186 protein-coding genes, 1 tRNA gene, 1 other RNA gene, 2 pseudogenes and 1 CRISPR repeat array (2 of these 191 cut by a window edge) are annotated in these 230,686 nt (G+C 73.1%); of the genes and pseudogenes, 95 read left to right on the forward strand and 95 right to left on the reverse strand.

The window, feature by feature from the left end; genetic code table 11:
- The 3 genes from TBIS_RS11000 to TBIS_RS11010 form a co-directional block, all read left to right on the forward strand.
- Positions 1 to 546, forward strand: partial view of a carbon-nitrogen hydrolase family protein gene (locus TBIS_RS11000; RefSeq protein ID WP_013132462.1) — the 3' portion only. It extends 246 nt beyond the left edge of the window; only the last 546 of its 792 coding nucleotides appear in the window; its start codon lies beyond the left edge, outside the window; its stop codon occupies positions 544 to 546.
- An 80-nt stretch (positions 547 to 626) separates the two neighbouring features.
- Positions 627 to 1,085 carry a hypothetical protein gene (locus tag TBIS_RS11005; RefSeq protein ID WP_013132463.1) on the forward strand — a complete coding sequence of 153 codons (459 nt, stop codon included), beginning with the start codon at positions 627 to 629 and terminating at the stop codon, positions 1,083 to 1,085.
- Complete coding sequence (locus tag TBIS_RS11010) at positions 1,082 to 1,513, forward strand: hypothetical protein (RefSeq protein WP_013132464.1); 432 nt, start codon at positions 1,082 to 1,084, stop codon at positions 1,511 to 1,513. The genes TBIS_RS11005 and TBIS_RS11010 overlap by 4 nt, the downstream gene beginning before the upstream one ends.
- Here the strand turns inward: TBIS_RS11010 and TBIS_RS11015 are convergent.
- The 11 genes from TBIS_RS11015 to TBIS_RS11060 all read right to left on the reverse strand — a co-directional run bounded on the left by TBIS_RS11015 (position 1,492) and on the right by TBIS_RS11060 (position 16,619).
- Positions 1,492 to 3,003, reverse strand: coding sequence for a carboxyl transferase domain-containing protein (locus TBIS_RS11015; protein WP_013132465.1), 1,512 nt, complete (start codon positions 3,001 to 3,003; stop codon positions 1,492 to 1,494). The genes TBIS_RS11010 and TBIS_RS11015 overlap by 22 nt on opposite strands.
- Positions 3,000 to 4,187 (reverse strand): CaiB/BaiF CoA transferase family protein, encoded by a 1,188-nt coding sequence (locus tag TBIS_RS11020; RefSeq protein ID WP_013132466.1) that lies wholly within the window; start codon positions 4,185 to 4,187, stop codon positions 3,000 to 3,002. The genes TBIS_RS11015 and TBIS_RS11020 overlap by 4 nt, the downstream gene beginning before the upstream one ends.
- Before the next feature lie 115 nt (positions 4,188 to 4,302).
- On the reverse strand, positions 4,303 to 4,458 hold the full coding sequence (locus tag TBIS_RS19310; RefSeq protein ID WP_013132467.1) for a hypothetical protein: 156 nt from the start codon (positions 4,456 to 4,458) through the stop codon (positions 4,303 to 4,305).
- 114 nt (positions 4,459 to 4,572) lie between these two features.
- A complete protein-coding gene (locus tag TBIS_RS11025) occupies positions 4,573 to 6,408 on the reverse strand; it encodes a hydantoinase B/oxoprolinase family protein (RefSeq protein ID WP_013132468.1) in 1,836 nt (611 codons plus the stop codon).
- On the reverse strand, positions 6,405 to 8,447 hold the full coding sequence (locus tag TBIS_RS11030) for a hydantoinase/oxoprolinase family protein (RefSeq protein ID WP_013132469.1): 2,043 nt from the start codon (positions 8,445 to 8,447) through the stop codon (positions 6,405 to 6,407). The genes TBIS_RS11025 and TBIS_RS11030 overlap by 4 nt, the downstream gene beginning before the upstream one ends.
- A gap of 313 nt (positions 8,448 to 8,760) precedes the next feature.
- Entirely contained in the window at positions 8,761 to 9,450 is a 690-nt protein-coding gene (locus tag TBIS_RS11035) for an SRPBCC family protein (protein WP_013132470.1), read from the reverse strand.
- 233 nt (positions 9,451 to 9,683) lie between these two features.
- Entirely contained in the window at positions 9,684 to 12,086 is a 2,403-nt protein-coding gene (gene cutA / locus TBIS_RS11040; RefSeq protein WP_013132471.1) for an aerobic carbon-monoxide dehydrogenase large subunit, read from the reverse strand.
- Complete coding sequence (locus TBIS_RS11045; RefSeq protein ID WP_013132472.1) at positions 12,083 to 12,595, reverse strand: (2Fe-2S)-binding protein; 513 nt, start codon at positions 12,593 to 12,595, stop codon at positions 12,083 to 12,085. The genes cutA and TBIS_RS11045 overlap by 4 nt, the downstream gene beginning before the upstream one ends.
- Positions 12,592 to 13,467 carry an FAD binding domain-containing protein gene (locus TBIS_RS11050; RefSeq protein WP_013132473.1) on the reverse strand — a complete coding sequence of 292 codons (876 nt, stop codon included), beginning with the start codon at positions 13,465 to 13,467 and terminating at the stop codon, positions 12,592 to 12,594. Before TBIS_RS11050 ends, TBIS_RS11045 begins: the two co-directional genes overlap by 4 nt.
- Before the next feature lie 14 nt (positions 13,468 to 13,481).
- Positions 13,482 to 14,849: a uracil-xanthine permease family protein gene (locus TBIS_RS11055; RefSeq protein WP_013132474.1), complete on the reverse strand. Its 1,368-nt coding sequence runs from the start codon at positions 14,847 to 14,849 to the stop codon at positions 13,482 to 13,484.
- A 156-nt stretch (positions 14,850 to 15,005) separates the two neighbouring features.
- Complete coding sequence (locus TBIS_RS11060; protein WP_013132475.1) at positions 15,006 to 16,619, reverse strand: PucR family transcriptional regulator; 1,614 nt, start codon at positions 16,617 to 16,619, stop codon at positions 15,006 to 15,008.
- Between the two features lie 165 nt (positions 16,620 to 16,784).
- Between TBIS_RS11060 and TBIS_RS11065 the strand changes: the two genes are divergently transcribed.
- The 4 genes from TBIS_RS11065 to TBIS_RS19430 all read left to right on the forward strand — a co-directional run bounded on the left by TBIS_RS11065 (position 16,785) and on the right by TBIS_RS19430 (position 22,548).
- Positions 16,785 to 17,711: an oxamate carbamoyltransferase subunit AllH family protein gene (locus tag TBIS_RS11065; RefSeq protein ID WP_013132476.1), complete on the forward strand. Its 927-nt coding sequence runs from the start codon at positions 16,785 to 16,787 to the stop codon at positions 17,709 to 17,711.
- The gene (locus TBIS_RS11070; RefSeq protein WP_013132477.1) at positions 17,708 to 19,081 is read left to right on the forward strand and encodes an FdrA family protein; all 1,374 of its coding nucleotides are present in this window, start codon (positions 17,708 to 17,710) and stop codon (positions 19,079 to 19,081) included. The genes TBIS_RS11065 and TBIS_RS11070 overlap by 4 nt, the downstream gene beginning before the upstream one ends.
- The gene (locus TBIS_RS11075) at positions 19,078 to 20,463 is read left to right on the forward strand and encodes a YlbE family protein (RefSeq protein ID WP_013132478.1); all 1,386 of its coding nucleotides are present in this window, start codon (positions 19,078 to 19,080) and stop codon (positions 20,461 to 20,463) included. Before TBIS_RS11070 ends, TBIS_RS11075 begins: the two co-directional genes overlap by 4 nt.
- 186 nt (positions 20,464 to 20,649) lie before the next feature.
- Entirely contained in the window at positions 20,650 to 22,548 is a 1,899-nt protein-coding gene (locus tag TBIS_RS19430) for a serine/threonine-protein kinase (RefSeq protein ID WP_013132479.1), read from the forward strand.
- A 237-nt stretch (positions 22,549 to 22,785) separates the two neighbouring features.
- Here the strand turns inward: TBIS_RS19430 and TBIS_RS11085 are convergent, their stop codons facing one another.
- Both TBIS_RS11085 and TBIS_RS11090 read right to left on the reverse strand, forming a co-directional pair.
- Entirely contained in the window at positions 22,786 to 24,408 is a 1,623-nt protein-coding gene (locus TBIS_RS11085) for a bifunctional 3'-5' exonuclease/DNA polymerase (RefSeq protein ID WP_041431485.1), read from the reverse strand.
- Positions 24,409 to 24,602: 194 nt separating this feature from the next.
- Positions 24,603 to 26,171, reverse strand: a complete 1,569-nt coding sequence (locus TBIS_RS11090; protein WP_086014825.1) for an FAD-binding oxidoreductase — start codon at positions 26,169 to 26,171, stop codon at positions 24,603 to 24,605.
- An 88-nt stretch (positions 26,172 to 26,259) separates the two neighbouring features.
- Here TBIS_RS11090 and TBIS_RS11095 point away from each other — a divergent pair, with 88 nt between their 5' ends.
- The 3 genes from TBIS_RS11095 to TBIS_RS11105 all read left to right on the forward strand — a co-directional run bounded on the left by TBIS_RS11095 (position 26,260) and on the right by TBIS_RS11105 (position 29,330).
- Entirely contained in the window at positions 26,260 to 27,750 is a 1,491-nt protein-coding gene (locus tag TBIS_RS11095) for a glycerol-3-phosphate dehydrogenase/oxidase (RefSeq protein ID WP_041432195.1), read from the forward strand.
- Positions 27,751 to 28,282: 532 nt separating this feature from the next.
- Complete coding sequence (locus tag TBIS_RS11100) at positions 28,283 to 28,906, forward strand: sucrase ferredoxin (protein WP_242384263.1); 624 nt, start codon at positions 28,283 to 28,285, stop codon at positions 28,904 to 28,906.
- Between the two features lie 109 nt (positions 28,907 to 29,015).
- Positions 29,016 to 29,330 (forward strand): WhiB family transcriptional regulator, encoded by a 315-nt coding sequence (locus TBIS_RS11105; protein WP_013132484.1) that lies wholly within the window; start codon positions 29,016 to 29,018, stop codon positions 29,328 to 29,330.
- Positions 29,331 to 29,921: 591 nt separating this feature from the next.
- Here the strand turns inward: TBIS_RS11105 and glyA are convergent.
- Positions 29,922 to 31,184, reverse strand: a complete 1,263-nt coding sequence (gene glyA, locus TBIS_RS11110) for a serine hydroxymethyltransferase (RefSeq protein ID WP_013132485.1) — start codon at positions 31,182 to 31,184, stop codon at positions 29,922 to 29,924.
- Positions 31,185 to 31,617: 433 nt separating this feature from the next.
- Here glyA and TBIS_RS20090 point away from each other — a divergent pair, with 433 nt between their 5' ends.
- The 5 genes from TBIS_RS20090 to TBIS_RS11135 all read left to right on the forward strand — a co-directional run bounded on the left by TBIS_RS20090 (position 31,618) and on the right by TBIS_RS11135 (position 35,556).
- The gene (locus TBIS_RS20090) at positions 31,618 to 31,746 is read left to right on the forward strand and encodes a hypothetical protein (protein WP_277397008.1); all 129 of its coding nucleotides are present in this window, start codon (positions 31,618 to 31,620) and stop codon (positions 31,744 to 31,746) included.
- 351 nt (positions 31,747 to 32,097) lie between these two features.
- Positions 32,098 to 33,786, forward strand: coding sequence for a nitrite/sulfite reductase (locus tag TBIS_RS11120; protein ID WP_013132487.1), 1,689 nt, complete (start codon positions 32,098 to 32,100; stop codon positions 33,784 to 33,786).
- Between the two features lie 82 nt (positions 33,787 to 33,868).
- The gene (locus TBIS_RS11125; RefSeq protein ID WP_013132488.1) at positions 33,869 to 34,036 is read left to right on the forward strand and encodes a hypothetical protein; all 168 of its coding nucleotides are present in this window, start codon (positions 33,869 to 33,871) and stop codon (positions 34,034 to 34,036) included.
- Positions 34,037 to 34,045: 9 nt separating this feature from the next.
- The gene (locus TBIS_RS11130) at positions 34,046 to 34,771 is read left to right on the forward strand and encodes a phosphoadenylyl-sulfate reductase (protein WP_013132489.1); all 726 of its coding nucleotides are present in this window, start codon (positions 34,046 to 34,048) and stop codon (positions 34,769 to 34,771) included.
- Between the two features lie 8 nt (positions 34,772 to 34,779).
- The gene (locus tag TBIS_RS11135; RefSeq protein ID WP_013132490.1) at positions 34,780 to 35,556 is read left to right on the forward strand and encodes a sirohydrochlorin chelatase; all 777 of its coding nucleotides are present in this window, start codon (positions 34,780 to 34,782) and stop codon (positions 35,554 to 35,556) included.
- A 77-nt stretch (positions 35,557 to 35,633) separates the two neighbouring features.
- On the opposite strand, the gene TBIS_RS11140 is transcribed toward TBIS_RS11135, so the two are convergent.
- Together TBIS_RS11140 and TBIS_RS11145 are read right to left on the reverse strand one after the other, a co-directional pair.
- Positions 35,634 to 36,380: a DUF1707 SHOCT-like domain-containing protein gene (locus tag TBIS_RS11140; protein ID WP_013132491.1), complete on the reverse strand. Its 747-nt coding sequence runs from the start codon at positions 36,378 to 36,380 to the stop codon at positions 35,634 to 35,636.
- A gap of 119 nt (positions 36,381 to 36,499) precedes the next feature.
- Positions 36,500 to 37,183: a TetR/AcrR family transcriptional regulator gene (locus tag TBIS_RS11145; protein ID WP_013132492.1), complete on the reverse strand. Its 684-nt coding sequence runs from the start codon at positions 37,181 to 37,183 to the stop codon at positions 36,500 to 36,502.
- 83 nt (positions 37,184 to 37,266) lie between these two features.
- Between TBIS_RS11145 and TBIS_RS11150 the strand changes: the two genes are divergently transcribed.
- The 6 genes from TBIS_RS11150 (at position 37,267) to TBIS_RS11175 (ending at position 44,269) form a co-directional block, all read left to right on the forward strand.
- Complete coding sequence (locus tag TBIS_RS11150; protein WP_013132493.1) at positions 37,267 to 38,208, forward strand: hypothetical protein; 942 nt, start codon at positions 37,267 to 37,269, stop codon at positions 38,206 to 38,208.
- 200 nt (positions 38,209 to 38,408) lie between these two features.
- Positions 38,409 to 40,013: an isovaleryl-CoA dehydrogenase gene (locus tag TBIS_RS11155; protein WP_013132494.1), complete on the forward strand. Its 1,605-nt coding sequence runs from the start codon at positions 38,409 to 38,411 to the stop codon at positions 40,011 to 40,013.
- Positions 40,014 to 40,253: 240 nt separating this feature from the next.
- Complete coding sequence (locus tag TBIS_RS11160) at positions 40,254 to 40,682, forward strand: OsmC family protein (protein ID WP_013132495.1); 429 nt, start codon at positions 40,254 to 40,256, stop codon at positions 40,680 to 40,682.
- Positions 40,683 to 40,779: 97 nt separating this feature from the next.
- The gene (glgX, locus tag TBIS_RS11165) at positions 40,780 to 42,891 is read left to right on the forward strand and encodes a glycogen debranching protein GlgX (protein ID WP_013132496.1); all 2,112 of its coding nucleotides are present in this window, start codon (positions 40,780 to 40,782) and stop codon (positions 42,889 to 42,891) included.
- Between the two features lie 323 nt (positions 42,892 to 43,214).
- Positions 43,215 to 43,961, forward strand: coding sequence for an AzlC family ABC transporter permease (locus TBIS_RS11170; RefSeq protein ID WP_050760508.1), 747 nt, complete (start codon positions 43,215 to 43,217; stop codon positions 43,959 to 43,961).
- Positions 43,958 to 44,269: an AzlD domain-containing protein gene (locus TBIS_RS11175; RefSeq protein ID WP_013132498.1), complete on the forward strand. Its 312-nt coding sequence runs from the start codon at positions 43,958 to 43,960 to the stop codon at positions 44,267 to 44,269. Before TBIS_RS11170 ends, TBIS_RS11175 begins: the two co-directional genes overlap by 4 nt.
- A gap of 61 nt (positions 44,270 to 44,330) precedes the next feature.
- On the opposite strand, the gene TBIS_RS11180 is transcribed toward TBIS_RS11175, so the two are convergent.
- The 3 genes from TBIS_RS11180 to ligD (TBIS_RS11190) all read right to left on the reverse strand — a co-directional run bounded on the left by TBIS_RS11180 (position 44,331) and on the right by ligD (TBIS_RS11190) (position 47,265).
- The gene (locus tag TBIS_RS11180) at positions 44,331 to 45,389 is read right to left on the reverse strand and encodes an ATP-dependent DNA ligase (protein WP_013132499.1); all 1,059 of its coding nucleotides are present in this window, start codon (positions 45,387 to 45,389) and stop codon (positions 44,331 to 44,333) included.
- On the reverse strand, positions 45,386 to 46,108 hold the full coding sequence (locus TBIS_RS11185; protein ID WP_013132500.1) for a pyrimidine reductase family protein: 723 nt from the start codon (positions 46,106 to 46,108) through the stop codon (positions 45,386 to 45,388). The genes TBIS_RS11180 and TBIS_RS11185 overlap by 4 nt, the downstream gene beginning before the upstream one ends.
- 158 nt (positions 46,109 to 46,266) lie before the next feature.
- Positions 46,267 to 47,265, reverse strand: coding sequence for a non-homologous end-joining DNA ligase (ligD, locus tag TBIS_RS11190; RefSeq protein WP_013132501.1), 999 nt, complete (start codon positions 47,263 to 47,265; stop codon positions 46,267 to 46,269).
- A 374-nt stretch (positions 47,266 to 47,639) separates the two neighbouring features.
- On the opposite strand from ligD (TBIS_RS11190), the gene msrB reads away from it, so the two are divergent.
- Positions 47,640 to 48,041 carry a peptide-methionine (R)-S-oxide reductase MsrB gene (gene msrB / locus TBIS_RS11195; RefSeq protein ID WP_013132502.1) on the forward strand — a complete coding sequence of 134 codons (402 nt, stop codon included), beginning with the start codon at positions 47,640 to 47,642 and terminating at the stop codon, positions 48,039 to 48,041.
- 96 nt (positions 48,042 to 48,137) lie between these two features.
- Here the strand turns inward: msrB and TBIS_RS11200 are convergent, their stop codons facing one another.
- The 3 genes from TBIS_RS11200 to hemG all read right to left on the reverse strand — a co-directional run bounded on the left by TBIS_RS11200 (position 48,138) and on the right by hemG (position 51,064).
- Positions 48,138 to 48,761, reverse strand: a complete 624-nt coding sequence (locus TBIS_RS11200; RefSeq protein ID WP_050760509.1) for a hypothetical protein — start codon at positions 48,759 to 48,761, stop codon at positions 48,138 to 48,140.
- A gap of 144 nt (positions 48,762 to 48,905) precedes the next feature.
- The gene (gene hemQ, locus TBIS_RS11205; protein WP_013132504.1) at positions 48,906 to 49,619 is read right to left on the reverse strand and encodes a hydrogen peroxide-dependent heme synthase; all 714 of its coding nucleotides are present in this window, start codon (positions 49,617 to 49,619) and stop codon (positions 48,906 to 48,908) included.
- Complete coding sequence (gene hemG / locus TBIS_RS11210; protein WP_013132505.1) at positions 49,616 to 51,064, reverse strand: protoporphyrinogen oxidase; 1,449 nt, start codon at positions 51,062 to 51,064, stop codon at positions 49,616 to 49,618. The genes hemQ and hemG overlap by 4 nt, the downstream gene beginning before the upstream one ends.
- A 129-nt stretch (positions 51,065 to 51,193) precedes the next feature.
- Between hemG and TBIS_RS11215 the strand changes: the two genes are divergently transcribed.
- The gene (locus tag TBIS_RS11215) at positions 51,194 to 52,114 is read left to right on the forward strand and encodes a DUF4349 domain-containing protein (protein WP_013132506.1); all 921 of its coding nucleotides are present in this window, start codon (positions 51,194 to 51,196) and stop codon (positions 52,112 to 52,114) included.
- A 385-nt stretch (positions 52,115 to 52,499) separates the two neighbouring features.
- On the opposite strand, the gene hemE is transcribed toward TBIS_RS11215, so the two are convergent.
- Positions 52,500 to 53,537: a uroporphyrinogen decarboxylase gene (gene hemE, locus TBIS_RS11220; RefSeq protein ID WP_013132507.1), complete on the reverse strand. Its 1,038-nt coding sequence runs from the start codon at positions 53,535 to 53,537 to the stop codon at positions 52,500 to 52,502.
- 477 nt (positions 53,538 to 54,014) lie between these two features.
- On the opposite strand from hemE, the gene TBIS_RS11225 reads away from it, so the two are divergent.
- From TBIS_RS11225 to TBIS_RS11240, 4 genes are all read left to right on the forward strand, one after another.
- Positions 54,015 to 54,611 carry a DUF3000 domain-containing protein gene (locus TBIS_RS11225; protein ID WP_013132508.1) on the forward strand — a complete coding sequence of 199 codons (597 nt, stop codon included), beginning with the start codon at positions 54,015 to 54,017 and terminating at the stop codon, positions 54,609 to 54,611.
- A gap of 3 nt (positions 54,612 to 54,614) precedes the next feature.
- Positions 54,615 to 55,826: a ribonuclease D gene (locus TBIS_RS11230; RefSeq protein WP_013132509.1), complete on the forward strand. Its 1,212-nt coding sequence runs from the start codon at positions 54,615 to 54,617 to the stop codon at positions 55,824 to 55,826.
- Between the two features lie 500 nt (positions 55,827 to 56,326).
- Positions 56,327 to 57,511 (forward strand): thiolase family protein, encoded by a 1,185-nt coding sequence (locus TBIS_RS11235; RefSeq protein ID WP_013132510.1) that lies wholly within the window; start codon positions 56,327 to 56,329, stop codon positions 57,509 to 57,511.
- Positions 57,508 to 59,616, forward strand: coding sequence for a 3-hydroxyacyl-CoA dehydrogenase NAD-binding domain-containing protein (locus tag TBIS_RS11240; RefSeq protein WP_013132511.1), 2,109 nt, complete (start codon positions 57,508 to 57,510; stop codon positions 59,614 to 59,616). The genes TBIS_RS11235 and TBIS_RS11240 overlap by 4 nt, the downstream gene beginning before the upstream one ends.
- Before the next feature lie 201 nt (positions 59,617 to 59,817).
- Here TBIS_RS11240 and TBIS_RS11245 read toward each other — a convergent pair whose 3' ends face one another.
- From TBIS_RS11245 to TBIS_RS11285, 9 genes are all read right to left on the reverse strand, one after another.
- Complete coding sequence (locus tag TBIS_RS11245) at positions 59,818 to 61,296, reverse strand: amino acid permease (protein ID WP_013132512.1); 1,479 nt, start codon at positions 61,294 to 61,296, stop codon at positions 59,818 to 59,820.
- A gap of 69 nt (positions 61,297 to 61,365) precedes the next feature.
- Positions 61,366 to 63,276 carry a 1-deoxy-D-xylulose-5-phosphate synthase gene (dxs, locus tag TBIS_RS11250; RefSeq protein ID WP_050760510.1) on the reverse strand — a complete coding sequence of 637 codons (1,911 nt, stop codon included), beginning with the start codon at positions 63,274 to 63,276 and terminating at the stop codon, positions 61,366 to 61,368.
- 543 nt (positions 63,277 to 63,819) lie between these two features.
- Positions 63,820 to 65,025 carry an ROK family protein gene (locus TBIS_RS11255; protein ID WP_013132514.1) on the reverse strand — a complete coding sequence of 402 codons (1,206 nt, stop codon included), beginning with the start codon at positions 65,023 to 65,025 and terminating at the stop codon, positions 63,820 to 63,822.
- Between the two features lie 77 nt (positions 65,026 to 65,102).
- Positions 65,103 to 66,356 carry a sugar ABC transporter permease gene (locus TBIS_RS11260; protein ID WP_013132515.1) on the reverse strand — a complete coding sequence of 418 codons (1,254 nt, stop codon included), beginning with the start codon at positions 66,354 to 66,356 and terminating at the stop codon, positions 65,103 to 65,105.
- Positions 66,356 to 67,129: an ATP-binding cassette domain-containing protein gene (locus TBIS_RS11265; RefSeq protein ID WP_013132516.1), complete on the reverse strand. Its 774-nt coding sequence runs from the start codon at positions 67,127 to 67,129 to the stop codon at positions 66,356 to 66,358. The genes TBIS_RS11260 and TBIS_RS11265 overlap by 1 nt, the downstream gene beginning before the upstream one ends.
- Before the next feature lie 122 nt (positions 67,130 to 67,251).
- The gene (locus tag TBIS_RS11270) at positions 67,252 to 68,358 is read right to left on the reverse strand and encodes a sugar ABC transporter substrate-binding protein (protein WP_013132517.1); all 1,107 of its coding nucleotides are present in this window, start codon (positions 68,356 to 68,358) and stop codon (positions 67,252 to 67,254) included.
- A 373-nt stretch (positions 68,359 to 68,731) separates the two neighbouring features.
- Positions 68,732 to 69,454: a sulfite exporter TauE/SafE family protein gene (locus TBIS_RS11275; RefSeq protein ID WP_241019676.1), complete on the reverse strand. Its 723-nt coding sequence runs from the start codon at positions 69,452 to 69,454 to the stop codon at positions 68,732 to 68,734.
- A gap of 263 nt (positions 69,455 to 69,717) precedes the next feature.
- On the reverse strand, positions 69,718 to 72,498 hold the full coding sequence (locus tag TBIS_RS11280) for an aconitate hydratase (protein WP_013132519.1): 2,781 nt from the start codon (positions 72,496 to 72,498) through the stop codon (positions 69,718 to 69,720).
- A gap of 224 nt (positions 72,499 to 72,722) precedes the next feature.
- Entirely contained in the window at positions 72,723 to 73,442 is a 720-nt protein-coding gene (locus TBIS_RS11285) for a metal-dependent hydrolase (RefSeq protein WP_241019679.1), read from the reverse strand.
- 794 nt (positions 73,443 to 74,236) lie between these two features.
- On the opposite strand from TBIS_RS11285, the gene TBIS_RS11290 reads away from it, so the two are divergent.
- Positions 74,237 to 74,848 (forward strand): PadR family transcriptional regulator, encoded by a 612-nt coding sequence (locus tag TBIS_RS11290; protein ID WP_013132521.1) that lies wholly within the window; start codon positions 74,237 to 74,239, stop codon positions 74,846 to 74,848.
- A 4-nt stretch (positions 74,849 to 74,852) separates the two neighbouring features.
- Entirely contained in the window at positions 74,853 to 75,380 is a 528-nt protein-coding gene (locus TBIS_RS19120; RefSeq protein WP_013132522.1) for a DUF1707 SHOCT-like domain-containing protein, read from the forward strand.
- A 328-nt stretch (positions 75,381 to 75,708) separates the two neighbouring features.
- Here the strand turns inward: TBIS_RS19120 and TBIS_RS11300 are convergent, their stop codons facing one another.
- Positions 75,709 to 76,626: an LLM class F420-dependent oxidoreductase gene (locus tag TBIS_RS11300; RefSeq protein WP_013132523.1), complete on the reverse strand. Its 918-nt coding sequence runs from the start codon at positions 76,624 to 76,626 to the stop codon at positions 75,709 to 75,711.
- Positions 76,627 to 76,718: 92 nt separating this feature from the next.
- Here TBIS_RS11300 and TBIS_RS18215 point away from each other — a divergent pair, with 92 nt between their 5' ends.
- Together TBIS_RS18215 and TBIS_RS11310 are read left to right on the forward strand one after the other, a co-directional pair.
- Positions 76,719 to 77,804 carry a hypothetical protein gene (locus tag TBIS_RS18215; protein ID WP_013132524.1) on the forward strand — a complete coding sequence of 362 codons (1,086 nt, stop codon included), beginning with the start codon at positions 76,719 to 76,721 and terminating at the stop codon, positions 77,802 to 77,804.
- Between the two features lie 43 nt (positions 77,805 to 77,847).
- Positions 77,848 to 78,282, forward strand: a complete 435-nt coding sequence (locus TBIS_RS11310) for an ester cyclase (protein ID WP_013132525.1) — start codon at positions 77,848 to 77,850, stop codon at positions 78,280 to 78,282.
- 181 nt (positions 78,283 to 78,463) lie between these two features.
- Here TBIS_RS11310 and TBIS_RS11315 read toward each other — a convergent pair whose 3' ends face one another.
- Positions 78,464 to 79,687: a class I SAM-dependent RNA methyltransferase gene (locus TBIS_RS11315; protein ID WP_013132526.1), complete on the reverse strand. Its 1,224-nt coding sequence runs from the start codon at positions 79,685 to 79,687 to the stop codon at positions 78,464 to 78,466.
- Between the two features lie 45 nt (positions 79,688 to 79,732).
- Positions 79,733 to 81,778, reverse strand: a complete 2,046-nt coding sequence (locus TBIS_RS11320) for an APC family permease (protein ID WP_013132527.1) — start codon at positions 81,776 to 81,778, stop codon at positions 79,733 to 79,735.
- Positions 81,779 to 81,899: 121 nt separating this feature from the next.
- Here TBIS_RS11320 and TBIS_RS11325 point away from each other — a divergent pair, with 121 nt between their 5' ends.
- Positions 81,900 to 82,565 carry a potassium channel family protein gene (locus TBIS_RS11325; RefSeq protein ID WP_013132528.1) on the forward strand — a complete coding sequence of 222 codons (666 nt, stop codon included), beginning with the start codon at positions 81,900 to 81,902 and terminating at the stop codon, positions 82,563 to 82,565.
- Positions 82,566 to 82,567: 2 nt separating this feature from the next.
- Entirely contained in the window at positions 82,568 to 83,227 is a 660-nt protein-coding gene (locus TBIS_RS11330) for a potassium channel family protein (protein WP_013132529.1), read from the forward strand.
- Between the two features lie 544 nt (positions 83,228 to 83,771).
- Here TBIS_RS11330 and TBIS_RS11335 read toward each other — a convergent pair.
- The 6 genes from TBIS_RS11335 to valS form a co-directional block, all read right to left on the reverse strand.
- Positions 83,772 to 84,443: a DUF3159 domain-containing protein gene (locus TBIS_RS11335; protein WP_013132530.1), complete on the reverse strand. Its 672-nt coding sequence runs from the start codon at positions 84,441 to 84,443 to the stop codon at positions 83,772 to 83,774.
- A 15-nt stretch (positions 84,444 to 84,458) separates the two neighbouring features.
- Positions 84,459 to 84,869, reverse strand: coding sequence for an OB-fold nucleic acid binding domain-containing protein (locus tag TBIS_RS11340; RefSeq protein WP_013132531.1), 411 nt, complete (start codon positions 84,867 to 84,869; stop codon positions 84,459 to 84,461).
- Positions 84,870 to 84,931: 62 nt separating this feature from the next.
- Positions 84,932 to 85,615 (reverse strand): DUF3710 domain-containing protein, encoded by a 684-nt coding sequence (locus tag TBIS_RS11345; RefSeq protein WP_013132532.1) that lies wholly within the window; start codon positions 85,613 to 85,615, stop codon positions 84,932 to 84,934.
- Between the two features lie 48 nt (positions 85,616 to 85,663).
- Positions 85,664 to 86,101 carry a dUTP diphosphatase gene (gene dut / locus TBIS_RS11350; protein ID WP_013132533.1) on the reverse strand — a complete coding sequence of 146 codons (438 nt, stop codon included), beginning with the start codon at positions 86,099 to 86,101 and terminating at the stop codon, positions 85,664 to 85,666.
- Positions 86,102 to 86,150: 49 nt separating this feature from the next.
- Complete coding sequence (locus TBIS_RS11355) at positions 86,151 to 87,428, reverse strand: AI-2E family transporter (RefSeq protein ID WP_242384264.1); 1,278 nt, start codon at positions 87,426 to 87,428, stop codon at positions 86,151 to 86,153.
- Positions 87,429 to 87,564: 136 nt separating this feature from the next.
- Positions 87,565 to 90,102: a valine--tRNA ligase gene (gene valS / locus TBIS_RS11360; protein WP_041431497.1), complete on the reverse strand. Its 2,538-nt coding sequence runs from the start codon at positions 90,100 to 90,102 to the stop codon at positions 87,565 to 87,567.
- Between the two features lie 69 nt (positions 90,103 to 90,171).
- Here valS and TBIS_RS11365 point away from each other — a divergent pair, with 69 nt between their 5' ends.
- Positions 90,172 to 90,519: a DUF4235 domain-containing protein gene (locus tag TBIS_RS11365; protein WP_013132536.1), complete on the forward strand. Its 348-nt coding sequence runs from the start codon at positions 90,172 to 90,174 to the stop codon at positions 90,517 to 90,519.
- On the opposite strand, the gene TBIS_RS11370 is transcribed toward TBIS_RS11365, so the two are convergent.
- From TBIS_RS11370 to TBIS_RS11390, 5 genes are all read right to left on the reverse strand, one after another.
- Entirely contained in the window at positions 90,516 to 91,892 is a 1,377-nt protein-coding gene (locus TBIS_RS11370; RefSeq protein WP_013132537.1) for an alpha,alpha-trehalose-phosphate synthase (UDP-forming), read from the reverse strand. The genes TBIS_RS11365 and TBIS_RS11370 overlap by 4 nt on opposite strands.
- Positions 91,893 to 92,235: 343 nt before the next feature.
- Positions 92,236 to 93,255, reverse strand: a complete 1,020-nt coding sequence (locus TBIS_RS11375; protein WP_013132538.1) for a hypothetical protein — start codon at positions 93,253 to 93,255, stop codon at positions 92,236 to 92,238.
- 18 nt (positions 93,256 to 93,273) lie between these two features.
- Entirely contained in the window at positions 93,274 to 93,573 is a 300-nt protein-coding gene (locus TBIS_RS11380) for a DUF4193 domain-containing protein (protein WP_013132539.1), read from the reverse strand.
- Between the two features lie 260 nt (positions 93,574 to 93,833).
- On the reverse strand, positions 93,834 to 95,237 hold the full coding sequence (locus tag TBIS_RS11385; protein ID WP_013132540.1) for a sensor histidine kinase: 1,404 nt from the start codon (positions 95,235 to 95,237) through the stop codon (positions 93,834 to 93,836).
- A 203-nt stretch (positions 95,238 to 95,440) separates the two neighbouring features.
- Positions 95,441 to 96,094 carry a response regulator transcription factor gene (locus TBIS_RS11390; RefSeq protein ID WP_013132541.1) on the reverse strand — a complete coding sequence of 218 codons (654 nt, stop codon included), beginning with the start codon at positions 96,092 to 96,094 and terminating at the stop codon, positions 95,441 to 95,443.
- A gap of 230 nt (positions 96,095 to 96,324) precedes the next feature.
- Here TBIS_RS11390 and TBIS_RS11395 point away from each other — a divergent pair, with 230 nt between their 5' ends.
- Complete coding sequence (locus TBIS_RS11395) at positions 96,325 to 96,558, forward strand: hypothetical protein (RefSeq protein WP_242384265.1); 234 nt, start codon at positions 96,325 to 96,327, stop codon at positions 96,556 to 96,558.
- Positions 96,559 to 96,596: 38 nt separating this feature from the next.
- Here TBIS_RS11395 and TBIS_RS11400 read toward each other — a convergent pair whose 3' ends face one another.
- Positions 96,597 to 97,451 carry an inositol monophosphatase family protein gene (locus tag TBIS_RS11400; RefSeq protein ID WP_013132543.1) on the reverse strand — a complete coding sequence of 285 codons (855 nt, stop codon included), beginning with the start codon at positions 97,449 to 97,451 and terminating at the stop codon, positions 96,597 to 96,599.
- A 252-nt stretch (positions 97,452 to 97,703) separates the two neighbouring features.
- On the opposite strand from TBIS_RS11400, the gene TBIS_RS11405 reads away from it, so the two are divergent.
- Positions 97,704 to 98,672: a ferrochelatase gene (locus TBIS_RS11405; RefSeq protein ID WP_013132544.1), complete on the forward strand. Its 969-nt coding sequence runs from the start codon at positions 97,704 to 97,706 to the stop codon at positions 98,670 to 98,672.
- 250 nt (positions 98,673 to 98,922) lie between these two features.
- Here TBIS_RS11405 and TBIS_RS11410 read toward each other — a convergent pair whose 3' ends face one another.
- On the reverse strand, positions 98,923 to 100,047 hold the full coding sequence (locus tag TBIS_RS11410) for a lytic transglycosylase domain-containing protein (protein WP_148231512.1): 1,125 nt from the start codon (positions 100,045 to 100,047) through the stop codon (positions 98,923 to 98,925).
- Between the two features lie 170 nt (positions 100,048 to 100,217).
- Between TBIS_RS11410 and TBIS_RS11415 the strand changes: the two genes are divergently transcribed.
- From TBIS_RS11415 to TBIS_RS11445, 7 genes are all read left to right on the forward strand, one after another.
- Positions 100,218 to 101,447: an MFS transporter gene (locus TBIS_RS11415; protein WP_013132546.1), complete on the forward strand. Its 1,230-nt coding sequence runs from the start codon at positions 100,218 to 100,220 to the stop codon at positions 101,445 to 101,447.
- Positions 101,448 to 101,498: 51 nt separating this feature from the next.
- A complete protein-coding gene (locus tag TBIS_RS11420) occupies positions 101,499 to 102,782 on the forward strand; it encodes a D-arabinono-1,4-lactone oxidase (RefSeq protein ID WP_013132547.1) in 1,284 nt (427 codons plus the stop codon).
- Between the two features lie 538 nt (positions 102,783 to 103,320).
- A complete protein-coding gene (gene sepH, locus TBIS_RS11425) occupies positions 103,321 to 104,616 on the forward strand; it encodes a septation protein SepH (protein ID WP_013132548.1) in 1,296 nt (431 codons plus the stop codon).
- A gap of 487 nt (positions 104,617 to 105,103) precedes the next feature.
- Positions 105,104 to 105,655, forward strand: a complete 552-nt coding sequence (locus tag TBIS_RS11430; protein WP_148231514.1) for a YbhB/YbcL family Raf kinase inhibitor-like protein — start codon at positions 105,104 to 105,106, stop codon at positions 105,653 to 105,655.
- A 180-nt stretch (positions 105,656 to 105,835) separates the two neighbouring features.
- Positions 105,836 to 107,899 (forward strand): hypothetical protein, encoded by a 2,064-nt coding sequence (locus tag TBIS_RS11435; RefSeq protein ID WP_013132550.1) that lies wholly within the window; start codon positions 105,836 to 105,838, stop codon positions 107,897 to 107,899.
- Between the two features lie 274 nt (positions 107,900 to 108,173).
- Positions 108,174 to 109,187: a Rossmann-fold NAD(P)-binding domain-containing protein gene (locus TBIS_RS11440; RefSeq protein WP_013132551.1), complete on the forward strand. Its 1,014-nt coding sequence runs from the start codon at positions 108,174 to 108,176 to the stop codon at positions 109,185 to 109,187.
- Positions 109,188 to 109,329: 142 nt separating this feature from the next.
- Complete coding sequence (locus TBIS_RS11445) at positions 109,330 to 110,187, forward strand: amidohydrolase family protein (protein WP_013132552.1); 858 nt, start codon at positions 109,330 to 109,332, stop codon at positions 110,185 to 110,187.
- Positions 110,188 to 110,440: 253 nt separating this feature from the next.
- Here TBIS_RS11445 and TBIS_RS11450 read toward each other — a convergent pair whose 3' ends face one another.
- The 5 genes from TBIS_RS11450 to TBIS_RS11465 all read right to left on the reverse strand — a co-directional run bounded on the left by TBIS_RS11450 (position 110,441) and on the right by TBIS_RS11465 (position 114,964).
- The gene (locus TBIS_RS11450) at positions 110,441 to 111,229 is read right to left on the reverse strand and encodes a thioesterase family protein (RefSeq protein ID WP_013132553.1); all 789 of its coding nucleotides are present in this window, start codon (positions 111,227 to 111,229) and stop codon (positions 110,441 to 110,443) included.
- 343 nt (positions 111,230 to 111,572) lie between these two features.
- An RNA gene (rnpB, locus tag TBIS_RS18390) (RNase P RNA component class A) lies at positions 111,573 to 111,967 on the reverse strand.
- Between the two features lie 80 nt (positions 111,968 to 112,047).
- Positions 112,048 to 113,370, reverse strand: coding sequence for a bifunctional RNase H/acid phosphatase (locus tag TBIS_RS11455; RefSeq protein ID WP_013132554.1), 1,323 nt, complete (start codon positions 113,368 to 113,370; stop codon positions 112,048 to 112,050).
- Positions 113,367 to 114,107, reverse strand: coding sequence for a zinc ribbon domain-containing protein (locus TBIS_RS11460; RefSeq protein ID WP_013132555.1), 741 nt, complete (start codon positions 114,105 to 114,107; stop codon positions 113,367 to 113,369). The genes TBIS_RS11455 and TBIS_RS11460 overlap by 4 nt, the downstream gene beginning before the upstream one ends.
- Entirely contained in the window at positions 114,104 to 114,964 is an 861-nt protein-coding gene (locus TBIS_RS11465; protein ID WP_013132556.1) for a Nif3-like dinuclear metal center hexameric protein, read from the reverse strand. The genes TBIS_RS11460 and TBIS_RS11465 overlap by 4 nt, the downstream gene beginning before the upstream one ends.
- A 475-nt stretch (positions 114,965 to 115,439) precedes the next feature.
- Between TBIS_RS11465 and TBIS_RS11470 the strand changes: the two genes are divergently transcribed.
- On the forward strand, positions 115,440 to 116,792 hold the full coding sequence (locus TBIS_RS11470; RefSeq protein WP_013132557.1) for a HAMP domain-containing sensor histidine kinase: 1,353 nt from the start codon (positions 115,440 to 115,442) through the stop codon (positions 116,790 to 116,792).
- A 24-nt stretch (positions 116,793 to 116,816) separates the two neighbouring features.
- Here the strand turns inward: TBIS_RS11470 and TBIS_RS11475 are convergent, their stop codons facing one another.
- On the reverse strand, positions 116,817 to 117,596 hold the full coding sequence (locus TBIS_RS11475) for a hypothetical protein (protein ID WP_013132558.1): 780 nt from the start codon (positions 117,594 to 117,596) through the stop codon (positions 116,817 to 116,819).
- Positions 117,597 to 117,991: 395 nt separating this feature from the next.
- Here TBIS_RS11475 and TBIS_RS11480 point away from each other — a divergent pair, with 395 nt between their 5' ends.
- Together TBIS_RS11480 and TBIS_RS11485 are read left to right on the forward strand one after the other, a co-directional pair.
- A complete protein-coding gene (locus tag TBIS_RS11480; protein ID WP_013132559.1) occupies positions 117,992 to 118,975 on the forward strand; it encodes an AurF N-oxygenase family protein in 984 nt (327 codons plus the stop codon).
- Complete coding sequence (locus TBIS_RS11485; protein WP_013132560.1) at positions 118,972 to 119,763, forward strand: SDR family NAD(P)-dependent oxidoreductase; 792 nt, start codon at positions 118,972 to 118,974, stop codon at positions 119,761 to 119,763. Before TBIS_RS11480 ends, TBIS_RS11485 begins: the two co-directional genes overlap by 4 nt.
- Here TBIS_RS11485 and TBIS_RS11490 read toward each other — a convergent pair.
- Complete coding sequence (locus TBIS_RS11490) at positions 119,756 to 121,294, reverse strand: glycoside hydrolase family 43 protein (protein WP_013132561.1); 1,539 nt, start codon at positions 121,292 to 121,294, stop codon at positions 119,756 to 119,758. The two genes, TBIS_RS11485 and TBIS_RS11490, sit on opposite strands and share 8 nt — an antisense overlap.
- A 52-nt stretch (positions 121,295 to 121,346) precedes the next feature.
- Positions 121,347 to 122,717, reverse strand: a complete 1,371-nt coding sequence (locus TBIS_RS11495; protein ID WP_013132562.1) for a glycoside hydrolase family 5 protein — start codon at positions 122,715 to 122,717, stop codon at positions 121,347 to 121,349.
- 245 nt (positions 122,718 to 122,962) lie between these two features.
- On the opposite strand from TBIS_RS11495, the gene TBIS_RS11500 reads away from it, so the two are divergent.
- The 4 genes from TBIS_RS11500 to TBIS_RS11520 all read left to right on the forward strand — a co-directional run bounded on the left by TBIS_RS11500 (position 122,963) and on the right by TBIS_RS11520 (position 129,933).
- A complete protein-coding gene (locus tag TBIS_RS11500; RefSeq protein WP_013132563.1) occupies positions 122,963 to 123,985 on the forward strand; it encodes a LacI family DNA-binding transcriptional regulator in 1,023 nt (340 codons plus the stop codon).
- Between the two features lie 589 nt (positions 123,986 to 124,574).
- Complete coding sequence (locus TBIS_RS11510) at positions 124,575 to 126,413, forward strand: alpha/beta fold hydrolase (protein ID WP_013132564.1); 1,839 nt, start codon at positions 124,575 to 124,577, stop codon at positions 126,411 to 126,413.
- 38 nt (positions 126,414 to 126,451) lie between these two features.
- Positions 126,452 to 129,082 (forward strand): alpha/beta fold hydrolase, encoded by a 2,631-nt coding sequence (locus tag TBIS_RS11515; RefSeq protein WP_013132565.1) that lies wholly within the window; start codon positions 126,452 to 126,454, stop codon positions 129,080 to 129,082.
- Positions 129,083 to 129,087: 5 nt separating this feature from the next.
- Positions 129,088 to 129,933, forward strand: coding sequence for an ABC transporter permease (locus TBIS_RS11520; protein ID WP_148231673.1), 846 nt, complete (start codon positions 129,088 to 129,090; stop codon positions 129,931 to 129,933).
- A 27-nt stretch (positions 129,934 to 129,960) separates the two neighbouring features.
- On the opposite strand, the gene TBIS_RS19315 is transcribed toward TBIS_RS11520, so the two are convergent.
- Together TBIS_RS19315 and TBIS_RS11525 are read right to left on the reverse strand one after the other, a co-directional pair.
- Positions 129,961 to 130,137, reverse strand: coding sequence for a hypothetical protein (locus TBIS_RS19315; protein WP_158306182.1), 177 nt, complete (start codon positions 130,135 to 130,137; stop codon positions 129,961 to 129,963).
- A 286-nt stretch (positions 130,138 to 130,423) separates the two neighbouring features.
- A complete protein-coding gene (locus TBIS_RS11525) occupies positions 130,424 to 130,801 on the reverse strand; it encodes an ankyrin repeat domain-containing protein (protein ID WP_013132568.1) in 378 nt (125 codons plus the stop codon).
- A gap of 101 nt (positions 130,802 to 130,902) precedes the next feature.
- On the opposite strand from TBIS_RS11525, the gene TBIS_RS11530 reads away from it, so the two are divergent.
- A complete protein-coding gene (locus tag TBIS_RS11530) occupies positions 130,903 to 131,808 on the forward strand; it encodes a proteasome assembly chaperone family protein (protein ID WP_013132569.1) in 906 nt (301 codons plus the stop codon).
- 32 nt (positions 131,809 to 131,840) lie between these two features.
- Here TBIS_RS11530 and TBIS_RS11535 read toward each other — a convergent pair whose 3' ends face one another.
- Positions 131,841 to 132,632 carry a tyrosine-protein phosphatase gene (locus tag TBIS_RS11535; RefSeq protein WP_013132570.1) on the reverse strand — a complete coding sequence of 264 codons (792 nt, stop codon included), beginning with the start codon at positions 132,630 to 132,632 and terminating at the stop codon, positions 131,841 to 131,843.
- Positions 132,633 to 132,839: 207 nt separating this feature from the next.
- Between TBIS_RS11535 and TBIS_RS11540 the strand changes: the two genes are divergently transcribed.
- Entirely contained in the window at positions 132,840 to 134,129 is a 1,290-nt protein-coding gene (locus TBIS_RS11540) for an SGNH/GDSL hydrolase family protein (RefSeq protein ID WP_013132571.1), read from the forward strand.
- A gap of 210 nt (positions 134,130 to 134,339) precedes the next feature.
- Here the strand turns inward: TBIS_RS11540 and TBIS_RS11545 are convergent, their stop codons facing one another.
- The 3 genes from TBIS_RS11545 to TBIS_RS11555 all read right to left on the reverse strand — a co-directional run bounded on the left by TBIS_RS11545 (position 134,340) and on the right by TBIS_RS11555 (position 139,623).
- Positions 134,340 to 134,993: an HAD family hydrolase gene (locus TBIS_RS11545; protein ID WP_013132572.1), complete on the reverse strand. Its 654-nt coding sequence runs from the start codon at positions 134,991 to 134,993 to the stop codon at positions 134,340 to 134,342.
- A gap of 100 nt (positions 134,994 to 135,093) precedes the next feature.
- Positions 135,094 to 139,041, reverse strand: coding sequence for an ATP-dependent RNA helicase HrpA (gene hrpA / locus TBIS_RS11550; protein ID WP_013132573.1), 3,948 nt, complete (start codon positions 139,039 to 139,041; stop codon positions 135,094 to 135,096).
- 81 nt (positions 139,042 to 139,122) lie between these two features.
- Positions 139,123 to 139,623, reverse strand: a complete 501-nt coding sequence (locus TBIS_RS11555) for a winged helix-turn-helix domain-containing protein (RefSeq protein WP_013132574.1) — start codon at positions 139,621 to 139,623, stop codon at positions 139,123 to 139,125.
- Positions 139,624 to 140,061: 438 nt separating this feature from the next.
- Here TBIS_RS11555 and TBIS_RS11560 point away from each other — a divergent pair, with 438 nt between their 5' ends.
- Together TBIS_RS11560 and TBIS_RS11565 are read left to right on the forward strand one after the other, a co-directional pair.
- On the forward strand, positions 140,062 to 140,796 hold the full coding sequence (locus TBIS_RS11560; protein ID WP_425263889.1) for a PfkB family carbohydrate kinase: 735 nt from the start codon (positions 140,062 to 140,064) through the stop codon (positions 140,794 to 140,796).
- A gap of 95 nt (positions 140,797 to 140,891) precedes the next feature.
- The gene (locus TBIS_RS11565; protein WP_013132575.1) at positions 140,892 to 141,182 is read left to right on the forward strand and encodes a hypothetical protein; all 291 of its coding nucleotides are present in this window, start codon (positions 140,892 to 140,894) and stop codon (positions 141,180 to 141,182) included.
- 275 nt (positions 141,183 to 141,457) lie between these two features.
- On the opposite strand, the gene TBIS_RS11570 is transcribed toward TBIS_RS11565, so the two are convergent.
- Positions 141,458 to 142,330: a universal stress protein gene (locus TBIS_RS11570; RefSeq protein WP_013132576.1), complete on the reverse strand. Its 873-nt coding sequence runs from the start codon at positions 142,328 to 142,330 to the stop codon at positions 141,458 to 141,460.
- A 212-nt stretch (positions 142,331 to 142,542) separates the two neighbouring features.
- Between TBIS_RS11570 and TBIS_RS11575 the strand changes: the two genes are divergently transcribed.
- Positions 142,543 to 142,971 (forward strand): Hsp20/alpha crystallin family protein, encoded by a 429-nt coding sequence (locus tag TBIS_RS11575; protein ID WP_013132577.1) that lies wholly within the window; start codon positions 142,543 to 142,545, stop codon positions 142,969 to 142,971.
- A gap of 317 nt (positions 142,972 to 143,288) precedes the next feature.
- Here the strand turns inward: TBIS_RS11575 and TBIS_RS11580 are convergent, their stop codons facing one another.
- Entirely contained in the window at positions 143,289 to 144,158 is an 870-nt protein-coding gene (locus TBIS_RS11580; protein WP_013132578.1) for a universal stress protein, read from the reverse strand.
- 200 nt (positions 144,159 to 144,358) lie between these two features.
- Between TBIS_RS11580 and TBIS_RS11585 the strand changes: the two genes are divergently transcribed.
- Entirely contained in the window at positions 144,359 to 144,628 is a 270-nt protein-coding gene (locus TBIS_RS11585; protein WP_013132579.1) for a DUF1876 domain-containing protein, read from the forward strand.
- A gap of 42 nt (positions 144,629 to 144,670) precedes the next feature.
- Here TBIS_RS11585 and ligD (TBIS_RS11590) read toward each other — a convergent pair whose 3' ends face one another.
- The 4 genes from ligD (TBIS_RS11590) to TBIS_RS18220 all read right to left on the reverse strand — a co-directional run bounded on the left by ligD (TBIS_RS11590) (position 144,671) and on the right by TBIS_RS18220 (position 149,120).
- The gene (gene ligD / locus TBIS_RS11590; RefSeq protein ID WP_013132580.1) at positions 144,671 to 145,636 is read right to left on the reverse strand and encodes a non-homologous end-joining DNA ligase; all 966 of its coding nucleotides are present in this window, start codon (positions 145,634 to 145,636) and stop codon (positions 144,671 to 144,673) included.
- A gap of 18 nt (positions 145,637 to 145,654) precedes the next feature.
- Positions 145,655 to 147,673, reverse strand: a complete 2,019-nt coding sequence (locus TBIS_RS11595) for a S8 family serine peptidase (RefSeq protein ID WP_013132581.1) — start codon at positions 147,671 to 147,673, stop codon at positions 145,655 to 145,657.
- Positions 147,674 to 147,871: 198 nt separating this feature from the next.
- The gene (locus TBIS_RS11600; protein ID WP_013132582.1) at positions 147,872 to 148,177 is read right to left on the reverse strand and encodes a hypothetical protein; all 306 of its coding nucleotides are present in this window, start codon (positions 148,175 to 148,177) and stop codon (positions 147,872 to 147,874) included.
- Positions 148,178 to 148,247: 70 nt separating this feature from the next.
- Positions 148,248 to 149,120, reverse strand: a complete 873-nt coding sequence (locus TBIS_RS18220; protein WP_013132583.1) for a hypothetical protein — start codon at positions 149,118 to 149,120, stop codon at positions 148,248 to 148,250.
- 524 nt (positions 149,121 to 149,644) lie between these two features.
- On the opposite strand from TBIS_RS18220, the gene TBIS_RS11610 reads away from it, so the two are divergent.
- A complete protein-coding gene (locus TBIS_RS11610) occupies positions 149,645 to 150,529 on the forward strand; it encodes a phosphotransferase family protein (RefSeq protein ID WP_013132585.1) in 885 nt (294 codons plus the stop codon).
- A gap of 345 nt (positions 150,530 to 150,874) precedes the next feature.
- Here the strand turns inward: TBIS_RS11610 and TBIS_RS19320 are convergent, their stop codons facing one another.
- Together TBIS_RS19320 and TBIS_RS19325 are read right to left on the reverse strand one after the other, a co-directional pair.
- The gene (locus TBIS_RS19320; RefSeq protein WP_158306183.1) at positions 150,875 to 151,027 is read right to left on the reverse strand and encodes a hypothetical protein; all 153 of its coding nucleotides are present in this window, start codon (positions 151,025 to 151,027) and stop codon (positions 150,875 to 150,877) included.
- 152 nt (positions 151,028 to 151,179) lie between these two features.
- The gene (locus tag TBIS_RS19325) at positions 151,180 to 151,320 is read right to left on the reverse strand and encodes a hypothetical protein (protein ID WP_158306184.1); all 141 of its coding nucleotides are present in this window, start codon (positions 151,318 to 151,320) and stop codon (positions 151,180 to 151,182) included.
- Positions 151,321 to 151,773: 453 nt separating this feature from the next.
- On the opposite strand from TBIS_RS19325, the gene TBIS_RS11615 reads away from it, so the two are divergent.
- From TBIS_RS11615 to TBIS_RS18705, 10 genes are all read left to right on the forward strand, one after another.
- Positions 151,774 to 152,220, forward strand: a complete 447-nt coding sequence (locus tag TBIS_RS11615) for a helix-turn-helix transcriptional regulator (RefSeq protein WP_013132586.1) — start codon at positions 151,774 to 151,776, stop codon at positions 152,218 to 152,220.
- A gap of 5 nt (positions 152,221 to 152,225) precedes the next feature.
- Complete coding sequence (locus TBIS_RS11620) at positions 152,226 to 152,636, forward strand: VOC family protein (protein ID WP_013132587.1); 411 nt, start codon at positions 152,226 to 152,228, stop codon at positions 152,634 to 152,636.
- 139 nt (positions 152,637 to 152,775) lie between these two features.
- A complete protein-coding gene (locus TBIS_RS11625; protein ID WP_013132588.1) occupies positions 152,776 to 153,318 on the forward strand; it encodes a pyridoxamine 5'-phosphate oxidase family protein in 543 nt (180 codons plus the stop codon).
- A gap of 71 nt (positions 153,319 to 153,389) precedes the next feature.
- Positions 153,390 to 155,762, forward strand: coding sequence for an ATP-binding cassette domain-containing protein (locus TBIS_RS11630; RefSeq protein WP_013132589.1), 2,373 nt, complete (start codon positions 153,390 to 153,392; stop codon positions 155,760 to 155,762).
- Positions 155,763 to 156,336: 574 nt separating this feature from the next.
- Positions 156,337 to 156,981, forward strand: a complete 645-nt coding sequence (locus TBIS_RS11635) for a helix-turn-helix transcriptional regulator (RefSeq protein ID WP_013132590.1) — start codon at positions 156,337 to 156,339, stop codon at positions 156,979 to 156,981.
- Positions 156,978 to 158,132, forward strand: a complete 1,155-nt coding sequence (locus tag TBIS_RS11640; protein ID WP_013132591.1) for a hypothetical protein — start codon at positions 156,978 to 156,980, stop codon at positions 158,130 to 158,132. The genes TBIS_RS11635 and TBIS_RS11640 overlap by 4 nt, the downstream gene beginning before the upstream one ends.
- A complete protein-coding gene (locus TBIS_RS20095; RefSeq protein ID WP_013132592.1) occupies positions 158,129 to 160,867 on the forward strand; it encodes a multicopper oxidase domain-containing protein in 2,739 nt (912 codons plus the stop codon). Before TBIS_RS11640 ends, TBIS_RS20095 begins: the two co-directional genes overlap by 4 nt.
- Positions 160,868 to 161,174: 307 nt before the next feature.
- The gene (locus TBIS_RS11650; RefSeq protein ID WP_241019684.1) at positions 161,175 to 162,137 is read left to right on the forward strand and encodes a cation diffusion facilitator family transporter; all 963 of its coding nucleotides are present in this window, start codon (positions 161,175 to 161,177) and stop codon (positions 162,135 to 162,137) included.
- Positions 162,138 to 162,672: 535 nt separating this feature from the next.
- Positions 162,673 to 162,939 carry a hypothetical protein gene (locus TBIS_RS11655; protein WP_041431510.1) on the forward strand — a complete coding sequence of 89 codons (267 nt, stop codon included), beginning with the start codon at positions 162,673 to 162,675 and terminating at the stop codon, positions 162,937 to 162,939.
- 504 nt (positions 162,940 to 163,443) lie between these two features.
- Positions 163,444 to 169,455: a CRISPR direct-repeat array (repeat unit 29 nt; unit sequence GTGCTCCCCGCGCACGCGGGGATGATCCC).
- A 724-nt stretch (positions 169,456 to 170,179) separates the two neighbouring features.
- On the forward strand, positions 170,180 to 170,371 hold the full coding sequence (locus TBIS_RS18705; protein ID WP_242384266.1) for a hypothetical protein: 192 nt from the start codon (positions 170,180 to 170,182) through the stop codon (positions 170,369 to 170,371).
- A gap of 26 nt (positions 170,372 to 170,397) precedes the next feature.
- On the opposite strand, the gene TBIS_RS11660 is transcribed toward TBIS_RS18705, so the two are convergent.
- The 6 genes from TBIS_RS11660 to TBIS_RS11685 all read right to left on the reverse strand — a co-directional run bounded on the left by TBIS_RS11660 (position 170,398) and on the right by TBIS_RS11685 (position 172,814).
- Positions 170,398 to 170,469, reverse strand: a tRNA-Val gene (locus TBIS_RS11660).
- Positions 170,470 to 170,648: 179 nt separating this feature from the next.
- Entirely contained in the window at positions 170,649 to 170,963 is a 315-nt protein-coding gene (locus tag TBIS_RS11665; protein ID WP_013132594.1) for a hypothetical protein, read from the reverse strand.
- Between the two features lie 76 nt (positions 170,964 to 171,039).
- Positions 171,040 to 171,495, reverse strand: coding sequence for a peroxiredoxin (locus tag TBIS_RS11670; protein WP_013132595.1), 456 nt, complete (start codon positions 171,493 to 171,495; stop codon positions 171,040 to 171,042).
- Positions 171,496 to 171,620: 125 nt separating this feature from the next.
- Positions 171,621 to 172,049: a DUF3052 domain-containing protein gene (locus TBIS_RS11675; RefSeq protein WP_204251932.1), complete on the reverse strand. Its 429-nt coding sequence runs from the start codon at positions 172,047 to 172,049 to the stop codon at positions 171,621 to 171,623.
- Positions 172,050 to 172,187: 138 nt separating this feature from the next.
- Entirely contained in the window at positions 172,188 to 172,595 is a 408-nt protein-coding gene (locus TBIS_RS11680; protein WP_013132597.1) for a secondary thiamine-phosphate synthase enzyme YjbQ, read from the reverse strand.
- A 9-nt stretch (positions 172,596 to 172,604) separates the two neighbouring features.
- Positions 172,605 to 172,814 carry a DUF1918 domain-containing protein gene (locus TBIS_RS11685; protein ID WP_013132598.1) on the reverse strand — a complete coding sequence of 70 codons (210 nt, stop codon included), beginning with the start codon at positions 172,812 to 172,814 and terminating at the stop codon, positions 172,605 to 172,607.
- A 576-nt stretch (positions 172,815 to 173,390) separates the two neighbouring features.
- On the opposite strand from TBIS_RS11685, the gene aceE reads away from it, so the two are divergent.
- The gene (aceE, locus tag TBIS_RS11690; RefSeq protein ID WP_013132599.1) at positions 173,391 to 176,144 is read left to right on the forward strand and encodes a pyruvate dehydrogenase (acetyl-transferring), homodimeric type; all 2,754 of its coding nucleotides are present in this window, start codon (positions 173,391 to 173,393) and stop codon (positions 176,142 to 176,144) included.
- A gap of 256 nt (positions 176,145 to 176,400) precedes the next feature.
- Here aceE and TBIS_RS18225 read toward each other — a convergent pair whose 3' ends face one another.
- Positions 176,401 to 176,895, reverse strand: a complete 495-nt coding sequence (locus TBIS_RS18225) for a helix-turn-helix transcriptional regulator (RefSeq protein WP_013132600.1) — start codon at positions 176,893 to 176,895, stop codon at positions 176,401 to 176,403.
- Between the two features lie 427 nt (positions 176,896 to 177,322).
- Between TBIS_RS18225 and TBIS_RS11700 the strand changes: the two genes are divergently transcribed.
- The 3 genes and pseudogenes from TBIS_RS11700 to TBIS_RS11710 all read left to right on the forward strand — a co-directional run bounded on the left by TBIS_RS11700 (position 177,323) and on the right by TBIS_RS11710 (position 179,308).
- Positions 177,323 to 177,667 (forward strand): hypothetical protein, encoded by a 345-nt coding sequence (locus tag TBIS_RS11700; RefSeq protein WP_083785343.1) that lies wholly within the window; start codon positions 177,323 to 177,325, stop codon positions 177,665 to 177,667.
- Between the two features lie 14 nt (positions 177,668 to 177,681).
- A pseudogene (locus TBIS_RS18710) lies at positions 177,682 to 178,758 on the forward strand (glutathionylspermidine synthase family protein); the annotation flags it as partial.
- A gap of 91 nt (positions 178,759 to 178,849) precedes the next feature.
- Positions 178,850 to 179,308 carry a DUF350 domain-containing protein gene (locus TBIS_RS11710; protein WP_013132602.1) on the forward strand — a complete coding sequence of 153 codons (459 nt, stop codon included), beginning with the start codon at positions 178,850 to 178,852 and terminating at the stop codon, positions 179,306 to 179,308.
- 150 nt (positions 179,309 to 179,458) lie between these two features.
- Here the strand turns inward: TBIS_RS11710 and TBIS_RS11715 are convergent, their stop codons facing one another.
- Together TBIS_RS11715 and TBIS_RS11720 are read right to left on the reverse strand one after the other, a co-directional pair.
- Positions 179,459 to 181,153 (reverse strand): hypothetical protein, encoded by a 1,695-nt coding sequence (locus TBIS_RS11715; RefSeq protein ID WP_013132603.1) that lies wholly within the window; start codon positions 181,151 to 181,153, stop codon positions 179,459 to 179,461.
- A complete protein-coding gene (locus TBIS_RS11720) occupies positions 181,150 to 181,851 on the reverse strand; it encodes a class I SAM-dependent methyltransferase (protein ID WP_013132604.1) in 702 nt (233 codons plus the stop codon). The genes TBIS_RS11715 and TBIS_RS11720 overlap by 4 nt, the downstream gene beginning before the upstream one ends.
- Positions 181,852 to 182,276: 425 nt before the next feature.
- Between TBIS_RS11720 and TBIS_RS11725 the strand changes: the two genes are divergently transcribed.
- From TBIS_RS11725 to TBIS_RS11755, 7 genes are all read left to right on the forward strand, one after another.
- Positions 182,277 to 183,446 carry a bifunctional glycosyltransferase family 2/GtrA family protein gene (locus TBIS_RS11725; RefSeq protein WP_013132605.1) on the forward strand — a complete coding sequence of 390 codons (1,170 nt, stop codon included), beginning with the start codon at positions 182,277 to 182,279 and terminating at the stop codon, positions 183,444 to 183,446.
- The gene (locus TBIS_RS11730; protein ID WP_425263893.1) at positions 183,430 to 184,695 is read left to right on the forward strand and encodes a PucR family transcriptional regulator; all 1,266 of its coding nucleotides are present in this window, start codon (positions 183,430 to 183,432) and stop codon (positions 184,693 to 184,695) included. The genes TBIS_RS11725 and TBIS_RS11730 overlap by 17 nt, the downstream gene beginning before the upstream one ends.
- Before the next feature lie 295 nt (positions 184,696 to 184,990).
- Positions 184,991 to 185,887, forward strand: a complete 897-nt coding sequence (locus tag TBIS_RS11735) for an ACP S-malonyltransferase (protein WP_050760680.1) — start codon at positions 184,991 to 184,993, stop codon at positions 185,885 to 185,887.
- Positions 185,884 to 186,840 (forward strand): beta-ketoacyl-ACP synthase III, encoded by a 957-nt coding sequence (locus TBIS_RS11740; protein ID WP_013132608.1) that lies wholly within the window; start codon positions 185,884 to 185,886, stop codon positions 186,838 to 186,840. The genes TBIS_RS11735 and TBIS_RS11740 overlap by 4 nt, the downstream gene beginning before the upstream one ends.
- Positions 186,841 to 186,912: 72 nt before the next feature.
- Positions 186,913 to 187,167 (forward strand): acyl carrier protein, encoded by a 255-nt coding sequence (locus TBIS_RS11745; RefSeq protein ID WP_013132609.1) that lies wholly within the window; start codon positions 186,913 to 186,915, stop codon positions 187,165 to 187,167.
- A gap of 66 nt (positions 187,168 to 187,233) precedes the next feature.
- On the forward strand, positions 187,234 to 188,466 hold the full coding sequence (fabF, locus tag TBIS_RS11750; RefSeq protein WP_013132610.1) for a beta-ketoacyl-ACP synthase II: 1,233 nt from the start codon (positions 187,234 to 187,236) through the stop codon (positions 188,464 to 188,466).
- A 13-nt stretch (positions 188,467 to 188,479) separates the two neighbouring features.
- Complete coding sequence (locus TBIS_RS11755) at positions 188,480 to 189,904, forward strand: acyl-CoA carboxylase subunit beta (RefSeq protein WP_013132611.1); 1,425 nt, start codon at positions 188,480 to 188,482, stop codon at positions 189,902 to 189,904.
- Positions 189,905 to 190,134: 230 nt separating this feature from the next.
- Here TBIS_RS11755 and TBIS_RS11760 read toward each other — a convergent pair whose 3' ends face one another.
- Together TBIS_RS11760 and TBIS_RS11765 are read right to left on the reverse strand one after the other, a co-directional pair.
- Positions 190,135 to 190,878, reverse strand: coding sequence for a hypothetical protein (locus tag TBIS_RS11760; RefSeq protein ID WP_013132612.1), 744 nt, complete (start codon positions 190,876 to 190,878; stop codon positions 190,135 to 190,137).
- Positions 190,879 to 191,026: 148 nt separating this feature from the next.
- Positions 191,027 to 191,503 carry a DUF3145 domain-containing protein gene (locus tag TBIS_RS11765; RefSeq protein WP_083785344.1) on the reverse strand — a complete coding sequence of 159 codons (477 nt, stop codon included), beginning with the start codon at positions 191,501 to 191,503 and terminating at the stop codon, positions 191,027 to 191,029.
- A 208-nt stretch (positions 191,504 to 191,711) separates the two neighbouring features.
- Between TBIS_RS11765 and TBIS_RS11770 the strand changes: the two genes are divergently transcribed.
- From TBIS_RS11770 to TBIS_RS20100, 5 genes are all read left to right on the forward strand, one after another.
- Positions 191,712 to 192,713 carry a S8 family peptidase gene (locus TBIS_RS11770; protein WP_013132614.1) on the forward strand — a complete coding sequence of 334 codons (1,002 nt, stop codon included), beginning with the start codon at positions 191,712 to 191,714 and terminating at the stop codon, positions 192,711 to 192,713.
- Positions 192,695 to 193,252: an RNA polymerase sigma factor gene (locus tag TBIS_RS11775; RefSeq protein WP_242384267.1), complete on the forward strand. Its 558-nt coding sequence runs from the start codon at positions 192,695 to 192,697 to the stop codon at positions 193,250 to 193,252. Before TBIS_RS11770 ends, TBIS_RS11775 begins: the two co-directional genes overlap by 19 nt.
- On the forward strand, positions 193,249 to 193,737 hold the full coding sequence (locus TBIS_RS11780; protein WP_013132616.1) for a hypothetical protein: 489 nt from the start codon (positions 193,249 to 193,251) through the stop codon (positions 193,735 to 193,737). Before TBIS_RS11775 ends, TBIS_RS11780 begins: the two co-directional genes overlap by 4 nt.
- The gene (locus TBIS_RS11785) at positions 193,734 to 196,178 is read left to right on the forward strand and encodes a CHAT domain-containing protein (protein ID WP_013132617.1); all 2,445 of its coding nucleotides are present in this window, start codon (positions 193,734 to 193,736) and stop codon (positions 196,176 to 196,178) included. Before TBIS_RS11780 ends, TBIS_RS11785 begins: the two co-directional genes overlap by 4 nt.
- 80 nt (positions 196,179 to 196,258) lie before the next feature.
- Positions 196,259 to 196,387: a hypothetical protein gene (locus TBIS_RS20100; RefSeq protein ID WP_273370704.1), complete on the forward strand. Its 129-nt coding sequence runs from the start codon at positions 196,259 to 196,261 to the stop codon at positions 196,385 to 196,387.
- A 30-nt stretch (positions 196,388 to 196,417) separates the two neighbouring features.
- Here the strand turns inward: TBIS_RS20100 and TBIS_RS19880 are convergent, their stop codons facing one another.
- From TBIS_RS19880 to TBIS_RS11810, 6 genes and pseudogenes are all read right to left on the reverse strand, one after another.
- The gene (locus tag TBIS_RS19880; protein ID WP_242384268.1) at positions 196,418 to 196,753 is read right to left on the reverse strand and encodes a LysE family translocator; all 336 of its coding nucleotides are present in this window, start codon (positions 196,751 to 196,753) and stop codon (positions 196,418 to 196,420) included.
- A gap of 34 nt (positions 196,754 to 196,787) precedes the next feature.
- Positions 196,788 to 197,036 (reverse strand): annotated as a pseudogene (locus tag TBIS_RS19885) (LysE family transporter); the annotation flags it as partial.
- A 117-nt stretch (positions 197,037 to 197,153) separates the two neighbouring features.
- Positions 197,154 to 197,981: a sulfurtransferase gene (locus tag TBIS_RS11795; RefSeq protein ID WP_013132618.1), complete on the reverse strand. Its 828-nt coding sequence runs from the start codon at positions 197,979 to 197,981 to the stop codon at positions 197,154 to 197,156.
- Positions 197,982 to 198,008: 27 nt separating this feature from the next.
- The gene (locus tag TBIS_RS11800; RefSeq protein ID WP_050760682.1) at positions 198,009 to 199,133 is read right to left on the reverse strand and encodes an alkaline phosphatase family protein; all 1,125 of its coding nucleotides are present in this window, start codon (positions 199,131 to 199,133) and stop codon (positions 198,009 to 198,011) included.
- 90 nt (positions 199,134 to 199,223) lie between these two features.
- Entirely contained in the window at positions 199,224 to 199,817 is a 594-nt protein-coding gene (locus TBIS_RS11805) for a DUF5998 family protein (protein ID WP_013132620.1), read from the reverse strand.
- Between the two features lie 32 nt (positions 199,818 to 199,849).
- Positions 199,850 to 202,513: a bifunctional acetate--CoA ligase family protein/GNAT family N-acetyltransferase gene (locus TBIS_RS11810; RefSeq protein ID WP_013132621.1), complete on the reverse strand. Its 2,664-nt coding sequence runs from the start codon at positions 202,511 to 202,513 to the stop codon at positions 199,850 to 199,852.
- A gap of 423 nt (positions 202,514 to 202,936) precedes the next feature.
- Here TBIS_RS11810 and TBIS_RS11815 point away from each other — a divergent pair, with 423 nt between their 5' ends.
- The 3 genes from TBIS_RS11815 (at position 202,937) to TBIS_RS11825 (ending at position 207,229) form a co-directional block, all read left to right on the forward strand.
- Positions 202,937 to 203,830: a carbohydrate kinase family protein gene (locus TBIS_RS11815; protein ID WP_013132622.1), complete on the forward strand. Its 894-nt coding sequence runs from the start codon at positions 202,937 to 202,939 to the stop codon at positions 203,828 to 203,830.
- 219 nt (positions 203,831 to 204,049) lie between these two features.
- Positions 204,050 to 204,625 (forward strand): GNAT family N-acetyltransferase, encoded by a 576-nt coding sequence (locus TBIS_RS11820; protein ID WP_013132623.1) that lies wholly within the window; start codon positions 204,050 to 204,052, stop codon positions 204,623 to 204,625.
- Positions 204,626 to 204,703: 78 nt separating this feature from the next.
- Positions 204,704 to 207,229, forward strand: coding sequence for a DNA gyrase/topoisomerase IV subunit A (locus TBIS_RS11825; RefSeq protein WP_013132624.1), 2,526 nt, complete (start codon positions 204,704 to 204,706; stop codon positions 207,227 to 207,229).
- A gap of 20 nt (positions 207,230 to 207,249) precedes the next feature.
- Here the strand turns inward: TBIS_RS11825 and TBIS_RS11830 are convergent, their stop codons facing one another.
- Positions 207,250 to 207,606, reverse strand: a complete 357-nt coding sequence (locus TBIS_RS11830) for a VOC family protein (protein ID WP_013132625.1) — start codon at positions 207,604 to 207,606, stop codon at positions 207,250 to 207,252.
- 332 nt (positions 207,607 to 207,938) lie between these two features.
- Between TBIS_RS11830 and TBIS_RS11835 the strand changes: the two genes are divergently transcribed.
- From TBIS_RS11835 to TBIS_RS11855, 5 genes are all read left to right on the forward strand, one after another.
- The gene (locus TBIS_RS11835; RefSeq protein ID WP_013132626.1) at positions 207,939 to 208,502 is read left to right on the forward strand and encodes a thioredoxin family protein; all 564 of its coding nucleotides are present in this window, start codon (positions 207,939 to 207,941) and stop codon (positions 208,500 to 208,502) included.
- Positions 208,503 to 208,571: 69 nt separating this feature from the next.
- Complete coding sequence (locus tag TBIS_RS11840; protein WP_013132627.1) at positions 208,572 to 209,072, forward strand: beta-class carbonic anhydrase; 501 nt, start codon at positions 208,572 to 208,574, stop codon at positions 209,070 to 209,072.
- A 219-nt stretch (positions 209,073 to 209,291) separates the two neighbouring features.
- The gene (locus TBIS_RS11845; RefSeq protein WP_013132628.1) at positions 209,292 to 210,293 is read left to right on the forward strand and encodes an SPFH domain-containing protein; all 1,002 of its coding nucleotides are present in this window, start codon (positions 209,292 to 209,294) and stop codon (positions 210,291 to 210,293) included.
- Between the two features lie 39 nt (positions 210,294 to 210,332).
- Positions 210,333 to 210,644, forward strand: a complete 312-nt coding sequence (locus tag TBIS_RS11850; protein WP_013132629.1) for a hypothetical protein — start codon at positions 210,333 to 210,335, stop codon at positions 210,642 to 210,644.
- Between the two features lie 643 nt (positions 210,645 to 211,287).
- Positions 211,288 to 211,782 (forward strand): beta-class carbonic anhydrase, encoded by a 495-nt coding sequence (locus TBIS_RS11855; protein WP_013132630.1) that lies wholly within the window; start codon positions 211,288 to 211,290, stop codon positions 211,780 to 211,782.
- Positions 211,783 to 212,125: 343 nt separating this feature from the next.
- On the opposite strand, the gene TBIS_RS11860 is transcribed toward TBIS_RS11855, so the two are convergent.
- Complete coding sequence (locus TBIS_RS11860; RefSeq protein ID WP_013132631.1) at positions 212,126 to 214,198, reverse strand: DNA gyrase/topoisomerase IV subunit B; 2,073 nt, start codon at positions 214,196 to 214,198, stop codon at positions 212,126 to 212,128.
- Between the two features lie 245 nt (positions 214,199 to 214,443).
- Between TBIS_RS11860 and TBIS_RS11865 the strand changes: the two genes are divergently transcribed.
- Entirely contained in the window at positions 214,444 to 214,668 is a 225-nt protein-coding gene (locus tag TBIS_RS11865) for a DUF7455 domain-containing protein (RefSeq protein WP_013132632.1), read from the forward strand.
- 34 nt (positions 214,669 to 214,702) lie between these two features.
- On the opposite strand, the gene TBIS_RS11870 is transcribed toward TBIS_RS11865, so the two are convergent.
- From TBIS_RS11870 to TBIS_RS11880, 3 genes are all read right to left on the reverse strand, one after another.
- Positions 214,703 to 215,467 carry a GNAT family N-acetyltransferase gene (locus TBIS_RS11870; protein WP_013132633.1) on the reverse strand — a complete coding sequence of 255 codons (765 nt, stop codon included), beginning with the start codon at positions 215,465 to 215,467 and terminating at the stop codon, positions 214,703 to 214,705.
- 1,221 nt (positions 215,468 to 216,688) lie between these two features.
- Positions 216,689 to 218,407 carry an RNA polymerase sigma factor gene (locus TBIS_RS11875; RefSeq protein WP_013132635.1) on the reverse strand — a complete coding sequence of 573 codons (1,719 nt, stop codon included), beginning with the start codon at positions 218,405 to 218,407 and terminating at the stop codon, positions 216,689 to 216,691.
- Positions 218,408 to 218,624: 217 nt separating this feature from the next.
- Complete coding sequence (locus TBIS_RS11880) at positions 218,625 to 220,727, reverse strand: SpoIIE family protein phosphatase (protein WP_013132636.1); 2,103 nt, start codon at positions 220,725 to 220,727, stop codon at positions 218,625 to 218,627.
- Positions 220,728 to 221,449: 722 nt separating this feature from the next.
- On the opposite strand from TBIS_RS11880, the gene TBIS_RS11885 reads away from it, so the two are divergent.
- Complete coding sequence (locus TBIS_RS11885) at positions 221,450 to 222,952, forward strand: hypothetical protein (RefSeq protein WP_013132637.1); 1,503 nt, start codon at positions 221,450 to 221,452, stop codon at positions 222,950 to 222,952.
- A 63-nt stretch (positions 222,953 to 223,015) separates the two neighbouring features.
- Positions 223,016 to 223,792 (forward strand): LamB/YcsF family protein, encoded by a 777-nt coding sequence (locus tag TBIS_RS11890; protein WP_013132638.1) that lies wholly within the window; start codon positions 223,016 to 223,018, stop codon positions 223,790 to 223,792.
- 6 nt (positions 223,793 to 223,798) lie between these two features.
- Here TBIS_RS11890 and TBIS_RS11895 read toward each other — a convergent pair whose 3' ends face one another.
- Entirely contained in the window at positions 223,799 to 225,499 is a 1,701-nt protein-coding gene (locus TBIS_RS11895) for an ABC transporter family substrate-binding protein (RefSeq protein WP_013132639.1), read from the reverse strand.
- Between the two features lie 109 nt (positions 225,500 to 225,608).
- Complete coding sequence (locus tag TBIS_RS11900) at positions 225,609 to 227,948, reverse strand: AAA family ATPase (protein ID WP_013132640.1); 2,340 nt, start codon at positions 227,946 to 227,948, stop codon at positions 225,609 to 225,611.
- 172 nt (positions 227,949 to 228,120) lie between these two features.
- On the opposite strand from TBIS_RS11900, the gene TBIS_RS11905 reads away from it, so the two are divergent.
- Positions 228,121 to 229,707, forward strand: a complete 1,587-nt coding sequence (locus TBIS_RS11905; protein ID WP_013132641.1) for an MFS transporter — start codon at positions 228,121 to 228,123, stop codon at positions 229,705 to 229,707.
- 136 nt (positions 229,708 to 229,843) lie between these two features.
- Here TBIS_RS11905 and TBIS_RS11910 read toward each other — a convergent pair whose 3' ends face one another.
- Positions 229,844 to 230,686: the 3' portion of a LacI family DNA-binding transcriptional regulator gene (locus TBIS_RS11910; protein ID WP_013132642.1), read on the reverse strand. The gene runs 159 nt beyond the window's last position; the window shows 843 of its 1,002 coding nt (coding positions 160–1,002); its start codon lies off the right edge, out of view; its stop codon occupies positions 229,844 to 229,846.

Below are 230,686 nucleotides of genomic sequence, written 5' to 3' on the forward strand. Positions count from 1 at the left end.
GCCGGGGACGGCCGGGTGTACAACACCACGGTCGCCATCGACGAGCAGGGGCGGATCGCCGGCACCTATCGGAAGATCCACCTGTTCGACTCGTTCGGCGCGCGCGAGTCCCAGTTCGTCGCGCCCGGGGACACGCCGGTCGTCGTGGAGCTCGCCGGGCTGCGGATCGGGCTGATCACCTGCTACGACGTGCGCTTTCCCGAGCTCGCCAGGGCGCTGATCGACCAGGGCGCCGAGGTGTTCGCGGTGCCCGCCGCCTGGGGGTCGGGCCTGCTGAAGGAGGACCACTGGGCCACCCTGGTGCGGGCCCGGGCGATCGAGAACACCACCTGGACGATCGCGGTCGGCCAGGCGCCCCACCCGTCGATCAGCGACGGCTTCGGCATCGGCCGCAGCATGCTCGTCGACCCGATGGGCGTGGTCCGGCTCGACCTCGGCCCGTGGCCGGCCGTGCGGATCGGCGAGATCGACCCCGAGACCACCGAGCGCGCCCGGCGGACGCTGCCCTGCCTGGAACACCGGCGGCTGGGGGCCGGCCGATCGTAAACTTGCCCCCGTGATCGAGCGGAGTTCGACCGGGGACCGCCGTCCTCCGGGCGGCCCCGCGGGCCGGTGAGGGAGGCGGCATGGGCGAGGAGGCGCGGCCGGCCCTGATGCTCAAGGTGATCCCGCCCAAGCTGCTCGTGCCGTACCTCTCCGGACGGCGGACGTTCATCTCGGGCTACGTGTACCGGGCGCAGGACTGCGACCACCTGGCCACCCCGGCCGACTACGTGGCCGCCCTGGACCTGGGCTTCACCGGGTCCGAGCTCACCCCCGAGGTCCCCGAGCTGTACATCCTGCGCTGGCGGGCGCACGACGTCGACACCTACACCGTCCCGTACGGCCCGCTGATGGGCGGCGACTGGCACGACCGGCCGCCGTTCACCGGGACCGGGTTCACCTCCTCCCGGGAGCACGTGATCCCGCAGTTCCACACCATGCCGATGCCGATCCCCGCGGGCGCCGAGATCGTCCACCTCACCGCGGCCGGGGCGCGGCCGTTCGCCGTGTTCGACGGGCTCACCTGGCGGCCGGCCGGATGAGCACGCCACCCGTGGGGCTCGGCCTCATCGCCGGGTACCGGGGGCGGACCTATGTCGCCGCCATCGGGCCGGGCGACGGGGAGGTCACCCTGTTCAGCGAGACCCCGCAGCCGGGTTTCGACCGGGAGGGCGACGGCTACTGGCGGCTGCGCGTGCCCCGGGCCGAGCTGGAACGGCTCACCCTGCTGCGCACGGTCGGGGTGTTCGGCGGGGAGCCGTGCCTGGTGCTCGCCGAGGAGGAGGACGACGAGGGCGGCCTGCACATCGCGTACGCGGGCCACGACGGCCGGCGGGCCGAGGAGCTGGGGTACTGGCTCGTCGACCACGGCGCCTACGAGGTCGTCGTGCCCCCGGAGGAGGTGCACGCCATCCGGGTCGAGCAGGTGCCGGTGCCGCTCGGCGGCGATCAGGAGCCGAGCGACCGGTAGCGGGCGATCCGGGCGGCGCGCCGTTCCGCGGCGGGCGTGTCGAGCAGGCCGATGATCTCGTACTCGAGCACGCGCGCCACCCTGCGGCAGAACGCCTCGGGCTCCTCGGCGGCGTCCGGGCGCTCCGGGATGATCCGGTCGACGATGCCGTCCCGTTTGAGGTCGACCGCCCGCACCCCCTGCGCCTCGGCGATCTCGGGGGCCCGGTCCACGGTCCGGTAGAGGATCGCGGACGCCCCCTCCGGCGGGAGCGGGGAGAGCCAGGCGTGCTGGGCGCACACCACCCGGTCGGCCGGGAGCAGGGCGAGCGCCGCGCCGCCCGCGCCCTCGCCGAGCATGAGGCAGACGGTCGGCGTGTCGAGCATCACCAGGTCGGCCAGGCAGCGGGCGATCTCACCGGCGAGGCCGCCCTCCTCGGCGGCCCGGGAGAGCGCGGCGCCCGCCGTGTCGATCACGGTGACCAGGGGCAGGCCGAGCTCGGCGGCGAGCCGCATGCCGCGGCGGGCCACCCGCAGCCCGGCCGGGCCGATGCCCATGCCGGTGCGCCGGCTCCTGCGGTCCTGGCCGAGGACGACGGCGGGGGCCTCACCGAACCGGGCGAGCGCGAGCAGCAGCCCGGGGTCGTTCTCCCCGGCGCCGGTGCCGTTGAGCGGGGTGACGTCGCGGGCGGCGAGCTTGAGCAGCTCGCGCACGCCGGGCCGGTGCTCGTTGCGCGACCGGGTGATCGCCTCCCAGGCCGGCACGGCCACCTCCGCCTCCTCGGGCTCGGGGCCGCGCTCGAGCCCGGTGCGCGGCGCGCAGAGCACCTCCAGCGCCCGGATGGCGACCTCGCGCGCGTCCTCGGCCGACACCACGGCGTCGAGCAGCCCGTGGGTGAAGAGGTTCTCGGCCACCTGGACGCCCTCGGGGAACGGGAACCCGTACAGCGCCTGGAACACCCGCGGGCCGAGGAAGCCGATCAGCGCCCCGGGCTCGGCCGCGGTCACGTGGCCGAGCGAGCCCCAGGACGCGAACACGCCCCCGGTGGTGGGGTGCCGCAGGTAGACGAGGTACGGCAGGCCGGCCTCGCGGTGGGCGGCGACCGCGGCGGTGATCTTCACCATCTGGGCGAAGGCGAGCGCGCCCTCCTGCATCCGGGTGCCGCCGCTCGCGGTGGAGGCGATCAGCGGGAGCCGCTCCGCGGTGGCGCGCTCGATCGCCGCGACGAGCCGCTCGGCCGCGGCCACGCCGATCGAGCCGGCGAGGAAGGAGAACTCGCAGGCGACGATCGCGACCCGGCGCCCGCCGAGGGTGCCCTCGCCGGTGATCACCGCCTCGTCGTAGCCGCTCTTGGCCCGGGCCTCGGCGAGGTCCTGGGCGTACTCGGACCCGGGGGCGGCCCGGTCCACCACCGGCGCGTCCCAGGAGCGCCACGAGCCGGGGTCGAGCACCCGGGTGATGAGCGTGCGCGCGTCGGGCCTGGCGATCCGCCGCTGCGTGGTCCCGGTCATCCGGATCCGCCCCCCTGCTCCCGCTCGCGGAGCCACGCGAGCACCGCCTCGTTGTCCTGGCCGAGCGCGGGCGGCGCCAGGTGCCGCACGGGCTCCTCCTCGACCCCGCCGGGCGCCTCGAACCGCAGCGGCGAACCGGGGAGCTCGATCTCGCCGAGCACCGGGTGGTCGACCTTCACCAGGAGCCGCTGGGACCGGACCTGGTCCCAGGCGTAGACCTCGTCGATCGACCGGATGGCCCCGGCGGGCACGCCCAGCTCGCCGAGCCGGGCGAGCCAGTGGGCGCGGTCGTGCGCGGCGAGCGCCTTCTCGATGTCGGCGATCAGCTCGTCCCGGTGGATGAGCCGGTCCCGGTTGGTGGCGTACTTGGGCTGGTCGGGGTCGATGCCGAGCAGCTCGGCGACCTTCCGCCACTGCCCGTCGTTGGCGACCGCGAGCTGGATCATGCCGTCGGCGCACCGGAAGGCGCCGTACGGGGCGATCGAGGAGTGGTGGTTGCCGTTGGCCTTCGGCACGGTGCGGCCCACGGTCCAGGCCGTGCCGTGGTAGGAGTGGATGCCCACCACCGAGGCGAGCAGGGAGGTGCGGACGACCTTGCCGCGCCCGGTCCGCTCGCGCTCGAAGAGCGCGGCCAGCACGCCGAAGGCGCCGTGGATGCCGGCGAGCAGGTCGGCGATGGAGGCCCCGACCCGGTACGGCTCGTCGGGGGACGGCCCGGTGAGGGACATCAGGCCGGCCTCGCCCTGGGCGATCTGGTCGTAGCCGGGCCGGCCGCCCTCCGGGCCGTCGTGGCCGAACCCGGTGATCGACAGGATGACCAGGCGCGGGTTGAGCTCGTGCAGCCGGGCGACCGGGAAGCCGAGCCGGTCGAGCACCCCGGTGCGGAAGTTCTCGATGAGCACGTCGCTCTGCCGCACCAGCCGCTCGAGGAGCTCCTTGCCCTCGGCGGACTTCAGGTCCACGGTGATCGACCGCTTGTTGCGGTTGGCCGCGAGGAAGTAGGTGGAGATGTCGCCGTCCGGGCCGACGAACGGCGGGCCCCACCCGCGGGACTCGTCGCCGCCGGACGGGTGCTCCACCTTGATCACGTACGCGCCGAGGTCGCCGAGCATCTGGGCCGCGTGGGGCCCGGCCAGCGCCCTCGACAGGTCGAGAACGACGATGTCGTGCAGGGGTCCAGGCAAGATCGGCCTCCACAAGGGATTCCAGGGGGAGGGTGTCGGTCGCTCCCCGGTTCGGCGGGGCGGACCCGGCCCGACCGGCACCCGGGGATCCCCCTGGATCCGCCCGGGTGGCCGGTCAGTGCCGGGACCCGCCCCTGCGCCAACGGTCGAGGAAGTGGCGTACCCGGTCCCGGGTCCGCCGGTCGGTGGCCATGTGCTTCGCCCGCTCGACGGCGTCGCGGCCCGGCCGGCTCCGCATGTACTCCTTGACCCGCTCGATCATCGATGGCATCGGTGATTCCTCCTCGTTTGCACCCGTCTGACGGTTATGCCGGTCAGACGGGTACCCCGGCAGATCCGGTCGAATCACCCGGGCGCCATCGGGCGCGGAGCCGGCCCGGCCGCGTCACAGCACGTCGACGTCCGCGTACCGCTTGCCGCCGGAGAGCTTGGGGTAGCCCGGTCCCCGGTCGAAGAAGGCCTCCTGCGGCTGGGCGCGCATCTCCGCCCGGAGCCGCTCGGTCGCCTCCTCGTCGACCACGATGTGGTCCCGGTCCCCGGAGAGCACCACGCCGTAGTCCCGCCGCGCCCCCTCGAAGGAGACCTTGCCGTCGCGGACGTCGGCGACCACCTTCTCCACCGGGCGGTTGTACGGGTGGCCCCAGCCGCCGCCACCGGTGGTGCGGATCCGGATGATCTCCCCGGCGCGGACCGGGTAGTCGTCGACCAGGCCGTCGAGCTCCACGTCGCCCACCGTGACCCGGAACGGGGCGCCGGCCTTGCCGCCGTTCACCCCCCAGCAGGAGAGGATCGACCGGTCGGCGATCGACATGAACGACGCGTCGCGGAGCATGCGGATGTGCTTGTCGTAACCGAGGCCGCCGCGGAACTCCCCCGGCCCGCCGCTGTCCACGGCGAGCCCGAGCCGCTCCACCCGCAGCGGCCAGCGCGACTCGGCGAACTCCACCGGGATGTTCCGCGAGTCCGGCACGACGTGGATGGTGTCCTCGCCGTCCGCGTACCAGCGGCCGCCCGAGCCGCCGCCGAGCACCTCGCGCATCAGGTACGGGCCGTCGTCGGACTCGCCGTACACGCCGGTGTACCGGATGGTCTCCTGGTCGGCCGGCATCCGCCCCCCGGTCGCCTTGGCGAGCACCCCGGCGAGCACCCCCAGCAGCCGCAGGATCACGAACGTCCGGGCGTTGGTGGGCGCCGGGAAGATCGGCGTGAGCAGGGTGCCCTTCTCCGGGAAGACCATCTTGATCAGCGGGACGACGCCCTCGTTCACGTCGAGCTCGGCCATCCGCTCGGGCGTGTCGGCGAGATTGCGGAGGATCGGGGCGAGCCACTTCTTCAGGAACACCCCGTCCGCGTAGTCGCCCGCGTGGTTGATCGGCCCCTTCGCCTGGGGCGAGGTGCCGGTGAAGTCGATGGTGAGCGGCGGGTCGGCCGAGTGGTCGACGGTGAGCGTGATCCGCTGGGTGTGCAGCTTCGGCTCGTCCACGCCGTCGTGCTCGGCGTAGTCCTCCCAGACGTAGACCCCCTCGGGGATCTTCGACAGCAGCTCCCGGCGGAAGGTCTCCGTCGTGTTGTCGATGATCGCGTCGAAGCACGCCTCCACCGCCTCCCGGCCGTACCGGTCGAACAGCTCGGCGAGCCGGCGCGCCCCCATCAGGCAGGCGGAGCACTCGGCGTCGAGGTCGCCGGCGAGCGCGTCGGGCGTCCGGGAGTTGCGGGTCATGATGGTGAGCGCGGCCCGGTTGGGCACCCCCTGGTCCCACAGCTTGATCGGGGGCACCATCAGGCCCTCTTCGAAGACGCTGCGCGCCCGCGACGGCATCGAGCCGGGTACGGCGCCGCCGATGTCGTCGTGGTGGCCGAACGCCTGGACGAAGGCGACGACCTCCCCCTTGTGGAACACCGGCACGGTGACGCACAGGTCCGGCAGGTGGCCGATGCCGCCCTCGGACAGGTACACGTCGTTGTGGAAGTAGACGTCACCCGGGCGCATGGTCTCGATCGGGAAGTCCCGCACGATCGGCTGGACCAGCGCCGAGTAGGACCGGCCGGTGAGCTTGCGCAGCTTCACGTCGTGGATGCCGGCCCGGAAGTCGTGCGCGTCGCGGATCATCGGCGAGCGCGCGGTCCGCGCGATCGCGGTCTCGACCTCCTTCTCGACCGAGGCGAGCGTGCCCTGCACGATCTCCACGAGGACCGGGTCGGCGCCGTTCTTCGCGCTCATCGCTCGCTCACCACCACAAGGTTGCCGTAGTCGTCCATGGTCGCGGTGAAGCCCGGGTGCACGGGCAGGGTCGATCCGTACTCCTCGATGACCGCCGGGCCGCGCACCACGGCGCCGGCCCCGAGGTCGCCGCGGCGGTAGATCACCGTGCGGCTCCACTGGTCGAAGTAGACCTGGCGGGTCGCCACCGGGCTCGGCTCCTCGGCCTGCCGCGGCCGCCGCGGGATGGTCGGGCGCTTGATCGGGCCGATCCCGGACACCCGGAAGTTGACGAACTCGACCGCGTGGCGCGGGTCGTTCCGGTACGCGTACCCGTAGAGCCGCTCGTGCTCGGTGTGGAACCGGTCGACGACCGCGGCGAGCCAGGCGGCGTCGATCGGGCCGTCGGGCGCCGGCACCCGCACCTCGTACGCCTGGCCGTAGTAGCGCAGGTCCGCGCTGCGGGCGTAGACGTGCTCGGTGAAGCCTTCGCGGTCGAGCGCGTCGGCCGCCTGGGCCTCCAGCTCCGCGTAGAGCTCCGCCACCTTCTCCGGCGCGGGGTTGCGCGAGACGTAGGTGCGGACGTAGTCGTTCCGGACGTCCACGCTGAGCAGGCCGAACGCCGACAGGTTGCCCGGGTCCGGCGGGACGATCACCGCGGGGAGGCCGAGGATGTCGATCAGGCGGCAGGCGAGCAGCGGGCCGGAGCCGCCGAAGGCCACCATCGGGAACTCGCGGATGTCGAGCCCGCGCTCCACGGTGATCTGGCGGATCGCGTTCGCCTGGTTGAACGCGCTGATCTCCAGGATGCCGGTGGCGCACCGCTCCGGGGTGAGGCCGAGCCTGCCCGCGAGCTCCTCCAGGCCCTTCCGGGCCGCGGCCACGTCGAGGGCGATCTCCCCGCCGAGCAGGTGCGGCGGCACACGGCCGAGGAAGACGTGGGCGTCCGTCACCGTGACCTCGGTGCCGCCCTTGGCGTAGCAGAGCGGCCCCGGGTCCGCCCCGGCGGAGCGCGGGCCGACCTTGAGCGTGCCCTCGGGCGAGACCCACGCGATCGAGCCGCCGCCCGCCCCGACGGTCACGATGTCGATCATCGGGATCTTGCAGGGGTAGGGGCCGATGCTCCCCTCGGTGGTGAGGCTAGGCTCACCGTTGATCACCACGGCGACGTCGGTGGAGGTGCCGCCGCCGTCCAGGGTGATCACGCTCGGGTGGCCGGCGTTCGCCGCGATCAGCGCGGCCCCGAGGGCGCCGGCGGCCGGGCCGGAGAGCACCGTGGCGATCGGCTGGTGCACCACCTCGGCGGCCGAGAGGATGCCGCCGTTGCTCTTCATGACCGAGAACCCGCGGCCGAGCCGCTCGGTGAGGTTGCCGATGTACTGCCGGATCACCGGCTTGACCGCGGCGTCCACCAGGGTGGTGACCGACCGCTCGTACTCGCGGTACTCCCGCAGCACGTCGCTGGAGATCGAGACCACGGCCTCGGGGTGCTCGCGCGCCAGCACCTCGCGCATGCGCCGCTCGTGCTCCGGGTTGGCGTACGAGTGGAGGAAGCAGACGCCGATCGCGGTGATCCCGCGCTCCTTGAACCACCGCGCCACCCGGACGGCCTCCTCCTCGTCGAACGGCCGGACCTCCCGGCCGAGGTGGTCGAGCCGCCCTCCGACGGTCTTCACCCGGTGCACCGGGACGATCCGCGGCGGCTTCACCCAGAAGTAGGAGTTGCCGTACCCATCCGGCACGCTCTGCCGGGCGATCTCCAAGATGAACTCGAAGCCCTCGGTCGTGATGAACCCGAGGTGGGACATGCCCTCGGGACGCTCTTGGAGGAGCAGGTTGGTGGCGACCGTCGTGCCGTGGACGATCGCCGCCACCGCGCCGATGTCGCAGGAGCCGCCATAGGCCTCGAGGACCTTGTGGACGGCTGCCATGAATCCCTCGGCTGGATCGGCAGGAGTAGAGGGGGTCTTGGTGGTGATGATCTGGCCGGTCTCGTCATCCACCAGAACGACGTCGGTGAATGTGCCCCCGGTGTCGACCCCGATGCGGACGCTAGGCATATTCCGTGTTTACCGATCGGCTCCGACCCGCCGAACCGGCGCACTCTGCCGAATAAAAAGCGCCCCCTCGTCAGACCCTGCCACAGAAGATCTCCGCGCGTCCGGCTCCCGTCCGGGAATCGCGCCGGGAAACGCGCGCGGAAAACCGCGGAGAAGACTTTTCCGGGAAAACACGAATGGGCGACCCGCACGGGTCGCCCATGCCCATCGCCTGCACCGGGCGGGCGGGCCCGCCGGTACCGCGGCGGAGCGAGCCCGGCCCACCCCGGCCCGGGGCCGCCCCACCGGGCCCCGTCCCCGCCCGGCGCAGGCGTCAGCGGCGCCGCGAGCGGCCGAGGAGCCAGCCGACGACGGCGCTGCCGAGCGCCACGGCCGCCCCGAGGCCGAACGCGGTGACCAGTGACCAGGACGGAGCCCCGGCCGGGCGGGCCGGCCCACCGGCCTCCCGGGTGAACACCTTGGCGGTCTCCCGCGGTGCGGCCGCGGGCTCGGCGGCGGCCGCCTCCGGAGCGGCCTGCTCCGGAACCGCCTGCTCGGGGGCCTGCTGCCCGGCCGCGGCGGCCGCGCCCGACAGCAGGTGCCGCTCGACGGCGGTGAAGAACTCGTTCGCCATCCGCTTCGCCACCGAGCTGAGCATCCGCTGGCCGACCCCGCCGATCATGCCGCCGACGACGGCATCGGCGTCGTAGTCGACCCGGGTGCCGCCCTCGACCTCGCTGAGCCGGACCTGCACGGTCGCCTCGACCGTGCCCGGGGCACCCTGCCCCTGCGCCTTGAGCACGAACCGCTCCGGCTCCTGGGGGTCGACGAGCGCCACCTGGCCCTGGTACACCCCCTTGATCGAGGCGACGCCGGCGGTCAGCGTCATCGAATAGACATCCGTGCCGACCTCCTGCAGGCGCTCGCACCCGGGGATGGTCCGTACCAGAACCTCGGGGTCGTGGAAAGCCTCCCATAGGCGTTTGCGCTCCACCCCGAGCGTTGCACTGCCAACGACCTTCATGGGCACCTCCGATGCCGAGCACCCTAAGGATTCACTTCACCCGGGGAGAACGGCAAGATCTGCCCCCTGTCGGGCTTTCCCTCATGAAGAATTCACAGGATTTCGCGGGCCGCGCGATGGTGAAAAACGCGGCGGCCGGGCCGAGCGCCGCGGTCCCGCTTCAAAAGGGAGCGCGTGCTCCCGTTCGGGCCCGCCGGCACCGGCCCGGCCGCTCCCCCGGCCGGGATCCGCGGTCAGCCGACCGAGGCGTGCTCCCGCGCCTTGCGCAGCTCGTACAGCTCGGACGGGGAGATCGGCATCCGGTCGATGGGGAAGCCCTCCGCGTCCTCGATGGCCGAGGCGATGACCGCCGAGACCGGGATCACGCCCGCCTCGCCCGCGCCCTTGATGCCGAGCGGGTTGAGCGGCGAGGGCGTCTCCAGGTGGTCGGTCTCGATCCGCGGCACCTCGGTGGCGTACGGGATGAGGAAGTCCATGAACGAGGCGTTGAGCAGCTGCCCGTGCTCGTCGTAGACGAGCCGCTCGTAGAGCGCGCCGCCGACGCCCTGGGCGACTCCCCCGTGGACCTGCCCCTCCACGATCATCGGGTTGATGAGCCGGCCGCAGTCGTGCACCACCGCGTACTTGAGGATCTTGATCTCGGCCGTCTCGGGGTCGGTCTCCACGATCGCCGCGTGCATGCCGCTGGCGAACGTCGACCGGACGGGCGAGTAGTAGTCCTTGCCCTCCAGCCCCGGCTCCTCGCCCTCCTCCACCGGGGGCCGGTCCATGGACGTCGCCCCGGCGAACTGGGTGGCGCGCTTGGCCTCCTCGTCGAACGCGTACCGCAGCGGGTTGGCGAGCACGGCGACGGTCGCCAGCGGGATCGACACCGACGGCGCGCCGACCACGTGCACCACCCCGTCGGTGATGGTGAGGTCGCGCGGGTCGGCCTCCAGCGCCTCGGCCGCGATCTTCAGCGCCTTCTCCCGCACCTTCCGGCAGGCGAGCGCGATCGCGTTCCCGCTCATCACGGCCGCCCGGGAGGCGAAGGTGCCCACCGCGTACCCGAACCGGCGGGTGTCCCCGGTGACCACGGTCACCTTCTCGATCGGCACGCCGAGCTCGGTCGCGGCGATCTGCGCGAAGACCGTCTCGTGCCCCTGCCCCTGCGAGGTGAGGCCGGTCGAGACGTGGACCCGCCCGTCGGTGGTGATCTGGACGTGCCCGCCCTCGTACGGGCCGACGCCGGTGCCCTCGACGTAGCAGCCGATGCCGATGCCGAGCCGCCGCCCCTCCGCGGCCGCCTTGGCCTTCAGCTCCGGGAACGAGTCCCAGCCGATCAGCTTCTTGAGCATCCGCAGGGCCTCGGGGTAGTTGCCGCTGTCGTAGATGAGCGGCCGCCCGTCCTGGAAGATCAGGCCCTGGTCGTACGGGAACTCATCGGGCTGGATGAAGTTCACGGCCCGCACCTCGGTCCGGTCCTTGCCGAGGTACGCCGCGATCTTGTCCATGGTGCGCTCCATGCAGAACACGCCCTGCGGGCGGCCGGCGCCCCGGTACGGCGTGACCTGCACGGTGTTGGTGTAGAGCGAGGAGAACTCGACCCGGTAGGCGCCGATCTTGTACGGCCCGAGCAGCTGGGTCGAGGTGATGATCGGCACGATGATCCCGTACGGCGTGTACGCGCCGTGGTCGTGGAGGATGTTCACGTCCAGGCCGAGGATGCGGCCGTCGTCGTCGAACCCCACCCGGACGTACTGCACCTGGGCCCGCTCGTGGGCCGAGGAGATGAAGTGCTCCCGGCGGTCCTCGGTCCACTTGATCTCCCGGTTGAGCTGCCGGGCGGCCCACGGGATGAGGATCTCCTCCGGCCACGGGTGCATGATCTTGACGCCGAAGCCGCCGCCCACGTCCGGGGCGATCACCTCGACCTTCGGCAGCGGGAGCCCGAGCTTGGCCGCGATCGCCATCCGGACGCTGGTCGAGGTCTGCGTGGACGAGTAGACCCGCAGCGACTCGTCGTCCGGGTCCCACCGGGCGTACACGCCCCTGCCCTCCATCGGCATGGAGGCGCTGCGCTCGATGTCGAGCCGGAACGCGAGGGTGTGCGGCGCGTCCTCGATCATCTCCCGCGCCGAGCGGCCGTCGGCGGAGCGCACCTCCTGCACCAGGTGCGCGCCCACGTTGCCGGGCACGTCCGGGTGGACCAGGTGCTCCCCGCGGGCCGCCTCCTCCACGCCGATGACCGGCTTGAGCGGCTCGTACTCGACCTTGATCAGGTCGCAGGCGTCCTCGGCGACGTACCGGTCGCGGGCGACGACCATGACCACCGGCTCGCCCACGTGCCGGACCACGTCCTTGGCGAGCGCGTACGCGGTCCTGCCGTGGGTGAGCGCGGGGTGCGGGATCAGCAGCGGCAGCGGCTCGGCGATCGCACCGGGCAGGTCCTCCCACGTGTAGATGGCGACCAGCCCGTCCACGTCGAGCGCGGCCGACACGTCGATGTCGACGATCCGGGCGTGGGCGTGGGGCGACCGGACGAACGCGGCCGCGAGCGCGTCCCGGCCCAGATCGTCGAGGTACCGCCCGTTGCCGGTGACCAAGCGGGGGTCCTCACGCCGCTGCACCGGCTCCCCGAACAGCTGCGTCGTCACTGGGCCTCCTCCGCCTGGATCTCGGCGGCCCGGCGGACCGCCTTGATGATGTTCTGGTAACCGGTGCACCGGCACAGGTTGCCGGCGATGCCCTCCACGATCTCGTCGTCGGTGGGGGACGGGTTCTCCCGGAGGAACGCCGTGATGGTGGTGAGGAAGCCGGGGGTGCAGAACCCGCACTGCAGCGCGTGGCACTCGATGAAGGCGCGCTGCACCGGCGAGAGCTCGCCGTCCTTGGCGAGGCCCTCGACCGTGGTGATCTCGTGCCCGTCCGCGGTGACCGCCAGGGTCAGGCACGAGCGCACCGGCTCCCCGTCGAGGAGCACCGTGCACGCGCCGCACACCCCGTGCTCACAGCCGACGTGCGTGCCGGTGAGGCCGAGGTCGTGCCGCAGGCAGTCGGAGAGCAGCCGGCGCACCGGTACCGTCGCCTCCCGCACCACCCCGTTCACCGTGAGGGTGATGCTCCGGGTGCACTCCGTGTCGATCTCCTCTGTCCGCTCGCTCATTCCTCACTCTCCCCCGCGGCGTCGGCGGCGCTCCGCAGTGCCCGTACCGCGAGCACCCCGGTCAGATGCCGCCGGTATTCGGCGGTCGCGTGGATGTCCGCCTCCGGGTCGATCCGCTCGCGCACCGCGTCCGCGACCGCGTCCCAGTCCACGGAGGACGCCGGGCGGGCTCCGCAGACCGCGGTGACGTCGATGACCACGGGGACCGGGCCGACGCTCACGCACGCGACGCGGGCCGACCTGATCCGCAGGTCCTCGTCGAGGGTGACGGCCGCGGCCACGCCCGCCATCGCGTAGTCGCCGTGGCGCCGGGAGACCTCGCAGAACGCGGTGCCCGAGCGCTCCGGCAGCGCCGGGAAGAACGCCGACACGGCGAGCTCGCCCGGCTGCAGCGCCGTCTCCAGGGGGCCGACGAAGAACTCCGCGGCGGGGACGTCCCGCTCCCCGCGGCTGCTGGCGAGCCGTACGGAGCCGCCGAGCAGGGCGAGGACGGCGGGCATCTCCGCGGAGGGGTCGGCGTGGACGATGCTGCCGACCACGGTCCCCCGGTTGCGGATCACCGGGTGGGCGACGTGGTGGAGCGCCTGGGCGAGGAGCGGCTGGACCGCCCTCGCCTCGGCCGAGCGCTCCACCGCCCGGTGCCGGGCGAGCGCGCCCACCCGCACCCCGCCGGGCTCGGCGGTGATCGTGTTCAGCTCGGTGATCCGGTTGATGTCGACCAGATGGGCAGGGGCGGCCAGCCGCATGTTGAGCAGCGGGATCAGGCTCTGGCCGCCCGCCAGGACCTTGCCGTCCGGGCCGAGCCGGGCGAGGAGGTCGACCGCCTCGCCCAGCTCGGCCGGATCGTGGTAGCGAAAGGCTGGTGGTTTCACCGGTTTCCTGTGATTCAGACTGATGCGTCTCGTTCGGCTGGGGCCTTCTCACTCACCGCCGCCTGCGTGCCCGGCCGGTTCGCGATCCAGCGGAGCACGTGATACCCGCCGAGGACCACGATCGTGCCGAGCGCGATGCCGGCGAGCGAGAAGTCGTCGGTGATCTGGTGGGTGACCGGGCCGATGGCGAGGATGATCCCGGCGCCGACCGGGACCATGTTCACCGGGTCGGAGAAGTCCACCCGGTTCTCGATCCAGATCTTCGCGCCGAGCAGGCCGATCATGCCGTACAGGATCACGGTCACGCCGCCGAGGACGCCGTCCGGCGTGGCCGACACCAGGGCGCCGAACTTCGGGCAGAGGCCGAAGAGGATGGCGATGATCGCGGCGATGTAGTAGGCCGCGGTCGAGTACACCCGGGTGGCGGCCATGACGCCGATGTTCTCGGCATAGGTGGTGGTCGGAGAGCCACCGACCGAGGTGGCCACGACGGTGGCGACACCGTCGGCCATGACCGCCCGGCCCATGTACGGGTCGACGTCCGTGCCGGTCATCTCGCCGACCGCCTTGACGTGCCCCACGTTCTCCGCGATCAGGGCGATCACGGCGGGGAGCACCAGGACGATCGCCGAGAACTCGAAGGCGGGACCGTGGAACTGCGGCAGGCCGATCCAGTCGGCCGCGGCCACGTTCTCCAGGTTGACCCGGTAGTGCGGGGCGACCTCGCCGGTGGCCGTGGGCGAGGTGATCTGGCCGACGGTCACGTCGAGGACCCAGGAGAGCACGTACCCGAAGATCAGGCCGAGCAGGATCCCGATCCGGCCGAGGAAGCCCTTGAACAGGACGATGAAGAGCCCCGTCACCACCATCGTGATCAGCGCGACCCACTGGTCCTTGGGCCAGTAGACCTGGGCGACCACGTAGGCGAGGCCGAAGCCGATGAGCATGACCACGGCACCGGTCACCACCGGCGGGAAGATCCGGTTGATGATCCGGACGCCGAGGAAGTGGATGGCCACGCCCACGGCGGCGAGGACCAGACCGGCGACGAGGATCGCGCCGGTCACCGTGGCGTCATCGCCCTGCGCCGCCCGGATGGCGGCCACGCCGCCGACGAACGACGCGGACGAACCGAGATAGCTCGGGATCTTCCCCTGGACGATGAGCAGGAACAAGATCGTGGCGACGCCGGACATCATGACCGCGATGTTCGGGTCGAGCCCCATGACGACGGGGAACACGAACGTGGCGCCGAACATCGCGACCACGTGCTGAAAACCGAACCCGATCATCCGCGGCCAGCTCAGCCGCTCGTCGGGCTTGACCACCTCACCGGGCGCCAGCGTCTTGCCGTCGCCGTGCACCTTCCATCTGAGGGCCATGCGAGCTCCTTCAGCTACAGGCCGAGGGCCGGTGGACACCCCGCACTCGTCCCTCCGTGGCACTTGCTGCCGTTGTGTGGACTGTTTGCGGCACTGTAGGACCGGCGTCGGCGCTAGACATGGGCAGGATTTGCCAAACCGTATCGGCTAGTCGCGTCAGATGCCCCGCATGCGCAACACGTGCAGGGCGAGGGTGAGATTGAGCCTTAAGTGCGGGTCCTGGGTGAAGCAGCCGAGCATGCGCTCGAGCTTGCTGATCCGGTACCGCAGCGTGTTGTAGTGGAAGTGCAGCCGCCGCGCGGTCTCGGCCACGTTGAGGTTGGTCTCCAGCAGCACCTGGAGGGTCCGCCGCAGGTCGGCGTTGTCCGGGTCGTCGTCCCCGGCGAGCGGGCCGAGCGTCTCCTTGACGAACGCGTGCAGCTCGCCGGTGTCCTTCACCAACGAGAGCAGCCGGTAGACGCCGAGCTCGTCGAAGTGCGCGATCGCGCCGGCCCCGTGGAGCTGGCGGCCCACCCGGGCGGCCTTCAGCGCCTGGCCGTACGCCCCGGGGAGCGCGCCGGCGTCCTGGGCCACCCGGCTGATGCCGGTGGAGAACGTGCCGTCGGGTACGGCGGAGCGGGCGTCGCGGGCGAGCCGTACCGGGTCCACGGAGGAGCCGACCACGGCGACGACCTCGTGGGAGAACCCGGCGACCGCGCCGCACGGGTCGTGCTTGCGCACCGCGGCCTGCCAGGCGGAGACCATCCGGTCCTGGATCGGCCGCTCCACCGCGTCCGGGTCGATCTCCGCCACGAGCACGCACATCGGGCGCTCCAGGTCCCAGCCGAACGCCCGGGCGCGGTCGGTGACCCGGGCGCCGCCCCGGCCGGCGAGCACGTCCCGCAGGAAGTCGGCGCGGTACTTGCTCTCGACCGCGGTGATGGCCTCCTGCTTGGTGATGACCAGCGCGGCCACGGTCGCGGCCCGCTCCAGGATCTGGATCTCGCCCGCGCCGAGCGGCTCGTGCGGGCTGTACGCGGCGATCCGGCCGTAGTGGTGGCCGCCCGCCACCACGGGCACGGCCGTGTAGTGGTGGTCGGCCTCGAACACCGGGGTGATCGACGTGGCGGTCACGTCGGCCGCGGCCGCGTGGATCTCGCGTAACCGCGCCACCTGGGCGGGGTCGCCGGCGGTGGCGAGGATCCGGCCCGAGCGGTCGACGGCCGCGACCGCCACCTGCAGCAGGCCCGCGACCTCGGCGGTCACCTCGCGCAGCCCGCCGCCGGCGAGCACGATCTGGACCAGCGCCCGGTGGGCCTCCTCGGTCCGGGCGAGCATGGCCGCCTGGCGGTTGAGGATGTCGGTGAGGACCTGGTTGAGGATGTCGTCGAAGCCGACGTCGTTGGGGAGCAAGATCAGGGGGAAGGCGAGCCGGTCGGCCTGCTCGACCATCACCTCGGGCAGCTCGTCCAGGTAACGGCCGAGCTTGATCGCCAGCGCGGACAGCCCGCGCTCGTCCAGGTCGGCCACGAGCCGGTCGAGCGACTGGGGCGTGTTGCGCAGCGGATACCCGGTGGTGAGCAGCAGCTCGTTGGGCTTCACCCAGGCGAGGATGTCCGGGACCTCCATGACGTTGAGCCGCTGGACGATGCGGCCCAGCCCGTCCTTTCCGGCGATGAGCTGTGCGTCGGCCAGGGTGGAGACCTCGAGCACTTCGCCGACCGAGATGCCGTGCAGGATCTTTCCGGTACTCGCCAATCGCAGCGCCGGGGGCGCCGGCTCGTTCGTCATCGCGCAACTCCGGGGGGTGCCGGGCCTTCCTTGTGGCGCCGATTGTGCACGAGGTCACCTCCTGTCAGGAAGAGCCAAGCATCCGGCCGACTGTTGGCAGCTTTCTCCGTACGGTGCCGGGGCGGCGGACTCTACCGTCGGAATCGCTTGTCGTCAGGAGGTCCTGTGAGCGTTGGCACGCGCCTGGAGCGGCGAACGACGGGGAAGTGGGGCCGTACCCGCCGGCAGACCGTCTTCGCCGGCGGCGCGGCCAGCGTCGCCCTGCGCCCGGCGGTGCAGGCGCCACGGCGCCCGGCCCGCGTGCTCGCCGTGTTCCCCGCCGCCGCCTACCTGGAGGTGCGGAGCGGGGCCGAGCCGCGGGTGATCGCACTCGTGACCCCGGACGCCGTCCGGCCGCCCAACGCGATCGTGGTCGGCTTCGCCGGGCAGGCCGGGCCGGCCGACCTCGCGGCCGTGCTCTCCTGCGATGACGAGGCCTGGGTCGGAGAGGGGATGGCCGGCGCCGGGCGGCTCTGCGTCACGGTCCACCGCTGGTGGGACCCGGCGCCCCCGCTCGGCGCGGCCGATCCGGAGTCGCTGCGGCGAGGCCTCGCCGCGCTCGACGAGATCATCGCCACCGCGCCGCGGCGGCCGGGGCTCGACCTCGGCGGCGACGCCGCCCGGCTCGCGGCGGGCTGCCGCACCGGCTCGCTCGCCGACGCGGTCACCGCGGCGGAACGGCTCATCGGGCTCGGCCCGGGCCTGACCCCGAGCGGTGACGACATGCTGTGCGGCCTGCTCGTCGCGATGCGCCGGCTCGGTCACGCGGCCGGGGCGCCGCGGGCGGTCTGGTTCGCCGACTGGCTCGCCGCGACGGTGACGTACCACGCCCGCACCAGCACGACGCCGATCTCCGCCACCCTCCTCCACTGCGCCGCCCGCGGGGAGGCGTCCCGGGAGGTGCTCGCAGTGCTCCACGGCCTCACCGGCCGCCGGCCGCTCGCCCCCGCGGTCCACCGCCTGCTGGAGGTCGGCCACACCTCGGGCGCCGACCTGCTGTGGGGCATCCACGCCGGCCTGTCCGCCGTCCTTGTCCATTGGGAGCGTCCTTGAACGATCTGGTCGAAGTACGCGCAGGCGTCTACCACGACTCGGTGACCCTCATGCGGGTGAGCCAGGCGCTCTCCGCGCGGCCCGGGGTGGAGGTCGCCGTCGTCGCGATGGCCACCGAGCTCAACGTCGCACTCGCCCGCGATCTCGGCTTCACCGTGCCGCCCGCCACCCCGGGCGACCTGCTGATCGCGATCCGCGCCGCCTCGGAGGACGAGCTCTCCGCGGCGGTCGCCGAACTGGACCGGAGGCTCGCCGAGCGGACGGCCGGCGGCGGCGCCGGCCGGCAGGACGAGGCCCACCCGCGCACGACCCGGTCGGCCGCGCGGTCGTGGGACGCGACCATGGTCCTGGTGAGCGTTCCGGGCGAGCACGCGTTCGCCGAGGCGCTCGACGCCATCGAGGCCGGGCTCTCCGTCATGATCTTCAGCGACAACGTCCCGGTGGAGCAGGAGATCCTGCTCAAGGACCGGGCGCGGGAGCGCGGCGTGCTGGTCATGGGCCCGGACTGCGGCACCGCGGTGGTCGCCGGGGCCGGCCTCGGCTTCGCCAACGTCCTCCGGCCCGGGCCGGTCGGGGTGGTGGCCGCCTCCGGCACCGGCGCCCAGCAGGTGACGAGCCTGCTCGACCACGCGGGCGTGGGCGTCAGCCACGTGCTCGGCGTGGGCGGCCGGGACCTGTCGGCGGAGGTCGGCGGGCGCTCGGCGGTGCAGGCGCTGCGCGCGCTCGACGAGGACCCGGCGACCGAGCTGATCGTGCTGATCTCCAAGCCGCCCGCGCCCGAGGCGGCGGCCGCGGTCCGCGAGCTCGGGCTCACCAAGCCCGTGGTCTACGCGCTGCTCGGGCCCGGCCAGGAGGACCTCACCACGGCGACGGAGAAGGTGCTCGGCGCCCTCGGCCGGCCGGTGCCGGAGTGGCCGTCGTGGCCGGCCCCGGGTGAGCCCGCGCGGCCGGCGCCGCAGAGCCTGCGCGGCCTGTACTCGGGCGGCACGCTCTGCACCGAGGCCGAGCTGATCGTGGGCACGGGCGAGTTCACCGACTTCGGCGACGACGCGTACACGCGGGGACGCGCCCACCCGATGATCGACCCCACGCTCCGCCTCGAGGCGCTCGCCGAGGTCGACTCCGGCGTGGTGCTCCTCGACGTGGTGCTCGGCCACGGGGCCGACCCCGACCCGGCCGCGAAGCTGGCCCCGGCCATCGAGGCGGCCCGGGCTCGGGGGGTGAACGTGGTGGTCGCGCTCATCGGCACCGAGGGCGACCCGCAGGGCCTGCGCACTCAGGCCGCCCGGTTGAACGAAGCGGGAGCGGCCGTGTTCACCTCGAACGCGGCCGCCGCCCGGCACGCGAGGTGGATGATCGGAGCCGCATGACCCTCTCGATGCTGAACCAAGAGCCGCGTGTGATCACGGTGGGGGCCGCCCTCCTCGACGAGGCCCTCGACCGGCAGGCCGTGCCCCGGCGGCCGGTGGACTGGCGGCCGCCGCTCCCCGGCACCTCGGAGGCGCTCGCCAAGGTGCTCGCCGACCCGCGCCGCGAGGAGGCCAACCGGACCGCGGTGGGGCGGATGCTCTCCGCGCGCCCCCAGCTCGTCGGCGTCCGGCCGGCCCGGGAGGTGCTCGGCCTGGAGCCGGGGACGTTCTTCCACGCCGGCCCGCCGATCACCTGGGAGCGGGCCTCGGGGCCGATGCGCGGCGCCCTGATCGGGGCGATGCTGTTCGAAGGGCTCGCCGCCACCCCGGAGGAGGCGGAGGCGGCCCTGGCCTCGGGCAAGGGGATCACCCTCGACTCCTGCCACCACCACCGCGCCGTGGGCCCGATGGCGGGGGTGGTGAGCCCGTCGATGTGGATGTTCGAGGTCGTCGACGCCGAGCACGGCGGCACCGCGTACTGCTCGCTCAACGAGGGCCTGGGCAAGGTGCTCCGCTACGGCGCCTACGGGCCGGAGGTGATCGAGCGCCTGCGGTGGATGGGCGAGGTGCTCGGCCCGGTGCTCCAGGCGGCGCTGCAGAAGACGGGCCCGATCGACCTCAAGACGCTGATCGCCCAGGCGCTGCAGATGGGCGACGAGCTCCACAACCGCAACCGCGCCGCCACCTCGCTGCTGCTGCGCGAGCTCGCCCCGGCGATCGTGGACGCGGCCCCGGAGCGCGCCGCCGAGGTGCTGCGCTTCATCAATGGGAATGATCATTTCTTCCTGAACCCCGGAATGGCCGCGGCGAAAGTCAGCGCGGACGCGGCGCGCAACGTTCCCGGATCGAGCCTTGTCGTGGCGATGGCCAGAAACGGAACCGATTTCGGAATTCAGGTTTCCGGGCTCGGCGACCGCTGGTTCACCGGGCCGGCCGGGATTCCGGACGGGCTCTACCTCGGCGCGTACGGCCCGGACGACGCCAATCCGGACATCGGCGACTCGGCGATCACGGAAACCGTGGGCCTCGGCGGGTTCGCGATGGCCGCCGCCCCGGCGATCGTGCGGTTCGTCGGCGGGGAGGTGAAGGACGCGTTCGCCGCCACCACCTCGATGTACGAGATCACCCTGGCCGAGCACCCGGCCTACCAGATCCCCGGCTTCGGATTCCGCGGCACTCCGGTGGGGATCGACGTCGCGCTCGTCGCGCGGACCGGGCTGCTCCCCGTGATCAACACGGGAATCGCCGGACGGGTCGCGGGAACGGGGCAGGTGGGCGCCGGATTGGTGCGGCCGCCGGTTGAACCGTTCGTCGCCGCCCTTCATGCCCTGACTGAGGTGTGAATTCCCTTTGACCGCGTTTTCACTCTAGTATCGGTGGCCGACCTCAGTTACCGGTGATCTCGCACGATCCGGTTGGGGGATCATGCGAATCGAGCGCGGATTGGGGACCTTTCCATGACGACCGATCGCTTGCTCGGTATGGTCCCCCCCATGCCGGAAGGCCAGCGATCTTCAGGGGACGCCCCGATGAAGGGGCAGGGTCGGCTCATCGGCAGGCGGTACCGGCTGCTCTCGCCGGTCGGCCGCGGCGGCATGGGGATGGTGTGGCACGCCCACGACGAGCTGCTCGATCGTGATGTCGCGGTCAAGGAGCTGATCCTGCCGTTCGGCCTCGACCACGCGGGCACGCAGGCGGCCTACCGCCGGGTGCTCCGCGAGGCGAGGTCGGCGGCGCGGCTCAGCCACCCCGGCATCATCACCGTCCACGACGTGGTCGAAGAGGACGGGCGGCCGTGGATCGTCATGGAGCTCGTCCGCGCCTGGTCGCTGGAGCAGGCGGTACGGCACAGCGGTCCCCTGCCGGTGGTGCAGGCCGCCGAGATCGGCATCCGCGTGCTCGACGCCCTGCGCCACGCGCACGCCGCCGGGATCCTCCACCGCGACGTGAAACCGGGGAACGTGCTGCTGACCAACGATCGGGTCGTGCTCACCGACTTCGGGATCGCCGCGGTCGAGGGCGAGGTCACGATCACCCAGACCGGGATCCTGATGGGCTCCCCGGCGTACATCCCGCCGGAGCGGCTGCAGGGCCGCCCGATCACCCCGGCCGCCGACCTGTGGTCCTTCGGGGCCACGCTCTACACCGCGGTGGAGGGCCGCCCGCCGTACGAGGGGCCGGACGCGGTCGCGGTGCTCGGCGCCGTGCTCACACAGGACCCGGCCCCTCCGCAGCGGGCCGGGGCCCTGCTCCCGGTGATCCAGGGCCTGCTCCGCAAGAACCCGGCCGACCGGCTCCCGGCCGCGCAGGTTCACGAGATGCTCGAGCAGATCCTGCGCAGCCACGGGGCCGGCGCGCCGTACTCTGCGGCGACTCCGCTGTCGGCGCCCACCCCGCAGGACGCGCTCCCCGCCGGGCTGCTGCCGCCCCTGGACTTCCCGTCCGGGCCGAACCCGATGCGCATCATCGAGACCCCGTCCGGGCCGGTCCGGGTGCCGGTCCCCCCGGAGGAGCTCTCCTCCTCGGGACCGCACGCGATGCCGCAGGCCGCCGCGCCGGAGGCTCCGCCGGCCGCCCGGCCCTCCCTGGCCGACGCCTGGCCGCGGCAGGACACGGGGCCGGTCTCCCGGGCGGCCGCCGAGCGGGGCGGCGGCGAGGGCCGGACGGACGGTGAGCACCGGGACGGCCCGGCCGCGCGGGCGCGTGACCGCCGGGACGCCTCACGGGACCGGGACCATCGGGACGCCTCACGGGACCGGGACCGGCGGGACGCCTCACGGGATCGGGACCGCCACGACGGCACCTCGTCCGGGCGCGACGTCCGCTCGGTGCTCCTCACCGTGGTGACCGCGGCGGCCGTGCTCGGGCTGCTCGTGACCCTTCTCCTCGTGCTGCTGCCCGGCGGCGACCCGGCCGAGGAGGACCGGGAGCCGGCGGCCGTCGCGCAGCCGACGGCGGCGGCCACGCCGGAGGCGCGCGAGAGCGTGCGGATCCCCGACCCGCCCAAGGGGTACCGCACGCACACCGAGGGCGGCATATCCGTGGCGGTGCCGAAGAACTGGACGGTCTCCGAATCGGAGGGGGCGCTCACCTTCACCGGCCCCCGGCAGAGCGGCCAGAAGATCACGATCGAGGAGATCACCGACGGCAGCCTCGCCGCGCTCCAGGCCACCGAGCAGCAGCTCGACGTCGGCAAGCACCCGGACTACACGCAGATCCGCCTGGACTCGGTCAACTACCGGTGGCCGGCGGCCGACTGGGAGTACACCTACACCGACGACAAGCAGGTGACCATCCACGTGGTCGTCCGGTACGTCCAGGCCGGCGGGAAGGCGTACGCGATCACCTTCAGCTCGCCCGACTACGACTGGAACGAGTCGGCGGCGCGGGTGCGGCAGGTGCTCTGGAACACCTTCACCCCGGTCTGATCGCCTCACCCCGGTTCGGTGCCGGCCGCTCCCGCACACCGGCGGGGCGTCCGTTCCCATCCCGGCGGCCCGCCGGTCGGCCTGCACCCCGCTCCGATCCCGGCGTCCGCACCGGTCTCGTCCGCCCGGCCGCACACCGGTCCGATCCCAGCCCGGCACGGGTCCCATACGCCCGGGCGCACACCGCTCCGAACCCCTGCGCGCGCTTCGTGGCACGGCCGGACCGGCCCCGCGGGCTCACTTGGCGTCGGCGTAGCAGCGCACCGCGACCGCCTTCATCGGGAACCGCACCGGCGTCCGGCCGAAGAGCAGCCGGGTGGCCTCGCCGGCCGCCCGCTCGACCGCGGCCCGCACCCGCTCGGCCTGGTGCAGCGGGCAGTGCACCATCACCTCGTCGTGCTGGAAGAACACCAGCCGCGCCGGGTCCGGCAGGAGGCCGCGCAGCACCGCGAGGAGGGTGAGCGCCCACTCGGCGGCGGTCGCCTGCACCACGAAGTTGCGGGTGAACCTGCCCCGCTCCCGGGCCACCCGCCCGCCGTCCGGGCCCGCGGTGAGCTCGCGCCAGCGCTGCGACGGTGGGGGGCACGTGCGGCCGAGCCACGACCGGACGACCCGTCCCTCCTCCCCGGCGCGCGCCGCCTCCTCCACGAAGGCGTACGCCCGGGGGAACCGCTGCCGCATGACCGCGAGCAGCCGGGGGGCGTCCCCGCTCGTCCCGCCGTACATCGCGGAGAGCATGGCGATCTTGGCGGACTCCCGTGACCCGCCGAACGCCTCGGCCAGGGCCGAGTACAGGTCGGCCTCGCCGGCCGCGCGGGCGAGCGCGGCGTCCCCGGACATCGCGGCGAGCACGCGCGGTTCGAGCTGGGCCGCGTCCGCGACCACGAGCGTCCAGCCCTGGTCGGCCACGACCGCCCGGCGCATCACCTTGGGGATCTGCAGCGCTCCCCCGCCGCTCGTCGCCCACCGGCCGCTCACCACACCGCCGACCACGTACTCGGGGTGGAACCGGCCGCCGCGCACCCACTGGGCGGCCCACGCCCAGCCGTAGAAGCTGTGCAGCCGGGAGAGCTCCTTGTACTCGAGCAGCGGCTTCACCGCCGGGTGGTCGACCCGCTCGAGCACGTGGGAGCGGGTGGAGGGCAGGTCGATCCCGGCGGCCTTGAACGCCTTCAGGAGCTGCTGCGGGGAGTCGGGGTTGACCGGGTGGCCGAAGGCCGCGGAGATCTCGTCGGCGAGGGCCTGGAGCCGCGCCGGGCGCATGCCGGGCGCGGGGCGCGGGCCGAGGAGCTCGGTGAGGAGCGCGTCGTGCACGTCCTGCCGCCACGGCATGCCGTGGTGGCGCATCTCCGCCGCGATCAGCGCCCCGGCCGACTCGGCGGCGACGAGAAGCCGGAACCGCCCGGGGTGAGGGGTGCGCGCGATCCGGCGCCACTGGTCCTCGAACACCTCGGCGACGAGGTCGGCCTCGGCCACGCCGATCGGGTCCGGCGGCCGGGGGGTGAAGAGGGCCTGCTGCTCCCCCTCGGCGGGCTCGCCGGGCTCGTCGGCGTCCTCGGGCACCGGGAGCCCGCGCAGCCGGGCGTACGCGGCGCGCGCGCTCCTGGGCTGCCCGTACCGCCCCTCGGCCGCGAGCAGCAGCCCTTCGGTGAGGGCGATGTCGTGGCAGCGCGTCACCCGCACCCCGGCCGCGAGCAGCCGCGGGTAGACGCGCCGCGTGTCCGCCCAGACCCACCGGGGACGGCCCGCCGCCTCGAGCCGGCGCACGGCGGCGGCGAGGTCGGGAACCCGGGTCGCCGCCTGCCCGGCGGGGCGGATCGTCCCGCCCCCGTCCGGTTCGGGGGCCACCACCACGTGCACGCCTCCAGCGTGCCAGGCGGCACCGACGATCCGGCTCCCAGCCGCCCGACGGGCCCCGCGCCCGGGACGTGCCGCCGCCCGTGCCCGGCACGCACCGCACCGCCGCCCCGCGGCCGGGCGCGGCACCGCGCTCGCGGGGCCGTACGGCCGCCGGCCTGCCGGGCCGGCGCCCAGGGCATGCCGTGCGCGGGCCGTCAGGGGATCAGCACGCCGGGGTTGAGGATGCCCGCCGGGTCGATCCGCTCCTTGATCGCGCGGAGGATCTCGGCGCCGAGCTCCCCGATCTCCGCGGCGTACGCGGGCAGGTGGTCGCGGCCGACCCCGTGGTGGTGGGAGATCGTGCCCCCGGCCTCGATGATCGCCTCGTTGGCCGCCCGTTTCGCGGCCGCCCACTGGCCGACCGGGTCGGCGGTCTGCGCGGTCGCCACGGTGAAGTACAGCGAGGCGCCGGTGGCGTACACGTGGGAGATGTGGCACATGACGAGCGGCTTGCCGAGCGCGGCGGTGAGCGCGCTCCGCACGGCCTCGTACAGGCGGGGGATGCCCGACCAGAAGCAGGCGGTCTCCAGGGTCTCCACGGTGGCGCCCGCGGCGAGCAGGGCGTCCCGCAGGTACGGGGCGGCGAACCGCTCCTCGGCCCACCGCTCCCCCGGCTCGGTGCCGAGATACTCGCCGCCCATCCGGGTGAGCGCCTCCGCGGTCCGCTTCCGGAGGTCCGCCACGTCGTCCTGGCCGCCCTCGTACCCGACGATGGCGAGGCAGCCGGACATGGCGGGCGCCGCGCCGATCTCGGTGGGCCGGGCGAGGCCGATCAGGGTCTCCGTCTCGTCCGACAGCCGGAGGATGGCCGGGAGCCGGCCGTCCTGGGCGAGCCGGCGGAGCGCGGCCGTGCCCGCGGTGAACGACTCGAACCGCCACCCCTCCTGGATCCGCGCCGTGGGGACCGGGCGGACCCGGAGCCGGAGCGAGGTGATCACGCCGAAGGCGCCCTCCGACCCGAGGATCACCTGGCGCAGGTCCGGGCCGGCGGCCGACCTCGGGGCCCGGCCCAGCCGCAGGGTGCCGCGGGGTGTGGCGACGGTGAGGCCGACCACCATGTCGTCGAACCGCCCGTACCCGGCGGAGGCCTGCCCGCTCGACCGGGTGGCGGCGAACCCGCCGAGCGTCGCGTACTCGTAGGACTGCGGGAAGTGGCCGAGGGTGAGCCCGTACCCGGCGAGGAGGTCCTCCGCCTGCGGGGCGCGCAGCCCCGGCTCGAGCTCGGCGACCATCGACACCGGGTCCACCTCGACGAGGCGGTTGAGCCGGGAGAGGTCGAGCGCCACCACCCCGGCGTACCCCTCGCGCACGGGGGCGAGCCCGCCGACCACCGAGGTGCCGCCGCCGAACGGCACCACGGCCACCCGGTGCTCCGAGCAGAGCCGCAGGATCTCCACCACCTCGTCGTGCGACCCCGGGTACACGACCGCGTCGGGCGCGTCCGACCCGTCCCCGGCCCGCATGCGCAGCAGGTCGGGGGTGGACTTGCCGCGGGTGTGGCGGATCCTGGTCTCGTCGTCGGCGCGGACGTGCGCGTCGCCGGCGATGGCGGCGAGCCCGTCGCGCACCCGTTCCGGGAGCGCGGGGTCCGGCAGGCGCACCTCGCCGAGGCCGGCGGCCGGCCGCGCCGGCTCCCGCACGCCGAGCACCTCGCCGAGGAGCCGGCGCACTTCGTCCGGCAGCTCCACGGCCTTGTCAGGATCTCCCCATCCGGACCAGTTCATCGGTTCCGCGGGGATCATCGGGGTTTTCACGATTCCGAACGCCTCCCAGTGGGGTACCCCAGAGTAATGCGTGATCGTGGAGAAGAACATGGATACCCGCCTCAACGCGGCCCGGCGGGAGCGTGAGCTCGCCGAGGCACGCCGGACCGTCGCCGACCTGCTGGTGATCGGGCTCGGGGCGACCGGCGCCGGGGCGGCCCTCGACGCGGCCTCCCGCGGCCTGTCGGTCGTCGCGATCGACGCGCACGACATCGCGTTCGGCACCTCGCGGTGGAGCTCGAAGCTGATCCACGGCGGGCTGCGCTACCTGGCCCGCGGTCAGGTCGGCGTCGCCTGGGAGAGCGCGGTGGAGCGCGGGCGCCTGCTCCGCCGCATCGCGCCGCACCTGGTCGCCGCCCACCCGTACCTGCTGCCGCTCACCCCCGCGGTGAGCCGGGCGCAGGAGGCCGCGGTGCTCGCCGGGTACCGGCTGGGCGACGCGCTCCGCGCCGCGGCCGGGACGCCGCGGCGGCTGCTCCCCGGCCCGAGCCGGGTGCCGCCCGGGCGGGCGCTCGCCCTCGCCCCGGCGTTACGGGGGGACGGGCTGCGCGGCGCCCTGGTCTCCTGGGACGGCCGGGTGGTGGACGACGCCCGGCTGGTCCTCGCCATCGCCCGGACGGCGGCCGGGCACGGGGCGCGGGTGCTCACCCGGTGCCGAGCCCTGGCGGTCTCCGGGGACGGCGCCCAGGTGCGGGACGAGCTCACCGGCGAGGAGTTCACCCTGCGCGCCCGGGCGGTGATCAACGCCACCGGGGTGTGGGCCGGCACGCTCGTGCCGTCGGTGCGGCTGCGGCCGTCGCGGGGCACCCACATCGTGCTCCGCCCCGGCGCCCTCGGCGGCCAGGCGGTGGGGCTCCACGTGCCCATCCCGGGCGAGCTGAACCGGTTCGTGGTGGTGCTGCCCCAGGCCGACGGGCGGACCTACGCCGGCCTCACCGATGAGCCGGTCGACGGGCCGATCCCGGACGTGCCCGAGGCGACCGAGGGCGACGTGGCCTTCCTCCTCGACGTGCTCAACTCCGTGCTCGCCGAGCCGATCGGCCGGGAGGAGGTGGCGGGGGCGTTCGCCGGGCTGCGCCCGCTGCTCGACGGGGCCGGCCGGACCGCCGACCTGTCCCGGCGGCACGCGGTGCTCCGCTCGCGGGACGGGGTCGTCACGGTCGTGGGGGGAAAGCTCACCACGTACCGGCGGATGGCCGAGGAGGCCGTGGACGCGGCCTGCCCGCACGCGGGGCCGAGCCGTACGGCACGGCTGCCGCTGGTGGGCGCCGGGCCGGTCGGCCCCGGCCTGCCCAGGAGGCTGGTTCGGCGCTACGGCGCGGAGGCGGCCGCCGTGCACGCGCTCATGCGCGATCACCCGGAGCTCGCCGAGCCGGTCGCGCTCGGCATCACCCGGGCCGAGCTGGTGTGGGCCGTGCGCAGCGAGGGGGCGCTCGACGTGGCCGACCTGCTCGACCGGCGGACCCGGATCGGCCTGGTCCCCGAGGACCGCGCGGCCGCCCTGCCCGCCGCCGAGGCCGCGCTCGCCGCGGCCGGCTGACCGGTGCCCGGCCGGTACGGCCGGCCCCTCCGCGGCCGGCCGAGCCGCTCGCCGGGACCGGAGGCCGCCGGGGCCTTCCGCGCCCGGGTGCGGTCCGCTCGCCGTCGCCCGCCCGGCGCCGGGAAGGCGAGCCCGGTCTGCGGCGTGCTCCGCCCGGGAACCCCTGACGGGGATTTCACCCTCCCCTGAGACCGTGGCAGAGAAGTAAGGTTAGACTAACCTAAGCACGTGAGAGGAAGGCGGGACGGAAGTGGCGAACGGATGCGACCATCCCGCCGCCTGCCACACGGGGGAGGCGCCGGTTCTGGCGAGCGCCACGGTCGGCGCGCGGCACTGGTTGCTCATCGAACACCCTGGGCCGTGGGCGGCGTCCCTGGATCGGTGCCGGCTTCCCGGCGCGATGCGCACTCTGCTGGACCGCGCGGCCGCCCTCGGGATACGGGGGCAGCTCATCCGCCGGCCCGGGTCCCGCAAGGCCGCCCCGGGGCCGATCCACGTCTTCGTCGCCTCCTCCCGGTCGGAGGAGCCGTGGGTGGCCGAGGGGTTCTTTGAAAATCCAAACGATCTTGACTTGGACGCGCTCGGGCACGGAGTGGTTCCGGAGTCCTGCATACTGGTGGACAAGCCGGTCTTCCTGGTGTGCACCCACGGCAAGCGCAACGCGTGCTGCGCGCGCCTGGGGCTCCCGCTCGCCCGGCACCTCGCGGCGAGCCTGCCCGGCGAAGTATGGGAAACCACACACGTTGGCGGTGATCGATACGCCGCCAATCTCGTATGCTTGCCACACGGCCTCTACTACGGCAGCATGTCTCAGGCTGCTGCAATCGCGGCCGCACACGCGTACCGGCGCGGCGAGGTCGTCCTCGACCGTTTCCGGGGACGCGCGGGTATCCCTGAGCCACTGCAGGCCGCCGAGCACTTCACCCGGGTCCACACGGGTGAGCTCTCGGTGGACGGGGTGGCCGTGGAATCCTCTTGGGCGGAAGGCGACGCCACGGTCTGTGTCGTGCGATGCACGTCACAGCGTGGCCTGTCGCGGTTCCGGGTCGTGGTCGAGCCCACGGTGTTCTCCGCACCGTGCGGTGAGACCTGCGCCGAGGCGATTTCGACCTACAGGTTGGCCGGGCTGAGCCCGCTCATGCCCGTGTCGACCTGACCGCGCCCGCTGGGAACACCACGGCCGATCCCCGCGTTGGTACCAGGGACACCACAAGCGTCCAACTCGGCACGAACACTGAAACGATTCGCACCAAAGGTGGTTTCTCATGTCTCAGGTACGTCGGCAGCTCGCCCGCCCGCGCCCCAGCTGGGGCTGGCAGGATCATGCCGCGTGCCGGGGAGAGGACCTTGTGCTCTTCTTCGGGCCTGACGGTGAGCGTCAGCCCGAGCGCGAAATCCGGGAGCGTAAGGCCAAGGCCATCTGCGCTCAGTGCCCGGTTCGCATTGAATGCCTCGACTACGCCCTATCCCGGCCGGAGAAGTACGGCACGTGGGGCGGGATGAACGAGGACGAGCGGGCCTCCGAGCGCCGTCGTCGTATGCGCCGGGCGGCAAGCGCCGGCATCAGCGCGGTCGCCTGAGCCGTCTACCCCCCTCCCCGAAACGCGTCCGCTGGCCGTGCGGTGTTCCGCCTGCCCGCACCGCGGAACACCCCGGCCGGCTCTCTCCCTGCCAGTCACGCATGCCAGGACCAATGGGTGGGTCGATCGACCTTTTCATACCACCGATCAGCGGTCCGTAAACCTGGCGGCGTGGCCGGAGCCACACAGCACAAAGGCACGGAACCGAAAGCGTGCGACCGGTCGCCCCGGCGGTCACCGTCACCGGCCGGGGCGGCCTCCCCCGCCCGTCCGCGGCCGCCATCGCCGCCGCGGACCGTCCGCTCCGGGCCCGCCCGGCCCCGCGGACGCCGTCCGTATGGCGCACCGGGCCGCGGCTCGGGGCCGGAGCCGCACCCCGCGCGGCACCGCGTGGGACCGCGTCCCGCCACCCGCCGGGCCCGTACCCGCGGGCGGCGCCGGACGGCCGGCCCGGGCCGCGCAGGCGGCCGGCGGAACGACCCGGACATGCGACGCCCCGCCGCGCGACGTGCGCGGCGGGGCGTTCGTGCTCTGTCACGCTCGTGAGCCGTCACCCGCCGGTCGGGAGGCACGCCCCCGGCCGGGCCGGTGTCACAGGGAGATGCCGGGCGCGGGGAACTTGGCGGTGAGCTCGGTCACCTCGCCGCGGACCCGGGCGATCACGTCCTCGGCGTCGCCCTTCGCCACCGCGGTGATGACCTCGTCGATCCACGCGCCGATCTGGCGCATCTCCGGCTCGCGCATCCCCCGGGAGGTGACCGCCGGGGTGCCGATCCGGATCCCGGACGGGTCGAACGGCTTGCGCGGGTCGAACGGCACGGTGTTGTAGTTCGTCTCCAGACCGGCCCGGTCCAGCGCCTGGGCCGCGGGCTTGCCGCCGATGCCCTTGTTGGTGAGGTCGATCAGGATCAGGTGGTTGTCCGTGCCGCCGGACACCAGGTCGTAACCCCGGCTGAGCAGCTCATCGGCGAGCGCCTTGGCGTTCTTCACGATCTGCTCGGCGTACGCCTTGAACTCCGGCTGGGCCGCCTCGTGCAGGGCCACGGCGATCGCGGCCGTGGTGTGGTTGTGCGGGCCGCCTTGGAGGCCGGGGAAGACCGCCTTGTTGATCGCCACGGCGTGCTCGTCGGAGTTCGTCATGAGCATCGCGCCCCGCGGGCCCCGCAGCGTCTTGTGGGTGGTGGTGGAGATGACGTCGGCGTGGCCGACCGGGGACGGGTGGACCCCGGCGGCGACGAGGCCGGCGATGTGCGCGATGTCGGCCGCGAGCACCGCGCCGACCTCCCGGGCGATCTCGGCGAAGGCCGGGAAGTCGATGATGCGCGGGATGGCCGTGCCGCCGCAGAAGATCAGCTTCGGCCGGTGCTCGAGCGCGAGCTCCCGCACCTGGTCCATGTCGATCCGGCCGGTGTCCTTGCGCACGCCGTACCGGACCGCGTTGAACCACTTGCCGGTGGCCGAGACCGACCAGCCGTGCGTGAGGTGGCCGCCGAACGGCAGGCCCATGCCGAGGACGGTGTCCCCGGGGTTGAGGAACGCCAGGTAGATCGCGAGGTTCGCCGGCGACCCCGAGTACGGCTGGACGTTGGCGTGGGCCACGTTGAAGAGCCGCTTGGCCCGCTCGATGGCCAGGGTCTCGATCTGGTCGATGATCTGCTGGCCCTCGTAGTACCGCTTGCCGGGATAGCCCTCGGAGTACTTGTTGGTCAGCACGCTCCCCGTGGCCTCGAGCACCGCACGGGAGACGTAGTTCTCCGAGGCGATGAGCTTGACCGTGTCGGCCTGCCGGCGCTCCTCGGCCTGGATGAGCGCGGCGATCTCGGGGTCGACTGCCTTCAGCGTTTCGTCTGCCACGGCGCCTTTCCTCTCCTATGTGCCGCGGCGACCCAGGCGCACGGCCTCCGCGGATTCGCTCCCCGGTGGTGCCCCACCTTTTGACGTGCCGGCGGCACGTCAAGCGCCAGTCGCGTGCCCCATCACTCTATCGGAGGCGCGCTCATCGACCGGCCGCCCGCTCTGGGCGGCCCGCCCCGCTTTGCCACCGCCGCGCGCGCCCCGGCATGCTGAAAGCACGGCGAAACGCATGCGCACGCCGCGGGCGGTCCGGGCGCGGGGCGCCGCCCCGGACGGCGGCGCGATCGGCGGCGGGGGCGCCGGTGCCGGGCCGTACGCGCCCGCGATGGCGGGCACGTATCCGGCGGAGGCCGCGGGCCCGGAGCGCATGGCCGCGTCCTCGCCCGGTGCGCGGACCTCCCCGGCGCGGTCCGTCGGGAGGAGGCGATGGGTCATGATCTGTGACGCGTGCAAGGAGCGCCGGCACCAGGACTGCCGGGGCGGCACCTGGTGCGACTGCCAGCACCGCCGGCTCGACGACCGGAGGCCCGAGCCCGCGGAGAACTGGCGGCACCAGGGCTGATCCGGGCCACCGGGGCGCGTGCCGCCGGGATCGAGCTGTCCGCATAATGGACCCAAACTTGGACAACGGTAGTGATCACGGTATCGTCGTGACCATGCCAGCGGACCCGTTGCTCGTCGTGCGACGCCACGTCGATCTTCTGCGTGTCCGTAGCGCCATCTGTACTCACGCCGGCTGACGGCCGCTCCGTACTCGTGTGACCCAGCGTCCGGCCGGCGTTTTCGTATGCCCCCGCACCGGCGGTGGGCCGGCCGTGCCGCGCGTTGCTCGAATCCCAGCCTGATCTCTCCCGGGCCCGACGCCGTGCCCGGGCTAAGTCCCGATGACCCGATCCTCGGAGAAGGACGCGCCATGAGCACCCCGGCTGCCCGCCCGGCGACCCGCCGCCACCACAAACGACCGCGCGGCGAAGGCCAGTGGGCTCTCGGCTACCGCGAGCCGCTGAACAAGAACGAGGAGCTGAAGAAGAACGACGACGGGCTCAACGTCCGTCAGCGGATCATCGACATCTACGCCAAACGGGGCTTCGACTCGATCGACCCGGCCGACCTGCGCGGGCGGTTCCGGTGGTACGGGCTGTACACGCAGCGCAAGCCGGGGATCGACGGCGGCAAGACCGCCGTGCTCGAGCCGGAGGAGCTCGACGACCGGTACTTCATGCTCCGGGTGCGGATCGACGGGGGCCGGCTCAACGTGGCCCAGCTCCGCACCATCGCCGACGTGTCGGCCGAGTACGCCCGGGGCACGGCCGACGTCACCGACCGGCAGAACATCCAGCTCCACTGGGTGGAGATCGAGTCGGTCCCGGAGATCTGGAACCGGCTGGAGGCGGTCGGCCTCACCACCACCGAGGCCTGCGGCGACACCCCGCGGGTGATCATCGGCTGCCCGCTCGCCGGGATCGACGCCGATGAGGTGATCGACGCCACCCCGCAGATCCGCGCGATCGCCGACCGCTACATCGGGGACCCGGCCTTCTCGAACCTGCCCCGCAAGTTCAAGACCGCGGTGAGCGGCTGCGCCGCCCAGTGCACGGTGCACGAGATCAACGACGTGGCGTTCGTCGGCGTGGTGAACGAGCAGGGCGAGCGCGGCTTCGACCTGTGGGTGGGCGGCGGCCTGTCCACCAACCCGATGTTCGCCAAGCGCCTCGGCGCGTTCGTCCGGCCCGAGCAGGTGCACGAGGTCTGGGCCGGGGTCTGCGGCATCTTCCGCGACTACGGCTACCGCAGGCTCCGCAACCGGGCGCGGCTGAAGTTCCTGGTCAGCGACTGGGGCGTGGAGCGGTTCCGGGAGGTGCTCGAGACCGAGTACCTCGGGTACGCCCTGCCCGACGGCCCGGAGCCGGCGGCGCCCCGCGGCGGCAACCGGGACCACGTCGGCGTCCACCGGCAGAAGGACGGGAACTTCTACGTCGGCTTCGCCCCCAAGGTCGGCCGGCTCAGCGGCGAGCTGCTCCACCGGATCGCCGACATCGCCGAACGGCACGGCTCCGACCGGATCCGGACGACCGTCGAGCAGAAGATGGTCATCCTCGACGTGGCGCCGGAGAAGGTGGACTCGATCGTCGCGGAGCTGGAGGCCGCCGACCTGCAGGTGAACCCGTCCCCCTTCCGCCGGGGCACCATGGCCTGCACCGGCATCGAGTACTGCAAGCTCGCGATCGTGGAGACCAAGGCCCGGGCGGCCCGGCTCATCGACGAGCTGGAGCGGCGGCTGCCCGGCTTCTCCGAGCCGCTCACCATCAACGTCAACGGCTGCCCGAACTCCTGCGCCCGCATCCAGGTCGCGGACATCGGCCTGAAGGGCCAGCTCGTCCTGGACGAGAACGGCGAGCAGGTCGAGGGGTTCCAGATCCACCTGGGCGGCTCGCTCGGCCTCGAGAAGAGCTTCGGGCGGAAGGTGCGCGGCCTGAAGACCACCGCGGACGGGCTGCCCGACTACGTCGAGCGGGTGGTGCGCAACTACCTCAAGCACCGGAACGAGGGCGAGACCTTCGCCCAGTGGGTGCGGCGCGCCGACGAGGCCGACCTGTCGTGAACGCCGGCGTGCCGTACGGCGGGCGGGCCTCGCGCACCGCGCCGCCGGGCGGCACCCGGCGCGGGAAACGGAGCGAGAGCGGATGAGCGAACGGGCCGCCCCCTACCACTGCCCCTACTGCGGCGAGGAGGACCTCGAGCCGTACGTGACCGAAGAGGAGAGCCATGGCTGGTACTGCCGGTCGTGCGCCCGGGCGTTCCGGGTGCGCTTCCTCGGCGTGGGCGTCCGGTCGCGCGACCACAGCGGGTGAGGAGTGAGGATGACGCTGACCCAGACCACGGCGGGCCCGGGCCGCAAGGGGACGCTCGACCTGCGGCAGGTCGCCGAGTCGGCCGCCGAGTTCCTGGAGGAGGCGCCGGCCACCGAGATCATCCGGTGGGCGGCCGCGACCTTCGGGGATCGCCTCTGCCTCACCTCCTCGATGAGCGACGCGCTCCTTATCGACCTGGTGAGCCGGGTCAAGCCCGGCATCGAGGTGCTGTTCGTCGACACCGGCTACCACTTCGCCGAGACCATCGGCACCCGGGACGCGGTGCAGGCCGTCTACCCGGTCAACGTGGTGACCGTGACCCCCTCCCGCACGGTCGAGGAGCAGGACCGCGACCTGGGGCCGCGGCTGTACGGGCGCGACCCCGACCTGTGCTGCCACCTGAGGAAGGTCGTGCCGCTCAACCGGGCGCTGGAGCCGTACCTCGCCTGGATCTCGGGGATCCGGCGGGACGAGTCGCCGACCAGGGCGAACGTCAAGGTGGTGGAGTGGGACGCCAAGCGCGGCATGGTGAAGATCAACCCGATCGCGCGGTGGACCCAGCGGGACGTCGACGAGTACATCGCCGAGCGCGGGGTGCTGATCAACCCGCTCCACTACGACGGCTACCTCTCGATCGGGTGCGCGCCGTGCACCCGGCGGGTGGCGCCGGGTGAGGACCCGCGGAGCGGCCGGTGGGCCGGCTTCGGCAAGGTCGAGTGCGGCATCCACCTGTGAGCCCGCCGATGGCCGCGCAGCCCAGTCCCGGACCGCCGCTGATCGCGGTGGCGCACGGCTCCCGCGATCCGCGCGCGGCCGCCACGGTGGAGGAGCTGCTCGCCGGGGTGCGGCGGGCCCGCCCCGGGCTCGACGCGCGGGCGGCCTATCTCGACCACGCCGCCCCCAGCCCGGCGTCGGCGCTCGCCGGGCTGGACGAGGCCGTGGTGCTGCCGCTGCTGCTCACCGCCGCCTACCACAGCAAGGTGGACCTCCCCGCCGCGCTCCGGGCCGCGTCGGCCCGCCGTCCCGGGCTGCGCGTGCGCCTCGGCGCGCCCCTCGGCCCGCACCCGCTGCTCATCGCCGCCCTGGAGCGGCGGCTCGCCGAGGCCGGGGTGGACATCGGGGATCCCGGGACCGCGGTCGTCCTGGTCTCGGCCGGGTCGAGCGACCGGCGGGCGAACGCGGTGATCGCCCAGGTGGCGGAGGCGTGGGCCCGGCTGCGCCCGTGGTGGTCGGTGACCCCCGCGTACGCCTCGGCCGCCGCGCCGACGCCGGAGGAGGAGGTCCGGCGGCTGCTCGGCGCGGGCGCGCCCCGGGTGGTGGTGGCCCCTTACCTGCTCGCCCCGGGCCACTTCTCCGACAAGGTGCGGCAGGCCGCGCTGGCGGCGGGCGCGCACCGCGTCGCGGGCGTGCTCGGCGCGGCGCCCGAGCTGGTCACGATCGTCCTGCAGCGGTACGGCGAGGCGCTTGAGGCCGCGCCCGCCGCGGTCGGCGGCGAGGCACCGGCCGCGGTCACCGCCTAGCCGCGCGCCGGTGGCTCACTTGCGCGCCGCGCGGGAACCGCCCGGCCGGCCTCCCCTAGTGGCCGTACGCCGGTGGATCATTCGTGCCCGTACGGCCGGCCGTACGGCGGCGCGGGCGGGGCGTCCGGCCGGCCGGTGCCGCCCATGCCGCCGGGGATCGCCCGGTAGGGGTCCGCGCCGGGCCCGCCGAGGACCTCCTGGCGGCGCGTCTGCCACCACTCGGTCCAGGCCCGCCAGGCGCGCTCCAGCCGTCCCACCCGGGACTCGCCGAGGACCTTCACGTCGCCCATCACCACGTTGGCGTGGATCCGGACGACCGGGGCGCTCTGGCCGAACGGCGGCTGCACCACGTCGACCTTCTTGTCCCCCATGATCGTCAGTCCGGAGAGCTCGACGACGACGCCGTCCGGGACGATCACCTTCATGCTGCCCATCACGCAGGTCGCGGCGATGTCCACCCCGCGGGTGCGCACCGCGGCCTGCCGGAGGTCGAGCTTGACGTCGCCCATCAGGGCGAACACGCTCAGCTCGCGGTCGATCCGCCAGGTGCCGGAGCGCTCGGTGCTGCTCATGATGGCGACGATCGACTCGCGGCCCCCACCGGCCGGGGCCGGGGGGCTCACCGGGCGGGCCGCCGGCGCGCCGCCGGGGAGATCGGCGGTGAGCTGGTCGAGCTCGGCCCGGGCCCGGGCGAGGTAGGCCGCCTCGGTGCGCTCGGTCAGCTCGGCCAAGGTGAGCCGGCCTTCGACGGAGGCCTCGCGGAGCCGCTCGACCACGGCCTCGCGCTCGGCGTCGGATACCCGAATCTGTCCCGGATCGTTCACGCCTTCACCGTAACCCGCGGGAGCGACCGCGTCGCATCCTCCCTGGGAACGACCCGTGCCCGCGCGTCCTCCCCGAGGAGGAGACGGGCCGCTCGATCGGCTCCGGGCCGTGGAGCGGATCAGGCTGGAGGACCGCCCGGCGCTCGCGGGGGCGGCGGTTCCCGGAGGACGCCCGGGTCCCCGGGGGCCGCGCCACCATGCGGCAGCGCGGGCGGCGGGCCGGTGATGTACCGCTGGAGGGCCGGACCGGCCCAGGCGACCAGCTCGTCGACGGTGAGCGCGGCCATCGGCTCGACCCGGAGCACGTACCGCAGGTAGGCGATGCCGACGAGGTGGGAGGTGACCAGCGCGGCCCGGGTCTCGCCGTGGTCGAGGGACGCCGCCTCGATCATCGGCCGCAGGATCTCCTCGGCCAGGAAGGACCGCACCAGGTCCGCGGCCGACGGGGAGGTGAAGGCGGCGCCGACGACGGCCCGCAGCCTGGCCCCGTCCTCCGGGTGCTCCCACAGCTCCAGGTAGCGGCGCAGCACCCGCTCGCCGAGCGTCGCCGGGTCGCCGGGGACCGCGTCGACGAGCCGCCGCGCCGGCATGCCGCCGGCGCGCATGGCCGCCTGGAAGAGGCGTTCCTTCCCTCCGAAGAAGTGCACGACCAGCGCGGGGTCGACACCGGCGGCGCGGGCCACGCCGCGGATGGTGGTCGCGGTGTAGCCCTTCTCGGTGAAGGCGGCGATGGCGGCCCGCAGGATCGCCTCCCGCGTCGGCGGGTTCCCGGGCCGGCGACCGCCGGGGCGTCTGCTCTCCATGTCCAGGTCAGCCTAGCCGATTTCTCAACGCCGTTGAATTCAACTATGTTGAAATCAACACTGTTGAGATCCCTGGAGGCTTCATGAAGAGGCTGATCGGAGCCGTCGTGGCGGTGACCCTGCTCGGCGCGCTCTTCGTGACGTCGTTCCTGGGCGCCTTCCGCCAGCCCGAGCCGCACGACGTGCCGATCGCGGTCGTCGGCCCGGACCAGGTGGTCGCCCGGCTCGAGCAGCAGGTCGCGGCCCAGGCCCCCGGCGCGTTCGACCTGATCGGCTACCCCGACGCGGCCGCGGCCCGGCAGGCCCTGCTCGACCGCGAGGTGGACGCGGTGCTCGCCCCGCAGGAGCGGACGCTGACCGTGGCGAGCGCGGCCGGCCGTACCGGCGCGGCCATCATCACCGCCGCCTTCCAGGCCGCGATCCCGGGCCTGACCGTGCAGGACGCGGTGCCGCTGCCGCCCGGCGACCCCGGTGGCGTGGCCGGCATGTTCTACCTGATGGGCCTCCTCATCCCCGGCATCGTCCTCGCCGTGCTCGTCACGAGGTCCGGCGCGCGCCCGGCCGCGCGGCTGGGCGCGCTGCTGGGCGGCGCGCTCGTGATCGGCACGGCGAACGCCCTGCTCGCCGACGTGGTCTTCGGCGCCCTGCCCGACCGGCTCGCCGCGCTGGCCGCGCTCTCGGCGGGCATCGTGGCCGCCCTCGGCCTGGTCGTCGCCGGCCTGGCGCGCACCGTCGGCCTGCCCGGGGTGCCGGTCGCCACGCTGCTGTTCTTCCCGATCGGGCTGCCGGCGAGCGGCGGCCTCATCGGCCCCCGGTTCATTCCGGAGTGGTACGCGGCGGTCGGCCAGGTGCTGCCGCTCGGCCCCGCCGCCGAGGCGCTGCGCAACACCGTGTTCTTCGACGGCGCCGCGCTCGCCCGGCCGCTCGCGGTGCTCGGCGGCTGGGCCCTGCTCGGGCTGGTGCTCCACCTGATCCCGGTACGGCGCCGGCTCGCGCGGCCGGTGCCCGCCCCCGCGGCCGCCTGAGCGCTCCCCCGGGCTCCGGTACGGCCCGCGGCGGTCCGCCCGGCCGTGCCGGACCGGTTCCCGGCCGCCGTGGCCATGCCCACCGGCCCGGGGCGCTCCTCTCCGCCGCGGCGAAGAACCACCCGATACGCCGGGATCACCGGAACCGCCCTATGTGAGCATGGAAGCGTGGCCCGCACCCCACACGCTCAGGAGGAACCGTGACCCACGAAGTGTTCAACCAGGTGCCCCCGCTGGTCGGCCACGACGTGGCCGCCGACGCCGCGCTGCTCGAAGGCCTCGCCCGGGAGGGCGCGGGCTGGGCCGCCGAGGAGATCCACCGGCTCGGCGTGCTCGCCGGCACCGCGGAGGCGCAGGAGTGGGGACGGCTCGCCAACGAGTACCCGCCGGTGCTGCGGACGCACGACCGGTACGGCCACCGGATCGACGAGGTCGAGTTCCACCCCGCGTGGCATCAGCTCATGACGGTGGCGGTGGAGAACGGCCTGCACGCCGCGCCGTGGGCCTCGGACCGGCCGGGCGCGCACGTGGCCCGGGCGGCGAAGTTCTTCATCTGGTCGCAGGTGGAGGCGGGTCACGGGTGCCCGATCTCGATGACCTACTCCGCGGTGGCCGCGCTCCGGCACTCCCCCGAGCTGCGGGCGGAGTGGGAGCCGCGGCTCACCTCGTGCGCCTACGACTTCGGGCTGCGGCCGCCCGCCGAGAAGCGCGGGATCCTCGCCGGCATGGCGATGACCGAGAAGCAGGGCGGCTCGGACGTGCGCTCCAACACCACCAAGGCCGAGCCGCTCGGCGACGGCACCTACGCGCTCACCGGGCACAAGTGGTTCAACTCCGCCCCGATGTGCGACATCTTCTTCGTGCTCGCGCAGGCGCCGGGCGGCCTGTCCTGCTTCCTCCTCCCCCGCGTCCTGCCGGACGGCACCCGCAACGCGATGCGGCTGATCCGGCTCAAGGACAAGCTCGGCAACCGGTCGAACGCCTCGGCCGAGGTCGAGTACGAGGGCGCGATCGCCTACCTCGTCGGCGAGGAGGGCCGGGGCGTCCGCACCATCATCGAGATGGTCAACATGACCCGGCTCGACTGCGTGATCGGCTCGGCCGCCGGCATGCGGTTCGGCCTCACCCAGGCCCTGCACCACGCCAAGCACCGCCGCGTGTTCGGCAAGCTCCTCATCGACCAGCCGCTGATGCGGGCCGTCCTCGCCGACCTCGCCCTCGAGTCCGAGGCGGCGACCACGCTCATGCTGCGGCTCGCCGGCGCGACCGACCGGGCGATCCGCGGTGACGAGGCCGAGGCACTGTTCCGCCGGGCCGCGCTCGCCGCGGCCAAGTACTGGGTGACCAAGCGGGGGCCGGTCCACGCGGCCGAGGCGCTGGAGTGCCTGGGCGGCAACGGCTACGTCGAGGACTCCCAGATGCCGCGGCTGCTGCGGGAGTCCCCGGTGAACAGCGTCTGGGAGGGGTCGGGCAACGTCGCCGCCCTCGACGTGCTGCGGGTGCTCGCCCGGCAGCCGGAGGCGGTGGAGGCCTTCTTCGCCGAGGTCGCCCTCGCCGGCGACGCCCGGATCACCAAGGCGGCCGACCGGCTGCGCGCGCTGCTCGCCTCGGCGACCGAGGCGGACGCCCGGCGGATCGCCGAGGAGATGACCCTGCTCCTCCAGGCCTCGCTGCTGGTACGGCACGCGCCGGCCGCCGTGGCGGACGCGTTCTGCGCCACCCGGCTCTCCGGGGAGTGGGGCCGCGCGTTCGGCACGCTGCCGAGCGGCCTCGACCTGGAGGCCATCCTCGAGCGGGCGTCCTGACCGCGCGAGCGCCCGGCGGGCGCCGCTCCCCCACCGGCCGGCCGTACCGGTCCGGCGCGGCCGGGCGAGGGCCGGCGCGGCCGCGCGGAGGCGGGGTCACCGGGCACGCCTCGCCGGAGGCGGTGCGGATCGCCTGCGGCGGGCGGCGCGCCCGCCCGAACCGCGCGCCGTCGCGATCGCCGGAGCGGTGCCGCGCGCTAGGGTTATCGTTCGCCTGCTCATAGGAAGGGATCGCACGCAATGGCCACAACCCGTACCGCCACGACTCAGTGGAAGGGCGCGCTGCTCGACGGCTCCGGCACGGTGTCGCTCACGTCGTCCGGCGTCGGCACGTTCGACGTGTCGTGGCCGTCCCGGGCCGAGCAGCCGGGCGGCAAGACCAGCCCGGAGGAGCTGATCGCCGCCGCCCACTCCTCGTGCTTCTCCATGGCCCTCGCCCACGGCCTCGCCCAGGCGGGCACCCCGCCGCGGTCGCTCGAGACCACGGCCGAGGTGACCTTCCAGCCCGGTGAGGGGATCACCGGCATCGTGCTCCGCGTCCGGGGCGAGGTGCCCGGGATCTCGGCCGAGGAGTTCGCCCAGGCCGCCGAGAAGGCCAAGGCCGGCTGCCCGGTGAGCAAGGCCCTCTCCGGCACCACGATCACGCTCGAGGCCGAGCTCGCCGGCTGAGCCGTCCCGGAGAGGACCCGGTCACGGCGCCATGGCGCCGAGGGGTGGGCGCACGCCGCGGTGCGCCCACGCCCGTGACGGGGAAGACTGTTCGCACATGCACGAGGTCTGGCCTGGAGAGCCGTATCCACTCGGCGCCACCTGGGACGGTGTGGGCACCAACTTCTCGGTGTTCTCGGAGGTCGCCGAGCGGGTCGAGCTGTGCCTGTTCGCCGACGACGGGACCGAGACCCGCGTCGACCTGCCCGAGACCGACGGGTTCGTCTGGCACGGCTACCTGCCGGGGATCATGCCGGGCCAGCGGTACGGCTACCGCGTGCACGGCCCCTACCGCCCCGAGGAGGGCCACCGGTGCAACCCGGCCAAGCTGCTCCTCGACCCGTACGCCAAGGCGGTCGAGGGCTCGGTGCGGTGGCATGAGGCGGTGTTCTCGTACCACTTCGCCGACGGCCGGCTGAACACCGAGGACTCGGCCCCGTACATGCCGAAGAACGTGGTGATCAACCCGTTCTTCGACTGGGGCGGCGACCGCCGGCCCCGCACGCCGTACCACCAGACGGTGATCTACGAGGCGCACGTGCGCGGGCTCACCATGCGCCACCCGCACGTGCCCGAGCGGCTCCGCGGCACCTACGCCGGCCTGGCCCACCCGGCGGTGATCGAGCACCTGCTCTCCATCGGCGTGACCGCGGTCGAGCTCATGCCGGTCCACCAGTTCGTGCCGGAGCACGCCCTGGTCTCCCGCGGGCTCACCAACTACTGGGGCTACAACACCATCGCCTACCTCGCCCCGCACAACGCGTACTCCAGCTCCGGGCAGCGGGGGGAGCAGGTCCTGGAGTTCAAGGCGATGGTCCGGGCGCTGCACGAGGCCGGGATCGAGGTCATCCTCGACGTGGTGTACAACCACACGGCCGAGGGCGACCACCGCGGGCCCACGCTCGGCTTCCGCGGCATCGACAACGCCGCCTACTACCGGCTGCAGGAGGACGACCGGCGGTTCTACGTCGACTACACCGGGTGCGGCAACTCGCTCAACGTGCGCCACCCGCACGCGCTCCAGCTCATCATGGACTCGCTCCGCTACTGGGTGCTGGAGATGCACGTCGACGGCTTCCGGTTCGACCTCGCCGCCGCCCTCGCCCGGGAGCTGCACGACGTGGACCGGCTCTCGGCGTTCTTCGACATCATCCAGCAGGACCCGGTGATCTCCCAGGTGAAGCTGATCGCCGAGCCGTGGGACGTGGGGCCGGGCGGCTACCAGGTGGGGAACTTCCCCCCGTTATGGACGGAGTGGAACGGCAAGTACCGGGACACCGTCCGGGACTTCTGGCGGGGCACCGCCGGGGCCCTCCCGGACTTCGCGTCCCGGCTCGCCGGGTCGAGCGACCTGTACGCCCACAACGGGCGGCGGCCGGTCGCCTCGATCAACTTCGTCACCTGCCACGACGGGTTCACCCTCACCGACCTGGTCTCCTACGACCGCAAGCACAACGAGGCGAACGGCGAGGACAACCGGGACGGCACCGACGACAACCGCTCGTGGAACTGCGGGGCCGAGGGCCCGGTCGACGACCCGGAGATCAACCGGCTGCGCCGGAGGCAGCGGCGCAACTTCCTCGCCACCCTGTTCGTCTCCCAGGGTGTCCCCATGGTGCTCGCCGGCGACGAGATCGGCCGCACCCAGCACGGCAACAACAACGCCTACTGCCAGGACAACGAGCTGTCGTGGGTGGACTGGTCGCTGGTGGAGCGGGAGCGCGACCTGCTCGAGTTCGTGCGCTCGCTCGCCGCGCTCCGCCGCCGTCACCCGGTCTTCCGGCGGCGCCGGTTCTTCCGCGGCACGGGCGGCGACGGCACCCGCGACGTCGTCTGGCTCACCCCGGCGGGGGCCGAGATGCGCGAGGCGGACTGGCACAACGGCGCAAGGTCGCTGGCGGTGTTCCTCAACGGCGACGCGATCAGCGAGCCGGGGCCGCGCGGCGAGCGGATCCGGGACGACTCCTTCCTGCTGCTGTTCAACGCGCACCACGAGCCGGTCACCTTCACCCTCCCCGGCTCCGAGTACGGCCCGGGCTGGGAGGCGGTGATCGACACGGCGGAGGAGACCGGGCGCGGCAGCGGCGAGGTACGGCCGGCCGGGGCGCTGGTGTGCGTCACCGGCCACTCGCTGCAGATCCTCCGCGGCACCGCGCGGCCCGCGGGCTGACCGCCCTCGGCGGAGCACCGGCGTGCCGGCCCTGGGCGCGCGGCCGGTGATGGCCTCGGCACGCGCAAGCCGCGGGACCGGCCTGCGAGCGGGCATGCGGCGCCCGACCGGCGGGAGGCACCGGGACGAACCCGGCAGGGCTCCGGCGTCCGCCCGGCGGGACATCCGGCACCGCATCCGGAGCCCGTTCGGGGGCATCCCAGGCGACCCGGCGGGCGTCCGGCGGTGACCCCGCGGGCGTCCGGCGGTGACCATGCGTCCGGCACCCGCCCCGGCGGACGTCCGGAAATGACCTGATAAAGACGCCACTTACCATCGGTTGGGTGACATCAGCACCAGCCTCTGCAGAGACCGAACGGCCCGCCCGGTCCCGCGCCGCGGTCGTGCGGGACTCGCTCGCGGTCGGCATCACCGTCGGGCTCTCCGGATTCGCCTTCGGCGTCACCTCGGTCGGCTCCGGGTTGGACGTCGCCCAGACCTGTGCCCTCTCCCTCCTGGTCTTCACCGGTGCCTCGCAGTTCGCCCTGGTCGGCTCGCTCGGGGCCGGCGGCGGCGTGATCGCCGCCGTGGCGGGCGCGCTCCTGCTCGGGGTGCGCAACGCCTTCTACGGGCTGCGCCTGTCGCACCTGCTCGCCCTGCCCCGGGCGGTCCGCCCGCTCGCCGCCCAGTGGGTGATCGACGAGACCTCCGCCGTCGCCTTCGCCCAGCCGAACCGGCGCAGCGCCCGGCTCGGGTTCCTGGTCACCGGCGCGACCCTGTTCGTGGTGTGGAACCTCACCACGTTCGCGGGCGCCCTCGGCGCCGCGGCGCTGGGCGACCCGGCCGCCTGGGGCCTCGACGCGGCCGGCCCGGCCGTGTTCCTCGCCCTGCTCGTGGCGATGGTGCGCGGCGCCCCGCGGGCGTCCGGCGCGCGCCTGCGCCCGGAGCCGCTGGTCGCCGGCCTCGCCGCCGTGCTCGCCCTCGCCTGCGCACCGTTCCTGCCGCCCGGGGCACCGGTCCTGGTCGCGGTGCTCGCCGCCCCGATCGTGCTCGCCCTGGTCCGGCCCCGAGCGAAGGGAGGGGCGGCGTGACGGTCTGGATCGCGATCGGTCTCACCGCGCTCGGCTGCTACGCGGCCAAGCTGCTCGGGCTCTCCGTGCCGGCGGCCGTGCTGGAGCGCCCCCTGGTCCGCCGCCTCGCCACCCTGCTGCCGATCGCCGCGCTCGCCGCGCTGGTCGCCCTGCAGACGTTCACCACCGGCACCCGGCTCGTCCTCGACGCCCGCGCGGCCGGGCTCGCGGCCGCCGCGGTGGCGCTGCTGCTCCGCGCGCCGTTCCTCCTCGTGGTCGCCGTCGCCGTGGCGGTGACCGCCGCGGTGCGCGCGTTCCTGGGCGGCTGACGCACCTGGCGCGCCCGGGCCGGGCCGCGAGGCCCGTCCTGTACCGCCGCCACGCGGCGCGCTACCGGGCGAGGATGTCGTCGAGGTCGTAGGCGACCGGCCGCTCGAGCTGGGCGTACGTGCAGGAGGCGGGGTCGCGGTCGGGCCGCCAGCGGCGGAACCGGGCGGTGTGCCGGAACCGGTCGCCCTCCATGTGGTCGTAGGCGACCTCGGCCACCAGCTCGGGCCGGAGCGGGATGAACGACATGTCCTTCTTCCCCGTCCACCGGGAGACGCCGCCCGGGACGCGCTGCCCGGTCGCCCCCGCCTCCCCCGCCCACGGGTGGCCGCTCAGCTCCGTCCGGTACGGCGCGAGCCGGGCCACGAGCTCCTCCCGCTGCCGCATCGGGAAGGCGGAGGCCACCCCGACGTGGTGGAGGCGGCCGTCGCCGCCGTACAGGCCGAGCAGGAGGGAGCCGACGACCGGGCCCGAGGCGTGCTCCCGGTAGCCGGCGACCACGCAGTCGGCCGTCCGCTCGTGCTTCACCTTGAGCATCACCCGCTTGCCCGGCAGGTACGGCAGGCCCCCGGGCTTGACCACGAGGCCGTCGAGCCCGGCGCCCTCGAACAGGTCGAACCACTCGGCGGCGACCCGCTCGTCCCGGGTCACCGGGGTGAGCAGCACCGAGGCGCCGGCCCGGGCGGCGGCCTGCTCCAGGCGGGCGCGCCGGGCCGAGAACGGCGCGCCCATCAGGTTCTCGTCGCCGATCGCGAGCAGGTCGAAGGCGATGAACGAGGCGGGCGTGCGCTCGGCGAGGAGCGCCACCCGGGAGGCGGCGGGGTGGATGCGCTGCTGGAGCGCGTCGAAGTCGAGCACCGGACCGGAACGCACCACGATCTCCCCGTCCACGACGCAGCGCGGGGGCAGCTCGGCCCGGACCGCGGCCACCACCTCCGGGAAGTAGCGGGTGAACGGCCGCTCGTTCCGGCTGCCCAGGTGGACCTCGTCGCCGTCCCGGAACACGATGCACCGGAACCCGTCCCACTTCGGCTCGTAGTAGAGCGTGCCGTCCTGGGCGGGCGGCCGGGCGACCGCCTTGGCGAGCATGGGCGCGATCGGCGGCTGGACCGGAAGCCTCATCGGGCCTCCCTCCGATATCGGCAGAACAGGAAGCCGTCCTCCTCCAGCACGTGGACGAGGGCGAGCGGCGTCACCGTGGCGGCGCCGTTGAGGATGCGCGCCGCGTCCCCGCCGGTGAGCATCGGGCTGATCGTGAGCGCGAGCTCGTCGATCAGGCCGGCGGCGGCGAGCTCGGCGTTGAGCACCGGGCCGCCCTCGCACAGGATGCGGGTCAGCCCGCGCTCGCGCAGCAGCCGTACCGCGGCCGCGACGTCGACCATCTCCTCCCCGGCGATAAGCACGTCGGCGCGCTCGGCCGCGGCCGCGCGGCGGTCCGCGGGCGCCGCCGCGGAGGTGATCACGATGGTGCGGGCGCCCGGCGCGCACTCGGTGAAGAGCGGCCCGCCGAAGTCCAGGTCGAGGGTCCGGCTCACCACCGCGATCGGCGGAGCCGGGGGCCGGCCGGCGCGCAGCCCGGCCCAGGACTCGCGCGGGCGGGCCGGGCCGTACCCCTCGGTGCGGACCGTGCCGGCGCCCACGAGGATAACGTCGGCGAGGCCACGCAGCACCCCGAAGATCCGCCGGTCTCCGCCGCCGGACAACCCGCCGGAGCGGCCCGCCAGCCAGGCCGCGCCGTCGGCACTCGCCACCATGTTGACCCTCAGGCAGCCGCCGGCCGGGTAGGCGTACGCGGCGGCGATATCCGGCTCGTCCTCGATGATCGGGTGAATAGAACGCACGACACCACGGTGGCACACCGCCCGCCGGGGGTGCGCCGGCGGCCGGCGGCACCGCTCCCCCTCCCGCGGCGTCGGCGCGGTGCTCCCACGGCGGGCCACCCACCGGGAGCCGGGCGGGCCGCGGCCGCCGGGCGCGGGCACCGGGCGCCGGGCCGGGGCTAGCCATGGTCCCGCGCCCGGGAGGGCTGGACCCGCTTGGGCTCTCCCGGCATCTTCGGGTGGGTCGGCGGGTACGGCAGGTCGCCCCGGCCGTCGGCGGCGAACCACTCCAGCAGCACCCCGATGTCGAACTCCTCGTCGTCGATCGCCCGGTGGACGTCGCCCCGCTCGGCGAACCGCCGCGGCATGGTGCGGATGTCGAAGTCGCGGGGGTCGCAGGAGGCGAGCTCGTCCCAGGTCACCGGGGCGGAGACGAGCGCGTCGGGCCTGGCCCGCACCGAGTAGGCGGAGGCGATCGTGCGGTCGCGGGCGTTCTGGTTGAAGTCCAGGAAGATCTTCGCCCCGCGCTCCTCCTTCCACCACGCCGTGGTGACCAGCTCGGGCATCCGCCGCTCCACCTCCCGGGCGAACGCGATCGCCGCGTGCCGGACCTCGGTGAACGTCCACCGGGGGCGGATCCGCACGCTGATGTGGAGGCCCCGGCCGCCCGAGGTCTTCGGGTACCCGGTCATCCCCAGCTCGGCGAGCAGGTCGCGGACGGCGAAGGCGGCCGTCCGCGCGTCCTCGAACGTGGTGCCCGGCTGCGGGTCCACGTCGATGCGGAGCTCGTCGGGGTGGTCGAGGTCGGTCTTCCGCACCGGCCACGGGTGGAAGTCGATCGTGCCGAGGTTGACGCACCACGCGATGGCCGCGATCTCGGTCGGGCAGAGCGCGGCCGCGGTGCGGCCGCTGGGGAACCGGACGGTGACCGTCTCGATCCACTCCGGGTGCCGCGGGAGCCGCTTCTGGTAGATCGCCTCCGAACTCACCCCGTCCGGGTGCCGTTTGAGGTAGGTCGGCCGGTCCCGCATGGCCCGCAGCACGCCGTCGCCGACGCTGAGGTAGTACTCGACCAGGTCGCGCTTGGTCGCCCCCACCCCCGGGAAGTAGATCTTGTCCGGGTTGGTGAGCCTGATCACGCGGGCCCCGGCTTCGAGCTCGATGTACGGGGAGGCCATGCCCGCATCCCTACCCAGGAAAAGGGGTCCGTCCCGGGCGGCCTCTGGCGGCCGGACCGGGCGCTCCCACGGGCCCGCCCACCTCCCTGGACGGCGGGCCGGTGGCCGGCGCAGCTCGGGAACCGCTGCGCGCGGCGGGACGGACCCCGGGGGCTCGGCGGGGCGGCGTCCGCGCACCGTCCGGCGGTGTCCAGCACGGGTCGGGTGCAGCCCGCGGGCGGCGGGACGGCTCCACACCCCGGGAGATCAGCCCCCTCACCGGTGAAGACGCCGGCCGCGCCCGGAAAGGATGCCCGGCTGCGCAAGGTTGGGGAAGATCTCCCTGGCGTTCACGGTTGCCCCTCACATGACCCCGTGACGGGAGGACGGTGAGCATGGAGAAGATCGTCAGAAGCGAGGAGGAGTGGCGGGCCCTGCTCTCCCCGGAGGAGTACCGGGTGCTCCGGGAAGGCGGGACCGAGCCGCCGTTCTCCGGGGAGTACGTGTCGACCACCACGCCCGGGGTCTACGCCTGCCGGGCCTGCGGCGCGGAGCTGTTCCGCTCGGAGGCGAAGTTCGAGTCGCACTGCGGCTGGCCGTCGTTCTTCGAACCGGCCCGCTCCGACGCCGTGACGCTGCACGAGGACCGGTCGTTCGGCATGAACCGGGTGGAGGTGCGCTGCGCCCGGTGCGGCTCACACCTGGGGCACGTCTTCCACGGCGAGGGCTACCCGACGCCCACCGACGACCGGTACTGCATCAACTCGATCTGCCTGGTGCTGCGGCCCGCCGAGTGACCGGGTGAGGGGGTCGACGCCCACGTCAGCCCAGGTTGGTTCGCCGGCCTACCGAGTGACCGGGTGGCGGGGCCGAGGGCTCCGGCGCGCGGCCGGTCACCTCGGCTTGGGGTGGGTGACCCGGCAGTCGTCGTCCTCCGGGCCGAGCACGTTGGCGAGGACCGGGTTGCCGTTGCCGCCGTACTTCGCCTGGACGAAGACGACCGGGTTGGTCTCGCCCAGCTCGGCGAGGTACTCCAGGCCCCGCTCGCAGAGCTTGAGCGCGGTCTTGGAGTTGTCCGCGCTCTCCGGGAGGTCGGTGTAGATGCGCAGGTAGCGCCCGACGGTCCGGATGTCGGTGATCCGCTCGGTCGCCTCGTCCTGCCAGCGGGTGGTGAAGTAGGCGACGGCCCGCTCGTCGGTGTACTCGGAGGGCCCGGACGCCTTGATCGCGGCCTTCTCGCGGCTCTTCCGGTCCGTCTTCCCGGCCGCCGGCTTCTTGTCCTTGTTCTCCTGCTTCGCGGTCTCCGTGCCGCCCGGATCCTTCGCCGCCGCCCCGGCCGGGGCCGGGCCCGTACCCGTCCCGGCCTTGACCGGGCTCCCGGCGGCGGCCGCGGTCAGCTCACCGAGCAAGACCTGTGGGGTGACCACCGGGGCCGGCCGACCCGTGGCCTGCCCGGCCGCTTCACCGAACGGGCCGGCGTATGCGATCACCCCGGCGGTGAGCGCGCCGGCGCCCAAGGACGCCGTGATGATGCGCGCGCGGATCCGCCGCCTTCTGCGGCGCTCCCTCAGTCGTTCCAGACGGCTCGACACCCTGCCTCACAACCCGATAGACGCCATATCACAGTATGGCAAAGATTGTATAAAGCCAGGGCGCCGGGGTCAGACCAGGGAAGCGACCAGGTCGCGCACCGGCTTGCGGACGCCGGTGTAGAACGGCACCTCGACCCGCACGTGCAGCCGCGCCTTGGAACCGCGGAGGTGCCGGATGAGGTCGACGATGCGGTGCAGCTCGTCCGCCTCGAAGGCGAGGATCCACTCGTAGTCGTTGAGGCCGAACGAGGCGACCGTGTTCGCCCGCACGTCGGGGAAGCCGCGCGCCATCGCGCCGTGCTCGGCGAGCATCTCCCGGCGCTCGGCCTCGGGCAGCACGTACCACTCGTACGACCGCACGAACGGGTAGACGCAGAGGTAGCCCCTCGGCTGCTCCTCCGCGAGGAACGCGGGGATGTGGGACCGGTTGAACTCGGCCGGCCGGTGCAGCCCGGTCACCGACCAGACCGGCTCGCTCGCCCGGCCGAGCGCGGTGCGGCGGAACCGGGTGTAGACCTCCTGTACGTCCTCCGGCGTGGGGGCGTGCCACCAGAACATGTAGTCGGCGTCGGCGCGCAACCCGGCGACGTCGTAGCAGCCCCGGGTCACGACCCCCTTCTGGGACGCCTGCGCGAGGAGCTCCTCGACCTCGTCGGCGATGCCGCCCCGGTCCTCCGGAAGCCGCTCCCGCAGCCGGAACACCGACCACATGGTGTAGCGGATCACCTTGTTGAGTTCCTCGGCCGACGGCCGGGATTCGGGGCGTGTCTGGGTTTCGGTCATGCCCCCATTCTGCCCGCGGAGGGGTCCGGTCCCGCAGGCGCCCCGGCCGTGCCCAGCCGCGCCAGGACCTGCGAAACCGCGGTGCGGGCGGAGGCGATGCAGGCCGGGATCCCCACCCCGTCGTAGGCGGCGCCGCAGAGCGCCAGCCCCGGCTGGGCGGCCACGGCGGCGCGGGCGCGGGCGATCCGGTCGAGGTGGCCGACCTCGTACTGCGGGAGGGCCCCGCCCCACCGGGTGACCCGCACGTCGATCGGCCGGTCCCCCACCCCGAGGGTCTCGGTGAGCTCCTCCTGGGCGAGCGCGGCCAGCTCGGCGTCGTCCCGCTGGAGCAGCATCTCCTCCCCCAGCCGCCCGATCGAGCACCGGACGAAGACGAGGTCGCGGCCGGCCTCGGCGAGGTGCGGCCACTTGACCGAGCTGAACGTCACCGCCTTCACCGGCCGGCGCTCCACGGGCGGGATCAGGTAGCCGCTGCCCACGGTGGTGCGGGGGAAGACCGCCTTCGGGTAGGCGAGGGTGACGATCGCCACGCTCGCGTAGCCGATGCCGCTCAGCTCGGCCGCGGCCCCCGGCAACTCCCGGCGCAGCAGGCGGGCCGCGACCCGGGCGGGCACGGCGAGGACCACCCCGTCGGCCTCGATCGCCTCCTCGGTGCCGCCGGTGCCGGTGACGACCCGCCAGCCGCCGGGGGTGCGGACCAGGTCGCGCACGGTGACCCCGGTGCGGACGTCGGCCCCGGAGGCCTTCGCCACCGCCTCGGGCAGGGAGCCGAGGCCGCGGCGGAGGGTGACGAAGACCGGGCCGGCCGGCTTGGGCCGCTTGCCCGTCTCCCAGAGCGCCCTGATCAGGGACCGCCCGGTCCGGGCGATCCCGGAGATCGACGGCAGGGTGGCCCGGAGGGAGAGGCGGTCGGCGTGGCCGGCGTACACCCCGCCGAGCATCGGCTCGACCAGCCGGTCGACCACCTCCTGGCCCAGCCGCGCCCGGATGTAGGCGGCGACCGGCACGTCCACCGTCGCCGGCGTGGGCGGGAGCACCAGGTCGAGGCCGGCGCGGGCGAGGCCGGCCGGGGAGAGAATGCCGGAGCGGGCGAGCGCGGGCAGGTCGGTGGGGATGCCCATGACGCTCCCCTTGGGCAGCGGGCGGAGGGATCCCCGGGACAGGATGGCCGAGCCGCTCGTGCCGCAGTCGACGAGCTCGTCGCCGAGCCCGGCGAGGCGCACCAGCTCCTTGGCCTCGGGGCGGGCCGCGAGCAGCGCCTCGGCCCCGGCGTCGATCTCCACGCCGGCGAGCGGGGTCGAGTACAGCTTGCCCCCGATCCGGGGCGCCGCCTCGAGCACGGTGACCCGGAGGTTCCGCTCCGCCCGGCTCAGGTACAGGGCGGCGGCGAGGCCGGCGATCCCGGCGCCGACGACGACCACGTGCTGACCAGAGATCCCATCCATACCGCAGAACGCTACCGGCCCACCCCCTCGGTCCCCGCGCCGCCACCGGCACCGGGTTCCACAGCGGATGTGACCGGATCGTGATCATTTCCGTAAAACCGTACGGCCCTGGCGCACGTGTGCAGGGACATGACACGACTTCGGTACGGCATCGCGGCGCTGGCCGCGATCATCATCGCCGCCACCGGCTGCACGGACCCGGACGGGACGCAGGCGGAGCGCGCGGCCGTAGCGCCCGAGCCCGAGGTGGTGGCCATGGACGGCGCCGCGGGCGAGCGCGCGCGCGACGGCTCCGCCGCCCGGGCGCACCCCACCCTGGTCGCGATCCCCCCGGCGGAGCAGGCGCTGGTGTATCAGGCCCGGCTGACCGTGCGGGTGGGGAACGTCGACACCGCGGCGGAGCGGGCGAAGGACATCGTGACCGGGGCCGGCGGCTACGTCGCCCAGGAGGAGCGCGACACCGCGGACCGGAGCGACCGGGCGGTGCTCACGCTCAAGGTCCCGCCCCAGCGGTACCCGGAGGTGCTCTCCCGGCTCGGCGGGCTCGGCCGGCGGGAGTCGCTCCACCAGAGCACCGAGGACGTGACCGAGGAGGTGGCGGACGTCGACAGCCGGGTGAAGTCGGCGCGGTCCGCCATCGACCGGCTCCGGACCCTGCTGACCCGGGCGAACAAGATCGGTGAGGTGCTCGAGATCGAACGGGAGATCTCCAACCGGCAGGCCGAGCTGGAGTCCCTGCTGGCGCGGCAGAAGGCGCTCGCCGCCCGGACGAGCATGGCGACCATCACGCTCACCCTGCTCGGGGAGGGCAAGGGGGACGACCCGGGCGCGGGCGAGCGGCCCCCGGGCTTCCTCGCCGGGCTGCAGAACGGTTGGCGCGCGCTCGTCTTCGCCGCCCAGGTCGCGCTCACCGCGCTGGGGGCGGTGCTGCCCTGGGCGGTCGTGGCGGCCGTGGCGTGGCTCGCCGTACGGCCCCTGCTGCGCCGGGCCCGGCGCGGTACGGCACCGCCGGCGGGAGAAGGGCCCGGAACGGGCGGCGGAGCGCGGTGAGTCGGCTCCGGCGCAGGACGACGCGGCGCCCGGCGGCCGGGATGAGGCGGCGCAGGGCGCCCGGGAGGCGGAGCCGCCCGAGCGGTCGTGACCTGAGCCCGCCGACGTGTCCTGAGTGGCCGGCGTGACCTGAGCCGCCGGCGAGGCCGTACCGCGGCCTGCGGGACCGTACGCGGCCGGCGACATGGCAGGCCCACGGCACCACAGGACGGCAACACCACTGGCCGGCGGCACCCGCGGGTCGGGCCGCGCCGCTGCCGGGCGGCACGCGGGCCGATGGCGCCGCGCGTGGCCGCTCCGCGGGCGGCCGGCGGCTCGGTCCGGCGGCGTCCCGGGCCGGGCCGGGGACCGACCGCACCCGGGAAAGCGGCGGCCCTCGGGCCGCTCAGGAGGCGGTGGTCTCGTGCACGAAGTCGGCGAGCCGCTTGAGCTGGTCGGGGTCGGTGGCGGGGAGCACCCCGTGGCCGAGGTTGAACACGTGCCCCTCGGCCACCCGGCCCCGGCGCAGCACGTCGGCGGCGCGCTCGGCGACGACCTCCCAGGGGGCGAGCAGGACGGCCGGGTCGAGGTTGCCCTGGAGCGCCTTGCCCGCGCCCACCCGGAGCGCCGCGTCGTCGAGCGGCACGCGCCAGTCGACGCCGACGACGTCGGCGCCCGCCTCCCCCATCAGGCCGAGCAGCTCACCGGTGTCGACGCCGAAGTGGATCCGGGGCACGCCGAGGTCGGCGAGCCCGTCGAAGATCCGCTTCGTGTAGGGCAGCACGTACTTCTGGTAGTCCTGCGGGGCGACGGCGCCGACCCAGGAGTCGAAGAGCTGGACCGCGGAGGCGCCGGCCGTGACCTGCAGGCGGAGGAAGGCGAGGGTGATGCCGGCGAGCCGGTCCATCAGCTCGTGCCAGAGCTCGGGCGCGCCGTACATCATCGCCTTGGTGCGGTCGTGGTTCTTGGACGGCCCGCCCTCGATCAGGTAGGAGGCGAGCGTGAAGGGTCCGCCGGCGAAGCCGATGAGCGGGGTCCGGTCGAGCTCCTTGACGAGGAGGCTCACGGCCTCGGTGACGTAGGGCACGTCGTCCGGCTCGAGCGGCCGCAGCGCGGCGATCCCCGCCCGGTCCCGGATCGGCGAGCTCACCACGGGCCCGATGGCCGGCTGGATGTCGAGGTCCACCCCGATGGCCTTGAGCGGGACCATGATGTCGCTGAAGAAGATCGCGGCGTCCACCGCGTACCTGCGCAAGGGCTGCAGGGTGATCTCGACCACGAGGTCGGGGGTGGCGCAGGCGCGGAGCATGCCGACCCCCTCGCGCACCCTCCGGTACTCGGGCAGCGACCGGCCGGCCTGGCGCATGAACCAGACCGGGGTGTACGGCACGGGCTGGCGCCGGCAGGCCCGGATGAAGACGGAGTCGGCGGGAAGCGGATTCACCCTCCCAGGGTGCCACGTTCCCCTACCGGTGCGCGCACCGGCCGGACACCTGGAGTCCCCGAATCGCCGCGGATCGGGGTGGTGATCGGTAAGGTAAGGACCACGCGTCGTGTGAGTCGTCTCACAGGCCGGCGATCCGCCGGCTCGTCTCGCGGCACCGAGTGCGATACCACTTTCGCAACACACCGGGCATGTTGCGGAGAAATGTCGGCGGGACATGACAACGTCGGAGAGTCCCGGACGACCGACATGACCGCGGATCCGACGAGAGGGCACGGAACGATGACGCCGATGTCGAGGAATCCAGCAGACCGCACGCGATGTTGTGCCCGTTGGGACGCCAGGCCCTCGTCCGGTGAGGTCCCTCGTCCCGTCACCGCCCTGCGAACCGAGACGGCCACGGTTTGACGACGATCGATGCCCCCAACAGTCACCCCCGTGCTTCGTGCTCTGCGGAATCCGGCCTACCCTTCGGTCATGACCGTCGGTGAACCGTCGGCGCCTCCCGCCGCCTTCCTGCGCGCGCTGGAGACCTTGCGCCCTACCGAGGTGCGGCCGGAGATCGTGCTGGAGGACATCCCCGCCCCGCGGCGGCTCGCCCCGTACTCCGGGGCAGTGGGCGCAACAGTGTACCGTGGCGATGAGGAGCTCGCCGTCGGCCGCCTGATCATGCTGTTCGACCCGGACGGTCAGCGCGGCTGGGAGGGACCGTTCCGCCTGGTCGCCTACGTCCGGGCCGGAATGGAGCCGGAGATCACCTCGGATCCGCTGCTCGGCCCGGTGGCCTGGAGCTGGCTGACCGAGGCCCTCGACGCGCACGGCGCGGCCTACGCCGCGGCCGGGGGGACGGTCACCCGGGCGGTCTCCGAGGGCTTCGGCAACAAGGAGGACGATCCGGTCACCACCGAGCTGGAACTGCGCGCCTCATGGTCCCCGCTCGAGGAGGACCTGTCCTCCCACGCCGCGGCCTGGTGCGACCTGATGTGCATGGCGGCCGGCATCCCGCCGGTGCCCGCGGACGTCGCCACCCTGCCCCTCCACCCCACCCGACGAGAGAGCCCGAAGGCCCGTTAGGCAGTGACCCAGCCCCACGTCGAACCGCTGCTGGAACCGCGCGACGGCATCCCGCCGGTCATCGAGACCTGGCCGGAGCTGTCCGCGGCGGTGGACGCGTTCGCCCGGGGAACCGGCCCGGTCGCGATGGACGCCGAGCGGGCGTCCGGCTACCGGTACAGCGGCCGCGCCTACCTGGTCCAGCTCCGCCGGGAGGGCGCGGGCACGGCGCTGATCGACCCGGTCGCCTGCCCCGACCTCGGTGAGCTCGACCGGGTCCTCGCCGATGCGGAGATCGTGCTCCACGCGGCGACGCAGGACCTGCCGTGCCTCGCCGAGCTCGGCTTCCGGCCGCGCCGGCTGTTCGACACCGAGCTCGCCGCCCGGCTGCTGGGGTACGAGCGGGTCGGGCTCGCCACCATGGTGGAGGTCGTCCTCGGCCTGCGGCTGGAGAAGGGCCACTCCGCCGCGGACTGGTCGCGGCGCCCGCTCCCCGAGGACTGGCTGCGCTACGCGGCGCTCGACGTCGAGGTGCTGGTCGAGCTGCGCGACGCCCTGTACGAGCAGCTCGTCGAAAGCGGGAAGCTGGAGTGGGCGCTGGAGGAGTTCGCCGCGATCCTCTCCGCCCCGGCCAGCCCGCCGAAGAGCGACCCGTGGCGGCGCACCTCCGGCATCCACCGGGTGCGGAGCCTGCGCGGGCTCGCGATCGTGCGGGAGCTGTGGACGCTGCGCGACGAGATCGCCCGGGAGGCCGACCTCGCCCCCGGCCGGGTGCTGCCGGACTCCGCCATCGTGCAGGCCGCCCTGGAGCAGCCCCGCACCACCAAGGCGCTCACCGAGATCACGGCGTTCACCGGCCGCAGCGCCCGGCGCCACCTCCGCGAATGGCTCGACGCGGTGAACCGGGGCCGGACCATGCCGGAGAGCGCGCTCCCCCAGCCCGCCCCGCCGGGCAACGGCCCGCCGCCGACGAACCGCTGGGCCGACCGCGATCCCGCGGCCGCCAAGCGCCTCGCGGCCGCCCGGACCGTGCTGGCCGGCCTCTCCGAGGAGCACCGGGTCCCGGTGGAGAACCTGCTGCCGCCCGACGCGGTGCGGAAGCTCACCTGGTCCCCGCCCGCGGAGATCACCACGGAGACGGTCGCCGACCGGCTGCGGGAGCTGGGAGCGCGGCGGTGGCAGGTCGCGCTGACCGCCGGGCCGCTCGCCGCCGAGCTCGCCCGCCTGGCCGGCTAGCCCACCGGCCTGTGACCGACCGTGGCCGGCCCGATCGACCCACCGAGACGCCGGAGACCGTGGCCGGCCCTCGCCGGCGTTCCGCCGGCCCACCGGGCGCGATGACCGGTCGAAGGACCACGGAGAGGCCGCCCGGCCGTGGCCGGCCCCGCCGGCGCGCCGTGCCGTGCCGTACCGGCCTCCGGCCGACGCCGCGCCGTGCCGTGCCGTACCGGCCTCCGGCCGACGCCGCGCAGAGCGCCCATGGGGAAGGGAACCGCCGGCCTCGGTGGGCGGGCATAGCCGCCCGCACCGGGCCGGACGCCCCGGCATGCCGGCCGCCGAACCGGGCATCACCTCCCCCGTGACACCACCGCCCGGCGGGGCGGCCGCCGCTGCCGCGACGCGCGAGACGCACGGGGGAAGAAGCCGCGGGTGCGGCGCCCGGCCGCCCTTGCCCGCAGCCGGTTACTCATCAGTAGCATTGGCTGGGGAAGCTACCGATCAGTAGGAGCGAATCCGTGCCTGCATCACGCGAAGTCGTCTTCATCGACGGCGTCCGGACGCCCTTCGGCAAGGGCGGCCCCAAGGGCATGTACGCCGAGACCCGGGCGGACGACCTGGTCGTCCGCGTCATCCGCGAGCTCCTGCGGCGTAACCCGAACCTGCCGCCCGAGCGCGTCGACGAGGTCGCCATCGCCGCCACCACCCAGATCGGCGACCAGGGCCTCACCATCGGCCGGTCCGCAGCCGTGCTCGCCGGGCTGCCCAAGTCCGTTCCCGGCTTCGCCATCGACCGCATGTGCGCGGGCGCGATGACCGCGGTCACCACGGTGGCGAGCGGGATCGCGTTCGGCGCCTACGACGTGGCGATCGCCGGCGGCGTCGAGCACATGGGCCGCCACCCCATGGGCGAGGGGGTCGACCCGAACCCGCGGTTCCTCGCCGAGCGGCTCGTCGACGGCTCGGCCCTGATCATGGGGATGACCGCGGAGAACCTCCACGACCGCTACCCGTCGATCACCAAGGAGCGCGCCGACGCGTTCGCCGTCGCCTCCCAGGAGAAGGCCGCCAAGGCCTACGCCGACGGCAAGATCCAGCGCGACCTGGTGCCGGTGGCGGTCTGGAAGTCGGGCGAGGGCTGGGGCCTGGCCACGGCCGACGAGCAGCCGCGCCCCGGCACCACGCTCGAGGCGCTGCGGAACCTGAAGACCCCGTTCCGGCCGCACGGCCGGGTCACCGCCGGGAACGCCTCGGGCATCAACGACGGCGCCACCGGGTGCATCCTCGCCGCCAAGGAGGTGGCCGAGGAGCTCGGGCTCACCCCGCGGATGCGGCTCGTCTCCTACGCCTTCGCCGGCGTGGACCCGGAGGTCATGGGCATCGGCCCGATCCCGGCGACCGAGAAGGCCCTCCGCCTCGCCGGGCTGACCATGGACGACATCGGCCTCATCGAGATCAACGAGGCCTTCGCCGTCCAGGTGCTCGCCTTCCTCGAGCACTTCGGCATCCCCGACGACGACCCGCGCGTCAACCCGTACGGCGGCGCGATCGCGTACGGCCACCCGCTCGCCTCGTCCGGTGTGCGGCTCATGATCCACCTCTCTCGCGCGTTCGCCGAGCGCCCCGACGTCAGGTACGGCATCACCACGATGTGCGTGGGCTTGGGCATGGGCGGCACGGTCATCTGGGAGAACCTGGCATGAGCAGCATCGAGCAGTACACGTCCCTCCTCGCGGGCAAGAACACCGACGAGGTCGTCACCAAGGCCCTGGTGCGCGACGTCGAGCTGCCGTACGGCGCGGGCACGATGGCCCTGATCACGCTGGACAACGGCTTCGACCACACCAAGCCCAACACCTTCGGCGCCCAGGGCCTGATCGAGCTGAACGCCACCCTCGACGCCGTCGCGGCCCGGACGGACATCGTCGCCGTCGGCCTGGTCGGCAAGCCGTTCATCTTCGCGGTCGGCGCCGACCTGAAGGGCGCGGCCAAGATCGCCACCCGTGAGGAGGCCAAGGCGATCGCCTCCCTGGGCCACCACGTGTTCCGCCGGTTCGGCGAGCTGCACGTGCCGTCGTTCGCGTTCATCAACGGCGCGGCCATGGGCGGCGGCCTGGAGATCGCGCTGCACTGCACGTACCGCACGGTCTCCTCCGGGGTGACCGCGATCGCCCTGCCCGAGTGCTTCCTCGGCCTCGTGCCCGGGTGGGGCGGCACCCAGCTCCTGCCCCGCCTGATCGGCCCGGAGAAGGCGATCAAGCTCATCATCGAGAACCCGCTCGCCCAGAACCGCATGATCAAGGGGCGCGACGCCTACGAGCTCGGCATCGCGGACGCGATCTTCGAGCCGGCCGACTTCCTCGAGGAGTCGCTCCGCTGGGCGGCGAAGGTGCTCCGGGGCGAGGTCACCGTGGAGCGGCCCTCGCACACCGAGTCCGACTGGACCCCGGTGATCGAGCAGGCCCGCGCCCAGGTCGACCTCAAGGTGCGCGGCGCCTCCCCCGCCCCGTACCGGGCGCTCGAGCTCATCGCGCTCGCCCGGACCGCCACCCGGGACGAGGGCTTCGCCGCCGAGGACGAGGCGCTCGCCGACCTGCTCATGGGCGACGAGCTGCGGGCCGGGCTGTACGCGTTCGATCTCACCCAGCGCCGGGCCAAGCGGCCCAGCGGCGCGCCGGACGCCTCGCTCGCCCGCAACGTCACCAAGGTCGGCATCGTCGGCGCCGGTCTCATGGCGTCGCAGCTCGCCCTGCTCTTCGCCCGCCGGCTCGAGGTCCCCGTCGTGCTCACCGACCTCGACCAGGAGCGCCTGGACAAGGGCGTGGGCTACGTGCACGCAGAGGTGGACAAGCTCCTCGCCAAGGGCCGGATCAACGGCGACCAGGCGAACCGGCTGAAGGCGCTGGTCACCGGCTCCCTCGACAAGAAGGCGTTCGCCGACGCGGACTTCGTGATCGAGGCCGTGTTCGAGGACCTCGCGGTGAAGCGGAAGGTCTTCGCCGAGGTCGAGGAGCTGGTCTCGGAGACCTGCGTGCTCGCCACCAACACCTCCTCGCTCTCGGTCACCGAGATGGCCGCCGGCCTGAAGCACCCCGAGCGGGTGGTCGGGTTCCACTTCTTCAACCCGGTCGCCGTCCTCCCCCTGCTCGAGGTGGTGCGCGGCGAGGCCACCGACGACGCCACGCTCGCCACCGCCTTCGCGGTCGGCGCGAAGCTGAAGAAGTCCTGCGTGCTGGTGAAGGACGCGCCGGCCTTCGTGGTCAACCGGCTGCTCACCCGGTTCATGGGCGAGGTGATCGCGGCGGTCGACGAGGGCACCCCGATCGAGGTCGCCGACCACGCGCTCGACGGGCTCGGCCTGCCGATGACCCCGTTCGCGCTGCTCCAGCTCGTGGGGCCCGCGGTCGCCCTCCACGTGGCCGAGACGCTGCACGCCGCGTTCCCGGACCGGTTCAAGCTCTCGGAGAACCTCGCCAAGCTGGTCGAGGCGGGCAAGCCCGGGGTGTACGGGCCGAACTTCCAGATCGACCCCGAGGCGCGGGCCATCTTCTCCGGCGGCGACCGCCCGTCCACGGCCGAGGAGGTGCGGCTGCGCGCGCTCCGCGCGCTCGCCGAGGAGATCCGCATCATGCTCGAGGAGGGCGTGGTCTCCGCGCCGCAGGACATCGACCTGTGCATGATCCTCGGCGCCGGCTGGCCGTTCCACACCGGGGGCATCACCCCCTACCTGGACCGCACCGGCATCTCCGAGGAGGTCAACGGCCGGCGCTTCCTCGAGCCCGGCGTGGCCTCCGTACCGGCGGCCTGAGCCCGGCCTCCGTACCGAAGCCGCCCCGGCCGGACCGGCCGGGGCAACCGTCCCATGCCCGCATGACGCGGCGCGAACGGCGTCCCACGGCATCCCCATCGCGACGGGGACCGGCCGCCGTACGCGCCCGCCGGGAACGCCCGGCCACGGCGCCCCTGCCGCGGCCGTGGCCGTCGCCCGGGCGGTACGGGCGCCACGGGTTCACGCCTTCAGGATCCGCTCCCGCTCGGCCGCGGCCACGCGGCTGCGGCGGCGGCCGTACAGGAAGTAGACGACGGTGCCGATCGCCATCCACGCGAAGAACCGGATCCAGGTCTCCACCGGCAGGTTGAGCATCAGGTAGAGGGAGGCGAGCGCGGAGACGGCGGGCACCACGGGCACCCACGGGGTGCGGAACGAGCGCGGCAGGTCGGGCCGGGTCCGCCGGAGCACCACCACGGCAACGGCGACGATCACGAACGCGAAGAGCGTGCCGATGTTGACGAGCTCGGCGATCACGCCGAGCGGGAGCAGCGCGGTGAGCACGGCCGTGGCGGCCCCGATCACGATCGTGATCCGGTACGGGGTGCGGAACCGGGGGTGGACCCGGGCGAGCGGCCGGGGCAGGAGGTCGTCCCGGCACATGGCGAACAGCACCCGGCTCTGCCCCAGCATGAGGATCATGACCACGGTGGTGAGCCCGGCGAGGCCGCCGACACTGATCAGCGTCGCCAGCCAGGGCTGCCCGACCGCGCGGAAGGCGTCGGCGAGCGGGGCCGAGATGCTGAGCGTGGAGTAGTGCTGCATGCCGACGACCACGAGCGAGACCGCGACGTAGAGCAGCGTGCAGATCGCCAGCGAGGCGATGATCCCGATCGGCAGGTCGCGCTGCGGGTTCCGCGTCTCCTCGGCCGCGGTCGCCACCACGTCGAACCCGATGTAGGCGAAGAAGACCAGCGCGGCCGCGGTGAAGATGCCGAACACCCCGAACGCGACCGGCGTCACCCCGAAGAGCACCTGGATGAGCGGGGCGGCGAGCCCGTCCTCGGCCTCCATCGCCCGGGACGGCGGGATGAACGGCCGGTAGTTGGCGGCCTTGACGAAGAAGAGCCCGGCCACGATCACGAGCAGGACCACCGCGATCTTGATCGCGACCATCACGGCGTTGAACCGGGCCGACAGCTTGATGCCCGCGACGAGCACGGCGGTCAGCAGGAGCACGATGAGCGCGGCGGGCACGTTCACCACCGCGTCGTCGCCCGCGATGGCCTCGGGCAGGAAGACGCCGAAGTTCTTCAGCAGCGAGGTGAAGTACCCCGACCAGCCGGAGGCCACGACCGCGGCGCCGAGGGCCAGCTCCAGCATCAGGTCCCAGCCGATGATCCAGGCGGGGAACTCCCCCACCGTGGCGTAGGCGTAGGTGTAGGCGGAGCCGGCCACCGGCACCGTGGACGCGAACTCCGCATAGCACATGGCCGCGAGCCCGCACACCACCCCGGCGATGACGAACGAGAGCGCCACGGCAGGCCCGGCCGTGTTCCTGGCCGCCACTCCGGTGAGCACGAAGATGCCCGTCCCGATGATGACGCCGATCCCGAACACGGTGAGGTCGAGGGCGGAGAGCGTGCGCCTGAGCCGGTGCTCCCCGCCTTCGGCGTCTTGAATGGATTGTTCTACCGGTTTCGTGCGGAAAATGGTCATCAGCAAGCCCCCCGATCATGCCGATGACCAGCACACTTCCCAGGAACGGTCCTGGTTACTCCCCGGAGGTCAATCGGTCGCCGGGATCTCCCGGGTCGGGTGCTCCTGCAGGCCGGAGGAGCGCTGCGCCACCACCTCGGTGATCTTGCGGGCGAGGTCCTGGCCGGTCAGGCCGGCGTCGGCGAGGATCTTGGCCCGCTTGGCGTGGTCGAGGAAGCGCTGCGGCACGCCGAAGGTGCGCACCGGCACGTCGAGGTCGGAGTCCCGGAGCAGCCGCGCGACGGCGTCCCCGACCCCGCCGACCCGGCCGTTGTCCTCGACCACCGCGACCAGCCGGTGCCGCGCGGCCGCGGCGACCAGCTCCTCGTCCAGCGGCTTGACCCAGCGCGGGTCCACCACGGTGGCGGAGATGCCCTGGGCGTCGAGCAGGGCGGCCGCGTCGAGGCAGGCCTCGGCCATCGGGCCGACCCCCACCAGGAGCACGTCGCAGCCGCGGCGCAGCACGTCCATGGTGCCGAGCTTGCCGACCGCCTCGATGTCCCGGGGCACGGCGCCCTTGGGGAACCGGACGACCGTGGGGCCGTCCTCGATCGCCACCGCCTCGGCGAGCAGCTCCCGCAGCCGGGCCGCGTCCCGGGGCGCGGCGATGGACAGCCCGGGGATCACCTGGAGGATCGACAGGTCCCACATGCCGTTGTGGCTGGGGCCGTCGTCGCCGGTGACACCGGCGCGGTCGAGCACGACCGTCACGGGCAGCCGGTGGAGGGCCACGTCCATGAGGAGCTGGTCGAAGGCCCGGTTGAGGAAGGTCGAGTACACGGCGACGACCGGGTGGAGGCCGCCGAGCGCGAGGCCGGCCGCGCTGGTGAGCGCGTGCTGCTCGGCGATCCCCACGTCGTAGATGCGGTCCGGGTACGCCTTGGCGAAGCCGGCGAGGCCGGTGGGGTGGAGCATGGCCGCGGTGATCGCCACGATGTCCTGCCGCTCGGCGCCGAGCCGCACCATCTCCTCGGCGAACACGTTCGTCCAGCTCTGCGGCTTGGGCAGCTCCTCCCCGGTCACCGGGTCGAACGGGCCGGGGCCGTGGAAGCAGTCCTCGTCGTCGTTCTCCGCCGGGGTGTAGCCGTACCCCTTGCGGGTGATCACGTGCACGATCACCGGCCCGCGGAAGGCCTTGGCCCGGCGCAGCGCGGACTCGACCGCGCCCTCGTCGTGGCCGTTGATCGGCCCGACGTACTTGATCCCGAGGTCCTCGAAGAGCGCCTGCGGGGTGAGGATGTCCTTCAGGCCCCGCTTGATGCCGTGCAGGGTGTCGTAGATCGGCGAGCCGACCACGGGCACCTTGCCAAGGCTGGTCTTGATGAACTCGAGCGCGTGCTCGTAGCTCCGGCTCATCCGGAGCGAGGAGAGGTGCGTGGCGAGGCCGCCGAAGGTGGGCGAGTAGGACCGGCCGTTGTCGTTCACCACGATGACCAGCGGGAGGTGCTTCCGCGCGGCGATGTTGTTCAGGGCCTCCCAGGCCATGCCGCCGGTGAGCGCGCCGTCCCCGATCACCGCGACCACGGTGCGGTCGGTCTCACCGCGCAGGTGGAACGCCTTGGCCAGGCCGTCGGCGTACGACAGGGCGGTGGAGGCGTGCGAGTTCTCGATGAAGTCGTGCTCCGACTCCGCCTGGCTGGGGTAGCCGGACAGACCGCCCTCCTGCCGGAGCGTGCCGAACCGGTCGGCACGCCCGGTGAGCATCTTGTGGACGTACGCCTGGTGCCCGGTGTCGAAGAGGATGGGGTCACGCGGGGAATCGAAGACCCGGTGCAGCGCGATGGTCAGCTCGACGACACCGAGGTTCGGGCCGAGATGTCCCCCGGTCCGCGCCACGGACTCGACCAGCAGCTCGCGGATCTCGGCGGCGAGCCTCGGCAGGTCGGCGGCGTCCAGGCGCTTGACATCGAGCGGGCCTTTGATCGTCTCCAGAATCCCCACCACTCATCCTCTCCCGCTCGCCCTTGAACGGATCGAGTTTAGTTCGCTGAACAACCGTTTCTCTAAGGTGTACTGGGTGTACCAGCGGAGCGGTATACCCGTACTTGGATCACTTTAGCCAGACCTTTGCGCACGGATGGCGGTGCGGGCGGAACGTCCGGAACCACTTAGTGATCGCCCGTACCGGGCATAGCGGGCGGCCCGTTACGGCACGGCGGACCGGCGGCGAAGCCCGCGGTGCGCCCCGGCGCGGGCCTGGCCGGCGGGGCCGGTGACCGGGCTCCGCGGAGCCCGGCACAGAGCGGATGTCCGGGCGCCGGCGGCGGCCGGGACCGGGCCGTCGTCAGCGCGGCAGGGCCCGGCACAGTGCGGGGTCAGGGCGCCGGTGGTGGCCCGGGCGGACCGTCGTCAGCGCGCCGGGGCCCGGCGCATTCGGGGCGCCGGCGGCGCCCTGCAGCGGAGCCGGGCCGGGGTGGCCCGCGGCGGCGATGCCAGGCCGGGACCGGCGCGGGCGGCGAGGCGGATGAGCGGGCCGCGGCGGCGTCACATGGCCGCGCGCGAGAGCGCCTCCAGCGGGTCGGCGAGGACGTCGGCGAAGGCGAGCTCGGCCGCGCCCATGAGCGTGGCGTCGTCGCCGAGCGCCGCGGTGCGCAGCCGCAGCCCCTCCCGGGTGGCGCGGAGGGCCGTGGTGTTGAGCGTGCTGCGCACCTGCGCGGCCGCGCCGAGGTAGATGTCCCGCAGCATGCCGCCGAAGATGACCATCTCGGGGTTGAGGACGTTGACCAGGTTGGCGACGCCGAGGCCGAGCCAGTGCCCGACCCGCCGCAGGGCCTCCTTGGCCGCGGCGTCGCCCAGCTCTGCGGCGGTGACGATCGCCCGGATCCCGTCCCGGCCGGCCGCCCCGCCCTGCCGGCCGGCGTACTCCAGCAGCGCCCGCTCCCCCACCTCGGCCTCGAAGCAGCCGCGCGAGCCGCAGCCGCAGGGCCGGCCGCCCGGGTTGAGCACCATGTGGCCGACCTCACCGCCGTACCCGTCGGCGCCGCTGAGGAGCTGGCCGTTCACCACGATTCCCCCGCCGATGCCGACGTCGCCGTGGAGGTAGACGAGGTCCCGGCAGCCGACCCCCGCCCCCCGCGCGTGCTCGGCGAGCGCGCCGAGGTTCGCGTCGTTGCCGACCACGACCGGCAGCCCGAGGGAGAGCCGCTTCGACAGCTCCTCGCCGAGGGGCACCTCCTCGGCGCCCACGTTGGGCCCGATCCGGACGACGCCGTCGGACTTGCGCACCGCCCCGCAGAACGCGACCGCCGCGCCGACGCAGACCGCGTCGGCGCGGACCCCGCGGAGCATCTGCCGGGCGAATCCGGCGAGCGTGGTGACCACCTGGCCCAGGTCGAAGGGGCCGCGCCGCCGCTCGGCCTCCCGCCGGTCGAGGATCACTCCCCCGAGCCCGATCCGCGCGGCGGCGAGGCGGTCCACGCCCACGTCGAAGGCGAGCACGTAGACCCGGTGCGTCTCCGGCAGGACCACGAGCGACGGCCGCCCGGCCTTCCCGGTGTCCCGGGGCAGCTCCTCACGGACCAGGCCGGCGGCGGTGAGGTCGGCCGTGAGCGCCATGATGGTGCTCCGGTTCAGCCCCATCAGGTGGGTCAGCTCCGCCCTGGACATCGGCCCGCCGAGGTGCACGTGGCGGAGCAGGGTGCCCAGGTTGTGCCTGCGGATCTCCTCCTGTGAGGGGCCTGCGCGCAGCATCAGGCGGCCTCGGGCCTCCTCTCGGATCTGCCTACGGTTCGACGACGATCAAAGAAGATATCGGGACGGCCGTCCGGTCATCGTCGTCGCCCGGTCGCCGCGGCGCGCTTGCGGGACAGCGCGTCCACGCTCGCGGCGAGCAGCAGCACCGAGCCCGTCACGATGAACTTCACGCCGGCGCTGTAGCCCATGAGGCCCATGCCGTTGTCGATCACCGCCACGACCGCGCCGCCGAGCACCGCGTCGAGCACCCGGCCCTTGCCGCCGAAGAGGCTGGTGCCGCCGATCACGGCCGCGCCCACCGCGAAGAGCAGCACGTTGCTGCCGCCCGTGTTGGGGTCGACGGAGTTCGCCCGGGACGCGGCGATGATGCCGCCGATCGACGCCATGAAGGAGCAGATGACGAACGCGGAGATCCGGATGCGGTCGACGTTGATCCCGGCCCGCCGGGCGGCCTCCGCGTTGCCGCCGACCGCGTACAGGTGCCGGCCGTACGCGGTCCTGCGGAGCACGAAGGTCCAGAACAACAGCAGGAGCACGATGAGCGGGACCACGATCGGCACGCCCTTGAGCGACACGAGCAGGGCGTTGCGGCTCCGCTCGAGGTTGAGCACGTAGACCGCGGCGCCCACGATCACGGCGAGGACGGCAATCCGGAAGTAGATCACGCCCATCGGGTCGGCGACCAGGCCGCGCGCGGCGCGGCGGCGCGCCTGCACGATCTGGACGACCGCGTACGCGCCGACGCCCACGGCCGCCCCGATCCAGCCCAGCAGCGGGGGCAGGTTGCTGTTCGCGATCGCGAGGATCGTCTCGTCGCGGATGGAGATGTTCGTCCCCTCCTTGACGAGCAGCAGCAGCACGCCCTGGAAGGCGAGGAACGCGGCGAGCGTGACCACGAACGAGGGGATGCCGACCTTGGCGACGAGCGTGCCGAGCACCAGCCCGATCAGCGCGCCGGTGAGCATCGCGGCGAGCACGGCCAGGTACCACGGCCAGCCGTGGAAGGTGAGCAGCACGGCGAGCACGGCGGCGCACACGCCGCTCGTCCAGCCGGCCGACAGGTCGATCTCGCCGATGAGCAGGACGAAGACCAGGCCCATCGCGATCACGGTGACCGCCGCGCCCTGGGTGAAGAGGTTGGCGAAGTTCCCCGCCGAGAGGAACGCCGGGCGCACGATCGAGAAAATGACGCAGAGCACCACGAGGCCGAGCACGGCGGGGAGGGCACCGAGCTCACCGCCCCGGACCCGCTCGACGTAGTCGCGGAAGTGGACGCGCACGGCCGCCTGCGGGGCCTGCTGCTTCTCTGGGAGCGTTTGCGTCGCCATCATGCCGCTCCATTGCCGTTCTTGAGCCCGAGCTCGCCACTACGTCCGGAGGTGATGAGCTCGACGACCTGCGAGTGGGTCACCTCGCTGGTTTTGACCTGGGCGGCCATCCTGCCGAGGTAGAGCGCCGCGATCCGGTCGGACACGGCGAACACGTCGTTCATGTTGTGCGAGATCAGGATGACGGCGAGCCCTTGGTCGGCGAGACGGCGGACCAGCTCGAGCACCTGGGCGGTCTGCGCGACGCCGAGGGCGGCCGTCGGCTCGTCCAGGATGACGACCTTGCTGTTCCACAGCACGGCCTTGGCGATCGCCACGGTCTGCCGCTGCCCGCCCGAGAGGCTGGACACGGGCTGGCGGAGCGACTTGACCGTCCGCACCGAGAGCGAGGCCAGCGTCTCGGCGGCGAGCTCCTCCATGGCGGCCTCGTCGAGGACCACCCCGCGCTTGCGCTCGCGGCCGAGGAACATGTTCTGGACGATGTCGAGGTTGTCGCAGAGCGCGAGATCCTGGTAGACGATCTCGATGCCCAGCTCGGCAGCGGCCCGCGGATTGGTCACGTTGACCTTGCGGCCCTCGAAGTAGTACTCACCCGAGTCGATCGGGTAGATGCCGCCGATGCACTTGACCAAGGTGGACTTGCCGGCACCGTTGTCGCCGACGAGCGCCGTCACCTCCCCCGGGTAGGCGTAGAAGGCGACGTCGTGGAGGACCTGCACGGGGCCGAAGCTCTTGTTGATGCCGCGCAGCTCGAGGATCGGTCCCTGGGACACCCTGGGCTACTCCATGTGGTCGTCACGGTTGATCACTGGGGCGGCGGCCGCGGGGCGCGGCGAGCGCCGCGCCCCGCGGCACGCCCGGGCCGCATCGCCCTGCTCGCCCGGAGCGGGATCGATCAGCTGATGCCGGCCTCAGCGCACTTCTCGGCGAACTCGCCGGTGCAGAGCTCTTCCTTGGTCACGAAGCCGTCGGCCACTACGTCCTTGACGTTGTCGAAGAAGATGGCCTGCGGCTCGAGCAGCACGGCGGGCACCTCCCGGCCGGTCTCCGGGTCCTTCACCGAACCGGAGACCTGCGGCTTCTCACCCTTGGCGAGGGCGATGGCGAGCCCGGCCGCGGCGTCCGCCTCCTTCTTGATCGCCTTGTAGACGGTCATGCACTGGTCGCCGGCGAGGATGTTCTGCAGGCCCTGCACGGTGGCGTCCTGGCCGGTGACCGGGATCTTGCCGTTGAGCTTCTGCTTCTTCAGGATCGAGATCACCGCGTTGCCGAGCCCGTCGTTGGCGGCGAGCACGCCGGCGATGTCGGGCTGCTGGGTGAGCATCTGCTCGAAGATCGTGCCGGCCTGGGTGTTGTCCCAGTCGGGGACCCACTGGTCCGGGCCCTTGACGTACTCGCCGGAGTCGTACTTCGGCTGGAGCACGCCGTCGTAGCCCTGCTTGAAGAGGGTGGCGTTGTTGTCGGTCGGCGAGCCGTTCAGCTCGGCGATGACCGGCTTCTCCACCTTCTTCTCGGTGAGGCACTTGACCAGGCCCTCACCCTGGAGCTGACCGACCTTGACGTTGTCGAAGGAGACGTAGTAGGAGGCGCTGCCGCCGAGGGTGAGCCGGTCGTAGTCGATCGTGGCGACGCCCTGGGACTTCGCCTTCTCCAGCACCGCCTTGCCCGTGCCGCTGTCGAGGTTGACGATCATCAGCACGGTGGCGCCGTTGGTGATCATCTGGTCGGCGATGGTCTGGAACTGGGTCTTGTCACCCTGGGCGTTCTGGATGTCGTACTCGACGCCGGCCGCCTCGAAGGCCTCCTGGAGGTACTTCCGGTCGGCGGTCTCCCAACGCGCCGATGACTTGCTGTCGGGAAGGATCACGCCGATCTTGCCGGGCTTGGCGGTCGATGCGCCGTCGCCCTGGGCCGCCGTGTCTCCGCTCTGGCCCCCGCAGGCGGTGAGTCCGAGAGAGAGCGCCGCAGCCGCGGCACCGATACCGAGGATCCCCTTGCGCATTGGCGTGGGTCCTTTCTGCTGGCTGGGGTCTATAGTCGGCCGCCTGGCCAAGCTCCTGGCCACCCGGCGCGGATCGTCCGTTGTACCGGCGTTCACCGCGCAGGGGAATGTTGTTTGCAACAACGTATGAGAGCGACAGCCGCAGATAAAGACACAGAAACGTAACATTTGTTGTCAGCGGCAACAATCGCGCAACGGGATAACGGACGTCCCCTACCCGCGGCGGGGCGCCGGGGCGCGACGCACGCGCGGCGCCGGCCCGTCTCGCGGCTTGAGCCCGCCGCGAGGCCGAGCCGTACCCGAGGTCCGGACCCGTCGTACGCGGCGCGATGGTGGGGCCCTCATACCGGGCGCGATGCGCCGTGCCGGGCCGTCACACCAGGCTCTGGACGAGCAGCGCGCAGGCCGCGAGGGTCGCCACGGAGAGCACGGCGATCCGCACCCGCCGCCCCTGGAGCCGGCGGCGGAGCGGCCGCGAGGCGAGGAACCCGAGGAAGACGAAGGGGACGAGCGCCAGCCCGGTGCCGAGCACGTCGGGCGGCAGCTTGCCGACCACGGCCAGGATGACGAGCGACTGCAGGGTGCTCAGCAGGAAGAACATGGCGAGCGTCGCCCGGATCTGCGCGCCCTGGGCGTTCTGGTAGACGAGCGCGATGGGCGGGCCGCCGATCCCGGTCGCGGTCCCGGTGACGCCGGAGAGGAAACCGGCCGCGGTGAGGGTGCCGCCGGTGCGCGGCACCGCGACCGACCGGGCGGTGAGCACGACCGCGACCATCACCATCACGGCGACGAGCAGGCCGAGCGTGCGGGTGCTCACGTACACCACCACGAGTCCGCCGAGCAGGCTGCCCGGCAGCCGGCCGATCAAGGCGTACCCGACCCCGCGCCAGTCGACCCGCCGCCACTCGGCGGCGAGCGTGAGCACGGGGAGGCTGGCGTTGACCACCTGGACGGCGCCCGGGACCGTGCCCGGCAGCAGCATCGCGATGATCGGCGAGCACACGATGCCGAGCCCGAACCCCACGCCGCCCTGCACCACCGCGCCGGCGAACACCGCGAGCCCGCACAGCAGGAGCGGCACGATGTCCTGGCCCACGGCGAGCAGGCTAATAGGGCGCCGGAAACGCGGTTACGGCGGGGTCCGGAACGCGGTGGCACGGTGGCACGCCCGGTGGAAGGGCGGAGGCTCGGCCTGGACCGCTCCCCGCAGGGCCGGCACTCCCCCGCGGCAGCCGGCCGTACCGGCCGCCCGGGCGACCCCGCCCGTATCCGGACCGTACGGCCCGGCCGTACCCGGACGGCCCGGGCCGGCCGGACGGGTGCCGGCCGGCCCGGGGCACGTCCACGGCGCGAACCCGCTCAGCTCTTGCTCTTGGCGAGCAGGTTGCGCAGCACGTACTGCATGATGCCGCCGTGGCGGTAGTACTCCGCCTCGCCGGGCGTGTCGATCCGCACGATGGCCTGGAACTCCTTGTCCCCGGCCCGGACCGTGACCGTGCGCGGCGTGGTCCCGGAGTTGAGCTGCTCGATGCCGATGATGTCGAAGGTCTCCTCACCGGTCAGGCCGAGCGACTCCACGGAGTCGCCCTCCTGGAACTGCAGCGGGAGCACGCCCATGCCGATCAGGTTCGAGCGGTGGATCCGCTCGAACGACTCGGCGATCACCGCGCGGACGCCGAGCAGGGCCGTGCCCTTCGCCGCCCAGTCCCGGGACGAGCCGGAGCCGTACTCCTTGCCGGCGAGCACGATGAGCGGGACGCCGGCCGCCTTGTAGTTCATCGCGGCCTCGTAGATGGTCGTCTGCTCGCCGCCCCGGGTGAAGTCGCGGGTGTAGCCGCCCTCCACCCCGTCGAGGAGCCGGTTGCGCAGCCGGATGTTGGCGAAGGTGCCGCGGATCATCACCTCGTGGTTGCCCCGGCGGGAGCCGTACGAGTTGAAGTCCTTGACCGCGACCCCGTGCTCCTGCAGGTAGCGGCCGGCCGGCGAGTCGGGCTTGATCGCACCGGCCGGGGAGATGTGGTCCGTGGTGACCGAGTCGCCGAGCAGCGCGAGCACGCGGGCGCCCCGGATGTCCGACACCGGCTCCGGCTCCGCGGGCATGCCGTCGAAGTACGGCGCCTTGCGCACGTACGTGGAGTCCGGGTCCCAGGAGAAGGTGTCACCGGTCGGGACCGGCAGGGACTGCCAGCGCTCGTCGCCCTTGAAGACGTCCGCGTAGTCCCGGACGAACAGGTCCTGGGAGATCGACTCGGAGACCACGGCGGAGATCTGCTCCGGCGTGGGCCAGATGTCCCGGAGGTACACCGGCTTGCCGTCGCTCCCGGTGCCGATCGGCTCGTTCTCGAAGTCGATGTCCATCGTCCCGGCGAGCGCGTACGCCACCACCAGCGGCGGCGAGGCCAGGTAGTTCATCTTCACGTCCGGGTTGATCCGGCCCTCGAAGTTGCGGTTGCCGGAGAGCACGGCCGTGACCGCGAGGTCGGCGGACTGGATCGCCGCGGAGATCTCCGGGTCGAGCGGCCCGGAGTTGCCGATGCAGGTGGTGCACCCGTAGCCGACCAGGTTGAAGCCGAGCTTGTCGAGGTACGGCTGGAGGCCGGACCGCTCGAAGTACCCGGTGACCACCTGCGAGCCCGGCGCCAGGGAGGTCTTCACCCACGGCTTGCGGGTGAGGCCCTTGTCGACCGCGTTCTTGGCGAGCAGGGCCGCCCCGAGCATGACGTACGGGTTGGAGGTGTTGGTGCACGAGGTGATCGCGGCGATCACCACGGCGCCGTGGTCGAGCTCGAAGGTCGTGCCGTCGGAGAGGGTGACCTTGGTCGGCCGGTGCGGGCGGCCGCCGTCGAGCTTGGCCGGGTGCGGCCGGTCACCGCTGCCGCCGTGCGAGATGGCCGGGGAGTCGGAGGCCGGGAACGACTCGGCGGACGCCTCGTCGGTGGGCCCCTGGACGCTGTCGCCCGGCACGTAGTCCCGGACGGCCGCCCGCCAGGCGGACTTGGCGTCGGAGAGCGGGATGCGGTCCTGCGGCCGCTTCGGGCCGGCGATGGACGGGACCACGGTGCCGAGGTCGAGCTCGAGGTACTCGGAGAAGACCGGCTCGGGGGCGGACGGGTCGAGCCACAGCCCCTGCTCCTTGGCGTACGCCTCGATCAGGGCGATCTGCTCGGCCGACCGGCCGGTGAGCCGGAGGTAGTCGATGGTCTGCTGGTCGATCGGGAAGATCGCGCAGGTCGAGCCGAACTCGGGGCTCATGTTGCCGATCGTGGCCCGGTTCGGCACCGGGATGCTGGCGACGCCCTCGCCGTAGAACTCGACGAACTTCCCGACCACCCCGTGCTTGCGGAGGATCTCGGTGATCGTGAGCACCAGGTCGGTGGCGGTGGCGCCGGCGGGGAGCTTGCCGGTGAGCTTGAAGCCGACCACCCGCGGGATCAGCATCGAGATCGGCTGGCCGAGCATGGCGGCCTCGGCCTCGATGCCGCCCACGCCCCAGCCGAGGACGCCGATGCCGTTCTCCATGGTGGTGTGGGAGTCGGTGCCGACGCAGGTGTCGGGGTAGGCCTTGCCGTCGCGGGTCATCACGACCCGGGCCAGGTGCTCGATGTTCACCTGGTGGACGATGCCGGTGCCCGGCGGGACGACCTTGAACTGGTCGAACGCGGTCTGGCCCCAGCGCAGGAACTGGTACCGCTCGCGGTTGCGCTCGTACTCCCGCTCGACGTTGCGCTGGAAGGCGTCGGACCGGCCGAAGAAGTCGACGATCACCGAGTGGTCGATCACGAGCTCGGCCGGGGCGAGCGGGTTGATCTTCGCGGGGTCACCGCCGAGGTCCCGCATGGCCTCGCGCATGGTCGCGAGGTCCACGATGCAGGGCACACCGGTGAAGTCCTGCATGATCACCCGGGCCGGGGTGAACTGGATCTCCACGCTCGGCTCGGCCTGCGGGTCCCAGTTCGCCAGGGCGCGGATGTGGTCGGCCGTGACGTTGGCGCCGTCCTCGGTGCGGAGCAGGTTCTCCAGCAGGATCTTCAGGCTGTACGGGAGGCGCGCCGACCCCTCGACGGCGTCCAGCCGATAGATCTCATATGTCGCGTCACCGACGCGTAGCGTGTCACGGCTGCCGAAGCTGTTCGCGGACACCATTCGCCTCCCCAGTATCCGGCTTCACCATTTGATTCGCGTATGCATCCTGCCGCACGCGCGGAACGCCCCGGCCGGTAGGGGCGCTCCATCGGTGCGGCCGGCAATATATCTCGATATCAAGATATCTACCAAGATATCTCGACATCAAGCTATCAACGGCGGCACCTTGCCCGCCGTCCGGCCCGGCGGCAAAGACGAGCGAACTTCCGGTATGCGCAAGCTCAGACGGGCATCAGGCGCACGTACGCCAGCACCAGCACGGTGATCGCGAGCGCCGGCCCGAGGAACCGCCTCTCGAAGGTCTTCCCCGTTTTGAACCCGATATCGAACGGCAGCAGCCACCGCCCGCGGATGGGCCACAGCACCGGGCACCCGCGCTCGGTCAGGCAGTCGCCGAGCACGTGGGCCAGGCATCCGATGCCCACGGCGAGCCCGAGCCACGCGTAGCCGACCCCCAGCCCGGTGAACGCGACGAAGATCCCGGCGGTGAGCACCGCGTTCATCACCGCCGACGTGATCGTCTTGCGGGGCACCCCAATCCCGACCGCCCGTAACGCCAGGCCAATCATCAGGATGACCAGCACGTCGCGCCCGATCGGCTGGTGGGCGGCGAGCAGGTACGCGCCCACGCCGCAGAGCACGGAGAAGAAGAGCGAGTGGGTCATGTTCCGGTGGCCCCCGCTGACCGCGTTCAGCCCCTTGCTCAGCGCCCAGGTCACCGGGCCGAAGGTCTGCGCGATCGTGCTGTTGGGGTGGTCGAGGTCGGGGAGCATCGCCGCCCCGGCGCAGACCACCGCCCCGGCGATCAGCTCGGGCGGTGAGGTGATCGAGCCGGTGACCGCGGCGAGCTCCGGCCGGCCGAGGGTCTCGGGCAGCGCGGCGAGGGCGGGCGCGGCGGCGAGCCAGACCGCCGCCCCGCTGAGGGCGTGCGAGTGGCCCATCATCTCAAGATCACGCCTTGAGACTGTACGGCAAAGCCGCCGGGGCCGCATCTTCCCCACGGTGACAGGGCCGCGTCTGCCCCCCCCGCAGGACGTGGTCGCGTTCGCCCGGGGAGGCCGCTTCCCGCCCGAGGACGAGGCGTCCGGCTTCCCAGCGGAGAACGGGCGCCCGGCGAAGGGCGGCCACGCCACGCGCGGAGCCCCCGCCCCGGCGCGGCGCGCGAGAGCACCCGCCGCGCCCTGCCCGGAGGACGGGCCGGCGTCCGGCTTGCGGAAGCCGCGCCCGCCGGGCGAGGCCGGGAGAGAACGAAAGACGGGCCGGTCCCGAGAGCACCCCCCAGCCCTCTCAAAGGGACCGGCCCCGTCTCGCATGATCAACGAACGGCGCGCCGGCGGTGTTCCCGGATCAGCACATCAAGATCACGTGACCTCCGTCACATGCGGCCCGGCTCGCATTGCTCCTGGTGAGGGCGGGCGGCAGGGGCCGACGGCACCTCCCGCCGCGTCCGCTCGATCGTGCCGGCCGGGCCGGACCGGCGCCGGACGCGACGCGGGCCCCTTCGCAGGGCGGCACGACGCGGGCCCCACCCCAGGGCGGTGCCGGCCATGCCGCCTCAGCCGCCGTCCCGGCGCGGCCACACCGGAGGAGTCACCCGGCACCGGAAATGATTGCCCACGCGAAGGTATCGCGATATATCTTTGAGGTATCTCGTACAGCTCGCCGACAGTACGTGGGATCGTGCTGCACGGCGAACGGACACGCACGGTGGAACGGATCGCAAGGGGCAACTGGCATGTGGTGGTACGAGCTGTTCCAGGGACACGGTGAGCGGCGGCACCGGAGCGCGCCCCGCCGGCACGGTCACGGGCATGGGCACGGCTGGGGCGGGCCGTTCTCCCCGTTCTGGGGCGGGTTCAAGTTCGGCACGTGGGGGTTCACCGGAGGCCGGAAGGCCAAGCGCGGGGACGTCCGCGCGGCGATCCTCGCGCTCCTCGCCGAGGAGCCCCGCAACGGCTACCAGATCATCCAGGAGATCACCGAACGCAGCCAGGGCGGCTGGCAGCCCAGCCCCGGCGCGGTCTACCCGGCGCTCCAGCAGCTCGCGGACGAAGGGCTGGTGATCGCGGAGGAGTCGGAGGGCAAGAAGACCTTCCGGCTCACCGAGGCCGGCCGCGCCTACGTCGCGGAGCACCGCGACGAGCTGCGGGCTCCCTGGGAGGACATGCGGCCGGACATCGGCGAGGACGTGGCCGAGCTGTTCAACCTCGCCCGCCAGGCCGCCACGGCCCTGGTGCAGATCGTCAACGGCGGCAGCCCGGGGCAGCTCGCCCGGGCCAAGCAGGTGCTCACCGAGACCCGCCGCAAGCTCTACCAGATCCTCGCCGAGGGAGACGACGAGGAGTGATCCGATGGTGAACCCGGACGAGATGCGGATCGGCGACCGGGAACGGGACGCGGTGGCCGAGCTGCTCCAGGAGGCGTACGCGGAGGGCCGCATCGGCCGGGACGAGCTCGACGAGCGGCTGACCGCGGCGCTCTCCGCCCGCACCGCCGGAGAGCTGCGCGCGATCACGGCCGACCTGACCGGTCCGTCCGGCCCCGGTCACCCCCACCACCCGCACGGGCCGCGCCACCGGCCAACCCTGCACTGCCGCCCCGTACGGCACGCCCACGCCCACCCCGGCTTCGCATGGCCCGGGCCGTACGGCGGGCTCGCCTGGCGGCCGCACCCGGCGGTCATGGGGTGGCGGAGGGCGGCGCCCGGGATCAGGAGGCCGACCGGGATCGTCCCCCTGGTGCTGGTGATCGCGGCCATGGCGTTCTTCTTGCCGTGGCTGCTCTGGGTCGGGTTCCGCCTGCTCCTGATCGCCTGCCTGGCCGGGACTGCGGTCGCGGTCATCCACCACGCGACCGGCCACCGCCACCGGCGCCGGTGACCGGCGACGCGCCATTCCGCACCCGCCGGACCGGGCCGTGCGCCCGGTCCGGCGCTCCCGTACCTGAACGCGGAGGCCGCCGGTGGAAGCGGAGGCCTCCGCGGTGCGAAGCCCGGGATCGGCGGGTCCGGCGGCGCCCGGGCCGGTGCCGATCGGCATCGGCGGCACCGCGCCGGCGGGCCATCGCCCCGGCCTCACCCGCCCGCGCCGCCCCTCGGTGGGCGGGGAGCAGGCCGCCGGGCGCCCGGCCCCTTCCCTGGGCGCGCGGACGTGTTCCGTGGGCCCGCGGACGTACGGTCCCGGGCCGTCACGCGTGGATTCCGGGCGATCAGACGTGCGGCAGCACCTCGGCCGCCAGGAGCTCCAGGTGTTCCAGGTCGGTGAGGTCGAGCACCTGCAGGTAGATCCGCTCCGCGCCGAGCTCGGCGAAGCGGCCGATCTTGTCCACGATCTCCTGGGGCGTACCGGCGAGCCCGTTCACCCGGAGCTCGTCCACCTCGCGGCCGATCGCCGCGGCCCGGCGGGCGATCTCCGCCTCGTCCCGCCCGGCGCAGACGACCTGCGCCGCGGAGAGCCGGATCGACTCGCGCCCGGCCTCCTCGCACGCCTCCCGCACCCGATCGAAGATCACCTTGGTCTCGTCCGGCGTCCGGAACGGCGCGTTGAACTCGTCGGCGAACCGCGCCGCGAGCCGGGGCCCCCGCCGCGTGCCCCAACCGCCGAGGATGACCGGCGGCCGCGGGCGCTGCACCGGCTTCGGCAGGGCCGGGGAGTCCACCAGCCGGTAGTACTTCCCCTCATACGAGAACGTCCCGGTCGCCGTCCACAGCCCGGTGATGATCTCGAGCTGCTCCTCCAGCCGCTCGAACCGCTCCTTCATCGGCGGGAACGGGATGCCGTACGCGAGGTGCTCCTCTTCGTACCACGCGGCCCCGAGGCCGAACTCGACCCGCCCGCCGCTCATCTGGTCGACCTGGGCGACCGAGACCGCGAGCGGGCCCGGGAAGCGGAACGTGCTCGCGGTGACCAGGACTCCGAGCCGGATCCGCGACGTCTCCCGGGCGAGCCCGGCGAGCGTCACCCACGCGTCCGTGGAGCCAGGCCCAGGGTCACCCGGGCCGATCCGGACGTAGTGGTCTGAGCGGAAGAACCCGTCGAAGCCCAGCCGCTCCGCGGCCTGGGCGACCCGGAGCAGGTCGTCGTACGTGGCCCCCTGCTGCGGCTCGGTAAAGATTCTTAACTTCACATGCTCATTATCCCGATCGGCGATGAATCCGTTGGTACAGTGCAGTTCGCCGGTACGTAAAGTGATCACGGCACCACCCGGGGTGATGAGCGGTGGAGGCGGCACGGCCGACGGAGGAGACGGGCAACCCGCCCCGCGCCCTGGTGCGCCTCGGCGCTGTGGCGCTCGCCGTGGGGACCGGGGTGGCGCTCTGGCTGCTGCCCGGACCGGTCCAGCCGGAGGGCGAGGCGAAGCAGCAGCCACGTGCCCCGTCGGCCACGCCGAGCGCCGCCCGGCAGCGGCCCGCGTCCGGGCCGGCCATGCCCCGCTACCGGGCCTTCCTCCGCGTGTCCGACGGCCCGGTGCCCGACCCGTCCGGCACGGCGCGGACGGCCGGCGTCCGCTGGTTCGTGCTCGGGCACCTCATCGCGGGGCCGGACGGGTGCACGGCGCGCTGGGCCGGGGTGCCGTCCGCGCGCGCCGGCGCGGTGACCGGCAGGGTCGCCGGGATCGCCGCGCGGCTCCGGGCGGACGGCCGGCACGCCTGGCCGGTGTTCGGCGGGCCGGGCGGGCCGGAGCTCTCGGCCGCCTGCCCGGACCAGGAGCGCCTCACCGCCGCCTACCGGCAGGTGATCGACGCCCTCCGTCCCACCGGCATCGACTTCGAGATCAACGACCCCTCCGATCCGGCCGCCTCCCGGCGGAGATCGGCCGCGATCGCGCTGCTCCAGCGGGAGGCGCGCGACCGGGGCCGCCCGCTGCGGGTGACCTTCACCCTTCCCGCCACCGAGCGCGGCCTGGCCCAGACCGACCTGGCCATGCTCCGCACCGCCCGGGCGTCGGGGGTGACGATCGACGGCGTCGACCTGCTCGTTCCCCTGCGGCCCGGCGGCCTCACCCGGCTGCTGACGGCCGCCCGGTCGGCCCACCGGCAGCTCGCCGCGGTCCTCGGCGTCACGGGCCGGGCGCTATGGCGCCGGATGGGCCTCACCCCGGTCCTCGACTCCCCCGCGGACCTCGGCCCGCTGCAGGCGCGGCGGCTCGCGGTCTTCCGTGCCCGGACCGGCCTCGGCTGGCTCTCCACCGGTGGGGCGCGGCCGGGCGATGAGACGGTCCGGGTGCTCGCCGGGCCCGGACCGGCCCGGGATGACCAGGGCGAATCCGTTGCTACCGTGGGAGGCACGACCCGAGTTCCTTAGCCCCGCGGGCCGAGCGGGGTACCACCAGAGGGAGGGATGGCCTATGCCATCCGCTCGAGAGCTCAAGGACCTCCTGTTCCTCGCCATCAACGACCACGACCTGTACCGGGTGCTCGACTGCTACGCGCCCGACGCGGTGTACGTGAGCCCGGTGGGCGTGATGGAAGGGCACCAGCAGATCTCCTGGCACTTCGAGCACCTCTTCAAGAGCTTCCCGGACCTGTGCTACACGGCGTGGTACAAGGCGCCGTGCGACGATCCGGCGGTCACGGAGTACACCATGACCGGCACGCACATGGGCCCGCTCCTCCTGCCGAACGGTGAGGTGGTGGAGGCGACCGGGCGGCGCATCACGGTCCGCGGGTCGTGCGCGTGCGCCATCGAGCACGGGAAGATCATCACCGATCGGGACTACTTCGACCAGCTCGAGCTCTACTGCCAGCTCGGCTTCGCGCTGACCACCGCGCCGCGTCCCTGACCCGCGGCGCCCGCCCGCGTCCCTGCCGCGCGGGACCTGCCCGAGGCCCTGCCGGGTGGGACCTGCCCGCGCCCTTGGCGCGTGAGGTCCGCCCACCCCTCTGACGCGCGGGGCGCGGCGTCCGTCGGCTCAGCACCAGTGATCACCAGGCCCCACGCCCCTGACGCGCGGGGCCCTGCGCTCACCGTCTGACCAGCAGCGCCACGCACTCCACGTGGTGGGTCATCGGGTACTGGTCGAACGCGCGCAGCTCCGCCAGCTCGTACCCGTGCGGGGTGAGCCAGGCGATGTCCCGGGACATGGTCGCCGGGTCGCAGGAGACGTACACGAACCGGGACGGCCCGAGCCCGGCGATCCGCTCCACCACCTCGCGTCCCAGCCCGGTCCGCGGCGGGTCGGCGACCACCAGGTCGGCGCGCGCCGCCGCGCCGAGCGCCTCCTCCACCCTGCCCCGTTCGATCCTCGTGTTCGGCAGGTCGCGGAGGTTCCACCGGGCGTCCCGTACGGCCTGCGGGTCCGACTCGATCCCGAGGACGCTCCCCTCCGGGCCCACGGCCTCGCCGAGCCCGGCGGCGAACAGCCCGGCCCCGCAGTACAGGTCGAGCGCCCGCTCCCCCGGCGCGGGCCGCCCGAGCTCGAGCACCGTCCGGAGCAGGGTCTCCGGAGCGCCGGGATGGATCTGCCAGAACCCGCTGCCGGTCACCCGGAACTCCCGGTCGCCGGCGCGCTCTGTCAGCGAAGGGCTCCCCGTGAGCACCCGGACTCCCCGCCTGCCCTGGTCGAGGAGCACGGACGCGTCCACCTCCGGGACGGTCACCCGCCGCCGGGGGCGGATGATCACGGCGCGGTCGCCGCCGGAGGAGACGGCCACCTCCACCGTGTCCGCACCGGGCCAGCGCCGGGCCTCGGCGCCGACCTCCTCGACGCCGGGGTGGGCGATCGGGCAGGAGCCGACGTACTCGATCTCGTGCGACCGGTGGCGGCGCAGCCCGAGCCGGCCGTCGGGGCCCGCGGCGAACCGGACGCGGGTCCGCCAGCCGAGGCCGCCGCTCGCGCCCGGCACCTCCTCGACCTCCACCGCGCGGTCGATCCCCGCGAGCCGCCGGAGCTGCTCGGACACGACCTCGGCCTTGAGCCGGCGCTGGGCCGCGAGCGAGGCGTGCTGCCAGTCGCAGCCGCCGCAGCGGCCCGGGCCGCTGAACGGGCAGGGTGGGGTGACCCGGTCGGGTGAGGGGTCCAGGATCTCGACGGCGTCCGCGCGCAGGAACCGCGCGGTCTCCTCGGTCACCTCGGCGAGCACGCGCTCCCCCGGCAGGGCGTGCCGGACGAACACCACGCGGCCCTCGTGCCGCCCGACGCACCAGCCGCCGTTGGCGACCTTCTCCACCTTGAGCTCAATCGGCACGGCGGCCTCCTTCCCGTCCGGCACTGTGCACCGGCCCGTCCTCGATCACGCCTCCACGTGCCGGTCCGTCTCCGGCTCCCGGCCACGGCGGCGACCGATCACCCAGCCGGCCAGCTCGTCCCGCCGGTCCTCCCGCCGCTTGGAGGATATGAGCTGCCAGGGCACGCTCGTCACCATGACACCGGGCTTGAACAGCAGCCGCGCTTTGAGCCGGAGCGCGCTCTGGTTGTGCAGGAGGTGCTCCCACCACCGGCCGACCACGTACTCGGGAATGAAGACGGTCACCACGTCCCTGGGGGACCGCCGGCGGAGTGACTTCACATAGTCGAGCACCGGACCGGTGATCTCACGATACGGCGAGTCGAGGATCTTCAGCGGCACGGGGATGCCGCGGGCGTCCCACTCCTCCCGCAGCCGGGCGGCCTCCTCCGGGTCCACGGCCACGGTGACCGCCTCGAGGCTGGACGGCCGGGTCGCCCGGGCGTAGGCGAGCGCGCGCAGGGTCGGCTTGTGGAGCTGGGAGACGAGCACGATCGCGTGGTTGCGCGCGGGGAGCAACCCCTCCTCCGGCTCGCCCTCCGCGGCGAGCGCGAGCTCCTCGGCCACCAGGTCGTAGTGGCGCCGGATGCCCTTCATGAGCAGGAAGAGCAGCGGTACCGCGATGCAGACGATGTAGGCGCCGTGGACGAACTTCGAGGCCAGCACGATGGCCAGGACGATCCCGGTCAGCACCGCGCCGAACGCGCTGAGCGCCCGCGAGCGCATGAGGCGGCGCCGCATCCGGGGGTCGGTCTCCGCGGCGAGGAGGCGGTTCCAGTGGCGGACCATGCCGGTCTGGCTGAAGGTGAACGCCACGAACACGCCGACGATGTAGAGGTTGATCAGCTTGCTCACGTCGGCGTCGAACGTCCAGATGAGCGTGATCGCCCCTGCGGCGAGCAGGAGGATGCCGTTGCTGAAGGCGAGGCGGTCCCCGCGGGTGTGGAGCTGCCGCGGCATGTAGCGGCTCTGCGCGAGGACCGACCCGAGCACGGGGAAGCCGTTGAACGCGGTGTTGGCGGCGAGGAACAGGATGAGCGCGGTGACCGCGGAGATGACGATGAAGGCCGGCGAGCCCCCGGCGAACACCGCCGCCGCGACCTGGGCGATGATCGGCTGCTGGTAGTACTCGGGACCGGCCGGCACACCGTTGATGAGGACGTTGTGCGCGACGTGGGAGGGCTCGGTGAGCTTCACCCCGGAGCGCAGGGCGAGGAAGATGAGCCCGCTGAACATGGTGATGGAGAGCAGCCCCATCAGCAGCAGGGTGATCGCGGCGTTCCTGCTCTTCGGCTTTCGGAAGGCGGGAACCCCGTTGCTGATCGCCTCGACGCCGGTCAGCGCCGCGCACCCGGACGAGAAGGCGCGGAGGATCACGAGCGCGGCCGCCAGCCCGGCCAGGTCGGCGTGCTGGGCGACGATCGTGTAATCGGCGGTCGGCGCCCGCAGCTCGTCACCGAACGCGAACAGCCGGACCAGGCCCCACCCGATCATGCCGAGGACCGCGGCCATGAAGGCGTACGTGGGGATGGCGAAGGCGATCCCGGACTCCCGGAGCCCGCGCAGGTTGATGATCATGAGGAACGCGACGATCGCGATCGCCACCGCCGGGCGGTGCGCGGCCACGAAGGGGAGCATCGCGGCCACGTAGTCGACGCCGTTGGAGACCGAGACGGCGACCGTGAGCACGTAGTCGACGATCAGCGCGCTCGCGACGATCAGCCCCGGGTTGGTGCCGAGGTTCGTGGTCACCACCTCGTAGTCGCCGCCGCCGCTCGGGTAGGCGTACACGTTCTGCCGGTAGGAGGCGACCACCGTGGCCATGACGAGGACGACCGCGGCGGCCACCCACGGGCCGTAGGCGTAGAAGCCGACACCGCCGATCGACAGAACGATCAATATCTCCTGGGGCGCGTACGCCACCGAGGAGAGGGCGTCGCTGGCGAATATCGGCAACGCCACCCGCTTAGGGAGCAGCTGATGGTGGAGCTGGGTGCTGCGCAGTGCCCGGCCGACCAACAGCCGCTTGACAAGGTGGGTAATCTTCCACACGCCAGACGAGCCTAATGCCCGCGTGCCATGTGCCCGCGAGGAGCGACCACCTGATACGGAATCCGGGAGACCGGGACATACTGGGCGGTAGAAGACCACGCCTATCGACCGGCGGGGGACGATGCACGTAGTGATCATGGGATGCGGGCGGGTCGGCTCGACCCTCGCCCACATTCTCGAAGACAACGGACATTCGGTCGCCATCATCGACCGGGACCCGCAGGCCTTTCGCCGGCTCCGCCCCGGCTTCCAGGGACGCCGGGTCACCGGCATCGGGTTCGACCGGGACGTGCTCATCGAGGCGGGCATCCAGTCGGCCGCCGCCTTCGTCGCCGTCAGCAGCGGCGACAACTCCAACATCATCTCCGCGCGGGTGGCGCGGGAGATGTTCGGCGTCGACAACGTGGTCGCCCGTATCTACGACCCCCGCCGGGCCGAGGTGTACCAGCGGCTGGGGATCCCGACCGTCGCCACCGTGCGGTGGACCGCCGATCAGATCCTGCGGCGGCTCATGCCGGACGGCGCCGAGCCGCTGTGGCGTGACCCGACCGGCACGGTGGTCCTGGCCGAGGTGAGCTTCCACCCCGGCTGGGTCGGCGTGCGCGTCAAGGACGTCGAGGCGGCCACCGGGGCGCGGGTCGCCTTCCTCAACCGGATCGGCGAGGCGATCGTCCCCAAGCCCGGCACCCTGCTGCAGGACGGCGACGTGCTCCACGTGGTCGCGGCGGAGCGCGAGATGGAGCACATCAGCAAGGTGCTGTCCGGCCCACCGTCAGAAGAGGAGTAGTCATGCGCGTCGCGATCGCCGGTGCCGGCGCGGTCGGCCGGTCCATCGCGGCCGAGCTGCTGGAGAACGGCCACGAGGTCCTGCTGATCGACAACGACCCCAAGGCCATCAAGATCGACAGCGTCCCGCAGGCCGAATGGCTCCTCGCCGATGCGTGCGAGATCTCCTCGCTCGACGAGGCGGGCCTGAACACCTGCCACGTCGTCGTCGCCGCCACCGGTGACGACAAGGTCAACCTGGTGGTCTCGCTGCTCGCCAAGACCGAGTACGGCGTGCCGCGGGTGGTGGCCCGGATCAACCACCCGAAGAACGAGTGGCTGTTCAACGAGTCGTGGGGCGTCGACGTCGCGGTCTCCACCCCGCGCCTGCTCTCCGCGCTGGTCGAGGAGGCGGTGAGCGTGGGCGACCTGGTCCGCCTGATGACCTTCCGGCAGGGCCAGGCCAACCTGGTGGAGCTCACCCTCGCCGACAACGCCCCGGTGGTCGGCAAGCCGGCCGGCTCGGTGCCCTGGCCGGAGGACGCCGCGCTCGTCGCGATCCTGCGCGACGGGCGGGTCATGGTGCCCACCACGGACACGCCGCTGGAGGCCGGGGACGAGCTGCTGTTCGTGGCGAACCAGGACGTGGAGGAGCGTCTCGCGCGCCTGCTCTCCGGCCGCTGACCGGCCCGGGCGGGACGTCCCCCGGCCGTGGTACGGCACCGCGGCCGTGGCGATCCGTGCCCGTGGTGGACCACGCGGCGGCACGGCCGGGCGCCCGGTAACGGGCCGCCGGACCGGCACGCCCCGGACCGGCCTGCCGGCCTTGAGGTACGAGCCCCGATCACGCCGCCGGCCTGGCACGCCGGGTCGAGGCCGCCGGCTCCGGCAGATCTCGTTCGGGGACCCGAAGGCGCCCTCGAAACGGTGGGCCGGACCGGGCGACCGAGCCCGCACCAGGCCGCCGGCTCTGGCAAGCCCGGCCATCGAGTGATCAGACCCGGACACCGGACCAGACCGCCGGCTCCGGCAGACCTCGATCGGGACCCGAAGACGAGGCCGGGTCGGTGGGCGGCCTGGGCGACCGTGCCCGAACCGGGCCACCGGGCCTGGCGAGCCCGGTTGTCGAGCGATCGGACCCGCCACGCCGGATCAGGCCGCAGGACGTGGCGACCCGGATCAGACCGCAGGGCGTGGCGGCCCGGATGAGGCCGCCGGGTCTCCCGGGTCAGGTCGCCGGTCCGACCCCGGAGCTGAGCGGGGTGCGGCCGCGGGCGAGCAGCCAGGCCATCCCGGCGAAGGCCGCGACCTGGAGCGGCCACCCCATCACGACCTTCGCCAGGCCGAGCGCGGCCACCAGGTCCGCCCAGTACAGCGGGAGCTGCACCACGACCCGCAGCAGGCACGGGAGGATCAGCAGCCAGGTGAGCCGGTTGCACAGCCGCACCATCCCCGGATCCGACCGCCACCCGACCGGGTCCCCGGTCACCGAGCCGATCAGGAAGCCCATGATCGGCCACCGGACGGCGACCGAGAGCAGCATCCCGCCCGCGTAGGCGGCGTTGTACAGGATTCCGGGCAGGAAGACGTCCTTGGCCTCTCCGGTGCGGGAGGCGAACAGGGCGCCGATCCCGATCCCGACGAGGCTGTTGAGCACGTACTGGGGGGTGCTGCGCGTCACCAGCCGCACCAGGAGCAGGGCGACCGTGCTGCCGATGCTCACCATCAGCGACAGCTTGAGGTCGTGCGTGGTGAGCCACATCAGGGTGAAGACGATCGTCGGCGCCGCCGCCTCGATGATCCCGCGCTTGCCCCCCAGCGCCTTGGCGAGGTGGGCGCGCACGGCCGCCTCGGCGGTCTCGTACGCCGCGGCCGAGCCGGTCGTGTCGGCTGCGCTCATCCGGCCTCCCGTGTGTCAGTCGTCATCTTCCCCGGCGGGCCGAAGCTCATAGCGGGGATTGAACATGACCTTCCGGTCGCCCTGCACGCTCACCAGGCCTTCGGCCTGCAGCGCCCGTCCCGGCTCGATACCGACGATCTTGCGGCGGCCGAGCCACACGAGGTCGATCACCCCGGAGCCGTCGTAGAGCTCGGCCTCGAGGGCCGGCGCCCCGCCGCGCGGCCGCAGCGTCACGGTGCGCAGGACGCCGACCACCCGGGTGCGCTGCCGGTCGCCGCATGCGGCGATCAGGGTGGCGCCGAGCCGTCCGGTCTCCTCCTGTAGCTCGGCCGCGTCCTGCTCCTCCTCGGTGGCGAGCAACCGGTGGAGCAGGGCGCGCAGCCCACCGCGTCTGACAGGCCCCCGCGTGGTCATGGGTCCGCTCACCTGGTCTCCTGGACACCGATGTTCAGCCGAAGCATACGTGAGGGATCGACGGGGCTCCCCGGTCAGCGGGTCTCGGCGATCTCCGGACCGCGCTCGAACGGCCGGAGCTCGTCCTCCTGCCGCCCGCTCTGGTCGATGAGCTGGCGCGCCTGGTCGGGCAGCCGGAGCAGGATCGGCTCCTTGGGCGGCATCGGCTCGTCGCCCCGGACGACCACGGTGTCGCGCACCACGCTCTCCAGGACCTCGGCCGCCTCCGGATCGACCGCCGCGCGGCCGGTGATGATCGCGCGCAGCATCCACCGCGGGCCGTCGATCCCGGCGTAGCGGACCCGCTGCGGCTCGCCCTCCTGCTGGGGCATGTAGGCGACCAGCTCGACGCCGAACGGCCCCTCCTGCTCCTCGGTCTTCCCGCCGGCCTTCTCGACCTCTTGGGCGATCTCGGCGCGCACCTCGTCCCAGATCCCGCTCCGCTTCGGCGCGGCCATCGCCTGGAGGTGGAGCATGCTGTCCTTGACCAGGACGAGCGCGCCGTCGATCTGATCGCCCGTCACGCTCACCCGGATCTCGAAGCCGGGCCGTACGGGGACGCGCAGGCCGCCCAGGTCGATCCGGTCCGCCTGGGGGTACGGGTCATCGGCGTCCCAGGGTCCGGAGGTCCGGGCCGGAGGGGCCGGTTCCTCCTCGGTGACGACCGGGGTCGCCTCGGCCTCCTCCTGCTTCGCGCGTCGTCGGCGTCGGAACAGCATCCGTTCACACTCCTCCATGTCGTCGGGCGCCCGGCCGGTGGGTCCGGCTCAGGCCCCGGTGGACCCGAAACCGTTCGCACCGCGGCTCGAACCGGGCAACCGCTCTACCTCGTAGAATGCCGCCTTCTCCACCCTCTGGATGACGAGCTGCGCGATGCGGTCGCCCCGCTTGAGCCGGACCGTCTCCCGGGGGTCCGTGTTGATCAGGGTCACCTTGATCTCACCGCGGTAGCCGGCGTCGATCGTGCCGGGCGCGTTCACCAATGTGACACCGTGCTTCGCCGCGAGCCCGGACCGGGGGTGCACGAAGGCGGCGTAGCCGTCGGGGAGCGCGATCGCGATCCCCGTGCCGACCACCGCCCGCTCCCCCGGCTTCAGCTCGACGTCCTCGGTGGCGTACAGGTCGGCCCCGGCGTCCCCCGGGTGGGCGTAGGACGGGAGAGGGAGGCCGGGATCGAGCCGGCGGATCAGTACCTCGACGCTCATCGCTCCGCCTCGACCGCCGAAAGATTGCGTTCACTCACAAGGCACGACCCTACCCCTTGCGCTGGGGAGAGACGGCCTCACCGGACTCCGGTTCGCGGTTCGCCGCGCCCTGATCGCCCCCGGGTTCGCGCGGTGGCGCGGGCTCCGCGGGGGCCCCGGGCTCCGGAGACGGCGTGGCGGGCGCGGCGGGGGTGGGCGCCGTGCCCGCGGACGGACCCGCGGGCGAGCCGGCCGGGGCCGCGGCCGGCACGCCCGGCGGGGGCGCGGGCCGCTCCGCGCGGAACAGCTCGGGCAGGGCCCGGTAGAGGACGGCGGTGAGCGGCACCGCCACCGCGGCGCCGGGGATCCCGGCGATCACACCGCCGACCGCGAGCACGAGGATCACCGCCAGCGGGTGGAAGTCGATGGCCCGGCCGACGATCTGCGGCTGGAACAGGTGGTTCTCGAGCTGCTGCTCGACCACGAGGATCGCGAGGAAGACCAGCGCGGAGATCCAGCCCTGCGCCCCGAGCGTGACGAGGGTGGCGAGCCCGCCGGTGACCACGATGCCGATGATCGGGATGAAGCTGCCCAGGAAGATCAGCACGGCGAGCGGCACCCACAGGGGCACGCCCATGACCGCGAGCACGGTCCCCATGACGATGCCGTGGATGGCCGCGATCGCCACCGTGCCCTGGACGTAGTGGCAGATGGTCACCCAGGCGGCGCGCCCGGCCCGGTCGACCCGGGGCGCCGCGTCGCCGAACGCCTTGAGGAACCAGGCCCAGATCTTGTCGCCGTCCTTCAGCAGGAAGAACGTCACGAACACCACCAGGACGAAGGAGGCGAGCGCCTCGAGCACCGCGGTCGCCCCGGTGAGCACGGTGTTGACGATCTCGTTGCGCTGCTCGGTGAGCTGCTTGCCGATCTCGTCGACGATGTGGGTGATCTGGGCCTGCTTCAGCTGGAGCGGTCCGTTGAGCAGCCAGTGCTGGGCCTCGGCGGCGGTGCGCTGGAGCTGCTCGACCAGCCGGGGGAACTCCTCGTTGGCGCGGTTGCCGATGAGGAAGCCGACCCCGACGATCACCGCCAGGCCGAGCAGCATGGTGATCCACGTCGCGTAGATGGGCCGAAGACCGGCATCGCGCAGCCGCTTGGTCAGCGGGTAGAGGAGCGCGGTGAGCAGGAAGGCGATGGCCACCGGCAGGACCACGATGCTGATCCGCCCGATGATCCAGGCGATCAGGTAGACCATCCCGCAGAGCAGCAGCAGCCGCCAGCTCCATGCGGCCATGGTGACCAGGACCGATGGAACGCCCTCTGGTTGATGCCTGTTCTTCGAGATCACGCTGTCCAGACTGGCACGGTAGCGGGCGTCGCGCGCACTCCTTTTACCCGGCACCCCGGTGCGCCATCGCAAGGCTGTCCGGCCTTTGCGATGCGCGCACCGGAGCTTTGTCCCGGTCCGGCCTAACGGGCCCGGTTCAGCCGGCGAGCGTGGTGACCACGGTGAGCGGGGAGTTCGCGTGCTCGAGCACGAACTCCTCGACGTTGCCCGCGGCGCACAGGTCGTCCTGGGCCTGGCGGATCAGGTCCGCGGTCTCGCCCGTCACGACGAGCCGGGAGACCTCGGCGCGCATGGAGACCTTCGCCTCGGACTTGGTGCGGCGCACGTGGCGGAGCACCTCGGCCACGGCGTCCAGCACCGCGGGGTCGCCGTCGCCGGCCTCGAGCTCCTCGGGGGTCGGCCACGCCGCCCGGTGCACCGATCCCTCCCGCCACCACGACCAGACCTCCTCGGTCACGAACGGCAGGAACGGCGCGAACAGGCGGAGCATCACGTCCAGCGCGCGGCGGAGCGCGGCCACGGCCGAGGGGTCGCCGGCGTAGGCGCGGGCCTTGACCAGCTCCACGTAGTCGTCGCAGAACGACCAGAAGAACCGCTCGGTCCGCTCCAGGGCCCGGGTGTAGTCGTAGCCCTCGAAGGCCTCGGTGGCGTCCTTGACCACCGCGGCGAGCCCGGCGAGCATCGACCGGTCGATCGGCTCGGTGACCTTGAGGTCGCCCTTGGCCGGGAAGCCGAGCACGAACTTCGAGACGTTCAGGATCTTGATCGCCAGCCGGCGTCCGATCTTGATCTGGCCGATGTCGAAGGCGGTGTCGGTGCCGGGACGGCCGCTCGCCGCCCAGTAGCGCACCGCGTCCGAGCCGTACTGCTCGAGCAGGGCCATGGGGGTGACCACGTTGCCCTTGGACTTCGACATCTTCTTCCGGTCCGGATCGAGGATCCAGCCGGAGATGGCCGCGTGCTTCCACGGCAGGGTGCCGTGCTCCAGGTGGGAACGGAGCACCGTGGAGAACAGCCAGGTGCGGATGATCTCGTGCGCCTGGGGCCGCAGGTCCATGGGGAAGACCCGCTTGAACAGGTCGTCGTCCCGCTCCCAGCCGCCGGCGATCTGCGGGGTGAGCGACGAGGTCGCCCAGGTGTCCATGACGTCCGGATCGCCGATGAAGCCGTTCGGCTTGCCGCGCTGGTCCTCGGTGTAGCCGGGCGGCACGTCGGTGGACGGGTCGACCGGCAGCGCCGACTCCGGCGGCGTGATCGGCTTGTCGTAGATCGGGTCGCCCTTGTCGTCCAGCGGGTACCACACCGGGATCGGCACGCCGAAGAACCGCTGGCGCGAGATCAGCCAGTCGCCGGAGAGGCCCTCGACCCAGTTCTCGTACCGGACCCGCATGTGCGGCGGGTGCCATTCGAGCTCGCGGCCCAGCTCGAGCAGGCGCCGGCGCAGCTCGGGGTCGCGGCCGCCGTTGCGGATGTACCACTGCCGGGTGGTGACGATCTCCAGGGGCCGGTCGCCCTTCTCGTAGAACTTCACCGGGCGCCGGACCGGCCGCGGCTCGCCGTCCATGAGCCCGGCCTCGCGCAGCATCTCGACGATCCGCTCGCGCGCCGCCGTCACGGTCTTGCCCGCCAGCTCCCGGTACGGCTCGGCCGGCACGCCGTCCGGCGGCTCGGGCAGCAGGCGGCCGTCCCAGCCGATCACCGGACGGGTGGGCAGGTCGAGCTCGCGCCACCAGGTGACGTCGGTGACGTCACCGAAGGTGCAGACCATGACGATGCCGGTGCCCTTGTCGGGCTCGGCGAGGTGGTGGGCGAGGATCGGCACCTCGACCCCGAAGATCGGGGTACGGGCGGTCTTGCCGAACAGCGGCTGGTAACGCTCGTCGTCGGGGTGGGCCACCAGCGCCACGCAGGCGGGCAGCAGCTCCGGCCTGGTCGTATCGATCCACACCCGGTCACCCTCGCCCGTGCCGGATGGCAGCTCGAATGCGATGCGGTGGAACGCGCCCGGCCACTCCCGGTCCTCGAGCTCCGCCTGGGCGACCGCGGTGCGGAACGTCACGTCCCACAGCGTGGGCGCCTCGGCGAGGTAGGCCTCGCCCCGGGCGAGGTTGCGCAGGAAGGCGCGCTGCGAGGCCGCGCGGGCGTTGTCGCCGATCGTGGCGTAGGTGAGCGACCAGTCCACCGACAGCCCGAGGCGGCGCCACAGCTCCTCGAAGGCCTTCTCGTCCTCGGCGGTGAGCTGCTCGCACAGCTCGATGAAGTTCCGGCGCGAGATCGGCACCTGCTCCCCCGAGCCGCCGCCCCCGCGCCTCGGCGGCTTGAAGTCGGGGTCGTACGGCAGCGAGGGGTCGCACCGCACGCCGAAGTAGTTCTGTACCCGGCGCTCCGTGGGCAGGCCGTTATCGTCCCAGCCCATCGGGTAGAAGACCTCGCGCCCGCGCATCCGCTGATAGCGGGCGATCGTGTCCGTGTGCGTATAGGAGAAGACGTGCCCGACGTGGAGGGAGCCGGACACCGTGGGCGGCGGGGTGTCGATCGAGTAGATCTCGTCCCGGTTACGGGTTCGGTCGAAACGGTACGTTCCGTCGGCCTCCCAGCGGGCTACCCATACCGCCTCCAAGCCATCGAGAGTGGGCTTCTCAGGCATGGTCGCGGCGCGTCGCTGTTCGGTCATGCCTCCACATGGTATGGGGTACGCGACCTAGCCGTTGCGGCACACTAGGGTCGTCACCGAGGAGGCATCATGGCGAACGTTGCACGGGCTCGGTCGGGCGCACCGGGCTCCCGGAAGACCGAGGCGCCGGCGAAGGGCGCGGCCAAGCCGGACGTGCAGTGGCGGGTGATCGGCGGGCTCGTCGGCCTGGTGGTGGGATTCGCCTCGCGCAAGGTGCTCGCGTTCGCGTGGGAGCGGGTCACCGGGAAGAAGCCCCCGGCGAGCGCTGACTCCCCGGAGATCGGGCTTGGCGAGGCGATCGCCTACGCGGTGGTGATGGGCCTGGGGATGGAGGTCGCGCGGATCATCGCCACCCGTGCCGCGGCGAAGAAGTGGCAGTCGTGGCGCGAGGCGGCGGCGAGCAAGTCCTCCTCCTAACGCTCCTCCAGCGCGCTGAGGAAGTCGTTCGCCCACTTGTCCACGTTGTGGGTGGCCACGCGGCGCCGGAGCGAGCGCATCCGGCGGGCGAGCTCGTGCGGGGTGGCGCGCATCGCGGCGAGCATGGCCCGCTTCATGCCCTCGATGTCGTACGGGTTGACGAGGAAGGCCTGCCTGAGCTCGTCCGCCGCCCCGGCGAACTCGCTCAGCACCAGCGCGCCGCGCAGGTCGAAGCGGCAGGAGACGTACTCCTTCGCCACCAGGTTCATGCCGTCGCGCAGCGGGGTGACCACCAGGACGTCGGCCGCGCAGTAGAGGGCGGCCAGCTCCTCCCGGTCGTACGACTGGTGGAGGTAGGAGATCGGCTGGCGGCCGAGCATGCCGTGCTCGCCGTTGATCCGGCCCACCCGGAGCTCGATCTCGTTGCGCAGGCGCGCGTACGCGGGGACGCCCTCGCGCGTCGGGGTGGCCACCTGGACGAACACCGCCTCGTCCGGGGTGATGACGCCCTCGTCGAGCAGCTCGCCGAACGCCTTGAGCCGCTGGCCGATACCCTTGGTGTAGTCGAGCCGGTCGACGCCGAGCAGGACGTGCTCCGGGTCGCCCAGCTCGGCGCGGATCTCCTTCGCCCGGTCCTGGACCCGGGGATCGCGCGCGAGCTGATCGAACTCCGCGAAGTCCACCGAGATCGGGAAGGCGTCGACCCGCACGGTGCGGCCGTCGACGTAGATCTCGTTGCGGTGGGTGTGCAGCCCGAGGAGGCGCCGGCAGAGCCGGAGGAAGTTGGAGGCCCCGCCCGGCCGCTGGAAGCCGACGAGGTCGGCGCCGAGCAGCCCTTCGACGATCTCGCTCCGCCACGGGAGCTGGCAGAAGAGCTCGATCGGCGGGAACGGGATGTGCAGGAAGAAGCCGATCTTCAGGTCGGGCCGCAACCGGCGCAGGATCATGGGCACCAGCTGCAGGTGGTAGTCCTGGATCCAGACGACGGCGCCCGGATCGGCCACGTCCGCCGCGGCCCGCGCGAACCGCTCGTTCACCGCGCGGTAGGCGTCCCAGAACACGCGTGAGTACACGGGCGGCGCGACGACGTCGTGGTAGAGGGGCCAGAGCGTGGCGTTCGAGAAGCCCTCGTAGTAGAGCTCCACCTCCCGGGCCGAGAGGGGCACCGGGATCAGGTGCATCCCGTCGTGGTCGAACGGCTTGAGTTCCTCCCCCGCCGCGCCCGTCCACCCGAGCCACGCGCCGTCGCGGCGTTGCATGACCGGGGCGATCGCCGTGACCAGGCCGCCGGGGCTGCGGCGCCACTCCCGGTCGCCCACCCGGTCGACCGGCAGCCGGTTAGCGACGACGAGAAACGAGCTGGTGCTGCGCATCAAGCCCCCTTCAGGGTCAACCTGGGCGCCAGTCGAAAATGCCACCAACTACGCCGTAACCAGCAATAAAATGCAAAGTTCGGCGTAGGACGATCATCTCATGCGCTTCACCGTGCGTCACCAGTGGGGCGGCGTGAAAACCGCGTAACACCGGATCTGTTGGAATTAATCCGCCCGAAACAGGTCTTTCCGGCAAGACTGCCGGCTACTCTCCGTATCCACCCGGGGTTCGGGCCGGGCGGCGGGAGCGGGGCACGGTACCCCGCGGCCGGCGATCGGCTGACCCTGAAGGAGGTTCTTCCCCGCCCCGCGGGCGGGCTTCATGAAGTGCCCGGCGGCCTGCTCATCGGTCGGCGGCCGCGGCGGGCGGCTGATCCGCGGCCGCGCTCCGATCCCCGGCCGCGATGGACCGCCGAGCTGCGGCGATCCCATCACTGTGTCGCTGATCCGGCGTGTCGTGTCGCTGGTCCGCGGCCGCGGCGGATCGCCGCGCTGCGGCCGCGGCCTGCTCCGCGGCGTCGGCGGACGGCCGGGCCTCCGCCGGTGAGGACACGGCCCGCAGGAGCCTGAGCCGGCGCCCGGAGCCGCGCGGCATCGCCGGTGCCGCGGCGGGCGCGGTCATGGACCGGCTCGCGATCGCGCGCAGATCGGCCCGTACGGCCGCGGCGAGCTGCTTGGTCGCCGCCCGGTTGAGGGTGCCGCCGGCGACCGCGCCGGTGAGGAAGGGACCTAAGGTGGTCAGGTGCCTGCCCAGCAGCCTGGTCAGGCGGCGGCGCAGGGCGTCCCTCGCCGCCCCGTTGAGCGCGGCCGAGGTCCATCCCGGGTTGAGCGGGTCGACGCCGCGCCGTTTGGCCCAGGCCAGGGCGTAGGCGGCCGCCCGCCGGCCGCCGTTGCCGGGGACGGGCTGCCCGTACACCTCGTGGAGCTCGGCGATGAGCTTCACCTCGATGGCGGCGACCACGAGGGTCTCGGCCACGAGCTGGGCAGGGGCGGACAGCAGCAGGGGAGGCGCGGCCAGCTCCACGGCGGCGAGGGCTCCTCCGACCGCGCCCACCACCGCGGTGGCGTTCGCCGCGGTGCGGACGAGACTGTCGGCGAGCCGCTCGCCCGTCAGCCCACCGTGGTGCAGGATGAGCGTCTCGCGGTCCCGAACCGGGAGGCGCCGGGCGACCTCCAGGAAGAGGTCGGTCAGCCAGCGTCCGCGCTCCCGGAGCGAGCGCAGGTGCCGCGCGTTCTCGGCCAGGGCGTCGCTGAGGCGGCCGAGCAGCCGACGCCGCTCGGCCCCGTCCGTCTCCTCATGAGAAACGAGCCGGCCGATCAAATCCGCGATCGCGCCGTGCGATCGATCCGCCTCTGCAGCCAACGGCCCTCCGCAGCGTGCTCAGGCGGCGCACTCGCGGCAGATCTGCTGACCGTTCACGTCCGAGGCGAGCTGGCTCCGGTGGTGCACGAGGAAGCAGCGCGAGCAGGTGAACTCGTCCGCCTGCCGCGGGATCACCCGGAGCGACAGCTCCTCGTTCGACAGGTCGGCACCGGGCAGCTCAAGGGACTCCGCCAGCTCGCTCTCGTCGAGGTCGATGCTGGCCGAGGCCTTATCCCCGCGCCGTGCCTGCAGCTCCTGCAGGCTGTCCTCGCCCAGGTCGTCGTCGGCCTTGCGCGGGCTGTCGTAGTCGGTAGCCATTGATAACTCCATCCCCCTCATCTATCGGTCTGCGCGTGTACCGCGCGTAGATAACGCACGAGAGGCCCTTGTTGTGCCCGCAGGGACCCTGAGTCGACGGATTGGGTACCCGCGTGGACTAACGAAGAACCACTCGGAACACGGTGGGTATTCCGCATGGGGCAGGAGTCACCCGAATATGGCGTTAACCGTACCCTCGACGGGATGACCCCACCGCGTTCGACGGCACATCAAACCACATACGTGCCGCCGACGCCGTATCAGCGCACCGATGACACGGGCGCCGCCGCGGCGGCGCCGCTCATGGGGATGCGGACCGTGACCACCAGACCGCCTCCCTCGCGGGGGACCGCGGTCACCGTGCCGCCGTGCGCCCGGACGATCGCCCGCACGATCGACAGGCCGAGACCTGCGCCTTTGGCCGACTCCTGCCGGTCGGCGTTGAGCCTCCGGAACGGCTCGAAGAGGCTCTCCACCTCGTAGACGGGCACGTGCGGGCCCGTGTTCGCCACCTGGACCACGGCGTGGCCGCTGACGGCGCCGGTGCGGAGCCACACCTTCCCCGATCGGCCGATGTTGTGCTTGATGCCGTTCTCCACCAGGTTGGCGACGCAGCGCTCCAGGAGCACCGGGTCGCCGGTGACCCCGGCGGAGTGCAGGTCGTGCTCGATGGTGATCCCGGCCTCGTCGGCGAACGGGGTGAGCTGCTCGACCGCGGTCCGCGCCACGTCCCGGATGTCCACGGGCTTGCGCACCGACAGCTCCCGTTCGCTACGGGCGAGCAGCAGCAGCCCTTCGATCAGCCGCTCGTTCCGCGCCGTGGTGCCGAGCAGGGTACGGCCGAGCACCTTGAGGTCCTCGGAGGCGTCCGGGTCGGCGAGCGCCACCTCCAGGACGGTGCGCGTGATGGCGAGCGGGGTGCGCAGCTCGTGCGAGGCGTTGTCCACGAACCGGCGCTGCGCGTCGAACGCGGCGTTGAGCCGGGTCAGCATCGCGTCGAACGTGTCGGCGAGCTCCTTCAGCTCGTCGTCGGGCCCCTGCAGGTCGATCCGCTCGTGGGCGAGCGAGGTCTCCGAGAGCCGGCGGGCGGTCGCGGTCATCTTCTTGATCGGCGCGAGCGCCCGGTCGGCCACGACGTACCCGAGCATGAGCGCGATGATCCCCACGCCGAACAGGGCCATGATCGACCGGCCGAGCACCTCGCGCCGGGCGGAGGCGATCGCCAGCTCGCGCTGCGAGGCCCACCAGACCTCGAAGGCGGCCGTGATGTCGGACGGGAATCCCCGGAGCTGCAGGGGCGGCCAGGCCGCGTCGATCGCCAGGCCCACCAGCGTGTACATGGCCAGCAGCAGCATCGCCCCGGCGGCGAAGAACAGCGCGCCGTACGTGAGGGTGAGCCGCCAGCGGATGCTGATCCGGCGCCGGAGCGCCTTGATCTCGCCGAGGAGGCCGCGCGGCGGCTGAGCCGCGGCGGGCGGTGGCGGGCCGTCCCAGGCGGGCGGGCCGGTGGGCGGGGGCGGGACCTGGACGCGGTAGGGGCCGGTGCCCAGCGGGGAGGACATCCGCTCCCCCCGGCCCGGCGCCTGCCCGGCCGCATCGCCGGGACTCGGCGTGGTCGCCTCGTCCCCGGACCGTCCGGAATCCGGCTCGCGCGGTTCGGTCACGAGGCCACCTCCAAGCGTGAAAAGCGTGAAACGTTCATAGGGTGAGGTCCCGCCGGCCGGTGGCGGGGTGGTCGCTCAGCCCCGGGATCGCCGGGTCCGCCGCCGGGAGTCGGCACCGTTTCCCTGTGTTCCTGGTCACTCGTTCCTGATGACGCACCGGGTTCCCGGGTCCGCCCGCCGGGCGGGGTTCCCGGGCCCGTGGGTCAGAGGCGATACCCGACCCCCGGCACGGTCTCGATGATCGGCGGATCGCCGAGCTTCTTGCGCAGGGTCATCATGGTGACCCGCACCACGTTGGTGAACGGGTCGATGTGCTCGTCCCACGCCTTGTCCAGCAGGTCCTCCTGGCTCACGACCGCGCCGTCGGCCCGCATGAGCTCCTCCAGCACCGCGAACTCCTTGCGGGTGAGGGAGATCGGCCGGCCGTCCCGGGTGACGGTGCGCTTGGCCGGGTCGAGCCGGATCCCGGCGCGCTCGAGCACCGGAGGGAGCGGCGGCGCCGAGCGGCGGGCGAGCGCGCGCACCCGGGCGACGAGCTCGGCGAAGGCGAACGGCTTGGGCAGGTAGTCGTCGGCGCCGAGCTGAAGCCCCTCCACCCGGTCGTCCACGTCGCCGGCCGCGGTCAGCATGAGAATCCGGGACGGGCAGCGCTCGTTGGCGAGCTTCTTCGCCACCTCGTCGCCGTGGACCTTGGGCAGGTCCCGGTCGAGCACGATCACGTCGTAGTCGATGTAGGCGAGCTTCTCCAGGGCCTCGGCGCCGTCGTAGGCGACGTCGACGGCCATCGCCTCCCGGCGGAGCCCGGTGGCGATCGCGTCGGCGAGCACCCGCTCGTCCTCCACCACAAGCACGCGCATGCAGGTCCTCCTCGGGCAACGACGCCTTCATTCTCACCGCACCCCGGGTAAGGCCTGGGTAAACGCGGCCCTCCGGGCTCGCTTGCTCTATGTGATGTAGAGCACCGAACTTTTCGGTTTAAGGGCCGATTGTTGGTGGTACGTCTGACCAACGCCCCATACGACGCGCCGGGGAAGGTCATGGCCTCCCCAGGCAGCCAGCGGGGCGAGACCCAGGGCACGCCGCCCGCATGAGCAAGCCAGGGCACGCCGCCCTCATCGAGAAAGAAGGTGAGATGGGCGAGTTCACGGCCACGATCGCCAACCGGTTGGCTCAGGCCTACCAAGAACTTCGGGAGGCCGCGTCGAACGGCGACGAGTTCCTGGCCGAGACCCTCACCGGTGAGATCGAGGACCTGCGGCGCATCGCCGAAGAGCACGGCATCGACGTCGATTCGCTCGCAGGTGAGCCGGTCGATCGGTGATCCACGGTGAGGGCCGGCGGGGGCCCTCACCCCACCGTTCAGCCGCGCTCGGGGTCGAGCGGCGCCAAGAGCGCGTGCAGCTCGGCGAAGAGCCCGGGTTCCGCGCACAGGACCATCGCCGGACCTGGCGGCCTGCCGTGCATCCCTCCGACGCGCGCACCGGCCTCGGAAGCGATCAGCGCGGCCGCGGCGAAGTCCCAGTAGTTCGTGCCGCGCTCGTAGTAGGCGTCCACCCGCCCGGCCGCGACCGAGCAGAGGTCGATCGCGCACGAGCCGCCCCGCCGGATGTCCCGGACGTGCGGGAGCACCTTGGCGAGCACCTCCGCCTGCACCCGCCGCCGCTCGGCCGCGTACCCGAAACCCGTCGCCACGAGCGCCTGGCCGAGCGGGACACCGGTGCTGCAGTGCAGCCGCTCGTCCCCCAGCCACGCCCCGCCGCCCAGGGTGGCGGTGAACATCTCGCCGCGCGGGACGTTGTGCACCGCCCCGGCGACGACGGTCCCGTCCACCTCCACGGCGATGCTCACCGCCCAGTCCGGCAGGCCGTACAGGAAGTTCACCGTGCCGTCGATGGGGTCGACCACCCAGCGGACCCCGCCCTCGCCCGGCGTGTCGCCGCCCTCCTCGCCGAGGATCGAGTCGTACGGCCGGGCCTCCCGGATCCGGGTCCGGATCAGCTTCTCGGCCGCCTGGTCGAGCTCGGTCACCACGTCGGTCGGGCTGCTCTTGGTCGCCAGGACCTTGGGACGGGCGGGGCGCTCGGCGAGCAGCATCTCGCCGGCCTCGGCCGCGATCGAGACCGCCAGGCGCAGCAGCTCCCCGGCGCCGGGGGGTCCGTTCTTCCCCGCCGCGCTCTCCGCCTCTCCGGGCATGTCGTGCTCGCGCTCACTCATACCGCGTCGCTCCTCATGGTCGGCTTCTGTGGGCTTCGGCTCGCCGGGTTCCGGGCCTCACGGAAGGCCACGAGAGCATCCTTTCAGACCGGTACGGGTGCTCCGTTCCCCTGCCCGGCCGGGCGGCGCGCGCTCCCGGGACGGGTCCGGGGGGACGACGGCGCGAGGCGTCCGCCGGGGGCGCCGGCACCGTCGTCCACAGGCGCCGGTGGCGCCGCCGGGACCGGCGCCGCCCGCGCATAGGGTGACAGCATGGGGAGCAACCGTTGGTACGACGCACTGCTCGTCGTCTCATTCGGTGGGCCGGAGAAACCCGAGGACGTGATGCCGTTCCTCGAGAACGTGGCCCGGGGGCGCAACATCCCGCGCGAGCGGCTGCTGGAGGTCGAGGCGCACTACCAGCGCTTCGGCGGGAGGAGCCCGATCAACCAGCAGTGCCGTGACCTCATCGCCGCGCTCGACGTCGACGTTCCGGTGTACTGGGGGAACCGGAACTGGCACCCCTTCCTCACCGACACCGTCCGGCGGATGAAGGAGGACGGGGTCCGCAAGGCGGCGGCGTTCGTCACCTCCGCGTACGGCTCGTACTCGAGCTGCCGGCAGTACCTCGACGACATCGCCCGCGCGCGGGCCGCGGTCCCCGGGGCGCCGGAGATCGTCAAGCTGCCGCACTACCATGACCACCCCGGCTTCATCGCCGCGATGGTCGACAACACCCGGAAGGCCATCGCCCGGCTGCCCGAGTCCGAGCGGGAGAGCGCGCGGCTGGTGTTCACCGCGCACAGCATCCCCATCTCGATGGCGCGGTCGTCCGGCCCGTCGGGCGGCCTGTACGAGAGGCAGCACCAGCGGACCGCCTCCCTCGTGGCCGAGGCGCTCGGCGGCGCGCGCGAGTGGGACCTGGTCTGGCAGAGCCGGAGCGGCCCGCCGCACATCCCCTGGCTCGAGCCCGACGTCTGCGACCACCTGGAGGCGCTGCACGCCAAGGGGGTGCGCGCGGTGGTCGTGGTCCCGATCGGGTTCGTGTCCGACCACATGGAGGTCATCTACGACCTCGACGTGGAGGCGAAGGACACGGCGGAGCGGCTCGGCATGGCGTTCGCCCGCGCGGCCACCCCGGGCACGCATCCGCGGTTCGTCGCCATGGTCAAGGAGCTGCTCGCCGAGCCGGAGCCGGCGCCGTGCCCGGCCACCTGCTGCCCGGCGCCGCGGCGCGGCTGAGCCATCGCCCGCACCGCCGGGCCGGTGCCGGGGTCCGGCCCGGCCGCTCAGGGGCAGGCCACGGCGTACCGCTCGGAGGAGCGCCACGCAGTGGCGATCCGGGAGGGCCTCGGCGTACCGCTCGCACGTAGGCCAAGGCGTTCCGTTCATGGGCGAACCGCGGCACACGCTCACGGCTCCGGCCCATGGGCAAACCGCGGCACACGCTCACAGGAAGGCACGCGCAGGCCGGCGAACCGCGCACGGCCGGTCACGGGTAGGCCTCGGCGTACGCGGCGGCGAGCGCGAGGACCTTGTCCACGTAGGCCCATGAGTGGTTGTAGGCCCAGATCGCCTTCCTGAGCCGCTCCCCGCCCTGCGCGGCGCCGTGCGCGCACAGGTACTTGGCCGCGGCCGGCACCGCGTCGTACGGGCTCCAGATGTCCGCCCGCCCGTCCCCGTCCCCGTCGACCCCGTACGCCCGCCAGGTGGAGGGCAGGAACTGCATGGGGCCGAGCGCGCCGGCCGAGGACGGGCCGTTGTTGCGCCCGTGGCCGCTCTCCACCTGGCCGATTGCGGCGAGCACGGTCCACGAGAGCCCGGGGCAGAGCGCGGCCGACCTGCGGTAGAGCTCCAGATAGCTGCCCGGGCGGCCGACGAGCGCCGTGCTCCCGGACCGCCGGTCGCGCTCCGGCCGCACCGTGACCACCTGGGCGCCCTGGCCGAGCGCCCGGGCCACGGCGCGCCGGTCGGCGGCTCGCAGCTCACCGTGGACGAGGACCACCACGTCCCGGGCGAGGCCGAGCCGGCGGCCGAGCTCCTCGCTGATCAGGCCGTCGATGCCGGGGAGGCCGAGCGGGGCCGAGGCGGCGAGCCGGAGCCGCGGCCCCCGGTCGAGCTGGTAGTGCGCGCCGAGGACGAGCCCCAGCCGCTCCACCGCGGCGCCGTCGGCGACGAGCTCGCCCCGCGCGATGGCCCGCCACACCTCCGGGTGCCCGGCGACCGCCTCCCCGGTCCACGGCCGGAACGCCTCGGGGTCGACGGCGAGGAGCCGCAGCGCGACGCCGGAGACGTGGACGGTGCCGCCACCGGTGACCGCGACCTTCCGGACGTTCTCGATCCCCGCGATCCGGCGCAGCACGCGGGCGGGCACCCGGGCCGGGGAGATCGCGAGCAGCGCGGGCGGGGTGACCCGGACGGGGGTGGCGGCGACCGGTGCGCCCTCCGGCAGCTCCGGGACGAGCCGGGTCGCCGGGGTGAGACGCTCCCGCTCCGGGCGGCGCTCCGGCTCCGCGCGCAGGTACGCGGTGCCGAGCGCGATCACCAGGGTGATGAGGACCGCCAGGGTCCCGCAGGCCAGGCGGAGCGCCACGGCGTGGGAACAAGCAGGCCGCACAAGCCCTTAAGGTAGATCGGTCCGCTCTCTCCCGAAAAACCGGTTGCCCCGGGTCCGGATCGTGCAGCAGGGTCGGACCGGTCAACGGGGGCGGCATGCCGCCGGTCGGGTTTCATGATCATCGCTGTCATCGGCAGGCACGCGCGTACGAGGTACGGAAGGGATCACGAATGGTCGTCGGGCCATACCGAGGCTTGTTCGGCATGCCCGGGGTCAAGGGCTTCGTCATCGCCGGGTTCATCGGCCGGTTACCGATGGCGATGCTCGGCATCGGCACCGTCCTGCTGGTCTCCGCCGTCACCGGGTCGTACGCCACCGCCGGCGGGGTGTCGGCCATGGGCTCGCTCATGTTCGCGGCGGCGGCGCCGGTGACCGGGCGGCTCACCGACCGGTTCGGGCAGTCCCGGGTGCTGGTGCCGCTCGCCCTGCTCCACGGGGTCGCGCTCAGCTCCTTGCTGCTCTCCGCGCACCTGCGGGCCCCCGACGCGGCGCTCTACCTCGCGGGCATGGCGACCGGGGCCACGGCCCCCGCGCTCGGCCCGATGGTCCGGGCGCGCTGGTCCCACGTGCTCAAGGACAAGGACCCGGGGAAGCTGCACACCGCGTTCTCGTTCGAGTCGGTGGTCGACGAGACGATCTTCATCAGCGGTCCCGCGCTGGTCTCCGCGCTCGCCGCGACGGTGAACGTCTACGCCGGGCTGATCGCCGCGATCGCCTTCACCCTGGCCGGCGCGCTGACCCTGGCCTCGTTCCGCGGCACCGAGCCGCCCGTGGTGCGGGAGACCGGCAAGCGGCACGGCACGCCGATCGCGATCCCCGGCGTCGCCCTGCTCACCGTGGTCTTCCTCGGCGTGGGCTCGGTGTTCGGCTCGATCGACCTCATCACCGTGGGGTTCGCCGAGGAGCAGGGGCACAGGGGCGCGGCCGGGTTCATGCTCGCCCTCATCGCGAGCGGCAGCGCGATCTCCGGGCTCTGGTACGGCTCCCGCGCCTGGCGGATCCCGCTGCACACGCGGTTCGTCCGCACGCTCACCCTGTTCGCGCTGGGCCTCATCCCGGTGACGCTGATGGAGCAGGTGCGGCCGATGCTCGTCGCCCTCTTCGTGGCCGGGCTCTCCATCTCCCCCACCCTGATCACCGGGTTCTCGCTCGTCCAGCGGCTGGTCCCGGCCGGGCAGCTCACCGAGGGCATGGCGTGGCTGTCCACCGCCATCGGGTTCGGCGTGGCGCTCGGCTCCTGGGCGGGCGGCTGGCTCACCGACGCCTACGGCGCGCACAACGCCTACGCCTTCTCCTTCGGCTGCGCGCTGCTCGCCGCGGTCGTCGGCATGGCCGGTTCCGCGCTCGTCCGGGTGGACGAAACAGGCGAACTCCCCCATGGGCAATCCGGCGGATCATGAGTAGGGTTCATATTCGCTCGGGGGATGTCACGGCCGGACCGGGAGACGAGCATGGGCACCTTCATCAACTGGGCGCGGAACCAGTCCATCACCCCCGCTGAGATCCGGACCCCCGCCTCCGCCGCCGAGGTGGCGCAAGCCGTACGGGACGCCGCGAAGACCGGCCGGAGGGTCCGCATGGTGGGCAGCGGGCACTCCTTCACCGACGCGGCGCTCACCGACGGCATCATGCTCCGGCCCACCGCGCTCACCGGCGTCCTCGCCGAGGGCGACGGCTGGGTGAAGGTGGCGGCCGGCACGCCCATCCACGTGATCAACCGGGAGCTCGACCGGCGCGGCCGCGCCATCGCCAACCTCGGCGACATCACCGCCCAGACCATCTCCGGGGCGCTGCTCACCGGGACCCACGGCACCGGCCGGACCGAGGGCGGGTTCGCCGAGCAGGTCATCGAGCTGGAGATGGTGCTCGCCGACGGCACGATCACGACCGTGCGCGAGGGCGACCTGTTCGACGCGGCCCGGGTCTCCATCGGCGCGCTCGGCATCGTCACCGCGGTGACGATCCGCACGGTGCCCGCCTTCCTGCTCCGCTGCCACCGCGCGCCGATGCGGCTCAGCACGGTGCTGGAGCACCTGGACGAGCTCACCGCGGGCAACGACCACCTCGACTTCTACTGGCTGCCGCACACCGACACCTGCCTGGTCAAGCGGTACAACCGCGACCCCGGCCCGGCCCGCCCGCCGTCCGCGTTCCACCGGTGGTTCGAGAACGAGTTCCTGGAGAACACGCTCTTCGGCGCCGCCTGCGCGCTCGGCGCGCGCATCCCCCGCGCCATCCCCACGATCAACGGGATCTCGGGCCGGCTGCTCGGCACCTCCGAGTACGTGGACGCGTCCTACAAGGTCTTCGCCACGGTGCGCCGGGTGCGCTTCCTGGAGATGGAGTACGGCATCCCCCGCGAGCACCTCGGCACAGCCCTGCGCGAGCTGCGCGACCTCATCGACCGGTCCGGGTGGCGGATCAGCTTCCCCATCGAGATCCGGGTCACCCCGCCCTCCACCGCCTGGCTCTCCGCCGCGTACGGCAGGCCCACCGCGTACATCGCCTGCCACGTCTACCAGCCCACGCCGAACCCTGAGTACTTCGCCGCCGCCGAGGAGATCATGACGCGCTACCAGGGCCGCCCGCACTGGGGGAAGCTCCACACGCGGGACGCCGCCTACCTCGCCTCGGTCTACCCGAGGTTCGGCGACTTCCGCGCGCTGCGCGACCGGCTCGACCCGGAGCGGCGGTTCACCAACGCCTACCTGGACCGGGTTCTCGGTACCGCGTGACCACCCGAACCACGAACGCGTAAAGTCGGTCCTCACGGTCCGGGCTCCTCCGCGTGTCGCCTTGCCCTCGGGGACCATCGGGCTGGCACAGTGCCGTGGACGGGCCTGCCCATGCCCGGCGCGCCACCCCGAAACCGAGGGAGCAAGCGACGATGGAACCCTCCCGCAGGCACGGCCGTACAGCCTGCACCGCGGTGACCAGGGCGGCCAGGCCGCGAGCGCCGCACGGGGCGGCATCGTCCCCGGCGCCGCCCGGCCGGCGCTGCCGCGTGCCCCGCCCTCGCTCTCGCCCCGGCCGGTCCGGCTCCGGCGCGTGGGGCCACCCGGGAACGCACCCGTTCGCGAGCCCACGGCTCGCCCGGCACCGATGGGATATGGCATGGTGAACGGGACAGATGTCACCGGGCTCACACCACCTGCCGCACCCCCGCGCGAGGCGAAGTTCGGACATGCCGGGTACGGTGCTGGAAGGGAACCGGCTCACGCGAGAGACTCGAGGGCCCGGGGGAAGACGCGGCACGACGACGAAGGGACTCGCATGCAGGAGCTCCGACTCGTCGCGGTAAGTGAGGACGGGACGTACCTCGTCCTTGCGACGCCCGGCCGGGGCACGCGTTTCACACTTCCCGTCGACGACCGGCTCCGCGCCGCGGTCCGCGGCAACTTCTCCCGTCTCGGCCAGTACGAGATCGAAGTGGAGAGTCCGTTGCGCCCGAAGGAGATCCAGGCTCGTATCCGCGCCGGGGAGACCGCCGAGGAGATCGCGGCCACCGCCGGCATCCCGGTGGAGCGCGTGCGGTGGTTCGAGGGACCGGTCCTCCAGGAGCGCGAGTACATGGCCCAGCAGGCGCAGCGGGTTCCCATCCGCATGCCGGGCGACAACGCGCCGGGGCCGCTGCTCGGCGACCTGGTGCGGGAGCGGCTCGCCCGGCGCGGCGTGCCCGTCGACGAGATCGACTGGGACTCCTGCAAGCGGGACGACAACCTGTGGCGGGTGCGGCTCGGGTTCGTCTGGAACGGGCACACCCGGCACGCCGAGTGGCTCTTCGACCCGCGCCGCCGGCACATCGTGCCGAACGACGAGGAGGCGCGGCGCCTGTCGTCGCCCGAGTACGAGGACCCCGAGCCGGAGGAGGAGACCGCCACCATCCGGCCGTTCCTGCCGCGGATCACCCCCAAGCTCTCCCCGGTTCCGCCGCTCCCCGACGAGCGGGACCCGGCCCGGCGGCCGGTACGGCCCGAGCCCGTCGAGGAGCAGGCCCGGCCGCAGCCGATCCGCCCGGAGCCGCCCGCCTGGCCCAACGGTGGCGGGGACCCCTATCGCGGCCAGCCCGGCCCCGTGCCGTTCCGCCTGCCCGACCCGCTGGTGCAGCGCGACGGCCACGGCCTGCCCGGCCCGGTGCAGGACGAGCCTCCGGTGAGCCCGGCCGCCGTGACGGCGGGCCCGCCGCAGACGGGAGCCGCGTCGTCGCCGGCGGCTCCGGCCGACGGTGAGCCCGCCGGTGGGAGCGAGGCCGCCGCGCAGCCGCCCGCCGTGCCCGCGCCACGGCCGGGAGGAGACCAGCCGGCCCCCGCCGCCGCGGCGACGGCCGACGGCAAGGACGCGGCCGACTCCCCCGCCCCGCCCGCGCCGTCGATCCCCGCGAACTTCGTCCCGCCGGCGAGCGCCGTCCCCGCGAACGGCGGCACCGGCGCCGCGGGCGACGCCAAGGAGGCCAAGCCCGAGACGCCCGCCCCACCGGTGCCCAAGCCGCGCCCGCGCAAGTCCCGGGCCCGCCGGACCCCGGTGCCGAGCTGGGACGAGATCATGTTCGGCACCCGGAGGCAGGACTGACCGCCGTGCGGCGGTGACGCGCCCGGCGGCCGGACCGTCTGCGTCGCGCCGCGGCGTCGCGCGGACGGCTGCGCATCCTCATGGGCCGCGCGTCCCCGACGGCCGCCGCGCCCCTCGGACGCCGCGCACTGGACGCGCGGTGCCGTACCGCGCCCGCCGCTCCGGCCGGGTCCTCCGCCACGCGTGAGGCGGCGGGTGCGGGCGCCCTGCCACGCGGCGGGGCCGGCGCCGGCTCGCGTGGGCACCGGACGGCTCGCCGCGGCATGCCCCCGGACCGCGGCACGCTCTCGGTGATCCCGGCGGCACGGACACGCGCGGCCGCGCCGGCACTCCGATGATCGCGGAAGTGTGACGAGAAACGCATCTCGCTCGGCCGTGTCCTGCCGGGCGATCGACCAGGTCAGCGGGCATGCGGGCCGGTCGTCAGGACACTGTTTTTTCGCGATACGGTCAAGACACCATCACATCGCGCGTAGCATCAACGGGCATGGGGTCGCCGAGAAGACCAGCAGTCGCACGGGCCGCGGCGATGGCGGCGGTGGCGGCCGTGACGCTGTTCGCCTCCGGCTGTGGCTTCCTGGGAACCGCCTCCCCCAGGAACCTCGACGTGATCAGTGTGTCGAGCCCTCGGTTCCGGGACGGCGGTCCGCTGCCCCGGGAGTATTCGTGCAAGGGAAACCTCGGCAACCCTCCGCTCCGCTGGTCCGGTACGGTGGGCGCTAAGTCGGTCGCCCTCGTGGTCGACGACAGCAATCCCCGGACCGGCGCGGAGGTGCATTGGGTGGTGTTCAACATCGACCCGAACACCACCGAGATCGGGGAGGACGACGTACCGAGGGGCGCCCTCCAGGGCAAGACGACGAGCGGGAAGGTGGGGTACGCGCCCCCGTGCGATCCCGAGGGCACCTACCGTTTCACGGTCTACGCTCTCGACGCCAAGCTCGACCTTTCGCAAGGTGCCGAACTGCCGGACACGTTACGGGAGATCGCCGCCCACACGATCGCTCGCGGACGTCTGACGGCCGCCACCATTGAGTGACCCATCGACCACCGGAGGTAGCCGTGTCGGTTCCAGATAGGCGCGAGGTGTGACAACGGACGTCGTGGTTCAGCAGAATCAGCTTCAATCGCTACGTGCGGGTGATGAGGGGCAGGTCACGCCGCCGACCCCGCGATCTCACCGGCGCCGCTGGAACCCCATGGCAATGAGGGTGATGCTATGACTGCGGTCATTGTGGGCCTTGCCGCCATCGTGCTCCTGGTACTGACGATCGTGGCGCTGGGCATGCGGTCGATGAGCCGCAGGGAGAGCGCGCTCACGCCGGAGCGGATAAAGGCGATGGCCGAGAACAAAGGCCCCAAACCACGGCGCCCGGAGGCGTTCTTCGAGAGCTTCCCCGAGGATTTCGACTCACTCGACGACGAGGGCGACCGGCAGAAGCAGTCCAAGTCCAAACAGTCCTCGTCCTCCCGTAAGGGGGCCAAGTCCTCCGGCCGCCAGGGGCGCGGCGCGCAGCGCGCGGGCAAGCCGGCGTCGCGCGGCCGCCGAGGCGTCGACGAATGGGGCGAGCCGGACGACTACGACGACGAGTACTGGACCCGCATGCGGGCCGATGAGGGCCTCGACGACGGCATCGCCGCCAAGTCCCACGGGCTGCGCGATGAGCCGCAGCGCGAGCGGACGCCGGGTTCCGCCGACCCCAACGCGGCCACGGTGGTCACCCCGTTACCGCAGCGTCCGGTCAAGGCCAAGGACCAGGGTGAACCGGTACGGTCCGCCGCCAGCATCGCGGAACAGAAGACGATGACGTTCTCCGCCCCGCCTCCGGAGTCGTTCGCCGGGGCGGGCACCGCCACGGATGAGCCCGCGGGCGCCTACCCGTCGTCCGCCGAGCCGAGCCGCACCCCCTCGTCGTTCGCCACCGAACCGCCGGCGGCCGCGTCCTCGTCCGGCACCGGCACCACCACCGGCCCGATCGGGGCCGGCTCGACCGGCCCGTTCGGAGCCGTGACCGGCGGCCCCCTGCAGCAGCCCGCCACCGGCCCGGCCTCGGGCTCGTTCGAGACCCGCGACCCGCTCTCCGGCACCGGCCCGCAGCCGGCGGACGGCGCACCGTCCTCCGCCCGGACTGCGCGGCGCCGTTCCCGGAGGTCCGCGGCGCGGCCCACCGGAGGCTCCCCGCTCGAGACCGGCCGCACCGGCGGCTCCTTCGACACCGCCCGGGGCACCGGCCCGTTCGAGACCGTCTCCCCCACCACCCCGGCGGCCTCCACCCCGGCCGGATCGCACGCCTCGGGCACCTCCAGTGGAGCGTTCGACGCCGTCCGCGGCACCGGCCCGTTCGAGACGATCTCCCCCACCACCCCGGCGGCCTCCACCCCGGCCGGATCGCACGCCTCGGGCACCTCCAGTGGAGCGTTCGACGCCGTCCGCGGCACCGGCCCGTTCGAGACGATCTCCCCCACCACCCCGGCGGCCTCCACCCCGGCCGGATCGCACGCCTCGGGCACCTCCAGTGGAGCGTTCGACGCCGTCCGCGGCACCGGGGCGTTCGAGTCGGTCTCGCGCACCCCGGGCGACCCGTTCACCACCGGGGACGGCTCCGCCGAGCCCACGGGCGCGCCCACCTCCCGGCCGGCCGGCGGCTCCTTCGACACCTGGCCGGCGTACGGCACCTCCACCGCGGGCACCGGGCCCATGCCGGCCTACGGCGCGAGCCCCGGCACCACCGGGCCGGACGTGCCGCCGGCGGGCGCGGCGGCCGGTGAGAGCCGCGCACCGGCCGAACCGACGTGGAGCGGCGACATCCTCGACGATCCCGAGCCCGCCACCGGCCCCTGGCCGCGGCCCGACACCTACCAGACCCCGGCGTACGGCTACTCCGCGGGGAGCACCGGCGACTCCTCCTACGGTTCGCCGGCCACGGGCTCGTCGTACGAGCCGCCGTCCGGCACCACGTACGAGGTGAGCACCGGCTGGGCGACGATCGACGACGCCGACACCATCGACCGCCCGAGCACCGCCACCGGCCCCTCCCCCGCGGTCGGCCCGTACCAGGCGAGCTACGAGATCCCGTCGGGCCCCCCGCAGGCGGCTCAGCCGGGCTACGGCGCTTCCGAAGGGCAGCAGTACGGCACGGGCCCGCAGCCGGCGTGGCCGGCGCAGAACACGAGCGGTAGCTGGCCCTCCTACCAGGAGGTGAGCGGCGAGACCCCCGGCCCCACCGCCCGCCAGGGCGGCCACCGCAAGCCGGACCCTGACTACCCCGACTACTACCGCTGATCGGCCGGCGGCCTGGGCGCGCGCGTTCCCACTCGTGTGCGCCCGGCCGCGCGGGCGGAGCGCCGCGTGAGGACCGGCCGGTCAACGTGCCGCCGCCCGGCGCGCCCCGGGGCGTGCGCCTCCGGGCAGTGGCCGCGCGCACCTCCGGGTGAGGGCGTGCAGCGGGCGCGGGGCGGGCCGCCGGCGGGGAACCGGGATTCGCGGTGCGCGAACTCCCTACGCCCCCGGTGAAACCGCGGCGCCAGGCCCGCAAGCGGCCCGCAGAATCCCCCGCATGAGACTTCTCATCATCGGCGGCGGGATCTTCCTGGGCCGCGCGATCGTGGCGGAGGCGCTGGCGCGCGGGCACCGGGTCACCACGTTCAACCGTGGCCGGACCGGGGTGGACCTGCCGGGCACGACCATCATCCGGGGCGACCGCGAGGTCCCCGCCGACCTGGACCGGCTCGCCGCGGCCGGGCCATGGGACGCGGTGATCGACGTCTGCGGGTACACCCCCAGGATCGTCCTCGAGTCCGTGCGGCGGCTCTCCGGCCGCGCCGGGCACTACACGTTCATCTCCAGCGTCTCCGCCTACCGCGACTGGCCGATGACCCCCGGGATCGACGAGAGCTCTCCCCGGTTCGACTGCCCGCCGGACGCCGGCGAGGAGTACGGCGAGTACGGCGTGCTCAAGGCGGGGTGCGAACGCGCCGTGGAGGAGCACTTCCGCGGCGCCACCCTGGTGATCCGGCCCGGGCTGATCGTGGGGCCGAACGACAACATCGGCCGGCTGCCGTGGTGGCTCACCCGGATCGCCCGGGGTGGCCGGGTGCTCGCACCGGGCGACCCGGACCGGCCGCTGCAGCTCATCGACGCCCGGGACATCGCGGCCTTCACCGTGGACCAGGTGGAACGCGGCACGGCCGGGCGGTTCCTCACCGGCGGCGTCCCGGGGAACACGACCTTCGGCGGCCTGCTCGCCGACTGCCTCGAGATCACCGGGTCCGGCGCCGAGCCGGTGTGGGTGGACGACGGCTTCCTCCTCGATCACGACGTGCGGCCGTGGACCGAGCTGCCGCTGTGGCTCCCCGAGGCGCAAGGCCCGGGCGTGTGGACGCACTCCTCGGCCAAGGCGCTCGCCGCCGGGCTGACCTGCCGCCCGGTCCGGGAGAGCGTCCGGGACACCTGGGCGTGGCTGAAGGACATCCCCGAGGAACGGCGTGGTTTCGGCCCGCCCTGGCTGCGCCACGGCATCGACCCGGACAAGGAGGCCCGCATCCTCGCCGCGTGGGACGCCCGATCCTGAGCGGGCGCACCGCCGTACTCCCCAGGCGGGGCATGCCCGGGCGTGACGCGGGCGGTTAGCCTAAGGCGTCATGGTGGAGCCGGGCGGACGCATTGATGATCGGCAGGCCCATGGTGATCCCGGCGACGCGGAGGCACGGCGGGTGACCGCGTTCTGGCGGGACCTGGGCCTGCCCGGGCTGATCGACGTGCACACCCACTTCATGCCCGAGCGGGTGCTCACCAAGGTGTGGGCGTACTTCGACGGCGCGGACCGGGTGCTCGGCCGCCCCTGGCCGATCCGCTACCGGGTGGCGGAGGAGGAGCGGGTGGCCCGCCTGCGGGCCTTCGGGGTGCGGGCGTTCACCTCGATGCTCTACCCGCACAAGCCCGGCATGGCCGAGTGGCTCAACTCCTGGTCGGCCGGGTTCGCGGCCCGGACGCCCGGGTGCCTGCACACGGCGACGTTCTTCCCCGAACCCGGTGTCCTGGAGTACGTCACCCGGGCCGTCGACTCGGGCGCCCGGGTGTTCAAGGCGCACCTCCAGGTGGGCGCGTACGACCCGAACGACCCCCTGCTCGACGAGGTGTGGGGCCTGCTCGAGGACCGCGGCGTCCCGGTGGTGACGCACTGCGGGTCGGGCCCGATCCCCGGTGTGCACACCGGTCCGGGCCCGATCGCCGCCCTGCTCCGGCGGCATCCCCGGCTGCGGTTGATCATCGCCCACATGGGCGCCCCGGAGTACGCCGAGTTCCTCGAGCTGGCCGCCCGGTACCCGCACGTCTACCTGGACACGACCATGGTGTTCACCCGGTTCATGGAGGAGCTGGCGCCGTTCCCCCGGCGGGAGCTCCCCCGGCTGCGGGACCTGCGGCACCGCATCCTGCTCGGCACGGACTTCCCCAACATCCCCTACGGGTACGCGGAGGCGCTGGAGGCGCTCGCCGGGCTCGGCCTCGGCGGCGACTGGCTGCGGGACGTCTGCCACGGCAACGCCGCCGGCCTGTTCGGGATCGCGTGAGCCGTGGCCCGCTGAGGCTCTCGCGCGAGATCCGTGCGGCCGTACGGCTGACGCATGCGGGCCGCACGGCAGGCACGCGGGCGTACCTGACCGCCGGCATGGGACCAGGCCGTACGGTGCACACCTGGGCGGCCCTGCGGCTCAGCCGTACGGCCGGCATATGGGCGCACACGAGCCTTGCGCTGCGCATCGACGGGCCGTGCGGCCGGACACATGGCGGGCCGCACGGCCGGCGCGGGTGCGGGCCGTACGGCTAGCGCTTCCGGACCAGCAGCGGCTGGGAGACCTCGCCGAGGAAGCCGTCCGGGTCGCAGAGCGTGCCGTGCGCCACCCCGAGGCCGTCGCCGGACAGGTGGGTGTGGCAGGCCAGGTGCACCCACTCCCCGGCCGGGGTGCGCATCAGGGTGGTGGTCATCCCGGGCGGGATGGAGTACCACTCGTCGATCGGCAGGACCGCCGAGAGCCCGTTGGCCGAGTCCGCGACGATCAGCATCCGGGCGAGGCCGGTGAGCCTCTCCCCGGCGATCAGGGGGATGCGGACCCGCGTCCACACCTCGGCCGGGCCGAGCGCGCCGAAGCCGCCCTTGGTGAACCGCCACTCGATCGCCTCACCGTAGCCCCAGCCGGCCAGGCCGGGGAAGCTGTGAAAGTCATCGCTGGGGGTGTCCGGCAGCGCCGGCGGGTGGATCTCCTCACCATCGGCCGGCGGTGTCGGGCCGGTCGCGATGTGCCAGGCGCGTGCGCTGACCACGGTCCGGCCGTCGGCGACGATCCGCGCCTCGGACAGGGAGATCAACCGGCCCGGCCGGACCGGGGACACCTCGACGCGCATCTCCCGTCTGGGGATGGGGCCGAGGAAGTCCACCGCGATCCGGGCGAGGCGCAGGCCGGGTCCGGCCGCCTCATCGATCAGGTGGGCCATGAGCGCCGTGGGCGGCCCGCCGTGCTGGTTGTCGGTGTCCCACGGGCTCTCCGTGGCCCGGGTCGGCTCGTACCGGCCATCCCCGAGCGGCAGGTAATAGGCTTCGGGCAGATCGCTCATAGAACAATATTCGGGTACGGCGCGGAGTCGTGCGCCCCATACCCCGTCGCCCTCTCGCGGCCCGGCCCTGGGCGCGGCCGGGCGGGTGGTGGGCGTTCCCAGGCCGCATGTCCGGCCCACGGCGACAGGCCGGGCGAAGGCGAGGTGTCCCGCCGGCGCCGTCCGGAGCCGCTCACGGCGACGGCCCGGCCCCAGTGGCCGCCCCCTGCCCGTTCCGGGAGCCTCCGGTCAGACCGCTCGGCGCACGCGGCGGCGTCGCACTCCACGCTCGAGGTGCCCTGGACGCGCCCGGAGACGGAGCGAGCCGGGCATCGGGCCCGGCTCTGACACACGACGAGAAAGGCAGACGAGTCGGCCTATAGGCCGGGTTCTGTAGTCAGCTCGCGCTGACCGGCGGCCATCCATCTCGGACCGCCGTTGCCGACGGCCTCTAGCGGTCTACCCGCGCGGCTCGGGCGGGCCACCCTCAAGCGCCGCGCGCGGGACGCTCCGAAGAACGTCCCTTCTTGACCTTGCTCCGGGTGGGGTTTACCTAGCCGCTCACGTCACCGTGAGCGCTGGTGGTCTCTTACACCACCCTTTCACCCTTACCCCGCTCCTTGCGGAGCGAGGCGGTCTGCTTTCTGTGGCACTTTCCCGCGGGTCACCCCGGGTCGGCGTTACCGACCACCCTGCCCTGTGGAGCCCGGACCTTCCTCGGCAGGGCTTGCGCCCTGACGCGGCCGCCCGGCCGGCTCGTCTGCCGTTACAGATAAGCGTATCGACCCGCCGGAACATTCCGTCCTGTTCGCCACATCCGGGGTGCGCCGGCCGTACGGCTACCGCAGGTGCCCGGTGTCGTTCAGCAGCCGCACCACCGCGGGCCCGTCCGCGTAGTAGTCGATGACCGACAGGCAGGCGAGGTCGAGGTGCATCCGGTGAATGGCGTCGAACGGCGCGTTGAGCGCGAAGCGCACCAGCAGCTTGATCGGCGTGACGTGGGAGACCACCGCCACGCGCCTGCCCGGGTGCGCCTCGATGATCCGCCGCCGCGCCCGCTCGGCCCGGCGGGCGGTCGCCGCGAAGCTCTCCCCGCCCGGCGGGGCCGCCTCCGGGTCCCGCAGCCAGGCGGTGAGCAGGTCGGGCCAGCCCTGCCGTACCTCGGCGAAGGTGAGCCCCTCCCAGGCGCCGAAGTCGGTCTCCCGCAGGTCGTCCTCGATCTCCACGGCCAGGCCGGTCCGCGCCGCGATCGCCTCCGCGGTCTGCCGCGCCCGCTTGAGCGGGGAGCTGACGATCGCGTCCACCCGCTCGCCCGCCAGCCGCCGGGCGAGCGCCTCCGCCTGCGCCATGCCGTTCGGGGTGAGCGACGGGTCCCCCACCCCGGAGAACCGCTTCTCCACCGAGAACGGCGTCTCCCCGTGCCGGATCAGCAGGAGCGAGGTCGCCGTGCGGACGGGGCGCGGCACCCGGTCGCCGGCCTCCGGCCGCGGGCCGGTCTCCCAGACGGGGGCGGCGTCGGTGTTGGGCGGCTCCGCGGTGGCGCCGGGCGCGGGGGGAGCCTCGGACGCCGGGGGAGCGCCGGGCGCGGGCGGAGCTTCGGGCCCCGTGGGAACGCCGGCCGCGGACGGAGGTTCAGGCCCCGCGGGAGCGCGAGGGGCCTGCGGAGCTTCGGGCCCCGGGGGAGCGCCGGGCGCGGCCGCCTCGGCCCGGGGGCCGCCGGAGGGCGCCCACCGCTCGCCCCGTTCGGCCGCGTCCACCGCCTCGTTGGCCAGCCGGTCCGCGTGGCCGTTCTGCTCGCGCGGAACCCAGGTCCAGGTGACCCGGAAGCGCCGGGCCAGGCCGGCCGCCTCCGCGGCGAGCGGCCGCAACCCCTCGTGCTTGACCTTCCACCGGCCGGACATCTGCTCGATGACCAGCCGGGAGTCCATGCGCACCTCGACCGGCTCGCCCTCGGCGCCCAGCCCGAGCAGCGCGCGCAGCCCGGCGATGAGGCCCCGGTACTCGGCCACGTTGTTCGTCGCGACCCCGATCGCCTCGGCGGTCTCGGCGAGGACGCGCCCCTCCGCGTCCTTGACCACGGCCCCGTACCCGGCGGGCCCGGGGTTCCCGCGCGCCGCGCCGTCCGCCTCGACGACGAACCTCGCCCCCGCCACGGCGCTCACAGACCGGACTCGGGGGTGCGGATCAGGATCCGGCGGCACTCCTCGCACCGCACGACCTCGTCGGGGGCGGCCGCCCGGATGGCGTTGAGATCGGCGATCGACAGGGCGGTCTGGCAGCCGAGGCAGCGCCCCGCCTTGAGCATCGCCGCGCCGACCCCGGTCTGCTCGCGCAGCTTGTCGTAGAGGGCGAGCAGCTCGGCGCCGATGCCCGCCACGATCGGGTCGCGCCGGGCCCGCAGCGCCTCGGCCTCCCCGTCGATCTCCGCGAAGGCGGCGTCCCTGCGCTCCTCCGCGCTGCGCAGCGCGGCGGTCACCTTCTCGCGCTCCGACTTGAGGGTGGCCGCCCGGTTCTCGGCCGCCTCACGGCGCTCCATGATCTCCAGCACGACCTCCTCCAGGTCGCTCTGGCGCCGCTGGAGCGAGGCGATCTCCGACTGCAGGCTGGACAGGTCCTTGGGCGAGGTCACCTGACCCGAGTCGAGCCGCCGCTGGTCGCGGTCGATCCGCATCCGGACGGCCTCGACGTCCGATTCGGCCTTGGCCTGGTCCCTGGCGAGGTCACCCGCCTCGGTCTCGGCCTCGATGATCTCCGTGGCGAGCCGGGCGAGCCGCTTGGAGAGCTCGTCGACCTCGGCCAGCTCGGGCAGGGTCCGGCGGCGGTGCGCCAGCCGGTCGAGCTTCGCGTCGAGTTCCGCCAGATCGAGCAGACGCTTCTGTTCCTCGGGTGCGGCCTTCATCCCAGTTCCTCATCCTCGGGGTACACGTCGGTGGTGGTCGCCGTCCACGCGTCTGTGACGGCCTCCGAGACGCGCGCCTCAACAGTAATCCCCTTGGCCGCGAGCGCCGATGTCAGCCGGTCGGCGGCGACGGGCAGCCACGGCCACTCCGTCGCCCAGTGGGCCGCGTCGATCAGCGCGGGGCCGCCGGCCTCCATGTGCTCGCTCGCCGGATGGTGGCGCAGGTCGGCGGTGAGGTAGACGTCGACCCCGGCCGCCCGGGCCGTGGCGAGGAGGGAGTCCCCCGCGCCTCCGCACACCGCCACGGTCCGCACCTCGCGGTCCGGGTCGCCGGCGACCCGCAGCGGCGCGGCCGTACGGGGCAGGCCGGCGGCGGCCCGCGCGGCGAACCGGCGCAGGGTCATCGGTTCCGGGAGCGTGCCGATGCGCCCGAGCCCGCGAGCCGGGTCGTCGGCGGCGGGCTGCAGCGGGCGCAGCGGACCGGTCAGCCCCACGGCGCGGGCGAGCGCGTCCGACACACCGTGGGCGGCGACGTCGGCGTTGGTGTGCGCGGTGTAGAGCGCGATGCCGTTCCCGATCAGGCGGTGCACGACCCGCCCCTTGGGGGTGCTCGCCGCGACGGTGGTCGTCCCCCGCAGGTAGAGCGGGTGGTGGGCGACGATCAGGTCGGCTCCCCACTCGACCGCCTCGTCCGCCACCACGGCGACCGGGTCGACCGCGAACAGGATCCTCCGCACCGTCTGGTCCGGATCCCCGCAGACCAGGCCGACGGCGTCCCAGTCCTCGGCCCAGGCGGGGTCGTACATCGCCTCGATCTCGGCGATGACCTCAGCGAGAGTAGGCGAGATCGATTCCACTCGCGCACCTTACCGCTCCCGGCCGGGAATGTGCTCACTCGGCGCGCTCTCACCGCGCTCGCACCCCGCCCGCGGTGTGGCACGACGGGGCGCCCGGGCGGGTACGGCCCGGCCGGGGAGCGGGCGCGGCCCCGGAGCCGGTGCTCGCGGCCGGCCTGCGACGGGCGCCGTCCGCTCGCCGGTGCCGCGCGGGAATCGCGCGGGATCCGGCGCCCGCGCGGCGCGCGTCCGGCCCACCGCGAACCGGTCGCCCGGCCCTCCGCGCACAGGTCGCCCCGCCCACCGTGGACCGGTCACGGCCCGTTCCGGGCGGGCGGGATGCCCCCGGCCGGCGCGATCGGCCCGTGGCGGGCTCCCGGCCGGGCCCCGCGTTTGGCCGCTCCGGGAACCAACATTGCCCGCATTTGACGACCTAGTTCCTGTCCCGCGCTGTTCCGTGACTTAGAGTACATAGTTGACTACTAAGGGAGACCAGGTGAACGTATGGCAACGCTGGTCGGTCAAGACCCGCTTGACGATCATCGCCACCGGGGTGATGGCGGTGGTGGCCATAGGCGCGCCCGCGTTCGTCCTCGCCACCCTCCGCACCACCACGCTGGCGCACAAGACCAAGGCGACGATGGCGACCGCGGCGTGGACGGGGTTCCACCACGAGCAAGGGGTCCAGCCGCCGCCCACCCTCCCCGCCGAGCTCGTCGCGGGCTTCCAGGTCGTCGACGCGTCCGGGCGGGTGATCTCGGCCAGCCCCGAGCTCGCCGGGCGGCCGAGGATGGCCGACCTCAGGCCATCCGGTAGGAGGCCGGTGAGCAAGAGCACCTGCAGCTCCCCGGCCTTTCCCGGCGCCTGCGTGCTGATCGCCGCCTACCACGTCGACGCCGGGGGAAGCCCCCTGACCGTCTACGCGGCCGACTACGAGGTGCCGTGGTACGTGAGCTGGGATCTCGTGTTCACGCTCACCGCGCTCTCGGTCGCCGTGCTCGTCATCACCGCCTACGGCGCCCACGCGACCGTGGCCCGGGTGCTCGCCCCGGTCAACGCGATCACCGGCAGGCTGGCCGCGATCACCGCCTCCGACCTCAGCCTCCGTGTACCGCTGCCCCGGCATCACGACGAGATCCGGCGGCTCGCCGAGACGGTCAACCGGACGCTCGACCGGGTGGAGAACGCGGTGGAGCGCCAGCGCCGCTTCGCCCGCGAGGCCTCCCACGACCTGCGCACCCCGCTCACCGCGATGCGCGCGGACATCGAGGAGGCGCTCCTCCACCCCGAGGACGCCGACTGGCCCCGGGTCGCGCAGGCCCAGCTCGACAACATCGACCGCTTGCAGGCGATCATCACCGACCTCCTCGAGCTCGCCCGGCTCGACTCGGGGGTGAGCCTGAAGCTGGAGCGCACCGACCTGGCCGAGCTGGTGACCTACGAGCTGGATCACCGCCACTGGCGGAAGGTGGCGGCCGTGCGGGAGCTGACCCCGGGCGTGGTCGTCGTCATCGACCGCATCAAGATCGCACGGTTGCTCGCCAACCTGCTGGACAACTCCGAGCGGTTCGCGGAGTCGATGCTGAAGGTCATCGTCGGCCGGGTGGGCGACAAGGCGGTGCTCGAGGTGCTCGACGACGGCCCCGGGGTGCCCCCGGAGCTGCGGGAGGCGGTCTTCCAGCGGTTCATGCGGATCAGCACCGGGCGTCAGCCGTACGCCGAGGGGACCGGCCTCGGCCTCGCGATCGCCCGGGAGATCGCCGAGGTGCACGGCGGCACGCTCACCATCGAGGACTCCGAGGTGGGCGCCCGGTTCGTGCTGCGGCTCCCGCTCGCGCCCGAGCAGTGATGAGGCTGCGCCACGGGCGCGGTCTCAGCGCGCCTGCCTCACCCAGTCGCTCAGCCGCGTCGCGGCCGCCCAGTGCTGGGTGAAGAGGTCGGTGAACTCCTTGGCCACCCGGGCGTCTCGGATGCTCACCCCTCGGACCACCTGATCCGTGGCGCCGGAGAAGGCCAGGAAGACGATCCGCTGGTCGATGACGGCCATGTTGAGCAGGTCGGCCTTGATGGCCCATTCGACGATGCGGGCCTCGTAGTTCGCGATCTTCCGGGTATCCGCGTGGTGCCGGCGCGCCCATTCCCGCATCTCCGGCGAGTGCACGCAGATGAGCCGGCGCACGCTGCGGGAGGGATCGTTCTTGGCCCACTGCAGTACGGAGGAGAAGTAGCGCTTCGCCGCTTTCTGTACGAATTTCGTGGGCGGGACCTTGCGCACATACCAGGCGTCAATCTGGCGCCGTGCCTCGCTGTTCACCACCTCGGTCAGCGCGCCATAGAACTCGGCGCTGCTCTCATAGCACCGGAAGTCCACGCACTCGTGGTTGAGCAGGCGCTCCTTCAGCTCGGCGAGCTCCATCCGGGCCTGGCGCAGCTCCTCCGGGGTCTCCCGGAGCGGGAGCAGGATGCGGAGGACGGCGTAGAGCGCCAGGAACGTGATCGGCTGATACACGGCGGGCGGCCACTCGAAGATGGCGCCCACCACGCTGACACCGGCGAGTACCAGGCACGTGGCGAGGATCAGCCGCTCTTCGACACGGTCGAGGGATCGGGGGACCAGACTCCTGGACCGGCCGCCGGAGGGGACTTCGATCATCGCGACCGTCCTTCACATATTTCGCAGAGATCAGCCCCGAATGATTTCATCCCAGCAGACGACGATTTCCCCGAAGAAGTTTCCAGCGCCCGGAGTTCGAGCCGGAAGGATTGAATTCCTTACCCCTAAGTTGTGATCATGGCGGCGGCACGGAAAACACTACATGCTGTAGAGCGAATTCGGCTCTCCGGACCGTCCGCCGGCGCGCCGTTCCCGATATTCCGGCCGGTACCGGCGCATGCCCGCAATGGGGCTGAGCCAAGCCGCATTCCCGATTTCCGCACGATCACCTAAACGGCAGGACAGAGCCACATGATCCATGCGGCCGCGGACCTTCCCGACTTATTGGATGCGACGTACAATTTGCTGGTCCTCGGCAGGGAAGGGAGGTCCGCGTGCCCGCCACCCACGAGAGGTCCACCGACCGGAGCACCTACGAGACCGTCATCGAGCGCCTCTCCAAGGCATCGGTCGACAAGCACTGGGAGCCCTACGTCGACATCCCGTGGGACGATCCCGAGTTCCTCGTCCACCAGACCGACCCCCGCTGGGAGCTCTCCCCCGACGACCCGCTCGGCGGGCATCCGTGGTACCGGAGCCTGCCGCCCGAGACCCGGGCCCGGATCGGGCTGTGGCGGGTGGCGACCGCCATGAAGATCGGCCTGCAGTTCGAGAACCTGCTCAAGCGCGGGCTGCTCAACTACGCCTACTGGCTGCCGAACGGCTCGGTCGAGTTCCGGTACGCGTACCACGAGATGATCGAAGAGGGACATCACGGGATGATGTTCCAGGAGTTCGTCAACCGCACGAAGTTCCCGATCCGTGGTATGCCGCGCCCGCTGAGCCTGATCGCCCAGACGGTGCCGTGGATCCCGCTCATCTCCACGGAGCTGTTCTTCGTCTTCGTCCTCGGCGGCGAGGACCCGATCGACCACGTGCAGCGCACCATGCTGAAGAAAGGACGGGTGCGGCACCCGCTGCTCGAGGCCATCATGCGGATCCACATCGCCGAGGAGTCGCGGCACATCTCCTTCGCCCGGCACTACCTGCGCTGGCGGGTCCCGCGGATGGCGGCCTTCCCGCGGTTCCTGCTCAGCCTGCTCACCCCGGTGATCCTCGGCATCATGGCGCGGATCATGCTCTCCCCGCCGGGGCCGATGATCCGGGCGTTCCGCATCCCCGAGCAGGTCGTCCGCGAGGTCTACCTGGAGAACCCGGCGACGAAGGCCGAGATGCGCGCCTCGATCGCGCGGACCCGGCGGCTCTGCGGTGAGCTCGGCCTGATCAACCCGCTCAGCCGCCGCATCTGGCGGGCGATGGGCATCTGGGACGAGCCGGACCGCGCCACGTCGCCGGCCGCGGCGGGGAGCGCGGCATGACCCGGACCGCCATCGTCACGGGAGGCGCCTCCGGCATCGGCCGGGCGATCGCGGCCGAGCTGGTGCGCCGTGGCGTCCAGGTCACGATCGCCGACATCGCCAACGCCGAGCGCACCGCCAAGGAGCTCGGCTGCGGCCACGCCGTGGTCGACGTCACCGACGCCGCGGCCGTGCGCGACCTGGCCGAGGAGGTCAAGGCGCGCCACGGCCGGCTGGACTTCATGTTCAACAACGCCGGCATCGGGATCGGCGGGGCCTCCGAGGAGCTCACGCTCGACCACTGGAACCGGGCGATCGACGTCAACCTCAAGGGCGTGGTGCACGGCGTGACGGCCGCCTACCCGATCATGATCGAGCAGGGGTTCGGGCACATCGTGAACACCGGCTCGCTCGCCGGGCTGACCCCGGCCCCGCTGATGCTGCCGTACACGGCCACCAAGCACGCGGTCGTCGGGCTGTCGATCGCGCTGCGCGCCGAGGCCGCCGCGCACGGGGTGCGGGTGAGCGTGGTCTGCCCGGGCTTCGTCGACACCCCGCTGCTCGACAACACCAACCCCGGGCTGCCGCAGACCGAGGTCGCCCGGCGGGCCCGGTCGACGGCGATCAAGGCGCAGGGGCGGCTCTACCCGGCGGAGGCGGTCGCGCGGGACGTGCTCCGCGGGGTGGCCCGGAACCAGGCGCTGATCGTGACACCGGCGTCGGCGCGCGCGGTCTGGCGCGTGGTACGGCTCTCGCCGTCGCTCGCCATCCGGGTGGCCGGGGCCGCGTTCCGCCGGTTCGTCAGCTGAGCGGGAGGTACTCGAACCAGGGGAACTCCGCCACGTTGTCGCTCGGCCGGCCGTTCGAGCTCGCGTACAGGCCGATGTAGGTCCCGGTGAAGCTCTCGGCGGCGGACAGCCCGAACAGCCGGCCGTCGAACGGGCCGCCGAGGTCGCGCCACTCCCCCGGCTCGACCGCGTACCGGGCCTGGTAGGCCTGCCCGTGCGCCTCCACGCCCAGGTGGACCCGGCCGGGCGGCAGCTCGGCGTGGGCGAGCCGCGTGGTCTCGCCCGCCTCCCGGCGGATCAGCTCCAGCCCGTGCTCGGTCCGGACGAGCAGCACGTGGTTGTCGTCGCTGCGCACCAGGACCAGCCCGGCGCACTCACCGGGCCCGGGCTGGAAGTCGAGCGCGGTGTGCACCGCGAAGTCCATGTGCTGCTGCCGCCGGGCGATGAGGCTCGGGTTGACCGGCTCGCCGAGCCGCTCCGGCCGCAGGCGGAGGCGGAGCCGGCCATCCCCGGCGCTCCAGTACCGCTCCCGCGGGGTGCGGAGGTGGTTCCACACCGGCGAGAGCCGTACCGAGTCGAAGTGGTCGCACGCCGGGGAGGCCGGCCATGGGTGGGCGGGAACCACCGGCGCGGAGGTGACCGGCTCGACCGGGCTCGCGACCGGCCAGCCGTCCTCCCACCGCACCGACGTGAGGAAGGTCTCCCTTCCGAGGTTCTCGCCGCCTCCGTAGCGGCGGACGGCGAGAAGCACCATCCACCAGTCACCCGCGTGGTCCTGCACCAGGTCGGCGTGGCCGGTGCAGCTGATCGGATGATCGAGGCCGAGGTGCCGGTGGGTCAGGATGGGGTTGCGCGGATCGGGGGTGTACGGCCCGGTCACGTGGTCGGCGCGCGCGACCATGACCGAGTGCTCGGTGGAGGTGCCGCCCTCGGCGGTGACCAGGTAGTACCGGCCGTCGATCTTGTAGATGTGCGGCGCCTCGCACCAGACCGACCCGCGCTGCACCGCCTCCCAGATGACCAGCTCCTCGCCGTAGAGCTGGAAGGTGTCCAGGTCGAGGCGGCGCAGCCAGATCTCGGTCTCGCCCCGGTAGCTCTGCCGCTCCTTCTCCCGCGTGCCGCACACCCAGGCGGTGCCGTCGTCGTCGAAGAACAGTGACGGGTCGATCCCGCGGGCGTCGGGGAGCCAGTGGGGGTCGCTCCACGGCCCGGCCGGGTCGGTGGCGGTCACGAGGAAGTTGCCGGAGGGGCCGGATCCGCCGACCAGCGTGGTGATCATGTAGAACACCCCGTCGTGGTAGCGGATCGTCGGCGCGAAGATCCCGCCGGAGGACCGGACGCCGTCGAGGTTGAGCTGGGAGGGGCGGTCGAGCACGTGGCCGATCTGCCGCCAGTTCACCAGGTCCCGGCTGTGGAAGATCGGCACCCCGGGGAACCACTCGAAGGTCGAGGTGACGAGGTAGTAGTCCTCGCCCACCCGGCAGATCGAGGGATCCGGGTACATCCCCGGGAGGATCGGATTCCTGACGAGCCGTCCGCCTTCCTTACCCATGCCGTGCCCCGTTCGTCTCAGCCGTCGACGCCGTCCGGTCCCTGCCGCGGGATCACCGCCGGAGGTTCTCGGCGAGGAGTTCGATGAGCGGTTCGCGGCGGACGCAGTTGGCGAAGGCGAAGGAGTCCGCCAGCGCGATCAGCTCGTCGTCGTCGAGGCCCCGGAACAGCTCGGCGTACTCGGGCAGCAGCGCCTGCGCGAACAGGATGTGCCGCAGCAGGTCGTCGACCTGGTAGCGCTGCCCCCACGGGTACGGGTCCCAGGACGGGAACTCGGACTCGATCAGCCGGTAGAGCGGGGCGAGCACATCGGCCATCTCCTCCATGGTCGAGCCCCACCGGTCGGCGCCGAGCCGGGCCTTCTTCTCGATGAACGGGCCGAACCGCTCCATGTACGGCCCGCGCGCGTAGACCAGGCCCTGGAGCCCCACGTCCTTGTAGGTCCACAGGGACCAGCCGGCGTTGTAGGCGTCGTAGATCTCGAGCTGGTCGCGGAGGACCTGGTACCGCTGCTCGTCGACGGCCGGGTCGCCGGTGTAGACCGGGCCGAACTCCCCGACCCAGATCGGCGTGCCGGTCTCCCGCTGGAACTGCGTCCGCTTGAGGAAGGTCTGCTCCAGGGTGTTGCGGTCGCACCACTCGCCCCGCGTGTACCCCGGGTACGGGCCGCCGTGGGCGAGCCCGGCGAGGGCGTAGTCGTGGCAGACGAACACCGTGTTCTCGTAGACCTCCCGGAAGATCGAGAAGTCCGTGGAGTAGGTGTTCCCGTCGAGGAAGAGGACGTGGTCGGGGTCGACGGCGCGCACCGCCTTGACCAGCCGGTCGTAGAACGGCCCGATCACCCGGCCGGTGGGGTCACCCGGCTCGTTCACCGGGTTGTACCCGGCCACCCACCGGTTGTCCTTGTACCGGTCGGCGATGGCCTCCCAGAGGTTGATCACCCGGTCCTGGAAGTGCCGGTGCTGCCAGAAGAACGCGACGTGGGTGGGGTTGTCGGAGTGCCAGTGCTGGTTCTGCGCACCGGGGAGCGCGTGGAGGTCGATCACGCTGTAGATCCCCCGCTCCCCGAGGATGCGGATCACCCGGTCGAGGTGGCGGAAGCCGTCCTCGATGATCTCCATCGGCCGGTCGTCCGACTCCAGGTGGCGGTAGTTCACCGGGATCCGGACGCAGTTGATGCCGAGGTCACGCAGGAAGTCCGCATCCGCCTCGGTGAAGAACGAGGTGAGCAGGCGCTCGAAGAAGAGCGTGTACCGGTGGTCACCGAGCACCTCCCGGACCGCCGCGCGCATGGAGGACTCGTTCGCCGGGTAGCCGGTGACGAAGTTCTCCATGTTGAGCCAGCCGCCGAGCCCGACCCCGCGCAGCCGTACCGGCGTTCCCTCCTCGTCCACCAGGTGGGACCCGGACACACGCAGCGTCATCACGTCTCCTTACTTCCACCGAAACCGCAGCAACGAGGCGGATACGAGGCTCCCGACCCCTCGCCCGGCCTGAAAGTTTCGGAAATAGCCCGAATATTTCGCAGCCGCGAGAATACGGATTACAGAGAGGAGCGTCAAGGCCGCCACGAACATGATCACGATCAGGTGCGCTCCGTGAGCGAAAACCGAAGGTTATGGATCGGGCTGATGACGTGGAGCCCGAAACTTTCGGATAGGCTCTAGACATGCCAGCAAAGAGGCGGGTGACGATAGCCCAAATAGCCCAAGAGGCCCGGGTCTCCGTCCCGACGGTGTCCAAGGTGATCAACGGCCGTCCCGAGGTCGCCCCGGAGACGCGCCAGCGTGTGGAGCGGCTGCTCCAGAAGCACGGGTATCAGCGGCGGACCGGGCTGGGAGACCGGCCGGTCGGGCTCCTCGACCTGGTCTTCGCCGAGATCGAGAGCCCGTGGGCGATGGAACTGGTGCGCGGCGTCGAGACCGTCGCGCGTGAGGCCGGGGCGAGCGTGGTGATCTCGGTCCTGCACACCCATGCGGGTCCGGGCCGGGACTGGCTGGAGCGGATCGCCGCCCGCCGCACCGACGGGGTGATCATCGTCGGCTCCCGGCTCTCCACCCGGCAGCGCGGCCAGCTCATCGCCCGATCCATCCCGTTCGTCGTGGTCGACCCCGAGGGCGAACCGGCCCCCGCGGTCGCCTCGGTCGGCGCGACCAACTGGCACGGCGGCCTCGAGGCCACCCGGCACCTTCTCGAGCTCGGCCACCGCCGGATCGGCGTGATCGGCGGGCCGCCGGACATGCTGTGCAGCCGGGCGAGGATCGACGGGTACCGTGCCGCGCTGGAGACCGCCGGCATCCCGGTCGACCCCGAGCTGATCCGGTACGGCGACTTCCTGGTGAACTCCGGCCACGACCAGGGGCACGAGCTGCTCTCCCTGCCCGAGCCTCCGACGGCCATCTTCGCCGGATGCGACATGCAGGCGTTCGGCGTGTTCGAGGCCGCCCGCCAGCGGGGACTCCGGGTTCCGGAGGACCTCAGCGTGATCGGCTTCGACGACCTGCCGCTGTCGCAGTGGGCATGGCCCCCGCTCACCACGATCCGGCAGCCGCTCCAGGAGATGGCGGCGCTCGCCGCCCGGATGGTGCTCGCCATGGGGCGCGGCGAGGAGGTCGAGGCGCGCCGGATCGAGCTCGCCACCGAGCTGGTGGTGCGCGAGAGCACGGCACCGCCCCGCACCGGAGACCAGTGAGCCCGTCACCGGTGACGGGTGAGCGCCTCACCGGAGACCGGTGAGCGCCACACCGGATACCGGGAGCGCACCACCGGAGACCGGTGAGCGCCACACCGGATACCGGGAGCGCACCACCGGAGACCGGTTACCGGAGCGCTTCCGCACCGGCCACGGCACGTCCGCCTCGCACCGGCGGTACGTCAGCATCGCCACGGCACGGCACGTGGGCCCCGCGTGACGGCGGCGCATGGCCCGCACCGGCTGCGGCCGAGCCCGCGCGCCGGTCGCGGCTCGGGCTTCCACCGTCCGCGATCCGGCCCCGCGCCGGCACGTGATCCACGCACGCGAGGTGATCCAGGCGCGCCGGCACGTGATCCACGCACGCCCACGGTCGATCCAGGCACTCGCCGGCGGGTGATCCGGCCTCGCGGCGGCACGCGGCCCGGCCTCGCGCCGCCGGGTGATCCCGCCTCCGCGCCCGGGCGCGTGCCCCAACCCCGTACCGGGGCAGATGATCTCGAATGGGTTGCCGTGGGACAAGCCATCCCGGAATCGCGCTAATGTTGCCTGCGATAAACGGCTGGGTTCGCGGGGACGGGATCGGCGGTTGCGTAGTTGGCGTAAGGCGGCCGTCACGGCCATCGCCGCGGCCCTGGCCACGCTCACGACCTTGGTCGCCCCTCCCCGGGCGGCGCAGGCCACCGGGGGGACCGGCATCGAGGAGCGGCCCTGCCCGGTCCCGGTGCCGGCCGGGACCACGTGCGGGTACCTGCTCGCCCCCGAGCGCCGCGACGTCCCGAACAGCAAGACGATCAAGGTCGCCTTCGCGGTGCACCGCTCGGCCGCGCCGGATCGCAAGCCCGAGCCGGTGGTGTACGCGAGCGGCGGGCCGGGGTCGTCGTCGCTCGAGGTCATCGGGCTGCTGGCGCGGACGCTGCCCGACCGGGACGTGATCGTCGTCGAGCAGCGCGGCGGGCGCCACTCCGAGCCACGGCTGAGCTGCCCGGAGATCGCCCAGGCCCTGGTGGGGACGCTCACCACCGCCGGGCCGGCTCGGTCCGAGGCGTGGCCCGTGGTCAAGCAGGCGCTCGCCTGCCAGGAGCGCCTCGAACGGCAGCACGTGGACCTGCGCGGGTACCGGACCGCCGAGATCGCCGCCGACCTGGTGCAGCTGCGCGGGGAGCTCGGCTACCGGCGGTGGAACCTGTTCGGAGTGGGCTACGCGACCCGCCCGGTGCTGCGGGCCGCCGCGGCCGACCCGGACGGCACCCGCGCGGTCGTGCTCGACTCGTTCCTCCCCGCCGGCGCGCGGTGGTACGACCAGGCCTCCCCCGCGCTCACCACCGCGTTCACCGCGCTCGGGGTGGGCGGCCGGTTCGCCGCCCTGGTCGACCGGCTCAACGCCGAACCGGCCTCCTTCCGCACCCGTGACCCGCTCACCCGCAAGCGGATCACGGTCACGCTCACCGGCGACGACGTGGCGACGCTGCTCCAGTCGGCGCTGCACGACGCCGAGCTCATCCCGATCGTCCCCGCGCTCGTCGACGGCCTCGCCGCCGGCCGGACCGGGCTGCTCCGCCTGCTGTTCGACAAGGCAGGCCCCGGGCTGGTGTCCCGGGAGTGGGGCCTGTACTACGCCGTGCAGTGCCAGGACGAGGTGCCCTTCAACACCTTCCCCGCGGACACCGGGCCGCGCCCGTTCACCGGGGTGATCGACGCGGCCGTGTGCGAGGCGTGGAAGCTGCCCCGGGCGCGGGACGCGGAGCGGGCCACCGCGGTCCCGGCGGCGGGCTCCGCCGGCGGGAGCACGGCGGCCCCGCCCGTCCTCGTGCTGGGCGGCCGGTACGACCCGGCGACCCCGCCGCAGGCCGCGCGGCAAGCGGCCGCGTCGCTGCCGGGCGCGCGGTTCGCCGAGTTCGCCGGGGTCGGGCACGGGGTGTTCCTCGGCAGCGACTGCGGACGCCGCACGGTCGAAGCCTTCCTCGGCGACCCGGGCTCCACCGCGGCGCCGTGCGACCCGGCCCGGGCGTCCCGTCCGCTCATCCTTCCCGGGGAGGTGCTGGTGACCGCCGCGGCCTACACCGTCGTCACCTCGCCGGTGGCGCTCATCCCGCTCGGCGTGTTCGCGGTCGTGTCGGCCGTGCAGCTCATCGCCGCGCTCGTGGCGCTGCTCCGGCGGCGCCGCGCCGGGCTGAGCGCGCTCGCGGGCCTGGCCGGGGTGCTGTTCTCCGCCCTGACCGCGCTGTCGGTGGCGACCGTGGCCGACCCGGCCGCGCTCTCGGTCGGCGTCCCGCCCGAGCTCGTCTGGTACGGCCTGCTCGCGGTCGCGGCCACCGTGCTCTCCCTCATCGAGGCGTTCCGGCTGAACGCGCGGGCGATCCAGATCGTCCCGGTCCTCAGCGGCCTGGCGCTGCTCGCCTGGCTGTACGGCTGGCTGCTCGGCTGAGCGCGCGGACGGACCGGCTCACAGGGACGATCAGTAGCATGCACCGCATGACATTCGCGCGCGGACGGCGCGCCCTGGCGGCGGCGATCACCCTGGCGGTCCTGGTGGCCGGTGCGCTGCTGTGGGCGCTGTGGCCCTCCCCGCGGGCCGTCGCCGGGACGGACGTCACCATCACCGTGATGGACGGCCCCGCCGGCGATCAGCGGGTGCGGCTCGATGCGACCTTCTTCCCGCCCGCCTCGGGCGGCCCCGCCCCCGCGGTGCTCCTCGCCCACGGGTTCGGCGGCAGCAAGGAGAGCGTGCGCCCGACCGCCGAGCGGCTCGCCGCCCGCGGCTACGCGGTGCTCACCTGGTCCGCCCGCGGATTCGGCCGCTCCACCGGGGAGATCGCGCTCAACTCCCCGGACTACGAGGTCAAGGACGTCCGCCAGCTCATCGACTGGCTGGCGAAGCGGCCCGAGGTCCGGCTCGACGCCCCCGGCGACCCGCGGGTCGGCATCGCCGGCGCCTCCTACGGCGGGGCCATCGCGCTGATGACCGCCGCCTACGACGCCCGGGTCGACGCGATCGCGCCCCAGTCCACCTGGCACGACCTCGCCGACGCGCTCTTCCCCGACGCGGGCGGCCGGGGCCCGCTGAACGGCGTGTTCAAGAAGATGTGGGCCGGGATCTTCTTCGGCGGCGCCGGCGCCGGGGCGGCCGGCGGCGACGGGGACGGCGCGGCGCCCGGCCGCCGGGAGGACGCGCCCGTCGGGCAGACCGGCCTCTCCGGCGGCCTGCCCGAACTCCTCGGCGCCCTCCCCGAGGACGTGGCCGAGCGGCTGGTGCGGTGCGGGCGGTTCCACCCGGAGATCTGCGAGATGTACCACACGGTGGCGTCGACCGGCCGGGCCACGAAGGAGGCGGTCGAGCTGCTCCGCCGCTCCAGCCCGGTCTCCGTGCCCGGGCGGATCCGGATCCCCACCCTGATCATCCACGGGCAGCGCGACAGCCTCTTCCCGCTCTCCCACGCGGACGCCAACGCCCTGGCGATCGCGGCGACCGGCGCGCCGGTCGAGGTGGTCTGGATCGACGGCGGCCACGACGGCGGGGACGCCGAGACCGACTACGTCTTCGACCGTACGGCCGGCTGGTTCGACCGGTGGCTGCGCGGCGGCACCGGGGACGGGACGGGCGCGGCGTTCACCGTGACCCGGGACGGCGGGCGCGACCCGGGGACCCGGCAGCGGGTGCTGGTGCACGCGTCCGCGGACCGCTACCCGGGCCTGTCCGGCAGCGGACGGACCACCGTGGCGCTCTCCGGCCCGCCGCAGCCGGTGGCGAACCCGCCCGGCGGGTCACCGGCCGGGATCTCCTCGCTCCCCGGGCTCGGCGGCCTGCTCACCGGCGGCTCTACCGCCTCCGGCTTCGCCCTGGACATGCCCGGGCAGGCCGCGGTCTTCCAGTCCGAGCCGCTGGCCCGGGCCGTCCGGGTCACCGGCAGCCCGTCGGTGACGCTCCGGGTGCACGGCACGGGCGAGGCCACGCTCTTCGTCAAGCTCTACGAGTCGGCCGGTTCGGCCTCGGTGCTCCCCGCCGGGCTCGCCGCCCCGCTCCGGGTGGCCGCGACCGAGGCGGGGACGCCGGTCACCGTGACCCTCCCGGCGATCGATCACCTGTTCGAGGCCGGGTCGCGGCTGCGGCTGGTGGTCTCCACCACCGACATGGCGTACGCCACGCCCGCGGCCCCGGCGGTGCACCGGATCGCGCTCGGCTCCCCCGAGGTCACCCTCCCGGTCCACGCGGCGCTCACCACCCCGGCCGGCGGCCCGGACTGGTGGCTGTGGGCGCTGCCGGTGGCCGCGGTGGTCATCGCCGCCGCGCTCCTGCTCACCGGCCGCCGCGGCACGGCCGCGCCGCAGGGCGGCGACACCGATCCGGAGCTCGCCGACGTCCCGCTGGTGATCCGGGGACTGGGCAAGCGGTACCGCAACGGCGAGCAGGCCGTGGCCGACCTGTCGTTCCGGGTGGAGCGGGGCCAGGTGCTCGGCCTGCTCGGCCCCAACGGCGCGGGGAAGACCACCACGCTGCGCATGCTCATGGGGCTCATCCACCCCGACGAAGGCGAGATCCGGATCTTCGGCACCCGGGTGACCCCCGGCGCGCCGGTGCTCTCCCGGCTGGGGTCGTTCGTGGAGGGCCCGGGCTTCCTCCCGCACCTGTCCGGCCGGGACAACCTGGAGCTGTACTGGCGGGCCACCGGCCGGCCGCCCGGGGACGCCCACCTGGAGGAGGCGCTCGAGATCGCCGGGCTCGGCGACGCGCTCGACCGCCCGGTCCGCACCTACTCGCAGGGCATGCGGCAGCGGCTCGCGATCGCGCAGGCCATGCTCGGGCTGCCGGACCTGCTCGTGCTCGACGAGCCCACCAACGGGCTCGACCCGCCGCAGATCGCCGAGATGCGCAAGGTGCTCAAGGCCTACGCCGAGCGGGGCCGTACGGTGATCATCTCCAGCCATCTGCTGGCCGAGGTCGAGCAGACCTGCAGCCACGTGGTGGTGATGCACCGCGGCCGGCTCGTCTCGGCCGGGCCGGTGCGCGAGCTGCTCAAGCGGGGCGGCCCCGCCGGCGCGGCCGGCGCCGGGCCACGGCTGGAGGACGTCTTCCTCGAACTGATCGGAGAGCGGTGATGGGCATGACCGAGGGCGCCCCCGGTTACGCGCCGGGCCGGACGCTGCCGCTTCGGGTGGAGTTCGTGCGCCAGCTCCGGCGCCGCCGCACCTACGTGATGTTCGGGGTCCTGCTGGCGTTGCCGTGGGTGCTGCTGCTCGCCTTCCAGCTCGGGGCCGGCCCGCGGAGCAGGAGCGGGCTGCGGCTCAGCGACCTCGCCACCGAGGGCGGGCTCAACTTCGCCACCTTCAGCCTGTCGGTGTCCTCGAACTTCCTGCTCGTGGTCGCGGTCGCGCTGTTCTGCGGGGACACGGTGGCGAGCGAGGCGAACTGGTCGTCGCTGCGGTACCTGCTCGCCGCCCCCGTGCCCCGCGACCGGCTGCTGCGGCAGAAGCTCGTGGTGGCGCTCGCCTACTCGGCGGCGGCCGTGACCGCGCTCCCGCTCATGGCCTTGATCGCCGGCACGCTCGCGTTCGGCTGGCACGACATCCGCGTGCCCGGGACCGGCGAGGTCGTGCCGGCGGGCGAGGCGCTTCCTTCGTTCGGCCTGGCCGTCGCCTACGTGCTGGTGAGCCAGCTCGTGGTGGCCTCGCTCGCCTTCCTGCTCTCGGTCGGCACGGACTCACCGCTCGGCGCGGTGGGCGGCGCGGTCGGCCTGGTGATCGTCAGCATGATCCTCCAGGCGGTGGACGCCCTCGGCCCGATCCGTCAGTTCCTGCCCACGTTCTGGAGCACGGCCTGGCTGGACGTCCTCGCCCCGCGGCCGGAGTACGACAGCATGGTCAAGGGCACGGTGATCTCCTTGTCGTATTCGGTGATCCTGATCGCCCTCGCCTTCCGCGTCTTCCGCCGGAAGGACGTGCTGTCGTAGCCGGGTGTCCCGCGAGCCTAGGCCGGCTTATACGTATTCATCCCAGTGCGGCGGCCGCTCCTCGAGGTAGCGGGAGACGTCGGAGTCGGAACGCCATTCCCCCCAGCCGAGGTCGGTGTCGTCGCTCGTCTGGTCGGGCAGCACCGGCAAACCGTCTTCGCAGAGGTCTACCGGACGCTCGTCATCCGGATGCTGCACACTCACGCGTCCAATGCTAACCGTAACGATGGCGTGCGGAAGTCCGGACGGTAGGGGGGAACGCGCCTTTCCGCAGTCAGCGAATAAAAGCCGCCAATCTTTTCAGTTACCAGAAAATGGTACTATCCGCATATCACGCACCATTTAGTACGTATCGGAACGATGCCGAAACACGCCGATCGGCCGTACGGCGCAGCGCGCGACACACCGCGCGACCGGCGCACGGCGGGGTGACCGGCGTTCCGCCCCACCGGATCGGCGACCGGCGCCGCACCGGGCGCACGGGCGCCGATCAGGCTTCCAGCAGATCGATGATCTCCGGATCGCCGAACATCCGTGCCGTCTCGATCGCCGAGGGGCGGCCCGCGTACAGGTCGGCGCCCGCCTCCAGGAGCGCCTTCACCACCTCGCGCTCCTTCTTGAACACCGCCCCGGCGAGCGGGGTCTGTCCCCGGTCGTTGGCGAGGTCGGGGTCGGCACCCCGCGCGAGCAGGGCGCGCACCGTGTCCGCATGCCCGTGGTAGGCGGCGAGCATGAGCAGTGAGTCACCGTTCTGGTTCCGCAGGTTGACCGGTACCCCGGCGTCCACGTAGGCGCTGAGCGCCTCGGTGTTGCCGGTCCGGGCGAGCCGGAACAGCCGGGTGGCGAACTCTTCCAGGTCCGGATCCATCTCCACATCTCCACGGTAGGGTCGCAACCGCGAGGGCTCGGCTACGGTCCGGCGCACCATAGGGTCAAGAAGTAAACCGCCCTTGAGAAAGGTTGGGAGACGTGTTCGACCCCACGGATCTCTACCGGCTCGACAGGGACATTCCCGAACTGACCGATCCGGTGCTCCTCTACCACTTCGACGGTTTCGTGGACGCCGGCGGCGCCGGTCGGCTCGCCCTCGGCCACCTCCTGGCGACGCTGGAGCACCGGGTGATCGCCACCTTTGACGTGGACCGGCTCATCGACTACCGGTCCCGCCGGCCGTTGATGATCTTTGACACCGACCGGTGGGTCGACTACGACACCCCCGAGCTCGCCATCCACCTCACCCAGGACCTGACCGGCACCCCGTTTCTGATCATGACCGGGCCGGAGCCCGACCGGGAGTGGGAGCTGTTCACCGAGGCGCTCGGCATGATCGTCACCCAGCTCAAGGTGGCGAAGCTGGTGACCGTGCACGGCATCCCGATGGGCGTGCCGCACACCCGGCCGCTCGGCTACACCGCCCATCAGAGCCGGCCCGGCCTGGTCGCCGCGCAGCCGAGCCCGTTCGGCAAGGTCCGGGTGCCCGCAGGGCTGGCCGCGCTCATCGAGTTCCGGCTCGGCGCCAAGGGCCACGACACGTTCGGCTTCGCGATCCACGTCCCGCACTACCTGGCCCAGGCCGAGTACCCGGCGGCCGCGGTGACCGCGCTGGAGGCGATCACCCGGAACACCGGCCTGGTCTTCCCCATGGACGGGCTCCGTGAGGCGGCGGCGAAGACCACCGCCGAGATCGAAGAGCAGATCAGCGCCTCGGTCGAGCTGTCCACCGCGATCCGCGGCCTGGAGCAGCAGTTCGACGCCTTCCACGCCGGCGCCGCCCGGCAGGACCAGCAGCCGGAGAACATCCACGTGCCGACCGGCGACGAGCTCGCCGCCCAGTTCGAGGCGTTCCTCGCCGAGCAGGAGGACCGGGACCGGTGACCGGCCGGGTACGGCCCGGCCCGCCGCGGCCGTCAGCCGCGCAGGCGGGCCCGGAGCATCTCGGTGTCGGTGTCCGTCCAGCCGTGCGCCTTGAGCCATCCGAGCGGACCGCCGAACCGCTCGTCGAGCGTGGCGAAGAACCGCGCCATGTACTCGGCGCGGGGCAGGTGGCTGCTGGCGGGCTTGCCGTCCAGGTCGGCCCGGTAGGTCTCGCTCGCGCGTAGCCGGGCCAGGATGCGCTCCAGCCGCTCGCCGGTCGCCACGTAGTCGGCGATGATCGCCTCGCGGGTGGCCCCGGCGACCGCGAGCGCCATCGCCACGACCACCCCGGTCCGGTCCTTCCCCGCCGCGCAGTGGACCACGGCGAGCCCGTCGTCCACGGCGAGCGTGCGCAGGGCCGCCACGATCGAATCCGGGCGATCGCGCAGGTAGCCGTAGTAGTAGCCGGTCACCCTCAGCTCGGCGATGTCCTCCTCCGAGCGCTCCCGCTGCCAGGGAAGCACGCGGTCGTCGATCGTGCGGGCCTCCACGTCGGTGAAGTCCCCCACCTCGGTGAGCAGGCTCAGGTGGTGGATGCCGATCCCGGGCACGCGGGTGAGCGGGCCGGGCCCCTCCAGCCGCACCTCGACCTCGGACCGCAGGTCGACGACCCGCCGCAGGTTCAAGGCGTTGACCAGCAGGTCGACGTCCCGTTCGGTCAGCCCTTGCAGGTTGTCGGCGCGGAGGATCCGTCCGAAGCGGGTGGTGCCCCCGTCCTCCGTGGGGAGCCCGCCCAGGTCCCGGACGTTGACCGCGCCCTCCAGGGGAATCCAGCGATCATCCATCAGTGCGAGCGTACCCTCCCGGCCCTGCCGTGGAGCGGAGCCGAGGTTAACGGCGGGTTGACGGAATCACTCTGCTCCCACGAGCACCATCCGTTACGCAAACCGCCGTAATGTATGGGCTCAACGGAGGCTCGTCCCGAGCCACGGTGCCCTTTGCTTCCTCGCACCCCCCACCGTTCCCTTGTGCGAACGAGGAGGATGACTCGCATGCCACGGCCGGTCCTCCGGTGGACCACGGCCGCCATCGCCCTGGCCACGGCCGCACTGGCGGTCCCCCCGGCGGAGGCGCAGGCGGCGCGGGAGAGCGCGTCCGCCGCACGGTACGCCACCCCCCTGCCGGCCGCCACCGAGATCGCCCCGCATGCGGCGCGCGGCGCCGCGGACCGGAAGACGGAGCGACGGCACCTCGTCGGCGCCTGGTCGGCCGCGACCAGCCGGGTGCCCGCCGTGGTGGGTGGCCAGACGATCCGGATGGTCGTGCGGATCAGCATCGGCGGCACCGAGGCTCGCATCCGGCTGTCCAACGTGTTCGGCACCCGGCCGGTCACGTTCGGGCGCGTCCGCCTCGGCATCCAGCGGGCCGGGGCGCGGATCAAGCCCGGCACGAACCGGTCGGTGACCTTCGGCGGCCGCAAGTCCGTGACCGTGGCCCCCGGCCGCGCGGTCTGGAGCGATCCGATCCGCGGGCGGTTCCCCCGCGGGTCGGACCTCGTGATCAGCATCTACGTCCCGCACACGGTGCGGGACGTCACCGGGCATGAGCGCGCCTACGCGACCACCTACCTGTCCCGGCCCGGCGACCACACCCGGGCGGAGAGCGCCACGGCGTTCACCTACACCAGCGTCCAGTGGTACTTCCTCGACCGGGTCGCGGTGACCGCGCCGGCCACGACCCGGGCGGTGGTGGCGTTCGGCGACTCGCTCACCGACGGCACCGGCCAGGAGATCGACGCCAACCGCCGCTGGACCGACTACCTCAGCCACCGGCTCGCCCGGGTGTCCGCCCGGCGGCGGCTGAGCGTGCTCAACGCCGGCATCGCCGGGAACCGGCTGCTCGAGCCGAACGTCGGCCCGAGCGGCCTGAGCAGGTTCCGGCGGGACGCGCTCCTCCAGCCCGGGGTGCGCACGGTCGTCGTCTTCATCGGCATCAACGACATCTCCCGGGGCTCGGTCACGTCCGCGCAGCAGCTGATCGACGGCTACCAGCGCCTGATCAAGGCGGCGCGGGCCAAGCGCGTCCGGGTGCTCGGCGCGACCCTCACGCCGTTCGGCGGGTACGCCACCTGGACGCCGGAGCGCGAGGAGATCAGGCAGCAGGTCAACGAGTGGATCCGCACGAGCCGCGCGTTCGACGGGGTGGTCGACTTCGACCGGGCCGTGCGCGACCCCGACGCGCCCGATCGGCTCCACCCCGCCTACGACGCCGGCGACCACCTGCACATGAGCGACGCCGGGCGCAAGCGCCTCGCCTACGCGCTCAACCTCCGGCTGCTGTGACCCCGGCGCGGCCTGGCCACGGTCGCCCGGGCCGGCCTGGGTAAGCCCGGCGCGGTCCGGCCACGCCCGGAGGGTTCAGGTTGATCACGCAAGAGACCCGGGCCTGACCTCGCCCATCGGACCAGCCAGACCCGGCACGGGTACGCCCCTCCGGGACCGGGCTGGGGCTGGGTCGCACCCGCCGGCCCGGCGCCGGGCCGGCGTCCTCGGTCAGGCGAGCTCCGGGACCCGGCGCGCCAGCTCGAGCAGGGAGTCGGCGACCAGGTCGGCCGCGGCGGCCTCCGGCCGGGCCGCGTGGAGGTGGCCCCACGGCCCGCGGCGGAGCAGGGCGGCGCGCAGCCCGCACTCCTTCGCGGGCAGCACGTCCCGGTCGAGCCGGTCGCCCACGTAGAGGATCTCCGCGCGATCGCAGCCCGCGGCCGCGGCGACCTTCGCGAAGAACTCCGGGTCCGGCTTCTCCACCCCCCACCCCTCCGAGGTGTGGATCGAGTCCACCGGGAGGTCCATCGCGGCGAGGGCGTCGTAGGCCTGGGCGGGCTGATTGCCCGCGATGATCAGCCGGTGGCCGGCGGCGCGGAGCGCGGCGAGGCCGGGCCGTACGTCGGGGTAGAGATCCGCGGCGTCGAAGTTCTCCCGCAGGCCGCCCGGGTCGTCCCGCCGCCACGCCTCGAGCTCCGCCTCGAGATCGAAACCGGGCCGGATCAGCTCGAACGCCTCCTCGTACCCCTTGTCCGCGGCGGCCATCGCGCCGAGCACCCCCATGAGAGTGAACCGGGTGACGCCGAGCCGGTCGGCCCAGCGCGACCAGATGCGGGTCTCGTCGATCAGCGTCTCCCCCACATCGAAGACGACCGCCCGGATCACGCCGCTGTCTCTCCCTTCGTCGATGGTCGCCTGCGATCGCCGGCCGGGCCCGCCCGGGGGCGCGGAGCCGCGGCCGCCGGGCCACGGCCCGCCCCGGCCGTCACGGCACGGCGATCCGCTCCATGGCCTTGCGGATGCGCTTCTCGGACACGGGGATCGGGGTGCCGAGCTGCTGGGCGAACAGGCTCACCCGCAGCTCCTCGATCATCCACCGGATCTCCCGTACGGCGGGCGCGTCCCGGTGCTGCGGCTCCAGCCGGTCGAGCAGCTCGTCATAGGCGTCCTCGACCTCCTGCACCTGGCGCATCCGCTCGCCGTCCCGGAAGGGGTCCTCGCCGAGCTTGCCGAGCCGGCGGGTGACCGCCCGCAGGTAGCGGGCCAGGTGCGGCAGCCGGTCATACCCGGTGTCGGTCACGAAGCCCGGGTAGACGAGCCGCTCGAGCTGCCCCTTGACGTCGGCGACCACGTCGGCCGGGCCGCCCCGCTCGATCGCGGCGAGCGCGGTGCACGCCTCGTGCCAGGCCGCGAGCGCCCGCTCGACCCGCGCGACCACCTCCTCCGCGGTCTCGTAGAGCGAGGCGCGCACGTGATCGTGGAGCCGGCGGAAGCCCTCCTCGTCCCACGCCGGTCCCCCGGCCTGGGCCATGAGCGCGTCGACCGCGCAGGCGACGCAGTCGTCGAACAGCGCCACCGCGCTCCCGTGCGGGCTCCGGCTGAGCGTGAGCTTCTGCTCGGTGGTGAGCCCGCGGAGGATCGACTTCGCCGGGTTGACCGTGGTGAGCATGAGCAGGCGCCGCGTCCCGGCCCACATCGCCTTGCGCTGCTCGTCCTCGGTCTCGAACATCCGGACCGCGACGCTGTCGGTCTCGTCGACGAGCGCCGGGTAGGCCCGCATGCGCCCGTGCTGGAAGACCTTGGGCAGCGTGCCGATGGTCCAGCTCCGCAGCCCGGTCCGCTCGAGGTCCTCGGCCGCCTTGGAGAGCGTGTCCCGGAGCCGGGGGGCGAGGATGCGCTTGAGCTCGGTGAGGTCCTTGCTCTCGGCGAGCGTGCGCTTGCGCTCGTCGACCACCCGGAAGGTGATCCGCAGGTGGTCGGGGATCCGCTCGAGGTTCCAGGCGTCGCGGGGCACCCGCACCCCGGTCAGCTCGTACAGCTCCCGCTCGAGCGCGTCCAGCAGCGGCTCGCTCCCGGGCCGCACCCGGCTCAGCACCTTCTTGGCGTAGTCGGGGGCCGGCACGAAGTTGCGCCGCAGGTCCTTCGGCAGGGACCTGATCAGCTCGGTGATGAGCTCCTCACGCAGCCCCGGGACCTGCCACTCGAACCCGGTCGGGTCGACCTGGTTGAGCACGGAGAGCGGGATGTGCACGGTCACCCCGTCCGCGCCCCGGTCGCGGTCGTGGCCGCCGCCTCGCCGGACCGCCTCGGCGAGCCCGGCGCCCGGGTCGAACCGGTAGGTGAGCCGCATCCGGTGCCCGTTGTGCCGCCACGTGTCCGGGTAGTCCTCCTCCCGCACCCCGGCGCCCTCGTTGATCAGCATCTCCGGGGTGAAGGTGAGCAGGTCGGGGTTCTCCTTCGACGCCTTCTTCCACCAGGCGTCGAAGTGCCGGCCGGAGACCACCTCGGCGGGGATCCGCCGGTCGTAGAAGTCGAACAGCGTCTCGTCGTCGACGAGGATGTCCCGGCGCCGGGCCTTCTCCTCGAGCCGCTCGACCTCCTGCAGCAGCCGCCGGTTGGCGTGGAAGAACTTGTGGTGGGTGCGCCAGTCGCCCTCGACCAGCGCGTGGCGGATGAAGAGCTCCCGGCTCAGCTCCGGGTCGATCCGCCCGTAATTGACCTTGCGCTCGGTCACGATCGGCACGCCGTACAGGGTGACCTTCTCGAAGGCGATGACGGCGGCCTGCTCCGGGTCCCAGTGCGGCTCGCTGTAGCTCCGCTTGACCAGGTGCTGGGCGAGCGGCTCGACCCACTCCGGTTTGATCTTCGCGTTGATCCGGCCCCAGAGCCGGGAGGTCTCCACGAGCTCGGCCGACATCACCCAGGTGGGCTGCGCCTTGGCGAGCGCGGAGCCGGGGAAGATCGCGAAGCGGGCGCCGCGGGCGCCGAGGTACTCGGTGATCGGCCGGCGTCCGTCCTGGCGGCGCTTGGTGTCGAGGTCCTTCAGGCCGATGTGCGAGAGCAGCCCGGCGAGGAGCGACTGGTGGATCCGGTCGGGGTCGGCGTCGGCGCTGTTCAGCACGATGCCGAGCGAGGTGGCCACCTCGGTGAGCTGGCTGACGATGTCCTGCCACTCCCGGACCCGCAGGTAGTTGAGGTACTCGGCCTTGCACATCCGCCGGAAGGCGCTCGAGGAGAGCTCCCGCTGCCGCTCCTGCAGGTACCGCCAGAGGTTGAGGAAGGTGAGGAAGTCCGACTCCTTGTCGGCGAAGCGGCGGTGCTTCTCGTCCGCCGCCTGCTGGTTGTCGGCGGGCCGCTCGCGGGGGTCCTGGATGGAGAGGGCGGCGGCGATGATGATGACCTCGCGCGCGCAGCCGTTCCGGCCGGCCTCGAGCACCATGCGGCCCAGCCGGGGGTCCACCGGGAGCTGGGCGAGCTTCCGCCCGATCGGGGTGAGCCGCACCTCGCGCTGCTGCGCCCCGGGTACCTGCTCGATGGCGCCGAGCTCGTGGAGGAGCGCGTAGGCGTCCCTGATCTGCCGGGGGTCCGGCGGGTCGACGAACGGGAACTCGGCGACGTCGCCGAGCTTGAGCGCGGCCATCTGCAGGATGACGCTGGCGAGGTTGGTGCGGAGGATCTCCGGGTCGGTGAACCGCGGCCGGGAGTTGAAGTCCTCCTCGCTGTAGAGCCGGATGCAGATGCCGTCGGAGGTCCGGCCGCACCGGCCCTTGCGCTGGTCGGCGGAGGCCTGCGAGATCGGCTCGATGGGCAGCCGCTGCACCTTGAGCCGGTTGCTGTACCGGGAGATCCGCGCCGTGCCCGGGTCGATGACGTACCGGATGCCGGGCACGGTGAGCGACGTCTCGGCGACGTTGGTGGCGAGCACGATGCGCCGCCCCCGGTGCGGCTGGAACACCCGCTGCTGCTCGGCGGTGGAGAGCCGCGCGTACAGCGGGAGGACCTCCTCCGGCCGCCCCTTGAGCGCGTCGGCGGTGTCGCGGATCTCCCGCTCGCCGCTGAGGAAGACGAGGATGTCGCCCGGTCCGGCCGCGCAGAGCTCGTCGACCGCGTTGACGATGGCCTGGGTCTGGTCCTCGTCCTCGCCGATCGGCCGGTACCGCACCTCGACCGGGTAGGTCCGCCCGGAGACCTCGATGATCGGCGCCGGCTCCCCGTCGGGGCCGCGGAAGTGCCGGGCGAAGCTCTCCGGGTCGATGGTGGCCGAGGTGATGATCACCTTGAGGTCCGGCCGCCGGGGGAGGATCCGCTTGAGGTAGCCGAGGATGAAGTCGATGTTGAGGCTGCGCTCGTGCGCCTCGTCGATGATGATCGTGTCGTACTGCAGGAGCAGCGGGTCCGACTGCAGCTCGGCGAGCAGGATGCCGTCGGTCATCAGCTTGATGAGCGTCCCGTCGCTCGAGCGGTCGGTGAACCGCACCTTGTAACCGACCGCGTCGCCGAGCGGGACCCCGAGCTCCTCGGCGATGCGCGCGGCCACGGAGCGCGCGGCGATGCGCCGGGGCTGGGTGTGCCCGATCGCGCCGTGCACCCCGCGGCCGAGCTCGAGGCAGATCTTGGGGAGCTGCGTGGTCTTTCCGGAGCCGGTCTCCCCCGCCACGATCACGACCTGGTGGTCGCGCACGGCCGCGAGCAGGTCGTCCTTGCGCTGGACGACGGGCAGCTCCGGGGGGTAGACGATCGGCGGCACCGCGGCCCGCCGGGCCTCGACCCGGCGCTGCGCCGCCTCGAGCTCCGCGGCTATCTCACCGATCACCGCGCGGCGGGCCCCGCCATCGCGGATCTTGCGGACGCCGTTGAGTCGGCGGCGCAACCGGTGCCGGTCGCGCGGCATGAGATCCTGCAGACGGCTGTGGAGATCGGCGAGCGTGTCCATCGCACGCTCAAGGATAGGCAACCGCGCGGACACCGGGGCCGGGCGCCGATCCGCGCGGCGCCCGGGCATCGCGCGCCCCGGTCACCGCCCGGGGCGCCGTGGCGGCTGGTACTTGTAGCCGACGTTCCGCACCGTGACGATCCGGTTGGCGTGCCTGCCGAGCTTGCGGCGGAGCCGCAGCACGTGGACGTCCACCGTGCGCACGCCCTGGTCGGTGTAGCGGTCCCACACCGCCGCCAGGAGCTGCCGGCGGTTGTACACCCTTCCCGGGGAGGAGCGGAGGTAGTCGAGGAGCTCGAACTCGCGGTAGGTGAGGCTGATCTCCTCGCCGTCCACCCGGACCACGCGGGAGGCCCGGTCCACCACCAGGTCGTCCCCCTCCCTCTCCGGCGGCCGGCCCGCCGCTCCCCCGGCCGGGGCGGCCGGTACGGCCCGGCCGTCGGCGGGGACCATGTGCCCGACTATGACGAGCGCCTGATCGGATCCGGGGATCGGAACCACGCTGAGCACGGCACCCTGGTCGCCGGACGGCACCGGGTGCGGGTCATGCCCGTTCCGCAGGCCATCGATGAGCTGAGACATTCGCGATCTCCTCCTGCCTGGTCGTCATCCGGATCGGTGGCTCCGGAACGCGACAGGCGGCGCCGCAGACGCGGAGCAGATCGATGTGCCTGCGCTCAGTCAGCCCTCGCCGTGGACCCATACGAGCATGATGCCGCGGGTAAAGCCTTCTTTCAAGATAGGAAAAGTCGATTTAATCCGGCGGGCTTGATCCCTCCTCCGGGCGCGCTGAGAGACTGAGGAGCGTCGACCGGAGGTGATCATGATCCTGGTCTGCGGAGAGGCCCTCATCGACCTGGTGCCCGCCGGCGCGGACGGCCTGTGGCGGGCGGTCCCGGGCGGCGGACCGGCGAACACCGCCGTGGCCATCGCCCGCCTGGGCACGCCGGTGCAGCTGCTCTGCCGGATCTCCCGCGACGGGTTCGGCGGCGGATCCGCGCGCACCTCGCGGAGTGCGGCGTGGGTCTGGAGCTCGCCGTGGAGGCGGCCGAGCCGACCACGCTCGCCGTGGTCGACCTGGACGACCGGGGCTCGGCCGCGTTCGGCTTCTACGTGAACGGCACCGCGGACTGGCGGTGGAGCGCCGCGGAGCTGCCCTCCTCGCTCCCTCCCGGCACCCGCGCGGTGCACATCGGCTCCCTCGCCGCCGTGGTGCCGCCCGGCGCGGACGTGCTCCGCGACTGGGCGGCCGGCCTGGCCCGGCGCGACCCGGAGCTCACCGTGGTGTACGACGTGAACGTCCGGCCGGCGCTCCTCCCCGACCGGGAGGAGTACCGGGCCCGGGTCGAGCCCTGGCTCCGCATCGCACGGGTGGTCAAGGCGAGCGACGAGGACCTGGCCTGGCTCTACCCCGGCCGGGAGCCCGCCGACGTGGCCCGGGAGTGGCTCGGGGCCCACGGGCTCGAGCTCGTGCTGCTCACCCTGGGCGCGCGCGGCGCGGCCGCGTTCGCCGCCGGCGGCACCGTCGCGCGGGCCGACGGCGTCCCGGTGCGGGTCGCCGACACGGTCGGGGCCGGCGACACGTTCACCGGCGCCTTCCTCCACGCCACCCTGTCCCGGGGGATGGACCTCGCCGCCGCCCTCCGGTACGCCGTCACGGCCGCCGCCCTGACCTGCACCCGCGAGGGCGCCGTACCGCCGTCCCGCGCCGAGGTCGACGCGCTCGCCCTCGGCCCCGCCCCGCGGGTGTCCTGATCCCCGGCCCTGCCTTGCGTGTTCCCTTGTCCGGATTACGGGGTTTCTGTCCGGGTAGCGACGAAGACAAGGCGAACACCACAAGGGGGGACCAAGTGATCAGAACACTCCACAAGATGGGTGTGCGCTCCTCGCACATGTACGGGGCAGGCATCGCGTCGATCGGCCTGACCGTCGTCTCGTGGTTCCTCTCCAACCGGTACGAGCACGCAGGCATCGACCGGGCCGACCGCTGGGGCCTGTTCATCGGCGAGTGGGCCCCGACGCTCTTCGCGATGGGGATCGCTCTCCGCATGGAGGAGATGCAGGCGGAGAAGGAGCGCGAGACCCCCGAGTGGCGGGAACAGCCGACCGAGATGCGCCGTCCGACCCGCGCCGGGGTGTAGCGGGTACGCGAAGCATCGGCACAGGCCGGTCGGGGACCGGGCCGGGAGGCAGGGGGGCAACCCGGCGGCGACCTCGCCGGCCTGACGCATGCGAACGGGCGGGCCGGCGCCCCGTCCCGGCGGGCGCCGCGCCGATTGGCCGGCCGTACCCATCCCAGATGAGCCGAGCCGGGCTTACCCGGTGGGCCGCCCCGGCCGAACCGGGTGCCCCGGTCCGGCGGCCACGCCCCGGGCGCCCGGACGACCCGGGCCGGCCGTACCCGGCGCGGCGGGCGTCACCCGCCCTTCGGCCGGACGATGGCGATCGGGCAGCGGGCCCGGTGCAGCACTCCGTGGCTGACCGAGCCGAGGAGTGCCTTGCCGATGCCGCCGTGTCTCCGGGAGCCGACCACGAGCAGGTCCGCCGAGCCGGACAGGTCGGCGAGCACCGGGACCGGGTGACCGCACACGGCCGTGTCGATGAGCTCCACGTCGGGGTTCCGGTCCCGCCACGGCGCGAGCCGCTCCCGGAACTCCCGCACCTCCTCGTCGAAGGCGTCGCGGTCCACGGGCGTGCCGGCGAGCGCCAGCGGGTTGTGCAGATGCCGGTGCCAGGCGTGCAGCGCGCGCAGCCGGGCCCCGCGGAGCCGGGCCTCCTCGATGGCGAACTCGAGGGCGGGGTCCGTGTGCGCCTCACCGTCCACCCCGACCACGACCTCGTCGTACGTCTTCTCCTGGAGCCAGCGCACCACGACGACCGGCACCGGGGAGTGCGAGGCGAGCCCCATGCCGACGGACCCGAGCACGAGCCCGGCGAAGCCGCCCATGCCCCGGCTGCCGACCGCCACGACGTCCGCCCGCTCCGCCTCGGTGAGCAGCCGCTCGATCACCGCACCGGTCACCACTTCCGTGGTCACCTCGAGGTCGGGGGCCCGCTCCTTCGCCCGTTCCGCGGCACGGGCGACCACCCCCTCGCAGTACTCGGTGAGCGACTGGTGATAGCCGGCCACGCCATGGAAGGGGAACTCGTTGGCCCACGGTTCGCGCACGTGCACGATCCGCAGGCGGGCACCGCGTCGCCGGGCGTCGTCCGCCGCCCACTCCACCGCCGCGAGCGCCGACTTCGACCCGTCGACCCCCACGACCACCACGCCGGTCTTTCCGGACATCGCAACTCCCTCTCCCGGTTATCTCCACAGTGCCCCCTATTTCTCCATCCCACGCCGGTCACCCGGTCATCAGAACCGGCCGAAGGTCATCCACGCCCGGGACCTCCGCCACTGGGACAGATCAGTGGCCTGGTGGTGGGATGGAACCGAAAAGACCGGAAACACCTATTGGGGAGCAAGAGCCCACGGGGGGACAAACGGAGGTGGTTCGGATGAGCCTCATGCGGAGCGAGCCCTGGAGCATGCTGCCCGATCTGTTCGACTGGCTCGACGAGCCGCTCGCGGGCTTCCGGCCGATGATGTCGATGTTCGGGCGGCAGATCCGCTTCGAGGACTTCATCGAGGACGACCGGTACGTGCTCCGGGCCGAGCTGCCCGGCATCGACCCGGACAAGGACGTCGAGATCACCCTGTCGAACGGGATCCTGACCGTCCACGCCGAGCGGCGCCACGAGGAGCGGGAGGCGCAGCGCTCGGAGTTCCGGTACGGCTCGTTCACCCGGTCGATCGCGCTCCCCGCGGGCGCCGACGAGAACGACGTCAAGGCCACCTACGACCGGGGCATCCTCGAGATCAGCGTGGGCCTGCGCAAGAAGGAGAAGGAGCGGGGCAAGCGCATCCCCATCGAGCGAGCGTCCTGAGGCGCGGCCGTTCCCACGGATCGCCCCCGATGCGTGCCGGGCGCCGGCCGGCGCCCGGCACGTTCCATGTCCGGCGCCGGCCGCCCGCTCCGTACTTCAGGACCGCGGTGCGGGATGGTACGGGCGCACAGCAAGGCCCACGGACGGGGCCGGACACCCGCGAGCAGGCCGTCAGGCACACGCAAGGCTCAGAGCGCCCAGGCCCACGGTGCACGACCGCATCCGCCACGCCGGCCATGCGGGCGCAGGGCCTAAGGCAGCACGGTACGGCCCGGCGGCGCCCCGGAGGCCGGGGGACGCACCGGAGGCGCGCCGCCTCAGCCGGACGACGGCCGGGGCCGTACCACCGCGACCGGGCAGTAGGCGTGGTGCAGCACGGCGCGGCTGACCGAGCCGAGCACCAGCGACCCGAGCGCGCCCCGGCCGTGCGAGCCCACCACCAGCAGTGCGGCGCCCGCCGCCGCGGCGGTGAGCGCGTCGACCGGGTGCGCGAGCACCGCCTCCTCGGTGACCTCCACGTCCGGGTACCGGTTCCGCCACGGCTCCAGGGCGCTGGAGAGGATCCGGTGCTCGGCCTCCCGCGCCTCCTCGGGGTCGTAGCCGATCTCGGGCACGAGCGGCAGGATCGGCAGCCGCCACGCGTACACGGCACGGATCCGGGCACCGCGCAGCCGGGCCTCGCCGAACGCGTACGCCATGGCCGGCTCGCACTCGGGTGAGCCGTCGACCCCCAGCACGATCTCCTCGCGCTCGGCGGCCTTCTCCCAACCGGGCCGGACCACGACCACCGGCCCGGGCGCGTGGCCCGCCACGTGGGAGGCGACCGAGCCGAGCACGGCGCCGGCGAACCCGCCCACCCCGGTGCCGCCGACCACGACCGCGCTCGCCTCATCCGCCTTCTCCCGCAGGATCCGCGCGGGCAGGCCTTCGGCGATCTCCAGGCTGACCTCCACGTCCGGCCGCCGCTTGCGCGCGATCGCCTCGGCCTCCGCGAGGGCCCGCTCCGCCTGCTGGGTGAGCGGGTCGCCCGCTCCGGTGGGGAACTTCACCGCGCTGTACGCCCAGCGGTCGATCACGCTGACGAAGCGGACCGGGCAGCCGCGGCGGGCCGCGTCGTCGACCGCCCACGCCGCGGCCGCGTTGGCCGCCGGTGAACCGTCCGTGCCGACGATGATCAAATCCGGCATCACGCTCCCCTTTCTCGCACCCGGGGCACCTCCATCTGATCGCCGGCCGGCGGTGCCGTCCAGGTCCGAAGGTCCCGGCTCCCGTTTACCGAAAGGTCGCCATCGGAGGCGGGCGGCTCACCAACAATCGGCAGATTTTGGGCAAAGGTCGACGTGAACGCGGCCCGGCGGGGGATGGACGGCGACCTGGGGTGTTCGCGATGGAGACCAAGCGCTGGAACGTCGAGCTCGTCCTCACCGAGGACGACAACGACGACATCACCACGGCGACCGCCGTGCTCTACACGGACGGAGGCGAGCGGCGGCACGAGTGCGTGGGCCGGGCCAGGCGGAACCCGGCCGACCCGGCCGTTCCGGAGATCGGTGACGAGCTCGCCGCCGGCCGGGCACTGGCCGACCTCAGCTCCCGGCTGCTCAGCGAGGGCGCCGCGGACGTGGCCCGGATGGCGCAGCAGGCCCACCAGGCCTGACCCACCGGCGGCAGGCCGGGCGGCACGCCGCCCGGGCGCGGCTCAGTCCTCCCGGACCACCTCGTCCGGGCGCTTGTCCGCCCGGAGCCCGCGCCAGGAGGGGTGCCGCAGCCTGCCCTCACCGGTCCACTCCGTGTACCGGACCTCGCCGACCAGCACCGGCTCGACCCAGCGGGCGTCGCGCACCTCCTCCCGCGGCGGTTCCTCGGCGAAGGGGTGGCCGCGCCGCTCGAGCGGCGCCAGCCGCTGCGCCAGGTCGCGCAGCGCGGCCTCGGTGAACCCCGTGCCGACGTGGCCCGCGTACCGCAGGCCGTCGGCCGTCTGGACCCCGACGAGCAGCGAGCCGATCGTCCCGCTCCGCCGGCCGCCGCCCGGCTTCCACCCGCACACGACCACGTCCTGGGTGCGGAAGTTCTTCACCTTCACCCAGTCGGGCGAGCGCCGGCCCGGCCGGTACGGCGAGGCGAGCCGCTTGGCCACCACCCCCTCCAGGCCGAGCCGGCGGGACTCCGCGACCGCGCGCGGGCCCGCGCCGTGGTAGCACGGGGGCACGTCCCAGCGCTCCCCGCCCCGCACGATCTCCTCCAGCAGCGCCCGGCGCTCCGCGTACGGCAGGCCGATCACCGGCGTGGCGTCGATGTGGAGCAGGTCGAAGAGCAGGTACGTCACGGGTGAGGTGACCGAGAGCCGGGCGACCCGCAGCGGGTCCCGCTGGTGGATCCTCGGCTGCAGCGCCTCGAACGACGGCCTCCCTTGCCGGTCGAAGGCGACGATCTCCCCGTCGAGCACCAGGTCGTGCCCGCCCACCGCGCCGGCGAGGCCGTGCGTCTCCGGGTAGGCGGCGGTGATGTCGAGCCCGTTGCGCGAGACCAGCCGAAGCCGGCCGTCCTCGATGTAGGCGAGCGCGCGGACGCCGTCCCACTTCATCTCGTGGGCGTACGCCTCGTCCGGCTCCGGCAGCGCACCCGGCCGCGCGAGCATGGGCGCGTAGGCGGGCAACCGGCCCATGCGCGGACCCGGCCGGGCTCAGTCGAGCAGGTCGGAGACCGGCTCGACCGGAAGCCCGGCGGCCTGCATCTCCTCGGCGAGCCAGCAGAGCGCGCTCAGCCCGTCCGGAACCGGGCCGGCCGAGCCCGGTGGCGCGCCCGCCGCCGCGCCGCGGGGCGCGGGCCCGCTACTGGATTCCGGCCCACCGGCCTGGGCCGCCGCACCGTTGACCGCCCCGGCCCCGGCGTGGCCGTACCGCCCCGGCGGCTGCGCCGCGGGGCCGGCGGCCGGGGCCGCCCCCGGCGTGCCCTGGCCCGCGGCGGGCGGGAGCAGGCCCGCGGTGACCATCTCCGTGGTGAGCTGCTCGAGCAGGGTCGTGACCTCGCCCGGGTCCGGTGCGATGAGCGCGAGCGCGGGGGCGAGCGCGCGGAGCGCGTCCGGCAGCCCCGCGCCGGTGCGCCGGGCGTCGCCGAGGTCGATGGGCGTGCAGCTCGCCTTGATGATCTGGAAGAGGCGGTCGACCCGGCGGGCGTCCCGGGCGGCGAACGCGCCGTGGAAGTCGGGGTGGTGGGCGAGCACGAGCGCGGCGAGGCCCGCGACGTGCGGGGCGGCGGCCGAGGCGCCGTCCATCACCGCGTACCCGTCCGGCGGCACGCTGGAGAGGATCGCCACCCCGGGCGCGCACACGTCCACCTCCGGGCCGTGGCAGGCGAACTTCGGCGAGAAGTACCCGTCGGCCGTCCGCGGCTCCCGCAGCTCGGCCGCGTGCGCCGTACCGGGCGGGAACTCGCCGGTCTTGCCGATCGCGGTGACCGTGAGCACGGTGGGCAGGACGCCGGGGAACCAGACCGGGCCGCCGTCGCTGCCCGCCGCCACCACGCAGGCCACGCCCGCGTTGCGCGCCTGGTCGATCTTCGCCGCCACGAGCTGGGACGGGTGGCGGCAGGCGAGGCCCAGGCTGACCACGTCGATCCCCTCACCGATGGCGTGGTCGAGGGCCTCGATCAGGTCGCTGAACCTGCCGCCGGGGAAGATCTTGCACACGTGGACCTCGGCCTCGACGGCGAACCCCACGATGCCCCGGCCGTCGTCGGCGCCGGCGATGATCCCGGCGCAGTGGGAGCCGTGGCCCGCGCCGTCCGCCGTCCAGCCGTCCGGCCGGTCGCCGGTGAGGTCGAGCCCGGCGCGCACCCGGCCGGCCAGGTCGGGGTGGCCGGTGTCCGCCCCCGAGTCGATGATCGCGATCTTCACCCCGGCCCCGCGGAGCGTGGGCGGCAGCCGGTCGAGGTTCATCGCCCGCTGGCCCCAGCCGAAGACCTGGGTGCCGGGGAAGCCGGGGATGGCGTCGGCCAGCGGGGTCAGCTCGACCAGGTTGTCCCGGTCGGTGGCGAGGGACGGCCGGTCGAGGTACGCGCTCCAGTGGCCGGCGCGGGGCTTCACCACCACCCCGGTGACGGATTCCGGTGTCTCCCCGGTCATCGTCACCGTGGCCCGCCCGTCCGGCCCGGTGACCGCCTGGGCGGTCCAGGCGGCGCCGATCACGTAGACGACCGCCCCGGGCACGGGCCTGCCGCCGGCGCCCTTGACGAGGAAGGTGACGGTGAGCTCCGGGCCGGGCGGCAGGACCGCGGCGGAGGCGCGCCGCCGGCGGGGCGCCGCCTCGGCCAAGGCGAGCAGCCGGTCGCGCTCGATGTGGAGCTGGGGATGGCGCAGCCGCAGGGTGAGCGCGTGCTCGGGCGTCATGTCGGCGACCACGATCGGCGGGAACGGCGCCCCGCCCGTGCAGAGCGTCCCCGCCCCGCCCGTGTCGCGCAGCCGGCGGCGCACCCGCACCTGCGGATCCTCCTCGAGCAGCCGCAGCAGGCCGGCGGCGTCCATGGCCGGGGCGGTCACCCCGCGCATGGCGAGGGACTGCTGCGGCAGCGCCGCCACCATGTACCGCCGGGGCCGGGGCTCCACCGGGCGCGGCGACTGCCGGGCCGCCTGCCTGGTCCGGCCCGCGGCGGCCGGGCGCGGCTCCTCTTTTCCGTCCTTGGGCTTGTCGTTGCTGGTCACCACGTTCGACTCTCCCCAGCTCAGGCTGTGTCGGTGGGCGGGCCGGGCGGATGGATCGGCCGGGCGAGCCCGGGGCATCCGGCGCGGGTGGATCCCCCGGGGCTCGTGCGCGCCGCGCGATGCGGTGCGAGGCAGTGCGGGCGGCCGGGTACGGCGCGGGCCCGGACCGGCCGAGCACCGGTCCGGGCCGTCAGGATCGCGTCACCGAAGTGGAGCGGTCTGGCCGGCATTGATGGCACCGAGCACCGACTGGATGTGGGCGAGGCACGCCTCGTACTGCCCGTTCCGGTACAGCCGCACGCCCTGCACCAGCGACGGGATGACCCCCGCGACCTGCGGCCACTGCGGGAGCGACGCCCGCAGCCAGCCGTACAGGTGCCGGAGCGCCTCGGCGCACCGTACCTGCGGCGGAAGGAGCGGCCCCTGCTGTGCCGCGGCCGGCATCCCCATCCCGGCCGGGACCGCGCCCAGGGCAGGGGCGATCGCGAGGTTCACCGCCGGCGCCATGCCGGGTCCCCCCGAGGCCGGTCCCGGCAGGCCAGGTCCTCCACTCAGTGAGTTCACCACGCGCCCCCTGTCAGACCGCCGCCCCCGCGGCCGCCGGGACATGCGCGGCCTGGGGCTGGGCCATCGGGTACGCCTGGGCGGCCTGCGGCTGCGCGGCGTACGCGGCGGCGGCCCCCGGAGCGGCCGGGTGGGCCACGGCCTGCTGCGCCGCCTGCAGGGCGGCGAGCGCGGCCTGCTGCGGCTGAGCCGCGTAACCGGCGGCCGGCGCCATCTGCTGCGCGGCCATCGCCTGCGGCACGGCCTGGAGGGCGGGCTGGTACGCCAGAGCCGCCTGCGGCTGCGCGGCGTACGCGGCGGCGGCCCCCGGAGCGGCCGGCTGGGCCACGGCCTGCTGCGCCGCCTGCAGGGCGGCGAGCGCGGCCTGCTGCGGCTGAGCCGCGTAACCGGCGGCCGGCGCCATCTGCTGCGCGGCCATCGCCTGCGGCACGGCCTGCGGGATCTGCGCAGCGGCCGGGACCGGCGCGGGGGTCACCGCGTACGGCTGGCCCTGCGGGAGGGCGGCGGCGTACTGCTGGGCCTGCGGGACGGCGGCGGCGATCGGCTGGGCCTGCGGGACGGCGGCGGCGATCGGCTGGGCGCCGTTGGCCGGCCCGTTGATCGCCGGGGCCTGCTGGGACAGCACCGCGTCGAGGACCTGCCGCGCGGCCGCGGCGCCGTAGCGCAGCCCCTGGCGGGCGAGCTTGTCCCAGAAGGTCACCGGGCTCACCAGGTGCTCCTGCGGGAGGATCTGGTCCTCTGGCGAGGTCACCGGGCCGTACGGGCTCATCTGCGGCAGCCCCAGCGGCTGAGCGATCTGCCGGCCGATGGGCTGCGGGGAGAGGTACTGAAGCGGATTGCTCAGAGCAGTAGCCGGATACGAGGCTTCCATAGCTGTGAACGTCATGGTCACTCCTTCGAGCCAGCCGTCTGGCTCATCGCCCACAGTGATTACACAGCGTTATCTGTCCAAAACGCAACGTGATAGGCGTAATGGTGTGCTAAGCCCTGGTCTGTTCCTGGAAGGGGCGATCAGCTGGGGCTCGGCGGACGCGCGGGCCGGCCGGACGGCTGCGCGAGCGGGAGGAGGACCGGGATGAACGACCTGCCGATCTGCGTCACCTGCGGCGTTCAGTACGCCGCGCCGCGTGACGACTGCCCCATCTGCGAGGACGAACGCCAGTACGTCGGATGGGGCGGACAGCGGTGGACCACCCTCCGGGAGCTGCGCCGGGCCGGCCACCGGGCGAGGATCGAGGAGGAGGGGCCGGACGTGATCGGGATCGGCGCCGAGCCGCCCACCGCGATCGGCCAGCGGGCGCTGCTGATCGGGTCACGTGGTGGCGGCCGACGGGGCCGAGGCCGTCCGCCGCTCGGCCGAGCGCTACCTCTCCTTCGCCCTCGACGACGCCGGGCCGGAGCGGGCGGCCGATGACGCCTGATCGCCCGGAGGCGGAGATCGAAGCGATGTCCGCCCTGTTCGCCCGGCACCTGCCCGGGCTCGCGGCCCGCTCGGTGACCCGGCTGGGCGAGGGCATGGACCACGTCGCCTACGAGGCCGACGGCGGGCTGATCCTCCGGATGAGCAAGGAGCCGGACCCGGCCCGCCGCGCCGACCGGATCCGGCGCGAGGCGGCCCTGCTCGCGCTGGTGGCCGAGATCTCCCCGCTGCCCGTCCCGCGGGTCATCCTGAGCGACCCCGACGCCGGAGTGCTCGGGTACGTCAAGCTGCCCGGCCGCCCGCTGGCCGAGCGACCGGTGGCCGAGCCGGGGCGGCTCGCGCCGGCCCTCGGCGAGTTCCTCACCCGGCTGCACCTGGCGCCGCCGGAGCGGTTCAGCGCGCTGGCCGCGCCGGACACCCAGCCGCTCACCGCGTGGCTCGCCGAGGCCGAACGGCACCACCGCGCGGTCGCCGCGCACCTGCCGGCCGCCGCCCGCCGCCGGATCGAGGCCTTCCTCGGCGGCGCACCGCCCGCGGAGCCGCGCGCCCTCGCGTTCTGCCACAACGACCTCGGCGCCGAGCACGTGCTGGCGGAGGGCGGGACGGTCACCGGGGTGATCGACTGGAGCGACGCGGAGATCGCCGACCCCGCCTACGACCTCGGGCTCCTCTATCGGGATCTCGGCCCCGAGGTCACCGCGTCGATCCTCGCCCACTACGCGGCCCCGTGGGACGACGCGGCCGGCCGGCGGGCCGTGTTCTACGCCCGGTGCGCCCTGCTCGAGGACCTCGCCTACGGCCTGCGCACCGGACCGCGCCGGTACGCCGAGGCCGCCCTGGCGCACCTCGACCGGACCTTCTCCGCGTGGGGATGAGCGCCGCGCTCTGGCGGCGACGACGTCGGAGCCGAGCACGTGCCGGTGGAGGGCGGAGACGGTCACCGGGCGGGGTGAGCGGTATCCGGCCCGCTCCCCCGGGCGGCCGGCCCGGCGGCTCGGGGACCGGCCGGTCACGGGGCGGCCCGGTTCCGCCGCTCGGGGATCCGGCCCGCCCTTCGGGTGCCTCCGCTCGCGGGTGCGGCGTGGCCTCGCGGGGGAACGGCGCCGACCCGGTGCGGCCGGCGCGACGGCTCGGGGTGGGCGGCTCGGGGAGGGGTGACGCGGGGAGCGGTGTCGGGGGTGACGGGGAGCGGTGACGCTCCTCGTGATGCGGGCGGGCCGTCAGGCCGTGCAGGTGGAGCAGACGGGGCAGGCGACGGTGACCACGGCACGGGCCGCGTCGTCGACGTGCGCCACCTCTCCGGAGCCGAGGCAGTACCGGCAGGACAGCGCCGCCGCGATGACCGGGTCACGCCAGACGCGGTGCTCCCACACGGGCGGCGGCACGACCGGGGGCGGTGGCGGCTCCGCGGGCTCGTGCGCTCCGCCGACCCACCCCCGACCATGACAGAAAGGGCAGGCGAGGAAGAGCGGCCCGATTCGTTGACCCTTGGCTCCCTGACATTCCGGACAGGTGATCGGGTCGGTCATCGCCGGCCCGTTCCGTTACATCGCTTGCACGCCACCCAGCGCCGCTCCCTGTTCCGCTGGCCGTTCAGCTCCATCCACTCGCCCCCCGCACCCAGGCAGATGTCACACACCGGCTTCTCTTTGTAGTCCTTGGTCATGCCACGACATTACGCCGGATGGCATATCCGTCACAGCGTTTTCTGGCATCACTTTTCACTCGGTCATTTTCGATCTTCATAGGACCGGAAATAGCCTCCGATATTGGAAGAATACGCCACAGAAGCGAACAATCACCCTTTACCGAAGAATTGACAACAGGGATTCCGAACAAACTTCCGTAACCGCCCACGACGAGAACACCACTCGGCTCCGGAGGCCGCCCACCGGCCGGCCGCTCGGCCGTTCCGCGGACGGGACGCGCCGCCGTGCCGCCCGCCGAGCCGTACCGCACGGGATCGGCGCGCCACGGCGGGCGCGGCGTCACGCCCGGAACCCACCGGGCGGCCCGGCCCGGTGCCCCGGCACGGCACCGCGAACCGCACAGAGAGCACGGCCGGGGATGACACCGGAAACGCTAGGCGTATCCGGCACGATGTGGCAGTATCGCCCAGGTGACCACGGCATTCGAGCAACGCCTGCGCGATCTGGCACGGCTCCGCCGCGTTCGCGACCGGATCGACCGGGACTACGCCAAACCGCTGGACGTCGAGGCGCTGGCCCGCGAGGCGGGCATGTCGGCCGGGCACCTGAGCCGCCAGTTCAAGCTCGCCTACGGCGAGCCGCCGTACAGCTACCTGATGACCCGGCGCATCGAGCGCGCCATGGCCCTGCTGCGCCGGGGCGATCTCAGCGTCACCGAGGTCTGCTTCGCGGTTGGTTTCTCCTCGCTCGGCACCTTTAGCACCAGGTTTACCGAGCTGGTCGGCACACCGCCGAGCGTCTACCGGCGCCAGGCGGCGGCCGCGGCCGAGGAGGGGATCCCGCCGTGCGTGGCGAAACAGGTGACCAAACCGGTCAGGAATCGAGAAGCGCGGCTCCCCGCCCCGCACCTAGCCTGACCGGCATGGACATCACCATTCACCACACGTTCCTGCCGCACGACGACCCGGACACCGCCCTGAGCTTCTACCGCGACACCCTCGGTTTCGAGGTCCGCAACGACGTCGGCCACGGCGGGATGCGCTGGATCACGGTCGGCCCGCCGAACCAGCCGGGCACGTCCATCGTCCTGTACCCGCCGGCCGCCACACCCGGCCTCACCGACGACGAGCGCCGCATGATCGCCGAGATGATGGCCAAGGGCACCTTCGGCATCGTCGTCCTGGCCACCAAGGACGTCGACGCCGTCTTCGACCGGCTGCAGGCCCGCGGCGCCGAGGTCGTCCAGGAGCCCGTCGACCAGCCGTACGGGGTCCGCGACTGCGCGTTCCGCGACCCCGCGGGCAACCTGATCCGCATCCAGCAGGCGAGCTGACGCCGCCGTCGCGCCCCGCGCCCGGCCCGCCCGGGCGCGGGGCCGGTGGCGGACGGCGCCGCCGGCGGTCACCGGCGACCGTCCCAGGACCGCTTCCCGATTCCGTTCCCGAATTCGAGATACCGTTCCCGACTTCGATATGACTGCCGAACCCCGCTCCCGCGCGCAGCGCCGCCGCGACACCGAGCACCGCCTCAACCACGACGTCGACGTCTGGGTGGCCACCGCCTCACCGGACGGCCTGCCGTACCTGGTGCCGCTCTCCTTCGACTGGGACGGCGAGACCCTGCTGCTCGCCACCCCGGCCCACAGCCCGACCGGCCGGAACCTGGCCGCCACCCGGACCGTCCGGCTGGGGCTGGGCCACACCCGCGACGTGACCGTGATCGACGGCGACGTCGAGGTGCTCGAGATGGACGCGCTGCCCAAGGAGCGCGGCGACCGGTTCGCCGCGCGCACCGGCTTCGACCCGCGCGCTGGCCACGCCGTACCGCTGGTTCCGCGTCACGCCGCGCCGGATCCAGGCCTGGCGCGAGGAGAACGAGCTGACCGGCCGGGAGCTGATGCGCGACGGCCGCTGGCTGGCCTGAACCGGGCCGCCGCGCGGCCGGGTCCGGGGACGCCGGGATCCGGCCGCGCCCGGCTCCGCCAGGAGCGTAATTCCGCAGGTCATCGCGGGTGATGCCACCAGAATGCACCGGACGGTGCGGACCGCGCCGCCCGGACGAACCGGCAGATGGGAGAGACACGAGCATGGCCACGAGCGGCACGTCGCCGGTGCACGTCGCCGACAGCCACGACGTGATCCGCGTGCACGGCGCACGCGAGAACAACCTGAAGAACATCAGCATCGAGATCCCCAAGCGCCGGCTGACCGTGTTCACCGGCGTCTCCGGCTCGGGCAAGAGCTCCCTGGTCTTCGACACGATCGCCGCGGAGTCACAGCGGCTGATCAACGAGACCTACAGCGCCTTCGTGCAGGGCTTCATGCCGACGGTGCACCGGCCCGACGTCGACGTGCTCGACGGCCTGACCACCGCGATCATCGTCGACCAGCGGCGGATCGGCGCGGACCCCCGCTCCACCGTCGGCACCGTCACCGACGCCAACGCGCTGCTGCGCATCCTCTTCAGCCGGCTCGGGCGGCCGCACATCGGCCCGCCCAGCGCGTTCTCCTTCAACGTCCCGTCCGTACGGGCCAGCGGTGTGATCACGGTCGAGCGCGGCTCGGGCGAGACCACCAAGCAGACCTTCTCCCGCGCCGGCGGCATGTGCCCGCGCTGCGAAGGCCGGGGCTCGGTCACCGACTTCGACCTCTCCCAGCTCTACGACGAGAACAAGTCGATCAACGAAGGGGCCCTCACCATCCCCGGCTACAGCGCGGACGGATGGTACGGCCGGATCTTCCGCGGGTGCGGCTTCTTCGACCCGGACAAGCCGATCCGCGAGTTCACCGAGCGGGAGCTCCACGACCTGCTCTACAAGGAGCCGACCAAGATCAAGGTCGATGGCGTCAACCTGACCTACGAGGGCCTGATCCCGAGGATCAAGAAGTCGTTCTTGTCCAAGGACGTCGACGCGCTCCAGCCGCACGTCCGCGCGTTCGTGGAGCGGGCGGTGACGTTCACCGTCTGCCCCGGCTGCGACGGCACCCGGCTCAACGAGGCGGCGCGCTCCTCCAAGATCAAGGGGATCAGCATCGCCGACGCCTGCGCGATGCAGATCAGCGACCTCGCCGAATGGGTGCGCGGGCTCGACGAGCCGTCCGTCCGGCCGCTGCTCGCCGCGCTGCAGCAGACCCTCGACTCGTTCGTGGAGATCGGGCTGGGCTACCTCTCCCTCGACCGGCCGTCCGGCACGCTGTCGGGCGGTGAGGCGCAGCGGGTCAAGATGATCCGCCACCTCGGCTCCCCGCTCACCGACGTCACCTACGTGTTCGACGAGCCCACCACCGGCCTCCACCCGCACGACGTCAAGCGGATGAACGACCTGCTGCTGCGGCTGCGGGACAAGGGCAACACCGTGCTCGTCGTCGAGCACGAGCCGGAGACGATCGCCATCGCCGACCACGTCGTCGACCTCGGGCCCGGGGCCGGCACCGAGGGCGGCACCGTCTGCTACCAGGGCCCCGTCGACGGGCTGCTCGCCAGCGGCACCATCACCGGCCGCCACCTCGGCTACCGGGCCTCGCTGAAGCAGGAGGTGCGCAAGCCCACCGGGGCGCTGGAGATCCGCGGCGCCACCACGCACAACCTCCGCAACGTCGACGTCGACATCCCGCTCGGGGTGCTCGTCGCGGTCACCGGGGTCGCCGGCTCCGGCAAGAGCTCGCTGATCCACGGCTCGCTCGCCGGCCGGGACGGGGTCGTGGCGATCGACCAGACCCCGATCCGCGGCTCGCGGCGCAGCAACCCCGCGACCTACACCGGGCTGCTCGACCCGATCCGCAAGGCGTTCGCCAAGGCCAACGGCGTCAAGCCCGCGCTGTTCAGCGCCAACTCCGAGGGCGCCTGCCCGAGCTGCAACGGCGCCGGCGTCGTCTACGTCGACCTGGCGATCATGGCGAGCGTCGCCACCACCTGCGAGGACTGCGAGGGCAAGGGCTTCCAGCCCCAGGTGCTCGACTACAAGCTCGGCGGCAGGAACATCAGCGAGGTGCTCGCCATGCCCGTGGCCGAGGCATTGGAGTTCTTCGGCTCCGGGGAGGCGCGCATCCCGGCGGCCCACAAGATCCTCACCCGGCTGGCCGACGTCGGGCTCGGGTACCTCAGCCTCGGCCAGCCGCTCACCACGCTCTCCGGCGGTGAGCAGCAGCGGCTCAAGCTCGCCGCCCACATGGCCGAGCAGGGCGGCGTCTACATCCTCGACGAGCCCACCGCCGGCCTCCACACCGCCGATGTGGAGCAGCTCCTCGGCCTGCTCGACCGGCTGGTCGACTCGGGCAAGTCGGTGATCGTCATCGAGCACAACCTGGCGGTCATGGCGCACGCCGACTGGATCATCGACCTCGGGCCCGGCGCCGGCCGGGACGGCGGCCGGGTGGTGTTCGAAGGCACCCCCGCCGACCTGGTGGCCGCCCGCTCCACCCTCACCGGGCAGCACCTGGCCGAGTACGTCGGCGCGTGACCGGTCGAGCCCCGGGCGTGTGACCGGGCCGGGCCGCGCCCCGGCCAGGCCCACGGCGCCCAGGCGCTCCTCTCCCCGCGGCCGGCTCCCCGGAGCCGGCCCGGGTCACCTTGCCGAGTGCCCGCCGGCCCGATGATCGGCGCTCCGCTCCGGCGCCGCGCCGTGGGCGGGACGGCGCGGCGGTCACCCGGTCTCCCGGCGGGCCGGCCATCCCGATGATCACGGGCCGGCTCCGGGGGCTGCGCGGGCCCGGTCCCGCTTCCGGCCGATCCCGGTAGCCCACCGTCCCTGGCGGCGTGCCGAGGTTCCACCGCATGGCGGCAGTTGATCGCGTCGCGCCGCTGACCGGCGGCCGCGTGCGACCGGGATACCACGCCGGACACCTGCACTGACGTGCCCACTGCGCGTGCCGCTGAGCCGGCCCCGGCCCCTGTGAAGTCCCTCACGAAACCCCGCCCGCACCGGTGGCGGCCCGGCTGGATTTTTTACACTCACAACCGTGAAAAATAGCCGGACGCCCGGTACGCCACCGCAGGCGGGCCACGGGCCGCGCCCCGCCCCGTACGGCCCGCCCATGTCCGCGGCCCAGGCCCTGGTGCTCGACACCCTGCGCCGGCAGGGCCGGCCGAGCACCCTGGCCGAGCTCACCGCGGCGACCGGGCTGCACGCGAACACCCTCCGGGAGCACATCGAGGCCCTGATCGAACTCGGCCTGGCCGAGCGGCACCGGGCCGAGCCGCGCGGCCGGGGCCGGCCGGCCTGGCTCTACCGGGCCGCGGACACCCCCGGCGAGCCGGAGTCCGCGTACGCGGGCCTCGTGGCCGCGCTGGTCCGGGTGATCCAGCAGACCAGCGCCTCCCCCCGGGAGGACGCCGTCACCGCCGGCATCGCGTGGGGCCGCGAGCTGGCCGGGCGCGGGCGGGGAGCCGCCGGCGCCCGGACGGACCGGGACCGGGCGGCCGCTCCCCGTCGGCTGGTCGAGCTGCTCCGCCGGCTCGGCTTCGAGCCGGACGCCGACCTGGCGCAGGGCGTGGTGCGGCTCACCCGCTGCCCGCTGCTGGAGACCGCCCGGCGCCACCCGGACGTCGTCTGCGGGGTCCACCTCGGCGTGCTCCGCGGCGCGCTGGAGGAGTACGGCGGCGACCCGGCGCACACCGAGCTCGTGCCGTTCTCCGAACCCGGAGCCTGCCGTGTCCTGCTCGATCGGGAGGGGCGATGACGACCCCGCCACGGCCCCAGACCTCGGCGCCGCCGGGCACCGGGCAGGCCGCCGCCCGCCGTGCGCGCCCCAGGGTGACGGCGCTCCTCGCCCTGCCCGGGGCGCTCGCGCTGCTCGCCGGCCTCGACGCCGCGCTGCTCCTGCTCGAGCTGCCCGCGCCGGTCACCTGGGCGCGCCTCCGTGACGTGCACGGCCCGCTGCTCGTCCTCGGCTTCGTGGGCACCCTCATCGCACTGGAGCGGGCCGTGGCGTTGCGGGCCCCGGCGGGCTTCGCCGCGCCCGCCCTCCTCGGCGCGGGCGCCGTGCTCCTGCTCACCCCGCTGCCCGAGCGGGTGGGCGGCACGGCGCTGCTCCTCGGCGCGATCGCCCTCATCGGCTGCTATGTCCCGCTCTGGCGCCGGCAGCGCGGCGACGCCGTGCTCGTGCAGCTCCTCGGCGCCGTGCTCGCCGCCGGCGCGGTGACCCTCTGGCTGGGCGGGGTGCCGGTGCCCCGGCTCATCCCCTGGCTCGCCGGGTTCGTCGTCCTCACCGTCGCGGCCGAACGGGTGGAGCTCGCCCGGATCGCCCTACCGGCGGGCGCGGAACGCGGGCTCCTGTGGGCCTCCGGCGCGGTCGCGGCCGCGATCACGGCCGCGCTGCTCTGGCCCGCCGCCGGATACCCCGTGCTCGGGCTCGCCCTCCTCGGGCTCACCTGCTGGCTCGCGGCCCACGACGTGGCCCGGCGGACCGTCCGCGGCACCGGGCTCGAGCGGTTCACCGCGGGCTGCGTCCTGGCGGCGTACGCCTGGCTCGGCATCGGCGCGGCCTGCTGGCTCGTGGGCGGGCCGGTCGACGACGGGGCGCGGTACGACGCGGTGGTTCACGCCCTCTTCCTCGGCTTCACCCTCTCGATGATCATGGCGCACGCACCCATCATCCTTCCGGCGGTCCTCCGGCTGCCCTTGCCGTACCATCCGGTCCTCGCGGCGCCCGCCGGGCTGCTGCACCTCTCCCTCGTCCTCCGCCTGTGGGCCGGCGACGCCCTGGACGCGCCGGCGGCGTGGCGGATCGGGGGCGTGCTGAACATCGCCGCGGTGCTCCTGTTCGCCGCGTGCCCGGCCTGGTCGGCCCTGACCCCGGCCCGGCCGTCCCGTACGGAGGCCCGGCCATGACCCGCGAACCGAGACGGCGCCGGGGCTTCTCACCGCTGCGCGACCTGCCCGTGATGGGCTGGCTCACCGCGCTGATCGTGGTCGTCATCGCGCACCCGTTCCTGCCGGCGCCCAAGTGGCTGATGCTCCACCTGCTCCTCCTCGGCGCGCTCAGCCACTCGATCCTCGTCTGGAGCCGGCACTTCGCCGACGCGCTCCTGCGCACCCCGGAGCGCGACCCGACCGCCCAGCGGATCCGGCTCGGCCTGCACAACGGCGGCGCGCTCCTGGTCATCGCCGGGGTCGCCACCGACCTGCTGCCGCTCACCGCCGTGGGCGCCGCCTCCGTCGCCGCCGCGGCGCTCTGGCACGGCGCCGCGCTCGTGGCGAGGCTGCGCACCGCCCTGCCCTCGCGCTTCAGCATCACGGTGCGGTTCTACGTGGCGGCCTCCTGCTTCCTCCCGATCGGCGCGCTGCTCGGCACGCTGCTCGCCCGCGGGTTCACCGAGGTCTGGCACGAGCGGCTGAAGCTCGCCCACGCGATCGTGAACCTCCTCGGCTGGGCCGGGCTCACCGTGGTGGGCACCCTGCTCACCCTGTGGCCGGCCATGCTCCGGACCCGGATGGCCGAGGGCGCGGAACGCGCCACCCGCCGGGCGCTCCCGCTGCTCACCGCCGGAATCGTCACCGCGGCGGGCGGCGCGATCGCCGGCGCCCGGCCGCTCGTCGCCCTGGGCCTGGCCGGCTACCTCGCCGGCCTAGGGGTGACCGCCGTGCCCATGGCCCGGGCGGCCAAGGGGAAGCCGCCCGCGTCGTACGCCACCTGGTCGGTCCTCGCCGCCGTGGCGTGGCTCGCCGGGTCGCTCGCCGTACTGGTGGCCGTGGTGGCGGTCACGCCCACGTGGCCGGCCATCGGCGACCGGTTCAGCGGGATCACCCCGGCCCTCGCCGCCGGGTTCGGCGCCCAGGTGCTGCTCGGCACCCTGTCGTACCTGGTGCCGGTCGCCCTCGGGCGCGGTGCCGGGCCCGTGCGGGTGGCGGCGGACACGCTCGACCGGGCGGCCGCCTTCCGGGTCGTCATCGTCAACGCCGGCCTGCTGGTGTCGGTGCTGCCCGTGCCCGTGCTCGTGCGGGTGCTCTGCTCGTTCCTCGTCTTCGGCGGGCTGGGGGCGTTCCTCCCGCTGCTGATCATCGCGATCCGCCGGTCGCGGGCGGCGCGCCGCGCGGCCGGTGCGCCGGCGCCCGGTGACGGTGCGGCCGCCGCGCAGGGGGCGGCGGGCTCCCCCGGGGACCGCCTGCGGCGCCCGGCGGCCGGGCTCGCCGTGGCCGGGCTCGCGGTCGTGGTCCTGGCGGTCGCCTCCGGGGTCGCGCTCGACCCCGGCGCGGTGAGCAAGGCCCGCGCCGCCGCGGAGGCGTCCGCCGAGGTGCGCGCCACCGGCCGGACGGTGACCGCCCGGGTGGAGGCGCGGGACATGCGCTTCTCCCCCGCGACCATCGAGGTCTCCCCCGGCGACCGGCTGGTGATCACGCTGGTGAACACCGACGACGAGGACGTCCACGACCTGGTCCTCGACACCGGGCAGGAGACCGGCCGGCTGGCGCCCGGCGAGTCGGCCCGGATCGACGTCGGGGTCGTCGGCCGGGACATCGAGGGCTGGTGCTCCGTGCTCGGGCACCGGCAGATGGGCATGGTGCTGCACATCCGGGCCACCGGGGCCGGCTCCGCCCCGGCCGGCGGCCACCAGCACGGCCACGGCACCGCGGGCCCCTCGGGTGCCTCCGGCGACCACACCGCGGGCGCTTCCGGCCATGGCTCTTCGGGTGCTTCGGGCGGGGGCGCGCCGGGCGGCTCCGGCGACGGCGCGCCGCGCGAGGACGCGGCCGCCCGGCTCGACTTCACCGCTCGGCCCGGGCCCGGCTTCACGCCGTACGACCCGGTGCTCCGGCCGGCGAGCGAGCAGCGGCTGCACCGGTACACCTTCCGGGTCCATGAGGTGGAGCGCGAGGTGGCGCCCGGGGTGACCCAGCGGCTGTGGACCTTCAACGGGCAGATGCCCGGGCCGGTGCTCCACGGCAAGGTGGGCGACACCTTCGAGATCACCCTCGTCAACGACGGCACCATCGGGCACTCGATCGACTTCCACGCGGGCTCGCTCGCACCCGACAAGCCCATGCGGACGATCCCGCCGGGCGAGTCGCTCGTCTACCGGTTCACCGCGATCAAGGCCGGGGTGTGGATGTACCACTGCTCGACCATGCCGATGTCCGCCCACATCGCCAACGGCCTCTTCGGCGCGGTCATCATCGAGCCGGAGGACCTGCCGGCGGCCGACCGCAGCTACGTGCTCGTCCAATCCGAGCTCTACCTCGGCCCGCCCGGCGGCGAGGCGGACATGGACAAGATCCGGGCCGAGCGCCCCGACGCGGTGGTCTTCAACGGCTACGTCAACCAGTACGACCACCGGCCCCTGGCGGCCCGGGCCGGGGAACGGGTCCGGGTGTGGCTCCTCGCCGCCGGGCCGAACCGGGGCACCTCGTTCCACGTGGTCGGCGGGCAGTTCGACACCGTGTACGCCGAGGGCGCCTACCTGCTCCGCCCGCCGGGCGACGGCGGGAGCCAGAGCCTCGCCCTCGCCCCCGCCCAGGGCGGGTTCGTCGAGCTGGTCTTCCCCGAGCCGGGCCACTACCCGTTCGTCTCCCACGCGATGGTCGACGCCGAGCGCGGGGCCCACGGGATCTTCAAGGTGACGGAATGACCAGGGGTTGATGAGCGGGCCGGCGCCCGCCCGGCCGGTGGCCGCCGCGCGGTCACCGGCCGGTTCCGCGCCGTACGGACGACGTCCCGACTTGGCCTTGCCGTACCGGATGGCCCGAGTTGCGCATGGTTTGCCGCAGCACAGGGGTTGCTGTTCTCGAGGTGCTGCAATTCGCCTTCGGTGAGATCCTGGCGCCATGAGCACCGGTCACGGGCACGCTCACGGTCACGGCCATCGGCACGCTCACGGTCACGGCCATGGGCACGGCCACGGCCGGGTGGCCTGGTGGCGGGCGGTGCCGGCGTGGGTGAGGCATGTCCTGACCCCGCACGGCCACGACACCGCCGGCGTCGTCGACGGGGCGCTCGAGGCGAACCGGCGGGGCATGCGCGCGTTACTGATCTCCTTCGGCGCGTTGCTGGTCACCGCCCTGCTCCAGGCGGGCCTGGTCGCCGTGACGGCATCGGTGGCGCTGCTCGGCGACACCCTGCACAACGTCGCCGACGCCCTCACCGCCGTCCCGCTCGCGATCGCGTTCCTCCTGGGCCGCCGCGCGGTGACCAAGCGGTTCACCTACGGGCTCGGCCGGGCCGAGGACCTCGCCGGATTGGTGATCGTGCTGGTCATCGCCGCCTCGGCCGCCCTGACGGCGTGGGAGGCGGCCGAGCGGCTGGCCCGGCCGCGCGAGGTCACCGGCCTCGGCTGGCTGGCGCTGGCCGGGCTCATCGGGTTCGCGGGCAACGAGCTCGTGGCCCGGTACCGGATCAAGGTCGGGCGGGAGATCGGCTCGGCCGCCCTGGTCGCCGACGGCCTGCACGCCCGCACCGACGGGTTCACCAGCCTCGCCGTGCTCCTCTCGGCCGCGGGCGTCGCGGCCGGATGGGCATGGGCCGACCCGGTGATCGGCCTGCTGATCACCGTGGCCATCGTGGGGGTGCTCTGGGGAGCCGCCCGGGAGGTGTTCGGCCGGCTCCTCGACGCGGTGGACCCGGAGCTGGTGGACCTGGCCGAGCGGACCGCCGCCGGCACCCCGGGCGTCACCGAGGTCCAGCGGGTACGGCTCCGCTGGGTCGGCCACGCGCTCCACGCCGAGGTCGAGGTGGCGGTCAGCCCCGACCTCAGCGTGGTCGAGGCCCACGAGATCGCCCACGAGGCCGAGCACCGGCTGCTGCACGCGATGCCGCGGCTGGCCAGGGCGACCATCCACACCAACCCCGGCGGGCGGCCGGGCGAGCTCGCGCACGCGCGGCTGGCGCACCACCACGGCTGATCCGGGGCCGGGGTTTCGCGGGCGGTTCCGCCACCGGCACGCAGTACCGGGTTCGCTCACCGATGACAGTCACGCGTGCCGGCGAATCCGGGCGTGACCGTGGTGCGCAGCCCCGGGCGAACGCCCGTTTGCGGTCGCCGGACTCCGGGGTGCCGATCGAGGACGTCTCCGCCTCGTCGGCCATCGCAGCACGTCGCCGTCACCGAGCCGATCTACCGCGGGCAGATCCGCCCGGTGCTCATGCGGGCGGAGGCGATGGACGGCCTGTTCGCGGCGCGGCTACAGCGGAGCGTGACCGCGGACATCTTCCGTCGGCCCGCCACCAAGAGCAGTGAGCCGATGACGAAAGGTCGAGCCCGGCTTCGCGTGCGAGCGCTCCCGTGATCTTCCCCGCGCGCCGGTGGTCCTGCCGACACAGCCGGCTTGCCCCATAGAGCCATCTGCTGGGCGCTGCACGGATTGGTGGTGAGCGGAGATCAGAGGCGTTTCCTCCACCCATGAGCACGATCCGGACGCTGTCATCGCACCTGGGTCTATGACCCGAACCCCGAAGACCTCGCCATTGGACCATATCCACACCGAGGAATGGCCTGCCGAGTTCACCACGGAACTCCTGCAGCTCCTCCATGTCCTCACCTTGTGCGTAGAGCTGGAACCCGAACAGGCCGCCTTGCTGGAGCGAATCCGCAACGGCCCGCTCATCACCGTTGCCGATCTGGAGCAAGCCGACGTCCTTCCAGTTCCCGCAAGCGCCCGCAATGCTCCCCGGGCGCGTTCGCCTGACGCTCCGACCCTGCTGTGATCAGAGCTGGGCTGCGGAGACATGGCCCTCAGCGGGAAATCAAGGAGGTGGACTTCCCCCGCCCACGGGGATGATCCCCAAGCCACGGGCAGCGGCGGAAGCTGCTGGAAGTGCTCCCCGCGCACGCGGGGACAATCCCCGCCGGCACGCTAGGTGGGTCGCCTGTATCTGATCTTCCCGTCTGCCGTTGATCCGCCCTCAGGGGCAGTAGGCCGGCGCCGAAGGGTTAAGCCCGGCTGTGCCGGCGGGGCGACCGGCGCACGTGGAAGGTCACCGGGGACAGGTACACGCAAAGCCGGGGTCCCGTAGCAGCAGGTCTACTAGCTCCTCCGAAGTTGGACGGCACGCGAGACGATCGAGGGCTTTGCAGTAGCATCATTGAGCATCAGATAAATACACTAACTACCGAAGGGCACTTTTTATCCTAAATGTACTGTATGCCCAAATTGGCGAAAGTGGTCGAGACTCGCACCTGCGCGATCTAAACGCGCAGGTCGCGGAGGGGTGCTCCCCGCGCACGCGGGGATGATCCCCTCAGCTAGCTGCACTTCGGTACCGGCGGGGTGTGCTCCCCGCGCACGCGGGGATGATCCCCCGGACTACCCGCCGTGCCCGATGCGGCGCCTGTGCTCCCCGCGCACGCGGGGATGATCCCTTGCCGCGGCTGGGCTATGTCCAGGAGAGCGAGTGCTCCCCGCGCACGCGGGGATGATCCCTACTCCCCAGTCCCGGCCGGGTACTCGTCGAGGTGCTCCCCGCGCACGCGGGGATGATCCCGGGTTCAAGCGCCACCCCGATACGGGGGAGCTGTGCTCCCCGCGCACGCGGGGATGATCCTGAATCCAGGTTGGCCGTGCCCACCGCGTGCACGTGCTCCCCGCGCACGCGGGGATGATCCCATCGGGGCAACGATGCCGACCCCGAGCGCGTAGTGCTCCCCGCGCACGCGGGGATGATCCCCAGCAGATGGCGACGTACTCGCCTGAGATGGCGTGCTCCCCGCGCACGCGGGGATGATCCCCTCCGGTGTTCCGCCGCGCACCCGGATCCTGGGTGCTCCCCGCGCACGCGGGGATGATCCCGGACTGTACTCCCGATGTACTCGCGCAGGTCAGTGCTCCCCGCGCACGCGGGGATGATCCACGCGCGGCCGAGCTGGGCCACCCGCAAAAGTGGTGCTCCCCGCGCACGCGGGGATGATCCCCTGCCTCGGGGTGTTGAGGCGATCGAGGTATGGTGCTCCCCGCGCACGCGGGGATGATCCCCGGGCTGGACAGGCTCACCGCCGTCTACTGGCGTGCTCCCCGCGCACGCGGGGATGATCCCGGGGCCGCCGCGCTCAACGTCGCCCTGCAGGAGTGCTCCCCGCGCACGCGGGGATGATCCCAGCTCCGGATCTCTGGCCTAGGGCGCAACGTCGTGCTCCCCGCGCACGCGGGGATGATCCCCCGTCGCCCGATCTCACGGTCAGCGGCAACGAGTGCTCCCCGCGCACGCGGGGATGATCCTTCGTGACGACCTCAACCGGCGGCTGTATGAGCGTGCTCCCCGCGCACGCGGGGATGATCCCGATGACACCCTGCGCGACCCGGACCAGGCCCTGTGCTCCCCGCGCACGCGGGGATGATCCCAAACAGGGGCGCCCACCCCTCACCGGGGCAGGGTGCTCCCCGCGCACGCGGGGATGATCCCTCATGTCAAACACGTGTTTGCGCAGGTCAAGGGTGCTCCCCGCGCACGCGGGGATGATCCCGGGTCCTGCCCTCCGCTAGGCGGCGGGTCTTAGTGCTCCCCGCGCACGCGGGGATGATCCCATCATCCGCCAGCAGCATTTCTCGGTCTTGGAGTGCTCCCCGCGCACGCGGGGATGATCCCCTCGTCCGGTAGGGACATATAGACGCATTTGGGTGCTCCCCGCGCACGCGGGGATGATCCCCCGGCCCTGGACCCTGAATACGTCCGAGCCCTGTGCTCCCCGCGCACGCGGGGATGATCCCCCGATGCAGCGGCTGCGGCCGCCTGAGGTGCCGTGCTCCCCGCGCACGCGGGGATGATCCTGAGCGCCACCAGCGGCACTCGGGGTGCCCGGTGTGCTCCCCGCGCACGCGGGGATGATCCCCACGCCAGGGCGCACCTCGACGCCATGGCCAAGTGCTCCCCGCGCACGCGGGGATGATCCCGGTAACTGGAACCCATTTCCGAACTGTGGGCAGTGCTCCCCGCGCACGCGGGGATGATCCCTGGCTCCAGCTCGCCGAGACGGCCGAGGCCACGTGCTCCCCGCGCACGCGGGGATGATCCCGAGTTCGAGTTCCTGCGGCAGACAGCGCGTGTGTGCTCCCCGCGCACGCGGGGATGATCCCGGGGATACGGCCACGGATAGCCATGTCTGTCCGTGCTCCCCGCGCACGCGGGGATGATCCCGGCAAGCCGTCACCGACAGCGGAACGCCGCCGGTGCTCCCCGCGCACGCGGGGATGATCCCTCGCCGTGCATCCCCGGAGACCACGACTCCTAGTGCTCCCCGCGCACGCGGGGATGATCCCGAGGGCGGCTGGCTCGACACGACCACCGGCGAGTGCTCCCCGCGCACGCGGGGATGATCCTCTCGAACCGCCTGGACGAGCTCGTGCGGGTAGGTGCTCCCCGCGCACGCGGGGATGATCCCTGGCCTGACGTGTACGCCGACCCGAGCTGGAAGTGCTCCCCGCGCACGCGGGGATGATCCCAGCGAGGAGACAAGATGAGGCTCGAAGTTAGAGTGCTCCCCGCGCACGCGGGGATGATCCCGACGGGCTGCGCTTACGGCAGGAAGCCCACGCGTGCTCCCCGCGCACGCGGGGATGATCCGTCACGCCGGAGCAGTTCCAGCGGTTCAAAGCGGTGCTCCCCGCGCACGCGGGGATGATCCCCGCTGCATCGCCCCATCGGCGTTCGGTGACAGGTGCTCCCCGCGCACGCGGGGATGATCCCCCCCGGACGGCGCGCCACCTCTGCCAAACCGGGTGCTCCCCGCGCACGCGGGGATGATCCCGCCGGCCTCGACGCACGCCTGAAGTGGCTCGGGTGCTCCCCGCGCACGCGGGGATGATCCCGCTTGCCGCGCCGCTGTCGTCATCTCCGGCTAGTGCTCCCCGCGCACGCGGGGATGATCCCCTCCCCGTCAACCTCTGCGCAGGGTGCGGCACGTGCTCCCCGCGCACGCGGGGATGATCCCTCGGCCGGGGGACCCGCGCGCCCCCGTCGCCCGTGCTCCCCGCGCACGCGGGGATGATCCCCCGTTCACTGCTCTCCTCTCAGGCTCGCACCCGTGCTCCCCGCGCACGCGGGGATGATCCCCGCGGCACCCAGCCGGCGGGGATGGTGATGATGTGCTCCCCGCGCACGCGGGGATGATCCCCGGCGGTGGGTCAACGCCGGGCGCCCCAAAGAAGTGCTCCCCGCGCACGCGGGGATGATCCCACCACGATCATCGGCATGCCGCCCAGGTCCGGAGTGCTCCCCGCGCACGCGGGGATGATCCCTCGTCACCGGCGAGGGCGACACCCTCGGGGAGGTGCTCCCCGCGCACGCGGGGATGATCCCTCGCCGAGCTGATGCGCGCCCACGGCATACCGGTGCTCCCCGCGCACGCGGGGATGATCCCGGTTCGCCCCACCCCGCAGCATGGGGTGGGGCGTGCTCCCCGCGCACGCGGGGATGATCCCGTGGGCGAACCGTCCTCGCGGGGGAACCACTCGTGCTCCCCGCGCACGCGGGGATGATCCCCCCGGGCCTCCCTATGGACGGCACCTATCGGGGTGCTCCCCGCGCACGCGGGGATGATCCCGGTGGCCCATCGTCGGCTGTCCCACTGGAGCCGTGCTCCCCGCGCACGCGGGGATGATCCCATGGCGCCGCGGGCGGTCTTAAGGAGGGTGAAGTGCTCCCCGCGCACGCGGGGATGATCCCGGGCGCGGGTTGGTCTGCCTGTCCTGGATGAAGTGCTCCCCGCGCACGCGGGGATGATCCCCGGTCGGGGATGCCGTGCCGCGCGGCCCGCCGGTGCTCCCCGCGCACGCGGGGATGATCCCGTGGTGGATTTCCTGGGCGGGACGGTCATCCCGTGCTCCCCGCGCACGCGGGGATGATCCCGGGCGCGGGTTGGTCTGCCTGTCCTGGATGAAGTGCTCCCCGCGCACGCGGGGATGATCCCCGGTCGGGGATGCCGTGCCGCGCGGCCCGCCGGTGCTCCCCGCGCACGCGGGGATGATCCCGTCTACGACCTCCAAACCCTCGCCGAGCTGGAGTGCTCCCCGCGCACGCGGGGATGATCCCTCCACGATCACCGCCGAGGGCGTGCTCCTGTAGTGCTCCCCGCGCACGCGGGGATGATCCCGTGCTGGTCGCGAGGGGTCCGGCCCACGCGAGGTGCTCCCCGCGCACGCGGGGATGATCCCCGGGAGTCGATCACCTTTGAGGAGCTGTACGCGTGCTCCCCGCGCACGCGGGGATGATCCCCGGGGTGAGAGGTGGTTTCAACCGTGATTTGGGTGCTCCCCGCGCACGCGGGGATGATCCCTTCTGCACGAAGGTCGCCACACGATCCCGGATGTGCTCCCCGCGCACGCGGGGATGATCCCCCATGCCCAACTACCCTGCGCGCCCTCGGCACGTGCTCCCCGCGCACGCGGGGATGATCCCGGTGCCGGTGGACTGCTGCTGGTTCTGCTCGTGTGCTCCCCGCGCACGCGGGGATGATCCCCCTCAGCGCGGCGGCGAGAGACGGCACGCTCGGGTGCTCCCCGCGCACGCGGGGATGATCCCTCCGCGCGCACTCCCGGGGACCGTGGTCCGGGGTGCTCCCCGCGCACGCGGGGATGATCCGTCAAGCGCCTCGACTAGGTCGCGCACGCGCTCGTGCTCCCCGCGCACGCGGGGATGATCCCTCCTCCCCCTGCAGGGTGATCACGTCGATTTCGTGCTCCCCGCGCACGCGGGGATGATCCACTCGACCCCAAACTCGGCCCCGCCGCGGCGGCCGTGCTCCCCGCGCACGCGGGGATGATCCCTGGGCCAGATCCGATTTCGACCTAGCCCAGTGGTGCTCCCCGCGCACGCGGGGATGATCCCCGTCATACAGGGCGCCGCGGCCGATGAAGTGAGTGCTCCCCGCGCACGCGGGGATGATCCCCAGCCGAACGCCACGGCCACGGCCAGGAGCGAGTGCTCCCCGCGCACGCGGGGATGATCCTCGGAGGGGAGGAAGCCGCCGCGCGTGAGCCACGTGCTCCCCGCGCACGCGGGGATGATCCCCCCGTAAAAGATCGTGCCCGCCGTGCCCGACAGTGCTCCCCGCGCACGCGGGGATGATCCCCAGCCCTTGATCACGCTGGGGAGCTGGGGATGTGCTCCCCGCGCACGCGGGGATGATCCCCGTCGGCATCGAGCCCCGGCCGCACTGGCCGGAGTGCTCCCCGCGCACGCGGGGATGATCCACTCGACCCCAAACTCGGCCCCGCCGCGGCGGCCGTGCTCCCCGCGCACGCGGGGATGATCCCGCCGCGTTCGGGTCCATGCCCCACTCCTTTCTGTGCTCCCCGCGCACGCGGGGATGATCCTCGAGCGGTCCGTGCTGCGAATCTCCGAGTGACGTGCTCCCCGCGCACGCGGGGATGATCCCCTAGCGCCTAAGGCCGGGGCATGTGCCCCGGCGTGCTCCCCGCGCACGCGGGGATGATCCCCCGGCGGCGCGTAGCCGGGCGAGCGCGGCGTCGTGCTCCCCGCGCACGCGGGGATGATCCTCGGGGCACGCCACTCGGCAGGCAGGTCTACCAGTGCTCCCCGCGCACGCGGGGATGATCCCACGGCCCGGATCACGCTCCGCTGCTGGGACAGGTGCTCCCCGCGCACGCGGGGATGATCCCGCCTCCCCACCGGCACCCGCGTCCGCGAGATCGTGCTCCCCGCGCACGCGGGGATGATCCCAGGCTGCTCGACCAGGGGTCGCCGTACCGGGAGTGCTCCCCGCGCACGCGGGGATGATCCCAGCCACGCGACCCGGTACCAGTACTCGGTGAGGTGCTCCCCGCGCACGCGGGGATGATCCCTGCGGCCAGTGGTTGAAGTAGACGCGGTGCTTGTGCTCCCCGCGCACGCGGGGATGATCCCTGCGGCCAGTGGTTGAAGTAGACGCGGTGCTTGTGCTCCCCGCGCACGCGGGGATGATCCCTGCGGCCAGTGGTTGAAGTAGACGCGGTGCTTGTGCTCCCCGCGCACGCGGGGATGATCCCTGCGGCCAGTGGTTGAAGTAGACGCGGTGCTTGTGCTCCCCGCGCACGCGGGGATGATCCCTCCTTGGGCTTTTTGCTGGTCGGCCGGGGCAGGTGCTCCCCGCGCACGCGGGGATGATCCCCGGTGGTTCACCTCCCGGCGCCAGCTCGCCACGTGCTCCCCGCGCACGCGGGGATGATCCCGTCGAGGCCGTAGTCTGCGACTCGCTCGGCCTGTGCTCCCCGCGCACGCGGGGATGATCCCCCGCCAGCACACCAGGTAGGGCACGGCCCGTGGCTGACTTCCCGTCTGCCGCCGACCCGCCCCAGGGGCAGCGGGCCGGCGACGAAGGGTCGAGCCCGGCTTCGCGTGTCCCTGTCCCCGGTGACCTTCCACGTGCGCCGGTCGCCCTGCCTGCGCAGCCGGGCTTGACCCGCAGGAGCCGGTCTGCCGGGCTTTGCCCGGGTCGATGGCAGGCGGGAAGATCAAGGCCTCTCCACCGCTCATCTCTATGGGCGCCGTCTGCACCGCTTCTTCATGATCTTGTGGGCTTCCCGGAGCCGGAGGCCCCGGGGTTCGGGGCGGAGCCCCAATGCCCACGTCGGCGATGCTGCGTCCTTGACGAGGCGCGCGCCCGCCGAGGCGGGACCGGCCCGGAAGAGGCCGCACGCCCGCCGTAGGCGGGCGCGCGGCCCAAGGATGGCTCAGCTCGGCGCGCGCAAGTTGGCCGACCGTGGCTCTGAGGGGCGCACCGAACCCGTGCTGGGCTCCTCCTCATGCTCCCGGATGCCGCGGGCTCTTGTTCCCGCCGCGCAAGCGGCGGCTTGCAGACGTAGAGAAAGTCGTAACAGCTCAGATCAGACGGCGCCCCGTCGTGCCGGCGAACGCCGGGGCGCCGTCGCGTAAGGGCCGAGGATGCGCACCGCGAAGGCCTTCGTGACCATCTGGAGCACCTCTCCGGCGCCGCCCACTGCAAGCCCTCCGCCTCGTGTCGGCCTCCGGGGTGCCGATCGAGCACATCTCCCGCCTGGCCGGCCACCGCAGCACGGTGGTCGCCATGACGGTCTATCGCACGCCGATCCGCCCGGTGCTCCTGCGCGGCGCGGACGTGACGGACACCCTCTTCGCGGCCGGTGACAACGGAAAGCGGCTGCGGATGTCGCGCAGCGACCTTTTCTAAGATCGATAAGAGGGCGTTTTCGCAGGTGGGCGGTACTGGGTTCGAACCAGTGACCCCTCGCTTGTAAGGCGAGTGCTCTACCCCTGAGCTAACCGCCCCGGTCCGGTGCACACGGCCGGAGTACACCATACGACACCAGCGCGTGGTTGAGCACATCGGAGGACCGATCAGTCCACGATCGGCCTCCTGCCGTTCCCGTCCCGGGGCCCGAGAACCCGGAGATCACCCGGCACGGCCGGCCGGGCCGTGCCGGTCGCCGCCGCGCCGATGCCGGCGACTACCCCCGCACCCGGCCGAGCACCCGGTTGAGCGCGGCCTCGACCTCGGCCGCGAGGCCCGGCACCGAGGAGGAGGACGCCTGGGCGCGGGACCGGGCGGGCCGTACCGCGCCGCAGGAGCGGCACTCGACCTCCCCGAGCCGGCAGATCATCGCCGTGGAGCCGCACGTCGCGCACGTGTCGAGGTCGAGATCGTGCGCGCGCTGGCAGTCAGGGCAGATGAGGACCTGAACGTCGTGACGGACCCCGCGTTTCCAAGGGCTGGCGCCGCGGACCGGATCGGTCTGCCGGGCCCCGCACCGGAAACAGGGCATCTCCCCTCCAAGGCCGGATCTGGATCGGTACAGAGGATCGATGGCGGAATTCCCGCCCGGGGCGGCCTCAGGCCGGTCAGATCTCCGCGAGCGCCTTCAGGTAGGCGGCGATGTCCCGTGGTTCGCCCGGCGGGTTGACGACCTTCCACCGGACCACGCCCTCGGCGTCGATGATGAAGGTGCCGCGCTGGGCGACCCCTCGGCCCTCGTCGAAGACGCCGTACGCCCGGGCGACGGCGCCGTGCGGCCAGAAGTCGGAGAGCAGCGGGAAGGTGAACCCCTCCTGCTCGGCCCAGGCCCGGTGGCTGAACATGGAGTCGACCGAGACGGTGAGCACCCGGGCGTCGTCCGGGAGCGCGCCGACGAGCCCGTCCCGGATCGCGGTGAGCTCGCCGTGGCAGACCGGGGTGAACGCCAGCGGGTAGAAGACGAGCACGACCTTCTTCCCCCGCAGGCCGGAGAGCTTGATGGGCGTGCCGTGCTGATCCTTCAGCTCGAAGTCCGGTGCGACCTGACCGACCTCAACCGCCATGCAGCAGTCCTCCCGGGAAGTGGTACGCCCATCAATCCTGCCGTACGGCTCAGCCCGCTGGCTCGTCGCCCTCCGGTTAGGCGAGGCCGGGGCTGAGCCGGGTCACGGCCGGGGAATGGACCGGGTCAGCGACGTGCCCGGGGGGCGACGAGCCTTATGCCGGTCCAGTCACGGGCGGCGCTGATGCTGCTGGTCTGGGACAGGCCCGCGGTCGCCGCTTCTTCGCCGATCGTGCTCGGCTCGACGTGGCCAGGGCGGCCCGCCTTGGGGGTGAGCACCCAGATCTGGCCTCCGTCGGCGAGGGCGGTCATGGCGTCGCTGAGCGCGTCGAACAGGTCTCCGTCCCCGTCGCGCCACCACAGCAGCACCGCGTCGACGACGTCGTCGTACTCTTCGTCCACCAGCTCGTTTCCGGTCAGCTCCTCGATGGACGCGCGAAGTTCCTCGTCGCAGTCCTCGTCCCAGCCGACCTCCTGAACCACCTGACCGGCCTTGAAGCCAAGGCGTTCGGCCAGGCCGCGAGTGCCCTGCGCCTGGCCCGCGGTCGCGCTCACTTTCATCCCTCCTGCTCGGGTGACCCCGCGATATCACTGCGGTATGCCGGCTCGTGGAGAGCCGTGCTCGGCACAGTCCACACGCTGTGACCCACCGTCGTCAATGGTCATCGCGCGGGCTGTCCGCACCGTTATCTATCAATCCGACAAAAACGACAAACGTACCCGCCTGTTCGGGTTATCGACGTTGAGATCAACCAGCACCACCGACTGCCATGTCCCCAGGGCCATCCGGCCGCCCAGCACCGGGATGGTGGCGTACGGCGGGATGAAGGCGGGCATGACGTGCGTCCGCCCATGCCCACGGGACCCGTGGGCGTGCCGCCAGCGATCGTCCGCGGGCAGCAGCTCGGCGAGGGTGGCGAGCAGGTCGGTGTCGCTCCCGGAGCCGAGCTCCATCAGGGCCACGCCCGCGGTCGCGTGGGGCACGAAGACGTGCAGCAGCCCATCGCCGCCGCACTCCCTGGCGAAATCCGCGCACTGCCGCGTGATGTCGTGCACCCGTTCCCGGGTGCCGGTGTACACGTCGATCTCTATCGACCTCACAGCGGGATATTACGATCCCTGCCTGGCCGATCCGCTCCGAGCTGGGATAACGATCGCATCAGGGCCGGGGAACACCAGCGCCTCGTGCCCGTCCTCATAGCGGACCAGGTACGGCGGCCTGCCGTCGCTCCCCCGGACCTCGATGATCTCGCCCTCTTTGCCGTGCTCTCCGACCACGGAGCCGTGCACCACCAGGCGGTCGCCGACCTGTGCCTGCATGTCGCATCCACCTCCACTCTCCGGAGCCTGGTACGGCTATCGCCACCTGGAAACAGGAGAAACCTCAGCTCGCGCAGAGATAGAGGAACGCCATACCGAAAAGTTACGCCGCCGAGAACCGGCCGGAAAGGCATGTCACGGCGCACGTGTTCCCGCCCGCCGGCCGGGCCGGCCGCCGTGCCGTACGGCCCGCCGGTGACGGGCGGAACGGGCGCGGAGCATGACGCCGCCGGGGCGGCGCGAGCCGGGCGGGCGATGAAAGGATCATGACGGTCCGGCCGGTCCGGGCGCGCCACCAGACGGGATGAATCTCACCGGATCGGATGAATCTACCGGCCGATGACCCGGGCTTGCGACGCTCTATTCTTGCCCTAAACAGACGTCCTATGATTGGAGGTCTAGGCCACAACCGAACCCCGGCGACGGATGTCACACCGCCTGTTACCAGGCAGTAGTGATGCACTTTCCGCCGGGAGGAGCAAGGATGGAAGACGACTGATAAGCGATCCGGCAGAACGGACCGCGGCACGAACAGGACCATATCCGACCCAGTCCACTCTCGGAAGGCGAGACCCAGTGGCTTCCGGACGCCAGCGTTTCTCGATCATCAGCGACGGCCTACCCAGCCAGTTGCCTGATGTCGATCCGAGCGAGACCCAGGAATGGCTCGAGTCGCTCGACACCGTCATCAAGACCGAAGGCAAGACCCGCGCCCGGTACTTGATGCTCCGGTTGCTCGAGCGCGCCCGTGAGAGCCAGGTCGGCGTGCCCGGCCTGCGCAGCACGGACTACATCAACACGATCCCCCCGGAGCGCGAACCCTGGTTCCCGGGTGATGAGTACATCGAACGGCGCATCCGGGCCTACATCAGGTGGAATGCCGCGGTGATGGTGACCCGGGCGAACTACCGGACCAACGTCGGCGGTCACATCGCCACCTACGCCTCGGCCGCGTCACTCTACGAGGTCGGCTTCAACCACTTCTTCCGTGGCAAGGACCACGGGGAGTCGGGCGACCAGGTGTTCATCCAGGGTCACGCCGCACCCGGCATCTACGCCCGCGCCTTCCTCGAGGGACGCCTCACCGAAGCCCAGCTCGACGCGTTCCGCCAGGAGCTGTCCCAGGGGGTCCGCGGCCTGCCGTCCTACCCCCACCCCCGCCTGATGCCGGACTTCTGGGAGTTCCCCACGGTATCGATGGGCCTGGGGGCGATCGCGGCCATCTACCAGGCGCGGTTCAACCGCTACCTGCTCAACCGCAAGATCAAGGACACCAGCCGCAGCCACGTGTGGTGCTTCCTCGGCGACGGCGAGATGGACGAGCCGGAGGCGATCGGCGCGATCGGCCTCGCCGCCCGCGAGGAGCTCGACAACCTCACCTTCGTCATCAACTGCAACCTGCAGCGGCTCGACGGCCCGGTCCGCGGCAACGGGAAGATCATCCAGGAACTGGAGGCCTTCTTCCGCGGCGCCGGCTGGAACGTGATCAAGGTCATCTGGGGCCGTGAGTGGGACCCGTTGCTCGCGGCCGACGTCGACGGCGTGCTGGTCAACCAGCTCAACATCACGCCCGACGGCCAGTTCCAGACCTACGCGGTCGAGTCCGGTGCGTACATCCGGGAGCACTTCTTCGGCGCCGACCCGCGGCTGCGGAAGATGGTGGAGCACCTGTCGGACGACGAGCTCCGCAAGCTCTCCCGGGGCGGCCACGACTACCGCAAGGTGTACGCGGCGTTCAAGGCGGCCCGGGAGCACGTCGGCCAGCCGACGGTCATCCTCGCCCAGACCATCAAGGGGTGGACGCTCGGCAAGGACTTCGAGGCCCGGAACGCCACCCACCAGATGAAGAAGCTCACCAAGGAGGAGCTCAAGGAGTTCCGGGACCGGCTCTACCTCCCGATCCCGGACAAGGCCCTCGAAGAGGACCTGCCGCCGTACTACCACCCGGGCGAGGACAGCGAAGAGATCCAGTACATGAAGGAGCGCCGGGCGGCGCTCGGCGGCTACCTGCCCAAGCGGGTGGTCCGCGCCAAGCCGCTCAAGCTCCCCGGCGACCCGGTCTACTCCCAGCTCCGCAAGGGCTCGGGCAAGCAGAACGTCGCCACCACGATGGCGTTCGTGCGGCTGCTCAAGGACCTCTGCAAGGACAAGGAGATCGGCTACCGGTTCGTGCCGATCATCCCGGACGAGGCGCGGACCTTCGGCGTCGACTCCATGTTCCCGACGCAGAAGATCTACTCGCCGCACGGGCAGACCTACGAGCCGGTCGACCGGAACCTGCTGCTCTCCTACCGGGAGTCGACCGAGGGCCAGATCCTGCACGAGGGGATCACCGAGGCCGGGTCGATGGCGTCGGTCATCGCCGCCGGCACCTCGTACGCCACCCACGGCGAGCACATGATCCCCGTGTACATCTTCTACTCGATGTTCGGGTTCCAGCGGACCGGCGACCAGATGTGGCAGCTCGCGGACCAGATGGGCCGCGGCTTCCTCATCGGCGCCACCGCCGGCCGCACCACGCTCAACGGTGAGGGCCTGCAGCACCAGGACGGGCACTCGCTGCTGCTCGCCTCCGCCAACCCGGCCTGCGTCGCCTACGACCCCGCCTGGGCGTACGAGATCGCGCACATCGTGCGGGACGGCCTGCGGCGCATGTACGGGGAGAACCCGGAGGACGTCTTCTACTACATGACCACGTACAACGAGCCCTACCCGCAGCCGCCCGAGCCGGAGAACGTGGACGTCGAGGGCATCCTCAAGGGCCTCTACCTGTACGCGCCGGGCAGCGGGACCGGGCCGAAGGCGAACATCCTCGCCTCCGGCGTGGCCATGCAGTGGGCGCTCGAGGCGCAGCGGCTGCTCGCCCAGGACTGGGGGGTCTCCGCGTCGGTGTGGTCCGCCACCTCCTGGTCCGAGCTGCGCCGCGACGCGCTCGCCGCCGAGGAGCACAACCTGCTCAACCCCGACGCCGAGCCGCGCGTGCCGTACGTGACGGCCAAGCTGAGCGGCTCGTCCGGGCCGTTCCTCGGGGTGAGCGACTACATGCGGGCCGTACCCGACCAGATCGCCCGGTGGGTACCCGGTGACTGGACCTCGCTCGGGACCGACGGATTCGGGCTGTCGGACACCCGGTCCGCGCTGCGGCGGCACTTCCACGTGGACGCGGCGTCGATCACCCTGGCCGTGCTCACCCAGCTCGTCAAGCGGGGCGAGCTCAAGCCGGAGGTGCTCCGCGAGGCGGTGGTCCGCTACCACCTCAAGGACGGGGTGACCGAGATGGCCGCCCAGTCCACGCCGGAGACGAACGACACCCAGTCGATGGGCGTCTGAATCCCGCTCGACCAGGACGGCGGTGCGGCGCGGCCGCGCCGCCGTCCGGTTTTTTCGCCCGGCCACGCGCTTTGGCTGCGCCGGGCAAGAGGCCAAGGCTCCATCATGGGCAAAGGCCCAAGGCTCCCTACCGGTCGGCAGGCCAAGGCTCCCCGCCGCTCAACAGGCCGAGGCTTGCCGGCGACCATCCGGCCAGGGTTCTCGGCGGTCGGCCGGCCATGGTCTCAAGCGGTCAGCGGGCCAGGGTCCCGGGCGGTCAGCCGGCCGGCGAGCCGGCGGCGCCCGGCCGCCCGCCGGTGTCCGGCTCCGCGACGGCCAACGGCCAGGTCTCTCCCGGGTCGGGATAGCGCTCGTCCGTGACCACCGCCGACCCGATCCGCTCCAGGCGGAAGACCCGCACCTCACCGGCGAGCCGGCACCAGGCGACGAGGTACCACAGGCCGCCCCGGCCGCCGAGGACGACGCTCGGCTCGACGTCCCGGGTGGTCCGCTCCCCCTTGGGGTCGCGGTACTCGATGCGCAGCACCCGCCGCTCCAGCAGCGCCCGGTCGATCGCGCGCTTGATCGGTTCCTGGCCGGTGATGGTGTAGCCGCCGGTGCACCGGCCGACCGGCACGCCCTCCGCCCTGAGCCGCGCGAGGTCCCGGTTGATCGTGCTGGTGCTGACCCGGAGGCGTGACGCCAGCTCGCGCACGGTCAGGCAGCCGTTGAGGCGGAGCTCCTGGACGATGGCGTCACGGCGGCGTCTCACGGATCAAACGTACGTCCGAATGGCACGGAGATGATCTCCACCGTGCCGCCATAACTCCCTCACCATGCGGGGCGTTCCCGCTCTGCCGGACACGCGCGGCACGGCTCGGCACGCCGGAGGCGTCACCGGTCCGCGATCGCCGGTGTCCGGCCACGCCGCTACCCGGCGGCATACCGCCCACACGGCCTGAGGTCCGGCCACAGACGCACCAGAAGCAATCACCGGCACTCCGGTCACATGCGTATGAGAGATAACAGATCTGATATTTCGGGAACTGACCCGCCTTCGACCTCGTCGATCAACGTGCCCAGATTCCCCGAGGTCCGATGGCAGCACGCGAATGGCCACTCCTGGATATCAACCCCAATACCCCCCACCAGGGCATGATCCACGTTCAGGCGTGGGCGTGCCCCGGAAGCCCAAGCCGATGTCCTCGAAGAAGGTGCAGCTCGGCCTGGTGGCCGCGCTCTCCGCAGCGGTCCTCGGCTACTGCACCGTGCAGGAACGGCGCGAGGTGACCGCTTACTGCGTGGACCCGCAGTCCAGGCAGCCGGACGGCTCCTACCTGATCGTCGACGAGGAGCACTGCCACAGGGGCCATAGCTCGTCGCGCACGAAGGTCGGCTTCGTCTGGTACTACGGCGGGGACGTGCGGAACGGCCGGGTCTCGCACGGGTCCACGGTCCGCCCACGGGACGTGCGGATCGTCTCCCAGAAGGGCCATGTGATCCAGCGCGGCGGGTTCGGCTTCCGCTCCCGGTCCGGAGGCTGACCGCGATGCGCCGGATGCGATCGGACCCCCGTGACGGCTGGGAGCGGATCATCGAGTCACAGGGGCTCGCCTTCCACCGGTCGGCCCACCCCGAGGGCCTCGCCCGGCCGTACTGGGATGAGAGCGTCCACTACGTGTTCACCATGGACGAGGTCCTGGAGCTGGAGGCGCAGGTGGAGGAGCTCCACCGCATGTGCCTCGCCGCCGCCGACCACATCGTCGCCACCGGCCGGTTCTCCGACCTCGGCATCCCGCCACACTGCCACGCGGCCGTCGCCGAGTCCTGGCGCCGCCGCGATCCCCACCTGTACGGCCGGTTCGACCTCCACTACGACGGGACCGGGCCGGTCAAGCTCCTCGAGTACAACGCCGACACCCCGACCAGCCTGGTGGAGAGCTCGATCGTGCAGTGGTACTGGCTGCGCGACGTCTACCCCGAAGACGACCAGTGGAACTCCATCCACGAGCGGCTGGTCGACCGCTGGGCGTCGCTTCCCCTGCCCGAGGGTCCGGTGCACTTCGCGTGGACGAGCGCCGACCTGACCGGCGAGGAGGTGATGACCATCGGCTACCTGCAGGAGACCGCCGAGCAGGCCGGGCTCGCCACGGTCCGGATCGCGATGGAGGACATCGGCTGGGATCCGCTCGGCCACCGGTTCGTCGACCTGGACGAGCGGGTCATCCGGTCGATCTGCAAGCTCTACCCCTGGGAGTGGATCGTCAGCGAGCCGTTCGGGCCCCACGCCATCGCCCAGCAGCGCTCGATGACCTGGATCGAGCCGCTGTGGAAGATGCTGCTGTCGAACAAGGCGCTGCTCGCGATCCTCTGGGAGCTGTACCCCGGCCACCCCAACCTGCTCCCCGCCTACCTCGACGGGCCCCGGGAGCTCGCATCGACCACCGGGTACGTGCGCAAGCCGCTGCTCGGCCGCGAGGGCGCCTCGATCCGCGTCCACGCGCCCGGGGTGGAGCTGGAGACCTCGGGCGACTACGGCGCCGAGGGTTACGTCTACCAGCAGTTCCTGCCCCTGCCCGACTTCGACGGATGGCGGCCCGTGCTCGGCGCCTGGGTGGTGCACGACGAATCCGCCGGGCTCGGCATCCGCGAGACCTCCGGGCTGATCACCGACGACACCTCTTCTTTCGTTCCCCCGGATTCACGGCTGAAAGCGACGGCTCTCCATGAACCTTGTCAGCACCGCAGCGACCTCCTTCCCCGGCGTGCTCGGCCAGGGCGCCCTGGCGATCCTGGCGTACACGATCGTGGGGGTGATCACCTTCACCATCGGCTTCTACGTCATCGACCTGGCCACCCCGGGCCGGCTCAGCCACCTCATCCGCACCGGGCGGAACCCCAACGCGATCCTGATCACCACGGCCGGCATCGCCGGGGTAGGGCTCATCGTCGCGGCCTCCATCTGGGGCTCCGGCGGGGTGCTCACCGAAGGCCTGCTCGCCACGCTGGTCTTCGGCACCGTCGGCATCGCCGCCCAGGCGATCGGCATGGTGGCGTTCGACCGGATCGTGGGCATCTCGGTGCGGAGGCTGGTGCAGGAGGAGACCACCCTGCACCCCGCGGCGATCCTGCTCGCCGCGACCCACTTCCTCATCGGGCTGATCGCGGCGGTGGCCGTGCTCTGACCGGTTCGCCCGGCGGGCCCGGAGCCCGCCGGGCGGGACCCCGGACGGGCGGGCGGCCCGCCATCGCCTCGGTGCACCGCTCGACGTCGCCCGCGGGACCCCGGACGGGCGGGCGGACCGGGCGAGGCCGCCCACCCGCGCGGATCCCGCCTAGAGCAGACGGTAGAGCACGCTGTCCCCCAGGTCCCGCCGCTCCACCGGCAGCCCGCGGACCGGCCGCTCGGCCGCCGGCTCGAACACCGTCCCCTGGGCCCGCCGCCGGTCGATGATCACCTCACGGACGCCCATCCGGCGCAGGTAGTCGATGGACAGTGAGCTCGGGAACGACTCGGTGATCCGCACGACCTCGGAGATCATGCCCGGGGTGAACGAGGCGTACCCGTTGACCTGCGGGCGGAAGCCGTCCGTCGACCAGATCAGCGACAGGCTGTCCTGCTTGTACGCGGGCAGGATGAGCACCGGCCCCTTGGCGTGGGCGAGCGCGGCGGGCGGCGGCGGGACCTCCGGGTGCGGCACCGTGGACAGGCCCTCGGCGCAGACCAGCAGCGGCACGGCGAGCAGGAACGGCCGGAGCCGGCGGTGCCGGGCCAGGCGGGTGATCGCCCCGGCGGCGAGCAGCCCCAGCACCAGGACGGCGTACATGATGAGCCGGCCCGAGGTGCGCAGCGCCTCCACCCCGGGGAGCAGCTCCCGGGCCGGGAGCCAGGTCATCTTGCCCTCGGCGAAGGTCGTGCCGAGGGCGGCCACCACGCTCGCCACCACCGCCACCGCGAGCCAGATCCGGGTCGCCCGGCTCCAGATGGTGACCACCAGGCCGAGCAGGCCGGCGAGCACCACGATCAGGCCGGGCAGCAGGGTGGCCTCGATGGGCCACTCGATGCCGGCGCGCGCCCCGGCGGTGAGCCGCCCCCACACCAGCGAGTGCTCGGGCGCCGCCCACAGGCCGCGCCACGGCGGCGAGAAGTACTCGAGGACCTGCGCGGTCCGGGTCGCGGCGACCTCGGGGTGGTCCTTGGCCACCCGCATGAACACGCTCGCCAGCGACAGGGTCACCCCGGCGAAGAGCGCGCCCCCGGCCAGGTCGGCGAGGACGATCCGCCGCGGGATGCGCGGCCGCTGCACGATCAGCCAGGCGATCACGGCGGCCACCCCGAGCACCATCAGCACGTAGACGAAGGGCAGCCCGATCGCGAACCCCAGGCTGACCTGCCAGGCGGCGAGCGCCCACCCGGCGAACGCCGCCCACGGCCGGCCCCGTGCCGGGTCCCACGGCCCCCTGCCGATCCCGTGGCCGCGCAGCAGCAGCGCGATGGAGAGCGGGATCGCGCCGCTCATCAGGATGTTGAGGTGGATCGCGTGGGAGATCCGCCACGGCGTGTAGGCGAAGGCCGCGCCGGCCACCGCCGCGCCGATCCGGCCGCACCCGAGCTGCCGGGCGAGCAGGTAGGCGCCGGCGAAGTTGAACGCGGCCGCCAGCACGTAGGCGACGTTGTACCGGAACAGGGTGTCGGCCATGCCGGAGACGCCGATGCCGAGCGGGGCGAGGCCGAGCAGCGTGTCGCTGAACACTCCGGTGCGCGGCAGCGGCCAGTAGATGTTCGCGTCGAACAGGCCGCCCGGCCGGTGGAGCACGGCGTGGCCGTACCAGCCGATCTCCCAGGCGGAGAAGAGCGGGTCGGTGAGGTCGCCCGGGATGGTCCGCCACGGATCGGCCAGGGTGGGCCAGGTCATCACCACGGCGAGGGCCAGCGACCCGAGGGTGAGGAGGACCAGCTCCCGGGTGCGTGGGCTCCAGCGCCGCCGCCGGGCGGGCGCCTCGGTGCGTTCCGCGGTCAGCAGGGTCACGGTTCCTCCCGCCTCGCCCGGCAGAACAGGGAGACCCCGGGGAGCGAGCCCACGGGCAGGTGGCTCTCCAGCCGGAGGACCATGCCGAGCAGGCGGTCCACCGGCCCGGGCAGCTCCCGCAGGTCGCACCCGGAGGACCGGCGGCGCCGCAGCCTGACCACCGGGCGGAGCAGGACGTTCCAGCTCCAGATCCGCTCGATGGCGAGCCCGCCGCCCGTCACCGCCGCGGCGAGGCTCTCCCGGGTGTACCGCCGGACGTGGCCGAGCACCTCGTCATGCCGGGACCACAGCCGCATGTCGCACGGCACGGCGATGAGCGCGGTGCCGCCGGGGCGCAGGACGCGGGCCATCTCCCGGACGGCGAGCACGTCCTCCTCGATGTGCTCGAGCACGTCGAGGGCGAGCACGAGGTCGAAGACCTCCGCCGGCAGCGGCAGGTCGCGCGCGTCCGCGCAGAGCGCCTCCAGCCCGCGCTCCCGGGCGATCTCGGTGGCCACCGGGGAGATGTCCACGGCGGTCGGCTGCCAGCCGTGCCGGGCGAGCAGGGCGCAGTTGCCGCCTCCGGCGGCGCCGATCTCGAGCACCCGGCCGGGCTTGCCGAGCCGGCGCACCTCCCGCAGGAGCAGCGCCCGGCGTTCCCGATGCCAGAAGTGGCGTTCCTCGAGCCGTACGTGATTCCGGATCTCGGTGGCGTCCATTTACCTCCTCCGCCGGCCCTCCCATCCGATAGCGGACAGACCGAGATTTCCCACTCCGGCCCGGAGTTCAGACCGCCCGAAACGACAAGGTCGGACAAAGAAAAATAGAGCCGGAACTGGTCCGGCGACCGCGGAGAATTTCGCCCGGATCGTATTTCCAAAACCGAATAAATCCGGATGTTTGTCCCTGCTCAGGACAGCCGAGCCCGCCCACCGAGCCCGCCCCATCCCGCCACATCCGCGGCCGATGTCGTAAATCTCCGGCAGAGAGTTCCACCAGCGGCGATGCCGGACCCGGTGCGGCCTGCCGTACTCAGGTCAATATCAGCAGCGGAGCGCGTAAACGCGGAGCGCGCCTCATCTGCGCGAGATCACCTCGGTTGTCTAATTGACCCTGGTAATTGCTGATCTCATAGGGGGTTTCGGTGGAGGCGATCGCTTACGGGGGCCCGATCACCTCACCGCCGCGGACGGTTCGGCTGGTCGATTTCGTCATCCCGGTGCTGAATGAGGAGAACAGCCTTGAAAGGTGCGTGACAACGCTCAGCGCGTTTCTGTCCGCCTCATTCCCGTATCCCTGGCGCATCACGGTCGTGGACAACGGGAGCACGGACCGCACCTGGGAGATCGCGCAGAAGCTCGCCGAGAGCGCCGACACCGTCCACGCCATCCGGCTCGACCGCCCCGGCAAGGGCGCCGCGGTGCGGACCGCCTGGCTGTCCAGCCCGGCCGACATCCTCGCCTACATGGACGTGGACCTGTCCACCGGGCTGTCCGCGATCCTCCCGCTCGTCGCGAGCCTGGCGAGCGGGCACAGCGACATCTCGGTCGGGACCCGCCTCTCCAGCGGCTCGCGGATCCGGCGGAGCGTCAAACGCGAGGTGATCTCGCGCGCCTGGCACTGGTTCCTGCGGCGCACCGTGGGGCTCAACAGCACCGACACCACCTGCGGCTTCAAGGCGGTCTGGGCGGAGTCGGTGCGGCCGCTGCTGGAGAAGGTGAACGACGACGGCTGGTTCTTCGACACCGAGCTCATCCTCCTCGCCGAGTACCACGGGCTGCGGGTCACCGAGGTCCCGGTCGACTGGGTGGAGGACGCCGACAGCCGGGTGCGGATCGGCCGGACCGCCCTCGCCGACCTGCTCGGGCTCGCACGGGTGATCCGGGTGGTCTCCGCGGGCGAGCCGATCGTCCGGCGGATCGACCTGCGCTGGTACGCGCTGATCGGGGCGATCTCCACGGTCGCGCACCTCGGGCTCTACCTCTGGCTGCGCACCATGTGGCCGGTCGCGCTCGCCAACCTGGGCGCGCTCGCCATCGTCGGGATGTGCAACACCGAGGCCCACCGGCGCTGGACGTTCAACCAGCACCCGCACGTCCGGCTCCACCTGCGCGCCCTGCTCGTCACCGCCATCGGGTACACGACCAGCACGCTCGCGCTGGTCGCCACCGCCCCGTTCGGCCTCGACCCCGTGGCGCTGATCGCCGCCTCGGCTCTCACCATGGTGCTTCGGCTGGCGCTGCTCAACCGCTGGGTCTTCACCGGCGCGCCGCGGGAGGGCGGGCATGGCCACCGCCATGACCTGGCACGCTAGAGGCGTGCGCGAGCAGGACGGTGAAGACGGCGCCCGGGTACGGCCCGGCGACGAGGCCGCGCGCGAGGCGGAGCAGCGCCAGCGCGCCCTCGACAAGATCCGCGCGGACACGGCGCGGCGGCTCGACCGTGCCATGGGCAGCCTGGGGACGGCGGCCATGGCGCGGATGGAGGAGCAGCTCCCCTGGTTCCGCGCCCTCTCCGCGGAGGACCGGTCGTGGATCGGCCTGGTCGCCCAGGCGGGCATCGCCGCGTTCGTCGAGTGGTTCGGGCACGCGGGCGAGGGCCGGCCCACCCCGAGCATCGAGTTCTTCGCCACCGCGCCGCGAGAGCTGAAGCGGAGCGTGTCGCTGCAGCAGACCGTCGACCTGATCCGCATCGTGGTCGAGGTGGTGGAGGCGAGGGTCGACGAGCTCGCCGCCCCGGGCGGGGCGGAGATGCTGCGCAACGCGATGCTCCGCTACACCCGTGACGTCGCCTTCACCGCCGCCCAGGTGTACGCCAGGGAGGCGGAGGCCCGCGGGTCCTGGGACGCCCGGCTCGAGGCCCTCATCGTGGACGCGCTCGTCCGCGGCCAGGTCGACGACGGCCTGCACTCCTGGGCGGCGGCGCTCGGCTGGACCTCGACACCGGTCGTGGTCTTCGCCGGCCACCCGCCGGACGAGGACCCGCAGAGCGTGATCGACGGGCTGCGGGAGAAGGGCCGCCGAGTCAACCTGGAGCTGCTCGCCGGGATCCAGGGAGACCGGCTGATCGTGATCGTCGGCGGGGCGAAGAGCGTGAAGGACGCGGCCCGGATCGTGGTGCCGCGGTTCGGGCCCGGGCCGATCGTGATCGGCCCCGAGGTCCCCGACCTGCACGCGGCGGCGAAGTCGGCCCGCGCCGCCATCGCGGGCTTGCGCGCGGCCGCGGCCTGGCCGGACGCGCCCCGGCCGGTGCACGCCGACGAGCTGCTCGCCGAGCGGGCGCTCGACGGGGATGAGGACGCCCGCAGGCAGCTCGTGGAGACGGTCTACGCGCCGCTCGCCGGCACCCCGCTCCTGGAGACCCTCGCCACCTACCTCGAGCAGGGGGCGTCGCTCGAGGCCACGGCCCGCCTGCTGTTCGTGCACCCGAACACGGTGCGGTACCGGCTGCGCAAGATCACCGAGCTCACGGGGTATCAACCGACCGACGGGCGTTCGGCCTTCACGCTCCAGGTGGGGCTGATCCTCGGCCGGCTCGCCACGGCCCACGGCGGCCGCGCGTGAGCGGGGGCGGCATGACCCCGCGCCGGGCCGCCCGGCGGCCGGAACGACCCCGCGACGGCCGGGCATGGCCCCCACCGCGGCCCACGTGGCCCACGGCGGCCGGGAACGACCCGGTGCGGCGGCCCGCGGCGGCGGGGAACGGCCCAGCGCGGCAGGCCCGCGGCGGCCGGGCGCGCCCTCGCCGCCGTCTCCCCGCCGGAGGGCGTGAGCTGTAGGTGTCCCACAAAGCGCGCCCGGCAAACTTCGTTCGGATCTCCATCAGTATGGTGAAGTCCTACAGGGCAGGGTGAACTACGTGCTCGTCATCGTCGCTCCGGGCCAAGGTGCCCAGACCCCAGGCTTTCTGAGTTCGTGGCTCGAAATCCCCGAATTCCGCGACCGGATCTCCGCGTGGTCGCAGATCGTGGAGCTCGACCTCATCGAGTACGGGACGAAGGCGGACGCCGAGCGGATCCGTGACACGGCCGTGGCCCAGCCCCTCCTGGTGGCCGCGGCGCTGGCGTCCTTTGAGCTGCTGAACGTGCGCCCCGACATCGTCGCCGGGCACAGCGTCGGCGAGCTGGCCGCCGCCGCGATCGCCGGGGTGATCACCCCGGAGGAGGCGCTCGCCCTGGTCCGGGAGCGCGGCCGGGCGATGGCCGAGGCCGCGGCGGTCACGAAGACCGGCATGGTGGCGGTGCTCGGCGGCGACGAGGCCGAGGTCCTCGCCGCGATCGAGAAGCACGGGCTCACCCCGGCCAACATCAACGGGGCGGGGCAGATCGTCGCCGGCGGCACGGTGGAGCAGCTCGAGGCGCTCAAGGCGGAACCCCCGAAGCGGGCCCGGCTCATCCCCCTGTCGGTGGCCGGCGCCTTCCACACGGTCCACATGGCCCCCGCGGTGGAGCGCCTCGCCAAGGCCGTGGCCGATCTCTCGCCGTCCGACCCGCCGGTCACCCTGCTCTCCAACCGGGACGGCGCCGCCGTCTCCAGCGGCAAGGAGTTCCTCGACCGGCTGGTCTCTCAGGTGGCCGACCCGGTGCGCTGGGACAAGTGCATGGCGACGATGGCCGAACGCGGGGTGACCACGATGATCGAACTGCTCCCCGGCGGCACGCTCACCGGGCTGGCCCGGCGCGGCCTGCCCGGGGTGCGCACCGTCGCCATCAAGACGCCCGCCGACCTCGAGGCCGCCCGCGAGGTGCTCGCATGAGGATCAGCGAGGGCGCCCCGGGCGCGAAGGTGCTCGCCTTCGGCGGCTACCAGCCCAGCACGGTGGTCACCAACCACGACCTCGCCCAGCGGCTGGACACGAGCGACGAGTGGATCAGGACCCGGGTCGGCATCCAGGAGCGCCGCGTCGCCGCCCCGGAGGAGACGGTGGCCGACATGGCCGTGCAGGCGGGCGGCAAGGCGATCGCGGCGAGCGGCATCTCCGCCTCGGAGATCGACCTGGTGATCGTCGCCACCTGCACGCAGGAGACCCAGATCCCCAACGCCGCCGCCCGGGTGGCCCACCGGCTCGGCATCGAGGCGCCCGGCGCCTTCGATATCAACGGCGCGTGCGCCGGGTTCTGCTATGGGCTCGCCATGGCGAACGACGCGGTGCGCGGCGGCTCGGCCCGGCACGTCCTCGTGATCGGGGCGGAGAAGCTCACCCAGTGGGTCGACCAGGAGGACCGCAGCACCGCGGTCATCTTCGCCGACGGGGCCGGGGCCGCCGTGGTCGGCCCGTCGGACACCCCCGGCATCGGCCCGGTCGTGTGGGGCAGCGCGGGCGACAAGGCCGACGTGATCTACATCAAGGACCGGCGGTCCTTCATCTTCCAGGAGGGCCAGACCGTGTTCCGCTGGGCCACCACCGCGCTCCACCCGGTGGCCCGCAAAGCCTGCGAGCGCGCCGGTGTGGACCCCGCCGACCTGGACGTCTTCGTCCCCCACCAGGCGAACCTGCGCATCATAGAAGCGATCGCCAAGCGGCTGGGAGCGGACAAGGCCGTGATCGCCCGGGACATCGTGCTCGCGGGCAACACCTCGGCGGCGTCCATCCCGCTCGCGCTCTCGCGCATGATCGAGCGAGGCGAGGTGCCGTCCGGAGGCCGTGCCCTGCTGCTCGGCTTCGGCGCCGGCCTCACCTACGCCTCGCAGGTGATCGAACTCCCCTGAGATAGACGTGTACGGCCTGCCGTACGTGATCGAGAACAACCACGATCCAGCGATACGAGGAGTGGTCGCGACATGGCACTGACCGAGCAGGACATCCTCGCCGGCCTCGGCAAGATCATCAACGAGATCACCGGCATCCCGGCGTCCGACGTGACCCCGGAGAAGAGCTTCGTGGACGACCTCGACATCGACTCGCTCTCCATGGTCGAGATCGCGGTCGCCGCGCAGGACGAGTTCGGCGTCGAGATCCCCGACGACCAGCTCAAGAACCTCAAGACCGTTCAGGACGTCCTCAACTACATCCAGAACAACGGGGCCGCTGCCTGATCAGCGAAGGCGCGGCATCCAGCGCGTCTCCATCAATCCCTGCTGACCAAAGAGGAGTGCGGACAAGTGAGTAAGGACCGGGTACGTGTCGTCGTCACCGGGCTCGGCGCGACGACGCCCCTCGGTGGGGACGTCGCATCGACCTGGTCGGCGCTCCTCGAAGGGCGGTCGGGCATCCGCACGCTCACCGAGGACTGGGTCGACTCCGTGCCGGTGAAGTTCGCCGGGGTGTGCGCCGTCGACCCCGGCGAGGTGCTCCCGCGTCCGGAGGCCAGGCGGCTCGATCGCACCGAGCAGCTCGCCCTGATCGCGGCGCGCGAGGCCTGGCGGGACGCGGGCTCGCCCGAGGTGGACCCGGATCGGCTGGGCGTCGTCGTGGGGAGCGGCATCGGCGGTATCACGACGATCCTCTCCGCCTACGACACTTTCAAGGAGAAGGGCTGGACCCGGCTGTCGCCGTTCACCGTGCCCATGCTGATGCCCAACGGCTCCGCCGGGTGGATCAGCATCGAGCTCAACGCCCGGGCGGGTGCGCACGCGGTCGCGAGCGCCTGCGCCACCGGCGGCGAGGCGGTGGCCTACGCGATCGACATGATCCGTTCGGGCCGCGCCGACGTCGTGGTGGCCGGGGGCACCGAGGCGGCCATCCACCCGCTCAATATCGCGTCGTTCGCCGCTGCCCGGGCGATGTCCACCCGCAACGACGAGCCCCAGCGGGCCTCCCGGCCCTTCGACCGGGACCGCGACGGGTTCGTGCTCGGCGAGGGCGCGGGCATCCTCGTGCTCGAGTCCGAGGAGCACGCCCGGGCGCGGGGGGCGCGGATCTACGCGGTGGCGGCCGGGGTCGGGTACTCCGCCGACGCCCACCACATCACCCAGCCGGAGCAGAGCGCAGCCGGCATCATGAGCGCGATGCGCCGCGCCCTCGAGGACGCCTCCCTGACCGGCGCCGACGTCCACCACGTCAACGCGCACGCCACCTCCACGCCCGCGGGTGACGTGCTGGAGGCCATCGCGATCAACAAGGTCATCGGGTCGCACCCGCTGGTGACCGCGACCAAGTCGATGACCGGCCACCTGCTCGGCGGCGCCGGCGGCATCGAGTCGGTCTTCACGGTCCGGGCGCTGAGCGACCGCATCGTCCCGCCGACCATCAACATCGACAACCTCGACGACGGCATCGAGGTGGACGTGGTCCGCGGCGGGCCGCGGAAGCTGCCCGACGGGCCGATCGCGGCGCTCAACAACTCGTTCGGGTTCGGCGGGCACAACGTCGCCGTGGCCTTCACCACCGCCTGACAAGGAGCCTGCTATGACCGTGCTGGACAACGCAGTGGTGACCTCGGCCCCCGCAGCGGACGCCGCAGACCCCCGCGACCCGCTCGTCCGCCTCGGCAGGCTCCTCGACGAGGGGTCGGTCCGCCCGATCACCCCGGAGGACAAGAGCGGCGTCCGGGCGGTGACCGGCCGCATCGACGGCGTGCCCGTCGTGGCCTTCTGCAGCGACGCCCGGGTCCAGGGCGGTGCCATGGGCTCGGAGGGGTGCGAGCACATCGTCCACGCCTACGACGTGGCCGTCCGGGAGCGGGTGCCGATCATCGGCGTCTGGCACTCCGGCGGCGCCCGTCTCGCCGAGGGCGTGGAGTCGCTGCACGCGGTCGGCCGGGTGTTCAACGCGATGACCAAGGCGTCCGGCGTGGTCCCGCAGATCTCCGTGGTGGTCGGGCCGGCCGCGGGCGGCGCCGCGTACGGGCCGGCCCTCACCGACATCGTGATCCTCGCCGGGGAGACCGGCCGGATCTTCGTCACCGGCCCGGACGTGGTCCGCAGCGTCACCGGCCAGGACGTCGACATGGCCTCGCTCGGCGGCGCCGAGCCGCACAGCAAGCGCAGCGGGGTCGTCCACGTGGTCACCAAGGACGAGCCCGAGGCCCTGCTGAGGGCCCGGCAGGTGGCCGTGCTCCTCGGCCACCAGGGCCGGGTGCGCGGCGAGGTGGAGGACGTCGACTTCAACGGCATGCTCCCGGAGAGCCCGCGCCGCGCCTACGACGTCCACCCGCTGGTGAACGCTCTGCTCGACGACCCCGGGGTGGAGCTCCACCCCAAGTGGGCGCCGAACATCGTCACCACCCTGGGCCGCCTCGGCGGCCGTACGGTCGGGGTGATCGCGAACAACCCGCTCCGGCTCGGCGGGTGCCTCGACGCCACCTCGGCCGAGAAGGCCGCCCGGTTCGTCCGGATGTGCGATGCGTTCGGCGTGCCGCTGGTGGTGATGGTGGACGTCCCCGGCTACCTGCCCGGGGTGAACCAGGAGCACGACGGCGTGGTGCGGCGGGGCGCCAAGCTGCTCCACGCGTTCGCCGAGGCCTCCGTGCCCCGGGTCACCCTGGTGACCCGGAAGGCGTACGGCGGGGCGTACATCGCGATGAACTCCCGCGCCCTGGGGGCGACCAAGGTGTTCGCGTGGCCGACCGCCGAGATGGCGGTGATGGGCGCGATCGCCGCGGTCCGCATCCTCAAGCGCCGGGAGCTCGCCGCCGCCCCCGAGGAGGAGCGCGCCGCGCTGGAGGCGAAGTTCGCCGAGGAGCACCAGCGGATCGCGGGCGGCCTGGACCGGGCGGTCGCCCTTGGGGTGGTGGACGAGGTCATCGACCCGGCGAAGACCCGGAGCTCGATCGCCAAGGCCATCGCGCAGGCCACCCCCGCCCGCGGCTCCCACGGCAACATCCCGCTGTGACCGATCCGGGCGGTGCCGCGCCGCCCGGCGATCCCCTGGCGTGACCGGATGAGCGCCGGCCCCCGTACCCGGGGACCGGCGCTCACCGCCGACCACCACCCACGGTGACGAATCGTAATCGCAGCGTGACCATCGAGCGTGCAGAACGTCCGTGACACTCCCGGCGCCGGGGCGTACGGCGTGGTGACCGGACCGCCCGGGCGGCCGCTACGGGTGGCGGGGGATCAGGATCACTGCAGTTCGAGGTAGGACTTGCCGCGGATGTACCAGTCGAACTCCGCGGAGTTCTTGCCGCTCGCCGACGGCACGCCGGCCCGCAGGTTCACCGCCGTGTTGACCAGGCCCCAGTTGAGGCCGCAGCCGGACGCCCCGGGCACGGAGAAGGTGTCGTCCTTCGCCGTCGCCTTGAAGACGGGCACACCGTCGATGGAGGTGAGCTCGAGCGAGGTGATCTGCGGGTTGAGCCTGATCGGGTTGGAGTTGCTCCCGATGTAGCACTTCGGCCCGAGCAGCGCGTGGATCAGGCGCAGCTTGATGCCGACGTTGGTGGGGAAGATCGGGCCGGCGTCCACGTGACCGGTGCCCTGGGTCTCCACGTAGACGTCGGTCAGCTTCGGCACCTCGAACGGCTTGCCGATGAGGCCACCGGGCACCTTCATCCGCTGGCTGCGGAGGCCGCCGAACACGGCGGCGGTGCTGCCGTCGTTGAGCTGCCCCTGCGCGACCGTGATGCGGAGCGGCGGCGTGATCTGCTGCTCGATCTTGCCGAGCTTGATCTTGCCCGCCACGGTCACGATGGACAGACAGCTCCACGTGTCGACCTTGGCGTTGGCGGGGATCTTCGGGCAGTCGGCCCAGTCGGCGTCGCTGGGGCGGTACTGGTACGAGGCGGCATGTGCGGGGGCGGCCAGCCCGCTTAAGAGCAGGGCTCCGGCCGCGATGCCGACCCCGAGACACCGCGCCAAAGCGCTCATGGACTCCTCCTCAGGTCCGTCCCGGAGGACTCGGACATAGGGGAAACAGGATCCCGGTATATCCCTGAGGCACGCGTGTCTCAAGAGATCCCGGGAAAGTGTTACCGATAGTTACACTTTCGCCGGGTGATCGGGATCCGTAAAGGGGTCATCCGGCCGCGTGCAGCCAGCGAACCGGAGCCCCCTCCCCCGCGTACCGGAAGGACTCGAGCTCCTCGTCCCACGGCTTGCCGAGCAGACGGTCGAGCTCCTCCTCCAGGACGACCCGCCCCTGAGCCGCCAGCATCATCGCGGTGCGCAGCCGGTTCTCCGGCACGAGGATGTCCCCGTTCGCGCCGATCACCGCGGTGAACGGGCCCAGGCTGGGGGTGTAGGCGTGGCGCGATCCGTCGACCCCCGGAGAGGCGTCCTCGGTGATCTCGAAACGGATCCGCTGCCAGCCCATGAGCGACGAAGCGATCGCCGCGGCGGTGCCCGGACGCCCCACCCACTCCGCCTGGGCACGAAGCGTCCCCGGTGCGGCGGGCTGTGGGGTCCACGTCAGGTTGACGGGCACGCCGAGAACGCCTGCGACGGCCCACTCAATGTGCGGGCACAGCGCAGGCTGAGCCGAGTGGACGTACAGAACGCCACGAGCAGCAGCCACCGGACCTCCCGAATCGCATGAGGTTCGCCTTCCCCAACGGCCTCACGCGGGGATGATCACGGTTAACGCCTGCCCAAGAGACTACCGCCAGGCCCGGCTCGGCACCAAGGGCGGCCCACACCGATTACCCTTCAGATACATAATGAAGCGGAAAAGATACGTTCCGTAATCGACCAAGGAGGTCCGGATGCGCTGGCTGCGGGTGGAGCCGCTCCCCGGCCGGCCCGCCCTGATCCGCCCCGGAGAGCTGCTCACCTCGTCCCCCGCCGCGGTCACGCGCTGGACCCTCGCCACCGCGCCCGCCGGCTCGCTCCTCCACCTGGTACGGCTCTCGCCCGGGACCGACGTGCTCGAGCTGACCGACGCGCTCCGGGCGCGCGGGCACCTCGCCTCCCCCAACCACGTCTTCCTCGGGCAGCCGAACTACTTCGGCGGGCCCAGCGGCGCGCCCGCCCCGGCCGAGGCCGTGCCGTACCGGCCGGAGGAGCCCTGGGACGTGACCGTCGGCCTGCTCGACACCGGGCTCGCCCCGCACCCCTGGCTCGCCCCCTGGTACCGGGACGAGATCGCCGAGGTCGCCGACGCGGACGGGGACGGCCGGCTCGACGCGCAGGCCGGGCACGGCACGTTCATCGCCGGGCTGATCCTCCGCGCGGCGCCCGGGGCACGGCTCCGCGCGGCGCGGCTGCTCGACAGCCACGGCGTGACCGACCAGGCCGCGCTGCTGCGGGCCCTGCACCGGCTCGCCGGCGAGCGGATCGACCTGCTCAACCTGTCGTTCGGGTGCCACACCTTCGACGACCGCGCCCCCGCCGGCCTCGCCGAGGCGCTCGCCGCATTCCCCGCGGTCATCGCCTGCGCGGGCAACACCGGCTCCTCGCGCCCGTTCTGGCCCGCCGCCCTGCCCACGGTGATCGCCGTGGGCGCGCTCGACGGCGGCGCCCGCGCCGCCTTCTCCGCGCACGGCCCGTGGGTGGACGCCTGGGCGCAGGGCGTGGGGCTGACCAGCAGCTTCCTGGAGTTCGGCCGCTTCCGCGGCTACGCCACCTGGAGCGGCACCTCGTTCGCCGCCGCCCTGGCCACCGGCGCGGCGGCCCGGCACTGCCGGACCCTGCCGCCGAAGGAGGCCGTCCGGCGGCTGCTCGCCGAGGGACGGCGCATCCCGGACCCGTGGGCGAGGGCGCGGTGACCGGGGCCCCGCACCCCGTTCCCGCGCGGCACGAGGCCCCGGAGCCCGACCGCGCCGCCTGGGACGACCTGGTCGCCCGGTACGGCGGCCGCATGTGGGCGGTGGCCCGGGCGCACGGCCTGAGCGAGGCGGACGCGGCCGACGCGGTCCAGGGGGCCTGGCTGCGGCTGGTCGAGAGCCTCGACCGGATCCGCGACCCGGACCGGATCGGCGCGTGGCTCATCACCACCACCCGGCACGAGGCCGCCCGGCTGCGCCGCCGGCCGCGGAGCGAACCCGTGCCCGGCCCCGACCTGCCCGCGATCGCCGTCCCCGACCCGGCGGCCGCCGTGGTCGACGCGGACTACGGGCGGCACCTGTGGCGGCGGCTCGACGAGCTCGGCGAGCCGTGCCGGTCCCTGCTCCGCATGTTCGTGCTCCACCCCCAGGCGCGCTACGCGCAGATCGCCATGTGGCTCAACCTGCCGGTCGGCAGCATCGGCCCCACCCGGGCCCGCTGCATGGCCCGGCTCCGTGCGCTGGCCGAGGAGGCCGGATGACCGACGAGTACCTGATCGCCGCCATGCGGCTGGGCGCCGGGGTGGACCCGGTGCCCGGCCACGTCTCCGCCGCGGCGCGCGCCGCCTTCGCACTGCGCCTGCCCGGTGGCGTCCCCGCCGACCCGGTGCCCCTCGGCGCCCCGCCGGGCGCCCGTACCGCGGACGCCGGCGGTCCCGGGACCGGGAGCGCGCCGGGCGATCCGGCGGCAACCGGCCGGGTGTACCGGTGCTCCGCCGGCGGGCTCACCATCGACCTCGAGGTGTCCGTGGCCGACGGCCGGCTCGAGGTGGCCGGGCAGGTCTCCCCCCGCCCCGGGCCGGGCACCCTGATCGAGGTGCGCACCCCACAGGGCGGCACGGTCCGCGCCCCCACGGCCAGCGGCCAGTTCGCGGTGGCCGGGCTGCCGCCCGGATGGGTGAGCGTGGTCTGCCACCGCCCCGGACGGCCCCCGGTGTTCACCCGATGGCTGCGCGTCCGGGCATGAGCGCCCCGCCGCCGGCGGCGTCCCACGCCGCCCGGCTGGTCGCCCGCGCCGAGGCGGCCGTGCGGCTCTCCGGCCGCGACCCGGGGCGGGCGCTCGCCGAGGCGGCGGCCGTCCTCGCGGAGGGCCGCGCCACCGGCGGCGCCGGCGCCGGGCCCGCGGGTGAGGCGATCTCGGTCGCGCTGCGCGCCAGCGCGCTCGCCGCCCGGGAGCTGGGCGACCTCCACCTCGCCGCGCGGCGGCTCCACCAGGCCGTGGCCGCGGCCCGGCGGCACCCGCGGCGGGCTGCCCAGGCGCTGATGTCCCTGGTCACGGTGCGGGCGCAGCTCGGCGACCCGCAGGGCGCGCTGCGCCTGGCCGACCGGGCCGAACGCGACCTGGCCGCGGACGACCGCGCCCGGCTCGACGTGCAGCGCTCGGTCGCGCTGATCCTGCTCGGCCGCCACCGCGACGCGGTGCGGCACTGCGACCGGGCGGTCCCCGCGCTCCGCGGCGATCCCCGGTTCCTCGCCGGCGCCCTGCTCAACCGCGGCCTCGCCCGCGCGTATTTGGAGGAGTACGGCGCGGCCGAGCGGGACCTGTCGGCGTGCGCGGCGATCGCCCGGGCCGCGGGGATGGAGCACGTCGCCGTGCTCGCCGAGAGCAACCTCCCGTTCCTGGCGGCCCGGCGCGGGGACATCCCGGCCGCGTTCGAGAGCTACGCCGCGGTCGAGGGCTCCCTCCGCGGATACCCCGAGCGCCTCGCCACCACCCGGACCGACTTCGCCGAGGCGCTGATCGCCGCCCGGCTGCCCGGGGAGGCGCACGCCCTGCTCGACCGGGCCCTGGCCGACCTGGCCGCCTCCGGCTCGCACGCCTCGATCCCGTACGCCCGCCTGCTGCTCGCCCAGGCCGAGCTGCTCCTGGGAGACGCGCGGCGCGCCCAGGCCACGGCCGGGATCGCCCGGTCGGAGCTGGAGCGGCAGGGGCGGACGGCGTGGACCCCGCTGGCGACCGAGGTGATCCTCCGCGCCCGGATGGCCATGGGGCCACCGGACACCGGGCTGCTCGCCGCGCTGCTCTCCTGCGCGGCCGATCTCGCCGCGCACGGCTGGCCGGCCGCGTCCTGCGCGCTGCGGCTCCGCGCCGCCGAGGCGGCGGTGCGGCTCGGCCGTCCCGCGACCGCCGGCGCCCAGCTCGACCTGGTGATCGCCCGGAGCGCCCGGCCCGAGATCCGGCAGCACGCCCTGGCCATGCGCCGCAGGCTCGCCGGGGACCTCCCCGGCGCGCTGGAGGCGGCGCGGGCCGGGCTGGAGGCCCGCCCGCCCCGGCCGGTCCCGGCCGCGCTCCGGGTCCACGCCGCGCGCCCGGCCGACGACCTGGCCGCGTTCGGGCTCGCCACCGCGCTGGAGACCGGGGAGCCGTGGACGGTCCTCACCTGGGCGGAGCGCCGCCGCGCCGCGGTGCGCGGCACGCCCGCTCCCCCGGCGTTCGGCCCCGGGCACCTCGCCGGCGTGCGGGGGACGCTGATCGAGCTGGTCCGCGACGAGGACGAGCTGTTCGCCGTGGTGGTCACCGCCCGCGAGTGCCTGCTGCGCTCCCTCGGCCCGTACGCCGAGGCCGCGGAGGCGGCGGCGCGCATCCGGTACGGCCTGCGCCGCCGGAACCTGCGGGACTGCGGCGAGCCGGCCGGCGGCGGGCCGGCCGGGGACGGGCTCGCCGGGGAGCTCGCGGCCCTCGACGGGCGGGTCTTCGGCGCGCTCGGGGCGCCCGTCCCGCCGGTGGTGATCGTCCCGACCGGGGCGCTCTGCACGCTGCCCTGGCCGCTCCTGCCCTCCCTCGCGGGCCGCCCGGTGACGGTGGCGGCCGAGGGGACGTCGTGGCTCACCGGTGCGCCCGGCCCCGGGCCGCTGCCGGGCGGCCCGATGGTCGTCGCCGTCGCGGGCCCCGGGCTGCGGCACGCGGCGGCCGAGGCGGACGCGGTGGTCCGGGCGCACCGGGCGGCGAAGCGGGTCGGCGCGGTCAAGCGGGAGCTGCTCGGCGCGCTCGGGTACGCCGACGTGCTCCACGTGGCCGCGCACGGGGCGGGTTCCCCGGCCCGCCCGATGCACGCCGAGATCCTGCTCGAGGACGGGCCGCTCATGAGCTACGAGCTGCGGGAGGCGGAGCGCATGCCCCGGCTGGTGGTGCTCTCGGCGTGCGAGACCGGGATGGCGCACGCCCCGGTGGACGGCGCCGCCCCCGGCCTCGCCGGGGCGTTCCTCGACCAGGGGGCCGGATGCGTGGTCGCCGGGGTGGTCCCGGTCCGGGACGGCGAGGCGTTCGCGCTCATGACCGTGTTCCACGCCGAGCTCGCCGAGGGCCGTACCCCGGCCGAGGCGCTCGCGGTCGCGGCGGAGCGGACCGGTGTTCCGGGGTTCGTGTGCTTCGGCGCGGGTCACCGGCGGCTGTTCCCGCCGGCGTGAACCCCGCGCACGCCCTCACCCGCGGAGGCCGTCGCCGCCACGGGCGCCGGCGGGCGCTCGCCGAGTGATTCGCCGGATCGGTGCACGTTCGCCTTCGGCACCGCCCCTCACGGGTCACGCTCGCCTTCGACGCCGCCGGGTGCGTGCCCGTGACGCTCGCCCTCGCCCGCCGGGTCACGCTCGCCTTGGCACCGCCCCTTACCGGGTGAGAACAGCGGTGGGGAGGGGATGCCGATGCGTCAGCGGGGCTCCATCGCCAGCCGTACGCCCAGTCCGATCAGCACCATCCCGGAGATCCGCTCCATGCGGCGCCGTACGGCGGGGCGTTCGAAGATCGAACGCACCTGGTCGATCAGCCAGACGAACACCAGGTACCACAGGGTGTCCACCACGACCCAGATCAGCGCGAGCATGGTCAGCGTCAGCGGCGCGTCGGCCCCGGCGGGGACGAACTGCGGCAGGAACGAGACCGCGAACACGGCCGCCTTGGGGTTGGCGAGGATGGTGCCCAGGCCCAGCAGGTACGAGCGCCGCCACCCTGTCCGCGGCCTGCTCCCCCCGATGCGCGGTGGCATCGCCCCGCCGGGCCTGCCACAGCGACTGCACCCCGATCACCACGAGCGCCACCGCGCCCACGGCGCGCATCACGTCGTAGGCCACCTGGGAGGCGAGGACCAGCGCGGACAGGCCGAAGGCCGCGGCCACGGCCCACAGCAGCACCCCGGTCTCATTGCCGAGCGTCGTCGCGACGCCGTGTGCTCTGCCGCCGCGCAGGGTCTGCCGCAGGATGACCACGGAGCTCACCCCGGGGATCATCGCCAGCAGCAGGCACGATCCGATGAAGAGAAGCAGATTCATCGGGTCATCGTCGCCGACGCTCACCCGCCGCGGCAACCGAATATCCCGGCGTCGCGATCAGCCGCGGGGCGCGGCCCCTTCGGAGGGCGATCACCAGGGCGGTATCCGAGGGGGCGATCAGCCGCGGGGCGAGGGTCCCTTCGCGACCGGCCGCGAAGGATCGGCCACCCAGTTCGACCAGGAGCCGACGTACAGCGCGGCGCGGACGCCGGCGAGCTCGAGGGCGAGGACCTGGTGGGCGGCGGTGACCCCGGAGCCACAGTAGACGCCGACCTCGGCCCCCTCCCCCACGCCGAGCCCGGCGAACCGCTCCCGGAGGGACTCCGGGCCGCGGAACCGGCCGGTGGCGTCCACGTTCTCGGTCGTGGGGGCGCTCACCGCGCCGGGGATGTGCCCGGCCACCGGGTCGATCGGCTCCACCTCACCGCGGTAGCGCTCGGCCGCCCGGGCGTCGAGCAGCACCCCGCGCGCCGCGATCTCGGCCGCGCCGTCCGCGTCGAGCAGCGGCATGCCGCCCGGCACGGCGGTGAAGTCCCCCGGCTCGGCCCGGCGCTCCTCGGCGGTGACCGGGAGGCCCGCGTCGGTCCAGGCGCGGAGCCCGCCGTCGAGCACCCGCACGTCGGGGTGGCCGAAGTAGCGGAGCGTCCACCAGGCCCGCGCCGCCGCGGTCGAGTCGGCCTCGTCGTACACGACCACCGGGCGGGAGCCGGAGACGCCGAGCCGGCGCATGGCGGCCTGGAACGCCGCGGGCTCGGGCAGCGGGTGCCGCCCGGCCGGTCCGGGCGGGCCGGCGAGGTCGGCGTCGAGGTCGCAGAAGACCGCGCCCGGGATGTGCGCCTGGCGGTAGGCCTCGATGCCGGGCGGCCCGCCGAGCCGCCAGCGCACGTCGAGGATGGTCACGTCGTCCAGGGCGGCCAGCTCCTGCGGCGTGATCAGCGGGGTCATGGATGCACCTCCAGAGCCTGCCGGGTGTCAGCGGCGGATCTCGATCAGCGGGACGTTCTGCTCGGCCGGGGTGAGGGACCCGTGGACGCCGATGAGCCGGGACTCCAGCGGCTCCCGCTCGGAGGCGATCACCACGGTGTCGCCGTAGGAGACGGCGAGCACGTCGCCGATCCGGCCGAGCCACTCCCGCTTGACCACCTTGCCGAACCAGCCGGCCTCCACCGCCTCCTCCCGGGTCACCACCCAGGCGCGGCCGTGCAGCGCGGCCCGCCACGCGGCGAGCACGTCGGCGGTGGCCCCGGGGACGGTGTAGACGTGGCGGGCGCGGCCGTCCCCGCCGAGCAGGCGCACGCCCTCCTGGAGGTCGGCGCGCGCGTCGAAGTCGATCCGCTCCCCCGCGTTGACCATGCCGTGGTCGGCGGTGACGTAGAGGACGGAGCCGGGCGGCAGCCCGTCCGCGATCCGCTCCGCCATCCGGTCGACGATCGCGACCTGCTCCAGCCACTCCGGGGTGCCCCACCCCTTGAGGTGGCCGAACAGGTCGACCTCGCCGTAGTAGACGATGACGAACCTGCTCTCCTGCAGGGCCCGCCGGGCTCCCTCGACCCGGTCGTCCACGGTGTCGGCGCCCCAGTGGCGGGTCCCCCGGTACACCGCCCGGGTGAGCCCGGTGTCGCGGAAGTACGGCGGCGCCACGTAGACCGGCTCGATGCCGTGGGCGGCCAGGCGCTGGTAGGCGGTCTCGGCCGGCTGCCAGGCGTCCGGGTCGATGGGCGGCCCGCCGGGCGCGGTCCACCGCAGGCAGTGGAGGAGCCGCCCCTCCCCGGGCACGGCCATCTGCACGCCCACGATGCCGTGCTCACCGGGGACGGCACCGGTGCCGAGGGTGGCCAGGCTGGTCGGGGTCGAGGAGGGAAAGCCGGCGGTGAGCGTCCGCCGCGGGTGGGCCGTGAGGAACGGGGCGCAGCCGGGGTGGGCGTCGAGCAGGTCCGCGCCCATGCCGTCGACGAGGAGGAGGCAGACCCTGCCGGCCGGTTCCAGCCCGAGCGGGTTCGGCACCGGCAGGCCGAGGCAGGCGAGCAGGGACCGCGAGAGGTCGGCGAGCGACGCCTCGCCGTACGCGGGCGCGAACGGCACGGCGCGCTCGCCCACCGGCGCTCCGGTGCCCGACGGGGGGCGGTGCTGGGCGTCGGTCACATGGCCTCCGGGTTCGTGGCGGGTCGGCGCACGGCTGCGCGGCGGTCAGCGCACGGCGCAGCCGGTCGCCTCGGAGAGGGCCTTGGCGAACGCGAGCACGTTGGCGACCGCCTCGGGGCCGTCGGCGGCCTCGCTGACCCGCAGGGACAGGTCGTCCGCCGTGATCGCCCCGGTGTACCCGTGGTCGGCCTCGCAGTTCTCGTCCCCGCACGAGGCGGGCTCGAGGTCGATGTGGGAGATCGCACCCCACCCGATGGTCAGCGTGACCTCGCTTGGGCGGACCACGCCCGGCACGTACGACGCCGGGTCGGGCACGACCCGCGTGACCGCGACCGACTGGATCTTGCTGAGCTGCACCGCCTCCGTGGTGGTGGTCGCGTACGGGGTGGGGATGCCCTCCGCGGGCGGCTGCTCGTCGGTGTGGCACACGATCAGCCGGGTCGGGGAGAGCGCGAGCACGGTGACGTGCCGGCGCACCTCCATCCCCGGATCGAAGGTGGCCTCGTGGTGCACGACGTAGGCGAGGACCTCTTCACCGGCCAGCGCGGAGTCCACGGCGTCGGCGACCAGGTCGGGGTAGTAGCCGCAGCGCTCGATGGCCTCGCGCATGCCCGCGGCGGAAACTGGGGTTTCCCTCATGGGTCCATCCTGCCCTCTGCGGGACGTGGGTTTCACATCCGAACGGACTCGGGCTCGTCCCCGGCGACGGGCCAGCGGAGCCGGCGCGGGCCGACGTCCGGGCGCGGCCCGGTGACCGGGCGCACCACGGCGCGCGCGCCCAGCACCACGGCCCCGGTCTTCCCGACCAGCACGGGGTCGAGGTCGAGCCGGGCGACCTCGGGGAGCTGGTCGGCGAGGAGCCCGACCCGGATGAGGAGGTCCTCCAGGGCGTCGACCGCCACCGGCTGGGAGCCGTACTCGCCGAAGAGCAGCGGCGCGGCCCGCACGGACCGGACCAGGCTCGCCGCGTCCTCGGCGGTGAGCGGCGCGAGCCGGTAGGCCTGGTCGTGGAGGAGCCGGGCGACCACCTCGCCGAGCCCGAACGACACGACCGCGCCGAAGTGCCGGTCCTGCACCACGCCGATGATCGTGGGCACCGCGGGCTGCGGCACCATGCGCTGCACGCCGAGCCGCGCGCCGGGCCCGAGCTGCTCGGCCAGGTCGATGAACGCCTGCCGGATGGCGACGGGTTCGGTGAGCCCCATCCGGACGGTGCCGGCGCGGAGCGCGCCGGCGGGGTCGATCGCCTTCACCACCACGGGGTGGCCGATCCGCCGGGCGGCGGCCACCGCCTCGTCGGCCGTGGCCACCGGGTACACCGGCCACACGTCGATGCCGTAGCACGCCAGCAGCGCCCCGGCGTCGATCACGTGCTCGCGCTCGCCGTCCCGGCTCAGCACCTCGGTGACGAGCGTCCGGGCCCGCCGCACGTCGATGCCCGCCACGGACGGGACCGCGCCGACCGGCTCCTCCCGCCACCGCGCGTACGCGACCACGTGGGCGAGCGCCCGGACCGCCTCCTCCGGCGCCGGGTAGGAGGGGATGGAGCCCGGCCCGGGCGTGCCGTCCTCGTTGGGGACCCGGAGCTCGGGCGGCAGGCCCATCTGGCCTTCGAAGGTGGCGAGGACCGGTTTGCCGGAGTCACGGGAGACGCGGAGCACCTCGGCGGCGACCGCGGCCGCGTCCCCGGGGATCGGCGGCATGTAGATGACGACCGCGGCGTCCACCTCCGGCAGGACGCGCGCGAGCGCCTTGCCGAACTCGGCCGCGCCCGCCCGGGCCCCCAGGTTGACCGGCTCGATCGGCTCGAGCCCGTGGTCGACGCACGCGTCCACCGCGATCAGCGCGAGCGCGTCCGAGTTGCTCACCAGGCCGATCCGCCGGCCCTTCGGCAGCGGCTGGTAGGCGACGAGCTGGGCGACGTCGAAGAGCTGGGTGAGGTCGTCGACCCGGATCACGCCCGTCTGCTCGAACAGCGAGCGCAGCGCGTCGTCGGGGAGGCCGAGCACCGGGGCGGCGTGCCCGGGCGGCACCCCCGGGCTCTTCACCATCACGATCGGCTTCTTCTTGGAGATCCGGCGGGCGAGCCGGGCGAACTTCCGCGGGTTGCCGAGCGACTCCAGGTAGAGGAGGATCACGTCGGTCGCCGGGTCCTCCTCCCAGTACTGCAGGCAGTCGTTGCCGGAGACGTCGGCCCGGTTCCCCGCCGAGACGAAGGTGGAGATGCCCATCCCCCGTTGCGCCACCCGCTGGAGCAGGGCGGTGCCGAGCGCGCCCGACTGGCAGAAGAACCCGACCCTCCCGCGGCTCGGCAGGGTCGCGGCCAGGGTGGCGTTGAGCCGGACGGCCGGGTCGGTGTTGGCGATGCCGAGGCAGTTGGGGCCCACCACGCGCATGCCGTACGCCCGGGCGATGCGGACCAGCTCCTGCTGCCGGGCGCGGCCCTCGGGCCCGGTCTCGCCGAACCCGGAGGAGACCACGATGAGGCCCTTGACGCCCTTCTCCGCGCACTCCCGGACCAGGTCGAGCACGCCCTCGGCCGGGACGGCGAGCACCGCGAGGTCGACCTCGCCGTCGATCGCCGAGACGCTCTTGTACGCGCGGACCCCGGCCACCGCCCGCACCTCCCGGTGGACCGGGTAGACCGGCCCGGTGAAGTCGGCGGCGAGCAGGTTGCGCAGCACGGTCTGCCCCACCCCGCCGGGCTCCCGGCTCGCGCCGATCACCGCCACCGAGCTCGGGGTGAGCAGCCGGGCGATGGACCGCGCCTCCGCGTAGTGCTCGCGGGCGAGCCGCACCTCCACGGAGCTGGTGGTCGTGGACAGGTCCAGGGTCATGCGGACCACGCCGTCCTCGAACCGGCTCTGCACCGTGTAGCCGGCCTCGCGAAGCACCGCGATCATCCGGTGGTTGCCCGGGAGCACGTCCGCGATGAAGGTCCGGATCCCCCGCTCGCGCGCGGCGGCGCGCAGGTGCTCCAGGAGCACCGAGGCGAGCCCTCTGCCCTGGTGGGCGTCCTCGACGAGGAAGGCCACCTCGGCCTGGTCCCGCGGCTCGAGCCGGTCGTACCGGACGACGGCCACCATGTCATCGCCGATCGTCGCGATCAGGGCGACCCGGTCGTCGTAGTCGACGTTGGTGAACCAGACGATCTCCTTCTCGGTGAGCCGGGGACGCGGTGCGAAGTACCGGAAGTAGATCGACTCGGGGGAGAGCCGGCTGTAGAAGGCGCGCAGGAGGTCGGCGTCGTCCGGCCGGATCGGGCGCACGTGCGCCGTCCCGCCGTCGGCGAGAACGACGTCCGCCTCCCAGTGGGAGGGGTATGGGGATCGCACAGCTCAAGGCTAATCGCGGTAACCGGGAGCCCCAGAGGCGCAAGGCCCGTCCTCGACGGTCCTCCGGCCTTCCCGGCCCGGGGCCGCCGTCCCTGCGCGGGCGCCGCGCCGCGGCGGGGTGGGCGCACGGGGCAGCGCGGCGAACCGTTCCTCACCCGGCCCGGCCACCGGGGTCACCGGGCCGGCCGCCGCCGGAGCGGCGAGGGCCGGCCGGCGGCGGCTCCCCCGGGAGCCCACCGGGACGGCTGATCGATTTTGGCTACGCTTGCGCATCGAGCAGGGGCCCGTCCCCCTCTGCACCCCACGGCAACGCCAGTAACTGTTAGGTTCTTGGTCAACGGCTCATCGCACGGAGAGGATGCGCGCTTCTCCGGGATGGCGCCGGGCCCGTCTCCGCAAACCAGTCGGCAAGGTGGTGACGTCATGACGCGGGTCGTCGTGGTGGGTGATCTCATGACCGACGCGATCGCGCGCGCCCGGTATCCGTTGGCGAGATCAAGCGACACCCCGGCAACCGTGACCATGCACGGTGGTGGCTCCGGAGCCAACATCGCGTCCTGGCTGGCAGTGGAGCGCACCGAGGTGGCCTTCATCGGCCGTCGCGGCGCCGACATCACCGGCCGCAACCGCGACATGGAACTCATGGGCTACGGCGTCGACGCCCGGCTGGTGATGGACCCGGAGCGACCTACCGGCACCTGCGTCGTCATGGTCACCCACAAGGGCCAGCGGACCATGCTCTCCGACCCGGGGGCCAACGCCGCCCTCTCGCCGGAGGACCTGCCGCGCGACCTCTTCACCGCCGACGCCCACCTGCACATGTCGGGCTACACCCTGCTCAACGAGGGGTCGCGGGAGGCCGGGCTGGCCGCGCTCGACCTGGCCCGCCGCGTCGGCATGTCGATCTCGGTGGACTGCGCGTCGGCCGCCCCGCTGGAGCGGACCGGTGCCGAGCCGTTCCTGGAGTGGACGCACGGGGCGAAGCTGCTCTTCGCCAACGTCGACCAGGCCCGGGTGCTCACCGGCCGGGAGGAGCCGTTCGCGGCCGCCAAGGTGCTCACCGCCTGGTTCCCCCAGGTCGTGATCAAGCTCGGCGAGGAGGGCTCGCTCTGGTATGCCAACGGCCGGGCCGAGCCGGTCCGGGTGCCGGCCGAGCCCGTGGAGCAGGTGGTGGACGGCACCGGCGCGGGCGACGCCTTCATCGCGGGCTTCCTCCCGCCGTGGCTCGAGGGCAAGCCTCCGGCCGAGGCGCTCGCGGCCGGCAACGCGCTCGCCGCCAAGTGCCTCTCCATCCTCGGCGCCCGTCCCCGCCTCTGACCGGCGTACGGCTCGCCGTACGGGCTCGATCCGCCGGATCCACCGCGCACGGCCCTTACCCGCGGCACGGCCCTTACCTGCGCGGCCCCGGCCTGCGGCACGGGGCCGACCTGCGCCGACCTGTGGCACGGGCGTGATCCGCGGCCCGGCGCGCGCTGAACCGCTCCAAACCGGGGGCCGGTCGCCCGCCGCCCCGGCCGGGATCGGAGGATCTGCACCATGGACGTGACGACCTGGTACCTGGAGCAGACCAGCCGCGCCGACCTCCGCCCGGCGCGCCCGCCCCGCGAGCCGGTGCAGATCGTGCGGGCGGAGATCCCGAGCCCCGAGTTCAGCCGGTTCCTCTACACGGCCGTCGGCGGTGACTGGCACTGGACGCAGCGGCTCTCCTGGACGTGGCGGGAGTGGCGGGACTGGCTCAGCCGGCCCGGCGTGGAGACGTGGGTGGCGTGGCTGCGCGGCACGCCCGCCGGGTACGCGGAGCTCGACGCGCAGGAGAACGGCACGGTGGAGATCTCCGGTTTCGGGCTGCTCCGCCACGCCATCGGCCGGGGCATCGGCGGCCACCTGCTCTCCGAGGTGACGGCCCGCGCCTGGGACCTGGCCGACCGCTGGCCCGGCCGGGAGCCGACCCGGCGGGTCTGGGTGCACACCTGCTCCCTCGACGCGCCGGCCGCCCTGCCCAACTACCTGGCGCGCGGGTTCCGGGTCTTCGACGAACGGCTCAACGTGCCCGGTGACGCGTACCGGGGACCGACCCCGGGGCCGTGGCCCGGGGCGGGGCCGCGGGACTGAGACCCCGGCGGGGCCGGCCGTCCACCGGGGCGGCCGATGGCCCGCGTCCGGTCGCGGCCACCTCCGGTCATCGGCACAATGTTCGATATGCCGCGACGCACCACAGCCCCCGACCAGGACTTCCAGGAGCGGATCGTCGACATCGACGTCGCCGCCGAGATGCGGACGAGCTTCCTGGAGTACGCCTACTCGGTCATCTACCAGCGCGCGCTCCCCGACGCCCGGGACGGGCTGAAGCCGGTGCAGCGCCGGATCCTCTACTCGATGAGCGAGATGGGCCTGCGGCCCGACCGGGGGCATGTGAAGTCCTCCCGCGTCGTCGGCGAGGTCATGGGCAAGCTGCACCCGCACGGGGACGCCGCGATCTACGACGCGCTCGTCCGCATGGCCCAGCCGTTCTCGATGCGGCTGCCGCTGGTCGACGGCCACGGGAACTTCGGGTCGCCGGACGACGCCCCCGCGGCGATGCGGTACACCGAGGCCCGCCTCGCCCCGGCGGCGATGCTGATGGTGCAGTCGATCGACGAGGAGACCGTCGACTTCCGGCCCAACTACGACGGCCAGGAGACCGAGCCGGCGGTCCTCCCCGCGGCCTTCCCCAACCTCCTGGTCAACGGTGCGTCCGGCATCGCGGTCGGCATGGCGACCAACATCCCGCCGCACAACCTCGCCGAGGTGATCGGGGCCGCCCGCCACCTGCTGAAGAAGCCGGACGCCACCCTCGACGAGCTCATGCAGTTCGTCCCCGGCCCCGACCTGCCCACCGGCGGGCTGATCATCGGCCTGGACGCCATCCGGGAGGCGTACGAGACCGGGCGGGGCACGTTCCGGATGCGCGCGCGGGCGACCATCGAGAACGTGACCGCGCGGCGCAAGGCGATCGTGGTGACCGAGCTGCCGTTCAACGTCGGTCCCGAGCGCGTGGTCGCGAAGATCAAGGAGCTGGTCCAGGCGAAGAAGCTCGTCGGCATCGCCGACCTGAAGGACCTCACCGACCGGCACAAGGGCCTGCGCCTCGTCATCGAGGTCAAGACCGGGTTCAACCCCGAGGCGGTGCTGGAAGAGCTCTATCGGCTCACGCCGATGGAGGAGACGTTCGGCATCAACAGCGTCGCGCTCGTCGACGGGCAGCCGCGCACGCTCGGCCTGCGCGACCTGCTCGCCGTGTACGTGAACCACCGGCTCGAGGTGGTGCGCCGGCGGTCGGCGTACCGGCGGCGCAAGCGCGAGGAGCGCCTCCACCTGGTCGAGGGCCTCATCACCGCGCTGCTCAACATCGACGAGGTCATCCAGGTGATCCGCACCTCGGACGACCCGGCGCACGCGCGGAGCAGGCTCATGGAGACGTTCGGGCTGTCGGAGGCCCAGGCCGGGTACATCCTCGACACCCCGCTGCGCCGGCTCACCCGCTACGACAAGCTGGAGCTCGAGCGGGAGAAGGAGGGGCTGCAGGCCGAGATCGCCGAGCTCAACGCGATCCTTGGCTCGGAGGACCGGCTGCGCCGGGTGGTGTCGAAGGAGCTCGCCGAGGTCGCCAAGAAGTACGGCACGCCGCGCCGGACCCAGCTGCTCGACTCGGCCGAGGCCGCGCTGAAGACGGCGATCCCGCTCGAGGTGGCCGACGACCCCTGCCTGGTGCTGCTCTCCTCGACCGGCCTGATCGCCCGGACCGCGGACGCGTCCCCGCTCCCCGGCGATGGGCCGCGCGCGCCGCACGACGTGCTGGTCTCGGCAGTGCGCACGACGGTCCGGGGCGAGGTCGGTGTGATCACCTCCAAGGGGCGGATGATCCGGGTGTCCGTGGTCGAGCTGCCCACGCTGCCCGCGTCCGGTGATCCGCCGTCGCTCGCCGGGGCGCAGCCGGTGACCGAGTACGTGACCCTGGAGCCGGACGAGCACGTCGTCGGGCTCGGCTCGCTGGACGAGGCGGGGCACGGGATCGCGCTCGGCACCGCGCAGGGCGTGGTCAAGCGGGTCGCCCCCGACTATCCGGTCAACCGGGACGACTTCGAGATCATCAGCCTGCGCGAGGGTGACCGCGTGGTCGGCGCGGTCGAGCTGGAGTCCCCCGATCACGACCTGGTCTTCATCACCTCCGACGCCCAGCTGCTCCGCTTCCCCGCCGCCACGGTCCGGCCGCAGGGCCGCCCGGCCGGTGGTGTGGCCGGGATCCGGCTCGCCGAGGGCGCCCGGGTGATCTGGTTCGGCGCGGTCGACCCGGCGCGGGAGTCGCGCGTCGTCACGGTCGCCGGCTCGTCGACCGCCCTGCCCGGGACCCAGACGGGCACGGTGAAGGTCTCCGACTACGCCGTGTTCCCGCCGAAGGGCCGGGCGACCGGCGGGGTCCGCGCGCAGCGCTTCCTCAAGGGCGAGGACGTGCTCCTGCTCGCCTGGGCCGGGCCCGCACCGGCCAAGGCGATCTCGCCGTCCGGGCAACCGGTCGAGCTCCCCGCCGAGCTCGGCCGGCGCGACGGCTCGGGGACCCGCCTCATGCACCGGATCGCCGCGATCGGCGGCGCCATCGGAGCGGCCCCGCCCGCTCGCCCGGCCGAGGACCGGGCGGAGGAGGCGGCGCCGGCCCCCGATGCCGGCACCGCCGAGTAGCCCACCCGCGCCGGCCCGGCTCAGGTGCAGAGGCAGAACGGGTGGCCGGCCGGGTCGAGGAAGACCCGGTAGCCCTTCCCCGGCTGGTGCTCGTGCTTGACCGCGCCCAGCGCCACGGCCTCGGCCTCGGCCTGGTCGAGGTCGTCGACGGCCAGGTCGAGGTGGCACTGCTGCGGGCGCTCCGGGTCCGGCCAGGCCGGGGGCCGGTAGTCCGCGACGCGCTGGAAGCCGAGGATGAGGCCACCGTCCGAGATCGTCACCCAGTCGTCGCTCTCATGGGTGACCTCCCACCCGAGCAGCGCTGAGTAGAAGCCCGCCAGCGCCTTAGGGTCCGGGCAGTCGAGCACCATCGCCTCTATCCGGGCGATTCCCGCCATGCGCGCCTCCTTTGCCGCCGATCGTGCGACACCAGTGAACAACTTACACTGGTGTCGCACGATCGGCCATCCCGGTGATCCGGCCGCCCGGCCGGAGCGCGCGGGCGCGAGCGGGCGGGCTCCGCGGGCCGCCCGGAGCACGGCGTACGGAGCGCGGGGGATGAGCGGATCGAGCCGGCCCGCACGGGAATCCGGCCCGGTTGCGGGAGCGGGTGGACCGAGGCGGCCCTGGGAGCGGCCGGCGCTCGCCCGCCGCCGCGCCCGGCGCGGGCCTATTTAATAGGAGTGAAGGCAAGCGAAAAGGAGACCGGGAAACCACGGGAGACCCGAATATGGCCGTCAACTCTTTCATGGTCCCGCTCGGCACCCAGGCGCCGGATTTCGACCTGCCGTCCATCGACGGCGGCCGGGTCAAGCGCTCCGATTTCGCGGGACGGCCGCTTCTGGTGATCTTCTTGTCCAACCACTGCCCGTACGTCCGCCGGATCGAGGAGGGCATCGGCCGGTTCGCCGCCGACTACCGGGACCGGATCGCCATCGTCGGGATCATGAGCAACGACGTCGTCAACTACCCCGACGACGACGTTGCCCACCTGCGGGAGCAGGCCAAGCGCGCCGGCTTCGGCTTCCCGTACCTGGTGGACGAGACCCAGGAGGTGGCGCGGGCCTACCGCGCGGCCTGCACGCCCGACTTCTTCCTCTTCGACGCCGACCACAGGCTCGTCTACCGGGGGCAGTTCGACGACGCGCGCCCGGGCAACGACGTCCCGGTCACCGGCGCGTCGCTGCGGGCCGCGGCCGACGCCGTGCTCGAGGGGCGCACCCTCCCCGAATCCGAGCAGCGGCCGAGCCTCGGCTGCGGCATCAAGTGGAAGCCGGGAAACGAGCCGTCCTGACGTTAAACCTGAAATAAGAAATTCTTATGGCTGTTCACCGATCTGGAGCCCCATGCGATCATCCAGGACGTGAACAGCGTATTCGCCGACATTTTCTCCGCCAACGAAAAATTTAATCACGAATTCAACCATCAAGGATTGATCGGCCGCGCTCGCCGCGGGCTCGCCGTGGTGACCTGCATGGACGCCCGGATCGATCCGCTGGAGGCGCTCGGGTTGCGCATCGGTGACGCCGTCATCCTCCGCAACCCGGGCGCCCGGGTCACCGACGACGTGCTGCGAGCGCTGATCCTCGCCGTGTACGTGCTCGGCGTCGAGCGGATCCTCGTGATGCCGCACACCGACTGCAAGATGACCAAGATGACCGACGCCGAGCTCCACGACCTCATCGCCACCCGGTACGGCGTGGACACCCGGGACGTCGCCTTCGGCACCATCCCCGATCAGATGGCGACCCTTCAGGCGGATCTGACCAGGATCAGGACCAGCCGGCACCTGCCCGGCCGGCTCGCGGTGTGCGGCGCGCTGTACGACGTCGGCACGGGCAGGCTCGCGCCGATCGAGGCTTGATGGCCGGCTTCTTGCCGGCCGGCTTCCGGCTCTCCCGGCCCGCACCGAGCCGGGCCCCGTGCCGGTCCGGGGTTCACGCCCGACCGAAATCCACATCCGGCCAGGATCCGCCGGCGGGGACGCGGTGACCGGAACCACCCTTGGGGGCTGCTACGTTCACGTGATCGGATGACTACGTTTTACCGGAAAAATCAAGACCGACCCCCCAAGGAGTGGTTGATGCACTTTCGTCTGCGCGGCCCCGCCGACGGTGGATTCCTCTCATCCCGCGGCGCCGGAATCCTGGCCGTGCTCGCCGCCCTCGTCGTCGGCGTGCCGACGGTGTTCGGCGTGATCAGCGGGTTCGAGCGCACCAGCGGCGGTGAGGTCGCGGTCGTGCGTAACGGCGGGCCGTTCGACGACAACAAGATCCGCCAGATCATCCCGCCCGGCTCCAGCATCACCTGGACCGGCATGTGGTCGCAGGTCCACCGCTACCCGGCCCAGCAGCGCTTCTACACGATCACCTCGGACCAGGACGCCGGCGAGCGCGCCGGGGTGGACGTCGTCACCGTGCCGAGCGGTGACGGCGTGAACATGGGGATCGAGGGCACGGTCTACTTCTCCCTCAACCTCGACCCGGCGACCCTCAAGGCGTTCGACGACAAGTTCGGCACCCGGAAGTTCCGGAGCGGCGGCTCGGCCTACTACCCGTGGGAGGGCGACGAGGGGTGGTCCGCCTTCCTCGACCAGATCATCCGGCCGGTGATCGAGAACAACCTGCGCGCGCAGATCGGCAACTTCCGCTGCGCCGAGCTCATCTCGTCGTGCTCGCTGGTGCAGAACACCTCCTCCGGCCGGCAGCCCTCGCTCCAGCAGTTCGACAACAACGCGAACATCGCCAAGATCCAGGACGCGGTGAACAAGAGCCTCGCGCAGGATCTCAAGAACATGCTCGGGGCCGAGTTCCTCACCGACATCCACTTCAACCTCTCCCGGGTCACCCTGCCCAAGGTGGTCCAGGAGGCCGTGGACCAGGCGCAGGCCCAGTTCGCGAAGGTGAGCGAGGCGCAGGCGAAGGTCGCGCAGGCGCGCGCCGAGGCCGAGGCGAACAAGGCCCGGCAGGAGGGCTACAACCGGTGCCCGACCTGTGCTGAGATCGAGAAGCTGAAGGCCCTTCCGCAGGGCATCACCGTGTACGCGCCGGGCAACGCCGGGGGGATCGCGCTGCCCACCCGCTGATCAGGCGGGCCGCGCACCCATCCGACCGAAGGAGCTGAGATGCGAGTGCTCGCCCTCCTGGCGGCCGTCGTCCTGCTCGCGCTTCTCGTGTACCTCCTGCTGCTCCTGGTGCGCCCGCCGCGGCGCGCCGGGGCGCCGGCCAGGCCCCGCTGGGAGGTCGACACGGTCATGGAGAACGGCTGGACGCTCGTCATCGTCCGGAAGGTCACCACGGGCCCGGACGGACCCGTGGAGCTCACCCGGCAGACGGTGGCGGCGATCCCGGACGACGACCCGAACTGGTCCGAGCGCTACAAGGCGGCCTTGGCCGAGGCCCGCGATCGGGCCAGCACCCTGGAACTGGAGTCCTAGCGTCGCGCCCGTCCGGCTCCCCGCCCGGGGAGCGGGCGGGTGACGCGCGGGCACCTCGCGCTCTTCCCTGTTCCAGGCCCCTGGGTGCGGACGCGCGCGCCCGGGCACGGCGGCGGCCGACGCCCTGCCGGAGCCGCTCCACGTCCGGACGCGCGCACTCCCGGGCACGATGGCGGGCCCACGCCCTGCCGGGTCCACTTCACGTCCGGACGCGCGCACTCCCGGGCACGATGGCGGACCGGCACCCGCGCCGGGCCCGCTCCCCGCACCCGGATCGGACCGTTCCACCCCGCCAAGAGCCCGAACCGCCCTGCTGTTCCGGCACCGGCCCCGAGCCGCGCCTCGATCCGCCCGCCGCTCGGGAGCCGCTCTTCGATTCGCCCGCCTGCCCGGCGCCGTCGTTGCGATCCGCATCTCCACCCGAGCGGCTTCGAGATCCGGTATGGCCGGAGCCGCGCTGGGATCCGCCGGACGGAGCCGGGGTCCGCCTGTGATCGGGCGTGGCGTCATCCGGCCGGGTATGGCGTAGGCCGTCCGGTTGCACCCTGCTCTCTCCCGGTCACGATCCGTCTTTACCCGGAGTCCCCGCGGCTATATGCTGAATTTCCCGTAGGAATTATCAACTTGATCCGAGAGGACACGCATGAGCGTCACCGACGAGCTCCTCGCCAACGCGGAACGGTACGCGGCCGCCTTCGACAAGGGCGACCTGCCGCTGCCCCCGGCCAAGGGCGTGGCCGTGGTGGCCTGCATGGACGCCCGGCTCAACCCGTACGGGATCCTCGGCCTGGCCGAAGGCGACGCCCACGTCATCCGCAACGCGGGCGGGGTGGTCACCGCGGACGTGCGGCGGAGCCTCGCGATCAGCCAGCGGCTGCTCGGCACGCGCGAGATCATCCTGATCCACCACACCGACTGCGGCATGGTGACGTTCACCGACGACGACTTCAAGCGCCGGATCCAGGACGAGGTGGGGATCAAGCCGGACTGGGCCGCCGAGACCTTCACCGACCTCGACGAGGACGTGATCCAGTCGATCAACCGGATCAAGGCGGACCCGTTCATCCCGCACAAGGACGCGATCCGCGGCTTCGTGTACGACGTCGCCACCGGGAAGCTGCGCGAGGTCAAGGCCTGAGCGGCGCGCCCGCACCGGCCGGCGGGCGGGGCGAGACGACGGCGCCCACCCGGCCCGCGTGATCGCCCCGGCCCCCCTCCCCCACCGGCCCCGGGAAACCTCCCCCGCCGGCCACCCGGGGAATACAGTGCCGGCGCCGGCGCCTGCCGCATGGAATCGCGGGCCCGCCGGGAGCCGGCATGCCTCAAGGGTGAGCGGTGCGCCCGAGCGTGAGCGGCACGCCCCGGGGTGAGCGACATGCCCCGGGGTGAGAGGCGCGGCGCTCGCGTCGGCGCGGTCCCGGCTCGGCCTCGCCGGGCCCGGCGATCTCCGGCAGGTGACGCGGCAGGAAGGGCCGCTCTGGTCAGGCGTCGATGTTCTCGCGGTCGATGGCGGCCGCGTTCTGGACGATGAACTCCCGGCGCGGCCCGACCTCGCTGCCCATGAGGAGGTTGAAGATGCGCTCCGCCTCCTCGGCGTCCTCGATCCTGACGCGGCGGAGGACGCGGTGGCGCGGGTCCATGGTCGTCTCGGCGAGCTGGTCGGCGTCCATCTCACCGAGGCCCTTGTACCGCTGCACCGGCTCCTTCCAGCGCTTGCCCCGCCGCTCCAGGTCGGCGAGCACCCGGTGCAGCTCCGCGTCGGAGTAGGTGTAGAGGTACTTGTCCTGCCCCTTTCCCGGATTGAGGATCTCGATCCGGTGCAGCGGCGGCACCGCGGCGAACACCCGGCCGGCCTCGATCATCGGCCGCATGTAGCGGTGGAACAGGGTGAGCAGCAGGCAGCGGATGTGCGCGCCGTCGACGTCGGCGTCGGCCATCAGGATGATCTTGCCGTAGCGCGCCGCCGACAGGTCGAAGGTCCGGCCGGAGCCCGCCCCCACCACCTGGATGATCGCGGCGCACTCGGCGTTCTTCAGCATGTCGGAGACCGAGGCCTTCTGGACGTTGAGGATCTTGCCGCGGATCGGCAGCAGGGCCTGGAACTCCGAGTCCCGGGCGAGCTTCGCCGTACCGAGGGCCGAGTCCCCCTCGACGATGAACAGCTCGCTCCGCTCGACGTCGTCGCTGCGGCAGTCCACCAGCTTGGCGGGGAGCGCCGAGTTCTCCAGTGCGGACTTGCGCCGCTGGTTGTCCCGTTGCTCCCGGGCGGCGATGCGGGCCTTCGCCGCCGCCACGATCTTCTCCAGCACGGCGCGGAGCTGCTGCTTCTGGCCGCGCTTGGGGGTGGCGAAGAGGGCCTTGAGCTCGCGGGAGACCACGTGCGCGACGATCCGGCTCGCCGCGGCGGTGCCGAGGATCTCCTTGGTCTGCCCTTCGAACTGCGGCTCGGGCATCCGGACCGCGACCACGGCGGTGAGGCCCTCGAGCACGTCCTCCTTGATCACCGGCTCGTCGCCGTTCCGGAGCAGCCGGGTCTCCCGGAGCTGCTCGTTGACGGTGCGGACCAGCGCCCGCTCGAACCCGGCCACGTGCGTGCCGCCCTTGGGCGTGGCGATCACGTTGACGAAGGAGCGGACGACCGTGTCGTAGCCCTTGCCCCAGCGGAGGGCGACGTCGACCTCGAGCTCCCGCTCGACCTCGGTGAGCACCATGTGGCCCTGCTCGTCGAGCACCGGGACCGTCTCGTGGAAGTGCCCGGTGCCCTGCAGCCGGAGCACGTCGCACACGGGCTCGTCCGGGGCGAGGAACTCGGTGAACTCGGCGATGCCGCCCTGGAAGGCGAAGGTCTCCTCGACCACCTCCTCGCCGCGGCCGTCCCGCAGCATGAGGGTGAGCCCGGGCACGAGGAACGCCGTCTGGCGGAGACGTACCCGGACCTCGTCGAGCGAGATCTCCGCGTCGGGCAGGAAGATCTTGCGGTCGGGCCACCAGCGGACCCGGGTGCCGGTCACGCCCGGCTCGGTCGGGCCGCCGTCGCGCAGCCCGGACTTCTTGCGGAACTTCGCGTTCGGGCCCTCGCCGTCGAAGATCCCGGGGACCCCGCGGCGGAAGCTGATCTGGTGAACCCGGCCGTCGCGGTCCACCTCCACGTCGAGCCTGGAGGAGAGCGCGTTCACCACCGAGGCGCCGACCCCGTGCAGGCCGCCGGTGGCGCCGTACGAGCCGCCGCCGAACTTGCCGCCGGCGTGGAGCCTCGTGTAGACGAGCTCGACTCCGGGCAGGCCGGTCCTGGGCTCGATGTCCACCGGGATCCCGCGGCCGTTGTCCCGGACCTCGATGGAGCCGTCGGGGTACAGCTCGACCTCGATGCGCGTGCAGTAGCCGCTGAGGGCCTCGTCGACGGCGTTGTCGACGATCTCCCACAGGCAGTGCATGAGACCGCGGCTGTCCGTGGAGCCGATGTACATCCCCGGCCGCTTGCGGACGGCCTCCAGGCCGTCGAGCACCGAGAGATGACGGGCCGTGTACCCCGCCTCCGCGCGAACCGCCGTCACCCCGAGCTCCTCCAGATCAAATCGAACACGCGTACGCAGCTTAGCGTCACTGAAGTGGACACAGGTACCAGCGGCGAGAGCACCCTGGAACCCCCGGTCAGGGCTGTGATCCACATCACCTTCGCGGTCATTCCGCTCTGGGCGTACTCAGAGCATGGTTGGGAAGGTCTCCATGCGGTTAGATGTTGTCCCGAGTGACTACCGCCAACGTCCCCACTCCGGTGGGGCCATCCGAAAGGCGATAAGTGACTGGAACTCTTACCCCCACCAAGCCGCTGACAGCTCTCGACCGGTGTGACCGGTGCGGCGCTCAGGCCTACCTCCGCGCCATTCTGCCCTCGGGTGGCGAGCTGTTGTTCTGCGCCCACCACGGGCGGCAGCACGCGGCCGCGCTGCGGGCGAGAGGCGCGGAGATCCGGGACGAGTCGGCTCGGCTCATCGAGTCGCCGTCCGTGAGCCGCGGGCGCTGACGCGAGCGCTCCCGGCCAGGTCGCGCACGGTCGGTTACCGCCGCCCCCTGGCGGTGGCTTCGGCCTCGGGCTTGACCCGGTAGTGATAGCGGCCGACCACGGTGAAGCCCTCGCGCTCGTAAAGCGCACGGGCCGCCCGGTTGGCCTCGGTCACCGCCAGGTACCCATAGACGGCCCCCTGCGTCCGGCCCCACGCGAGCAGCGTGCGGAGCACCGACGTGCCGAGGCCACGCCGTCGGGCATGCGGCGCGACGGCCATGCAATAGATCCCGAGCCACTTGTCCTGCGGCACCGCCCTCCCGACGGCGCCCTCGGGCAGGTGGAGGTAACCGGCGCGCACACCGGTCAGGATGCGCTCGGCCCACGCCCGCGGCGGTATCCGGTCGTGGGCGCGATGCCCTATGCCCTCCGTCTGCCACCAGGTGCGCAGCCAGTCTTCGGACGGATCCGGCTCTACCCCGGCCGGCTCGGCAGCGGAGCGGACATCGGCGAGCCGGATCGCCATGATCAGCGTGGGGCCGGTCCGGCGATAGCCCCGGCGGGAGAGCTCGGCGTCGAGCCCTTCGGTCGCACCCGCGCCGATGGAGAACACACAGGGCAGCCCGACCCCGGCGTAGAACCGCTCCGCCTCGGCTATGGCGCGGTCCATATCCGGGACGTCGCCCAGCGGCAGGACGGAGTTGGCCCGTTTCGTCACCCCGCCCGCATACCGCAGCACCCAGCCGCCTGTCACCACGCGCCCGGGCGCAGGCCACGCCTCGTCCACTAGCCGATCGAATAACGATCTTTCGAAGTCCACCGGGCGCAGCCTACCGCAAAGATCACAATGGCCGGGCACCGCGGCTGAGCCGCCGGCCTTCCTGCTCAGGCCACGCGCCTGCGACCGCCCGTTTCGTCTCCGCCCGGCGCTCCGCCCGGCCACCGGTACCCCCCGTGGCAGAGGGGCACCACGGAGAAGAACGGCGCGACACGGCCGACCGGTGCGCCCAGAGCAACGCTGAGCGACCCAGGCCTCTGCACCGCCCCGCTCGCTACCGGGCATGCCTCATGACAGGGTCACCAGGGCCGGGCGGCGTGACCAGCCGACCCGCCTGCGTGGGCCGTGCGCACGAGGCCACGGCTCCATCCGGCGCTCCACCGGAATGCCCTGACACGGGCGATCGTCGGCCAGGCCGCGACCTGACCAGCCGCCCACCCGGAGCCGTGCACCGACGATCACTTGTTCGGGCTCCCGCCCGGTCACCTTGGCAGGCCTCGTGAACACACGCTCTGACCAGCCGGCCGGGCACGCGCCGAGCATCGCAGACCCTCCGGCACCGCCCGGCCTCCGGCACACCCCATGACAGGGGCACGAGGTCCAAGAACCGCGAGCTGGCCGACCGGCCCACCCGGGGCCGCGCTGAGCGACCAACGCCTCTGCCCCGCCCGGCAACCGGCATGCCTGGTGACCAGGGTGACGAGAGCAGAGCACAGCGAGCCGCCGGCGTTCCCGCGCAACCTGCCACGGGCCACCGGCGGTCATCATCCACCCGGTCGCCTGTCATCGTGCCGCGACGGCGCTGAGAGCCGCGCGGCACGCGCCGGCGGCGCTCCGCATGCGGAAAGCCCGTGTGCCGGCACTGTCCGTGCCGGCTGCGTGCCGTACCGGCGCCGCGCATCGCCCGCACCACCCGCGTGCCACCATCATCCGCATGCCGGCACCACGCGCGTGCGGGCATGACGCCGCGTGCCGCCGCCTGACGCATACGGGTCAGGCCGCCCGCCTTCCCGTACGCTCCGGGGCGGCGGCGGACACCCGCCGGCGCGTCACGACGACGCCCACCATCCGGCCTCGGCCACGGTCCGCGAGCGTGCCGGGCACGGCCGCCTGGGTGCCACGGCCCCGAAAGCACGGGCCCGCGGCATCGCACCTGACGCCAGGCGAGCCGTGCCCGTCGCCAGGAACGGACCGACCGGGATCGCCCCGGCCCGGGGAACGCCTCTGCGGCGTCGCCCCGGCGTACCGGAACGGCGATCCCGGTCAGTCGAGGTAGTCGCGGAGCACCTGGGACCGGGAGGGGTGCCGCAGCTTCGACATGGTCTTGGACTCGATCTGCCGGATCCGCTCCCGCGTCACGCCGTAGACCTTGCCGATCTCGTCGAGGGTCTTCGGCTGCCCGTCGGTGAGGCCGAACCGCATCGAAACGACGCCCGCCTCCCGCTCCGACAGGGTGTCGAGGACCGAGTGGAGCTGCTCCTGCAGGAGCGTGAAGCTGACGGCGTCGGCGGGGACGACGGCCTCGGAATCCTCGATCAGGTCGCCGAACTCGCTGTCGCCCTCCTCGCCCAGCGGCGTGTGCAGGGAGATGGGCTCGCGGCCGTACTTCTGGACCTCGATGACCTTCTCGGGGGTCATGTCGAGCTCGCGGGCGAGCTCCTCCGGGGTGGGCTCGCGGCCGAGGTCCTGGAGCATCTGCCGCTGCACGCGGGCGAGCTTGTTGATCACCTCGACCATGTGCACCGGGATCCGGATGGTGCGCGCCTGGTCCGCCATGGCCCGGGTGATCGCCTGCCGGATCCACCACGTCGCGTACGTCGAGAACTTGTAGCCCTTGGTGTAGTCGAACTTCTCGACCGCGCGGATCAGGCCGAGGTTCCCCTCCTGGATGAGGTCGAGGAAGAGCATGCCCCGGCCCGTGTACCGCTTGGCGAGCGACACCACGAGCCGCAGGTTCGCCTCGAGCAGGTGGTTCTTCGCCCGCTTGCCGTCCTCGGCGATCCACTCCAGCTCGGCCTTGACGTCGGGCGGCAGCTTGTCGCCCTCCTTGGCGAGCTGTTCCTCGGCGAACAGACCGGCCTCGATCCGCTTGGCGAGCTCGACCTCCTGCTCGGCGTTGAGCAGGGGCACCTTGCCGATCTGCTTGAGGTAGTCCTTGACCGGGTCGGCTGTCGCGCCCGCCGCCGCCACCTGGGCGGAAGGCGCGTCGTCGTCGTCATCGGAGAGGATCAGCACATCGTCGTCGCCCTGATCCAGCTCGTCGGCCTTCGGCTCGTCGCCATCGAGCTCGTCGTCCTCGGTGTCCACGTCGACCTCGAGGTCGCTGTCGAGATCGACATCGACGTCGAGGTCGAAGTCGTCGATGTCGACATCGGCATCGAGATCGAGATCGTCGTCGATGTCGACCAGGTCGACGGGCTTGGCCGCCTTGGTCTCGGCCTTCGCCTTGGAGGCCCTGGACGTGGTCGCCGTGGTGCCCTCGGCCTTGCTCTTCGCCGCGGCCGGCTTCTCGGCCGCCGCCTTCGTCGACTTGGACCTCGACTTCGTCGTCGTCGACTTGGCCGTCGTGGACTTGGCCGAAGCCGACTTCGCCGAGGTGGACTTGCTCGACGTCGACTTGCTCGAGGACTTCTTCGACGTCGACTTGGTCGAGGTGGAGTCGGTCACCACGGCAGTGACCGTCTCAGGCTGTGGATCCTTGGCCGCGGCGGACTTCGTGGTCTTCTTCGCGGACGAGGTCGAACGGCGCTTGCGCTTCGGCGCCGCCGCATCCGCGGCCGTCACCACGACGGTCACACCCTCCTTGCTGAGGCTGCGCAGGACTCCAGCGGCACGCGACATCGGGATGTCCGCCTCCTCGAAGGCCTTACGGACATCCTCGGACTCGAGGAATCCCTGCGCGCGCCCACGCTCGAGAAGCTGCTGGATCACAGGATCGTTCAGCTCAGACGGCTTCGAGCGAGTCGAACTTGCAGGCGACACGAACACCTCTCGAACGAACGCATAGCGAGAATGGACCCGGGTGGTTCATTTATGCCGGCGGTGGGGTCGCACGGACCGTGACATGCCATTGTGGCATGCCACCGCACGTGAAGCGGCCCCATCCTGCCGTTGTTCCTCCACACTAGGACGCCCGCAACACCAGTGCGTACGGAAGATGGTCACTGATATCCGAAAGCAACCGTTATGACGGTTTCATTCAGTCACTCTTTGTGTCCGGGGGTACGTGCACCGCGAGCACGGTGACGTCGTCGTCCTGTTCGTACCCGGCGAGCATGCGGTCCACCAGGTAGTCCAGGAGCGCCTCCGGATCGGTCAGGATCTTCGGCGGCGCCTCCGCGACGATCGACGTGAGCTCCTTCAGCCCGGTGTCGAGCCCGCGCCGGCGGTTCTCGACCAGGCCGTCCGTGTAGAGCACGGCCGTGTACCCGGGCGGCACGCAGATCTTCGAGTGCTTCCGGCTGGTCGCCCAGCCGAGCGGCGTGCCGGGCTGCGCCTCGTGCAGGATCGCGGTCCCCTGCGGGGAGACCAGCAGCGGCGGCGGGTGCCCGGCGAGGCCGAGCATCCCCTCGCCCGTGCCCGGCTCCACCACCATGTACGCCAGGGTCGTGACCTGCTCCTCCTCCTCGGTCGCCTCGAACACCCGGTCCAGGCCGGTGAGCACGGCGTCCGGGATCGGATGGTTGGTGAACGCCAGCGCCCGCACGGCGTTCCGGATCCGGCCCATGCCGGCGGCCGCCTTCACGCCCTTGCCCATCACGTCGCCGACCACCGCGGCCACCTGGCCGTTCGGCAGCACGAACGCGTCGTACCAGTCGCCGCCGACCTGGGAGTGCCGGGAGCCGGAGCGGAACCAATAGGCCAGGACCAGGCCGCGCACCTCGGGGAGGCTGTCCGGGAGCAGGCTGCGCTGGAGCGTCTCCGCCGTCCGGTGCTCCCGCTCGAAGAGCGTGGCCCGCTCGACCGCGAGGGCGCACTGACCCGCGAGGGCCTCGAGGAAGACCCCCTCCTCCTGCGAGATCTTCTGCTCCTTGCGGAACGCGAACCGCAGCGCCCCGAGGGCACGGCCGGCCGCGAGCAGGGGGAGCCCCACCCAGGAGCGCTCCTCGGTGCTCTCGAGGAACTCGGCGATCCGCCTCTCGTCAGCGCCCGCGTCGAGGAGCTGGTTGCGGAGGACCTCCCGCGACTCGGCGAAGATCGGGCGGCGGCTGTTCACCGCCATCGTCATGATGTTCGTGTCGGTGAGGGGGATCTCCTCGCCGGGCGCGTCGGGCACGTCACCGCCGCCGCGGACCTCGAGGATCGCCCGCTCCTGGTCGAGGAGGGCGACGGCGGAGTGGTCCGCGGCGAGAGCCGTGCGGCCGACATCGATGATCACCTGGACCACCTGGTCCACGGTGAGCGCCTCGGCGAGCATCGCCGTGGCGCCCTGGAGCCGGGCGGTGCGCAGCGCCGCCGCGCCGAGCTGGTCGGTGAGGCGGCCGCGCATCTCCTCGGCCTCCCGCTGCGGGGTGACGTCCTGGTTCGCGCCCACCCACTCGATCACGCGGCCGTGGCGCATGATCGGCACGGCGCGCACCTCGAAGTGCCGGTAGCCGCTCGCCCGGGTGCGCACGCGAAAGCTCCACTCGAACATGGTCCGCCCGCGCAGGGCCTCCCGCCAGGCCTCCTCGGCGGCGGGGCGGTCGTCCGGGTGGACGGCGTCGAGCCAGCCCTTCTCGAAGTACTCCTCGAGCCCTTGGCCGGTGATCGCCCGCCACTGCGGGGCGTCCTCGGTGATGGCGCCGGTGGGCGTGGTGATCCACACGACCTGCTGCTGGGACTCGACCAGCGTGCGGTACCGCTCCTCGCTGCGCTGCAGCTCCTCCTCGACCCGCTGCTGCTCGGTCATGTCGACCCCGAACAGCGCGGCGCCGATGAACTCGCCGGCCTCGCCGCGGAGGGGGAAGAACGACACCGCCCAGTGGCGGGTGTCGCCGTTCTCGGCCCGGGTCATGATCCGCTGATCGGTGACCGGGAGCTTGCCCTCCCTGACCCGCTCGAGCGCCGACTCGATGAGGTTGGCGAGGTCGGCGGGGAACGCGTCCCCCGCGAGCAGCTCGGACGGGAGCCGGCCCACGTGCCGGTCGACCGGCAGGCCGGTGAGCTCGGTGAAGGTCGAGTTGACCCGGAGGAACCGCCCGCCCGGGTCGAAGAACGCGAAGGCGAAGGGCGCCTCCGCCATCATGCCGTTGAAGATCTCAGAATCTGAGATGTCCAAATCGGACTCCCGGGGCCGGGGCACGGAGGTTTCGGCGCTCATGGTCGGCACCTCCGTCGCGTGCCAGGCTCTCCCACGGGGCACATCTCCATAGCTTCTGATCGGTAGCAGATCCGCCCTCCATCATGGGCGACCGGCATGCGCGGACGGAAGCCCCGCCCATCATTCGGTCAACGCATCTTGTCAGAAGACCGTGGTGTCACGCGCGAAGATCCGGCCCACCCGCTGGTCGCCCGGAGTGACGGATCCGCTAGGTGGAACCTTCCGAACGCAGTCCTGCGGCACCCATGACGCTGCCCACCGACCGGTACACCCCCTCCTCGCCGTACGCGCCGGCCGCCTCGTGCCGCTCTCTCGGCGGACCCGGGAGATCCACCCTCGCCTCTGCCCGCTGCGGGCACCGAGCGTCAGGCAGCGCACAAGATCGACGCCCGCAGGGACATCTTTCCATACCGTAGTCCGGTTCGACCATGGTAATGGGCGATCATCACGGGCCGCGAACACGGATGGATCTTGAACCGGAGGCCCGCCCCGGCCGGTCCGCACCGGCGATCACAGGGGCACCGGTGATCACATCCCGCCGCCGGGTCCGTAGGCTCGTCCTCAGTGGGCGTCCCAGATAACGGGGTAGTCACCGCACCGCGTTGCTGACGCCGTTGCCCCGGCAAATGCGAGAAGCTGACATTCGTGAGCGAGCGGAGCGAGTTCTCGTGAGTCGCCGACATCGACGGGTTGCCCGGCCGCCGGACGACGTCTTCGCCGAGATGCTGGTGGCGGCCCGGGAGCTGCTCGCCGTCCGCACGCCGCTGGACGCGGAGCTCATGGTCTCCGACATGCTCGGGGCCTGGTGGGGCAGACGGCTGCGCGGCGGTGACGTGGAGCAGATCCTCGGCGAGGGTCTGGTCGACTACGCGGCGAAGGCCGGTACCCCGGCGGCGCTCACCCTGCTCATCTCGATCGCCTACCTCGGCACGCCGCGGCAGGCCGCCAAGGCGGAGGGCGCCGCGCTCGCCCTGATGCGGTCGGGCGTGGCGCGGCCGCGCTGGGCGGACCGGGTCGGCGCGGTCACCCCCGTCGGCTGCTACGTCTCCCGGGACATCTACGGCGACCAGGACACGGTCGTGTGCACCTTCGCCTACGACGGCGAGGACCCGCACGCGCTGGTCATGGTCGTCGACTACAACATGGGCGGCATGGCCCGGGACGCCTGGGTCTCCTCCCAGGTGGACAAGCTGCTCGAGCAGGCCCGGACGGAGGCGGCCGGCGACCCGATGCTCCGCTTCGAGGAGATCGAGCCGCAGCAGGCGCGCGCCCTGCTCGAGTTCGCCATGAAGACCACCAAGCAGGCGCACTCCCGGCGGAACGCGCCCCGGCTGGTGAGCGACAGCTACAGCGCGTGCCACGCGTTCGCCCGCGCCCGGATCAAGGCGCTGCCGCCCGGCCGGATGCGCCCGGCGCCGCTCCACGCCGAGGCGCCCTACAGCCGGGACCGGCGGGCGACGCTCGCCGCCGAGTTCCTCGCCTCCGAGGCCGCGGAGACCCTCTCCGACCCGTCGGCGGCCTCCCGGTGCGCCGACTACATCATCGACTACGGGTGCGATCAGGACTTCGGCCGCCCGCTCCGGGTGAGCCCGGCCAAGTGCGAGACGTTCCTGCTGCACTGGCTGCCGCGGAAGGTGCTCCTCACCCCGGAGGAGCAGGACGCGATGCCGCTGGTGCTCTCGGCGTGGGTGCGGTTCGCCGCGCCGCGGCTCGGGCTGCCCGAGCAGGCGGTGCGGGCCACGCTCGACGCGATCTGGGACGCGACGGCCCGGTTCGCCGAGGCCTACCGGGATCCGACCACGTTCGGCCTGGACCGCGCGCTCGTGCACCGGCTCCTGCCCGACAAGGACCTGTCCGCCCTGCCCCGGCGCGCGTTCGCCTTCCCGCTGCTGCAGGGGATGCACGGCTCGATCAACCTCGACGTGCTCGACCCGGCCGACCCGTCCGACCGGCGGGTCCTGCTGAAGCTCGACCACGCCGGGGAGCTGAACCGGCCCGACCTCGAGGAGCACCTCGCCTGGCACGAGGAGATCGCCACCCGCCTGTGGAACGGCGACCCGCCGCAGCTGTGGGAGGCGGCCCAGCGGCTGATGGATCTCGGCTACGAGCGGCACGAGATCCTGCACATCCTCATCGAGATCGCCGAGCGGATCGGGGATCACCCGGAGGAGCTCGCCTCGGCCCTCGAGGACATCGCCGACATCCCGGACGAGGCGGCCTGGTGACCCCGCGCCGCACGGCGCTCCTCCGGGGTGCACCATGATGGGTGGGAGTTGTCGGAGGAACCGGTGGTCATCGACCTGAACGCGGACCTCGGCGAAGGGTTCGGCATCTGGCGGATCGGCGACGACGAGGCGCTGCTCGACGTGGTGAGCAGCGCCAACGTGGCCTGCGGCTTCCACGCCGGCGACCCGCTCATCATCCGCCGCACCTGCGCGGCCGCGGTGGACCGCGGCGTGGTGATCGGGGCGCAGGTCTCCTACCGGGACCTGTCCGGCTTCGGCCGCCGCGAGATCGAGATGGATCCGGACGAGCTCCACGCGGACGTGCTGTACCAGCTCGCCGCCGTGGACGGCATCGCCCGCTCGCTGGGCGGCCGGGTGGCGTACGTGAAGCCGCACGGCGCCCTCTACAACCGGGCGTGCCGGGACGTCGCGCACGCGGAGGCGGTGGTGGCGGCGGTCGCGGACTACGCGGCCGGGCTCCCCCACCACCCGAGGCCGCTGCCCATCCTGACCCTCCCCACCTCGGTCGTGCACCGGGTGGCGGAGCGGTACCGCGTCCCCACGGTCAGCGAGTGCTTCGCCGACCGCGCCTACACGCCCGAGGGCACCCTGGTCCCCCGCCGGATGCCGGGGGCCGTGCTGCACGACCCGGAGGTGGTCGCCGAGCGCGCCGTCCGCATGGCCCGGGACGGCGTGGTCACGGCCATCGACGGCACGGAGCTGCGGATCGAGGCGCGCTCGGTCTGCGTCCACGGTGACACCCCCGACGCGGTACGGCTGGCGCAGACCGTCCGGAAGGCCCTGGACTCGGCCGGCGTCACCGTGGCGCCGTTCGCCTGATCGGGCTCACGACACGTACCCGATGTCCTCGTACCGCAGGTCGTAGAAGCCGTTGGCGCCCACGTTGGCGAGCGTGGACCGGACCGCGACGTTCTGCGGGACCTGGTAGAGGGGCAGCACGTTGACCTTCTCCCAGATCAGGGCGTCGGCGGCGTGGATCAGCTCGATGACCTCCTTCTGGTCGAGCGTGCTCCCCGCGTCGTACATCGCCTGGTCGATCTCGCTGCTCCCGCTTCGCCCCAGGTTGGAGTACCACTTCACCTCGTCGCCCCGGCCGGGCTCCCCGTTGGCGTAGATGTCGTAGGCGCTGGAGATCGGGAACGGCGAGCTCGGGTAGGAGAAGGCGGTGATGTCGAACTTGCCGGGCAGCAGGTGCTTGGTGAAGAAGTCCTGGAAGCGGACCCGCGCCACGTCCACCTGCACGCCGATCTTCTGGAGCATGAGGCGCACCACCTGGGCCTGGGTCTCGGTCACCCGCACCCCGGCGGGAACCACGAACCGCAGCCGGAGCGGCTTGCCGTTCTTCGACCTCACCTTCCCGGACAGCTTCCAGCCGGCCTCGTCGAGCAGCCGGGCGGCGCGCTTGGGGTCGTAGGCGCCGTGGGCGCCGGCGTTGCTCCGGTACCCGTACTGGCTGTTCATGAGGAAGTGGTGGTCGAGGGTGACGATCGGCCAGCCGAGCCCCTTGAGGTCGATCTCCATGATCGCCTTGCGGTCGATGGCGAGCGCGATCGCCTGCCGCACGCGGAGATCGGAGAGCACCTCGCTCTCCCCGTTGAAGGTGAGCTGGCGGTACTCGGGGCCCGCGGCCTGCCGGACCACCGCGTCCCAGACCTCCCGCACCGCGGCGTAGTTCTCCGGGGACGGGCCGATGTCGAACACGTCGATCTCGCCCTTGGTGAAGGCCCGCAGCATGGTGGTCGGCTGGACGTGCCGGAACTCGATCCGGTCGAGCTTCGCCGGGTTGCCCCACCACTGCGGCGACCGGGCGAGCGTGATCGTCTTGCCCTTGGCGTCGAACTTCTCCACCTGGAACGGCCCGGCGGTGACCGGGATCCGGTTGATCCAGCCGGAGTTGAACTCGTCCGGCGACGCGTTGGTCGAGCGCGGGTAGAGCGGGGTGAAGAGCGACTGCCACTCGTTGAACGGCTCGGCGAGGGTGACGACCACCTCGCGGTCGCTCGACCCGCGCGCCACGCTCTTGATGTTCTCGTACGCGATGGACGAGTCGGCCCGGTAGCCGCCGTCCCGGCCGCTCATGGCCTTCCACTGGGCGGCGAAGTCCTCCCAGGTGATCGGCTTGCCGTCGGACCACCGGGCCTTCGGGTTGATGGTGTAGGTGATCACCTGGTTCGGCGAGGTCGCCGTGATCCGCGCGTTGGTGACGTAGTCGGTGTCGAGGGAGAGGCGTCCCCGCTCGTCGGACCGGAAGACCCGCGGCAGCAGCGCGGAGATGACGACCTTGACGTTCGCCAGGGAGCCGTCGGCGTGGTTGTAGTTCCACTGCGTGGGGAAGTCGCTCAGCCCCCAGCGCAGCGTGCCGCCGTTCTTCACCTTGTCCCGGGCGACCTGGTTGATGTCGAGAGCTTTGACGGGAGAGGGCAGCGGCGTGCCGTCACGTCCGCCCGAGGGCGGCGCGGCGCCGCATGCGCCGACGGCCCACAGAAAGACCAGTACGGTCAGGGCGACCGGCCATCGTGCTCTCACGTGACTTCTCCGATCACTCTGGCTACTCTGCGCATAAGAGTAGTAGCAGAGTGTGACCGTCTTCGGCGATCAGGACACGCCACCACGAAGAAGGAAGGTCAGGGCCGGGCTACGACAATTCGTCGATCGCGGCCCGCACGTCCTCGCTGGTGATCGTGGTCAGCTCGGCGTCGTCGGCGGTCCCCTTCGCCGCGAGCCGCACGTCGCGCCGCATGGCGGCGCGTTCGTAGATCGAGCGGACGAACCGGCCGTTGCCCAGGCCGTCGATCAGCCCTTCGCGGCAGACCCAGCCGAAGAGGTCGGCGAGGTCGCGGGCGGCCGCCTCGTCGAACCGGTCGCCGTTGGCCGCGGCGATCGCCTCGGCGATCGCCGACAGCTCGGCCGGGGTGTACGAGGGGAACACGATGCGCTGGTCGAACCGGGAGGCGAGCCCGGGGTTGGAGGCGAGAAAGGCGTCCATCTCCCGCTCGTAGCCGGCGAGGATGATCACCAGGCGGTCCCGGTCGTCCTCGGCCCGCTTCAGCAGGGTCTGCACCGCCTCCGTGCCGAAGGCGTCGCCGCCCGAGTACCCCGGGTTGACCAGGCTGTAGGCCTCGTCGATGAAGAGGACGCCGCCCAGGGCCCGGTCGATGAGCTCGTTGGTCTTGATCGCGGTGGCGCCGAGGTGCTGGCCGACGAGGTCGGCGCGGGTGGCCTCGACCACGTCGGGCCGGGCGAGCATGCCGAGGGCGGCGAAGATCCGGCCGAGGATCCGGGCCACGGTGGTCTTGCCGGTGCCCGGCGGCCCGACGAACACGAAGTGCCGCATCTGCGGCTGCACGGGCAGCCCGCGCTCCTCGCGCATGCGCGCAACCTTGAGCTGAGCGGCGATCGACCGCACCTGGCGCTTGACCGGCTCGAGCCCGACCATCCGGTCGAGGTCGGCGAGGGCCTCCTCCAGGGTGGGGGTCGCCTGGTACCCCCGGTAGCGGGCGGTGATCTCGTCGAAGGCCTTGCGGACGTCCTCGGCGGTGATGGTCACCAGGTCGTCGCCGCTCGGCGCCCGGCCGGCCCCGACGATCCGCACGTCCCGGGCCTGGGCCGCGGACTCGGCGAGGCTCCGCGCGAACCGGGCGTTGCCGAGCTCGTCGATGAGCCCCCTGCGGTGCACGTCCTCGTACAGGCCGCGCAGCACCGGGGCCGCGCCGGGGGCGAGCCGGTCGCCGCGCTTGGCGAGGATGGACTCGGTGATCCGGAGCAGCTCCTCGGGGGTGTAGCTGGGGAAGCGGATCCGGGTGGCGAACCGGCTGGACAGCCCGGGGTTGGACGAGAGGAACTCGTCCATCTCGCGCTCGTAGCCCGCGAGGATGATCACCAGGCGGTCGCGGTCGTCCTCGGCCCGCTTCAGCAGGGTCTGCACCGCCTCGGCGCCGAACCGGTCCGGCTGGCCGTCCCCGGAGTTGATCAGGCTGTAGGCCTCGTCGATGAAGAGGACGCCGCCCAGGGCCCGGTCGATGAGCTCGTTGGTCTTGATCGCGGTCGCCCCGAGGTACTCCCCCACCAGGTCGGCCCGCTGCGCCTCCACCACGTACGGGGTCTCCAGCAGCCCGAAGGCGTAGCAGATCGTGGCCAGGGTGCGGGCGACGGTGGTCTTGCCGGTGCCCGGGGGCCCGACGAAGACGAAGTGCCGCAGCGGCTGCTCCGCCGTGTAGCCGGCCTCCCGGCGCAGCCGCGCCGCCTCGATCGACGCGGCGATCGCCCGGACCTGCTCCTTCACCGGCTCCAGGCCGATCATCGCCTCGAGCTCGCCGAGCGCCTCCTCGACGCTGATCCGCGGGGGCGGCTCGGCGGCGGGCGGCGCGGCCCGGGTGCCGCCCGCCCGCGCCCGCTCCGGCAGCACCGCGGTGGTCTCCTGCGGCGGCGCGCCGCTCCCCTGCCGGGCCTGGATCATCCGGTAGCCGAGCACCGCCGCGGCCGTGCCGTACGACCCGGCGATGACGGCGGTGGTGGAGAACGCGGAGAGCCCGATCGCGACGGCCCCGGCGGGGACGAGGGCGAAGACGGTGGTGAGCCACGGCGGGAGCGGGCGGATCAGGTGCGCGGCGCAGGCGACCACGAGCCCGAGGAACATCAGCAGCCCGGGCACGGGCGACTGCGTGCCGAACACGTACCGGAACACCGGGAGCAGCAGCCCCCAGCCGACGAGCACGAGCACGGTAGCGGCGGCCCGGGGGAAGCGCAGGGTGAGCGCGGTGTAGCCGAGCACCACGACGGTGGCGAAGAACGTGGTGACGAGCGGCCAGCCGAGCGCGGCGGCCAGGCCCATGACCGCGACGAGCAGGATGGCGAAGAGCGCGCGCCGCGCGAACGGCGAGAGCCGGAGATAGCCGTACCGGACCTGCTCGAACAGCTCGCGGGCCACGGCAGTGTTTAACCGGCCCGCGGCCCGTGCCTTGTCCGAGTCCCCCATGGTCGCCTCCCCGCCTCGCCCCGGTTATACCGCACCCGGGGCCGCGATGGGGGCGGTGGCACGCCGCGGGCTCGCCCGAGTGGCGCACCGAGAGACCGAATATTCTGGGGCAATTGGGGCCTATGTCATAAGGTGCGACGCATGTGCCACGCCGAGGAGCACTGAACGGCCGATGACCGCCACCGACGTCGGGGCCGGGCCGGCCGCTGCTCGCCACCCCGCGGGCGCCGTGGACGGGCGCCGCAGGTGGTCGATCCTCGCCCTGCTCTGCTGCAGCCTGCTGCTCATCGCGGTCGACGCGACCGTGCTGCACATCGCCGTGCCGGCGCTCACGGCGGCCCTGAAGCCGTCCGCGGTCGAGCTCCTCTGGATCATCGACGTCTACTCGCTCGTCGTCGCGCCCCTGCTCATCACCTTCGGCACGCTCGGCGACCGGTTCGGGCGGCGGCGCCTCCTGCTCAGCGGCTACGCGGTGTTCGGGCTCGCCTCCCTGGCCGCGGCGTTCGCCCCCAGCCCGCCCGCGCTCATCGCCGCCCGGGCGGCGCTCGGCGTCGGCGGCGCCATGATCATGCCGGCCACCCTGTCGATCATCCGGCAGGTCTTCACCGACCGGCGGGAGCGGGCGCTCGCCCTCGGCGTGTGGAGCGCGGTGGCCGCGGCCGGCGCGGCCATGGGACCGCTGATCGGCGGCGTGCTCGTCGAGCACCTGTGGTGGGGCGCGGTCTTCCTCATCAACGTGCCGCTGCTGCTCGCCGCCCTCCCGGTCGCGGCATGGCTCCTCCCCGCATCGCCCCGGCGGCCGGAGGCGCCGTGGGACTGGCCCAGCGCGGCGCTCTCCATCGTGGGGATCCTCGCCATCGCGTTCGGGGTCAAGGAGGGCGGCGACGGGCCCGCCGCCGGACGCTGGATCGCCGGGGCCATGCTCCTCGCCGGCGTCGCGCTCCTCGCCTGGTTCGTCCGGCGGCAGCGCCGGCTCACCGCGCCCCTGCTCGACATCGGGCTGTTCACCCGGCGGGCGTTCGCCACCGGGGTGGCGTGCGTGCTGCTCGCGGTCTTCTCCCTCGTCGGGCTCGAGCTGCTGCTCGCCCAGTACCTGCAGCTCGTGCTCGGCCTCACCCCGGTCGGGGCGGCCCTCCGCATGCTCCCGCTGATGCTCGCCGCCGTCACCGGCGGGATCCTCGCCGCGTTCGTGCTGCGGTGGCTCGGCCTGCGGGCCACCATCGCCGGCGGGCTCGCCCTCACCGCGGTCTCCCTGGTCCCGACGCTCTTCTGGGGGACGGAGCCGCACGAGACCATGCTCGCCGTCTGCCTCATGGGCATCGGGTTCGGGGTGGAGGTCGCGCTGCTCGCCGCCTCGGACACGATCATGGCGTCGGCCCCGGAGGAGCGGGCCGGCGGCGCGGCGGCGATCGAGGAGACCGCCTACGAGCTCGGCGCCGGGCTCGGGATCGCGGTGCTCGGCACGATCACCACCATCGGCTACGCCTCGGCGCTCCGGCCGGTCGCCGGCGTGCCGGCCGGGCTCATGGCCCGGGCCCGGGAGTCGCTCGCCGCGGCCGCGGACGTGGCCGCCGGGGTGGGCGGGCCGGCGGGGGCGGCGCTCCTCGGCGCGGCCAAGCGGGCCTTCGTCTCCGCGCTCCACCACACGGTCACCGTGAGCGTCGCGCTGCTCGCCGGGACCGCGCTCATGGTCGCCCTGCTGCTCCCCCGCTCGGCTCAGGAGCCGGCGGGCGAGGGCGCCCCGGAGGGCCAGGAGTGATCTCACCCCCGGACGGCCGGGAACGGCCGAGCCCGCGCGGGCTCGCCGCACCCGAGCGGTTCGCCCGGGCCCCGATCGGCTCGCCGGGCCGTACGGCGCGGCCGCACCCGCCCGGGCGCGCGGCGGGCCCGGCGGGTCAGCCGGTGCTCTCGCGGACGGTGAGCCGGGGTTCGAGGAGCGTCGACCGCGGCACGGGCTCGCCCTCGAGCTTCGCCATGAGCAGCCGCACCGCCTGGCGCCCGACGTCCTCGGCCGGGATCGGGACCGAGGTCACCGCGGGGCTCGTCCGCTCGGCGATGTCGTCGGGGCAGATCGCCACGACCGAGACGTCGTCCGGCACCCGCCTGCCGAGGAGGCGCAGCGCGGCGAGCACGTGACCCAGGGCCGCCTCATTGTGCACCACGAGGCCCGACAGATCGGGATGCGCGGCGAACAGGCCCTTGACCGTCTCGTAGACCTCGTCGAAGGACTCCTCGCAGGGCAGGGCGTCCGCCTCCAGGCCGAGCCGCCGCACCGCCTCGGTGAACCCGGCGAGGGTGCGCTCGGCGAAGCCGGTGCCGCGCCGGTAGACCACCCGCGGAGCGCCCAGCAGCGCGATCCGCCGGTGGCCGAGCTCGGCGAGGTGCTCGGCGCAGAGCGCGCCCGCGCGGGCGAAGTCGAGGTCCACGCAGGTCAGGCCCTCGGTGTCCGCGGGGAAGCCGATCAGCACGCTCGGCTGGGGCAGCTCGCGCAGCAGCGGCACGCGCGGATCGTGGATCTCCACGTCCATGAGCAGCAGGCCGTCGACCATGGCGCTCGCCGCCACCCGGCGCAGTCCCTCCGGCCCCTCGTCGGCGGTCATGAGCAGCACGTCGTGGTCGTACTGCCGGGCCGTGGTGACCACCGAGGTCGCGAACTGCATGAGGACCGTCAGGTTCATGCCGGCCCGCAGCGGCAGCACCAGGCCGATCACGTTCGTCCGTTTGCTGGCGAGCGCGCG

The organism is Thermobispora bispora DSM 43833 (genome assembly GCF_000092645.1).
In the GTDB taxonomy this organism is placed as follows: Bacteria; Actinomycetota; Actinomycetes; order Streptosporangiales; family Streptosporangiaceae; genus Thermobispora; species Thermobispora bispora.

What these genes read in the sequence shown, in the direction of transcription:
- TBIS_RS11795 (WP_013132618.1), bottom strand. Translation starts at nt 197,981, where the DNA reads ATGACCCCGCTGATCACGCCGCAGGAGCTGGCCGCCCTGGACGACGTG.
- TBIS_RS19325 (WP_158306184.1), bottom strand. Translation starts at nt 151,320, where the DNA reads ATGACCAAGGACTACAAAGAGAAGCCGGTGTGTGACATCTGCCTGGGT.
- TBIS_RS11570 (WP_013132576.1), bottom strand. Translation starts at nt 142,330, where the DNA reads ATGTCCGGAAAGACCGGCGTGGTGGTCGTGGGGGTCGACGGGTCGAAG.
- TBIS_RS11580 (WP_013132578.1), bottom strand. Translation starts at nt 144,158, where the DNA reads ATGCCGGATTTGATCATCGTCGGCACGGACGGTTCACCGGCGGCCAAC.
- TBIS_RS11310 (WP_013132525.1), top strand. Translation starts at nt 77,848, where the DNA reads ATGCCATCCGCTCGAGAGCTCAAGGACCTCCTGTTCCTCGCCATCAAC.
- TBIS_RS11540 (WP_013132571.1), top strand. Translation starts at nt 132,840, where the DNA reads ATGCCACGGCCGGTCCTCCGGTGGACCACGGCCGCCATCGCCCTGGCC.
- glgX (WP_013132496.1), top strand. Translation starts at nt 40,780, where the DNA reads ATGCACGAGGTCTGGCCTGGAGAGCCGTATCCACTCGGCGCCACCTGG.
- TBIS_RS11015 (WP_013132465.1), bottom strand. Translation starts at nt 3,003, where the DNA reads ATGACCGGGACCACGCAGCGGCGGATCGCCAGGCCCGACGCGCGCACG.
- TBIS_RS11420 (WP_013132547.1), top strand. Translation starts at nt 101,499, where the DNA reads ATGGGCACCTTCATCAACTGGGCGCGGAACCAGTCCATCACCCCCGCT.
- TBIS_RS11830 (WP_013132625.1), bottom strand. Translation starts at nt 207,606, where the DNA reads ATGGCGGGAATCGCCCGGATAGAGGCGATGGTGCTCGACTGCCCGGAC.
- TBIS_RS11030 (WP_013132469.1), bottom strand. Translation starts at nt 8,447, where the DNA reads ATGCCTAGCGTCCGCATCGGGGTCGACACCGGGGGCACATTCACCGAC.
- TBIS_RS11365 (WP_013132536.1), top strand. Translation starts at nt 90,172, where the DNA reads ATGGCGAACGTTGCACGGGCTCGGTCGGGCGCACCGGGCTCCCGGAAG.
- TBIS_RS11390 (WP_013132541.1), bottom strand. Translation starts at nt 96,094, where the DNA reads ATGCGCGTGCTTGTGGTGGAGGACGAGCGGGTGCTCGCCGACGCGATC.
- TBIS_RS11885 (WP_013132637.1), top strand. Translation starts at nt 221,450, where the DNA reads ATGCTGGTGGCGGCCCGGGAGCTGCTCGCCGTCCGCACGCCGCTGGAC.
- TBIS_RS11525 (WP_013132568.1), bottom strand. Translation starts at nt 130,801, where the DNA reads ATGGATCCGGACCTGGAAGAGTTCGCCACCCGGCTGTTCCGGCTCGCC.
- valS (WP_041431497.1), bottom strand. Translation starts at nt 90,102, where the DNA reads ATGACCGAACAGCGACGCGCCGCGACCATGCCTGAGAAGCCCACTCTC.
- TBIS_RS11520 (WP_148231673.1), top strand. Translation starts at nt 129,088, where the DNA reads ATGACCGAGGGCGCCCCCGGTTACGCGCCGGGCCGGACGCTGCCGCTT.
- TBIS_RS11380 (WP_013132539.1), bottom strand. Translation starts at nt 93,573, where the DNA reads ATGGCTACCGACTACGACAGCCCGCGCAAGGCCGACGACGACCTGGGC.
- TBIS_RS11625 (WP_013132588.1), top strand. Translation starts at nt 152,776, where the DNA reads ATGACTGCCGAACCCCGCTCCCGCGCGCAGCGCCGCCGCGACACCGAG.
- TBIS_RS11495 (WP_013132562.1), bottom strand. Translation starts at nt 122,717, where the DNA reads ATGACGCTGCGTGTGTCCGGGTCCCACCTGGTGGACGAGGAGGGAACG.
- TBIS_RS11460 (WP_013132555.1), bottom strand. Translation starts at nt 114,107, where the DNA reads ATGAAGGCCGCACCCGAGGAACAGAAGCGTCTGCTCGATCTGGCGGAA.
- TBIS_RS11055 (WP_013132474.1), bottom strand. Translation starts at nt 14,849, where the DNA reads ATGGCCCTCAGATGGAAGGTGCACGGCGACGGCAAGACGCTGGCGCCC.
- TBIS_RS11740 (WP_013132608.1), top strand. Translation starts at nt 185,884, where the DNA reads ATGAGGATCAGCGAGGGCGCCCCGGGCGCGAAGGTGCTCGCCTTCGGC.
- TBIS_RS11120 (WP_013132487.1), top strand. Translation starts at nt 32,098, where the DNA reads ATGAGCACCCCGGCTGCCCGCCCGGCGACCCGCCGCCACCACAAACGA.
- TBIS_RS11440 (WP_013132551.1), top strand. Translation starts at nt 108,174, where the DNA reads ATGAGACTTCTCATCATCGGCGGCGGGATCTTCCTGGGCCGCGCGATC.
- hemQ (WP_013132504.1), bottom strand. Translation starts at nt 49,619, where the DNA reads ATGACCGAAACCCAGACACGCCCCGAATCCCGGCCGTCGGCCGAGGAA.
- TBIS_RS11700 (WP_083785343.1), top strand. Translation starts at nt 177,323, where the DNA reads ATGTCCTCGAAGAAGGTGCAGCTCGGCCTGGTGGCCGCGCTCTCCGCA.
- TBIS_RS11095 (WP_041432195.1), top strand. Translation starts at nt 26,260, where the DNA reads ATGGATACCCGCCTCAACGCGGCCCGGCGGGAGCGTGAGCTCGCCGAG.
- TBIS_RS11635 (WP_013132590.1), top strand. Translation starts at nt 156,337, where the DNA reads ATGTCCGCGGCCCAGGCCCTGGTGCTCGACACCCTGCGCCGGCAGGGC.
- TBIS_RS11710 (WP_013132602.1), top strand. Translation starts at nt 178,850, where the DNA reads ATGAACCTTGTCAGCACCGCAGCGACCTCCTTCCCCGGCGTGCTCGGC.
- TBIS_RS11855 (WP_013132630.1), top strand. Translation starts at nt 211,288, where the DNA reads ATGAGCGTCACCGACGAGCTCCTCGCCAACGCGGAACGGTACGCGGCC.
- TBIS_RS11815 (WP_013132622.1), top strand. Translation starts at nt 202,937, where the DNA reads ATGACGCGGGTCGTCGTGGTGGGTGATCTCATGACCGACGCGATCGCG.
- TBIS_RS11600 (WP_013132582.1), bottom strand. Translation starts at nt 148,177, where the DNA reads ATGGCGCCGGCGGTGAACCTCGCGATCGCCCCTGCCCTGGGCGCGGTC.
- TBIS_RS11905 (WP_013132641.1), top strand. Translation starts at nt 228,121, where the DNA reads ATGACCGCCACCGACGTCGGGGCCGGGCCGGCCGCTGCTCGCCACCCC.
- TBIS_RS11880 (WP_013132636.1), bottom strand. Translation starts at nt 220,727, where the DNA reads ATGAGCGCCGAAACCTCCGTGCCCCGGCCCCGGGAGTCCGATTTGGAC.
- TBIS_RS11585 (WP_013132579.1), top strand. Translation starts at nt 144,359, where the DNA reads ATGGAGACCAAGCGCTGGAACGTCGAGCTCGTCCTCACCGAGGACGAC.
- TBIS_RS11130 (WP_013132489.1), top strand. Translation starts at nt 34,046, where the DNA reads ATGACGCTGACCCAGACCACGGCGGGCCCGGGCCGCAAGGGGACGCTC.
- TBIS_RS11805 (WP_013132620.1), bottom strand. Translation starts at nt 199,817, where the DNA reads ATGAGGGAAACCCCAGTTTCCGCCGCGGGCATGCGCGAGGCCATCGAG.
- TBIS_RS11025 (WP_013132468.1), bottom strand. Translation starts at nt 6,408, where the DNA reads ATGAGCGCGAAGAACGGCGCCGACCCGGTCCTCGTGGAGATCGTGCAG.
- TBIS_RS19120 (WP_013132522.1), top strand. Translation starts at nt 74,853, where the DNA reads ATGGTGAACCCGGACGAGATGCGGATCGGCGACCGGGAACGGGACGCG.
- TBIS_RS11405 (WP_013132544.1), top strand. Translation starts at nt 97,704, where the DNA reads ATGGGGAGCAACCGTTGGTACGACGCACTGCTCGTCGTCTCATTCGGT.
- TBIS_RS11760 (WP_013132612.1), bottom strand. Translation starts at nt 190,878, where the DNA reads ATGAGCGCTTTGGCGCGGTGTCTCGGGGTCGGCATCGCGGCCGGAGCC.
- TBIS_RS11145 (WP_013132492.1), bottom strand. Translation starts at nt 37,183, where the DNA reads ATGGAGAGCAGACGCCCCGGCGGTCGCCGGCCCGGGAACCCGCCGACG.
- TBIS_RS11260 (WP_013132515.1), bottom strand. Translation starts at nt 66,356, where the DNA reads ATGGCGACGCAAACGCTCCCAGAGAAGCAGCAGGCCCCGCAGGCGGCC.
- TBIS_RS11770 (WP_013132614.1), top strand. Translation starts at nt 191,712, where the DNA reads ATGCGCTGGCTGCGGGTGGAGCCGCTCCCCGGCCGGCCCGCCCTGATC.
- TBIS_RS11255 (WP_013132514.1), bottom strand. Translation starts at nt 65,025, where the DNA reads ATGCTGCGCGCAGGCCCCTCACAGGAGGAGATCCGCAGGCACAACCTG.
- TBIS_RS11820 (WP_013132623.1), top strand. Translation starts at nt 204,050, where the DNA reads ATGGACGTGACGACCTGGTACCTGGAGCAGACCAGCCGCGCCGACCTC.
- TBIS_RS11670 (WP_013132595.1), bottom strand. Translation starts at nt 171,495, where the DNA reads ATGGCGGTTGAGGTCGGTCAGGTCGCACCGGACTTCGAGCTGAAGGAT.
- TBIS_RS11450 (WP_013132553.1), bottom strand. Translation starts at nt 111,229, where the DNA reads ATGAGCGATCTGCCCGAAGCCTATTACCTGCCGCTCGGGGATGGCCGG.
- TBIS_RS11730 (WP_425263893.1), top strand. Translation starts at nt 183,430, where the DNA reads ATGACCTGGCACGCTAGAGGCGTGCGCGAGCAGGACGGTGAAGACGGC.
- TBIS_RS11850 (WP_013132629.1), top strand. Translation starts at nt 210,333, where the DNA reads ATGCGAGTGCTCGCCCTCCTGGCGGCCGTCGTCCTGCTCGCGCTTCTC.
- TBIS_RS11330 (WP_013132529.1), top strand. Translation starts at nt 82,568, where the DNA reads ATGCGCGTCGCGATCGCCGGTGCCGGCGCGGTCGGCCGGTCCATCGCG.
- TBIS_RS20095 (WP_013132592.1), top strand. Translation starts at nt 158,129, where the DNA reads ATGACCCGCGAACCGAGACGGCGCCGGGGCTTCTCACCGCTGCGCGAC.
- hemG (WP_013132505.1), bottom strand. Translation starts at nt 51,064, where the DNA reads ATGGATGGGATCTCTGGTCAGCACGTGGTCGTCGTCGGCGCCGGGATC.
- ligD (WP_013132501.1), bottom strand. Translation starts at nt 47,265, where the DNA reads ATGGCCTCCCCGTACATCGAGCTCGAAGCCGGGGCCCGCGTGATCAGG.
- TBIS_RS11535 (WP_013132570.1), bottom strand. Translation starts at nt 132,632, where the DNA reads ATGGATGATCGCTGGATTCCCCTGGAGGGCGCGGTCAACGTCCGGGAC.
- TBIS_RS11745 (WP_013132609.1), top strand. Translation starts at nt 186,913, where the DNA reads ATGGCACTGACCGAGCAGGACATCCTCGCCGGCCTCGGCAAGATCATC.
- TBIS_RS18220 (WP_013132583.1), bottom strand. Translation starts at nt 149,120, where the DNA reads ATGACGTTCACAGCTATGGAAGCCTCGTATCCGGCTACTGCTCTGAGC.
- TBIS_RS11610 (WP_013132585.1), top strand. Translation starts at nt 149,645, where the DNA reads ATGACGCCTGATCGCCCGGAGGCGGAGATCGAAGCGATGTCCGCCCTG.
- sepH (WP_013132548.1), top strand. Translation starts at nt 103,321, where the DNA reads ATGCAGGAGCTCCGACTCGTCGCGGTAAGTGAGGACGGGACGTACCTC.
- TBIS_RS11780 (WP_013132616.1), top strand. Translation starts at nt 193,249, where the DNA reads ATGACCGACGAGTACCTGATCGCCGCCATGCGGCTGGGCGCCGGGGTG.
- TBIS_RS11685 (WP_013132598.1), bottom strand. Translation starts at nt 172,814, where the DNA reads ATGCAGGCACAGGTCGGCGACCGCCTGGTGGTGCACGGCTCCGTGGTC.
- TBIS_RS11835 (WP_013132626.1), top strand. Translation starts at nt 207,939, where the DNA reads ATGGCCGTCAACTCTTTCATGGTCCCGCTCGGCACCCAGGCGCCGGAT.
- TBIS_RS11325 (WP_013132528.1), top strand. Translation starts at nt 81,900, where the DNA reads ATGCACGTAGTGATCATGGGATGCGGGCGGGTCGGCTCGACCCTCGCC.
- TBIS_RS11045 (WP_013132472.1), bottom strand. Translation starts at nt 12,595, where the DNA reads ATGAGCGAGCGGACAGAGGAGATCGACACGGAGTGCACCCGGAGCATC.
- TBIS_RS11005 (WP_013132463.1), top strand. Translation starts at nt 627, where the DNA reads ATGGGCGAGGAGGCGCGGCCGGCCCTGATGCTCAAGGTGATCCCGCCC.
- TBIS_RS11245 (WP_013132512.1), bottom strand. Translation starts at nt 61,296, where the DNA reads ATGACCATTTTCCGCACGAAACCGGTAGAACAATCCATTCAAGACGCC.
- hrpA (WP_013132573.1), bottom strand. Translation starts at nt 139,041, where the DNA reads ATGGACACGCTCGCCGATCTCCACAGCCGTCTGCAGGATCTCATGCCG.
- TBIS_RS11090 (WP_086014825.1), bottom strand. Translation starts at nt 26,171, where the DNA reads ATGAACTGGTCCGGATGGGGAGATCCTGACAAGGCCGTGGAGCTGCCG.
- TBIS_RS11720 (WP_013132604.1), bottom strand. Translation starts at nt 181,851, where the DNA reads ATGGACGCCACCGAGATCCGGAATCACGTACGGCTCGAGGAACGCCAC.
- TBIS_RS11515 (WP_013132565.1), top strand. Translation starts at nt 126,452, where the DNA reads ATGCACCGCATGACATTCGCGCGCGGACGGCGCGCCCTGGCGGCGGCG.
- TBIS_RS19310 (WP_013132467.1), bottom strand. Translation starts at nt 4,458, where the DNA reads ATGCCATCGATGATCGAGCGGGTCAAGGAGTACATGCGGAGCCGGCCG.
- TBIS_RS11485 (WP_013132560.1), top strand. Translation starts at nt 118,972, where the DNA reads ATGACCCGGACCGCCATCGTCACGGGAGGCGCCTCCGGCATCGGCCGG.
- msrB (WP_013132502.1), top strand. Translation starts at nt 47,640, where the DNA reads ATGGAGAAGATCGTCAGAAGCGAGGAGGAGTGGCGGGCCCTGCTCTCC.
- TBIS_RS11825 (WP_013132624.1), top strand. Translation starts at nt 204,704, where the DNA reads ATGTTCGATATGCCGCGACGCACCACAGCCCCCGACCAGGACTTCCAG.
- TBIS_RS11335 (WP_013132530.1), bottom strand. Translation starts at nt 84,443, where the DNA reads ATGAGCGCAGCCGACACGACCGGCTCGGCCGCGGCGTACGAGACCGCC.
- TBIS_RS11555 (WP_013132574.1), bottom strand. Translation starts at nt 139,623, where the DNA reads ATGTCTCAGCTCATCGATGGCCTGCGGAACGGGCATGACCCGCACCCG.
- TBIS_RS11035 (WP_013132470.1), bottom strand. Translation starts at nt 9,450, where the DNA reads ATGAAGGTCGTTGGCAGTGCAACGCTCGGGGTGGAGCGCAAACGCCTA.
- TBIS_RS11285 (WP_241019679.1), bottom strand. Translation starts at nt 73,442, where the DNA reads ATGGGCCACTCGCACGCCCTCAGCGGGGCGGCGGTCTGGCTCGCCGCC.
- TBIS_RS11500 (WP_013132563.1), top strand. Translation starts at nt 122,963, where the DNA reads ATGCCAGCAAAGAGGCGGGTGACGATAGCCCAAATAGCCCAAGAGGCC.
- TBIS_RS11785 (WP_013132617.1), top strand. Translation starts at nt 193,734, where the DNA reads ATGAGCGCCCCGCCGCCGGCGGCGTCCCACGCCGCCCGGCTGGTCGCC.
- TBIS_RS20090 (WP_277397008.1), top strand. Translation starts at nt 31,618, where the DNA reads ATGATCTGTGACGCGTGCAAGGAGCGCCGGCACCAGGACTGCCGGGGC.
- TBIS_RS11290 (WP_013132521.1), top strand. Translation starts at nt 74,237, where the DNA reads ATGTGGTGGTACGAGCTGTTCCAGGGACACGGTGAGCGGCGGCACCGG.
- TBIS_RS11430 (WP_148231514.1), top strand. Translation starts at nt 105,104, where the DNA reads ATGGGGTCGCCGAGAAGACCAGCAGTCGCACGGGCCGCGGCGATGGCG.
- TBIS_RS11630 (WP_013132589.1), top strand. Translation starts at nt 153,390, where the DNA reads ATGGCCACGAGCGGCACGTCGCCGGTGCACGTCGCCGACAGCCACGAC.
- TBIS_RS11620 (WP_013132587.1), top strand. Translation starts at nt 152,226, where the DNA reads ATGGACATCACCATTCACCACACGTTCCTGCCGCACGACGACCCGGAC.
- TBIS_RS19430 (WP_013132479.1), top strand. Translation starts at nt 20,650, where the DNA reads ATGAAGGGGCAGGGTCGGCTCATCGGCAGGCGGTACCGGCTGCTCTCG.
- TBIS_RS11160 (WP_013132495.1), top strand. Translation starts at nt 40,254, where the DNA reads ATGGCCACAACCCGTACCGCCACGACTCAGTGGAAGGGCGCGCTGCTC.
- TBIS_RS11900 (WP_013132640.1), bottom strand. Translation starts at nt 227,948, where the DNA reads ATGGGGGACTCGGACAAGGCACGGGCCGCGGGCCGGTTAAACACTGCC.
- dut (WP_013132533.1), bottom strand. Translation starts at nt 86,101, where the DNA reads ATGAGCGTCGAGGTACTGATCCGCCGGCTCGATCCCGGCCTCCCTCTC.
- TBIS_RS11150 (WP_013132493.1), top strand. Translation starts at nt 37,267, where the DNA reads ATGAAGAGGCTGATCGGAGCCGTCGTGGCGGTGACCCTGCTCGGCGCG.
- TBIS_RS11105 (WP_013132484.1), top strand. Translation starts at nt 29,016, where the DNA reads ATGTCTCAGGTACGTCGGCAGCTCGCCCGCCCGCGCCCCAGCTGGGGC.
- TBIS_RS11215 (WP_013132506.1), top strand. Translation starts at nt 51,194, where the DNA reads ATGACACGACTTCGGTACGGCATCGCGGCGCTGGCCGCGATCATCATC.
- TBIS_RS11655 (WP_041431510.1), top strand. Translation starts at nt 162,673, where the DNA reads ATGACCCGAACCCCGAAGACCTCGCCATTGGACCATATCCACACCGAG.
- TBIS_RS11135 (WP_013132490.1), top strand. Translation starts at nt 34,780, where the DNA reads ATGGCCGCGCAGCCCAGTCCCGGACCGCCGCTGATCGCGGTGGCGCAC.
- TBIS_RS11415 (WP_013132546.1), top strand. Translation starts at nt 100,218, where the DNA reads ATGGTCGTCGGGCCATACCGAGGCTTGTTCGGCATGCCCGGGGTCAAG.
- TBIS_RS11240 (WP_013132511.1), top strand. Translation starts at nt 57,508, where the DNA reads ATGAGCAGCATCGAGCAGTACACGTCCCTCCTCGCGGGCAAGAACACC.
- TBIS_RS11640 (WP_013132591.1), top strand. Translation starts at nt 156,978, where the DNA reads ATGACGACCCCGCCACGGCCCCAGACCTCGGCGCCGCCGGGCACCGGG.
- TBIS_RS11665 (WP_013132594.1), bottom strand. Translation starts at nt 170,963, where the DNA reads ATGCCCTGTTTCCGGTGCGGGGCCCGGCAGACCGATCCGGTCCGCGGC.
- TBIS_RS11370 (WP_013132537.1), bottom strand. Translation starts at nt 91,892, where the DNA reads ATGCGCAGCACCAGCTCGTTTCTCGTCGTCGCTAACCGGCTGCCGGTC.
- TBIS_RS11755 (WP_013132611.1), top strand. Translation starts at nt 188,480, where the DNA reads ATGACCGTGCTGGACAACGCAGTGGTGACCTCGGCCCCCGCAGCGGAC.
- TBIS_RS11435 (WP_013132550.1), top strand. Translation starts at nt 105,836, where the DNA reads ATGACTGCGGTCATTGTGGGCCTTGCCGCCATCGTGCTCCTGGTACTG.
- TBIS_RS11575 (WP_013132577.1), top strand. Translation starts at nt 142,543, where the DNA reads ATGAGCCTCATGCGGAGCGAGCCCTGGAGCATGCTGCCCGATCTGTTC.
- TBIS_RS11010 (WP_013132464.1), top strand. Translation starts at nt 1,082, where the DNA reads ATGAGCACGCCACCCGTGGGGCTCGGCCTCATCGCCGGGTACCGGGGG.
- TBIS_RS11395 (WP_242384265.1), top strand. Translation starts at nt 96,325, where the DNA reads ATGAGCAAGCCAGGGCACGCCGCCCTCATCGAGAAAGAAGGTGAGATG.
- TBIS_RS19880 (WP_242384268.1), bottom strand. Translation starts at nt 196,753, where the DNA reads ATGCCACCGCGCATCGGGGGGAGCAGGCCGCGGACAGGGTGGCGGCGC.
- TBIS_RS11845 (WP_013132628.1), top strand. Translation starts at nt 209,292, where the DNA reads ATGCACTTTCGTCTGCGCGGCCCCGCCGACGGTGGATTCCTCTCATCC.
- TBIS_RS11060 (WP_013132475.1), bottom strand. Translation starts at nt 16,619, where the DNA reads ATGACGAACGAGCCGGCGCCCCCGGCGCTGCGATTGGCGAGTACCGGA.
- TBIS_RS11475 (WP_013132558.1), bottom strand. Translation starts at nt 117,596, where the DNA reads ATGATCGAAGTCCCCTCCGGCGGCCGGTCCAGGAGTCTGGTCCCCCGA.
- TBIS_RS11490 (WP_013132561.1), bottom strand. Translation starts at nt 121,294, where the DNA reads ATGGGTAAGGAAGGCGGACGGCTCGTCAGGAATCCGATCCTCCCGGGG.
- TBIS_RS11345 (WP_013132532.1), bottom strand. Translation starts at nt 85,615, where the DNA reads ATGCTGTTCCGACGCCGACGACGCGCGAAGCAGGAGGAGGCCGAGGCG.
- TBIS_RS11400 (WP_013132543.1), bottom strand. Translation starts at nt 97,451, where the DNA reads ATGAGTGAGCGCGAGCACGACATGCCCGGAGAGGCGGAGAGCGCGGCG.
- TBIS_RS11075 (WP_013132478.1), top strand. Translation starts at nt 19,078, where the DNA reads ATGACCCTCTCGATGCTGAACCAAGAGCCGCGTGTGATCACGGTGGGG.
- TBIS_RS11180 (WP_013132499.1), bottom strand. Translation starts at nt 45,389, where the DNA reads ATGAGGCTTCCGGTCCAGCCGCCGATCGCGCCCATGCTCGCCAAGGCG.
- TBIS_RS11270 (WP_013132517.1), bottom strand. Translation starts at nt 68,358, where the DNA reads ATGCGCAAGGGGATCCTCGGTATCGGTGCCGCGGCTGCGGCGCTCTCT.
- ligD (WP_013132580.1), bottom strand. Translation starts at nt 145,636, where the DNA reads ATGGGCCGGTTGCCCGCCTACGCGCCCATGCTCGCGCGGCCGGGTGCG.
- TBIS_RS11225 (WP_013132508.1), top strand. Translation starts at nt 54,015, where the DNA reads ATGACCGTCGGTGAACCGTCGGCGCCTCCCGCCGCCTTCCTGCGCGCG.
- TBIS_RS11125 (WP_013132488.1), top strand. Translation starts at nt 33,869, where the DNA reads ATGAGCGAACGGGCCGCCCCCTACCACTGCCCCTACTGCGGCGAGGAG.